Genomic DNA, 230,686 nt, shown 5'->3' with positions numbered 1-230,686 from the left:
ACGGCACGACGACAGTCTTGAGCAGCGACGGCATGCAGGCAACGACCTCGGCGTTCTTTTCCAGGCAATCGACCGGCTTGCCGTTGTACCAGTAACCATCGACGCAGATCAGCACCTTGGGCTCGATCTGGCCAAAGCGGTCAAGCACGCCCTGCACGCCAAAATCAGGCGATGCCGACGACCAGATTGCGCCGAGCGAAGTCGCAGCCAGCATGGCGACCAGCGTTTCCGGCAGATTGGGCAGGAAACCGGCCACCCGGTCGCCCTCGCCGACCCCGGCAGAAATCAGGAATTGCTGGAAGCGGGCCACCTCGGTATAGAGCGCGGCGCGCGACAGACGGCGCTTGACCTTGTCTTCACCCCAGAAAACCAGGGCATCGCTGTCATCGCGCTTCTGCAGCAGGTTTTCGGCAAAATTCAGGCGGGCCTGCGGGAACCAGCGAGCGCCCGGCATCTTGTCGCGGTCGACCAGGATTTCACTGCCTTTTTCACCGACTGCACCGCAAAAATCCCAGATTTTCGACCAGAACGCTTCCGGCTGGTCGACCGACCATTGCCACAATTCGGCATAGGTCGCCTGGCCGGTTTCGCCCATCAGCGCGGCCATGCGCGTTGCCGAAACCTGCGCCGGCGTGGGTTGCCACAAGGGTTGGCTGTCGATCTGGTAAGTCATGTTGTCTCCTGTATTTTTTGTTCCGGGTCAGCTTGCCTGAGCGGATATTGATCAGGAAGATACCAGCAAGTGCCACGGTCGACTGTCGTCGGCCGGACACTTTCCGGCTCAGGCCCGGGGCAGCGGGATTACGGCAATGGGTGCAGAGGCACTGGCCAACAGGACGTGATCGGGGCCAAACAGGGAAGCACGGGCGTTGATCAGCCTGCGCCCGACCTTTTCCAGTTCCGCCTCGACAGTCAGCTCGCCCATGCTGGCTGCCCGGAAATAGTTGGTGGTCTGCGCAACGGTCGCCAGCGTTGCATCGGCCGGCGCTTTCGAAAAGGCAGCGAAAATCATCCCGAAATCGAGCATGGCTGAAATGATCCCGCCCTGCACCACCTGATTCCCTTGCGTCAGGCACTCCGGCGGCGTATAGCCGATCCGGACCCAGGCATCCCGCGCCGCCAGTATCCGCATGTTCAACAAAATGGCCAGCGGATTGGTCGTGACAGGCAGCCCGGTCAATTGCTCATCGATGGCGCGACGAACAATCGCCCGTTCCGGATGCTCGCTCATTGCGCTAGAAAGCCGTCCAGCATGCTGATCATCAAATCGATTTCAGCCTCGCTGACATTCAGTGCCGGCATGAAACGCAGCAGATTCGGACGCGGCGAATTGAGCAGCAAGCCCTTCGGGCTGCATGTCAGCGCCTGGCGAACAATCTCCGGGCCGCGCTCGTCAGCCAGCACCAGGGCCCGCAACAGGCCGACGCCACGTTCGCCCTTGAGGCCGTGCTTGGCCGACAAGGCCAGCAGGCGTTCGGACAGATACTGCCCGCGCGCCTCGATCCCGGCGAGGAAGCCGGGCGCCAGTAAACGTTGCATGACGGCAACGCCCACGGCGGTCATCAACGGATTTCCGTTATAGGTCCCGCCTTGGTCGCCCGGCTCGAAACAGCAGATTGCTTCACGGGCAAGCAAGGCCGCCAGCGGCACGCCGCCACCGATACCCTTGCCCAGCGTCATGATGTCCGGTTCAATCCCGGCGTGCTGGTAGGCAAACAGCTTGCCGGTACGCCCCATGCCGGTTTGTACTTCATCGACGATCAGCAGGATGCCATGCTGCGTCGTCAGTTGGCGCAAGGCGCAGAGAAATTCGATTTCAGCCGGGATCACCCCGCCCTCGCCCTGGACCGGCTCAAGCATGACAGCCACCGTGTTCGGCCCGATCAGCGCCTCGACCGAGGCCAGGTCGTTGTAGACCGCCTTCGGGAAGCCCGGCACCTGAGGCGCGTAGAGCGTGTCCCAGCCAGCCTTGCCGGAGGCCGACATGGTTGCCAGCGTACGCCCGTGAAAGGAATGGTCGAAGGTAATGATTTCGTGAGCACCACCTTTGTTGAGGCGCCCCCATTTGCGGGCCAGCTTGATGGCGCCTTCGTTGGCCTCGGCCCCGGTATTGGCAAAGAAAACGCGGTCGAAGGCCGAGTTGGCCGTCAGCAGCCCGGCCAGTTCGACCATCGGGCCGTTGTAGAAAGCCGGGCTCGGATTGATCAGTTTACCGGCCTGCTCAACCAGTGCAGCAGCAATTTCCGGCGGGCAGTGGCCCAGGGTATTCACCGCCCAACCCTGGATGAAATCCAGGTAGGCCTTGCCCTGATGGTCGTAGAGCCAGGAACCTTCACCGCGCTCGAAAACCAGGTCGGGACGGTGGGTGATGCTCATCAGGGAATCCGTTGAATACGCGCCGTACTGCATGTCTGGCTCCAGAAGTAAGTGAAAAAACGAAGTATACGTTGTGAATCAAAACAGGCTGATTACAGCGGCTGATTTTCCTGCCAGGCAGCCAGCGCCGCTTCGCCAAAAGCGACATCCTGAGCTTCGCTGCCCCCCGAAATACCAAGAGCGCCAACCCGCGCGCCCCCCAGCTTGATCGGCAAGCCACCGCCGAAACTGACGAAACGCTCACGCTGCATCAAGCCATGACGCAGCATTTCGCTGCCCTCGGCCAGCCGCTTGTCCCACTTGCCGGTCGCAAAGCCGAAGCTGACCGCCGTGTAGGCCTTGTCGAGCGCAATGTCGATGGCGTGGAACGGCGCTCCCTGCTGGCGCTTGAAGACCAGCGGATAACCGGCACGGTCGACCACCGCAACGCAGATATTGACCCCCGCCCTGGCGGCCTCGGCCAAGGCCAGGGCAGCAATTTCGTCGGCTGCGCCGAGATCGAGGGAAGCAATCATTTCAATGGCCATCCTGGGCTCCTTGATGGGCCGCAGCAATCTGGACCTGCAGACGCTGCCGGCGGGTAAACAGGAAAACGACAAACAATAACAGCACGCAGCCTTCAGCCAGCAGGGTATGCCCGGCGCCAAAACCGGCCGCAACAAAACCGGCCAGCAAACCGCCCAGGGCATCGAAGCCAAAACGGGCGGAGGTGAAGAAAGAAACGATGCGTCCGCGCAAGGCTTCCGGCGCAGTGCTTTGCAGCACCATGTTGATGCCGACATTGCACACCGAAATGCCGAAACCGATCCCCACCATGCCCCCCAGCGCGAGCGGCAGCCAGGTTGTTGTTGCGAAGACAAGCAGTGAGACGGCACTGATCAGCACGCCGGCAACCACGGCTGACACGATGGCCGGCGCCGACCTGCGGGTCGCCAGGAAAATCGTTGATGCAAAGGCACCGCACCCGGCTGCGCCCCACAACCAGCCGAGCGTCGTGGCATCGCCGGCAAACACATCACGGGCGAAAACCGGCAACAGCACGGCGTAGGCCGAGGCGGTCAGATTCAAGGCGATCAGGGTGAGGATCAGCATGCGGACCACCCAGGTGCGCCAGGCAAACATGACGCCTTCCTTGAAAACCTCGCCGACCGACCCCTTGGCACGCAAGGGCGGCTGGCTGCGAACGCACAGGATGGCAGCGATCAATGCCATGAAGGAAAAAGCATTGATCGCGAAGCAAAACGCCTCCGACGTCAGGCCAAGCAATAGCCCGGCAATCGGCGGACCAATAAAACGCCCCGCGTTGAACAGCATGGCATTCAGCGCCAGCGCGTTGGGCAGATCATCCCGACTACCGACAAAGCTGCCGATCAGCGATTGGCGCAAGGGCGCATCGAAGCTGCTCAGGACACCGAGGATCAACGCCATGCAAATGATGAATCCGGGACTGATCCAGTCCAGCCAGCACAAACCGGCCAGCACGAATGCCTGTACGGCCATCAGCGACTGGACGCCGACCAGCCATTTTTTCTTGTCGTGCTTGTCGATCCATGCGCCAGCCAGCGGGCCGACCAGCAACTGCGGAATCAGGCCGCAGAAAGCTGTGATACCGAGCAGTGCCGCCGACCCGGTCAATCGGTAGACCAGCCAGGCGAGCGCCACCTGCTGAATCCATGAACCGAGGATGGAAATCGCCTGCCCGGCAAAATAGAGCCGGAAGTTGCGATGGGCCAGCGCCCGCATGCCGGCCGGCAACGCCATTCTAGAGACCTGCCAGCATGGCAACGCAAAGTGCGCTGCCCAGCAGATACGTCCCAAGCGCACCGATAAAACGGGCCGGATTGGGCCGCCCCATGCTGGGCCAGGCCACCAGGCCGATGACCAGCAGGAAGCGGCAGAGCGTGACCGCGATGATCAGATTGATGACCAGCGCTGAGGGCCCGCGCCAGCCGAAATAGAGAAAAAGCACGGCCAGGAACGGGGCAAACTCCGCCGTATTGGCATGCGCCCGGATCAGCTTGTTCAGTGTCGAATTGCGATCCTCCGACGGACCGGCACCGATGCCGCTGCGAAAACGCATGATCGAGACAGCCAGACCCAGCAGGAACAACAAGGCGCCGAGGGCGGCAGTACAAAATACAACAACAGAGTTCATGGCATGGCCTGAATGGAAAAAGGGGCGACAGTGCCGACGCACTGTCGATTTCACTAATATATTAACGTGAATCAACCCCTCTCGTCTGCCCCAGTGACTTGCCAGGCAACCGTTGGTCAGATCAGTTCCGGTAGGAGGGATCGATCCGGTCGATGATCCGGGTCAGCGCGGCCAACGCATCTTCGCCGGCGCCGTATTTGGGATCGAAGTTCAGCGAATCGGCAACGCATTTCTTGAGTACCGGCTCGGGAATATCGACCACGGCGCCCATCGACTGCGAGGCAAGCTGGATTTCACAGGCCCGATTGACCAGCCACATCAGTGAAAAAGCCTGCGCCAGCGTTGAACCGATCACCACCGGACCGTGGTTGCGCAGCATCAGCACTGGCTTGTCGCCGGCACTGGCCAGGATACGTTCGCCTTCATCGAGATGGACGGTAATTCCCTCGAACTCATGCCAGGCAATTTTCCCGTACAGCTGTGCGGCGTAAAAATTGCTGTACGACAAACCATCCTTCAGGCAGCAGACCGCCTGCGTCGCCGTCGTGTGCACATGCATCACGCAATGACCTTCCGCCACCTTGTCGTGGATGGCCGAATGGAAGGTGAAACCGGCCGGATTGATCGGCCAGTCCGAGTGACCGATGATGTTTCCCTTGATATCGACCTTGACCAGATTGGAGGCGCAGACATCCTTGTAATGCAGGCCGAACGGGTTGATCAGAAAATGCTTGTCCGGCCCCGGCACACGCAGCGAGATATGGTTGTAGATCAGCTCGTCCCAGCCGAGATAGGCAAAAATGCGATAGACGCAGGCCAGCTTGACGCGGGCATTCCACTCTTCCTGGCTGAAACGCTGGGGATGATCGTAGTACTTGCTCATGGTTTTGCTCCTCTGTATCTCTGTGATGAACGGCTTCAGTTCGACTGCTTGCGGGCGGCGGCACGCGCCGCGGCGACTAGGGCTTCGCCATTGATGCCTTTGCTCTTGGCGTCGGCCAGCCATTCCTTCTCAACCACTTCGGCCTGCTTCAGGATGGCGTCGTATTTCGCACCGGATACCACGGTCAACGTGTGTCCGGGGGCCGATTTGATCTTGTTGCGGGCAGCAATCGATGCCTCATCCCACGCCTTGCCGTAACGCTCGACCAGTTGCGCACCTGAAGTCTTGTCGATGATGGCCTTGAGGTCGGCCGGCAGGGCTTCGTACTTCTGCTTGTTCATCAGCAAGACCAGCACGGTAGCGCCCATCACCGGGCGGTCGGCGGGCGTCTCGAAATGGAACTTGGTGACCTCATCGAGCTTGGTCGGCAACATCACCTCCCAGACGGCCGAAGCGCCATCCACGACCCCTTTGGCAATGGCTTCGGTCACCTGAGCCGGCGGCATGGCCACCGGCGTTGCTCCCAATGCCGTCAGGGTCCGGGCAATCGTCCGGTTCGGCGAACGCAACTTGACGCCCTTGAAATCCTCCACCGTGGCCAGCGCCTTGCTGGCCGTATGGATATTCATGCCGCCATCGCCATGCATGGCCAGGACCTTGTAATCCTTGTATTCATCCTTCAGGTGCTGTCCGAAAAAATCCCAGATGGCGCGCCCGCCGGCCAGTCCGCCGAGGGGCAGCACACCGGGCAGTTCGAGGGCTTCGGTTTTCGGGAAACGTCCGGTCGAATAGCCCGGCGCCGTCCAGGCAATGTCGGCCACGCCGTTCTTGACCTGATCGGCCAGCTGGGCAGGCGTACCGCCGAGTTGCATCGACGGGTAGAACTGGCATTTGATGCGGCCGCTCGATAGCTGTCCCATTTCGTCGCACCACGGCTGCAGCACGATTTTCTGGGTCGAAGCGACGGCCGGCAGAAAATGGGCAATCCGGAACGTAACGTCCTGGGCGTGAGCGCTCTGGGCGGCCGCCAGGGTCGCAGCAGCGACAAGCAGGCGGCGGGATAATGAAATTCTCATGGGGTGTCTCCTTATGTTGTTTGCACGATGGGCTGCAAGCCCACCGGCACATCATAGGAAGACGCCCAACCGGTAACTATCCGGATCCGGCAGCGCTTATCCGCATCCGGCGGATTTTGTCTCAGCCACCCCGACGCAGGGTTTCCGAGGGAGATTCACCGAAGGAACGACGATAATCGGCTGAAAATCGCCCCAGATGATTGAAGCCCCAGGCCAGGGCGATGCCGGAAATACCACCGGGCTGCGCCCCACCCTGCAAATCGCTGCGCACACCGGCCATACGCACCTGGCGCAGGAAATTCATCGGCGTCGTTCCACGTGCCTTGTGAAAGCCGTCGCACAGGGTTCTGATGCTGCAACCGACAGCCTCGGCAATCCGCTCCAGGCTCAGGGTTTCGCGGGCATGCGCCCGGATATAATCTTCGGCCCGTTTGACATGACGTGGCGCGAGACTGCCTGTAGCGTGGCGCAAGTCGTCGCTGTACGAGTGTTCGTGTTCAAGCAGCAGATGCAGCAGTACCGCTTCTTCGAGATTGTGGATGATCGGCCCGGCATTCGCCGGCAGCGGCATCCCGACATAGCCGAGCAACATCTGCAGCAAACCGATCCAGCGGCGTTCAACCTGACCGTTGTTGGAACCAAACGGCGAGAAACACAATGGCTGGTCCAGCGGGCGGTCCAGCAAGGCCGCACATTTGGCATCAAGCGCCGCCTGCTCGACGCGCACATTGCAACGCTCGCTATCGGCACTGAAACGCTTGCTGACCAGTTGACCTGCCGAATCGACCACCACGAAACCGCGACCACCATCCGCCGTCCCGGCCCGCGTCGTTACCCGTGAATTGCCGCTGATCTGGGTCGTCACCAGGACAAAAGGGCGATCGCCGGACTGCTCGATTTCAATTTCAGTACCGAATGACAGCGTCGCCAGGCCGAGGCAGCCGATCTTCGAAGTCCGCAGCCGCATCCTGAAATCCTGCGGGCACCCGGCCAGACGCAATCGATTGCTGTTGTAGACGTCGGAGAGCCGATTCGAGGCTTCATCGACATCAAGACTGAACAGCGTCGCATCAGGATGGCCCAGCGCATGTTCGGCACGCACGCCGAGATATCGGGTTTCGTTGGTCAGAGGGGTATCAACGTCCCGGGATAAACCAGCCTTCATGTCGTCCCTCCGTGCCATTCCAGACTATTGGCGACGTTCGCCGTACCTTCGGAAGACCAGCCAGCCGAGCAGCGCAAAGCCCGACACCACGACGATGACCCAGGCCATGCCCCGGCCGTCCGGGCTGTGAACATAGCTGACCGTTGCGCTGGCCAGCATGCCGAGACCGAACTGGCTGGCCCCGAACAGCGCGGCAGCCGCACCGGCGTTCTGCGGATAACGCGCCATCAACAAGCCGACACAATTGGCCCCCAGCAAACCGGTCATGCTGACCACGACAAACAGACCGAGAATCACCGCCGGCAAGGCCCCCTCAAATCCCGTCGCCGCCCATAACAGCAGCGCCCCGGCAAAACCCAGGCTACAGCCGACACCGGCCATCAGCGCCGGCCCCCGGCGCTTGACCAGGCGGCTATTGACGAAATTGGCGGCAAAAATGCCGACCGCATTGCTCGCAAAAAGCACGCTGTAGGCGAAGGGCGAAAAACCGTGCAGTTCGATGAAATAAAACGGGCTGGCCGTAATGTAGGCAAACATCGCGGCGAAGGACATGCCGCCGGCCAACAACAGACCCAGCGCCACAGGATCGATCAGAAAACTGCCGTAGATGGCAAAAGCACGGCCCAGCGGCAGTTGACCGCGCCGTTCGGGCGGCAGGGTTTCCGGTAACTGGAACCAGACAACCACCAGGCTGAGCACGCCCCACAGCACGACGGCAGCGAAGGTGCCGCGCCAGCCGAACTGGACGAGCAGCAGGCTGCCGAGCAGCGGTGCCAGCAGCGGCGCAATCGCCGTCACCATGGCCATCAGGGAAAGCTTGCGGATCGCCTCGGTCGGGGCATAAACATCGCGCACCACGGCCCGCGCCAGCACCGAGGCCGCGCCGCCGCCCAGCGCCTGGACGAAGCGCGCGACGATCAACTGCTCGACCGCCGTCGCCAGCATGCAAGCCAGGCTGGCCGCGGCAAACAGCGCGATGCCGGAGAGCATCACCGTGCGCCGGCCGTAACGGTCGGAAATCGGCCCATAGAACAGCATGCCCAGCGAAAAGCCGGCGAGGAAAACGGTAATCGACAACTGCACGGCTTCGGCCGAGGCCACCAGGTTGCTGGCAATAGCCGGCAAAGCCGGCAGGTAAAGGTCGATGGCCAGCGGCCCGAAAGCGACCAGCGCACCGAGCAACAAAATAAAACGGCCCTCGCGGGCCGGATCGATAGCGGAAGGGTTCATGGTTCGAAAATCAGTGAAACAGGACGAAGCCTACCGGAAAGCGCGGAATCTGCCCAAATTCGCCGGTCGACCGTCGGATACGGTCGACGCGGGAAAAGAGGCAAATTCCGTGGCGCCAATTACAAGCCGCCTAGAGCGAGGTACTTGGTTTCCATGTACTCGTCGAGCCCATGGCTGGAGCCTTCACGGCCAACGCCGGACATCTTGACGCCACCGAACGGGGCAACTTCGGTCGAGATCAGGCCGGTATTGACGCCGACCATGCCGTATTCGAGCTGCTTGGAAACGCGCCAGACACGGCCGTGATCCTTGGAGAAGAAGTAGGCGGCCAGACCGAATTCGGTGTCGTTAGCCATGTGTACCGCTTCGGCTTCGGTCTTGAAGCGGAACAACGGCGCGACCGGCCCGAAGATTTCTTCCTTGGCCACCGCCATGCCGGTCGTCACATCGGCCAGGATGGTCGGCTCGTACCAGGTGCGACCCAGCGCGTGGCGCTTGCCGCCGGTGACGATGCGGGCGCCCTTGTCGACGGCGTCCTTGACCAGTTCCTCGACCTTGTTGATCGCTGCATCATCGATCAGCGGGCCTTGCGTGACGCCCTCCTCCGTACCGTGCCCGACCTTCAGACCGGCAACGGCCGTCGCCAGCTTGGCGGCGAAGGCATCATAGACACCATCCTGGACCAGGAAGCGGTTGGAACAGACACAGGTCTGGCCGGCGTTGCGGTACTTGGAGGCAAGCGCACCAGCCACCGCAGCATCGAGATCGGCGTCGTCGAAGACGATGAAAGGCGCATTGCCGCCGAGTTCGAGCGACATCTTCTTGACCGTGCCGGCGCACTGCTGCATCAGCAACTGACCGATGGGGGTCGAGCCGGTGAAAGTCAGCTTGCGGACGATCGGGCTGGCCGTCATCACGCCACCGATGGCCGACGCCTTGCCGGTCACCACGCTGAACACACCGGCCGGTACGCCGGCACGTTCGGCCAGTTCAGCCAGAGCGAGCGCCGACAGCGGTGTCTGCTCGGCCGGCTTCAAGATGATGGTGCAGCCGGCAGCCAGTGCCGGGGCAACCTTGCGGGTGATCATGGCCGACGGGAAGTTCCACGGCGTGATCGCGGCGCAGACACCGACCGGCTCCTTGGTGACGACCAGCTGACGATCCTTGAACGGCGACGGAATGACTTCTCCGTAAGCGCGCTTGGCTTCCTCGGCGAACCACTCGATGTAGGCGGCGGCGTAGGCGATTTCGCCCTTGGCCTCGGCCAGCGGCTTGCCCTGCTCGGCGGTCATCAGCGCGGCGAGGTCGTCCTGGTGCGTCATCAGCAGGTCGAACCAGCGACGCAGGATGCGCGAACGCTCGGCGGCGGTGGTTTCGCGCCAGGTTTTCAGGGCTTCGTCGGCAGCGGCGATGGCGCGCTCGGTCTCGGCGGCGCCGCAACGCGGCACGCTGGCGATGGTTTCGCCGGTCGCCGGGTTGGTAACGGGAAAGGTCTCACCGGCGTCGGCGGCGACCCAGGCGCCGTTGATGTAGCAAGCCTGGCGCAGCAGGTTGGTGTCTTTCAAGACCAGCATGTTCTGTTCTCCTTTGTTGTTTTAGTAGGCCGCGCCGCTCTTGGCTGCGTCGGCTTTCTTGAATTTGTCGGCCAGTGCCACCGCCGAATTGCGCAGCAACAGGGCATCGACGCCGACCAGCAGGAAGCTCGCCCCCATTTCGCGATAAGCCTCCGCCGCAGCCGGATCAGCCGAGAACACGCCCGCCGCCTTGCCGGCGGCCGAGATCTTGCCGATCGCAGCGGCAACCGCCGCCTTGACCTCGGCGTGCCCCGGATTACCAAGATGGCCCATCGAAGCGGCCAGGTCGGACGGGCCAATGAACACCGCGTCGACGCCCTCAACCTTGAGGATATCGTCGAGGCCGGCCAGGCCAGCCGTCGATTCGATCTGCACGATCAGGCACATTTCCTGGTCAGCGTGGGCGAAGTAGCCTTCGACGCCGTTCCAGCGGGCAGCGCGCGCCATCGCCGTGCCGACGCCGCGGATGCCGTGCGGCGGGTAGCGCATGGCGCGGACCAGCTTTTCGGCATCGGCGGCGGTTTCGACCATCGGCACCATCAGCGTCTGGACGCCGCCATCGAGCAATTGCTTGATGCGGGCGACGTCGTGGTCGACGGTGCGCACGACCGGCTTGACCGGGTACGGCGCCAGCGCCTGCAGTTGCTCGATGATGCTGCGCAGGTCGTTCGGACCGTGCTCGCCATCGATCAGCAGCCAGTCGAAGCCGGTGGTGGCAACGATTTCGGCGGTGTAGGCGTTGGCCAGGCCGAGGAACAGGCCGATCTGCGTTTCGCGGGCGGCGAGCGCACGCTTGAAGGTATTGCGGGGCATCTGCACGGTCGACTCCTGTTTTTCAGACAAAACGGCAGGTGATATTGCCGAGGGGGCCGTAATCGACATGGAAGGTGTCGCCACGGCTGGCCGGCACCGGCCGCGTGAAGGAACCGGCCAGGATGATCTGGCCCGGTTCGAGCGCCACGCCATGCGGTGCAAAACGCTTGGCCAGCCAGGAGATGCCGTTCGCCGGGTGATTCAGCACGCCGGCGGCGACGCCGGTTTCCTCGATCACGCCGTTGCGGTAAAGCAGCGCCGAGACCCAGCGCAGGTCGATGTCCATCGGCTTGACCGGGCGGCCGCCCATGATGATGCCGGCGTTGGCGGCATTATCCGAAATGGTGTCGAAGACCTTGCGCGGCCGCTTGCTTTCCGGGTCGATGCGCTGCGAACGGGCATCGATCAGTTCGAGCGCCGGAATCACATAGTCGGTGGCGGAGAGCACGTCGAGCATGCTGACGTTTTCGCCTTCGAGACGATCCTTGAGGATGAAGGCCAGCTCGACCTCGATCATCGGCACGATGAAGCGGTCGACCGGGATTTCGCCGCCGTCGGCAAAGACCATGTCATCGAGCAGCGTGCCGTAATCCGGCTCGTTGATCTGCGACGACATCTGCATGGCGCGCGAGGTCAGGCCGATCTTGTGGCCGACGATCTTGCGCCCTTCGGCGATCTTCATGTCGACCCAGGCCTTCTGGATCGCGTAGGCGTCGGGAATGGTGATTTCCGGGTAATCCAGCGAAATCTGGCGGATCTGCTGGCGGGTCTTTTCGGCTTCGTGGAAGCGACGCGCGGTGGCTTCGATGATGTCCTGGCTAAGCATGGTCATTCCTCTTGGTGGGCTTAAGTCTTCTTGTAACGGGCGTGGATATTGTTTTGCTTCCAGGTCCCTGATTCGCTGAACTCGACGATTTCCATCGACAAAGCCAGCGTGCGCTTTGCGTAAATGGCGGCGAAGTGCGCGCAGATCATTGCGAACAGCTCGTCGCCGGCTTTCTTTTTGGCTTCTTCGCTGCGTCCACCACCGATTTTCAGCGTGACATGCACGAAGGCATCGTCCACCGTGCCGTCAGCCACACAGTAATCGTGCAGCCAGACGACGCGGGAACGGATGCCGCCGATCGGGAACACCCCACCCTGGTCAATCAACACCTGGTTGGCTTTTTTCAACAGGCTCCTGACGTCGGCTTCGGCCACGTCGAGGTTGTCGGTCACTTCAAAGATCAGATGGGGCATTCCTTGCTCCTTGGTATTGTTGTGTCAGGAAACCGGCATTTCAGCGCCGATACCGCGCGCAGCGAGCGGGATGCCGGCAACCGGCAAGCTGACGACGACCTGGCCAGTACCCGAACTTTCAAAGTAAGGGCAGACCACTTCGGCCTTGCCGGCGAATTGGTCCCAGCCGATTGCGCCGAACAGCATGGCGGTGTCGTGCATCTTGCCTTCGCCGGTGCAGTACTGGGCGTATTCCGGCAGCATGCGCAGGAAAGTATCCCATTCGCCGTTCTCCCACAGTTGCAGGACACGCAGGTCAACCTGCTTGTTGAACTCGCGGCTGATTGAGTTGAAGCCCTGTTCGACCAGGCGGTTTTCCCAGATCTGGTGCGACATCGAGCCGGAGGCGACGATGGCGACCTTGCTGTTGCTGCGGGCGACGGCCTTGGCCAGCGCCTCGCCGAGGATGCGTGACTCTTCGAGCGAACCGAAGGTGCTCCAGCCGGCAATCGAGATAACCTTGATCTTGCCTTCCGGGTTCATGTAGCGCATCGGCAAAATCGTGCCGTATTCGAGATCGAGCGAGGCGACCTGGTGGGCGCGCGTCTTGACGCCCATCGCGGTAGCTTCTTCGGCGATCAGGTTGCCCAGCTCCGGGTTACCCGGAAACTCGTAGGGCAAATCCTGGATGAAATGCGGAAACTCGTGGCTGGTGTAATTGCCCTTGTGCACCGCATTGTTGTTGATGTGATAACCCGCATTGACCAGCCAGTGCGTGTCGAACACGATGAAGGTATCCACCCCCAGTTCGACGGCACGACGACCGATCTCGCGCTCGGCATCGATCGCCGCCTGACGGCAGCCGTGGGCCGGGCCCGGCTGTTCGGAAATGAGCATCGACGGCACGTGCGTGCACTTGATGGCCATAAGAATTTCACCCATGAATCTGTCTCCCTTGATCTCGAAAAGTGATTTCTCTATCGGGGTTATCGTCGGCTTTACGCTCTTTTAGACGGGGAATACGACGTTGATCTGGCCGGTGCCGGACGAACCGAAATAAGGCGTGACGACTTCGGCCTTGCCTTCGTATTGGTCCCAGCCCAGCACGCCGAGCAGCATCGCCGTATCGTGCATGTTGCCTTCGCCGTGGCACTTGACCGCGTACTCCGGCAACATGCCGCAGAAGGTCTTCCAGTCGCCGTTCTTCCACAGATTGACGACATGGTGATCGACTGTTTCGAGGAACGGGTCCCAGACCTTGTGCAGGAACTGGTCGGACACGCCGTTCTGCGCGAAGCGGTGTGACAGCGAACCGGAAGCCAGCACGGCGACATTGCCTTCGCTCTGCTCGATGGCACGGCGCACGGCACGGCCCAGCTCGACGGAATCGAGCAGGTTATGCACAGTACATAGCGCGGAGACCGAGATGACCTTGAACTGCTTGTCCTCGTTCATGTAGCGCATCGGCACCAGCGTGCCGTATTCAAGCGCCAGGCTGGTCGCGTCATGGGCGCGGGTGTGCACGCCAGCCGCCGTGGCCTGCTCGGCGATGGCATGGCCGAGCGCCGGATTGCCCTGGTACGAGAAAGGCATGTTCTTGATGAAATGCGGCAGCTCGTTGGAGGTGTAGATGCCCTCCCACGACGGCGCGCAATTCACGTGGTAGCCGGAATTGACCAGCCAGTGCGTGTCGAAGACGACGATGGTGTCGACCTTCAACTCACGCATGCGACGGGCGATTTCCTTGTGACCATCGATGGCCGCCTGACGGCAGCCTTTGTGCGGCCCGTCCTGTTCCGACAGGTACATCGACGGAACGTGGGTGATTTTGGCGGCGAGTACGAGTTTGCCCATGATTTACACCCCCCAGCGCGGAATGTGGTGACTGCCGTAGGACACAGCGATGTTCTTGGCTTCGCAGAACACGTCGTAGCTGTAGTGGTTGCCTTCACGACCGGTGCCTGAAGCCTTGGAGCCACCGAAGGGCTGACGCAGGTCGCGCACGTTCTGGCTGTTGACGAAGGTCATGCCCGACTCGATGGCCTTGGCCAGGCGGATGGCGCGGCCGGTGTTGTTGGTCCACAAATACGAAGACAGGCCGTAGATGGTGTCGTTGGCGATGCGCACGGCATCCTCTTCGGTCTTGAAGCGGATGATGCAGGGCACCGGCCCGAAGATTTCTTCCTGGGCGATGCGCATCTTGTTGTCGACATTGGCAAACACGGTCGGCTGCACCCAGAAACCGTTCTTGAACTTGTCGGCAACGACCGGCGTGCCGCCGCCGAAGACGACTTCGGCGCCTTCCTGCTTGCCGAGTTCGATGTAGTAATTGACCTTGTCCATGTGGCCCTTGGAGATCATCGGGCCGATCACGGTGTTCGGGTCCATCGGGTCGCCAACCACCAGGCGCGAGGCACGCGCCGCGAAATCGGCGACGAACTTGTCGTAGATCCCTTCCTGGACAATGATCCGCGAACCGGCGGTGCAGCGTTCGCCGTTGTTCGAGAAAATCATGAAGATGGCGGCATCGAGGGCGCGTTCGTAGTCCGCGTCGTCGAAGATGATGAACGGCGACTTGCCGCCCAGTTCCATCGAGAACTTTTTCAGGCCGGCGGCCTTGACGATGCGATTGCCAGTGGCGGTCGAGCCGGTGAAGGAAATCGAGCGGACATCCGGATGCGAGACCAGTGGTTCGCCGGCCTTGTCGCCAAAACCATGCACGACGTTGAAGACGCCGGCCGGGATGCCGGCTTCAAGCGCCAGTTCGCCGAGGCGGTTGGCGGTCAACGGCGACAATTCGGACATTTTCATCACTGCCGTGTTGCCGAAAGCCAGGCACGGCGCGGTCTTCCAGGTCGCGGTCATGAACGGCACGTTCCACGGCGAGATCAGCGCGCAAACGCCGACCGGCTGCCACAGCGTGTAGTTGAGGTGGCCGGTGTCGGAATCGTAGGTTTCGCCGTGCATGTGCTGGATCAGCTCGGCGAAGTAGTTGAAGTTGTCCGAGGCGCGCGGGATCAGCACGCGCTTGGTCTGGTTGGTGACCTGGCCGCAGTCGGCCGTTTCCATGTCGGCAATCGGCTCGACATTGGCGGCGATCAGTTCGCCCAGCTTGCGCACAAGGCGGGCGCGTTCCTTGACCGGCGTTGCCGCCCAGCCCGGAAAGGCGGCCTTGGCGGCGGCTACGGCGGCATTGATTTCTTCCTGGCCGCCGCTGGCGACGGTGTCGATGACTTCGCCGGTCGCCGGGTTGATGGTTTCGAAGGTTTCCTTGCTGCCGACCTTCTGGCCGTTGATGATGTGTTGAATCATGTGCTGTTCTCGCTTTCTTTTAAGCGTTGGCGAAATAAGTCTGGTCGTCGACGATGGTGTTGATCAGGCAGCAGACGCCCTCCACTTCCGTCTCGATCACGTCGCCGGCTTTCACATCGGCCAGGCCTTCCGGCGTGCCGGTCAGGATCACGTCGCCCGGATTCAACGTCATGAAGGACGACAGGTATTCGATCAGCGTCGGGATGTCGAAAATCATGTCGGCCGTCGTGCCGGTCTGCGTCGTCTTGCCATTGACGCGGGTGGTCAGCTTGAGCGCGCCCGGATTCGGCACGTCGGCGGCGTCGACCAGCCAGGGGCCGAGCGGTGTGCAGGCGTCGCGGTTCTTGACGCGCAGGTTCGGGCGATAGAAATTTTCCAGGTAGTCGCGGATGGCGTAGTCATTGGCCACGGTGTAGCCGGCGACGATGTCCATGGCGTCGGCCTTGGCGACGTTCTTGCCGGTCTTGCCGATAACCACGGCCAGCTCGCACTCGTAGTGCATGTAGGTGGCGTCAGCCGGGCGGCGGGTGTTGGCCTTGTGGCCGGTGATCGCGTTCGGTCCCTTGAGGAAGACGAGCGGCACTTCCGGCGCCTTGAAAGCCAGTTCCTTGGCGTGGTCGGCGTAGTTCAGGCCGAGCGCGAAGACGGTGCCGACTTCGACCGGCGGCAGCCACTGGAAATCGCCTTCCTTGAGCAGTCGACCGTCGGACAGGCGAACCTTGCCATTGGCTTCGGTAACTTGCTGAACGGCCCCGTTGTAACTGATACGACCGCGCTTCATGCTGCGACTCCTTCGGCGATGGTGAAATTCAGGCTGCCCAATCCTTCGGCACTGATGCGAACGCTGCTGCCGGCCTTGGCTTGCGGCGCCATATAACGCACACCGACGAGCAGCACATCGCCCTGGCTCAGCGTCATCCATTCGGTCACATCGGCCAGCAGTTTGGCCGGCGAACGGATCAGATCATTCAGCGCACGGCTATCGACCACCTGACCGTCGATCTCGGTCGTCAGCATCAGCCCGGCCAGATCAGCCAGCGGCTTGACTGACGAAATCGGCAAGGCACCGTCGAAACACTTCTCGCGGATCGCCGGACGGTAGTAGCTGCTGTGCGGCAGGCTGAGATCGGCGGCGAGCACGATGCCGGCGACCGATTCCAGTGCATTGCCGGCAGTCAGTCGGCCAGCGGCGCGGCCCATGACCAGACCGATAGTGGCGGCGACTTCGACGGAATCGGCCCCTTTCGGCAGGTCGACCGTGCTACCGCAGGAAACCCGGGTATTGGCCGGTTTCAGGTAAAGCACCGGGGCCTTGGGCGCGCCCTTGTACGGCGCTTCCTCAAGAGAACCGATTTTCTGGACGGAGACGGTGTCATTGAGAATGACGCCATACACCGTGCCGCTGACTTTCTGTTTGATCATGTTATGAGACTCCGATCAGCCGAGGTAATGAACCAGGCCGAGGCACATGGTGGGAAAGAAGACGAGACCGACGATGCGCAGGAAATCGGAAGCCAGGAAGGGCATCACCCCCCAGGCGGTTTCCTTCATCGGTACATCCTTGGCAATCTTGTTGATGACATAGAGATTCATCCCGACCGGCGGATGCACCAGGCCGATTTCAACGACCATCAGGGCCAGGATACCGAACCAGATCGACTTGTCTTCGACGCTCATGCCGAAAAATTCAAGGCCCATCACCATCGGATAAAAAATCGGGATGGTCAGCAGGATCATGGCCAGCGAATCCATCACGCAACCGAGCAGGATGTAGATGAGCAGGATGGAGAACAGCACGACCAGCGCCGGCAGGCCGCTGTTCTGCACCCACAGCGCCAGCTCGGTCGGCATTTGCGACAGCGCGAGGCTGGAGTTGAGCAGGTCGGCGCCGATCAGCACCATGAAGATCATGCCAGTCGCGTGGGCCGTACCATAGACGCTCTGCAGGAAATCCTTGGTCCGCATGCCACCGGACACCGCGGCGATGACGCCGCAGGCAGCCGCACCGATCGAAGCAGCCTCGGTCGGGTTGGCCCAGCCGCCGTAGATACCGACAATGACGACGAGGAAAACGCAAAGCACCGGGATGATGTTGATCTGGGCCTTGATCATTTCGCCGAACGGCACTTTCTTGCCGGCCGGACCGGCACTTGGATCGCGGCGAACGACGAAGGCGATGACCAGGATATAACCCAGCGCCGCGATGATGCCCGGCACAACGGCAGCGACGAACAGCTTGCCAATCGACTCCTGGGTCAGCACGGCGTAGATGACCAGCGGAACCGACGGTGGAATCAGGATGCCCAGCGTACCGGACGCGGCCAGGGTGGCCGTGGCCAGCCGGCCGGAATAGCCGGCGGCCTTCAACTCGGGCAAAGCGACCTGCCCCATCGTTGCTGCAGTCGCCAGCGAGGAGCCGCAGATCGCACCGAAGGCAGCACAGGCAGCCGTCGAGGCCATGGCCAGACCGCCGCGCCAGTGACCGATCAGCGTACCGGCCGCCTTGAACAGCGCCTTGGACAGACCGCCGTGCGTGGCGAACTGGCCCATCAGGATGAACAGCGGAATGACTGCCAGGTCGTAGTTGGAAACCCGCGCATACACCAGGTTATTGAGGGTGTACAACAAACCGGAGGTTTCGCCACCATTCATCACCAGATAGATACCGGCACCGGTAATGAACATGGCCATCGTGATATGCACACGCACCGCCAGCATTGCCAGCAAACAGCCGAAACCGATCAGGCCAATAGAGGTACCGCTCATTTATTTGCTCCCCGGAATGTTCTTGGTCGGGTGGAAGTGGGCGTAGGCCCGGTAGATCGCGCAGATCATCATCAGGAAAAGACCGGGCACCAGCAGCGCCGTCGGAATCCACAGCGGCAGCGAAACCAGCGTCGTCACTTCCTGCGATTCATACGTGGCAATCGCCGACAGGATGGTGCGCCAGACCAGCAGTGCGGAAACTGCGGCAAACAGGACTTCCGCAATGCCATCGATCGGGCGCTTCAGGGAGTCGCGCATGTTCTCGGTGAAAAAATCGACCTTGATATGCTCGCCAAGCAGCGTGCAGTACGGCAGGAAAGCCGTCGCGGCTACCGCGGTACCGGCCTGCATCAATTCGATATCGCCGTTCACCGAGCCGAAGCCCAGCTTGCGGCCGATGATCGACACCAGCGACATGGCGATCAGGGCGATGAACAGGACGCCACCGGAAATCGCCATCGTCTTGCCCGCCATGATCAGGTAGTGCTCGACCTTGTCGTGCTCGACCAGTTCATGGGGCAGCCCCATAGGATCTTGCATGCTGTTCTCCTTGGGTTCTCGTTATTACTTGCTGGTACCAGTCAGCTCGCGGGCAGCGGCAATCAGTTTCTTGCCATCCAGCCCCTTTTCACTCACCTGCTTGGCCCACTCGTCCTCGACGCTGGCGGTTGCCTGCTTCATCGCCGTCACCTGCGTCGCGCTCAAGGTAGTGATCTTGTTGCCCTGAGCGGCAATGCGTTTCTTGGTATCGGCGGCGACTTCATCGAACATCGCGCCAAACTTGCCGACCATCGCTTCGCCGGTCGTCTTGTCGACGATAGCCTTCAGATCAGCCGGCAGGCCGTCGTACTTCTGCTTGTTCATCAGCACGGTCAGCACGGTAGCCGTCGGGTAGGCGACGCCGTTATCCGGCTGCAGATGGAACTTGGTAACTTCGGACAACTTGGTCGGATAGACCAGTTCCCAGGCGCCGAGCGAACCGTCAACCACGCCCTTGGCGATGGCTTCGGTCACCTGGGCCGGCGGCATGGCGACCGGCTGACCACCGAGCGCAGCCAGGGTCTTGGCACCGACGCGCGTCGAGGTGCGCAGCTTGAGGCCGGAAAACCCGGTCAGGCCGGCAATCTGCTTGCTGGCGGTATGCACCGCCTGGCCACCGTCGGTATGGAAAGCCAGTACCTTATAGGCAGCAAATTCCTGCTGCGCATGCTGCTGATAGTAGGTCCACAACGCCTTGGAGCTGGAGGTTGAATCCTTCACCATGAACGGCAGTTCAAAGGCTTCGATGGCCGGGAAGCGGCCAGCCGAATAACCGGGGCCGGTCCACACAACATCGGCCACACCGTTCTTGACCTGGTCGGCCAGTTGCGCCGGCGTACCGCCCAACTGCATGGCCGGGTAGAACTGGCACTTGATCCGGCCGCTCGACAGCTTGCCCATCTCTTCACACCACGGCTGCAGCACCTTTTGCTGCGTCGGCGCGGCGGATGGCAAAAAGTGGGCAATCTTGAAAGTAACTTCCTGAGCCAGAGCCGGGACGGAAACAGCCATGGCGCCGATCAAAGCAAAGTGACGGTAGTTCATTCGACATCTCCTCGAAGAGAGTGGGTCGGACCCACGTTTATTAACATGTTAGTGATCAAATTAAATCACTACTATGTTAGTGAGTCAACAGGTATTCGATTTAATTTTGGGCTTGTTTTTCCGGTTGACCGCAGGACATTCGATCGAGGCGCGACAACACCTCTGCCAACCGGATTGGTCGCTCAAACCCGCTTGAACAGCGGGCTGCGCACCTGTTGCGCATCGGCCGCCGAGAAGAATTTCTCGGTGTAGATGTCGCGTTCGAACAGGCGGCCCTGCATCAGGGTGGTGATGCAGGCTTCGATCATCACCGGCGGACCGCACAGGTAGGCTTTGCGGCCGCGGAAGTCGTTGTCGAAATGCGCCTTGGCGGCGTCGTGGACGAAGCCGCGGAAGCCGGTCCAGCCGCTGTCGGCCGGCTCATCGTTCAAGGCCGGGACGTAGCTGAAGTTCGGGTATTTCGCGGCCAGATCGAGGAATTCCTGGTGGTAGTACAGCTCGCCCTGGTTGCGCGCGCCGTAGACCAGCGTGATCGGCAGGTCGCTGCCCTCTTCCAGCAGGTCGAGGATCATCGAACGCGGACTGGACAGGCCGGAGCCGCCGGCCATGAACAGGGACGGCACGTTGGCCGACTTGTGCACGAAGAAGCGACCGTAGGGGCCGGAGACGGTGATCTGGTCGCCGACCTTGAGTTCGTTGTGAATCCAGGTCGTACCGACGCCGCCGGGCACGATGCGGATATTGAGTTCGATCTCTTTCCCGGTCGACGGCGAATTAGCCAGCGAAAAGGCTCGGTGGCCCAGATCGTTGGGCAGGTTGAAATTGACGTACTGGCCGGCCTGGAAGTCGAGCGCCTCGTCGAGCTTGAGCCAGATGCCCTTGATGGTCGGCGTCAGGTTCTCGATACGGCTGACCACGCCCGGAAAATCCTTGACCGGGATGTCGCGCGCGTCTTCGTCGATTTCCATCTCGACTTCGATGGCGGTATCGGCTTCGAGCGTGGCGCAGCAGGCCAGCGCCTTGCCCTCTTCGCGCTCGTAGTCCATCAGCGCGAAGCTGGAGGAGTTCTGGTGGTCGACTTCGCCGTCGGTGATGCACACCTTGCAGGTGGCGCAGTAGCCCTGGCCGCAGGCGTGCGGCAGGTAGATGCCGGCGCGCAGCGCGGCGTCGAGGATGGTCTGGCCGTCTTCGACCTCGATGGTCCGGCCGAGCGGCTCGATACTCAGTTCGTAGCTCATGTTTTATCTCCGCGGGGTGAAACCGGGCTGTCGCGCAGACTGGCCGCACGACGCCCTGCTGTTTTTAGTAGCCGGTGCCGGCAATGCCATCCAGGCCCGGTGTGCGGAAGCGGATCAGGTCCTTGTGGCCGATGCCGTTTTCCTTGAGGCTCTTGTCGCGATCCGGCGTGAAAGGCGTGTTGCCGTTCTGCCAGACGACCGTGTTCCAGTCGATCTGCTTCCAGTCCGGGTGGTAGCTGAAGCAGTCGGTCATGTACTGGTCGACGATCACCGAGAACAGCGTTTCGGGCGGCAGTGCGAGCACGAAGGGACGCGAGAACATGCGGTGACGTTCCCAGTTCACGTACAGCAGCTGGCGGCCCTTGTAGTTCTCGACGGCATCGCGCGACTTCACTTCGTAGGGCGCGAGGGTTTTCAACATGGTCATGGCTGTCTCCTTTTAGTTCTTGGTGGCCTGCTCGCGCCAGGCGGCAAAGTTCTTCTGGTCCTCGGAACCGTTGAAGTCGCCGAGCGCGCGCTTGTCGAGCTTCCAGTAGTCGAGCATGTTCTGGCCCGGCTTGAAGTCGGCGGCATTGACGTCGGTGCCTTCCGGCTCGCAGTTGCCCTGCAGCACCTGGTGCGAGGAAATGAAGGTCTGGATGTACTTCTCCGGCTCGTTGTCGAAGATTTCCTTGCAGTGATCGGAACAGGTGTGGAACTTCTCACCGTTGTAGATCGACTCGCGGAAACACATTTCCATGGGATCGCCCGGCTCGTTGAACTTCATGGTGCTGACGCAGACCTGGCAGTTCATCGGCGCCGTCTTGTTGTCGAAACGGTTGCCGGCCTTTTCCTGCGCGTCGAGATGCTCGAGCACCGGACGGTAGTACTTGTCGAAGGTGTTCGGGTATTTCTCGGACAGCCAGTCCATTTCGTCCGGCGTCGGAATCCAGGTGTGGAAAGGCGTCGCCTGCGGCTTCATGTAGAAACCGATCCACGACTGGTGGGTGACGTGTTCCTTTTCCTCGATGGTCTGGCCGAAGCACTTCGGGATGGTGATGCCGTAACGGGCGAGGTCCTTGAACAGCGCACCGCCGTTTTCCTCGACGTACATTTCCCAGGCTTCCTTGAAGCTCATGATGCGCTTGGGCAGCATGTAATCCATCATCATGCCGACCGAGGCGAGCTTGCGCGTGCCGCGCCAGGTCCATTTGTCGATCCAGCGCTGGACGATGGGCAGATTGTCCGGGTCCTGTTCGAGCATGAACTTGATGCATTCGAGGCCGAGCGTCATGTGACGCGCTTCGTCGGACTGGGCCGAGAAGCCGACGGTCATCGCCGCCATGTCGCCGTTGTAGGCAGCGCCGGAAATGAACGGCACGAACAGGATGTTGGTCAGCACGTATTCGAAGGCGAAGCCGATGGCGACCATGAATTCGAAGGGGCCGGCGGTGATCGCGTCGTCAAAGAAGGACTTGCCGTCCGACAGGTACCACATGCGGGATTGTTGATGGGCGAACTCGTCCATCCCGTTGTAGTACTTGTTGTAGTTGGAGATCGAGTGGATCTGCGTCTGGAAGTGACGGTACTCATCCACGGCCTGCATCTGGCAGGCGACGCGCGGACCGGCGCCGTTCATCTGCCGGCCCATCATCGAAAAGCCACGGGCGGCCATCAGTTCGAGCGGCGGCGTCGAGCCGAGGAAGAGCTTGAGCACGTTGATGTAGCGGGCATCGGTGACCGACAGATGGCCGTTGTTCTGGTTGAAGCCGTCGAGGATGGCGTACAGCTTGCGCTCCTTCTCGGCCTGGTACTTCCAGTAGGCGTCCATGGTCAGGCGGAACGGATCTTCCCACTTGTCCCAGTCGTGAATTTTGATGCCCTCGTAGGTCGTCTGCGGGAAGACCTTGTCCATCGGCTGGTAGGTCGTGTCCCACGCGAGATCGCGGGTCATCAGGCTGTAGCGCTCCTTGAGGCCGAGCTTCTTGGCAACTTTCATATCCATGGTGTTCTCTCCTTGGGGGCCGGAATAATTGGAAAAATCAGGAATTCCAGCTCAGGGTGAATTCGTCGTCGGTCTCGTCGAGGTGACCGGAAATGGTGATCAGGTGCAGTTGCAGTTCCTGCAGATCGAACTCGCGGCCCATCTTTTCCTCGACGGTTTCGCGCTTGATGACGAGGCGGTTCGGCACGTCGATCTTCACCATCGACGGCTGGTCGTCGACCATGGCGCCCGGGTTGTCTTCAAGGATGGCCTCGACGATGCAGCGGGAGTCGTCGTTCTTCTGGAATGCGATAAATGCGTTGGACATGCGACTTCCTTTACAGGGTGATACCGGCCTTGGCGGCGCGGGCATTCAGGTTCTGGACCAGTTCGTCCAGGATGGCATCGGCTTCGGCACCAAAGGCGAGTACTGCAACCGGCTTGATCGCCTTGAGGGCACGCTCGCGCCAGTGCTTGATCCACTCGGCCAGTTGCGCCTTGTTGTCGGCGTTGTCGGCGGCGGTGACCTTGAGAATGGAATCCAGCCACTTGGTGGTTTCGCCGAACCATTCGCGCTGGAAGCGGGTCAGCATCGAGAAGACCGGGCTGTAGGCGGCGTTGAGTTTTTCGTTGTAGCGCTCGAAGATCAGCGGATAGAGCAGGCCTTCGAGGGCGAAGTCCTGGGCGACGAGAACTTCGAACCAGTCCTTCTCGACCATCAGGTCTTCGACGTAGCGGCGCAGCTCCTGCCATTCGGCGCCTTCCAGCCAGGCTGTCTTGGCGGCGGCCAGGGCGTCGAGGTCGTTGAAGGCGAGGCCAAGGCGGCTGGTGTATTGGGCGACGCCGAGCTGGTCCATCGAGGCGTAGCAGGCGGCCTGCGAAATGGCAATGCCGTAGCCGTAGGAGGAAACGTAAGCCTTGTTCAGGTTCGAGGCCCAGGCGACATGGCGCAGCGGCAGGAAGACCTTGAGCGCTTCTTCCTTGCCGGCAGCCGGATAGGCGGCGGCGAGACCGAGTTCGTCGACCAGGTCGAAGTCGCCTTCGGCGATTTCCTGCATCTTGCCGCGGGCCAGCGTCCAGGCGCCGTAGTAGTACTGGCGCGGGTCTTTCAGCGCGTACCAGTCCTTCATCGTGACCTTGGTGCGTGTCTCGTCGAAGATTTCGTACTGCGGTTCCCAGGTCGGGCGATAGTGATAGTTTTCGACCGGCTGCAGGTCCATCGTCGCTTCCATGTAGCGCGAAGCCGGCTTGTCGGCGCCCATGCGGCGGGCCAGGTGGCCAAAGGTCTGGCGCAGCGGTGTGATGCTGACCGTCCTCAAATCAATTGCCATGTTTGTCTCCTGAAAATACTGAAAATGGAACGGTCGACCGCTCCGAAAAGGCAAAAACCGTTAGCGGAAACGCTGGTGCGTTGCCTGGTGCAGGTTCCAGTGGAAGTCGGCGTCGGCTGCATCGCTGTCAAAGGCAGCCGACTCGGCGGCGATGCGCTCAACGTGATTGGCTGCGCAAAATTCATCGAAGGCCGCCTTGGGCATGACCAGCTCGACCGCCACATCGGGATCGCCGACAGCGAACTCGAATTCGATCAAACCGTTGGCCCGGGTGCGCATGACGCGCACGAATTTGCGCGTGATGTCGAAACTGCCTGTCGCCATGTCGTCTCACTCCTGATTTATTACTGCCCCGAAAGGCAGCTATCTGATGGAGTGCATTAAATCTTTTACTAAGATATTAATGAATGGACGTTTGGGGAAATGACTTGTACTTTTCGTAACCGGGAACGGTCAGCCCTGCCCGACCAGACGGAACTGGCTCGGCGGCATGCCAGCCCGCTTGGTGAAGAAGCGCGAAAAATACGCCGGATCGGCAAAACCCAGCTGGTAGCTGATCTCACTGACCGGCACCGCCGAGAAAAGCAGAAGACGGCGCGCCTCCTGCAACAGGCGTTCGTGCACAATTTCCTTGGACGGGCGTTCGGCCATGCGCCGGCAGATGTCGTTAAGCCGCGCCTCGGTGACCAGCAGGCGGCCGGCATAGTCGGTCAGGGTCAGGTGGTCGCGGAAATGCGCTTCGACCAGATCGCAAAAACTCAGGAACAGGCGCAGATCTTCACTGCGCTCCGGACGCTGCGCCGTCACCGGTTCATGCGCCAGCAGCAGGCGGCTCAAATGGATGAAGGCACACTCCCCCAAGGCCAGCAGCAAGGTGGAATGTCCCTTGGCATCGCGATCGGCCTCGCGCTGCAGCAACTCGACCGTGTTCACCAAGGCGGCAAAATCCTCGCCACTCGCGGCCGGCAGGCTGGCCAGTTCAATGAAGGCCGCTTCGCGCAGCAAGGTATCCGGCCACTGGCCGGGCATCGCCCGGTACCAGCTACGCACCACTTCCTGGCGCACGGTCAGCACATGGCCGTCGGTGTCTTCCTCGGAATAGAACGAGTGCGGAATGGTCGGCGGCGTGAAGATCAGCAGCGGTGCCGCGCCGCCATAGACCTGGCCGTCGAGATTGAGGCGGATGCTGCCCTTGACCAGGATGTGCAGCTGGTAGAAGCAGTAATGCCGGTGCGGCGGCGTGTTGCGCCCGAAGAACTGGGCGAGGCGGCCGAAGGTTTCATAGTGCACTTCGCACTCGGGATCGCGCTGATCGTAGACCCGACCGATATGAATATCGGGAATTGCCTGAACGGGAACCGCGGTCATGATCGCCACCTGAACCTGATTACAAGATACCTGCCGACAAGGCGTCGGGATTTGATTCAATCACTAACATATTAAGCAGTCAACTGGTATCATCTGATCCATTCAATTATCAGGTCCAGCCCCTTTGACTGGAGAACCGGATTCCATGTCCCGTAAGCTCGCCTACCGCAATCTGCCTCAGCTCTTCCTCAAAGCACGGGAAGAACTGCTCTGCCATTTTCGCCCGATCATCAGCCATTTCGGCCTGACCGAACAGCAGTGGCGCATTCTGCGCGCATTGGCCGAAATGGAGCAACTGGAACCGCGCGAGATCTGCGAGCATTGCCACATTCTCAGCCCGAGCATGACCGGCGTGCTGTCGCGCATGGAAGAGATGGGGCTGGTCACACGCAGCCGCATGGCAGAAGACCAGCGCCGCGTCATTGTCCGTCTGACACCGAAGAGCGAACGCCTGGTCGCCGAACTCGGCCCGCTGATCGTTGCCCAGTACAAGATCATCGAACAGGCTTTCGGCCCGGAACTGATCAAGGAGCTTTACGAGGTCATGGACCGGATCATTGCCGCCGAGCGCGGCCCGATTGCCCGGATCGAACTTCCGCCGAAAAAGGACTGGTCCAGCCTCTGAAACGGGGATGAAGGGTTGGCCCAGCGCTCGCAGGGCCAACGATAGGGCAGAAAATCACCGGTAGCACACGATACCGGCGAACAGGCGGACCGTCAGTCCGCCCCGGTCACTTACATGCCAAGGTAGGCCGCACGCACCTGCTCGTTGCTGATCAGTTCCTGGCCGGTGCCGGTCAACGTGACATTGCCGGTTTCCAGCACATAGCCACGGTCGGCGATAGCCAGCGCGGCAAAGGCATTCTGTTCGACGAGCAGGATGGTCATGCCTTGCGATTTCAGCGTTTTGACCACATTGAAAACTTCCTCGACAAGCAACGGCGCCAAGCCCATCGACGGCTCATCGAGCAGCAGCATTTTCGGACGGCCCATCAGCGCCCGGCCAATCGCCAGCATCTGCTGTTGACCGCCGGACAAGGTGCCGGCAGGCAGCGCGCGCTTTTCCTTGAGAATAGGGAACATCGCAAAGACCTTTTCGAGATCGCCTTCGACCTGGCTTTTCGGCTGGGTATACGCCCCCAGGCGCAGGTTATCCTCGATCGATAGCGGCCCGAAAACCTGGCGTCCTTCCGGACTCTGGCAGATACCACGCCGCATCCGCATGTCGGAACGCAGCTTGCTGATGTCTTCACCATCGAAATGGATGCTGCCGGCACTCATCGGCTGAATACCGGACAAGGTACGCAGGAAGGTCGTCTTGCCGGCACCGTTGGCACCGACCAGCGCCACGGTCTCGCCGCGCCGCACTTCGAGGCTCATGCCTTTCAGGGCCTTGATCCGGCCATAGCAACTTTCAACATCCCTGACACTGAGCAGCACATCGACCTTGGCCGAGGAAGCGCCGGGTTGCAGTTCGCCGGCCGTATGTCCACCCAGGCCGATCGACTCCGGCGCCAGGCTGGCAATACGGTGGAACAACTCACGAAACTCGGCGCGTGCCTTTTCACCAAACAAGGGATCGTCGTTATCGAGGAATGCCCGGTCGATTTCAGCCCAGTCTGCTGCGGTCAACGCCTCGCGAGCCAAAGGAATGGCATCCTTTTCTTCAGTCCGGATATGACTTTTCAAGCTGCCCGTATAAGTCCGCAGGGCAGCGGCAAAAGCGGCATTGTCCAATGCGCCTGTCGCGGTCGCGGCCAGTTGCTCACGCAGCGACTTCAGGACCTCGGGACCATTACGGTGCTCGGCTTGCAGGCGATCAAGGATGAGTGCCGCCTCGGCGCTGCGCTGGCGCAACACCGGGAACAGGAAGTCATCTTCCTTGGTGTGGTGGCAGGCATCCATGAACTGTTCGATGTAATCGAAAATCGACGTAAAAAAAGCCGGATCGACCTTGCTGCCAGCCTCCATCTCATCGGCCACCTGGTCGATGGTCGTGGCGATGCGCCACAGGTTGCGGTGTTCTTCGCTGATAACGCGCAATGCTTCCATGTTCTTCCCCTTATGCGTGCGCGCCGAGATAGGCAGCAATCACGTCCGGATTCCGGCGAACTTCCTCACCCGTGCCTTCGGCCAGTTTCTTGCCGTAATCGAGCACCAGGATGCGGTCCGACAGGTTCATCACCATCTTCATGTCGTGCTCGACGAGCACCACCGTCACGCCAGAATCGGCAATCTTGCGGACCAGATGATCCACTTCGATGGTTTCCTTCGGATTGAGACCGGCGGCCGGTTCGTCGAGGAAAATCAGGCGCGGCTTCATGGCCAGCGCACGGGCAATTTCAAGCCGCTTGAGCGCGCCGTAGGACATCGCGTCGGCCCGTGCCTCGACATATTTTTCGAGGCCGACAAAAGCCATCAGCTCGGCCGCTTCACGGCGCATCTCGGCATCACGCCGTTTCAGGGTCGGGAAACGCAAGGCAGCCTTGAGCAAATTGCGGTCAAGCCGCAGGTGCGCACCGACCATCACGTTCTCGATGGCACTCATATTCATGCAGATCTGCAGGTTCTGGAAAGTCCGCGCCACACCGCGCGTCGCCAGTTCGTTCGGCGACTTGCCGCCGATCGACTCGCCCTCCAGCCGGATTTCGCCGCTGCTTGGCTTGTAGACCCCGGTAATCAGGTTGAACAGCGTCGTCTTGCCGGCGCCGTTCGGGCCGATCACGGCATAAACGATGCCTGCATCAATGCTGAAACTAACATTCTGGACAGCCTTGACGCCGCCGAACTGGATGGAAAGGTTGGATACGTCGAGCAAAGCCATGCTCATTCTCCCTTGCCGAACTTGGCGGCCAGCGTCGGGACCAGGCCCTTTGGCATGAAGATCATGCAGATCATCAAAATCGAACCGAAAGCGACGGTTTCCCAGCCTTCGAAGGTAGCCAGCGCCTGCGGCAGCGCGGTCAGCAGCACGGCGCCGACCAGCGAGCCATAGACCGAAGCCATGCCGCCGATGACGACCATGGTGACCAGTTCGATGGAGTGGAAGAAATCGGCCAGATTCGGCGTCACGAAACCCACGTAGTGCGCCGTGACGCTGCCCATCAGGCTGGCGAACACCGCCGACATGACGAAAATCGCAACCTTGTAGCGCACCACATCGACACCGACCACCTGCGAGGCCACTTCAGAACCATGCAAGGCGCGCAAAGCGCGGCCGAACGGTGAATCGATCAGGTTGAGTGAAGCCCAGACGCTGACCGAGAGCAGCAACGCCACCACCCAGTACCACTGCTTGTCCGAAGAAAGCTCAAAACCGAACAGGGCCATCGCCGGAACCGGCATACCGTCCGGCCCGCCCGTCCACGCAGCCTCGTTGCGCAAGGCGATGCTCAGGATGATGCCGAGACCGAGCGTCGCCATCGCCAGATAGTGGCCTTTCAACTTGAAGATCGGCCGGGCGACCAGCGCAGCCAGAATACCAGTTGCGACAGCCCCCGCCGCCATGGCGAGCACCGGATGCCAGCCGAAATGCGTCGGCAGGACGGCCGAGGCATAGGCGCCGATACCCAGAAAACCGGCATGACCGAGACTGATCTGACCGGCAAAGCCGATCAGCAGATTCAGGCCGAGCACGATCACGGCATTGATCGCCATGCGGATCGCCAGATCCATGTAGAAGCTGTTGGGCAGCACGAAAGGCAACACAGCGAGGATGGCCATGACGATAAACAGCCCGAAATACGCGTTCTTTTTCATGCTTACACCCGATCCGTCGATTTGCCGCCAAACAGACCGCGCGGCATGAAGAAGAGAATGAGCAGGATCAGCACGAAGGGAATGGCATCCTTGTAGGCGGACGAAATGTAGCCCGCCCCCATGGCTTCCAAAATACCGACCAGCAAGCCGCCGAGCACCGCGCCGAGGCCGTTGCCCAGACCACCAACCACGGCTGCAACGAAGCCCTTGAGGCCGAGCATGATCCCGACATCGTAGGAAGTCAGCGTAATCGGCGTGACCAGAATGCCGCCCAGCGCGCCCAGCGCGGCCGACATCGCGAAGCTCATGAACAGCACCCAGCTGGTGTTGATCCCGACCAGTTCAGCCGCCAGACGGTTGAACGAGGTGGCCAGCATGGCCTTGCCCTGCAGCGTACGGTTAAAGAAGTACCACAGTGCGACGACGACCAGCGCCGTCACGCCGAGTACCCACAAGCTCTGCGGCATCAGCGTCGCACCGAGAATCTCGATCGGCGTGTCGCCCGAGAAGGCCGGCAGGCTGTGCGTGCCTTTGCCGAGCCAGACCTGAACCAGGCCGCGAATGACCAGCGAAGCGCCGATGGTGATGATGATCAGCGTGACCGTTTCGGCTCCCTTGACCGGTTCGATCGCCAGTTTTTCAACGACCACGCCGACAATCGCCGGAATCAGGATGGCCAGCACCAGCGCAACCGGCAAAGGCAGGCCAGCCTGGGTAAAGAACACCGCCAGCATGCCGCCGAGCATGATGAACTCGCCCTGGGCGAAATTGATGACGTTGCTGGCGTTGTAGATCAACGTGAAGCCGAGCGCGGCCAGCGCGTAAGTCGCACCGACCGTGACACCGGAAAATAGGAATTGCAGGAACTGGGCCAGCATCAGACACCCACCTTCCCTGTCGGCGCAGCCGCCGTGCGCACCGCTGCTCTCTCGTTCATCTCGCCTCCTGTTGTTATCGGCCGCAGCCGTATGGAAGTATTACTTCACATTAGTGGAATTGATTCTGAAATACAGAACAACTTCTGTCAATGGGAAATGATACAAATAATGCAATTTTTTGCATCTTATGTATCAAGAATTATCCGGCTGATTTATCGGCATTTTTTGCCAAAAACCCGTGTCGACCGCGGCAAATGCAAAGACCCGCCGAATAGCGGGTCTTGTCAGGCAAAGCCGGCACGAGGGAAAACCTTCAGCGGTCGCCGGTGTACCCGAGACGCACCGACAATTCGGCGGCGGCCTCCTTGAGCGGCCCGACCACCGGCCCGGCCGGATCCATGTCGAACATGCCCTTGACGCCGACCACCAGCATGGCGATGGTGATTTCATTCTTGAAATTGAACACCGGCGCCGCCAGCGCCTCCACGCCGGGCACCAGGTGGTAGCCGGAAACGCTGGCGTAACCATCGGCCCGCACTTGCGCCAGCATGGCCTCGACCTCGGCGCGCGTCTGCAACTCCGGCGGCAGGTCCGGCCCCTTGAGACGACGTTCGATCAGGCGGCCAACGGTTTCCTTGGGCAACCAGGCAGAAAAAACCCGGCCGCTGGCCGAAGTCAGTGGATCAAGCGCCGTACCGGTCACCACATTGACGGTGATCGGGCGGCGCGGACGCTCCCAGCGCACGATCACCGGCCCGGTATCGCCCCACACGGCAAGCGCGGTCGTTTCGTTGATCTTGTCGCGCAATTCGGCAATTGCCGCCAGGCCGAGGCGCACCCGGTCGAGCCGGTCAATCGCCACCAGGCCGATATTCAAGGCGAACGGTCCGAGGTCGTAACGGGAAGTCAGCGGGTCCTGCCCGACCAGCCCGGCACGAATCAGGCTGACCAGATAGCGGTGCGCCTTGGAGGCCGGCATGTCCGCCGCCGCCGCAATGTCCTTGAGCATCATCGAGCGCTGCCCCTTGACCATGGCGCGCAGGATACTCATCCCGATTTCCAGCGACTGGACGCCGTGTTTGCCTTCCATTTCGTCACTCATGACCGCCCCTTGAAGATTCTGCATTACGAAATCGCTTTTATTTTATAGAATTCCAGCTCGTTTTGTCAGGAGCAAGTCATGAATTCCCTGCGCGTCTACGCCATCGACGGCATTGTACCGGTCGTCGATCCCACTGCCTTCGTTCATCCCAGCGCCGTGCTGATCGGCGACGTCATCGTCGGACCGGGCTGTTACATCGGCCCCTGCGCCAGCCTGCGCGGCGATTTCGGCCGGCTGATCCTGGAACGCGGCGCCAATCTGCAGGACACCTGCGTCATGCACGGCTTTCCCGGCACCGACACCGTGGTCGAGGAAAACGGCCACATCGGCCATGGCGCGGTATTGCACGGCTGCCGCATCGGCAAGAACGCCCTGATCGGCATGAATGCAGTGATCATGGACAATGCCGTGATCGGCGAATCAGCCATTGTCGCCGCCAGCGCCTTCGTCAAGGCCGGCGCCGAAATTCCGGCCCGCAGCCTGGTCGCCGGCATGCCGGCCAAGGTTATTCGCACGCTATCCGACGAAGAAATCGCCTGGAAAGGCGAAGGTACCAAAACCTATCAGGACCTGACCCGGCGCTGCCTGGCGACCATGGTTGAAACCGATCCGCTGAGCGAAGTCGAGGCCGACCGTAAACGCATCCATATTCCCGACGTGATCCCGCTCGTTGAACTGAAGAAATCCGGCAAGAGCTGAAACGCGGCCGCCTGAAAACGGTCTGATTGCTGCGGTCGACCGCAGCAGAAGCCTGAAAATCAACGCTCACCACGCCAAGGACAATTCATGAACGACGCACTCTACGATATTCCGCTCCAGCAGATCGACGGCACCGCCACCAACCTGCGCCCGCACCAGGGCAAGGTGATGCTGATCGTCAACGTCGCCTCGAAATGCGGCCTGACACCGCAATACGCCGGACTGGAAGCCCTGCACGAACGTTACACCGAACGCGGCTTCACCGTCCTCGGCTTTCCGGCCAACGATTTCGCCGGGCAGGAACCGGGCAGCAACGCCGAAATCGCCAGCTTCTGCACCAGCAATTTCGGCATCCGCTTCCCGCTCTACAGCAAGATTGTCGTTACTGGTGAAGCGCGCCACCCGCTCTACAGCCACCTGATCGCCGCCCACCCGGACACCGAGGCACGCGCCGTCATGGAAGAACAACTACGCGGCTACGGCATCGAACCAACCCCGCGCCCGGAAGTGCTGTGGAATTTCGAAAAAATCCTCGTCGACCGCAACGGCCAGGTCGTCCGGCGCTTTGCACCAGATACCAAGCCGGATGCGGAAGCACTGATTACGACGATTGAGGGGCTGCTTTAACGCACCATGTTTTGGGGTGAATAAAGACACCTGCCGAGTCTGTGATTGTTGTTTCGCAGGTGGTAGGTGGAAAGCTGGTTTATTGTTAGTTGGACTGCTTGTCGGCCAAAGTGGACGGTCGGGGTAACTCAGTTGAGTGACCGCAAAGTGCATAGTATCAGCCGTTGCTAGCCCTTTAAGAAGTCAGCTACTTGAGCAGAAGGAGCGCTCCCTCTCCTCAGCGAGACCAACCACAAAAAAATTCGCTTGCAACACTAGCCCTTGCTTTATATAATTGAGTAATCACTCATTAATAGACATTGCTCAACATGGCTCGCCCTCGCAGTGAAGATAAACAACAGGCACTTCTTCATTCAGCTACGGAAGTAATAGCAACCCAAGGTTTGGGGGCTTCAACTGCGTCTATCGCAAAGTTGGCAGGCGTTGCGGAGGGGACTCTCTTTCGCTATTTTGCAACCAAGGATATCCTGCTGGCATCCGTTTTTGATTATCTGATAGACGAATTGGAAGCGTGTTTGGATCGTAATTGCGACTCATCTGTTTCCATCAAGCACCGCACCCAGATCATGTGGGATAACTACATTGATTGGGGGATTGCAAATCCGGCGGCGTACGCAACGATGAACCAGTTGGCGGTCTCCGGGAAGTTGGCGCCGGAGCAACTCGACAAAGCGATGAAGCTTTGTGGAGAAGTCGGAGTCAAACTCGAAGCGGCCTGTATCGAAGGTCTCAGCCAGGCAGAGTCAACGGAGTTTATGGATTCTGTTCTGACAGCAATCGCTAACACAACCGTCGCCTTGGCAACCGCACACCCTGACTTGATCAATGCCTACAAGAAGGCTGGTTTTGCGGTGATGTGGAAGGCAATCACTCCCGATAGTTAGAACAGTGGCAATTCGCACTATGCAACCCCGTCATTTAAATGCGTATGTGCTCACTCGTTTTGTGCATATCCATCTTGATCTATAGACAATGAAATCATCTTTCTCCCCTCTGATTCGCCGGATAGGCGTGGCCTTTGCTGCTTCGGCCACATTACTTCTGGGCGGATGCTCGACACTGCAACCACTGCCTCGACTTATCGAGAACCCGCAGATTCCGCAACAATGGGGAGCTCACCATTCAGACAACGTTCGATCAATTGAGCTTCAGGACTGGTGGCAATCACAAGACGAACCGGAATTGGCTGAACTCATTGAAGCAGCCCAGAATGTGAGCCCGACAGTGGCTACGGCCTTGGCACGTATCGAACAATCAAGGGCTCAGCAGGCACAAATGGTTTCGAAGCTACTGCCGGAGCTGTCTGCAACGGCTTCGAGCAGCAAGATGCATGCTCCGCTTTATAGCGGTACGTACACGCAAAACCAAACGGGTGTCCAGATCGGTTGGGTATTGGACATGGCCAGCTTGAGCGGCGTCAATACCGCATCGGCGCGGGCGCAGCACGAAAGTGCTCAGGCGCAATGGCACGATGCTCGTATTCTGATTGCCGCAGAAGTGGCTGACCTCTACCACGCTTCGCACATCTGCCGCCAGCAACTCGAATTGGCTCAGAAGGCGGCTGCTTCATTTGGCGAGTCCGAACGATTGACTCGACTTTCCCTACAGGCAGGCATGGCGTCGAATATGGCCCTTGCTTCTGCGCGGACCAATGCTGCTGATAGTCGCGCACGACTTCAACAACAGCACGCAACTTGCGACATTCAGCTCAAGGGGCTGGTGGCAATGACCGCCAAAAGTGAAAGCGATCTGGAAAAGCTCCTGCTACCTGTTTGGGCTCGTGAAAGCACGCCAACGCCCTTTGCCATTTCGGCCATCCCGGCGCAGTCACTTGCCCAACGTCCTGATCTTTACATTGCTGAACGCGATGTTTTACAAGCCCAGGCCAAAGTTGTGCAGGCTGAATCGGCGCGACTCCCCAGATTAAGCTTGGAGGGCTTTGTCGGTTACGGAAATTTCGTTTTCGCCGGGACCACAACGAATGCGAGTACGTGGACCTTCGGACCACTAGCCGTGAACTTGCCAATCTTTGATGCGGGCAAACGCGCAGCGGATCAACTCGCGGCCGAGGCGGATCTTCGCGCCGCGCTTGTCACCTACCAGGCACGTGTCAGGCAAGGGGTACGCGAGGTAGAGGAAGCGCTCGTTCTGCTCAACAGCATTGAACAGCGCTGGCTGGAAAGCCGCATTATTGCTGAGCAGGCCCGTGTTGCTTTAGGGAGCAGTCGAAACTTGCTGCAACAGGGAATGATCAATCGCCTTGAATATGAAGACAGTCAGCGTCAATCCTGGTTAGCCGACTCAACTGCACGCACGCTCGACCTCGAACGACACCGGGCCTGGATCACCTTGTACCGCGCCGTGGGTGGTGGATTCCATCCTTCAACTCCTTCTGCCTGATCGCTTAATCGATGAAACAGCAACCTTTATCTCAAGTTTCCGCCCACCGAACCTTTTATCAACACGCCAAGGTCTTGACCTTGACACTGGCTGTGGTCACCTCCCTGACGGGGTGTTCCGGGGCGGGTAACGAGTCTACTCCGGATGCAGTAAAGCCGGCGCTGACCGTCAATGTCACGTCAGCGGTCACGCAATCTCTACCAAGCATGCTCGCTGCTAACGGTACCGTAGCTGCTTGGCAGGAGGCCATTGTTGGTACCGAAGTCAATGGATTGCGGGTGTCAGAGCTATTCGTAAATGTTGGCGATCACGTTAAAAAGGGGCAGTCCTTGGCAACGCTTGCCCGAGATTCTGTAATGAACGACGTGAGGCTCGCGCAAGCAGCCTTGAGCGAGGCTCGTTCGACAGCTGCCGAAACCAAGGCAGACGGTGATCGGGCGCGTATGCTGCAAGGAACGGGTACTTTAAGCGAGCAACAAATTCAGCAGTTGCTGACGCGTGAGCAAACAGCGCTAGCACGGGTTGAGTCTGCACAAGCCCAACTTGACGCCCAGCAGTTACGGCTGAGCCAGACAACGGTAAGAGCGCCGGACGATGGCATTATTTCGGCGCGAAGTGCAACGATTGGCTCCGTACCTGCGCAAGGTGCCGAGATGTTTCGGCTGATCCGGAAAGGACGCCTTGAATGGCGTGGAGAACTCACGGACAAAGAGCTTGAGCAGGTGCAGCCGGGGCAACTTGTTCGTATCGTTTCTCCCACCGGAAACGTATGGAAAGGAAGCGTCCGGCAGACTGCTCCGACAGTCGATCAGGCCACCCGCCGAGGTTTGGCTTATGTCGATATCGTGGTAACGGAGGGCAAGGAAACACAGCCGATCCGGCCGGGCGCCTATGTCCATGGTGAACTCGATATGGGGATGCAGCAAGGCTTGGTGGTGCCGCAATCTGCCGTCATCGCTCGCGATGGCTTCCATCTCCTGTTTGTCGTCGGTGACGACCTGCGCGTCAGCCAGCGCAAAGTGAAGATCGGTCGCTTGGTTGGTGATCGGCAGGAGATTCTCGACGGGGTAAGTGCGGGGGAGCGCTTTGTGACCACTGGTGCCGCGTTTCTGAGCGATGGCGACACAGTGCAGTTGGCTGACGCTCGCAAGCCGTAAGGGGACAACAATGAATTTCTCAACCTGGTCAATCAGGAACCCTATCCCGGCAGTCATGCTCTTCCTGATGCTGAGCCTTGCAGGTCTGTTCGCCTTCCACGCGATGAAGGTGCAGAACCTGCCGGATATGGACTTTCCGACGGTCACGGTCGCGGCAGTCTTGCCTGGCGCAGCACCACCCCAACTGGAATCGGAAGTGGCACGCCGTTTGGAGAATGCCATTGCGCCGGTACAGGGTCTGAAAAATTTGCGCACGTCGATACAGGATGGCGTGGTCAATATCACCGCCGAATTCCGACTGGAAAAGGCCGTACAGGAAGCAGTCGACGATGTACGTTCTGCCGTGCAGAGCGTGCGGGCCGATTTGCCCGCCGATCTTCGCGACCCCGTCATCAGCAAGTTGAATGTGGCGGGTACGCCTATTCTGGCGTACACCATTCATTCGTCAAAAATGGATGAAGGAGAGCTCTCCTGGTTCGTGGATAACATCCTTTCACGCCGGTTGATGGGCTTGAAGGGAGTCGGTTCTGTTGTACGGGTCGGTGGGCTAACGCGCCAAGTCAGGATTGAGCTTGATCCACTCAGGATGGAGGCGATTGGCGCGAGTGCAGCAGAGGTTTCTCGGCAATTGCGTGAAATACAGACCGATGCAACAGGTGGCCAAACTGATCTTGGGCAAGGCAAACAGCCTTTACGGCTGATGGCACGTGTCAAGGATGTCGATGAATTAGGAAAGCTCGAACTCACCCTCCCCGGCGGGCAGCATTTCCGACTCAACGAAGTCGCCGTGCTACAAGACACTGCGGCAGAACCTAATTCACTGGCCACGCTTGATGGGAAGCAGGTAGTCGGGTTTGAAATTTCCCGAAGCAAGGGGGCCGGTGAGGTCGAAGTAGGCGAAGCGGTCAACGTTTCGCTAGACCAACTGCGGGTCGAAAGGCCTGATCTTGAAATCACGGAAGCCTTCAACTTCGTCCAGACTGCCGAGGAAGAGTTTGGTGCATCAATGCACATGCTCTTTGAAGGAGCCATCCTTGCCGTCGTTGTCGTCTTTTTGTTCCTGCGCGATGTGCGTGCGACCCTGGTGTCAGCAGTCGCTTTGCCTCTATCCATCCTGCCAGCCTTCGTCGGCATGAGCATGATGGGCTTTTCGCTCAACATGATCACCCTGCTGGCGCTTTCCTTGGTCATCGGCATTTTGGTCGACGACGCCATCGTCGAGGTGGAAAACATCGAACGCCACATGGCGATGGGAAAAACACCCTTGCAGGCTGCTACCGAGGCAGCCACAGAAATCGGATTGGCTGTGGTGGCGACCACCTTCTCGCTGATTGCCGTTTTTTTGCCTACCGCCTTCATGGACGGCATGGCCGGCAAGTTCTTCAAGCAATTCGGCTGGACGGCTGCGCTGGCTGTCTTCGCCTCTTTGCTGGTTGCCCGACTGCTGACGCCGATGATGGCGGCGTACATCATGAAGCCGGCCACGCATATCAAGCGCGAACCATTCTGGATGCCAGCTTATCTGCGCATCAGCCGGTGGACACTACACCATCGCTGGTTGACGCTGGGCATGGCGGGCGCTTTCTTTATCGCCTCATTGATGCTGATTCCCTTGCTGCCCCAAGGTTTTGTCCCTCCCGACGACAATTCGCAAACGCAGGTCTTTCTTGAACTCCCCCCTGGTGCCACATTGGCTCAGAGCCACTCGGTCGCTGACGAAGCCCGGCAACGTCTGGGTGCTGTTCAGCATATCCGTAACATCTACACAACGATCGGTGGCGGCTCTGCCGGTGCAGATCCGATGGCCGCCGGCGGTGCAGCCGAAGTACGTACCGCGACGCTGACCATATTGCTTGACCCACGCAATATGCGTCCCAAAAAGCAGGTGGTTGAGGCAGAAATCAGAAAAGCAATGTCCGGACTTGCCGGTGTTCGCAGCAAGGTAGGCCTGGGCGGGTCAGGCGAAAAATACCAGCTCGTACTGACTGGAGATGATCCGCAAGCCTTGTCAGAGGCAGCAGAAGCGGTAAAGAAGGATCTGCGCAAGATTTCCGGGTTGGGCAATATCGCATCGACCGCCAGCCTGATCCGAAATGAGGTCATTCTGCGACCGGACTTTGCCAAGGCAGCCGACCTCGGCGTCACGGCAACGGCCATCGCAGACACCTTGCGTGTGGCGACCGTCGGCGATTATGAGCAGATGGTTTCTAAACTGAACCTTGAGCAGCGGCAGATCCCCATTGTTGTTAGGTTGCGCGATGATGTGAGGAAGAATCTTGACCAGCTAGAACGACTGCGGGTCCCTGCTACGAAAGGCCCGGTTATGCTCAGTCAAGTCGCTTCGATTGAACAAGGTGGCGGCCCTGCGCGTATCGACCGCGTAAATCGTTCCCGTAGCGTCACCATAGAGGTTGAGCTATCGGGTATGCCATTGGGCGAGCTTACTGCAGCTGTCGCGAAAATGCCGTCGATGCAGAAGCTGCCTGCTGGCGTACGCCAACTCACTCAGGGTGACGAAGAGATGATGATGGAACTCTTCGTCGGCTTTGGCATAGCCATGGTGACCGGCATTCTGGCAATTTATGTTGTGCTGGTTCTGCTGTTTAAAGACTTCTTGCAGCCACTGACCATTCTTGCCGCGCTCCCGCTGTCGTTGGGCGGGGCATTCGTCGGCCTTTTGGTTGCAGGACAGAGCTTCTCCCTGTCTTCTTTGATTGGTTTGATCATGCTGATGGGTATCGCCACCAAGAACTCGATTCTTTTGGTGGAGTACGCCATTGAGGCGCGACGCGGGCATCCGAACGCAGAGGGCCTGCCGACAACCGAAATCAAAAGTCGATTTGATGCGCTGCTTGATGCAGGGCACAAGCGCGCGCGCCCAGTCATCATGACGACCTTGGCAATGGGGGCCGGCATGTTGCCGATTGCGCTGGGGCTTGGCGATGCCGATCCCACTTTCCGTAGCCCGATGGCCGTCGCCGTAATTGGCGGATTGATCACTTCCACCGTGCTAAGCCTGTTGGTCATACCTGCCGTCTTTACCATCGTTGACGATATGGCAGCTGCTATTAAACGCTTTATTAGACGTAAAAATTCCGCATCTGAATCGTCCCAGATTTTCTAAACACTCTCCAATCAGCTGAAAAACTAACGATTTGATCCAGAAAACACCAATGGCCGGTCTGTAACCAGTACCGGCCATTTTTCTTGGGGTGGATCATCGACCGCTTTGGCCGAAAAACCGCCCTCCCCCCAACTCAATACGAAGTCGCAGCCCTCGCTGCCTGGTCGTAACGACCGGAAACGGTGCGCAACAGGCGGGCGACTTCGCCGAGGCGCTGGTTTTCCTCTTCTGCGCCTGAGAAGCCGGGCATCAGGCAGGCTTCGCGCACTTCACGGTATTGCATGCACAGTTCGGCGCCTTCTTCGGTCGTCGAGAAGAAGGCTTCCTTTCCACGCTTGGTGCTGCTGACTAGCCCCATACCGACCAGTTTCTTGACCGAGTAGGTGACGACGTGGGTGTCTTCGATATTCAGCACGAAGCAGATGTCGGCCAGGCGTTTTTCACTGCGTCGGTGGTTGATGTGATGCAGCACCAGCACGTCGACCGGCGCCATGTCCTTGACCCCGGCGGCGCCCATGCAGCGGATCAGCCAGCGGTTGAAGGCGTGCGCGGCGATGATCAGGCCGAACTCGAATTCCGACAGCTCCGGGGATTTTTCCGAAACCAGGTGTGATGAGGAAACGATGCGCTGCCCCGGCTGGGCAAGTGCCGGACGGGGTTCGACAGCTTGTATTTTTGCCTTGGGTTTCATGATTTTTCCACTAAACGGAAGAGTTTCATTATAACAAAATCACGTTGACTTTTTATCGACGTTTTCTTAACGTTACATTGTCGTTACTGATTTGATCCAGATTGGGGTAGTGCAACTTGGCTGCCCGACTTATCCAGTGACGCAGCTTATCCCCCGGCCCGCCGGACCCAGCTACCTACCAGGAGATGTACATGTTGAAGACTCTCGCCGCCATCGGCGCCACCTCGGCCCTGTGCTTCATCGGGTCCGCCGCTCAGGCCCAGCAGAAATGGGACATGCCGACCGGCTACCCGGCCTCGAACTTTCACACCGAAAACATCCAGCAATTCGCTGGCGACATCGACAAGGCCACCGCCGGCAAATTGAAGATCACCGTGCATGACGGCGGTTCGCTGTTCAAGGCCAACGAAATCAAACGCTCAGTGCAGGGTGGCCAGGCCCAGATGGGCGAAATCATCATCTCCGGTTACTCCAATGAAGACCCGGTCTACGGCGTCGATTCGATTCCTTTCCTGGCGACCAGCTACCAGGAATCGCAAAAACTCTGGCAAGCCTCGCGCCCGGCCACCGAAGCGCGCCTCGCCAAGCAGGGCATGAAGGTGCTGTATTCGGTGCCATGGCCGCCGCAAGGCATTTTCAGCAGCAAGCCGATCAATAGCGCAGCCGACCTGAAGGGTGCCAAGTGGCGCGCCTACAACCCGAACACCAGCCGCATCGCCCAACTGGTCGGTGCCCAGCCGGTCACCGTGCAGGCCGCCGAACTGACGCAGGCGCTGGCTACCGGCGCAGTCAACACCTTCATGACCTCAGGCGCCACCGGCTACGACAGCAAGGTCTGGGAACAGGTCAAGTATTACTACGACGTCAGCGCCTGGTTGCCGAAGAACCTGGTCATCGTTTCCCAGAAAGCCTTCGACGGCCTCGACAAGCCGAGCCAGGAAGCGGTCCTGAAGGCTGCTGCTGCGGCCGAAACGCGCGGCTGGAAGGTCAGCCAGGAGAAGAACACCTGGTATATCGAGCAACTGAAGAAGAACGGCATGACGGTCGATGCCGGTTCAGCCCAGCTGCGCGCCGATCTCAAGAAGGTTGGCGAAGCCATGGTTGCCGACTGGACCAAGCAGGCCGGCGCCGACGGCCAGGCCATTCTCGACGCCTACCGCAAGTAATTTCATCATCCCGGGCTGCTGCGGCAGCCCGTTTTTCGATTTGAAGGAACGCCCATGCGCACCATGCTGGATCGTCTTTTTACCGGTGCGAGCTATCTCGCCGGCCTGTTCATGGTGGGCACCCTGCTCGCTGTCCTTGCCAGCATCTTTGGCCGCCTGATCCCGGCCATCGACTTGCCCGGCGCCGATGCCTATGCCGGTTACTGCATGGCGACCGCCGCCTTCCTGGCGCTGGCCCCGACGCTGCGTCGTGGCGAACATATCCGCGTCACGCTGATCCTCAATCAACTGCCCGCCGCAGCCCACCGCTGGCTGGACATCTTCTGCCACCTCGTCGCCTTGATCATGTCCGGCGCGCTGGCCTGGTTCTCGATTCGACTGGTCATGCAATCGCGTGAGTTTGTCGATATTTCGACCGGCCTCGACGCAACGCCGCTGTGGATTCCCCAGCTTGGCATGGCCGTCGGCACCAGCCTGTTTGCCCTGGCATTCGCCATGGATCTCGTTCTGCTGCTCGCCGGCAAACAATTGCGGGAAGAGTCGCCGGACGGCGAACCCGCCCACATCGAATAAGCCGGAAGCGACATCATGGATATCTACATCACCCTGCTGCTCATCGTCACGCTGTTCATCATTCTCGGCAGCGGCGTCTGGATCGGCCTTTCACTGGCCGGCGTCGCCTGGATCGGGATGGAACTGTTCACCAGCCGTCCGGTCGGCGACAGCATGGCCGTCACCATCTGGGGATCGGCCTCTTCCTGGACGTTGACCGCGCTACCGCTGTTTATCTGGATGGGCGAAATCCTCTTCCGCACCAAGCTCTCCGAAGACATGTTCAAGGGCCTCGCTCCCTGGCTCGAAAAACTGCCGGGTCGCCTGCTGCACACCAACATCATCGGCTGCACCATCTTCGCCGCCGTCTCCGGTTCCTCGGCAGCCACCTGCGCCACGATCGGCAAGATGACCTTGCCCGAACTGAAACGCCGCGGCTATCCGGAACACATCGCGATTGGCACGCTGGCCGGTGCCGGCACACTCGGCCTGCTGATTCCGCCGTCGATCATCATGATCGTCTACGGCGTCACGGCCAATGTCTCGATTGCCCAGCTGTTCATCGCCGGCGTCATTCCCGGCCTGCTGCTGGCCGGCTTGTTCATGGCCTACACCATCGTCTGGGCACTGATTCACCCGGACCAGATTCCGCCGGCCGACCAGAACATGAGCTTCCTCGAAAAGCTCAACGCCTCGCGTAACCTGATTCCGGTTGTCTCGCTGATCGCCGCCGTGCTCGGCTCGATCTACACCGGGCTGGCCACCGCCACCGAGGCCGCCGGGCTGGGCGTTGTCGGATCGCTGATCATCGCCGCATTGCAGGGCGAACTGTCGTGGAAGAATTTCAGCGACAGCCTGATCGGTGCCACCCGCCTGTACTGCATGATCGCGTTGATTCTCGCCGGCGCCGCCTTCCTGACGCTGGCCATGGGCTACATCGGCCTACCGCGTCATCTGGCCGAGTGGATCAGCTCGCTGCACCTCTCGCCGTTCGCCCTGATCCTGGCACTGATGGTCTTCTTCATCGTGCTCGGCTGCTTCCTCGACGGTATCTCCATCGTCGTGCTGACCATGGGCGTCCTGCTGCCGACCATCGAAAAAGCCGGCATTGACCTCGTCTGGTTCGGCATTTTTGTCGTGCTCGTCGTCGAAATGGCGCAAATCACACCGCCGGTCGGCTTCAACCTGTTCGTGCTGCAAGGCATGACCAAGAAGGAAATCACCTGGCTGGCCAAGCACTCGATGCCGATGTTCTTCCTGATGGTTGCCGCCGTGCTGCTGATTTACTTCTTCCCCGGCATCATCACCTGGTTGCCGCAGCAGATGGCCGGCTAAGTCTCCAGGCATGAACCACGACGCTCACCGCCCATCGCCCCGGCTGCTGCCGCTGGGCGATGCGGCCTGGACAGTAGAGTTCGGGACCAGCATCGATCCGGCGCTGCATGGCCGGGTCATGGGGCTGGCCGAACAACTGCGACACGCGCGAACCGTCAGCGACTGCCCGGCGCTGGCCAGCATTGTCGACGTCGTGCCGACCTTCCGCTCCCTGACTGTGCATTACGATCCCTTGCACGGCAGCGGCGAAATGCTCGGCAGACAGTTGCTCGAACTGGCCGAGAACGCCGGACAAGCCGCGACCAGCGGCCGGCGCTGGCAACTGCCGGTCTGTTTCGATAGCGATCTGGCGCCCGACCTCGACGCGCTGGCCGCCAGCAAAGGGCTGAGCCGGGAAACGATCATCGAACGCCTGACCAGCACCACCTTCCACGTCTACATGATCGGCTTCATGCCCGGTTTTCCGTACATGGGCGGTTTGCCGGACGAACTCAACACACCGCGTCTGGCCTCGCCGCGCAAGGCGGTGCCGGCCCGCTCGCTGGCCATCGCCGGCGAAATGTGCGCGGTCTACCCGTGGGAAAGCCCGGGCGGCTGGCATTTGCTCGGGCGCACGCCAATTTCACTGTTTGACGCCGTCGACCGCGACAACCCTGCCCTGCTCGCCTCGGGCGACGAAGTCCGCTGGCTGGCCGTCGACCGCGACACGTACCGGGCGCAGGAAGCCGCCCTGGCCAGCCGGACACTGGCCCGCGACAGCTTTCTGCTCGCCCCGGAGGCCGCATGGACGGTCTGATCGAACTGATTGACGGCGGCCTGGGCAACAGCATCCAGGACCCTGGTCGGCGCGGTTATCGGCACATCGGTGTCGCCGTTTCCGGTACGCTGGATCGCCCGCTGGCGGCTTGCGCCAACCTGCTGGCCGGCAATCACCCCGATGCCGCCAGTCTCGAAATGCGCGGCATCGGCCCAACCCTCAAGGTGCAGCACGGGCCTGTGCGCATCGCAATTGCCGGGCAAACCCGCGCCACCCTGATCCGGGCCAACGGCAACACCCAGCCGCTGGCAGCATGGTGCAGTACGACACTGGACGCCAGCGATGTCGTCAAGATCGGCGCCATTGCCGATGGCGTGGCCTATCTGGCCGTTTCCGGCGGAATTCGCGTAGCCCCCGAGCTGGGCAGCCGCGCCACCTACCAACGGGCGGCCATCGGCGGCATCAACGGCCGGGCCGTGCAGACCGGCGACACATTGCCGTGCAGCCAGCCGACGCAACGCGATTTGCGTGAATGGCGGGCCGAACCATTACGCCATGACGACGGCCCGATCCGCGTCATCCCCGGCCCGCAGGATGAACATTTCAGCACGATAGCGTGGTTCGATTTTCTGAACAGCGCCTTCGTCGCCACCCCGGAAATGGACCGCATGGGGATGCGCCTGAGCGGCCCGAAACTCAGCCACATCACGCCGGAGGCGGCCGATATCGTGTCCGACGGCGTGACGCCCGGTGCCATCCAGGTGCCGGCCAACGGCCAGCCGATCATCCTGCTGGCCGATTGCCAGACGGTTGGCGGCTACCCCAAGATCGCCACGGTGATCACCGCCGACCTGCCGCGCCTGGCGCACTGGCAGCCGGGGCAGGAAATCCGCTTTGCTGCGGTCGACCTGACGCAAGCCGGCCAATTGCTCGCCGCCCAAATGCAGCAACTGGCGGCCTGGCAAAATGGCCTGCAAGCCTTCCTGCCACCGGGCAGCCTCGACGAATCCGCTTTGTATAACCTCAATCTGGTCAGCGGCATGGTCCGCGCCGAACCTTGATTGCCGACAGGAGCCATGCCATGGCCAATTTGATCAATCTGAATGCCGATCTCGGCGAAAGCTTCGGCGCCTGGCAGATGGGGGCCGACGCCGCCTTGCTCGATATCGTCAGCAGCGCCAACATCGCCTGCGGTTTTCACGCCGGCGACCCGCTGGTCATGCGCCAGACGGTCCGCGCCGCGCTGCAACGCGGCGTCAGCCTCGGAGCGCATCCGGCCTTTCCTGATCTGCAGGGTTTCGGTCGCCGGCGCATGGATATTCCGGCCGCCGAACTCGAAGCCGGCATCATTTACCAGATCGGCGCACTACAGGCGCTGGCCGTGGCCGAAGGCGGCCACGTCAGCCACGTCAAGCCGCACGGTGCGCTGAACAATATCGCCTGCGCCAACCGCGAGGTGGCCGAAACGATCGTCCGCGCCATGCTGGCCGTCAATCCCGAGCTGATCCTGCTCGCCCCGGCCCATTCGGTACTCGCCGCCACCGGCCGACAGCACGGCCTGACCGTGATTCTCGAAGTCTTTGCCGACCGGGCTTATCAGGACGACGGCCAACTGGTCCCGCGCAGCCAGCCGGGTGCGCTGATCCACGGGGCCGACGCCTCACTGGAACACGTCCGACGCATGCTCGATGCCCAGGCGATCATCAGCCAGTCCGGCAAGCAGCTGCCAACCAAGATTGAAAGCATCTGCGTGCACGGCGACAATCCTGAAGCCGTCGCCACCGCCCGCCATATCCGGCAAGGCATCGAAGCCGCCGGCTACAGCGTCGTCAGCTTCGACCACTACCCTTACTGAGACGCCCAGACTCAGGCCGCCAGCTTCTTGAAAGTTTCGAGCACGGCGGCGCCGTTGAAGGGTTTGACGATCCAGCCCTTGATCCCGGCCGCCTTGCCGCGTTCCTTCATGCTTGGGCTGCTTTCGGTAGTCAGCATGATGATGTTCACGCTGGCGTTGCCCAGCTCGCCGCGGATCTTTTCAGCCATCGTCAGGCCGTCCATGTTCGGCATGTTGACGTCGGTGACAACCAGGCGGATGGCCGGATCGGCCTTCATCTTGGCCAGGCCGTCCTTGCCGTCTACCGCGGTCGACACGTCCAGACCGGCCTTTTTCAGAAAACCGCCGACTTCGTCGCGCACGGTGCTTGAATCGTCAACCACGAGAATTTTTGCCATGTTGATGTCCTTCCAGAACAGGATGGTGAATTAGAAAAGTTCAAGCTCGCCGGATTCGACGAGTTCAGCCGTGTCATGGACGATTTCGCTGAAATCCTCGGGCGACCAGCTGAGATTGAAAATGAAGCGCTGGTAAAGGCGGATGGTTTTCTCACCGCTTTCATCGCTCAAGGTGTAGAGAAAACACAGCTGCGGGTTGTCTGTGCCGAACGAAATGAACTTGTGCTTGTGATTGACGATCAGCGGCACCTGGATATTGCTGGCCGCTGCCGCATCGCCGATGTAGCGATTCTTGAAGGCGCCCCAGATCAGGTTGGTGATTTCGCCGAGCAGGTTGTTGACCTGGCGGAAGTTGCGCTCCGCCTCCGGACCGTCAAGGGCATCGAGAATCGGCCCCTCCTCGGTCTGCAACATCATGTAGCCGCGGCACCAACTGCTTTCGAGCGGAATCAGGCTGAACACTTCGCCGAAAATCACCTTGTCGCGCACGATGCAGGGCGTATCCCAGCGCGTCGTCAATGCCTTGAACTGGGCCGACAGGATGTTTTCGGTGATCTCGGAAATGCCGCGCACCAGCGCGCAAGGGAAATACAGGCTGAAGATGTATTCATCGACGATGTCCTTCAGGCGGCCGATCTCTTCGGCATTCCAGGCAGCGCAGAAAACATGGCGCAACGCTTCGCCAATACCGTCCAGACTGGCCCCGGATTCACGCCGCAGGATAATCGGCAGCTCCGGACGAATGGTGTGGATGCGCAGCGCGATCTCGGCATTCTCTTCCGGCGAAGTGCCGTAATTGTCGGCATAGAGAATGGCCCCGAGATCGATATTCGAGCGCAGCACCGACATCAGGCGGTTTTTGCGCACCTTCAGGGCAACGAGACTGTTTTCGTCGCAAAACTGTTTGATGCGTTCGGAATGAGCCGGGCTGTTGTCGAGGACCAGCACCTTGCTGACCAGCTTTTGCGTCATGTTTGCTCCATGGATTTTGAGACCGGGCCGCCGTTCAGAACAATTCGATCGTCCCCGTTTCCTCAACCGGTGCGCCGGCATCGATCCGAAAATCGATCGGCGCATAAGCCTTGAGAAAAAGGGTGGCATCGATGGCGATGGCGTGATTAATGCTGATCCGCTGGCGGGCGATGTAATTGGCCTTCAGCTCGTCGAAAAAGGGGACGCAGGCGCTGTCCAGAACATTCGGCGTCGACATGCCGAGATGCATGAAATGGTGGCCGAGTTCGCGGTTCATCGCGCCGCAGCACATATTGGCCATTTCACCGAAAACCTCGGTCAGGCTGCCCGCTTCACCCTGCCGGGTGAAATAGGCACTGACCGCCGGGTCTTGCGGCAGATGAAACACCGTCGTCAGACGAAACAGGTAGGAGGCGATGGTCAGCACGTGCAAGCGGGTACCGGGCCGGTCGGCGCTGGCCGAGTAATTGACCGAGACATCAATCACATCCGTCTCGCGGTCGACCGCCAGATTGGCCCGAACCGCCTTGCCGAACAGTGTCTCGATGCTGTGCCGGGCCTGTTCGCTGACCATCAGACCGCCGCCTGCAACTGGGTGATGCGCGATTCCAGGCTGCTGATCGCGGCTGAAATCATTTTCCCGTCGGCCTGGATTTCCTGGAAGGTCGCCGTCGTCGTCAGGTCGTTCTTGTGCAGGCTCTTGCTGAAATCCTTCGACAACATTTCCGAACGCGCCGCCAGATTGCGTACCTCGTCGGCCACGACCGCAAAGCCGCGCCCGGAATCGCCGGCCCGCGCCGCCTCGATCGCGGCGTTGAGCGACAAAATGATGACGTGCTTGACGATGTCGCCGAACTCGCGATTCTGCCGGTGCATTTCCTGGTTCTGCGCCATCAGCGCATCCATCTGCTCGTGCCAGTGTTCGAAAGTCACCGCCACATTGCGTAGCTCGGCCACCTCACGGGCCAGCGCCGTCGCATCGCGCAGCACATCATCCTTGAAGCGGGCATGTGCTGCGTTCAACGCGGCCTGCATGTCGCGGTCGACGGCCTGGGCGGCCTCAAAATCGGCCGAGCGTCGAACCAGCTCGGCTTGCTGGACCTCGCTATCCGCCTGCGCGGCGAGCAATTCGCGCTGGCTGACGGCCAGTTCCCCCTGGACCGATGCCAGTTGATCGGCAAGCCGCGCCTGCTCACTTTCGGCGCTCTGAATCAGGCCCGCCTGGCGGACATGCTGGCTGAGCAGGATGGCCAGATAGTGACGGCGGACCGACCAGGCAACCAGCAGCCCGCACGACAGCGCCAGGACCAATGCACCGACGATCTGATCGAGGCTCAAGATCACGCCTCGGCCAGACGGACCGGTAACAATGGAGACAGCCCCTGTGCAGCCGGTTTCGGCCCCGCACTTTCGGGCTGCTGCACACTGAGGACGGCAAACCGGGCCGGCAATTCGATGACGGTTTCAAATGCCCGGAAATCCTCGCCGATCCGCTGATCGACAAAGTGCAAGGCAATCTTGCCGCCTTCGCGCTTGATGAAGTCCTGCACCGCATCCATGCCGACCCCACGCCCGGAAACTTCGGTGACGGCTGCGGCGGTCGAGAAACCGGCGGCAAAAATCAGGTTGGCGACGGTTTCATCGGCCACCTCAACCCCTTCGGCAATCAGCCCCTGAGCGATTGCCTTGCGCCGAATGTGACCGAGCGCCAGGCCCTTGCCATCGTCGCCCAGATGGAATTTGAGCAATCCACCATTCATGCTCAGGCGCAGGCCGATCGTGCCGCTGGCCGTTTTGCCTTTGGCCAGCCGGTCGACCGCGACTTCGACACCGTGATCCATCGCATTGCGGTAGAGGTGCATGAAAACGTTGCGCAGCAGGTCGGACACCTGGTTACGCAGCCGGATGCCATGATCGCTGACGACCAGCCGAGGCGCTTCCTTGCCCAGTTCGGCGGCCAGCGACGGCAACGAATCGAACACCGGGGCGAGAATCGTGTTGATCGACTCCGTTCCGATCAAATCGAGATCCAGCTTGATCTGGCGAACCAGCGCGACCAGCGTATCGCGGTGGCAAGCCGACAGGTCGTAGGCATCGAGTGCCGCACGCATGCTGGCCAGATGGCCGTGCTCGACCATGGCGTACTTCTCGGCACTGCCGCGCCGGCCCGGCCCCTTGCGGCCCAGCGTCACATCGTTGAGGTGGGCGTATTCCTCCAGGCTGCAGCGCACCGCATCCAGCTCGGCCAGCAGGACATCCGGCACGAAAGCCGCACGGCCCTGGCGCAAGGCTTCGTAGGATTGCTCGGCCAGGTGCACGACATTGGTCATGTGCAACAGCCCATACGTGCGCGCGTTGCCCTTGATCGTGTGCATGTTGCGGAACAACTGCGTCACCAGATCGGGCGACAGACTGACCGCCGACTGGAGCAAGGCTTCGTTATCGACAATGAAACGGCGCGAACTGTCGATGAAGTCGTGGAATTTTTCGTGCGTCACCTTGAGAATCTGGCCGATCATGTCCAGCTCGCGCTTCTGGTGCTCGGCCTCGGCGACCAGCTGACGCAATTCGGTGACATCGCGGACGCAAACCATCAGTTTCTCGACCACATCGTTTTCGTCGCAAATCGGCGACCAGACCAGATCGAGATATTTCTCGCGGCCATCCGGCCAGGTCTGGCGCACTTCGTTGACCAGCAGATGGGCATTGAAATCGAAATTCATCCGCTCTTCGCCGATGCAGGAAGCGACCGTTGCCTCGATCTGCGACAGGGCATCCGCCCCGACATCGCTGCCAGAAAACAGGAAATCCAGCGCCGGCCGCCGGGCGATTTCGCGGGTTTCGAAAATTGTTTCGAGATAAGCCGAGTACTCGTGGTGCACCTTGCCGTCGGCCATGATCGTCAGGATGCCCTGCGTCATGTTCTGCAACATGCCGTGAATGTCCTTGGTCTTTTCGCGCAGCTGCGAAGTCCGTTCGGCCAGGCTTTCCGCCATGTTGTTGAACTGCGTGCCGACCGCCCCGATTTCGTCGCGGCTGGTGACATCGACACGCGCTTCGAGATTGCCCTCGGCCATGGTGTTGACCGCGTCAGCCAGGCCGTTCAGGCCGCGCATGATCGAAATGTAGGCGGCAACGAAACCGGCCGCGACAATCGCCAGGATGATCGCCATCACGGCAACCACGATATTGCGCTGGGTCTGCAGCACACTCAGCCGCTCATGCAGCAGCACATCGGCCTGGGCAATCAGGATGTCGGCGACGGCCAGCGTTTCGTTCATCGCCTTGGCCGTCAGATCGAGATAGGCCGCCGGCGTCATGTCGTAATCGGTCGTATCCAGCATCTTGATCGTGATCGCTTCCTGGACGGCCAGGTAGGCGGTGTTCATCTGCGCCCCGGCCTGACTCAGCGCAGCCGAACGTTCCGGATGCTCGCTGGCCACTTTCTGCAGACCATCCATGCTCCACAGCACCAGCGCGTCGAAATTGCCGCGCTGCAAGGTCAGATCGGTCCGCCGACTGCCGCGCACGCTTTTCTTGAGCAGCACATTCGTGCCCAGCCGCGCAGCCTGCCCGTTGGTTTCGATCAGGCCCGGCAAATGAGCCGTGATGATATCGAGCAGGCGGCTGCTCGCCGTATCGCCGTCGATCAGCAAACCGGCTTTTTCGTTCATCCGTTCAAGCTCGCTGCGCAGCAAGGGAATCAGCGCGGCAATATCGTCGGCACCGGCGTGTTCGATCTGTTCGGCCAGCGCGGCACGACGCGACAACCATGCCGGATTGCCGTCGGCCCCGGCCACCGCTTGCAGCTTCGTCGCAGAAAACCCGACATCCAGCGTATCCAGGGCATTCCTGGCCTGTTGCCGGCTATCGGTCAGCAGGGCCTCGCTTGATGCATCGCCCTCCTGCAAGGCCTGCCCGGCCGCGACGATCTGGTGCAGATGACCAAGCAGGGCCAGTGCCGGGACTTGCAGGCTGAGTTCTGCCCGCTCATTCTGCAAGGTGGCAACGCGGGCCTGCAATTCGTACACCAGCAAACCGGCAGCCAGTAGGAGCGGCAGGCCGAAGACGATGGCGGTGGCACGCAGCTTGTTGCGAAAGGAGAGATGTCCGACCAGGCGAACCGCAGGTTCGAAAAGTTTCATGGCAACCAGGAAGAGCACGAGTGGGCGCTCATCTTATGAAGCCATTGTTGCGGTTCAATGACAAAAAAACGGCAGCTTCGCTGGCTTCATGCCGCTTGAATCAAAGGCCGTATTTTTTGCCGGATGCCGCGGTCGACCGCGAAAACAGGGGGAAATCGGGACGCGCCGAAACTGGTCGGCGTAGCCTGCGGCTTACAGCGCCATCGAGTTGAGCGGGTCGTCGAGCGGGAAACGTTCGGCATAGGCCGGGTCGCTGGCCGGGGCACTGCCATCCGCCAGCGTCAGGAACTTGTCGAGATGCCGCTCGGAAGCCAGTGCCAGGCGACGATAGAGTTCCTTGCACAACAGCCGCGCCTTCTGGCCCGGCCAGTCGGCCGTCAGCAGCACGTCGGGCAGTTCCGGGTCGCGCAGCAGCAGGCGGCGATAGTCGTGGATCAGCAAGGTGCGCAGCAGGAAGGCATCTTCCGGATCGACCTCGACCTGCCGGTCGCGGCGCAGTTCGGCCAGGATAGGCAGGTAGGTGCTGACAAACCCGGCATAAGCCGTGCCGAGCTCTTCGAGATTCCAGGCCCGGCGCACCAGGTCGGCGTCGTTGGCCGACAGGCCGGAACGCGAATCGGCGGCGAGCAGCGGCATCAGTCGGTCGAGCAAGTCGGACAGGCCTTCGGCCACCAGCGCATCGAAGGCGGCCGTCAGATCGGCCGAGGGATGCACGAAACAGTCGGCCCCGAGCACGCCGAAGCCTTGCCAGAAGAGCGCGCGACGCAAGCGTTCGCGCTCTTTCGGGTCAAAATCGCCGACCGCCAGAATCAGCCGCCAGCGGCGATCCCAGAGCGGTGCGTGGGCTGCGTAGATGTGCCGCGAAGCCTCTTCGAAACGTCGCCGCCCGGAGTTGGTCAGGACATAGTCGGCACGCCGACCGACCGTTTCGGTGCGCAGCCACTCTTCCTTGGCCAGCCGGAACACGGAGGTGCGAATCAAGCGTTCGTTGAGTTCGAGCGGTTCGAGCAGGCGGATCAGGCTACCAAGCCAGATGCGGCCGCCGCGCGGCAGGACGGCGTCGCCGAAGACAGAAATGATGAGCGAGCCGGCCTGCACCCGGCGTTGCTGCCGAAAGTCTTCGAGACGACTGTGGATCGGTTGAATCACGGAAATGACCTGAACGGGCGGGGCGGATAACTTGCGCATGTTAACGGCTCCGCCCCCGCCTGAACAGGATAATCAGGTAATCACAGCGGCAACAGATGGTCGGCATCCGCCACGACGGGTTGCTGCTGGGCGAAGAAACCTTCGGTATGGATCAGTTCTTCGCGGGCACCGAGCGCCTTGACGGTCGCGACGCAGGTCTCGACAAATTCAGGGCTGCCGGCGGCAAAGATGGTGTGTTTGGAGAGATCGGGGAAGAGTTTCGGCAACACGGCATCGACCCGGCCATTGAGATAACCCTCGGTTTCTTCGCGGGTCAGCGTCACCTTGTAGTCGAAATTGCGATGCTTGGTGCGCCACCAGGCCATCATCCCCTGGCTGTAAACGTCTTCCTTGGTGCGGGCCGAGAAAACCATCGTCACCGGCTTCTTGAAGCCACGGCGCAGCGCCGCTTCGGCCAGCGCCAGGACCGGTGCCAGACCGGTTCCTGCCGCCAGGCAGAGCACCGGCGTATCGACCGACGGATCGCCGATAAAAGTCCCGTAGGCGCCGGAAATCTTGACGTTTTCGCCGATGTTCAGGCTGTCGTGAATCCAGTTGCTGGTCACGCCGCCCTCGGCCCGGGCAACCTGCAGCACCAGTTCGCCGTCCGGACGCGGGGCATTGGAAATCGAATAGGCACGCGACGGCACTTCGGCACGGGGATTGCCGACGGTCACGTACTGGCCCGGCCAGTAGCGGATCGGCTGGCCGACCGGACGCAAGCGCAGTTCAACGACACGGGCGGCAATCGGCCGCTTGTCGGTGACCACGAACAGCGCATCTTCGCGCGGCGGGAAGAGTTTTGGCTTGGCGTCCTCGGTGCCCCACTCGATCACCAGTTCTTCGGAAATCGGCTTGGCCATGCACATCAGGCCGTAGCCTTGCTTGCGCTCGTCCTGCGACAGCGCCATGTCGAGCACCATGCCCTGATCGAACTGGCCGGTTGTGACCTTGACCTTGCATTCGCCGCAAGCACCGGCGCGGCAGTTGTTGGGCAGCGCGTAGCCGGCCTTTTCAAGGGCCATCAGCACGGTATCGCCATAAGCGCATTCGACCGACTTGCCCGAGGGTTGCATGATGATGCGAGCCATTTTTCTTCCCCTAGTTTTATTGGTTTCTCTGTTGCGGCAAGGCCGGCACCCTTTTCAGGGCACCGGCCGGAGCAAATACTGCGGTCTACCGCCCGTTCCGGGTGAAATTCATCACTGGAACGGGTGATTGACTGAACGGCGTCGATCAGAAGACCGGAATGATGTCATCCAGATCCACATCGCTGACTTCCTGGCCGGTGATGCCGACTTCCGGAATGGCCGGGAACGGGATGTTGTAGCGATCGAGCACACCCTTCAGGTTGATCATCGCATTCTTCCAGTTTTCCTTCTTGGCCTCGTAGGTCGGGATACCGAAGCCGGCGCCACGCGCCACTTCTTCACCTTCGCGCTGGTTGGCGATGAAGTCGGCCGGCAGGTCCCAGAATTCCATCGGCGGCTCGAACAGCACGGCCGACAGGAACAGGTAACCGGCGCGGATCTGCTTGGTAACAACCGCCTTGGTTTCCTCCTTGAGGCCCGGGTAATCGCGTTCCATCACGGCCATGCAGATCGCCATGTGGCGGCCTTCATCACGGCCGATGTTCTTGAAACCTTCCTTGAAGACAGCTTCGCGGGAGTTGTCGAACATCTGCTTGAAGATGGTGGCGGCAGCGATTTCGCCCATCAGGAAGGAGCTGAACAGCACGGCCAGGTCGTACTTCGGCACGGCTTGCTTGTAGCCGTTCCAGTAACGCGCACCGTTGAAATACAGCCACTGCACGTTCTTCTGCAGGCGGCGGCCGAGGTCGGTCTTCGGCACGTAGGTGATCGGGTCCGGATGGCCGAGCAGCTTGGTGATCGCCAGGCCACACATGATTTCGTGGTTCTGCTCGTCACGGGTGACCGAGAAGAAGCACTTGCGAACCGGATCTTCCTCATGCACTTCGTAGGTCTTGATCAGGGCTTCGGCAAAAACCGGCGGGGCCGATGCGTCGAACACGGAAAGCAGGCTCCACCAGTAGGCGATGGATTCGCGCTCTTCCCAGGTGTAGGTATCGACATCCAGCGTGTCCCAGGGCAGCTTTTCCGGGTCCCAGTCTTCACGACGGGCGGCTTCCCAGACTTCCTGCAGCTTCTTGGTCTTGCTGTTCCAGGACAGCGGATAGATGTTCGGCTGCTCGATTGCCGGCGGAAATTCCATTTTGTCCGCGAATTTTTCTTTACTTGCCATATCTCCTCCTAATTCATGTCTTCAGGTTGGGGGCCGGGCCAATCACTGGCTGCCGTGGAAACATCATGTTACACAACAAAGCATCTTGTCAACGCTTTTTGTATCACGTTGAGCAAATTATTTATGGAACCAATCCGAAAATACATAATTCAACGTCCAAAAATCCTTTCATAAACAAGAAACATTTGTTGTTTTAATTATTGTTTTTGGAACACAATGGAACAAATTACGTTATTCAAAACTGGTTTACATTACCCTCCAATGTGATACATTGCATCAACAACAGATCGATACATTGGTAACGCAACAGCCTTTTCAGTCATGGATAAAGTGCTGTGCCTGCCCAGAAAACGCTCATCCCAGGAGAAAAAGATGTCCCATCCCATGTTCGACAAACACCGCACCACCATCGACAGCGCCCTGAATGCCATCGCCACGCGCGGCTACTGGGCAGCCTTCAACGAAATGCCGAGCCCGCGCGCTTATGGCGAAACCGCCCCGGAAGACGGCAAGAAGGCTTTCGAAGCCCATCTCGGTAAGCAATTCGAACTGGGCCAGCCCGGCCAGAGCGGCTGGACCGGCGGTGAAAAATCGCCCTATGGCGTCGAACTGAATGTGCAATACCCGGTGTGTGATCACGCCGCGCTGATCGCCGCCGGCGAAAAGGCCATGGACGGCTGGCAGAAAGTCGGCGCCGAAGGCCGCACCGGCATCTGTGTCGAAATCCTCGATCGTCTGAACAAGCAAAGTTTCGAACTGGCCCACGCCGTGATGCTGACCACCGGCCAGGGCTGGATGATGGCCTTCCAGGCCGGCGCCCCGCACGCCCAGGACCGCGGCCTTGAAGCCGTCGCCTACGCCTGGCGCGAACAGTCTTTTGTCCCGGCTGAAACGATCTGGGAAAAACCGCAGGGCAAGAACCCGTCGCTGGTCCTGAAGAAGCATTTTGAAATCGTCGGACGCGGCGTCGGCGTCGTCGTCGGCTGCGGCACCTTCCCGACCTGGAATACCTACCCCGGCGTTTTCGCTGCGCTGGCCACCGGCAACGCCGTGATCGTCAAGCCGCACAGCCAGGCCATCCTACCGGCCGCCATCACGGTGCGCACGATCCGCGCCGTGCTCGCCGAAAACGGCATCGATCCCAACCTGGTCACGCTGTGCGTGACCGACCAGCGCGAAACGACGCAGAAGCTGGTGACCGATCCGGCCGTCAAGTCGATCGACTTCACCGGCGGCAACGTTTTCGGCCAGTGGCTGATCGACAATTGCCGCCAGGCTCAGGTCTATGCCGAGCTGGCCGGTGTGAACAACATCGTCATCGACTCGACCGATGCCTACAAGCCGATGCTGCGCAACCTGGCCTTCACGCTGTCGCTCTACTCCGGCCAGATGTGCACCACCTCGCAGGCCCTGTTCGTACCGGCCGGCGGCATCGACACCGAAGATGGCCACAAGTCCTACGACGATGTCTGCGCCGACCTGGCCAAGGCCGTCTCCGGCTTCCTGTCCAAGCCGGAAGTGGCGCACGCCGTACTCGGCGCCATGCAGTCGGCCGACACCATCAAGCGCGTTGCCGAAGCCGACAGCGGCTCGCTCGGCAAGGTCATCCTCGCTTCGCAGAAGCTGGAAAACCCGGAATTCCCGAACGCCGAAGTCCGTACCCCGGTCTTGCTTGCCTGCGATGCTTCCGACGAAAAAGCCTATATGGAAGAGCGTTTCGGCCCGATCAGCTTCATCGTCAAGGTCGCCGACACGGCAGCCGCCATCGCCCTGTCCGAGCGCATCGTCCGCACCCACGGCGCCCTGACCGCCGGCGTCTATTCGACCAAGGCCGAAGTGATCGATGCAATGACCGCCGCCACGATGCGCTCCAAAGTCGCCCTGTCGATCAACCTGACCGGCGGCGTCTTCGTCAATCAGTCGGCCGCTTTCTCCGACTACCATGGCACCGGCGGCAACCCGGCAGCCAATGCGTCCTACGCCGATTCGGCCTTCGTCGCCAATCGTTTCCGGGTCGTCCAGCGCCGCTATCACGTTGCCCAGGAGAACTAAATGAATTTCGAGAACATCAAGTTTGAAGTCCAGGACGGCATCGCCCGCCTGACCCTGAACCGTCCGGACAAGCTCAACAGCTTCACCGACGACATGCATGCCGAACTGCGCGTCGCGCTCGACCAGGTCCAGGCCGACACCTCGATTCGCGTCCTGGTGCTGACCGGCGCCGGGCGCGGCTTCTCGGCCGGACAGGATCTCGGTGACCGTGCCATGCAGATCCAGGCCGGCAAGATGCCGGACATCGGCAACACCGTCGAACGCAATTACAAGCCGCTCGTGCTGCGCCTGCAGAACCTGCGCGTGCCGACCATTGCCGCGGTCAACGGCATTGCGGCCGGGGCTGGGGCGTCGGTTGCGCTGGCCTGCGATCTGGTCATCGCCACCAAGTCCGCCTCCTTCCTGCAGGCTTTCAGCAAGATCGGCCTGATTCCGGATACCGGCGGCACCTGGTTCCTGCCGCAGCGCGTCGGCATGGCCCGCGCCATGGGCCTGGCCCTGCTGGCCGAGAAAATGCCGGCCGAGAAGGCCGCCGAATGGGGCCTGATCTGGGAATGTGTCGAGGATGCCGAGTTTGCCGCACGGATCGATTCGCTGGCCAAACAGCTGTCGACCGCGCCAACCAAGGCCCTGGTCCGCACCCGTCAGGCAATGCATGCCGCCCCCGGCCACACGCTCGAACAACAGCTGTCCTTCGAAGGCGGCATGATGCGCGAACTCGGCTGGTCGCCGGACTACGCCGAGGGCGTCAAGGCCTTCACCGAAAAGCGTGCGCCGAATTTCACCGGAGAGTGAAAGCGTGAGCCACACGCCCCTGCCCCAGCAGACCATCATTGCCGTTGTCGGCACCGGCGCGATGGGCGCCGGCATTGCCCAGGTGGCGGCCGCGGCCGGCCACCCGGTCAAGCTGCTCGACAACCGGCCGGATGCCGCCGCCCGTGCGGTTGAAGGCATTCGTGCCCAATTCGCCAAAATGGCCGAAAAAGGCAAGTTGACCGCGGAAGCTGCCGCCGCAGCCAGCGCCCGGCTGAGTGCCGTACATCAACTGGCCGATCTGGCCGATGCCGGCCTGATCGTCGAAGCGATTGTCGAAAGCCTGGAAGCCAAACAGACGCTGTACCGCGATCTCGAAGCCATCGTCGACCCGGACTGCATTTTCGGGACCAACACCTCGTCGATTTCGGTGACCGCCATCGGCGCGGCACTGAAACATCCGGAACGTCTGGCCGGGCTGCACTTTTTCAATCCGGCCCCGCTGATGGCGCTGGTCGAGATTGTTTCCGGCCTGGCCACCGACAAAAACGTCGCCGACACGCTGTTCGCCAGCGCCGCGGCCTGGGGCAAGACCCCGGTGCATGCCAAGTCGACACCCGGTTTCATCGTCAATCGCGTCGCCCGTCCTTACTACGCCGAGGCCCTGCGCCTGGCCCAGGAAGGCGCGGCCGATTACGCAACGATCGACGCCTGCTGCCGCGAAGCCGGCGGTTTCCGCATGGGCCCGTTCGAGCTGATGGACATGATCGGCCACGACGTCAATTTCGCCGTGACCAACTCGGTGTGGCGCGCCTTCTACAACGACCAGCGTTTTCTGCCCTCGCTGATTCAGCAGGAACTGGTCGATGCCGGTTTCTTCGGCAAGAAGACCGGCCGTGGTTTCTATGACTATCGCGAGGGTGCCGTACGCCCAACAGCACAAACCGAAGCCGCCCAGGTACCGGCCGGGATGATCGTCGTTTGTGGCGAGTCCATCGCGGCCGAAGCCTTGGCCGATCGCCTGACCCACTCCGGCCTGTCGTTCAGCCGCGCCCCGGACAGTGACGCCCCGAAGGAAGTCCCCTTGGGGGGCGCCCCGAAGGAAGTCCCCTTGGGGGACGGCCGGATCGCCGAAATCGGCCGCGCCGTGATCTACGTCACCGACGGCCGCAGCGCCACCCAGCGCGCCGCCGAATCGGGCGTAGACAACACCGTGCTGATCGATCTGGCGCTCGACTACGACAAGGCGACCCGACTGGCCATGGCTGCGGCCGAACAATGCGAGCCATCGGCCATCGCCGCCGCCACCGGGCTGCTGCAAGCAGCCGGTTTCGCCGTCAGCCGCTTTCTCGACATTCCCGGACTGGCCGTCATGCGTACCGTTGCCATGCTGGCCAATGAAGCGGCTGACGCGGTCAACCAGGGCGTTTGCTCGGAAACCGCGGCCGATGCCGCGATGCGACTTGGTGTCAATTATCCGCAAGGGCCGCTCGCCTGGGCCGATCAGGTCGGCGTTGAAACGATCCGCGACGTACTGGCCCACCTCGGCGCGAGCTACGGCGAGGACCGCTACCGCATTTCACCGCTGATCCAGCGCGCCGTTTTTGCCGGAAGGAAGATTCATGGCTGATCCACACGACAACGCTGCCCAGGCGCTGGCTGAAGAAGTCACGCAGGCCATGTGGTCGCGCGACCGCGCCAGCCAGGGCATGGGCATGGAAATCCGCGAAGTGAGGCCGGGTTATGCCCGGATTGCGATGAAAGTCCGCGGCGACATGGTCAACGGGCATCACATCTGTCACGGCGGTTTCATTTTCACGCTGGCCGACAGCACCTTCGCCTTCGCCTGCAACAGCTACAACCGCAACACCGTCGCCTCGGCCTGCCACATCGACTTTCTCGCGCCCGGCAAGGAAGGCGAAACGTTGGAAGCCGAAGCCGTCGAACGTTCGCTGGCCGGCCGGACCGGCGTGTACGACATCACCGTGCGCGGTGAAAACGGCCAGACCATCGCCCTGTTCCGGGGCAAGAGCTACCGTATCGCCGGCGAAGTCATCGCCGGATTACAACAGGCCGATCAGGCCGCCTGACCAAAACAACGGAGAGAGACATCATGACTGCAAAAAAACCGCTGCCCGGCGAGCTTGAGCCGATTGAAACCGCCAGCCGCGAAGAAATCTCGGCGCTCCAGCTCGAACGCCTGAAATGGTCGGTCCGCCACACTTACGACAACGTCGAGGCCTATCGCAAGAAGTGCGTAGACAAGGGCGTGCACCCGGATGAACTGCAAACGCTGGCCGATATCGCCAAGTTCCCGTTCATGACCAAGACCGACCTGCGCGACAACTATCCTTTCGGCCTGTTTGCCGTGCCGCGCGAAAAAGTCGCCCGCCTGCATGCTTCCAGCGGCACGACCGGCAAATCGGTCGTCGTTGGCTACACCAAGAACGACCTCGACAACTGGGCCAACCTGGTCGCCCGCTCGATCCGCGCCGCTGGCGGCCGGGCCGGCGACATGCTGCATAACGCCTACGGCTACGGGATGTTCACCGGCGGCCTGGGCGCCCATGCCGGTGCCGAACGCCTCGGCTGCACCGTCGTGCCAATGTCCGGCGGCCAGACCGAGAAGCAAGTTCAGCAGATCGTCGATTTCCAGCCGGACATCATCATGGTCACGCCGTCCTACTCGCTGGTCATCGCCGAGGAGTTCGAGCGCCAGGGCATCAAGCCGGAAGATATTTCACTCAAGGTCGGCATCTTCGGCGCTGAGCCGTGGGGTGAAGGCATGCGCGCCGAAATCGAGCGCAAGCTGGGCATCGACGCGATCGACATCTACGGCCTGACCGAAGTCATGGGGCCGGGCGTCGCCTGTGAATGCATCGAAACCAAGGATGGCCCGGTGATCTGGGAAGACCATTTCTACCCCGAGATCATCAACCCGGAAACCGGTGAACCGGTAGCCGATGGCGAAGAAGGCGAACTGGTGTTCACCTCGCTGACCAAGGAAGCCTTCCCGGTCATCCGCTACCGCACCCGCGACCTGACCCGCCTGCTGCCGCCGACTGCCCGCTCTTTCCGCCGGATCGGCAAGATCACCGGCCGCTCCGACGACATGCTGATCATCCGCGGCGTCAATGTCTTCCCGACCCAAATCGAGGAACAGATCCTGCGCGACCAGCGCCTGTCCGGCAATTACCAGGTCGTCGTGACCCGTGACGGCCACCTCGACAATGTCGAAGTACGCTGCGAAACCCAGCACGAACTGGCCGGCAAGCTGAGTACGGCCGACATCCAGACCATCACCAAGGAACTGCAGCACCGGATCAAGACCATCATCGGCATTTCGACCAAGGTCACGGTCATGGAATTCGACTCCATTCCGCGCACCCAGGTCGGCAAGGCCCGCCGTGTGCTCGACGAACGCCCGAAGCAGAACTGAGGACATGACGATGAACGAAGCCTTTATCTGCGACGCCATCCGCACCCCGATCGGCCGCTACGGCGGCGCCCTGTCCGGCGTGCGCGCCGACGATCTCGGTGCCATCCCGCTCAAGGCGTTGATGGAACGCAACCCGCAAGTCGACTGGACGGCCGTCGAGGACATCATCTACGGCTGCGCCAACCAGGCCGGCGAAGACAACCGCAACGTCGCCCGCATGTCCGGCCTGCTCGCCGGCCTGCCGGTCGAAGTGCCGGGTACCACGGTCAACCGCTTGTGTGGCTCGGGCATGGACGCCATCGGGCTGGCCGCACGTTCGATCAAGTCGGGTGAAACCGAACTGATGATCGCCGGCGGCGTCGAAAGCATGTCGCGCGCCCCCTTCGTCATGGGCAAGGCCGAATCGGCTTTCTCGCGCAGCGCGGCAATCTACGACACGACGATCGGCTGGCGCTTCGCCAATCCGCAAATGAAGAAGTTGTACGAAACGCATTCGATGCCGCAAACGGCCGACAATGTCGCCGCCGACTTTGCCATCAACCGCGCCGATCAGGATGCCTTCGCCGTCCGTTCGCAACAACGCTGGGCCGCCGCACAGGCGGCCGGGCGCTTCGCCGACGAAATCATCCCGGTCAGCATCGCGAAGAAAAAGGGCGACCCGGTCATTGTCGCGGTCGACGAGCATCCACGGCCCGAAACGACGCTGGAAATGCTCGCCAAGCTGAAAGGCGTCAATGGCCCGGAACTGTCGGTCACGGCCGGCAATGCATCCGGTGTCAATGACGGCGCCTGCGCCCTGCTGCTCGCTTCCGGCGCCGCCGCCAGCCAGTACGGCCTGACGCCGCTGGTTCGCGTCGTCGGCATGGCGACGGCCGGCCTGCTGCCGCGCATCATGGGTTTCGGCCCGGCACCGGCAGTGCGCAAGGTGCTCGCCAAAACCGGCCTGCGCCTCGACCAGATGAACGTCATCGAGCTCAACGAAGCTTTCGCTGCGCAAGGGCTGGCTGTCCTGCGCGACCTCGGCCTGGCCGACGATGCGGCGCATGTCAATCCCAACGGCGGGGCGATTGCCCTCGGCCACCCGCTCGGCATGAGCGGCGCCCGGCTGGTCACCACCGCCGCTTATGAACTCAAACGCCGTGGCGGCCGCTACGCCCTGTGCACCATGTGTATCGGTGTCGGGCAAGGCATCGCGATGGTGATCGAGCGTGTCTGATTTTTGCCGTGTTTTCTTTTAGTAGAATGTGTTCCATAATTCGTAACGATTAAAACAGAGGAGACAAACCATGAAACAAACCATCAAGAAGCTGGTTGCCGGTGCTGCGCTGGTCCTCGGTGCCTTTGGCGCCATCGCCGCCGAACCGATCAAGATCGGCTCGGTACTCTCGGTCACCGGCCCGGCCGCCTTCCTCGGCGATCCGGAACTGAAAACGATCCAGATGTATGTCGAAGACATCAACAAGAAAGGCGGCCTGCTCGGACGTCCGCTCCAGCTGGTGCATTACGACGACGGTAGCGATGCCAACAAGGCCAACGGCTTTGCCAAGCGACTGATCGATGACGACAAGGTCGACATCCTGGTCGGCGGCACGACCACCGGCGCCACCATGTCGATGGCCCCGCTGGTTGAAAAAGCCGGCATCCCCTTCATTTCGCTGGCCGGTGCCGTGGTCATTGTCGAGCCGGTCAAGAAATGGATTTTCAAGACCCCGCACACCGACCGCATGGCGGCTGAAAAAGTCTTCGAGGACATGAAGAGGCGCGGCCTGACCAAGGTGGCCCTGCTCTCCGAAACCAGCGGCTTCGGCAATTCCGGCAAGAAGGAAACCGAAGGCGTGGCAGCCAAGTACGGCGTCACGCTGGTAGCCAACGAGACCTACGGTCCGAAAGACACCGACATGAGCCCGCAACTGACCAAGATCAAGAACACCGCCGGCGTCCAGGCCGTGTTTGTCTTCGGTCTCGGCCAGGGTCCGGCCATCGTCACCAAGAACTACAAGCAACTGGGCATCAGCCTGCCGATCTATCACGCCCACGGCGTCGCTTCCGAAGAGTTCATCAAACTCGCCGGCCCGGCCGCCGAAGGGGTTCGCCTGCCGGCGGCCGCACTGCTCGTTGCCGACAAGCTCGATGCCAAGGACCCGCAAAAGCCGGTGGTCACGGCCTACACCAAGGCTTACAACGACAAGTGGAAGAACGATGTTTCCTCGTTCGGCGGTCACGCTTATGACGGTCTGATGATCGCGGTCGACGCCATCAAACGGGCCAAATCGACCGATAAGGCCGCCGTGCGCGATGCCATCGAAGCGACCAAGGGCTATGTCGGAACCGGCGGCGTGGTTAATATGTCTGCGACCGACCACATGGGCCTCGATCTCTCGGCTTTCCGCCTGCTTGAGATCAAGAACGGCGACTGGTCGCTCGTTCAATAACAAGATTCATTCGACTTGGGCCGCCCGGGGCATGCCCTTGGCGGCCATTTTTTTGCACTCTGGAGAGCAGCAATGACACAAGTAGTCCTGACCGAAATCCACGGCAAAGTGGGTCTGATCCGCATCAACCGCCCGGAGGCGATGAATGCACTGAACAATGACGTAGTCGATGGCATCGGTGCCGCGGTCGACGCCTTCGAAGCCGACGAAAACATCGGCTGTATCGTCATCACCGGTAATGAGAAAGCCTTCGCCGCCGGAGCCGACATCGGCTTCATGAAGGACTTCGATTACATGCACGCCTACAAGACCGATTTCATCACCCGCAACTGGGAGCGCGTCAAAACTGCCCGCAAGCCGGTGATCGCTGCGGTGGCGGGCTTCGCGCTGGGCGGCGGCTGTGAAATGGCGATGATGTGCGACATGATCTATGCCGCCGACACCGCCAAGTTCGGCCAGCCGGAAATCAAGCTCGGCACCATGCCCGGCGCCGGCGGCACACAGCGCCTGCCGCGCGCCATCGGCAAGGCCAAAGCCATGGACATGTGCCTGACCGGGCGCATGATGGACGCTGCCGAAGCCGAAAAAGCCGGCCTGGTCGCCCGCATCATCCCGGCCGAACAGTTGCTCGAAGAAACCCTGAAGGCCGCCCAGACCATCGCCGGCTTCTCGCTGCCGGTGGCGATGATGATCAAGGAAACGGTCAACCGCGCCTACGAAAGCTCGCTCAACGAAGGTCTGCTGTTCGAGCGCCGCGTCTTCCACTCGGCTTTCGCACTGGAAGACCAGAAGGAAGGCATGGCCGCCTTCGTCGAGAAGCGCAAGCCGGTGTTCAAGAACCGCTAAGCCGCAAGGCTGGTTTGGACCTGAAAGGCAGCTTCGCGCTGCCTTTTTCAATGGCCGGCGCGACAGCCGTCTCGCGCTAAAATGCGTCATGCATTTATTTGTCGATATTTCCAGCCACGGCTTCGGCCATCTGGCGATTACCGCACCGGTCCTCAACGCGCTGGGCAAATTGCAGCCTGATTTGCAGTTGACCGTGCGCAGCAGCTTGCCGGCCCGCAAGCTGGCCCAACGTATCCAGTCGCCTTACCGCCTGATCGAAGGAAGCACCGATTTCGGCTACGTCATGCTCGACTCGACCCGCGTCGATCTGAATGCCAGTGCCGCCGCCTATCGCCAGGCACATGCCGACTGGCCGGGGCGCGTCGCAGCCGAAAGCGAATTTCTGGCCAGACTCGCACCTGATCTGGTCCTGACCAACGTCAGCTATCTGCCGCTGGCGGCGGCAGCCAACGCCGGGATTCCTTCGGCTAGCCTGTGTTCACTCAACTGGGCCGATCTCTTTGCCCACTTTTTCGGCGATCAAAGCTGGGCCGGGCCGATACACCGCGAGATGCTGTCCGCCTACAACGCCGCACAGGCCTTCTTGCGCGTCACTCCCGGCATGCCGATGCCGGCACTGAACAATCTTCAGCCCGTTGCGCCGATTGCCGCCCGCGGTCTCGCCCACGATCTCGGCCTGGGGACAGATAAAGGCGTGCTCGTGGCCATGGGCGGCATTGCCCATCACCTGCCCGTCGAACAGTGGCCGCGCCTGCCCGGCGTGCGCTGGCTGGTACCGGGCAACTGGCAATGCCGACACCCGGATGCAATCGCCATCGAACACTTCAAGCTGTCGTTTACCGACTTGCTCTGTTCCGTCGATGCAGTCATCACCAAACCCGGCTATGGCACATTCACCGAGGCCGCCTGCAACGGCACGCCGGTGCTCTACCAGCGACGCGATGACTGGCCCGAACAGGACTGCCTGATTGCCTGGCTGGCCAGCCATGGGCGCTGCCATGAAATCGAGGCCCGGCAACTCGTTAACGGCGATCTCGCGGCTGCACTCGCACAACTCGACCGTCAGGCGATGCCGGCCTTGCCTTTGCCCGATGGCATCGAGCAAGCGGCCCGGCAACTGGCCATGCTCATCTAATAATAATTTTTACCCGATCCGCGCCCTTCGCCCCCGCTTGGGCGCAGGATTTGGCACAATCCGGCATGCTCGAAAATTGCCCCGTTCCCGACCAGCCCGGCCGTCTCGCCGGCCCCGATGCCCCCGACCTGATCCGCCATGAAGTACTGGCCGATCTTTTTGAAGCAACGGCAGCGCGTCTGGCGGACAAAACGGCACTGACCTTTGCCGGTCGCCAACTCAGCTACGGCGAATTGAATGCAGCAGCCGACCGGGTTGCCTCGCGCCTGATCGCCGATGGCGTTCGTCCCGGCCAGATTGTCGGGCTGTGGCTGCCGCGCGGCATCGACCTGCTCGTCATGCAACTGGGCATTGCCAAGACCGGTGCTGCCTGGCTGCCTTTTGATGCCGATACGCCGGTCGACCGCATCAATGTCTGCCTCGACGATGCCTGCGCCGCCGGTTTGGTCAGCCACACGCCGGTCAGTCCGCTGGCTTGCCGCGGCTGGCTGAGCAGCGAACTGCAGGCGGCTCACCCGGGGCCGCTCAATCATCGCCATGACGCCCGGCCGGAAGATCCGGCCTACGTCATCTACACCTCCGGCTCGACCGGCAAACCAAAAGGCATCCTGATCAACCAGGGCGCCATCTGCCACTTCCTGCGCAGCGAGAATGCCATTCTCGGCATCCGGGAAAGCGATCGCGTCTATCAGGGCTTTTCGGTCGCCTTCGACATGTCCTTCGAGGAAATCTGGATCAGCTACCTGGTCGGCGCAACGCTCTGGCTCGCGCCCAAGGAAGTAGCGACCGATCCCGAAGCCCTGCCGCTAGCGCTGATCAAAAACCGGGTCAGCGTCCTGCATGCCGTCCCGACCTTGCTGGCACTGTTCAACTGCGACGTACCCGGTCTGCGGCTGATCAATCTCGGCGGTGAAGCCTGCCCGCAAGCCATCGTCGAACGCTGGGCCAACGCCGGTCGCCAGGTGTTCAATACCTACGGCCCGACCGAGGCGACCGTCTCGGCCAGCCTGGCCGAACTGCACCCCGGCCAGCCGGTCACCATCGGCCGGCCTTTGCCGAATTACGGCCTGCTGATCGTCGATGCTGCGGTCGACCAGCCTTTGCGCCTGCTTTCCCAAGGCGAAACCGGGGAGCTATGCATCGCCGGGCCGGGGGTCGCCGCAGGCTATCTTGGCCGCCCCGATCTGACCGCCGAGAAATTCCTCGCCAATCCGTGGGCCGGCACGCCGCATGAAAGCCGGCTCTACCGTACCGGCGATCTGGCACGCATCGATGAAAACGGTCAGATCCACTGCCTCGGGCGAACCGATGATCAGGTCAAGATCCGCGGTTTCCGCGTCGAACTCGGCGAGATCGAAGCCACCCTGACCCGCCAGCCGGGGGTCGGCACGGCGGCGGTCATCCTGCGCCAGGACGAGGAAATCGAGCGTTTGGTCGCCTACCTTGTGCTGGAGGAAAACAGCGCGACCAACGCCGGAACGCTGCGCAGCGCACTGAGCGAGACCTTGCCGCCCTATATGGTGCCGGCCCATTTCGAAATGCTCGACAGCATGCCGCGCCTGACTTCCGGCAAGATCGACCGCAAGGCGCTGCGCGCCCGGCCGCTCGACATGCCGGCCGGACTGAGCGGCGAGTCGGACGAGCCACAAACGCCGACCGAAGAAATCCTGTTTGCCGCCCTCGCCCGTTTGTTTCCCGGCCAGCCCATCCAACGGGCCGCCGATTTTTTCAGCGATCTCGGTGGCCATTCGCTGCTCGCCGCTCGCCTGGCTTCCAGTTTGCGGACAGAAACACGCTTCGCCGGATTCTCGGTCCGCGACATTTATCTCAATCGGCAAATCGGCAGGATTGTCGAAGCTCTCGACGCCACCACGGAACTGACCAGCGACAGCAGTGCGGCAAGCTGGGCCACTCCGTCGCCACTGAAACGCTGGCTGTGCGGCATTGCCCAGGCCTGCATCCTGCCCTTGCTGGTCGGCCTGCGCATGGGCCAGTGGCTGGCCCCGTTCTTCACCTACCATTTCTTCACCGGCGACCCCGGTGACTCGATTGCCCGCGCCGTCGCCGTTTCGGTCGGTGTCTTCCTCTTCGCGACGCTGCTCGGTTTCGCCCTGGCCATTGCCGGCAAGTGGCTGGTTGCCGGCCGTCTGAAAGCCGGCAGTTACCCACTCTGGGGGATGACCTATTTCCGCTGGTGGCTGGCCGACCGGATGATCGAAGGCGCACCGGCCTACATGCTCAGCGGCTCCCCCCTGATGGTCTGGTGGCTGCGCGCCTTGGGCGCCCGGATTGGCCGCGAAGCCCTGATCGGCAACATCACGCTGCGCGCCCATGACCTGCTTGAAATCGGCCACGGCGTGAGCATCGGCAATGCCGTCAATCTGGAAAATGCACGGGTCGAGCGCGGCCAGTTACACCTTGGCCGCATCACCCTGGAAGACGATGCCAACATCGGCTCCTATTCCGTCCTGGAAGGCAACACCCGCATCCGTCAGGCCGGCCATCTCGAAGGGCAATCCGCCCTGAGCGATGCACAGGAAATACCGGCTAGCCGTATCTGGAGCGGCTCGCCGGCCCGTGATGTCGGCCCCTTCGAGGCGGATGCGCTGCCTCCCAGGCCACAAGTTTCCGGCTGGCGAATTACCGGGGAAGCCATTTTTTATGTCGGCGGCGTGTTGACCACGGCAATCCTGTTTTTCATGCCGGTATTCCCCAGCTTCATGTTGGTCGACTGGCTGGACAGCGACCCGGGGCAGCCCGTGCCGGGCATTCCCTGGCAGCTGATCAAATATTTCGGCTTCGCCTTTCCGGGCACCGCCGTCCTGATCATCGGCACCCTGCTCGGTTCGGCACTTTTCCGCTGGACGCTGCTCCCCCGCCTGAAAGCCGGACGCTGGGCGATTCACAGCCGGGTCTATTGCAGCCGCTGGCTGGTCAACCAGATCCAGGAGTCCAGCCTGAATATCCTGCACGGCATCTATGCCACGGTCTACGCCCCATTCTGGTACAGATTGCTCGGCGCCAAGGTCGGACGTGATGCCGAAATCTCGACCGCCCAGGGCCTGGTGCCCGACCTGCTGACGCTCGGCGACGAAACCTTCATCGCCGATGCAGTCATGCTCGGCGATGAAGAAATCGATGGCGGCTGGATGTCGATCCAGCCAACCATCGTTTCGCAGCGCAGTTTCGTCGGCAACGGCGCCTTCATTCCGGATGGCACCATCCTGCCGGAAAACGTGCTGATCGGCGTTCATTCACGCGCACCGGACAATGCCCGGATGCAACCGGGCGACACCTGGCTCGGCTCACCACCCATCAACCTGCCAGCCCGCGAACAAACCGCCGGCTTCCCCGAAGCCCTGACTTTCCGCCCGTCACGCGCCCGCCGCCTGGGCCGCGCCCTGGTCGAAGCTTTCCGCATCATCTCGCCGCACGCGCTGGTCATTGCCGTCGGCTACACCGTCGTACTCAACGTCATGCCGCTGGCCGAAACCGGTGAGTGGCGCGCAGCCTTTACGGCCCTGACCCTGGCCGGACTGCTGTTCGGGATCGGCGCATTTTTCTTCGTCGTACTTTTCAAATGGCTGTTCATCGGCAATTACCGCAAAGCCTCGGCCCCGATGTGGACGCCGTTTGTCTGGCTGTCGGAAGCCGTCACCAGCCTGTACGAAGGCATCGCCGTCCCCAACTTCATGCGCTACCTGCGCGGGACGCCGTGGTTGCCGATCGCACTCAACATGCTGGGTTGCCGTATCGGACGCGGGGTTTATATCGACACCACCGATGTCACCGAATTCGATTGCGTCCGGATTGGCGAACACAGCGAAATCAACGCCCTGGCCTGCCCGCAAACCCATTTGTTTGAAGATCGCGTCATGAAAATTGACGAAGTGGTCATTGGCAAACGGGTTTACATGGGGCCACGCAGTACCGTGCTCTACGGTGCGGTGGTCGCCGACAATGTTCGCCTCGGACCACTGACACTGGTCATGAAGGGTGAAAGCCTGCCGGCCGGCTCAAGCTGGCGTGGCTGTCCTGCGGCGCCGGCCCGCAACTGATCGCCGCCGGTGCGCGCTCCGCCCATCCACCACTGGCCGGCGTGTGCCGGGCAGGCCATTCGGCATGAGGGCCTGATCGTTATCGCGGTCGACACGCCCGAAACGCCAATTCGCGATGCAGCCCGCCAACGATTGCGACAGGCACTGAGCGAAGTTTTGGCCGAGCAAGGCATCGCCGATCGGCTGATCGTGGAAGCAGGCCGCCCCCCGCGCCTGGAGCGACATCCAGGCATCGGCCTGTCGTGCACACACGAGCCCGGGCTTTCACTGGCGGCCATTCATTTCAATGGGCCGGTCGGCATCGATCTGATGCGGCTTGATGCCGGGCTGCCCGACACGACGGAAATCCGGCAATTGGCCAGCGACTATCTGGGCCCCGGCATGGTGCAACGGCAACTGGCCGATCCGCCCGCCTTTGCGGCCGCCTGGACGGCACATGAGGCCAGCCTGAAATGCCTGGGCCTGGCGTTAGAAGAATGGACCCCGGCGCTGGCGGAAAGGCTCGCTCAATGTCGCTGCATGCGGCTGGCTTTACCGGCCAGCCATGTCGGCACGCTGTGCGTCAGCCCAACCCGGATGCCAGCCTGAGTACTGCGCCAGAGAGCAGCGGACTCGACCGTTCAGTCAGGCTTGAGCCCGACGCGCTTGAGCAATTCACCGGTCGCACAAAGCGGCAGGCCCATGACGCCGGTGTAGCTGCCGGAAAGATGCTCGACAAACATCCCGGCACGGCCTTGGATGCCGTAGGCACCGGCCTTGTCCATCGGCTCGCCGCTACGCACGTAATGCTGGATTTCAGCCTCTTCGATGACCCGGAAAGTCACTTCGCTGCGCGACAAAACGTAGTCGACACGCCCGGCAAAAGCCACGGCGACACCGGTCAGCACGCGATGCGTCTGGCCGGACAAGCGGCGCAGGATGACCACCGCATCATGTTCGTCGAGCGGCTTGCCAATAATCTGCCCATCGAACTCCAGCGTCGTGTCAGCCGACAAAACCGGACGCAGCGGCAACTTGCGCCAGGCAAGCAGACGGGCGCCATGTTCTGCCTTGGCGCGGGCAACACGCTCGACATAGTCGAGCGCAGCTTCACCCGGTAAGGGCGTTTCATCGGTCTGCGGATCACTGCGCTCGCCGGTGCGGAAAATCACGGTATCGAAATCGACGCCGATCTGGGTCAACAGTTCACGACGGCGCGGACTGCGCGAAGCGAGATAGATGCGCATCATCCCTCCCGGTGGTAAGGGTGGTTTTTCAGGACGCTGACCGCACGATAAAGCTGTTCGCAGAGCAGCAGCCGGGCCATGCCATGCGGCAGGGTCAGGCTGGAAAGGCGCAGACGGTCGTCGGCCTGTTGCTTGAATTCTTCATCGAGGCCATCGGCCCCACCGATCAGCAGCGCCACGTCGCGCCCGTCGAGCATCCAGGCTTCAAGCCGTTTGGCCAGCTTGAGCGTGGTCAGGTCGTCGCCTTTTTCATCGAGCACGACAATGCGGCTGCCGCTGGCCAGGGCTTCGCGGATGCGGCCCTTTTCAGCTGACAGCAATTGCTCGCGGGTCTTGGAGCCGCGCGGTTCGGGCTTGATTTCGGTGACGCTGGCCGGCAGTTCGCGCGGCATGCGCTTGAGGTACTCGGCACAACCGGCGCTCACCCAGTCGGGTTGGCGATGGCCGACGGCGAGTACGCTCAGCTTCATTCGCCGGCAGCCGGCTCCGCTGCCTTGCGGCGCTGGGCTGGCGTGGCCTTCCACAGTTCCTCAAGGTTGTAATAGGTGCGGATGGTCGGTTGCATGACGTGCACGACGATATCGCCGAGGTCGACCAGCACCCATTCACCGGTGTCTTCACCTTCCATCGAGAGCACTTCGCCACCGGCTTCGCGCACTTTTTCGGAAACATTGCGGGCCAGTGCCTTGACCTGACGATTCGAGTCGCCGGTCGCGATGACCAGACGATCGAACATCGAGGTCAGCTTGCTGGTGTTGAGTACTTCGATATCCTTGCCTTTGATGTCTTCAAGGGCGGCGACGACGATTTTTTGCAGCTTTGGGATGTCCATTAGGCGTTTCTGTAGAGAGAATGGGTCCGAATATAGTCGAGAACGGTATCCGGCAGCAAATAGCGCGCCGATTTTCCGTTGCTCAGCAGGGTACGGATCTGGGTTGCCGAAATCGCCAGCTGGGTCATCGCAAAAGTCACGATTCCGCCGGCTGGTCTGGCTTTCAGTGCATCGGCATCGAGCAATCGGCGGGCGCTGAATTCGGCGGCCAGTTCTTCCGGCAAACTGGCCACTTCGACCGGAAAACCAGGCCGGTGCGAAACCGCCACGTGCGCCAGCGAAAATATGTCGCGCCAGCGATGCCAGGTGGCCAGACCGGCAAAAGCATCGGCCCCGACCAGCAGGACGAGCGACTGTTCGCTGCCCAGTTCGCGGCGCAAACGTTCGAGCGTCAGCACGGTGTAACTTGGCACGGTCGCTTCGACTTCACCGGGATCGACTGAAAATTGCTCATTTTCAGCCGTCGACCGCAGCACCATCTCAAGCCGCTGGGCCGGCGTCACCTGCGGCGTGCCGCGATGCGGCGGATGCCCGGCCGGAATCCAGCGCACGCCAGCCAGGCCGAGATGGGCGATGGATTCTTCAGCCAGGCGAAGGTGGCCGAAATGGACGGGATCAAAAGTCCCGCCGAACAGGCCTAGCGGTTCAGACAATTTCCGAAATGCCGAAGATGTCGCGATAGCAGGCGTAGAAGCTGGCAAAGACAGCCGGCGCGATGATCAGGGCCATCGGTACGGTGACCAGCGCCGTCATGAACGACTGCCCTTCCGGAAAAATCACCAGCAGCAAGCCGAGCAACACACCCGGCGCAACGCCGCAGACCAGCAACAGGCCAAGACCGTAGGTCAGGAAGGGGCGCCAGTTCATCCAGCAGGCAACGAAGCTGAAGAACAGCGACTTGGCGAGCGACAGACGATGCCAGGCGGCGAGTACCGGGGCAAACCACCAGGCCATCATGACCGGCAGCAGCAAGAGAACGACGACCAGCGACGGCAGCAGGAAATCAGCCTCTTCAAGTGCCGCACGCTCTGCCTTGCTGCCCGAGAGCATGTAACGCAGCAGGTCGCCGCCATCGAACAGCGCAGAAATACCGAGCACGCCGAGCGTGCAACAAAGGTACAGAGCGCCGAGCAGGACCAGCGTCCGGGCGTTTTCACGAAAACCACCGAACAGCGTCTGGATACCAACCGGCTGGCCACGTTCCAGATTGCGCGCCGCCTGCATCAGGCCGACCGACAGGCCCGGAATGGCCATCGAAGCCGCCAGCGCACCGATCAGCGGCACGATGTTGAGGAAGATCATGACAAACCAGTAGGTCATCACCAACATCGACAACATCGGCGGATTGCGCCGGAAAATGGCAAAGCCGGCGGCGATCCAACGCCAGCCGGCATTGGCCGGAAGAGTCAGGGCGCGCATCTCAGACGCCCTCGAAAATATCGCGGTAGGAGGCGTAGACCGCGCCGGAGAAGACCGGCAGGAACAGCAGCAGGCCCAAACCGAGCGGCAACATCGCGAAAAACAGCGCGACCACGAGGAAAACCCCGAAGATGGTCATCGCCAGCCAGTTTTTCGCACCAGCGGCAAAGCTCGCCTTCATCGCATCGAGCGGCTTCATGTCGTGGAAGAAAACCAGGGCCGGGGCAAACCATGTGGCCATGATGACCGGTATCGACAGCACCATGACCAGCAGGCCGGCCAGCATGACGCCGCCCAGCGCGATCCCGAAACCACCGACGCGGCCGGTCACAACGCCGCCGAGAATGCCGCCGCTGACGAGCAGGAAGGCAAGAAAGGCGATGCCGAAGATACCGGTGGCAAAGAACACGCCGACCATGACCAGTTCACCGGCGCCATGGCGAAAACCGGCGAACAGATCGGCAATTTCGGCCGGTTTTTCTTCCGCCAGGTGGCGGCAGATCTGCACCATGCCGGCGCCGAACAGCGGCACCAGCAAATGGGCAGCGATCTGGCCGAAAAATGGCACGATGGAAATCGCCATCAGCATGATGAGCAGCAAGACGGCACTGCCGATCCACAAGCCGGGATTCGCCAGGAACATGGCCCAGCCCTGGCGCAGCCAGTCAAAGCAGGCACCGGGATCGACTTCGCGGCTGGCGCCGGTAAACGGGGCCGGGGCCATCGGGAATGCAGTGGATTCGTTCATGCGCGGATGCTAACGGGACAGCGCTTCGGGAGCAAGGCGAAAACCTTGCAACATGCGCCGAAAATGGTCCGGGTCCTTGATTGTCACCACATCGCCATGCCGCGGCTGCTGACGAACCTCAAGCCGCAGCAGCCAGAAACGCAAGGCCGCAGCCCGCCGGATGGCCGGCCAGGCAGCCACTTCGGCATCTGACAGACGACGCCGGCTGGTGTAACCCTCAATCAGGGCGGTCAGGGCGAGATCATCAAAGCACCAGTCGTTGGCAACGACCGCCAGATCGAAGAGCAGGACATCTTCGCCAGCAAAATAGAAATCGAGCACGCCACCGAGTTGACCGCGGGAATCCCACAATACGTTGTCGCGGAACAGATCGGCATGGATGATGCCGCGCGGCAAGGCCAAATAATCCTGTGCCTGCTGGAAAGCCAGTTCATCGGCCAGCAAGCTTTGCTCGTCGCGATCCAGCAGAGGCAGCAAAGCCGTACCGACCGCCTGGCGCCAGGCAGCGCCGCAGGGGTTGGGCAGCGGATTCGGTAGATCGGCGCCGGCTGCATGCAGGTCAGCCAAGGTGGCACCAAGCAGGCGGCAACGCGCCGGCGTCGGCGCTTCATCGGCAGTGCCGGGCAGGCAGCTGAGCAGCGCAGCCGGCTTGCCGGACAGCGGCCGCCACAATTGGCCAGCCGCATCGGCCAATGGCTGTGGACACGGAATGCCGCGCCCGGACAGCCGGGCCATCAGCATCAGGTAGAAGTCGAGCGCCTGCGGCTCGATGCGTTCGAACAGCGTCAGCACATAGCGACCGCTCGCCGTCGTCACGAAATAGTTGGAGTTCTGCATGCCGGCAGCGATGCCGGCATGACTGATCAACTCACCCAGCCCAAGCGGCTGGAGCCAGGCGGAAAGTTCGTCGCGCCCGACGGTGGTATAGACGGACAAGTTTTACCAGGAATGCAGAATCCACATCGGCGGCTTGACGTTCGGCCCGAAGGTGTCGGATTCAATGAAATTACCGTCACCCTGACGGTCGACCAGGTAGTAGGTCTTGCCGATCGACGGCGTGACCTTGACCATGTAAAGCTTGCCCTTGATGCGGAATTCCTCGCGCGTTTCCTTTTCGGTCTTGACGATATTGACCTGCGGTTCAAGCGCGGCGTCGAAAGCCTCCATGCCGGGAGGCGGCGGCGGGACAGCCGGCAACGGCTGGAGATCGCCTTGCTGGGCCCAGACCGGCAAGGCAGCAAGCATGAGAAGGGGGACAATGCGGCGCATGAAAATTTCCTCGGTTATCTGAAGCCGATTTTATTACAGGTTGAGCATCATCTCGCGTTCGCTTGGCAAGGGAGCGAAGGGACGAGCCTCGTAATGCTTGAAGATGGCCTCGACCACCTGCGACGGTTCATCGATCAGCTGGATCAGGTCGATGTCTTCCGGATCGACCATTTTTTCCTCGACCAGACGCTGCTTGAACCAGTCGATCAGCCCTTTCCAGAAATCGGAGCAGACCAGAATCAGCGGAATCTTGCGCGCCTTGCCGGTCTGGATCAGGGTCAGCGCTTCCATCAACTCATCCAGCGTCCCGAAGCCGCCCGGCATCACGACATAAGCGCTGGCAAAGCGGACGAACATGTACTTGCGGGCAAAAAAGTGGCGGAAGGTCTGTGAAATATCCTGATACGGGTTCGACGATTGTTCATGCGGCAACTGGATATTGAGGCCGACCGAGGGCGACTTGCCAAAATACGCCCCTTTGTTGGCCGCTTCCATGATCCCCGGACCACCGCCGGAAATGACCGAGAAGCCGGAATCCGACAGCAAACGGGCAATGTTTTCAGTCAGTTCGTAATACGGCGACCCCGGCTTGACGCGGGCGCTGCCGAAAATCGTCACGGCCGGACGAATGGCGGCCAGCCGCTCCGTCGCTTCGACGAACTCTGACATAATGCCGAAAATCCGCCAGGACTCGCGGGCCGATGCCGAATTCAGCAAGGCCTCGGATTCCACCCCCATCACCAGCTTATCGCTCTCAGTCACGTCTCATGCCTCTCTTATTGTTGGTGGACGGTTCGTCCTATCTCTATCGCGCCTTCCACGCCCTGCCCGACCTGCGCAACAAGGCCGGCGAGCCGACGGGCGCCATCTACGGCGTCCTGAACATGCTACGCCGGCTGGAAAGCGACCACAAGGCAGACTACAAGGCCGTCGTCTTCGATGCCAAGGGCAAGACTTTCCGCGACGACTGGTATCCGGAATACAAGGCCCACCGGCCGCCAATGCCGCCCGAGATGGTCAGCCAGATCGAACCGCTGCACGCCGCGATCCGCGCTGCCGGCTGGCCGCTGCTGATGGTCGATGGGGTCGAAGCTGATGACGTGATCGGCACGCTGGCGACGCATGCCGCGGTCGACGGCATCGAAACGCTGATTTCCACCGGCGACAAGGACTTGACCCAATTGGTCAATCCACTGACCCGCTGGTACAACACGATGAGCAACGAGCTGCTCGACGAAGCCGGCGTGGAAGCCAAGTTTGGCGTGCCACCGGGCAAAATCGTCGACTATCTGGCGCTGGTCGGCGATACCGTCGATGGCGTCCCCGGCGTCGCCAAATGTGGCCCGAAGACGGCACTGAAGTGGCTCAACCAATACGGTTCGCTGGATGAAATCGTCGCTCACGCCAACGACATCGGTGGTGTCGTCGGCCAGAACCTGCGCGATCACCTTGCTTTCCTGCCGCTCGGCAAGAAACTGGTCACCGTCGCCTGCGACCTGTCCAATTTGCCGGCTCCCGGCACGTTGACCACGACAGAGCGCGACAGCGACACGCTGCGCACGCTGTACGAGCGTTACGAATTCCGCACCTGGCGGCGGGAGCTCGATACGCCGGGCAATACGCAACCGGCGCCCGATTCACCGACCCATGCCCTCGCCGAGACACCCGTCCCGGCTGCGGCGCCGGTCGAAGTCAGTTACGAAACCGTTTTCGAGTGGACGCAATTCGAAGCCTGGCTGCGCAAGATCGAAGCGGCCGAACTGACGGCTCTCGATACCGAGACGACCAGCCTCGATTCCTTCGCCGCACGCATTGTCGGCATTTCGCTCTCGGTCACACCGGGCGAAGCCTGCTACATCCCGCTCGGCCACACCGCCCCCGGCGTTGCCGACCAGCTGCCGCTCGATGCTGTGCTGGCCCGCTTGAAACCGTGGCTGGAAGCAGTCGACCGCAAGAAAGTGCTGCAAAACGCCAAGTACGACCAGCATGTCTTTGCCAATCACGGCATTGCGCTGGCCGGCATCGCCCACGACACGATGCTGCAAAGCTACGTCATCGAGTCCGACAAGGGCCACGACCTTGGTCAGTTGTGCAGCCGCCATCTCGGCCTCGCCACCATCGCCTACGAAGACCTGTGCGGCAAGGGTGCCAAACAGATCGGCTTCGACCAGGTCGATATCGAGCGCGCCGCCACCTACGCCGCCGAAGATGCCGATGTCACTTTGCGCGTCCATCAAACGCTGCATCCGCAATTCAGCGGCGAAAAAGGCCTCGACTACATCTACCGCGCGATCGAAATGCCGGCCCGCCAGGTTATCTGGCAGATGGAACGAACCGGTATCCTGATCGATGCAAGCACCCTGTCGCGCCAGAGCCACGAAATCGGCCAGAAGATCATGGCTCTTGAGGCCCAGGCTTACGAACTGGCCGGCCAGCCGTTCAACCTCGCTTCGCCCAAGCAACTGGCCGAGATCCTGTTCGAAAAGCAGGGTTTGCCGATCAAGAAGAAAACACCTTCGGGCGGCCCGTCAACCGACGAAGAAGTGCTTTCCGAACTGGCGCTCGATTACCCATTGCCCAAATTGCTACTCGAACACCGCAGCCTGGCCAAGCTCAAGGGCACCTATACCGACAAGCTGCCGCGCATGATCAACCCGGCGACCGGTCGCGTTCATACGCACTTTTCGCAGGCCTCGGTGGTGACCGGACGACTCGCGTCGAGCGACCCCAATCTGCAGAACATTCCGGTACGCACCGAGGAAGGCCGGCGCATCCGCACCGCCTTCGTCGCCCCGGCCGGCCACCACATCGTTTCAGCCGACTACTCGCAGATCGAGCTACGCATCATGGCGCATCTGTCGGGTGATGAGCGCTTGCTTGAGGCTTTTGCGCTTGGCGAAGACGTACACCGTGCCACCGCCGGCGAAATTTTCGGCGTCACGCCACTCGAAGTCGGCCCCGATCAGCGCCGCGTCGCCAAGAGCATCAACTTCGGCCTGATCTACGGCATGAGTGCCTTCGGGCTGGCTCGTCAGCTCGGGCTGGAGCGCAGCGCGGCACAGACCTATATCGACCGCTACTTCAACCGTTATCCGGGCGTCGCCCGCTACATGGAAGAAGCCCGCGAAGCGGCTCGCCAGACCGGCTACGTCGAAACCGCTTTCGGCCGTCGACTGTGGTTCCCGGACATTCGCTCAAGCAACGGCAATCGCCGCCAGGGGGCGGAACGGGCCGCGATCAACGCGCCGATGCAGGGCACGGCGGCCGACCTGATCAAGCTATCGATGATCGCCGTTCAGGACTGGCTGGAAAAATCGGCGCGCAAATCACGCCTTGTCCTGCAGGTGCACGATGAACTGGTGCTCGAAGTGCCGGACGAGGAACTGGCCGAAATCCGCCTCCAGCTACCGCGCCTGATGGGTCAGGTGGCTGAACTGAAGGTGCCGCTGATCGTCGAAGTCGGCGTCGGCCCGAACTGGGAAGCGGCGCACTGAGGATGGTTCAGCCGGACTGCAATCCGGCTGAAAATCTCACACCGAGAAATGTCCCGAACCGACCAGCGGCACGGACAAGGGCCCGGTCTTGCAGACGGAGGTTTTCGGATCACGCACGGCCACGGTGAAGATGTAGGCGTAGTGCCACGGATTGTCGTTTGACGACTGGTAGACCGTGGCAAAGCCGTTGGTTTCGAGAATCCGGCTAAGACACATCGGCGTCGGCCGCCAGTAATCGCCAAACGCCCCCTCCTCGAAATGCACCGACTGGAGGAAAGGCGTCACCAGAATCACTGTGTCGTGGCTCAGGGCGCAGATATTCTCGATCGCCTTATGGATCTCAAAAACGTGTTCCAGCGTCGTGTGGTTGTAAGCCACTTGATACTTGCCACGCAACTCGGCCGGCAGATCTTCCTCAAGATCGATGAAAACCGCATCGCCCGACTGGTCTTCCATACCTTTGGTGCCTTTGAAGTTGGACACCGCGTAGGCCGAGGCACGCGAGAAGTAATCGCGGTAGTGACCGCCGCGCTGGTCTTCATCGCGCCAGCCGCTGACATTGATCACCGCACCCTCAAACTGGCCGGCGATCTTGGCCAGCTCGCGATTCGACCATTCACGCGGCCGTACTTCATGACGCCGTGCACGCCGCATGGCGGCAGCGACCAAACGGTATTGCCAGGCGCACAGTGCATTGACGACAGGGCCGATGACCGGCAACTTGAGCAGGCCGACAAGCAGGGTTTCCATGAATTTCTTTCTATTTATGAGTGGCGACGGCCGGCAGCAGTCGCTCAAAAGCCATCAGCGCCTCGTCCGGCGTAATCGTCCGCACATCGCGTGACTCGTTTTGCAGCAGTTGGTAAGGCACACCCCAGGGATGCCAGCGGGCGGCCGGTGAGTTGCCGAAGAAGCAGACTAGCGGCTTGCCCAGGCCGGCAGCGACATGCATCCCGCCGCCATCGGAGAGAACCGCGGCATCGCACAGGGACAAGCCGGCAATCAGTTCGGAAAGATGCGCTGTATGTACGGGTGCCACCGGCAAATCAGCCAACGCAGCCAACAGTTTGGCCGCCTTGCCGTCATCACCGGGGTGAAAGGGATTGTTTTCGTCACCCGGCGACCAGAAAACCAGAAACCGTGCTGCATGCCGGGCATGCAGCTGACGCGCCAACTCGACAAAATGTTCGACCGGCCAGCGCTGTTTTTCCTTGCGCGCGCTGATATGCAGGGCCAGCAGCGGCCCGCTCCCCTGGCGCACCGTCTCCGGCAACTGCTCGCGCAGATGGTTGGCGAGCCGGGGATCGGGTACCACGGTCAACCCGGGAATTTCACCCGAAATGCCGAGCGGCGCGAGCAAGCGGAACATGTCCTGCGTTTCATGCAGTTGCGCACCATCGGCATGCGAAATGGCCTGATCGATCGATCGGGAAGAGGCCTGTTCGGTGACGAAACCGACGATATGCCTGGGCGCCAGCATCCGGGCCAGTTTCAACGCCCGTACGGCAAACCCGCTGGTCGCCAGCACGACGTAATCGAACCTCATCCGGCGCAGTTGCCAGAGCAGTTTGACGCGTCGGAAATACGCCTGCCAGACCGACTCACCGGCTGCATGCTTGCCTTTGGTATAGGCAAAGATGGCATCGAGGTGGGGATTGCCCTCGATTGCCGGTGCGTTATAGCTATTGACCAGGGCGGCAATGTAAGCCTGCGGGTATTGCCGGCGAATGGCTTCGAACAAGGGCGTCGTGCAAATCAGATCGCCGATGTTGTCGCGCCGGATGACGAGAATCTTCATCGTCGCCTTCGGCCCTTCATTCATTCACTTTTCCTTTTGGGTCATTGTCTGACAGGACAGGCAACAGGGTACCAAGCAGCAGGAAGAACATCACCAGCATGTGATCGCGGTTGATGCTGTCGAGCAACATGCGACCGAGAAAGCCGGCTGTCACGAAAAACAGGATCAGGCCGCGCGGGTCGCGTTGATCCCGATAGCGTCGCCAGCCTGTCCGCAAACAGATCCCGATGAATGCCAGCCAGAGAATCAATCCCGGAATCCCGGCGGCGATGGTCAGATCGACAATACCGCTATGCGCATGACCAAGCGGGGTGTCGGCATGTTGCCTGAGGGCATGACCGAAAGCATTTCGCCCATAACCGACCCCGAGCGGATTTTCCATGGCCAGACGCAAACCGGCATGCATCCATGCGATGCGAACATAGGCTGAAGGATCGATCGGCTCGCCATTCTGCAACACCGGATACTCGTGCTTTGTTCGATCCAGCCAGGCCTTGCTGGCATCAATATCCCAGCCAACCGCGGCAGTTTCAGCCAGCTTTTGCCAGCGCGCATCGGCGCGGTAGCTGATCCAGCCGATCGCCCCGACCAGTCCAATGCAAATCAGTATGCCGGCCGTCACCCGGCGCGAACACAAACAGCGGCGCTCGCGCCAGAAAACCACCAAAGACAGGGAAACAAGCATCAAGACACTGCCGATGATCCCGTTGCGCGCACCAAATGCGAGGTTGGAAACAATGACCAGCACAACACCGGTCAACAAGAGCCAGATCGGCAAATGACTAACGGCACGTCGGTACAAAGCAAGAAAAACAAGCTCGACCGCCAGAAAAGCCAGCAACAGATTGTTGGCATAACTGATTTCGAGCTTCCCGGCGGTCCACCGGGTTGCCGCCTGAGGAAATTCGCCTTGTGACAGAAAATCAGGGAAGCACGCCAGCAGGGCAAAAATAGTTTGGGCCAGTAGTGCGAGAACCGAAAAAGCGACCAGCTTGCTCTCGCTGCGAATGGTGCAGGCCAGCACGATACCCCCCACAAAAGCCAGGACGGCCGGCCACCATTGGCTTTTGATTTCACGCCAGGCCCAGGCTGTTTCGGGGGAAATGAAGAATGCCTGGATCAACAACCAGGCAGACAGCGCACCAAGTGCCAGCAGCGGAGCGCTCGCCGAGCGGGCAGCCACAGGCCACTGGTCGCGGTAGCGCAGCGCCAGAGCAAGCAGCAGCACAGCAAGCAGCGAATGACGTAAGGCGATCGTTCCCGGCACCGGCAGAACAAACAGCAAGAGCCCGAAAACCAACAGGAGCAGACCTTCACGGCGCAGGGAAAGCACTTGCCGGGCAGTCATCGCGCACCATCCTGGGCAGGCTCATCAAGCACGCGCCTGAATTCTTCAACCCACAAAGGTGCCGTCATTGCCTGAGACTGGTGATGATCGAGTTTTTCATGAACCAGGAACTCATCGCGCACGACACCTTTTTCGGTATCGATCGTCTGGTTGCTGATATCCATGTAGGACAGGCCGCGCTGCCCGGCCAACTGCCGGACAGCTTGGTTGAAAGCCAGGACCAGTTCGCTCCGCTCACGCTGGGTAGCCCGGACACTGCGCCGCAATTCATAGTATTGCAGATCGATTTCATCGTCCTTGATGGTTGGCAGGATGGTGCCGGCCAACATGAAGCGACGTTGTGGATAGTGTTCTCCGGCCCAGTCGAGCAAGCGCACGATGCCCTGCATGGCGCGCGGAATTTGCTCGAAAACCGATTCATTCCGTTGCTTGGCGCGATTCCACAGCGCAAAACTGCAATCGACTTCACCCAGCATGAGCACCACGACATCGTAATCAGCGAAGCGCCGCAGGGATTGCTGATATTTGGCAAAAGCGGCCGTGACAGAATGGTCGTTGTTCAGGCCGCCCGCCGTTGCCCCGCCGACGATTTCGCAGTTGAGCAGATGCGGGGTCAGCAAGTCGTGATCGAAGACATATTCGAACACGCCTGCGTGCGAATCGCCCAGGATCAATATCCGGTGGCCGCCAAGCAATGAACAACGCAGGCGGCGATAAATTTTCAGCAGGGATTTTTTGTATTTATGCCAGCTCATGACACCGGTCGCCGCAGGGTTTTGACAACGGCCGCTATGATAGCGGCAAGCGGTGCATTGACGATACAGGCCCGGCTACCCAGACGGCAGCGATACGGCGCATCAAAGGCGTGCGAACAAGGAGCGCAGGCTTCCTTGCTCGAAATGACGATGGCGCGAGCACCAATCGGACGTTGATCGTCGGCATCGGCCGGGCCCATGAAATCGATCACCGGCACGCCCAGGGCATCGGCCATGTAAGTCGCCCCCGAATCGACCCCGACAAAGCAATCCAGCCCGGCCAACAGAGCCGGAAGTTCGGCCAGACTCCATTGTCCGGTCGTATCGATGATCCGGCCGGCCGGCAATGCCGCAGTCAATTCAGCGGCAATCGGCTGGTCGACCGCAGTACCGATCAAAATCAGGCTGGCTGACGTCTGCTCGACGATCCCCCGTGCCAATTCCAGCAGCTGGGCTGCCTCAAGGGCCTTCATCCGGTTGCCAGCCCCCAGCCCCAGACCGACCAGAGGCGGCTGAAACCCGGAAAACAGCGCCTGGCGACGTAACTCGCCATTGGCTGGAACGGCCACGCGATTTGGCAGCGCAAGCAAAGGAGCATCCACGCCCAGCCCGACACCGGACAATGCCCGCACAGCCGTTTCCCGAAACAGGGAGCCGGGTCGATGAGTCTCGCCGTGCGTCAGGAATGGCCAGGCCAGACGAGCGCTTCCCTGGCGACGGTCGGCCAGCACCGCAACCCGATGCAGTACGCCGGCCCAGAAGGGGACCAGCAGGTTGGTCAGGTTAGGACTGAGCACCAGCACCGCATCGTAGCCTTCGCCCAGCACCCCCAACAGCCAGCGCTTGCCGGCCCAACCTTTGTAGCCGCCAGGCGGCAGGGTAACAATTCGATCGATGCTGTCCAACCCTTCGGCCAGCGGCAGATTGACCGGGTGCAGCAAGGCGACGATTTCCGCCTGCGGCAGACGGCTGCGCAAAGCACTGAAAACCGGCGTCGTGGCGACAAAATCACCAATCTTGGCGGTCTGGATGACCAGCACGCGCCGGATTTCATTTTTGCTCCGTCGCGAAGCACGCCACCACAGCCAGGGGGCAGCCAGCCAGGTCAGCAGCAGGTAAATCACCGGATCGCCTCGGTCAACACGCGGGTAACACCGGCCACATAGGCTTCGATCGAAAAGTGTTCGACAACACGTTGATACCCGGCCTGCCCCATCCGTTCGCGCAGGGCCGGATCGGACAGCAAGCGACGCAAGGCCGCGGTGAGCGCGGGTATGTCACCGTAGCCATAAAGCAGCCCGGTTTGTTCATTGACCACCAGTTCGCGAGTCCCGGTGACATCGGAACCGACGACAGGCTTGCCCGAAAGCATCGCTTCGAGCACGACGCGCGGCAGTCCTTCCTTGCTCGAACACAGCACACAAACATCCATGCGTTGCACCCAGGCCAGCGGCAAGGATTGGAAGCCGACAAACCTGACCTGCCCGGCAACCTGCCGCTCGGCGGCCAAAGCTTGCAGCGCTTCCTGCTGTGGCCCTTCACCCAGAATCAGGCAGGTCACATCCAGCCCCTCGGCCTTCAACTGGGCCACGGCTTCAATCAGATGCGGAATACTCTTCAGCGGGGTCAATCGACCCACCGTTCCGATCACCAGCCCGTTCCACGACGAATCCGGCTCGATCGGTGCGGGCATCGGCCGGCGATGATCGATTGCGTTGTGAACCACCGTAATATGCTTGCGTTCAACACCACAAGCCGCCATCACATCCGCCGAACCGTGCGAAACGCAAATGACACGGCTGACCAGGCGATTGACCACCTCGGCCTCTTCAATCAGCAATTCCGGCTGCACCCGGCAGTGCTGAACAATCGGCAAGCCGATCGGCCCCGCCGCCAGGTAACCTTCAAGATTGGTGGACGGCTGGTTATTCATGTAGAGCAGGTCGAAGCCCCCCTCCAGCAAGATTTTTTGCAAGGCCGCACCGCGCGGCACCATGCGCCAGCGCCGGTCGATCGCCCGTACACTGCGCTTTTTCAGCCGGGCCGACCAGGAAAACAAGCCCCGCACCAGTTCTTTGCCCAACTTGGCCCACAAAGGCTGCTGGCGAGTGGGCAGGATGATCAACGGAATGCCGATATCCGCCAATTCCTCGGACAACAGTCGTCCTTCGCCACCCTTGCGGTAATCCTTGTAGAAACAGCAAGTCACGGCGAATTGCTCGCGGTCGAGACGTTTGAGCAGTTCGATCATGCTGTTAGTCCCGCCGCCCCATTCGTTGCCGGTATCAAGCAGAAGGATTTTTTTCGGATTTGTCATGCGGATTTTCGGCTCAAAATCGTGTCGACCGCAGCAATCACCTCATCGACCGAGATGTTGTCCATGCACAGCGGTTCGGCGTAAGGACAGTTCTTGGACTGACAGGGATCGCAAGTACGCCACTTGCGGATCACCAGATGCTTTTCTGGATCGTAGCCCGGACCGGAGCGGGCCGGATCGGACACGGCAAACAAGGCCACGACAGGCGTATCGACCGTCACCGCCAGATGCATCGGGCCGGTATCGCCGGTCACCAGCAGGCTGGCCCGTTTAAGCAAGGCCGGCAAGGCGATCAGCGGCAACTGTCCGGCCGAGGCCCAGGCACGTATACCGCCGACCAAGGGTGCGGCCGCCGCGATGCCGGCCGCCACTTCCTGGCACAGCGCCGCTTCGGCCGGCGAACCGGTCACGACAAAGCGCAACTCAGGATATTTCTGGCTCAGCGCCACCGCTGCGGCAATAAAACGCGAGCGCGGCCAGCGCCGGCTCATCGTCGATGCACCGGGCTGCAAGGCCACGATGGTCGCCGCCTGCCAGCCACGTTCGGCCAAGGCATCAGCCAGGGCGAGATCACCGGCCGGCGACAGCGGCACCGTCATGCGCGGGGAAAAATCGCCTTGCGCACCGGCCAGCCGGGCAACAGCCAGCCGTTGTTCAATGCCATGCCCCAGATCATCCCAGCCAACGACCGGTTCGCGGTTGCTGAGCAGGAAATTCCAGCGGTTATTGTTCGGCAGCTTGAAGATGTAACGCGCCCCCGACAAATAAGCCAGCGGCGTCGCCTGCGGTTCGTTGCCGTGGAAAATGGCCGCCAGATCGTAGTCCTTGAGCAGCCTTGCCAGCCGACCAAAACCACGCCATTTGCCATCGTAGGGAATCAGTTCATCGACCTCGTCCAGCCCGGCAAACAGGGTCTGCAAGGCTGGATGCACGAGTAGTGTGATGTGGGCTTGCGGATAGGTCTGGCGCAGGGCACGCAAGCCCGGCGTGGACAGCAGCGTATCACCCAGCGCCGTGCACGAAATGGCCAGGATGCGCTTGATCGCCGGCGTCGCCAGTTCGTCCGCCGAACGTGGCCGGCGATCCAGGGCACGTTTGAGACGCAGCCAGCGATAGAGCAGCGGTTCGCGCAGACGCAGGCGCATCAGTGCCTCTTCTTGTCCGACTTGAGGCCGAGATACAGGGCCGAGAGCAACGAATTGCCGTAGATCGTCATGCGTCGGCCAAACCAGCCAGCCGGCTTGTCCTTGGCGACAAGCCGGGGAATCCGGGCCGGGTCGACGTCACGCCGGGCGACACCGTGTTCGGTGGTGTACAGGTGCGAAAAACCGGCGGCCCGGGCAATCCGCTGGTAGGTGGCATCGTAATAGCCTTGCGGCCAGCACAAGTGCGGGCTGGCCTCCCCCAAACGCGCCGCCAGGGTTTCACGTGAAACGGCAAGATCCGCGGCCAGCGCGGCATCGCGTTCGGCCTGATCGGCGATCTTGCGATCCCAGCGGGTGTGGCTGTGGGTATGCGAGTGAAATTCGACCGTACCGGCCGCGCGCATGGCCTCGACTTCGGACCAGCGCAGGAAAGCCGTATCGAGCTTGCCCTCGGCTGCCGCAGCCATCGCCTGCTTGTGGGTCGGCACATCGGGAATGTCGGATTGACCCGCGTGCGGACGTTGCGGCCCATCGCCGACCCAGCCGGTGATCAGAAAAATCGTCGCCTGCTGACCAAACTCCTGCAACACCGGATGGGCATAAACCCAGTTGTCGAGATAGCCGTCGTCAAACGTCACCAGCACGCTTTTCTTCGGCACCTGGCCGCTCGCCACGGCGTCGGCAAATGCCGCGGTCGACAGCGTCGTCCAGCCATTTTTCGCCAGCCACTGCATCTGCGCCCGGAAATTTTCCGGCGAGCAGGTCACCAGTCCGGGCTTCGGACTGATGTGGTGATACATCAGCACCGGCAGCGGCTGGCTGAAGCTCATCGGGCGTCCAGCAGGCGCTGGTATAGCGCTTCCATGCCTGCGGCCATTTTCTCGCGCGAGAACTGGCGACGGACGAATTCGCTGGCTGTCCGGCTCATCTCGGCGCGGCGATCAGGATCGGCAAGCAAGCTGATGATCGCCTCACCCAGCGCCTTGCCGTCATGCGGCGGCACGAGCAGGCCGGTCGAACCGTCCTGGACAATTTCGGGCACACCATCGATATTCGTGCCAATCGCCGGCACACCGAGCGCCGCGGCTTCGATGAAGGCCGTACCCAGCGCCTCCTGATGCGTCGGCAGAACGAAGAGGTCGAGCGATTCGAGCACATTGGTTACATCGCGGCGCAGACCGAGCAGATGCACACGGCCATCCAGCCCTTCGGCGGCAATGCGCGCCTTCAAATTATCAGTTTGCGGACCATCGCCGGCAAAGACGAAATGCGCATCGGGAAAGCGGGCGAGCACGGCGGGCGCCGCATCGAGAATCTCGGCATGCCCCTTCTTGGCGCGCAGGATGGCCACGGTGCCAACAAGCAAGGTCTCGGGCGGCAAGCCCAGCTCGGCCTTCAAGGTACCGCCTGCGGTCGACGGCTGGTAACGGCCGAAATCAACGCCGGTGGCGATGGTGCACACCTTGTTTTGTGGCACGCCGGCACTGACCAGGTAACGCTCGACAAAGCGGCTGACGGTGACCACCTGGTCGGGCAGGATACTGTAGGTAAATTTCGAGGTAATGGGCAGCGCCAGATGCCGCGTACGCACAATGCGCGGGCGTTGGCCCAGCGTTCGTGCCGCCATGCCGGCCAGCTGGGTATCGCGACCGCTGTGCGTATTGACCACGTCGGCACCGAACTCACAGATCACCCGGCGCAGCTTGATGATCGCCGGCAAATCGATCGCGCCACGCATGTCGACCGTGAAAGTGGCGAAACCCGCCTCCTTCGCCCGGTCCAGAATGCGTGCGCCGGGCCGGCCGACCACCGCCAGTTCGTGGCCGCGCTCGCGCATCGTGACCAGTTCGTTCATCGTGCGGTTTTCCTGACCGCCCCAACCCTTCGACGACTCGGTATGGAGAATGCGCATCAGACGGCGCTCTCTTCCGCTTTCTGCATCCGGTACAGGCGGGCATACAGGCCGTCGTGAGCCAGCAGTTCGGCGTGCGAACCCTCTTCCTGCTTGTGGCCGTGGGCCAGCGCAACGATGCGGTCGGCTCGCTCGACGGTAGAAAGACGATGGGCAATGACCAGCGTGCTGCGCCCCCGCATCAACTCATCAAGGGCCGCCTGGACATGGCGCTCGGACTCGGTATCGAGCGCCGACGTCGCCTCATCGAGAATCAGGATCGGCGCATCTTTCAGGATGGCGCGGGCAATGGCCAGACGCTGGCGCTGGCCGCCGGAAAGCTTGACGCCGTTTTCGCCGATCATCGTCTCCAGCCCCTCGGGCAGCGCGTCGATGAACTCCAGCGCATGCGCCGCCTTGGCCGCGGCGCGGATTTCCTCGACCGTCGCGTCGTGCTTGCCGCCATAAGCGATATTGGCACCGAGCGTGTCATTGAACAGCACGACATCCTGGCTGACCAGCGCGATGTTGTCGCGCAGGCTGTCGAGCTTGATGTCCTGGATGGCATGACCATCAACGCGGATTTCGCCGGCATCGATCTGGTAAAACCGTGGCAACAGGTTGGCTGCTGTCGTCTTGCCGCTGCCGGACGGTCCGACCAGCGCAATGCACTCGCCCGGTCTGACCGTCAAGGAAACATTGTCGAGCGCCGGACGCTCGGCGCCGGGATAGGTAAAACTGACCTTGTCGAACTCGACCAAGCCTTTTGCCCGGCCCAGATCGGTCTGTCCCTTATCTTCTTCGGCCTCTTCGTCGATCAGCGAAAAGACGCTTTCAGCCGCAGCCAGACCGCGCTGGATCGGCGCATTGACGTCGGTGATCCGGCGCAGCGGCGGCAGGATCATCAGCATCGCGGTAATGAAGGAAACGAAACTGCCGACCGTCGTCTGGTCGCCGGAAGCCTGCTTGAGCGCGACGCCCATGATGATTGCCACGCCGGATGCAGCGAAGAACTGGACGATCGGACTTTGTGCGGCAACCGCCATGGTCGCCCGCATGGCCAGCCGGCGCTGCTCACGGACCGATTTGTAGAAGCGGGCTTCCTCGTAGGTCTGGCCGCCAAAAATCTTGACCACCTTGTGACCTTCGATGGTTTCCTGCAGCACCTGGGTAATCTTGCCCATCGATTCCTGCTGGCCCTTGGCTACGCTGCGCAGACGCTTGCTGAAAAAACGCACGACAAAGGCAATGAACGGCACGACGGACAGGGTGATCAGCGTCAGTTGCCAGTTCAGGTAGAGCAACCAGGCCATCAGGCCGACGATGGCCAGCGAATCCTTGATCAGCGAAGTCAGCGCATTGGTCGCCGCTCCGGCCACGCCAGCCACGTCATAGGCAATGCGCGACATCAGGCGACCCGAGAGATTGTCGCTGTAATACTTGGTCGGCAGGCGGACCATGCGGGCAAACATCGCCTGGCGCAGCTCGGTGATGACATTGTTCGACACCCAGCTCATGGCGTATTCGCCAATGAAGCCGAAGACGGCGCGGGCCAGGAAAATGCCCATGATCGCCGCCGGGAAAAGCAACCAGTCCCACTCGCCAGCCGCGGCCGAAAAGCCGTCGTCGAGCAGTTTCTTCATCATCGCCGGAAAAACCGGCTCGGCCAGGGCCGACAAACCCATCGCTACCAGTGCGGCGGCAAACGCCTTCCAGTAGGGGCGGACATAGGTCAACAGCCGGAGGTAAAGCTGACGACTGGTCATGTCACTGGCCATGCAAATCCCTGATGCGAAAAGTAGAACCCGTGATTATACCTGCCCGACCGGAGCGGGACTGAGCGAACGGTAAAGGGCGAGCAGCCGGTCGGCCATCGCCGGCAGGGTCAGCGCCTCGACACTGGCCCGGGCCGCCGCACGCGCCGTCTGGTTACCGGCCAATACGCACAGGTCGTCGAGCCGGGCAGACAGTTCGGCCCGATCAACGGCATCGACCACCCAGCCATTCACCCCGGCCTGTACCCATTCCTGAGCACCACAGGTCGTCGAGGTGACAATCGGCAAGCCGCAAGCCAGCGCCTCAAGCGCTGCATTCGGACAAGGGTCGTACAGCGTCGGCAGGACAAAACCGTCCGCCGCGCCGTACCACGGGCGCACATCCTTGAGCGGGCCGGTGAAATGAACGCGATCGCCCAAACCGAGCGAGCCGGCCAGCGCCCGCATGGTCTTGAGCTTGCGGTCGGCGCCAACCACCACCAGATGCGCCGTCGCATGCCGGGCCGCAGCAAAAGCGCGCAACAACTGCGGCACGCCCTTGCGTTCAAAACCGCTGCCGACAAAAAGCAGCACCGGCACATCCTGCGGAATCCCGGCTGCGGCGCGGGTTGCACTACGGAATTCGTCAGCCAGCCCGGGATAAAACACCGCCGTATCGACGCCGTTGTAGATTACTGCGAGCTTGCTGCGGTCGACACCGTAAAAACGTCTGATTTCATCGGCCACCATCTGCGAATTGCAGATCACGCGGCACAAGGCCGGATGTTCGAACATCGCCCGTTCCGTCACGCAAACATAACGGTGATAGGGCGAGAAACGCTGCATCAGACGCTGCAATGGCCCAAGAATGCGCGCCCGATGAACCAGCCATGCGGCATGCACGCCATCGCCGGCCCGAAAGATCATGCAACCGGGAATGCGCTCGTGCGACTGGGTGATGTCGAATGCCCCCACCGCCATCTCGCGCTGTGCCGCTGCTGCAAAACTGCGGTCGCGCGCCGCCCGTCCACCCAGCAAGCGGGAATACGCCGGATCGCAGGTCACCTGACGAAACCCTTCACGCGGCGCACCATCCCAACTGCGCGTAATCAGCGTGACTTCCGCCCCTTCGGCCGCCAGCGCCGCCAAGGCCCGCTCGACAAAGCGCTCGGCCCCGCCAAACGGGTTGTACCGCTGGCGAACGATGGCGATCTTCACAGCGCGAGCAACTCGTGAGCCGCCGCCAGTACTTCATCCACCCCCAGGCTGACCAGGCAATCGCTGAGCTTGCCGCCGCCACAACCGTCGATACCGCAAGGCCGGCAGGGATGCTGGGTACTGCTGACAACGCGGAAGGGAATGCCCCACGGCCCCCACTGCTTGTCACCGGAAGGACCGAACAGCGCGACGGTTGGTGTGCCTACGGCCGCAGCGATATGCATCGGCGCCGAGTCGACGCCGATAAACAGCTTTGCCGACTGGGTCAACGCCGCCAGTTCCTTGAGCGAAAGCACGCCGGACAGGCTGAAAGCCGGCTTTTCCAGCGCGGCCTGGATCGCATCGAGCATGGCCTGTTCATCCTTGCTTGGCGCTGCCGTCAGCACCACCGCATGACCTTCGGCCTGCAGGCGGCTGATCAGCGCAACCATGCGCTCAACCGGCCAGCATTTGAAAAACCAGCGCGAGGCCGGGTGAATGTGGATGAAATCACCGCCATTCAGGCCGAATCCCTGCAAATGCGCCGCCACACTGGCTTCGGCCGTCGGCCCCGGAACCAGGCACATGCGCCGTTCTTCAGGCGTCGGCTGAATGCCGATCCGGCGCAGCGCGTCGAGATTGGCCTCGACCATGTGCCGGAAAGCATTGCGCGGCGCAGTCTGGAGATGCGTAAAGCTCTGCTTCCAGCGCTTGCTCCGGCCACCGACCGACGGCCCGACCGACCAGCGCGGCTTGAGCAGGCGGCACAGCCAGGCCCCACGCCAATGTTCGGTCAGGTGGATGACCAGGTCGTAACCACGGGACTTGAGCGCGTTGTAGAGCGCCAGTTCAGCCTTGCTCTGGCCGACGATACCGAGTTTCTTCCATTTGCGGTCGATGGTGTGAACCTGCGCAATTGCCGGATGCAAAGTCACCATCTCGGCCGTGTCGGCATAAACCAGCGCATCGATCTCGACTTGCGGCGCATGCGCCTTGAGCACCGAAAACACTGGCGAACTGACCAGCACATCGCCGTGATGGCGCAGCTTGATGACCAGCACCCGGCGAACTTCGCCGAGCGGCACGGCATCGCCCAGAGGATTGAATATTTGCATCCCGGTATTTTACCGGGCTAGCTCGACCGTCGTCAGCGATCCGTAGTCAAAAACCAGTTCGCTCCAGCGTTCCGGCGACAAATTCCGCCAATGTGCCAGCAACACCCGGATCACCCCGGCGTGCGTGACAAGCACCGCTTCCGGCACGTCCAGCCCGGCCACGAAATCGAGTGCCCGTTGCTGCAGCATGAACGGCGACTCGCCGCCAGGCGGCACGAAATGCGCGACATCGCTCGCCCAGGCGTCGATCTGCTGACGCGGAATGGCATCCCACGGTCGACCTTCCCAATCGCCAAAATTGATTTCCGCCAGACGGGCATCAAGCCGGGGCGAAGGATGCAGGGCCTCGGCCAGATGCCGGCAACGCTGCAAGGGACTGCTCCACACAGGCAAGCCGGACGGCAGGCGAGGACGCAAGGCGCACGCGGCGGCCTCGACATTTTCGGCTGCCAGATCGAGTTGACCGTAGCAAATACCGGCCTCGACCCGTGGCCGCGGATGACGAACAAGGTGAAGAATCATCCAGGCGCCACAAATTTCACGCGTCAGGCGTAGCGAATCGGCCGCGCGCGGAGGCGAACAAATTCGGCCAGTTTGCGATCCTCGACCAGCAAGTGATGTTCGTAACCCTGGACGATGAAGTCGACCAGCATGCTGACGGCGCGCTGCTCGCCAAGAATGGTCAGTTCGAAAATATGCGTCAGCTGCTCGACCGTTTCATTATGCAAACGGCGATGCTCCTCGGCGCCGGGATACGCAATATCGGTCATATAGCGTTCTTCCTCAACAAAATGAGCGCCTACATAGCGCATGAATTTGTCGAGAAAACCGGAGATGAATTCCGAATGAACGTCGGCATCGGCGTGCGCCATCATTTCATTGAAGAAACCGATGAACAGCTTGTGGTCATAATCCAGACGCGGCTGCCCGACGCTCATGGCAGGGTCCCACACTACCGCATCGTAATTTTTATGCATGCCAAACCCGCCCTCTAACTTTTCGTCACATTGTCGCACAACAGCAAAGCCGAACGACATAAGCCGATTGCATGAAACGTTACCGACGGCTCAGACCGGCAACAATGCCAGCACGCCAAGATAGAACGCAATTTCACTCAACTGCTGGGTGGCGCCGAGACAGTCGCCGGTATAACCGCCCAGCCAGCGCATGAAAAGCCGTGACAGCCAAGCCGTCATCAGTGCAGCGAGCAAACACCCGGCCACCGCCTTGACCGGCGGCAGCCCGGCCAAAGGCAGCAAGGCAAACCCCGCGGCCATCAGCCAGGCCGGCCAGGAAAGACGATTGGCCAGCGGCCTGGCCTTGGAAAGCGCATCGTCGCGGACATAATCCATGCACGCCAGCAAGGACGTTGCGCAAAAGCGTGAAACGGCATGCCCGGCGAGCAGCACCCAAGGCAGCAGGGCTTCGTCCAGCGCGACCAGCAAGGTGAACTTGCCGGACAAGGCCAGGACCAGCGCTACCACGCCATAACTTCCGACCCGCGAATCCTTCATGATTTCAAGAATGCGCTGCTTTTCCCAACCGCCGCCCAGGCCATCGGCCGTATCGGACAGGCCATCTTCGTGAAAAGCCCCGGTCGCATAAATCGTCGCCGCCATCGATAGCAGGACAGCCACCGGCTTGGGCCAGAGCCAGGCCGCCCCGAGATAAACCAGCGCCCCGATACCGCCGACCAGCAGGCCGACGGCAGGGAAATAGCGCGCGGCTGAATTCAGTGCCTCGGCCGAATGCCCAACCCAGCCGGGTACCGGCAGCCGGGTGAAAAAACGGATAGCCCCGAAAAAATATTCCAGCTCACGCTTCAACATCGGGGCTTATTCCTGCTCGGACACGCCGGCCGACTCGAAACTGGCCATTTCATTGAGGAAAGCCAGCGCCGCACGGACCAGCGGATAAGCCAGCGCCGCTCCGGTACCTTCGCCGAGCCGCAAGCCGAGATCAAGCAGAGGCTCGGCCTGCATTGCGCGCAGTTGGGCCTGATGCCCTGGCTCGGCCGAGCGATGGCAGAAAATGCAGTAATCGGTCAATGCCGGGAAAAGCTTTGCTGCGGTCAACGCGGCCGAACTGACAATAAAGCCGTCGATCAGCAACACCATTTTGGCTTCCGCCGCCGCCAGCATGGCGCCAACCATCATGGCGATCTCGAAACCCCCGAATTCGGCCAGCACGGCGAGCGCTTCATCGCTGCCTCCGGTGGCCCGGTAACGACTCAACGCCTTATCCAGCAAAGCCTGTTTACGAACCAGGCCGGCATCGTCCAGCCCGGTGCCGCGGCCAACCGCCTCGGCCAGCGAAACCCCGGTCAGACAATGTGTAATCAGCGACGCCGATGCCGTGTTGCCGATCCCCATTTCGCCGAAGCCAACAACATTGCAACCGCCCGCCGCCAGACCGCGCACGATCTCGGCGCCGCTGGCAATCGCCACTTCGCATTGCGCCAGGGTCATTGCCGGCTCATCGATGTAGCTGGCCGTTCCAGCGGCGACCTTGGCGTCGATCAGACCCGGACGACGACCGAATTCATGGGCCACCCCCGCGTCGACCACGGAAAGCGCCATACCGTTCTGGCGGGAGAAAACATTGATCGCCGCACCGCCGGCCAGGAAATTTTCCACCATCTGCCAGGTCACTTCCTGCGGGAAAGCTGACACACCGGCCTTGGCCGCACCATGGTCGCCGGCAAAAACCAGCATCTGCGGCTGCGTGAGCTGCGGCGTCAGGCTGTGCTGGATCAGCCCGATTTTCCTGGCAAGCGTTTCAAGCTGGCCAAGCGCGCCAAGCGGCTTGGTTTTCTGGTCGATTTTGTGTTGCAGCGTAACGGCCAGCCCCTGGTCGGGGCGAGTGATATTGAATTTTGAATGCATCCGATTCTTTCTGTTCGAAAAAGCAAAAGGGCCTCGCGGCAACGTTTGCAAAAACGTCGCCACGAAGCCCTGTCCACAGGCTTCCGGCCCAAACTGACTCGATACGTCTTCTGGCTCTCGGATCAGCCGTTTGCCGCACCTTCCCGCCGGGTCTGTTTCCCCATAGGCAGTGGTTTGTCGCGACATCCGTCCCCGATTACAGCGGCGGGCCCGCCACGGAATTGCACCGTGTTCCGTTACATCGAATCGGGCCGAATTATCCGGCTTGCGGCGACCCGGCGCAATCACCTAAAGTGCCGACCATGAAAGAACTCATTCTTGGTGGTGCCCGTTCGGGCAAAAGCGTTCACGCTGAAAAACGGGCAGCCGAATCCGGCCTCAAGGTCGTCTACCTGGCCACGGCCGAACCCCGCGACGGCGAAATGTCGCGCCGCATCGCCCATCACCGCGCCCGCCGCCCGGCCGAATGGGGCTGTGCCGAAGAAACTCTTCACCTGGCGCAACGTTTGCGCGAACTGGCCGCGCCGGACACCTGCATCCTGGTCGACTGCCTGACCCTATGGCTTTCCAACCTGCTTTTTGCCGGCCTGGCCGGCACCCAGGCCGAAGCCGGCCAGGCCATCGACTGTCCGCTGTTCGACGGCGAGACGGCCGGCCTGATCGAATGCCTGCCGGGCCTGCCCGGACGCATCATCCTCGTCTCCAACGAAGTCGGCTGGGGCATCGTGCCGATGCATCCGGTTTCCCGACTGTTCGCCGATGAACAGGGACGCCTCAACCAACGCGTCGCCGCTGTTTGCGACCGCGTCACACTGGTTGCAGCCGGACTGCCACTATCACTGAAGTAGGGTTATTCTTCGTACTTTAATGCGGCGGAGGAACCATGCAGCGCTTGCTCGACATTCTGGCCTCCGGCATCCATGACACCAAGAATCAGCTGTTCGTCGCCGAAGCGCTGATTGCCGCGCGCGAAGCCGAACACCGCATCGATCTCGGCGAGGCACGCTACGCCATTGAAGCGGCCGCCGAGCGCCTGTCGCGCACGCTCGCCAGCTATCGGCTGCTCCGCCACGGCGCCCAACTGGCCATCGTACCAACCATCATTGGCGATCTTTGTGCCGAAGTCGGGCTGGCCCAGAAAGCCCACCTTGCCGCCAACGGCATCACCCTGAGCATCGATTGCCAGGCACCAGATGCCTGGCCGCTGGACCGTGACCTGATGACCGACATGCTCGGCAACGCAGTCCAAAATGCCGGCCGCTTTGCCCGCAGCCAAGTGCGCCTGACCGCCAGCGAATGCAGCGATGGCCTGCATTTGTTGGTCGAAGACGACGGCCCCGGCTTTGCCAATTTTCCACCTTCCAGCGGGACCGGGCTGCTGCTGGCCGAACGGCTGGCCCGGCTGCACTGCCGGCAGGAGCGGCATGGCAGCTTGCGCCTGAGCAACGACAGCCGGCTGGGCGGCGCTCGTTTTGAGTTGTTCATTCCGTAGATGAGCGATTACAGCAAAAAGCGTTTTCTCGTCATTGACGACCAGCCGCTGGCCCGCGACGCGCTGCGCAGCATCGCCCAGACGGTCGGTGCCTTCGCCGTCGAATTCGCCTCGAATTACCAGGATGCGATCTACCGCATTCGCAACAACGTACCGGACATCATCCTCTGCGACTACATCCTCGGCGACGGTCGCTCCGGCCAGCAATTGCTCGAAGAATTGCGCCGCTTCAACCTGCTGCCGGACGAAACCATCTTCATGATGGTGACCGGCGAACAATCCTACGAACAGGTGGTTTCTGCGGTTGAGCTGGTGCCCGACGACTACATCATCAAACCTTTTTCGCCCGACAAACTGCTCTTGCGGCTCAATCGGATTGTTCAGAAAAAGGATTTTTTCGCCGCTTATTACCGGGAAAAACGCCAGCAGGAATACCAAAAAGCACTGGCTATCCTGGCTGCGCAGCGCGATAGCGAAGCTGGCCGTCCCTACCGTTTCGAAATTCTTCGCCAGCAAGCCGAAGTGCTGCTCGCCACCGGCGATTCAAGCTCGGCCGAAACGGCTTATCGCCGGATTCTGGAAAATTACGATTTCCCCTGGGCCAGAGCCGGCGTGGCACGCTCGCTGCACCAGCAGAACCGGCTGACCGAAGCGCGCGAGGAAATTGATCGCGTTGTCGCCGGCACGCCACACTTCTTTGATGCCTCGGACATCAAGGCCAGCATCTGCATGGCCCAGGGCGAACACGAAGAAGCCCAGAAGGTGCTCGATGAAGTGGCCAAAAAAACCCCGCGCAACTATGTCCGCAAGCGCCTGCTGGCCGAAGCGGCAACGCTCAATGGCGACAGCGAGGCGGCTCGGGCGGCGATGGCCGATGTCATTGCCAACGACACCATGCCCGGCGCCGTTTCAGCCGACGACCAACTGACCCTGGCCCGCAGCTATGTCGATGCCGGCGACCTGATTACCGCCGAAAAAGTGCTGGTCGGCATTCGCGAATCGGAATTGCAGAACCTGAGCCTCAACGAACAGGGCAGCTACGCTTCACTGCTCGCGCTGGCCTCGCCGGATCGCGGCAAGAAACGCTTTGCCGGTCTTCGCCCGGCTTTGCTCGCCACCGAACTCAGCGCCACAGTGCGACTCGATGTGATGCGTGCCGCACTCTCGGTCGGCGATCGTGAGCTGGCCGACCGCCATACCGAAGAACTAATGAGCAGTCCGGATGCCAAAAAGGTGTTCGGCAGCATCCGCAAACATTACGCACTGCACGGCCGGGAAATGGATTTCCGCGAGATCCAGCGCCAGGTCGCGCTCAAGCGGATTCATCACGAAGAGCCCAAGCCGGCCGGCTGAGGCAAAGTCCGGCCAACGTGTCTTAAAGCGGCAGGAAAGTCGCCATTTTTTGCCAGTCGAGCGCCGCTTCCACTGAATCGGCCAAGCGGTCGAGATCGGCTTCGCGCCGGGCGGCAAAATCGACCTGCCCGCTTTCCTGCAAGCCGGCCCAGGCAAGTAGCGCGGTCAACGCCTCGGGATGATCGAAAACGCCGTGGCAATACGTCGCAAAGACCTGGTTGTCGGCTGAAACCGCCCCATCCGTCCGGCCATCGGCCAGTTGCACCGCGACCTGAGCCAGAGCATCGCCGCGCGTCACGCCCAGGTGAATTTCGTAGCCGGTCATGGCCGGATTGCCCGGCAACGCAAGATGGCCGCTGACATTGCGCAACTGTTTCTCGGTTTCCAGCGTCGTTTCCAGATCGAGCGCCGCCAGCCCCGGCGTGCTGCCCGGCTGGCCTTCCAGCCCGAGCGGATCGTGAATCATCCGGCCGAGCATCTGGTAGCCGCCGCACAGGCCGACGACCTTGCCGCCGTAACGCAGGTGTTTCTGGATCGCCGCCGCCCAACCCTGCTGGCGCAGCCAGTCGATGTCGGCACGCACCGCCTTGGAGCCGGGCAGGACGATCAAATCGGCGGCCGGCGGCGTTTCGCCCGGGCCGATCCATTGGAAATCGACTTCCGGGTGCAGGCGCAGCGGATCGAGATCGTTGTGATTCGAAACACGCGGATAAGCTGGCGCGATCACTTTCAAACGGGCCGCTTTTTTACCGTCGACCGCAGCGGTGGCAATCGCATCTTCCGCGTCGAGCATCAGGCCGTGCAAGTAGGGTAATACGCCGAGCACCGGCTTGCCGGTACGCTCTTCAAGCCAGGTCAGGCCGGATTCCAGCAGCGAAATATCGCCGCGAAAACGGTTGATCACGAAACCCTTGACCCGGTTCTGTTCGGACGGCGAGAGCAGTTCCAAGGTCCCGACCAGATGGGCGAAGACGCCGCCACGATCGATGTCGGCGACGATGATCACCGGGCAATCGACCGCTTCGGCAAAGCCCATGTTGGCAATGTCGCGCGCCCGCAGGTTGATTTCGGCCGGCGATCCGGCGCCTTCGACCATCACCGCGTCGTATTGCGCGGTCAACCGCCCCCAGGAGGCCAAAACGGCCTGCATCGCCCGTGGCTTGTATTCCTGGTAGTCGCGCGCATTGAGGTCCATCGCGACTTTGCCGTGAATGATCACCTGCGACTTCTTGTCGGTCGTCGGCTTGAGCAGCACCGGGTTGAAATCAGTATGCGGCAACAGGCCGCAAGCCAGCGCCTGCAGCGCCTGGGCCCGACCGATTTCGCCACCGTCGACGGTGACGGCCGAATTGAGCGCCATGTTCTGCGGCTTGAACGGCGCGACATTGATCCCGCGACGCTTGAGAATCCGGCATAAAGCCGCGACCAGCGTGGATTTACCGGCATCCGACGTGGTCCCCTGGACCATCAGTGAAAAGCAGGACATAGCGACCAAATGTGAAAAAAGTCCGTAATTATGGCACCATCAGCCCCGCCCATTTGTTTGGGCGAGTGTCTCCGGGTGCCGTTCAGCCAACACTGGACGGAGAATCGGGAAGGCGGTGCAAATCCGCCACGTGCCCAACGCTGTAAGGATGACGGGCGATGCATCAGGCCACTGGACGGGAATCCCGACCGGGAAGGCGCATCGCCAGGCTGAATCCAAGTCAGAAGACCGGCCGGGAGGCAAATCACAGGCTGTCAGGCCCGGCAGTCCACATCTTTCCAGAAGGGGAATCCATGGAAAACCAAGCCACACCAATGGCACCCGCCTTTTCCGATGCCGATCGGGCTGCCGTCTATCAAGCCATTTTCAATCGCCGCGACGTGCGTGGTCAGTTTTTGCCGACGCCGGTGCCGGACGATGTCCTGAGTCGCGTATTGATGGCAGCGCACCACGCCCCTTCGGTCGGTTTCATGCAGCCGTGGAACTTCCTGCTCGTGCGCTCCAACGAGGTCAAGCAACGCGTCCATGCCATCTTCGACCAGGCCAACCAGGAAGCGGCCCGAATGTTTCCGGACGGCAAGCGTGAGATCTACAGCAAGCTCAAGCTGCAAGGCATTCTCGAAGCGCCGATCAGCCTGTGCATCACCTGCGACCGGACGCGTACCGGGCCGGTCGTCATCGGTCGCACGCACATCCCGACGATGGATCTCTACAGCAGCGTCTGTGCCGTCCAGAATCTCTGGCTGGCCGCCCGTGCCGAGGGCCTGGGCGTCGGCTGGGTGAGCATTTTCAATGAAGCCGAACTGCAGGACGCGCTCGGCATTCCGCACCATATCGTGCCGATTGCCTACCTGTGCATCGGCTATGTCAGCCATTTCCACGACAAACCCGAACTGGAAAAAGCCGGCTGGCTACCGCGTTTGCCGATCGAGGATCTGGTCTATTTCGAGCAATGGGGAGCCACGGATTCCGGCCAGAACGAGCCGTTGACCGCAGCATTGCGTGAAATGCAGGCCGACATTCAAGGGCCAGGCATTTTCCCGAAATGAACCTCAGCATCGACGCCTTTGCCATGCCGCTGGCCGCCCTCGCCGCTGTCCTGCTCGACCGTGTACTCGGCGAGCCACGGCGCTGGCATCCGCTGGTCGGCTTCGGCAATCTGGCGTCGATGCTGGAAAAGAAACTCAACAATCGACACATCTCCAGCGGCCTGCTCGCCTGGCTACTTGTTGTCGGACCATGGGTTGCACTGGCATTCTGGCTGCGGCCATTCGCGCCCTTTGCCGTCGATGTCGCCCTGCTCTACTTCGCCCTCGGCGCGCAAAGCCTGGCCGAACACGCCGAAGCCGTCGCCCGGCCGTTGCGCGAAGGCCGGCTGGACGAGGCGCGGACGCGGGTCAGCTGGATGGTTTCCCGTGAAACATCGCAACTCGACGAGTCCGGCGTCGCCAAGGCGGGCGTCGAATCGGTGCTTGAAAACGGCAACGACGCGATCTTTGGCACGCTGTTCTGGTTCGCCCTGCTCGGCGGGCCCGGCGCACTGCTCTTCCGGCTGGCCAACACGCTGGATGCGATGTGGGGCTACCGCACCGAACGCTACAACCTGTTCGGGCGCTTTGCGGCACGTTTCGACGATCTGCTCAACTGGCTGCCGGCCCGCCTGACCGCGCTGACCTACGCCCTGCTTGGCCGGACGCGCAATGCGCTGGCTTGCTGGAAAACCCAGGCGCCGGGCTGGGAAAGCCCGAACGCCGGGCCGGTCATGTCAGCCGGTGCCGGCAGCCTCGGCGTGCTGCTCGGCGGCGCGGCGATGTATCACGGCCAGGAAGAAATCCGCCCGCCGCTCGGCACCGGGCCGGCCCCGCTGGCCGCTGATCTTGGCCGGGCGATCACCCTGATCCAACGCAGCCTGTGGCTGTGGCTGGCCGTCTTTTTCATGATTGGAATCCTGCATGCTTGAGCATGGCGGACGCCTGCGCCAAGCCGCAGTCCGATACGACATTCCGCTCGGCGACTGGCTCGACCTGTCGACCGGGATCAACCCGAACTGCTGGCCGGTGCCAGAAATGCCGGCCGATTGCTGGCTCCGCCTGCCGGAAAACGACGATGGCCTGGAAGCGGCCGCCGCCGCCTACTACGGCAACAGCAATCTGCTGCCGGTGGCCGGTTCGCAAGCCGCCATCCAGTTACTGCCGCATTTATTGCCGCGCGCCGTCGTTGCCTGCATCAGCCCGCTGTACGCCGAACATCCGCACGCCTGGCAGCGCGCCGGCCATCGTCTGCGCTTCCTGCAGAACGCCACGCTCCCGCGCGCCCTGGCCACGGCGACACCGTATGTGCTGATGTGCAATCCGAACAATCCGACGGCCGGCCGTCACCCGCGCGATGTCGCGGTCGACGCGGCCATCCAGCTCAAAAAGCGCGGCGGCTGGCTGATTGTCGATGAAGCCTTCATGGACCCGACGCCGGAAGACAGCCTGACCGCACTGGCCGGCACCCCGGAAGCGCCGAACCTGATCGTGCTGCGCTCGATCGGCAAGTTTTTCGGTCTGGCCGGCGCCCGCGTCGGCTTCGTTTTCGCCGCCCCCGACCTGCTCGCCAAGCTGGCCGAACTGATCGGCCCGTGGTCGGTTGCCGGGCCGTCGCGCGTTGCCGCCCGGCTGGCCTTGTCGGATACGGCCTGGCAGGCGAATGCCCGGATCGAACTGCAAGCCGCTGCCGCCCGCCTGCATGCCTTGCTGGCACCGCTGGGCGACGTCAGCAGCACGGCCTTGTTTGCCACGCTGAACGCCGCAGAAACCGGCGAACTGCACGAGTTTCTCGCTCGACGCGGCATTTTGACCCGCCATTTCGACCAGCAGCCGCTGCTTCGCTTCGGCCTGCCGGCCAATGAAGCGGAATGGCAGCGCCTGGCCGCCGCCCTGAACGACTGGAAAGCCGCATGAAAAACCACCTTTTCGCACTGTTGACCGCAGCACTCGCCAGCAATCCGGCCAGTGCTGCCGATCTGGTCTTCAAGGACGACACCGGCTACGAGGTGCGCCTGAAGAAGGCAGCAACGCGCATCGTCACACTGGCGCCGCATGCGGCCGAAAGTCTTTACGCCGCAGGCGCCGGCAGCAAGCTGGTCGGCACCGTCGATTACAGCGACTACCCGCCGGAGGCGAAGAAAGTCGCCCGCGTCGGCGGCTATTCCCGCATCGACCTCGAAGCGGTGGCGGCGCTCAAGCCGGACCTCGTGCTGGCCTGGCAAAGCGGCAACAACCTGACGCAGGTCGACAAACTCCGGGCGCTCGGCCTGACAGTTTACGTCTCGCAACCGAACAAAATGGAAAACGTCGCCGACCAGTTGATCCGCATGGGTCAGCTGGCCGGCACCGAAACGGCGGCCAACGCAGCGGCTGAACAGTTCCGCAAGCGCCTGGAAGGCTTGCGCAAGGCCAATGCCGGCAAGCCGAAAATCCGCGTTTTCTACCAGATCTGGAAATCGCCGCTGATGACCGTCGGCGGTCCGCAGATCATCAGCGATGCAATCACGCTGTGCGGCGGCGAAAACGTGTTTGGCCAACTACCGCAGATGGCGCCGACGGTCAGCGTCGAAGCCGTACTGGCGGCCGATCCGGAAGCCATCATCGCAACCGGCATGGGCGATGCCAAGCCGGAATGGCTGCACGACTGGGACAAATGGACGCGAATGACTGCGGTCAAACGCGACAATCTGTTCCATATCAATCCGGACATCATGCAGCGCCACACGCCGCGCATTCTCGATGGCGCAGAGAAACTTTGCGCTCATCTCGATGTCGCACGCAGCCATCGTCCAGCCAAGTAAAACCATGCCCCGTCTGCCGCAACGCATCGTCTGCCTGACCACCGAAACCGTCGAAGTGCTTTACGCCCTGGGCGAACAAGACCGCATCGTCGGCATTTCCGGTTACACCGTCCGTCCGCCCGAAGCGCGCAAGGAGAAGCCCAAGGTTTTTGCCTTCACGACCGGCGACATCGACAAGATCCTCGCCACCCAGCCCGATCTCGTCCTCACTTTCTCCGATCTGCAGAGCGAAATTTCGCGCGACTTGATCAAGGCCGGTGTCCCGGTCTACGCCTTCAACATGCGTAGTGTCGACGACATTCTCGGCATGATCGAAACGCTCGGCCGGCTGGTCGGGGCGGAAGATAAGGCGCTCGCCATCGTCGCCGGACTGGAAGCTCAAATCGCCCAGACCCGAGCGATCGCGGCCGAACGCTTGGCCAAAACCGGCAAGAAGCCGCGCGTTTATTTCGAGGAGTGGGACGAGCCGCTGATCAGCGGTATCCGCTGGGCTTCCGAGCTGATCGAAATCGCCGGCGGCGAAGATGTTTTTGCCGAACAAGCCCGCTCGCCGCTGGCCAAGGACCGCCGCCCTTCTGCCGAAGACGTGATTGCCGCCGCGCCGGACATCATCATCGGCTCATGGTGCGGCAAGCACTTCCGCCCCGAACGGGTCGCCGCCCGACCCGGCTGGCGGGAGATTCCCGCGGTCAACAACGGAAAAATGCATGAAATCAAATCAGCCGTCATCCTGACGCCAGGGCCGGTGGCAATCAGCGAAGGACTGCCTCAACTGCTCGAAATATTTGATCTGTAAGAAAGCAGCTCGAAACCCGCTGACTATAATCAGCCTCTCCGCCAAGGATCCAGACCATGAAAATCGCCGTATCGACCCTCTTGCTCAGCCTGCTCTGTGCCACCACTCCGACTTTTGCCGCCGATGAAGGCACGGCCGCGCTGGAAGCCATCGGCCAGATCAACGGTACGGCACTGGCCTGCAAGCAGCCGGCACTGGTCAGCCGGGCGCGCAACTCGGTCGCCACCACGGCCCCCAAGACGCGCGCCAATGGCGAAACGTTTGAAAACGCGACCAATGCCGCCTTCCTGGCTCAAGGCAAAGCCAAGTGTCCGGAGGCCGCAACGCTCGCCAACCAGCTCGGCGCTGCCGAACAACGCCTGCAAGCGGTCTTCAAGTCGGCTCAATGATCCGTCTTTGCGCACTGCTGCTGATTGGCTTGTGGCTGGCTCCCCCCGCTCTGGCTGAATCATGGGAGGCTCTGCGCAGCAACAGCAGTGCCGGCATTATTCCGCGCTATCTCCTGCAGGACCCGAACGGTCGTTCGGTCAACAGTGAGGACTTTCGCGGACGCTACCAGCTGATTTCCTTTGGCTACACCTATTGCCCTGATATCTGCCCGACCACCCTGGTTGAAATGGCTGAAATCCTGAAACAACTGGGCGACAAGGCGGCACGCGTCCAGGCAATCTTCATTACGGTCGACCCGGAACGCGACACCGGCAAGGTGCTCAAGACCTATACCGAATTTTTCGACCCCCGCATTCTCGGCCTGACCGGCCCGGTCGCACTCGTCCGCCGCTCGGCAGACAATTTCAAGATCCGCTACAGCAAGGTTTTTGAGCCGGACACCCCGGCCGACCGTTATGCGGTCGACCATTCGGCAGGGATGATTTTGCTCGGCCCCGATGGCCAATTCATCAAAAAATTCCCCTTCGCCATGCCGGTTGGCGAAATCTCGCGCCAGCTCGAGGCTTACATCAACTCGCCTTAACTGCAGGAAAACACTCATTGCATTGGCATAGGGGCTGAGGCTATAGTCTGCCGATGTACCGAGCGTTTCTGCGCGCCCTCGTATTACTGTTCCTGCTTGCCCCGATTGCCCGGGCAGGCGGCATTGCGCTCGTACTCAGCCAGCAGGGCGGGCCTTACGCCGAGTTTTCGACTGCCCTGCAAAAAACACTGGAGGGCAGCAACTGGAACGTAGTCACTTCCGGCACGCCGGAAACCATCGAACTATCGGTCATCCGGACCGACCTGGTCATCACCGCCGGGGCCGAAGCCCTGCGCCAGACCCTGGGCCGAAATAGTGCTCAACCCGTACTGGCCACCCTCCTGCCCCGGCAAACCTACGAGAAAATCCTTGCCGATGCCGGCAAATTGCGCGGCCGAACCTCCGCAATCTACCTCGACCAGCCGCCGGTTCGACTGGCCGCTTTTCTGCGTTACTTACTGCCTGAACACAAACGGGTCGGGATGCTCCTGAGCAATGAAACACGCACTCTCTACAATCAGTACAAACAGGTCTTTTCAAGCGCAAAACTGGTATTGAGCGGCGAAGACAGCGATACCGACAGCAGCCTGGTCGCGGCGCTCGGCACCCTCCTGCCCCGGGTCGATGTCCTGCTGGCGATTCCCGACAGCTCCATCTACAAGCGCGACAACATCAAGTCGATTCTGGTCACCAGCTACCGCTACCAACGTCCGGTTGTCGCCTTCTCTGCTGCATTTGCCAGTGCCGGAGCCTTGGCTGCGATTTACTCGACGCCGACCCAGATCGGCAACCAGACCGCCGAACTGATCAAGGCCAGCGGCGCCAATCTGCCACTGCCGCAAAGCCCGGACATGTTTGCCGTCAGCATCAATCGCAATGTTGCCGATGCGCTCAATCTTTCCGTCCCGGATGAAGCCACCATCCGGCGCGCCATGCTCGCCGAACGGGAACAACGATGAACCAGATCACCCTGCGCCAACGCCTGCTACTGCTGACGCTGCTACCCAGCACGCTGATTGCAATTGCACTGGTCGCCTATTTCACTTACAGCGGCATCAATACGCTGGAAGCCGAGCTGCGAACCAAAGGGCTGTCCACGGTCCGCTACCTGGCACCGATCAGCGAATACAGCATCATTTCAGGGCAGATCGAAAGCCTGCATTCACTTGCCCAGGCAACGGTTCAGGACTCCGGCGTCAAGGCGGCCATCATCGTCAATCAAAAAGGGCGGGCCATGGCCGTCAGCGGCCGCGTATCGCTGTCGGGCGAAATTCTGCGCCAGACCCCGGACGGCCCGCGTCAGGTTGCCGAAAACGATCGCTGGGTCGCCTTCGGCGCACCGGTCGTTCGCTCGCTCAATGAAGCAGACAGCCTGTTCGAGCCGCTCCATCCTGAACAAAAAGGAAGCCCGCCCGAGGTGATCGGGCATGTCTTTGTCGAGTTCGACAAGACAGAACTGAATGCCCGCCAGGCCGATCTTTTCCAGCGCGGGCTGATCATTGTGCTGGTCGGCCTGATCCTGCTCGCTGTACTCGCCATCGCCATTGCCGACACGCTCGCCAAGCCGCTGCACCAACTGGCGCTGGCCGTTCGGCAGATGTCATCCGGGCACTTTGGAACACGCGTCAACGCCACGTCCAGTGGCGAGCTTGGCATTCTTGAACATGGCTTCAATGAAATGGCCAATCACATTGAAGAGGTTCATCGCTCGATGCAGTCGCGCATCGAGGAAGCCACTGCGCAACTCGCTTTCCAGGCCCGCCACGACCCGCTCACCGGCCTTTTCAATCGCCGCGAATTCGAACATCGGCTGGACCGCGCCCTGAGCAGCGTCCAGGCTGGCGGCGATGAATTCAGCGTGCTGTTCATCGACCTCGACCGCTTCAAACCGGTCAACGATACCTGTGGCCACCTGGCCGGTGACGAGCTGCTCCGCCAGATTTCCCAGCTCTTCCAGGGACGCTTGCGGGAAGAGGATTCGCTGGCCCGCCTGGGCGGTGACGAATTTGGCGTACTGCTGGCCAACTGCAGCGGCCAGCGAGCACGGCAGGTAGCCGACGACATTTGCGGGCTGGCCGCCGCCTATCGCTTTATCTGGCAAGACAAGGTTTTTGCCATCGGCGCCAGTATCGGACTGGCCTCGGTCAATCGGCGCGTGCGCAACATCACCGAAATTCTGGCGGCAGGCGATGCGGCTTGTTATCGCGCCAAGGAAAGCGGCCGGAACCAGGTTTGCGAGCAAGAGACGCTGAATACCCAGGAGCGCCGCCAGGAGCCCGGCAACTGGGCCAGCCGGATTTCGATTGCCCTGGCCGATGATCGTTTGATCCTTGAAGCCTTGCCACTGGCAGCTTTGCAGGACGATGTCGTCACAGGTCACCTGGTTGAAATCGGGGCCCGCCTGAATGAGCCGGGACAGCCGCCGATCGCCCTCTCCGCCTTGATGGATGCGGCCGAACGCTATGATCTGGCGCCCACCATCGACCTGCGTTTCATCGACTGCGCAATCGCTGCACTGGCCAGGGCCAAACAGGCCCAGCGGACACTGCACTGCCTCGTTCCGATTTCACGGGCATCACTCGGCCAAAGCAAGGTGGTCGAGCACATTGCCCGTGGCCTGGCCAGCCATAACCTGCCGGGCAGTGGCTTGTGCCTTCTCTTCTCCGAAGATGTTTCAACACATCAGAGTAGCCAGATCCCCGAATTCCTTCGCCAGATCCGCATTCTGGGCTGCCAGGTCGGACTTTCCGATTTTGGTGGCGGACTTTCATCCTTCAGCCATTTGCACACGATTTCACCCAGCTATATCAAGCTGAGTACCAGCCTGACCCGCGATTTGGGTGGAAATCGGGCGTCGACCGCGCTATTGCGTGCCGTTCAAGAAATCACAGCTGACCTCGGCATTTATTCGATTGCCGAGAATATCGATGAAACCCCGGCTATCGAACAGCTCAAGGCACTCGGTATCAGCTACGCCCAAGGAAAGGCCATCGCACCGTGCGAGCCTTTCGAGGTCTGGCTCGAAGGCGCGGTGATGCGCTAAGGGTTCAAGTTCCCAAACAGACTAGAAGTCCAGGCGCAGCGTCAGCCAGTGCATTTCCGTCGCCAGGCGGGTTTCGCGCCGGCCTTCCATCGTATGGTTGGCCATCTGTGCCATATAGGCCAGCTCAGCCTTGGTACTGCCCAAACGGAAAGGCATGGCCAGACGCCAGTCCACTCGCTCGTAAGGGCTCGTGTAGGAATTCCGGCGCCAGCGCATCCAGCCACTCTTGTAATACATGGCTGAAGCTTCGAGGTCGTACGGCAATTTTTGTATGATCATTGCCGATTGCGAATTACGCGGTGCCGACTCTTCCGTCTGACGGGAAATTTTCGGGATGTTCGACGGCGCATCAACAATGACCGCCTCGCTGCTCAGAAACGCATATGTTCGAATATATGCGTGGTTATAAAGCAGGCGGGTCTTTTCGAACGGCTGCCAGCGCAATTGGTACTCGTAACCCTGCGCCACGACCCGCTCAAGATTCAAGGCCGTATCGTTGCGACCATAAGGCAGCCCGGCCTCAGGCCGGCTGTCAGCGGCCCATGGCGGCAGTGCCGAGGGAACAATCGTGATCCGGTTGGGAATCCGCTCATGGAACGCCCGGACATCCAGACTGGCGCGCCACGGCTTGACTTCACCTAGATAGCCGAGCTCCAGCGTATCGATCCGCTCGGCATTGATACCCGGGGTAGCGTAGTAAGTACGATCAACCGGCGTAACTGTCCCGGCAGCAGCTTTGGATGTGTTGCCGTAGGCTTCGTAAAGGCTTGGCGTACGGTGAGCCCGCGAGGCAACAAGACGCAGCGTGTGGTCCTTGAACAGGTGATAGCTGACACTGGCGCGGGGGTCGAACAACTCGCCGACCACCGTATCATGCTCGTAACTGGCGCCCAGGTTGAACAGCCAATCCTTGGCCGGCCGCCACTCAAGATTGCCGAACAGGCGATATGCGTTACGTTGCTGCCAGTCGTAGTTTGAAAACTGCTGGAATGACGTAACCTGGGCCCGGCGCATTCCCAGCCCCCAGACCGCCCGTGTTTTGCTCGAAGGAGCCAGCATATGCTGGAACTCCAGCTCATCGGTCCGTGATTCGCCGCCAGGATTGGCCGGATAAAAATACGTATTGCCGGAATAGGACAAACGCTCGAGATAGCGCCCGGAAGCCCAGTCTTCAACGTGCGAGTAACGCAGCTTCAACTCTTCGCCTGGTGCCACAATATGACGCCACTCTGCGCTCAGGGCCGTGCTGTTCTGGCTCAGATCGCGGTAAGGATCGGTCAGGCTGGATGGGCGTCCGTACTGTGAAACCTCTTCGGCATGGCTGATTGTCAGCTGCAGTTCGTCCCGGTCCGTCAGCGGGGCATCGACGCGCAAATCAAAAACCTGGTTATGCCGGCTATCATGAGGATCAAACCAGTTTCCGGCATCGAACATCTTTTCCATGCCGGAATCATTGAGCTGCCGGTAGGTCATCCGGACATCGGCTGACCCCGCTTTGCCGCCCCAGCGTAGGGTCTGGTCGCGCACATTGGCATTGCCGTAATTAGTCGACATCATCCAGCCGCGCGTTTGCGAAGCATCGAGGGTGATGATGTTAACCACGCCGAGAAAGGCGTTCGAACCATAGGAAACCGTATTCGAACCGCGCATGACTTCGATGCGGTCGATATTCTCAAGCACCACGGGCAGCAAATTCCAGTTCACCCCGGAATTGAACAGCGGCGAATACTGCGAACGACCATCGATCAGCACCTGAACACGCGGTGTGTATTCTTCATTGCTCAGCCCGTGATAGGCCACCACGGCACCATCCTGATTCGGTGGCGTCACCTGGAAGCCGGGGACCAGACGCAGGAGATCGGCAAAGTTACGCGCACCAGAAGCACGAATCATGTCGCGATCAATGACCGTCACAGCCCCCGGTGCTTCCGAGAGCGGTTGCGGTAAACGACTGACTGAAGCGACCAAAGGCAGTTCGGCAAAAAAAAGTTCTTCGTCGGCGAAAACAGCATCGGCTGACAGTGCGATGCCACCGAGCAAGATGCGACCGATTAGCTGATGCCTGTTCATTGCCCCGTCCTCGTGAGTACTTCAGCCGTATTCACACCACTGCCGGCAACCAGAAGGGCGCTCTCCCAAGCCTCGGAAAAGCACACAGAACGGGCACCGATCGTGACGCCGTGACGGTGGAGCGCAACCATGCAAAGTGCCAGCCCGGCAGGGTCGACCGCAGTAATTCCTTCGGCATCGATTTCATCGACCCCGACTCGGGTCAGGGCATGCATGAAATCGTTGCGCATCGCTCCGTTCAAACCGCCAGATAGACGCATGACCTTGCGCCCGCCAAGCTCATGCATCGACAGGATGGATGCCTGTCCACAAGCCAGCGCGTGAGTGATTGCATCGTCGATCATGACCTGGTTGATCGGCCCGGTCTGAAAACGGGCACCGAATAAATCGCCCACCTGGCTGACGATCGTTGCCGGCACATCAATCAACGGCGACCCGAAGAGTGAAAACTCGCAACCTGCCACATGGCCGATGGTCAGCGCCATATCAGTACGCAGCATCAAGCCGGACATCGAAATATTTTCGATCCCCCCCTGGCTGATAGCCCCCCCGTACCCGATTTTCACTGTCGGCGGATGACCGAAACGTATCCGCTGATGACGACGCTGTTCTTGCATCAAAAACCAGATCTTTCCTGTTAATGCATGTTTTGCGCCATATTAACAAATCTTTAGGCATGGTCGTTACAGTGTATCAAGCCTCGCACAATTGACTTTTGACGGCCTGCTCGGTATTGTCCGAAACACGCTGCAAGCATCGCAGCGGCGCCGATTTGAGCTCTGATTGCGGGCGCTGAATAAATACTGCTAAAACGGGAACCACCCAGTTCGCGTTTATGGCCAACTGGGTTTTTTTGTTTTCAGGAATAGCATGCCAGGACAATCTGTCGGCGCCGTCGAGTCGCAGCGCGCCCACTTCGACCAGCCACTGCATTTGCGTAGCGGCGGGATATTGCCCGCCTACGATCTGGTTTACGAAACCTACGGCACGCTGAATGCCGCAAAATCAAATGCGATTCTGGTTTGCCACGCACTCTCCGGCCACCACCATGTCGCCGGCTACTACGCCAACCAGCCCGACAATATCGGTTGGTGGGACAACATCGTCGGCCCGGGCCGACCGCTCGACACCGACAAATTCTTCATCGTCGGCCTGAATAATCTGGGCGGCTGCCACGGATCGACCGGGCCTTCGTCGATCAATCCGGCCACCGGCAAGCCATGGGGCTCGGATTTTCCGATTGTCGCGGTCAACGACTGGGTACACGCACAATCCAGACTGGCCGACCGACTTGGCATCGACAGCTGGGCCGCCGTTATCGGCGGCAGCCTAGGCGGCATGCAGGCGCTGCGCTGGAGCATCACTTTCCCGGAGCGCGTCCGCAATGCCATCGTGATCGCCTCGGCCCCCAAGCTTTCTGCCCAGAATATCGCCTTCAACGATGTCGCCCGCCAGGCCATCCTGACCGACCCAGACTTCCACGGCGGCAATTATTACGAACACAATACGCGACCGGTCCGTGGTCTGCGCCTGGCGCGCATGCTCGGCCATATCACCTATCTCTCGGATGATCAGATGGGTGAGAAATTCGGCCGCGAACTACGCAACAGCGCCTTTTCCTTCGGCTTCGATGTCGAATTTGAAGTCGAGTCCTACCTGCGCTACCAAGGCGACAAATTTGCCGGCTATTTCGACGCCAATACTTATTTGTTGATGACCAAGGCGCTCGACTATTTCGATCCTTCGCGCGAAGACAACGGCGAACTCAACGCGACGCTGGCACGCACCAAAGCCAACTTCCTGATCGCCTCGTTCACTACCGACTGGCGTTTCTCGCCGGCCCGCTCGAAAGAAATCGTCGCCGCACTGCTGGCCAACGGACGCAATGTCTCCTATGCCGAAATCGACCTCAACTTCGGCCACGACTCCTTCCTGATGGATGACGCTCACTACCACGGCGTGGTCGACGCCTACCTGCGGAACATCAAGCTATGACGCACACGCTGGGCAGACCCGATTTTGAACTGATCGCCGACTGGATCGAACCGGGCCACCGCGTCCTCGACCTCGGTTGCGGCGATGGCACCTTGCTCAAACACCTGATCGAAACACGCGGTGTACGCGGCGTCGGGGTTGAAATTGACGATGCCAACATCCTCGCCGCCATCCGCAACGGGATCAACGTCATCCAGGGCAACCTGGAAAAAGGCCTGGACGAATTTGCCGATCAGGCATTCGACCATGTGGTGCTGTCGCGCACGCTGCAGACTGTGCGCCACACCGAAGGCATCCTGCGCGAAATGCTGCGGGTCGGCCGCGAAGCCGTCATTTCCTTCCCGAATTTTGCCTACTGGAAAAACCTGCGCTCAGTGCTCGACGGCCAGATGCCGGTTTCGGAAGATCTGCCTTACCAGTGGTACGACTCGCCGAATGTCCGCTTTTTCACGCTGCTCGACTTCGAAGCCTTGTGCAACAAAATGGGCCTGATCATCCGTGAGCGCCATGTGCTCGATGAACAAGGAAACATCGTCGAAAACGAAGCCAATTTCCTTGGCAGTCTGGCGGTCTATCGCCTGACCTGCAAACGCTGATGCCGGCCTGGCTGAGCGCCTTGCTCACCCGGAGGATGCTGATCTGCATCTTCACCGGCTTCAGTTCCGGCCTGCCGCTCTATCTGCTGCTCAACCTCTTGCCGGCCTGGCTACGCAGTGAAGGCGTCGATCTCAAGACGATCGGCTTCTTTGCGCTGATCCAGTTTCCCTACACCTGGAAATTTGTCTGGGCACCACTGCTCGACCGTTTCAACCTGCCCGGCTTCGGCCGCCGCCGTGGCTGGATGCTGATCACCCAGATCGGCCTGTTGTTCACCATCGGCGCACTCGGTGGACTCAGTCCGAAGGACAATATCTGGCCGATTCTCTGGCTGGCCACGCTGCTCTCGCTACTTTCGGCAACCCAGGATATCGCGGTCGACGCCTTCAGAAGAGAGATTTTGAGCGATCTCGAACTCGGTCTGGGCAATGCCGTACACGTCAATGCCTACCGGATTGCCGGCCTGATTCCCGGCTCGCTCTCGCTGATTCTGGCGGACCGTCTGCCATGGGATCAGGTTTTCTGGATCACCGGTGCCTTCATGCTGCCCGGCATGGCCATGGCCTGGCTGGTCAGCGAACCCAAAGTCACCGGACAACCCAAAACCCTGCGCCAGGCGATTACCGAACCGTTTCAGGAGTTCATCGGTCGCCAGGGCTGGCGCGGCGCAGCGATGATCCTCGGCTTCATCTTCCTCTACAAATTGGGCGACAGTCTGTGCACGGCACTGGCCACCCCCTTCTACATCGACATGGGCTTCACCAAGACCGACATCGGTCTGATCGCCAAACATGCCGGCCTCTGGCCGGCCGTCATCGGCGCCCTATTCGGTGGACTGTGGATGGTCAGGTTGGGCATCAACCGGGCGCTGTGGCTATTTGGCGTCGTGCAGCTTGTCTCGATATTCGGCTTTGCCTGGCTATCGGCACAAGGACACTACGACAGCATCGGTGCCAGCGAGCGTATTGCGCTGGCCTTCGTGATCGGTCTTGAAGCCTTTGGCGTCGGGCTCGGCACAGCAGCCTTCGTTGCCTTTATTGCACGCACCACCCACCCGGCTTATACAGCCACACAAATGGCCCTGTTTACCAGCCTGGCCGCCGTGCCGCGCACCTTCATCAATGCATCGGCCGGATGGCTGGTCGAAAATCTCGGGTGGCTGAATTTCTTCTGGCTATGCGCCGTACTGGCGATTCCCGGCATGTTGCTGCTACTTCGAGTCGCGCCATGGAATACGCGTGCCGAGGATGTTACTCATCATCCCGCTTGAGGCGTCGCCGGTCCAGCCACCAGGCATAAACCGGCAAGAACAGCATTGAACCGGGCATGATCATCACGACAAGGTAAGGCGAGAGATGCACCATGCGGCGCATGTGGCCGAGAATCTCGTCCTTTTCCTCCGGCGTCCACTGACCGCCGTTCCGGACTTTCATCAGCAAAGGCATCATGCCGCGCGTCGACAGCAATTCGGACAAAACCCGCCGGACTTCGCGCCGCTGAGCCGACAGCATTTGCTGCCACCAGCCAGGCAAAACGGCCTCGATGCGTTCTCCCTCTGTCACGGTCAACGCCCGCCAGCAAGTGAATTTCGCAACGCCTGCCAGCCCCGCCAGACAAACAAGCCACGCTTGGCCCAACGCCATGCCCGTGCGGGACGGGCAACAACGACGGCAGCCACCGCCGCCCCGACTGCTGCCGGATGATGCTTCAGCCAGTCAACGCCACGCAGGACGCTATCCCCCCGTGCCAGCGCAACTTCCAGCGGTGCGGCATGCGCTGCAAGCTGGTGACGCTGTTGCTCGATACGCGCGCGCAAGGCACCGTGTCGCGTAGCAAGGGTCAGGCGTTTTTCCTGCATCAGGACTGGTCTTTCCCGCGACGACGCAACTGGGCCATGTCGGCCTCAAGTTCGGCAAGACTGGAGCGAAACAGTTTGCTCGGCTGGTCCGCCTGACGCTTCAGCGAAAAAATCAGCAGCAAGCCACCGACAATGAAGAGCACGGCAAAGATACCAAAAACAGCAACACGGTGCTCCCAGAGCGCCAGTGCCAGGCAAAAAACGGCCATGATCACGCCAACGGCAAGCAGAAATGCGGCGCCGATTGCCTTCGACCAAAGCGACATGAGGCGATACTTCTCTTCCTCAAGCTCATTGACCAGCAATTCAGCGCGCGTCTTGCCAATCGCAAGCAAAGTCGCGATCAGGTTCTTCAAGGCAGGGAAGAGGCCCTCGCGCGCCCCTTCGCTACCTGTCGGCTGCGTCATGAATTAACGACGACCGATCAGTACGCCGAGCGCCAGCCCAAGTGCAGCCGCAACACCAACGGCCTTCCATGGCTCTTCGTGGACGAAATCATCGGTCGCACGGGCAGCCGCCTTGGTCTTGTCGACGAGGGCAACTTCCAGGTCGATCACGCGTTCCTTGGCATCGCGCAAACGCACGCCAAGGCGCTCACGCAGTTCGCCAACCTTTTCACCGGCAGCACCGGCCGTGGCACGTAGCAGTTCTTCGGTATCGGAAATCACGACCTTCAGATCGGAGACAAGCTTTTCCTTGTTGGCCAGGGTCATATCATCAGACATATTCAACCTCGTTGTGATCAGTTAAACAAAGAACACAGGGTAGCCCGTCCGTGCAGCGAAATCAATTCGCATCACCGGGCAGCAAGTATTCGTAATCGATAATCAGGGGAGCGTGGTCGGAAAAACGTTCAGCCTTATAGACCGCAGCCTCTTTTGCCGCCGCGGCAATACCCGGTGTTGCAATCTGGTAGTCGATCCGCCAACCAACATTCTTGGCCCAGGCCTGCCCGCGATTGCTCCACCACGTATAAGACGCCTCGCCGACATCCGGGTACAAGCGACGGTAAACATCGACCCAGCCCAGCTCATCAAACACACGACTCAACCAGGCGCGTTCTTCGGGCAGGAAACCGCTATTTTTGCGATTGCCCTTCCAGTTTTTCAGATCAATCTCGTGATGCGCAATATTCCAGTCGCCGCAAAGAACAACTTCGCGCCCCTCGGCACGCAGGGCCTGCATTTTCGGGAAGAAGACATCAAGAAAGCGGAACTTGGCTTCCTGACGTTCGGGTGACGAGGAGCCGGAAGGCAGGTACAGCGAGATCACCGACAAATTACCGAAATCAGCCTGAATGTAGCGCCCCTCGGTGTCGAACTCACCACCATCAAAACCTTCGATCACCCGATCCGGCTTATTCTTGCTCCAGATGCCCACGCCGCTATAGCCTTTTTTCTCGGCGCAGTGATAAACCGCGTACATACCATTCGGCGCAAGCATTTCGCTCGACAAATCGGGAATCTGCGCCTTCAATTCCTGCAAACAAATGATGTCGGCTTGCTGGAGCACAGACCAGGGAAGCACATTTTTGCTCCATGCGGAGCGGATGCCATTGAGATTCAGGGAGATGATGCGTAACATTGGCTTCTAACTGGCCTGAATTCACGGCCATGGAGAATGGAAAATTATGGATTTTCGTCAGGATTTCATCAAATTCGCCCTCGGCTGCAAGGTGCTACGCTTTGGGGAATTCAAAACCAAGGCAGGGCGGATGTCGCCCTACTTCTTTAATGCCGGCTTGTTCAACGACGGCAATTCGCTCGGGCAACTGGCCGAATTTTACGCCAAAGCAGCCGAGGTCGGCGGGGTCAGTTTCGACATGCTGTTCGGCCCTGCCTACAAGGGCATCCCGCTGGTTGCGGCAATTTCGATTGGCCTGGCCCAACGCGGTCAAAACTATTCGTTCGCCTTCAACCGCAAGGAAGCCAAGGATCACGGCGAAGGCGGGAACATCGTCGGCGCACCGCTGCAAGGACGCGTCCTGATCGTCGACGACGTCATTTCGGCTGGCACCTCGGTACGTGAATCGGTTGAACTGATCCGCGCCGCCGGCGCCACACCGGCAGGGGTTTTAATCGCACTTGACCGTCAGGAACGCGGCCAGGGCGATTTGTCGGCAGTCCAGGAGGTCCAGCGTGACTACGGTATTCCAGTCATTGCCGTGGCCGGCCTGGCCGACTTGATGGCCTACCTTGAGCACAACGCGGAATTTGGCGCGCATCGTGCCGCTGTCGCTCACTACCGGGAGCAATACGGCGTCGATGTCTAAGCTGCTGATCGGCCCTCTGCTCTTGCTGCTGGCAGGGTCCGTCCAGGCTGCCGGAGAATCCTATTGCTGTCAGGATCCGGCCACTGGCCGGCGGATTTGTGCCGACACCCTGCCCGACCAGTGTCGCGGCCGGGGTTACAAGATTTTCGATGCCGGCGGCAACGTTCTGAAGGAAGTCGGGCCTCCGCTGACTGCCGAGCAAAAAGCCGAGCAGATTGCCGAAAAGCGCCAGCAAGCCAAGCTGGAGGAAGCCAACCGCGAGCAGCGCCGCAAGGATCAAGCCCTGCTTGATACCTACGCCACCCCTCAGGACATCGACATTTCTCAGCGTAATGCCGAGGCCGACATCAATCAGGCAATTGCAGCAGCGCAGGCCCAGATCGATATCGCCCGCAAAAAGCGCAAAAAGGCCGAGGCTGAAGCCGAGTTCTACAAAAAGAAAGCCTTGCCGCCAGAGCTGGACAAGGAATTGCGCACGCTGGACAACGAAATCAAGGTCCAGCAAGAGTTGCTTAACGTCAAGAAGCAGGACTTCACGACCATTCGCAACAAATACGATGCCGACCGCAAGCGCTATCAGGAATTGACCGGAAAAACTTCGTCGACCGCGCCAAACAACGGCGCGGCCCCGCGTCGCCCCTGATCAGGCCGTCAGTTTCTGGCGCAGCAGGTCGTTGACCTGTTGCGGATTGGCCTTACCCTTGGCGGCCTTCATCACCTGACCGACCAGCGCATTGAAGGCTTTTTCCTTGCCTGCCTTGAATTCGGCGACATTGGCTGCGTTCGCTGCCAGCACCTGATCGACAATCGCCTCGATGGCACTGCTATCGGTAATCTGCTTGAGGCCTTGCTTGTCGATGATCTCGTCGGCCGTGTCGCCTTCACCGGTCCACAGCGCATCGAAGACTTTCTTGGCGATGTTGTTGGAAATGGTGTTGTCGGCAATACGCAGGATCAGACCACCCAGTTGCTGAGCGGTAACCGGCGAAGTACCGATTTCCTGGCCTTCCTTGTTGAGGCGTGCGGCCAGATCGACCATCACCCAGTTGGCACAGGGCTTGGCGCTGGCCTTGCCGGCGACTACCACGGTCGACTCGAAATAAGCAGCCATTTCCTGGCTGGCGGTCAGCGTTGCGGCGTCGTAGGCTGACAAACCCAGTTCGTTGATGAAACGGTCGCGCATCTGGCCGGGCAATTCCGGCATTTCGCTGCGTACACGGTCGATCCACTCAGACGAAATGATCAGCGGTAGCAGGTCGGGATCGGGGAAATAGCGGTAATCGTGCGCGTCTTCCTTGCTGCGCATCATCCGCGTCTCGCCGCTATCTGGATCGAACAGCACGGTGGCCTGCTGGATCTTGCGACCTTCCTCGATTTCGTTGATCTGCCACTGGACTTCGAAATCGATCGCTTCCTTGAGAAAACGGAAGGAGTTCAGGTTCTTGATCTCGCGGCGCGTACCAAACTCGGCCTGGCCTTTCGGGCGTACCGAAACGTTGGCATCACAGCGGAAAGAGCCTTCCTGCATGTTGCCATCGCAGATGCCGATCCACTGGACCAGTGCGTGCAGCGACTTGGCGTAGGCCACGGCTTCATCGGACGAGCGCATGTCAGGCTCGGAAACGATTTCCAGCAGCGGCGTGCCAGCCCGGTTCAGGTCGATCCCGGACTTGCCCTGGAAATCCTCGTGCAGTGACTTGCCGGCATCCTCTTCGAGGTGGGCGCGAGTCAGGCTGACGACCTTTTCGTAAGCCTTGTCACCCTGACCAACCTGCAGCGTAATTTTGCCGCCGACGACGACCGGCAGATCCATCTGGCTGATCTGGTAGCCCTTGGGCAGATCGGGATAGAAGTAGTTCTTGCGGGCAAAAACCGATTTTTTGGCGACTTCGGCATCAATCGCCAGACCGAAGCGAATGGCACACTCGACGGCCTTCTTGTTGAGCACTGGCAAAACGCCCGGCAAAGCGAGGTCGACCGCGCAAGCCTGGGTATTCGGCTCGGCACCGAAGGCGGTCGATGCGCCGGAGAAAATTTTGGAAACGGTCGCCAGTTGCGCGTGCGTTTCGATGCCAATTACGACTTCCCACTGATTCATAGTTCTATCCGTTCAGAAACAACGCCCGGATTTCTGCTCGACCATAATCGGCCAGAGATAGCTGAAAGCATCCCCTTCGCAGGACTTCGGGCAACTGTTGAAAGCAATCGTTACTTTGGGCCCCTGCTCCCACATGCGGACCAGACAACCGTCGTCGCGCTTGTGCTTGAGCAGGGCCTGGGGCAATTTTTCGGTCTGCTCGAAATCAGCCAGATTGAAGCGGCATGTACCGTAACCCTTGATCGACACCTGGGCAGCGAAGGTCTTGACCTGCGCCTCCTTGACCAGCAGATCAAGCTTCGTTGTCGTACCGATCGCATCGCGATGCGAGCATTTCGATTTGACGTTGAGCGGCCGGGTCGGCTGTGGCTTGAGCTTGCGGTTAGCCAGGTACTTGAGCGTCGAATTCTTGAATTTCGGCGTTTCTTCCGCGGTCGACACACTGTCGACCGCAGTTTCTGCAGGCCCCGCGCTTTCCGGTTGCTTCTCGACCTCGGCGCAAGCACCGACAAGCAAGAGCAGCGCGAGCAGCGCCCAGCTAAAACGCATGCTTATTCGAGGCCGACGGGGCGGCGCTGATGCCAGTCCGTCGCCTGCTGGTAGCGATGCGCCACATTGAGCAATTGCGCTTCGGCAAAGTAATTACCGACCAGTTGCAAACCGACCGGCAAACCGCCCGCGAAACCGCAAGGCACCGACATGCCGGGCAAGCCGGCCAGATTGACGGCAATCGTGTAGATGTCCGAAAGGTACATCTGGACCGGGTCGGCCGCCTTTTCGCCGAGCTTGAAGGCGGTCGATGGTGAGGTCGGCCCCATGATCACGTCGCACTGCTTGAAGGCCTCGACGAAGTCGTTGGCGATCAGGCGGCGGATACGCTGGGCCTGCAGGTAATAGGCGTCGTAGTAGCCGTGCGACAGCACGTAGGCACCGATCATGATGCGGCGCTTCACTTCGTCGCCAAAGCCCTGGGCGCGGCTCTTCTGGTACATGTCGTCAAGGTTGCCGTATTCCGGGGCGCGATAGCCGTAACGCACGCCGTCGAAACGCGACAGGTTGGAACTGGCCTCGGCCGGGGCGATCACGTAATACGCCGGGACCGACAGATGCGAGTTGGGCAGCGAAACCTCGACCGTCGTCGCACCGAGCTTCTCGTATTCGGCAATAGCGGCGCGCACAGCAGCCATTACTTCAGCATCGCAACCATCGCCGAAGAACTCCTTGGGCAAACCGATACGCAAGCCGGCCAGCGGCTTTTCCAGATCGCGAGCGTAGTCTTCGGCCGGGCGTTCGAGCGAAGTTGAGTCACGCTCGTCAAAACCCACCATGGTGTTGAGCAGCAGGGCGCAATCTTCGGCGCTGGCGGCCATCGGGCCGGCCTGATCGAGCGATGAGGCAAAGGCGATCATGCCGTAACGCGAGACCACACCGTAAGTCGGCTTGAGGCCGGTCAGGTTGCACAGCGCAGCCGGCTGGCGGATCGAGCCACCGGTATCGGTGCCGGTTGCCGCTGGAGCAAGGCGCGCCGCGACGGCCGCGGCCGAACCGCCGGAAGAGCCGCCGGGAACGCGTTCGATATCCCACGGATTGCGCACCGAGCCGAAGAACGAGGTTTCGTTCGACGAGCCCATGGCAAATTCGTCCATATTGGTCTTGCCGAGCGAAACGAGGCCGGCTTCGGCTTCCATCTTGCGGATCACGGTGGCGTCGTAGGGCGAAACGAAATTGGCCAGCATCTTCGAGCCACAGGTTGTCCGCCAGCCTTCGGCACAGAAAATATCCTTCTGGGCGATCGGAATGCCGGTCAGCAGGCCGGCGGTACCCGCTGCGATACGGGCATCGGCGGCGCGCGCCGAATTCAGGCTTTTTTCAGCGTCGACCGTGACAAAGGCGTTGATCGTCGGGTTGTGACGATTGATCCGGTCAAGAAACAGCTGGGTCAGTTCAACGCTGGAAATCTGCTTGGCGGCAAGCGCCTGCGACAACTGCTTGAGGCTGGCGTTGATCATTCGATCACCTTCGGCACAAGATAAAGACCGGCTTCGGTTTCCGGCGCAACGGCGAGATAAGCTGCACGGCGATCCGCCTCGGTGACGGCATCTTCGCGCAGGCGCTGCGCCAGATCCTGGGCATGGGCCATCGGCTCGATGCCTGTCGTATCAACCGCCTGCATCTGCTCGATCAATTCAAAAATCCCGTTGAGGTGCCCCTGAGTAGCAAGCGCTTCGGATTCGCTGACCTCGATGCGGGCGAGATGGGCGATGCGCTGGACCTGTTCCAATGTAAGCGACATGGTGTCAAAAGACTTTTTTGCAGTGCACAAAGTCTTAAAATGAAGAGCGTTATAAGGTATCATAAAAGCTTTCTCTACCGCACCCCCAGCGCCCCAGCGGAGTTCAAGATGTTCGGTTTTCTCAGCAAATATTTCTCCAACGACCTAGCCATCGACCTTGGCACGGCAAACACGCTCATTTATGTGCGTGATCGTGGCATCGTACTTGATGAACCTTCGGTCGTCGCCATTCGCCTCGAAGGCGGCCCCAACGCCAAAAAAACCATCCAGGCCGTCGGCAAGGAAGCCAAGGAAATGCTTGGCAAGGCACCGGGTAGCATCACCGTCATCCGCCCGATGAAAGACGGCGTGATCGCCGACTTCACCGTCACCGAACAGATGCTCAAGCAGTTCATCAAGAAGGTGCACGACTCCAAGCTGTTCAGCCCGAGCCCACGCATCATCATCTGTGTGCCCTCCGGCTCGACCCAGGTTGAACGCCGCGCCATTCGCGAATCCGCCATCGGCGCCGGTGCCAGCCAAGTCTACCTGATCGAGGAACCGATGGCCGCCGCAATTGGTGCCGGCCTGCCGGTTGCCGAAGCGACTGGCTCGATGGTCGTCGATATCGGTGGTGGCACAACGGAAGTCGGCGTCATCTCGCTTGGCGGCATGGTCTATGCCGGCTCGGTCCGCGTCGGTGGCGACAAGCTCGACGAAGCGATCATCAATTACATCAGCCGCAACTACGGCATGATGATTGGCGAGAACACCGCGGAAAACATCAAGAAACGCATCGGTTCCGCCTTCCCGGGCGCCGAAGTACGCGAAATGGAAGTTTCCGGCATCAACAAGGCCGAAGGTATTCCGCGCAAGTTCACTATTTCCTCTAACGAAATCCTTGAAGCGCTGACCGATCCGCTTAACCAGATCGTTTCCGCCGTGAAGTCTGCGCTGGAAAAGACTCCGCCGGAACTGGGTGCCGACATTGCCGAAAAAGGCATGGTCCTGACCGGTGGCGGCGCCCTGCTGCGCGACCTCGACCGTCTGCTGATGGAAGAAACCGGCCTGCCGGTGATCGTCGCTGACGAACCGCTGGTTTGCGTTGCCCAGGGTTGCGGTCTGGCGCTGGAAAAGATGGACAAACTGGCTAGCATTTTTGCCTCGGATTAATCAGTCGACCGCAGCACACACGTACTGATCGCGATGGCCGGCATCGACCACGCTCCGCCGCCGTTCTTCAAGCGAGGGCCAGCACCGCTGGCCCTCCTGACTTTCTACGTCGCCATTTCGCTGGCGACGTTCGTGCTCGACTTGCGCTTCCGCAGCCTTGACCTGGTCCGCCAGAGCGTTGCCCTGCTGATCGATCCTGTTCAGCGCGTGGCCCAGACACCGGGCAGCCTGGTTGACTATGCAGCCAATTATCTGCAAGGCCTGCAAGCACTGCAGAACGAAAATCTCGAACTCAAGCACGCGCAGCTCAATACTGCACCCAACCTGCAACGACTGGTTCAACTTGAGGCCGAGAACGAGCGCTTGCGCAAACTGCTCACCGTCAAGGAGCGCGAGAAAGCCAACGGACAGGTTGCCCAGATTCTCTACACCGCCCGCGATCCTTTTTCCCGCAAGGTGATCGTCGACAAGGGCCAGCAATCCGGCATCGTTTCCGGTCAGCCGGCCATTGATGAAAGCGGCGTTGTCGGCCAGGTAACGCGCGTCTTTCCATTCTCGGCTGAAATCACGCTGATCACCGACAAGGATCAGGCCGTGCCGGTCCAGATCGTGCGCAGCGGCCAGCGCTCGGTCATTTTCGGCCTTGGCAACGGCCAGCTCGAATTGCGCTACATGCCGGCTAATGCCGATGTCCAGGTGGGCGATGTGCTCGTCACGTCCGGCCTGGATGGCATTTTCCTGCCAGGCTTCCCGGTGGCCAAGGTCATCAACATCGAACGCGACAGCGCCTATTCATTTGCCCGAATTTTCTGCGTACCGGTTGCCGGGGTGGAGAATTTCGGCGAAATGATGATTCTCGATCCGCGCCAGCCACTTCCGCCAGCGCCGCCCGAATCACGCAGCCGGGGTGATGGCGGCGAAAAATCCGGGCAGCGCGTCAAGAAAAAACGCGGCATGAAGAGCAACTGATGCAACCGACCTTTTCTTCCTCGCGCATTCTGCTCCCAGTCCGCCCGTGGTTCATTTTTCTGAGCCTGATCGGCGCCTTGCTACTCAATTTCCTGCCGACAGCCAACTGGCCTGGCATGCCGGACTGGGTCGCGCTGGTGTTGTGTTTCTGGAGCGTCCGCGAATTCCGCCGTGTCGGCATGGGCTGGGCCTTCATCATGGGCCTGCTGATGGATGTCGCCGATGGCGCCGTTCTCGGCCAGCACTGTTTCTCGTATGTCCTGCTGGCTTATGCCTCGGCCGCCCTGTCGCGCCGCCTGCTCTGGTTTCCGCTGATCCAGCAGGCTTTGCAGGTCATGCCGCTGCTCTTTGCTGCCCAGCTCGTCCAGGCCTTGATGCGCCTGGCCGTGGGTGCGGATTTTCCGGGATGGGGCTATTTCATCGCCCCATTCGTCGCGACCCTGCTCTGGATTCCCGCCACGTTCATCCTGCTTCTGCCACAGTACCAGCCGGTCGAGCAGGACCCCGACCGACCGATTTAACAGGATCAGCCCGTGGGCGATTTCCATAATCCCGAAGCCGATATCGACCGATTCCGCTTCCGCGTCGGTTTCGCAGCGGTTGCCGTTCTGCTCGCCTTCGGCATTCTGCTCGGTCGCTTCATCTGGCTGCAGGTCATCCATTACGATTTTTACCGGACACGGGCCGAAGATAACCGCATTGCCCTGATTCCGATCGTCCCCAATCGTGGCGTCATTACCGACCGCAACGGCGTAGTTCTGGCGCGCAATTACTCAGCCTTCACGCTCGAAATCACCCCCTCCCAGGTCGACAACCTTGAAACGGCGATCGATGAGTTGTCAGCCATCATCGATATCCAGCCGAAGGATCGCAAACGTTTCAAGCGCCTGCTCGATGAGGCCAAGAATTTCGAATCGATTCCCATCCGGACTCGCCTGACCGATGCCGAAGTCGCCAAATTTGCCGCCCAGCGTTACCGCTTCCCAGGCATCGAGGTCAAAGCCCGACTGTTCCGCCAATATCCGCTGGCCAATGTTGCGTCACATGCCATCGGCTACATTGGCCGCATCACCGACCGCGACCTGAAATGGATCGAAGAGTCTGAAAAACAGGCCACCTACAAAGGCACCGACCACATCGGCAAAACCGGCCTGGAGCAGCATTACGAATTTGAACTGCATGGTGAAACCGGCTATGAAGAAGTCGAAATCGATGCCGGTGGCCGCGCCCTGCGCAGTCTGAAACGAATTGCCCCGGTTTCCGGCAACAATCTGGCACTGACACTGGATGCCAAGCTTCAGCAAATTACCGAACAGGCCTTCGGTGATCGCAAAGGGGCGCTGGTTGCCATTGAACCATCGACCGGCGGCATCCTGGCCCTGGTTTCAAATCCGACGTACGACCCCAATCTGTTTGTCGATGGCATCACCCCGGAAAACTGGCGGGAACTGAACGAGCACCCAAGCAAGCCGATGGTCAACCGTGCGATCAACGGCGCCTACCCTCCCGGCTCGACCTTCAAGCCATTCATGGCGCTTGCCGCACTTGAAATGGGCAAGCGAACACCGAATCAGGCCATCAACGATCCTGGCTACTTCAATTTCGGCAATCACCAGTTCCGCGATGATAAAAAAGGCGGACATGGCAGCGTGGATATGTACAAATCCATCGTCCATTCCTGTGACACGTATTACTACATCCTGGCCAATGACATGGGGATCGACAATATTGCCAAGTTCATGGGGCAGCTTGGTTTTGGCCAGCGGACCGGTATTGATATCGGCAAGGATGATTACGGCGAATCAAAAGGCGTGTTGCCCTCGCAAGAGTGGAAAAAGCAGCGCTTCAAAAAACCGGAGCAGCAGAAATGGTACGCCGGCGAAACGATTTCGATCGGGATCGGGCAAGGCTACAACGCCTACACCCCGATTCAGCTCGCCCAGGCGACGGCCACCGTGGCCAATAACGGGGTCATGTTCCGCCCGCATCTTGTGCGTTATATCGTCGATACCAAAACAGGCGAGAAGCGCCCGGTCGAGCCACAGCCCATTCGCGACCTCCAACTCAAGCAGCAGAACGTCGACGTCATCCGCCGGGCGATGGTCGGCGTGAACAAGGAAGGAACGGGGACGCGGGCTTTCGCTGGTGCGCCTTACGAAGCAGCCGGCAAAACCGGAACGGCCCAGGTTTTTTCCCTGAAGGGAGCTCAGTACAAGGAAGGGGCTGTTAAAAAGGAATTGCGCGACCACGCCTTGTTCATTGCCTACGCCCCGGCCGACAAACCGACGATTGCCCTCGCCGTGCTGGTTGAAAATGGCGGTTTTGGTGCCCAATCGGCAGCCCCGATTGCCCGGATGGTGCTCGATTACTACCTGCTGGGCAAACTGCCGGCCGGCGCAGCGAAAGAAGACAGCGATGCGATCGAAGAGGACACCGAAGAATGATTGACGTCGTTGGTTCGCTCAGGCGCGGCTGGCAACAATTGATTGCCCACATCGACTTTCCACTGCTGTTCATCACCATGGCGATCATGGCGATTGGACTTGCCACGGTACATTCGGCAACCATTGACGGTAATCAGCGGATGTTTTCGCAAGCCGGCAACATGGGGGTCGCCATGGTCATCATGTGGTTCGTCTCCCGCCTGCCGCCCCAGAAACTGATGAGCTTTGCCATCCCGCTCTACGTCATCGGCGTCATCCTGCTGGTTGCCGTGTTTCTTTTCGGGATCAAGGTCAATGGCGCAAAACGCTGGCTACCACTCGGCTTCACACGGATTCAACCCTCCGAAATCATGAAAATCGGCATGCCGTTGATGCTTGCCTGGTACTTCCAGAAATACGAAGCCACGCTCAAATTCAAGCATTACATCGTTGCATCACTGCTCTTGCTCATCCCTTTCGCCCTGATTGCCAAACAGCCTGACCTCGGCACCGCCCTGCTCGTCGGCGCGGCCGGTTTCTACGTCATCTTCTTTGCCGGCCTGCCGTGGAAAGTGATTCTTGGCTTGATCACCGCCGGAGCTGCAGCAGCGCCTTTTCTCTGGCACATGCTGCACGACTACCAGCGCAAACGCATCATGACCCTGATAGACCCAACCACTGACCCGCTGGGTTCGGGCTATCACATCATTCAGTCGACCATTGCCATCGGCTCCGGCGGCCCGATCGGCAAAGGCTATCTGAACGGTACGCAGACTCACCTCGAATTCATCCCGGAAAAACACACTGATTTCATTTTCGCGGTCTACTCCGAGGAATGGGGATTATTGGGCAATGCCCTGCTGGTTTTCCTCTACATCCTGCTGATCGGTCGTGGCCTGATGATCGCCTCGGCTGCGCCGACACTGTTCTCCAGACTGTTGGCCGGGGCCATCACACTGGGCTTCTTCACCTACGCCTTCATCAATATGGGCATGGTCAGCGGCATTCTGCCCGTCGTCGGTGTTCCGCTTCCCTTCATGAGCTACGGCGGTACCGCACTGGTCACCCTGTTCCTCGGGATTGGCATTCTGATGTCGATCCACACCCATCGGATGCTGGTCAAGAAATGAGCCTCAGAACAGCACTCGGCCTGGTTTCGCTACTGCTGCTGGCAGCCTGCGGCAGCACCTCGCCCCACCTGCCGGATGGCACGGTCGACACCGCCAAAGGGCCGTTTTCGAAATCGCCGACGCCCACCCGAAAACCAGGCGCAGTGCTCAAACGGGGTGGCGGCTTCTACAAGGATGACGGCCCGGCCGATGAAATTCCGGACGGACTGGACGACATCCCTGACGCCGAACCCAAGTGGGAGCCGCTGCACAAGCCGGCCACCAAACCCTATGTTGTACTGGGCAAGGAATACGTTCCGAACAACAGTGTTCGTCCCTACAAAACGCGCGGCATTGCCAGTTGGTATGGCAAAAAATTCCACGGGCAGAAAACATCGATCGGTGAACCGTACGACATGTTTGCGATGACCGCCGCTCACCCCACACTGGCCCTGCCGTCATACGTTCGGGTCACCAATATCCAAAGCGGCAAATCGGTCGTGGTGCGGATTACCGACCGCGGTCCTTTCCACGCCGACCGGGTCATCGATCTTTCCTACACTGCCGCCTACAAGCTGGGTTTGATCAACGGTGGCAGCGGGCAAGTTGAAGTCGAAGCGATCATCCCGGGCGAATATGCCGGGACAGCCTACAACCAGGTCTCGCCGCCCGCCAAAGTAGCCCGGCCGGATGACATCGGTGAGATGGCACAAAAGCCGCTGCTCGATGACAAACCGGCACCGAAAGGTATTTATCTGCAGCTTGGCGCGTTCGCCAACGTAGACAATGCCGAGAACCTGAAAAATCATCTCGCGCGCGAACTGGAATGGATCAATGAACGCATGTTCATCCAGCCCGGCAACGGCATGCACCGACTGCAACTCGGACCTTATGCCAGCCGGAGCGATGCCGATCGTACCGCCGAGAAAATACAGGCAGCCCTGGGCTACAGGCCGACGATCATCAGCCGCTGATCAACCGTCGAGGCTGACGGTTGCGACAACCACATTACCCTTGCCGAGATATTCGAGCCGTGAAAAGCTCATCATCTTGGCCATGGCAATACCACGTCCGTTCGGATCGAATGCACGGTCCGGATCAAAGGCCAGATATTTGCTCCAATCGAAACCATCGCCCTGATCCGTGATGGTGAACACCACACCGCGAGGCAAACGCTCCGCCCTGACCGTGGCATAGCGGTGCGCAAACTGCGGCAGGACAAGGCGCCGTTCAATCTCTGCCTCCCAGTCGCCTTCCCAGCGCAAAAGGGATTTTTCCTGGTAAGTCACCCCGAGATTGCCGTGTTCAACCGCGTTGACCATGAGATCCGACAAGCCCGGCGCAGCGACATCCGGTACCGGACACAGGCCGGCCAGAATCGGCACCAGGCTGCTGACATCGGCCAGCGTGACAAACCGGTATTCAACCGTCGAAATCAGTCTTTGCGCGTCTTCCAGGCGCGCTGCGCGCGTGCGCAACTGGCTGCGCCCACGACGATCATCAAGCGCTGCCCGAACGATGGAAATCAGTGCTTCCGGCTCATAAGGCTTGGTCAGGTAGTAATAAGCCCCGGCCTCCAACCCCTCACGCACCTGATCCGGTGAAGAAGCCGCCGTCTGCATGATTACCGGAATATCGGCGAAGCGCGGTTCACGCTTCATGCGACGGAGCAGTTCCATGCCATCAAGCCCCGGCATCATCCGGTCGAGCACCACCAGCGAAAAATCACTGCCGGGCGCCTGCAGGCTTTCCCAGGCCTGCAATGGATCGGTATGAGACTCAAGCTCAAGCTCTTCCTGTTCGAGAAACTCATCGATGATGAATAGATTGAGTTGCTCGTCATCGACAACCAGTACGCGCTCTTTGGACATATCAGTGATTGATTTCGTAGGAATCGAGATTTTGTGCGGGAAGCAGGGCCGTCAGACAGGCGCCGCCAGCGGCGCGATTTTCTGCGTAGATCATACCGCAATGTTGCGTAACGATTTCGTGGCAGATAGCCAGCCCCAATCCCGTTCCGCCTGCACCGGTCATCGTTTGTGAGCTTTGGACGAATTTTTCGAAAATACTTTCCAGTTCGCCCTCGGGAATTCCCGGCCCTTGATCCTCGACACGCAGCCGTACGGCAGGCACAGCATCCGTGCCAAGGCTGGCCTTGTCGAGCAACAGGGTGATCGTGCCGCCCAGCGGGGAATATTTGCTGGCATTCGACATGAGATTACGCACAACTTGCCCGATACGTTCAGGGTCGCCATTGATCTGCGCGTCTCCACTGACCTCAACACGCAATTGCAGGTTGCGCATTTCAAAAACAGCATGTAATTCAAGGGCAATACGCCGCACCAGCACCTCCAGATCCATCGCCTGACGGTGCATGACCATCCGCCCGGCTTCGAGTTTGGAGAGGTCAAGCAAATCGTTCAGCAAGATCAGCAAGCGGGTACCGCTCTCGTGAATGATTCTGAAATATTCGCGCAAACGCGCCTCATCTGCCTTGCCTACCTTGTCGCCCCCCAGCCGGGCACCTGAAAGAATGCCATGCAGCGGCGTCCGGAGTTCATGCGACATGTTCGAGAGAAATTCGGATTTTGCCCGGCTGGCCCGCTCAGCCGTTTCCTTGGCATGAACGAGATCGGCCGTCCGGGCATCGACCAGTTCCTGAAGATGGTCACGATGCTCTCGCAACTCGGCTTCCGCCGCCTTGGCCCGCGTAATGTCGCGCCCGGTTCCCCGGTAACCGGTGAATTTGCCAGCGGCATCGAAGGTAGGGGCGCCTGAAATGCTGAACCAGTGAATCGCTCCTGCTTCTGTTTTGATTGGATATTCGAGATCTGAAAATGGGCGATGAGCATTGAGATCGGCCTTGTGTGCCACCCAGTCGTTTTCAGCGAATAAAATGGGCAGCTCCCAGCGGGTTTTACCCAGGGTCGACGTATTGATCAATCCGGCACGCATCAGCCCGGAAGACATGTCTGTAAAACGAAAATCAGCGTCCTGTTCCCACACCCAGTCGGAAGAAATCATCGCCAGTACGCGAAACCGCTCTTCGCTGCGCGCCAGCACCGAACTGGCCTTGCGCAGGCTGGCCAGATGCAAACGATAAAAGGGGAAAAAAATCAGCAGGCCAAGTAAGCCGCTACCGAGTGAAATCAACAGGGCCTCGCCAATTTCACGTCGAATCGAGGCGTTGACCGTGACAGCGCCCACCGCCGAACCTCGGGAAAGAAAATCTGCCGTTGCCGCAACACTGGGCCACGGTTGCGGGCTGCCTGTCGTCATGATCAAGCCACCACCCACCGCCTCGACCTGGCTTTGATGCGCCGGATGACGAACGTCCACCATCGCTTCGACCAGGCTATCAGCCGCCACCGTCCAGCCAGCCGGATTCCGCGCCACGACTCGGGAAGCCAGATTCGCCTGGGCCCGCGCCTCGGTGGCAACCTGCTCGGTTACCCGACCGTATTCGAGCAGAAAATAAATAGCCGGCGGAAAGAGGGCAAGAAACAGCGCGACCGTCAAGCCAACACGAAACGCAGGTTTGGCGAACCCCTCAAGCGGCGCTTTGAGCGTGGGTCTGGCAGGCGGATCGGTCATTTCCGACATGGCGCGCGATGTTGAATAACGATCTACGATCCTAGCACGAACCAGGCATTTGACCAGGATCAATGGCCTGACCGGATGGCTGGCTATACTTCCACGCTTGACCTTCAGGATGCCCCCATGAGCTCCCTGCCCGACCTTATTTGCCCGGCCGGCAGCCTGCCGGCACTCAAGGCTGCCGTTGATAATGGCGCCAATGCCGTCTACCTCGGCTTCAAGAACGATACCAACGCCCGCAACTTTGCCGGCTTGAACTTCGACCAGAAAACCATGAGCGAAGGCATTCGTTACGCCCATGCCAAAGGTTGCGAAGTGCTGCTGGCGATCAATACCTTTGCCCAGGCCGGCCGTGTTGCCGACTGGTACAAAGCCGTTGATGCCGCGGTCGACCAGGGTGTCGATGCCATTATCCTGGCCGACGTCGGTTTGCTCGATTACGCCCGCCAGCGCCATCCACAGCAGCGTTTGCACCTTTCGGTCCAAGGCTCGGCGACCAGTTACGAGGCAATCAATTTCTGCCAGCGCGAGTTCGGCATTCGCCGTGCCGTGTTGCCGCGCGTCTTGACGCTGGCCCAGGTTGAACACGTGATCAAGCACACCACCGTTGAAATCGAAGTTTTCGGTTTTGGCAGTCTTTGCGTCATGAACGAAGGCCGATGCTGGCTTTCTTCCTACGCCTGTGGCGAATCGCCCAATACGGTCGGCGCCTGCTCGCCCGCCAAGTACGTCAAGTGGGACAAACAGCCCGGCACGATGGAAACCCGCCTCAACGGCATTCTCATCGATCGCTTCGGCGACGACGAACCGGCCGGCTACCCGACGCTCTGCAAAGGTCGTTTCGAGGTTCAGGGCGAAACTTATTACGCACTGGAAGAGCCGACCAGCCTCAACGTCGTTTCCATCCTGCCGGAAATCATCAAGATCGGCGTCAAGGCCATCAAGGTCGAAGGACGCCAGCGCAGCCCGGCTTATGTCACCCAGGTCACACGCACCCTGCGGGCGGCGCTCGATTCGCTGCGCGACGGCAGTGAACGGTTCCACGTGAAACCGGCCTGGCAGGCCGAGCTGTCCAAAGTATCAGAAGGCAGCCAGGCCACGCTCGGCGCCTACAACCGTCCGTGGCGCTGAAGGAGTTCGCATGAAATTATCGCTCGGTCCCCTGCTCTACTTCTGGCCCAAGGCCGAAGTCATGGAGTTCTACGCCCAGATGGCACAGAACCCGGCCATCGACATCATCTACGTCGGCGAAGTTGTCTGCTCCCGCCGCCAACAACTGCGGACGGCCGACTGGGTCGGACTGGCCCGCGACCTGACCGATGCCGGTAAGCAGGTCGTGGTTTCCGCCCAGGCACTGCTTGAGTCGGAAAGCGACCTGAAAGCGCTGCGCCGACTGATCGACGATGCGGGTTGCATGCTCGAAGCCAATGACCTTGGCGCGGTCAACCTCGTGCACGGCAGCAATTTCGTCGCCGGACCGCACCTGAATATTTACAACGAAGCCACCCTGGCGACCTACGCCCGCTACGGCCTGAAACGCTGGGTACCGCCCCTTGAGGCCACTCGGACGCTGGTCGACACGCTGCACGCCAGCAAGCCAGCCGGCATCGAAACCGAAGTTTTCGTCTATGGCCGGATTCCGCTGGCGTTCTCGGCACGCTGTTTCACGGCGCGCCACTATGATCTGAACAAGGATGACTGCCAGTTCAAATGCCTCGACCACAGCGAGGGATTGACCCTGAAGACCCGTGAAGGACAACCCTTCCTGAACATCAACGGGATTCAGACCATGTCGGCGCAGAGCTACAACCTGCTGCACGAAATTCCCGACATGTTGCAGATGGGTATCGATATCGCCCGGATCAGCCCGCAAAAGCAGCACATGGATGAAATCATCGCGGCCTTTGATCAAGCCCGACGAGGTCAGGCCGTCAGCATCACTACCGGGCACTGGGATGATTGCGGTCTGGTCGATGGATACTGGTTCGGCGATGCCGGCATCGTCCAGCGCCACACACAAGCCCTTGCCCAACTGGGAGCCAGCGCATGAGCACCGATTTCACCATTCCGAAGTTCCGCTTGCCCGCTTTTGTCGCCAGCCTCGGCCAGAAACTGCCGCAATGGCCGCACGCCCTGGTTCTGGTTGCTGGCCTGAATGCTGCACTGAAAATGAAATTGCTGCCGGAAGACGGGTTGACCGCGCTGGAAGACAAGATTTTCCGGGTCCGAGTGCTCGATACCGGCGGCGAAGCCTCGTACACTTTTCGCGATGGTCTTTTCCGGCCAATTTTTCGCCCGGAACGTGAGCCCGATCTGGCATTTGCCGCCAATCTCTCGGCTTACCTGCAGCTGATTGCCCGCCAGGAAGATCCAGACACCCTGTTTTTCAGCCGTGAACTCGAAATCACTGGCGATACGGAACTGGGCCTGATCGTCAAAAACATGCTCGATGCCATCGAGTGGCCCAGCCTGCCGCAACTGCCGAGGTTCGGCCGCTAACTGAAATCCTGCGGTCGACTGCGACGCACAGCCATATTTCCAGCGACAAGCAGACAATAAAAAACGGGAGGCCTCGGCCTCCCGTTTTGCTGTCAGCCCATCAGGGCATCAAGCCTTTTTCTGCGTATCCAGACGGAACTTGACGTAGCTGCCCGGTGCATCTTCGATCACCTTGAGGGCACCGGCTTCCGGCTTGCGGGCCGGCACCTTGGCCGAACCACCCGGCAGGGCGTTGACCCATGCATTCCAGTGCGTCCACCACGAACCGGCGTTCTGCGTGGCGCCAGCCAGGAAGTCATCCGGGCTTTCCGGCAGGTTACCGTCGGTTGCATCATTGGTCCAGAAGCCATACTTGTTGGCCGCCGGCGGATTGACGATACCAGCGATGTGGCCGGAGCCGCCGAGCACGAACTTGGTATTGCCGGACGGCAGGCGGGCGCCCATGTAGGTACTCTTCCACGGTGCGATGTGGTCTTCGATCGTCGAGATGAAGTAGCACGGGGTCTTGACCTTGCTGATGTCGATCTTGACGCCGCCGAGCGTGATGCCACCCGGTTCGCGCAGCAGGTTGGCGAGGTACATGTTGCGCAGGTAGAAGCTGTGCATCGCGGCCGGCATGCGGGTCGAATCGGAGTTCCAGTAGAGCAGGTCGAACGGGAACGGATCCTTGCCCATCAGGTAGTTGTTCACCACAAAGGACCAGATCAGGTCGTTGGCGCGCAGCATGTTGAAGGTGCCGGCCATTTCCGAACCTTCCAGGAAGCCGCGTTCGGCCATCTTCTTTTCCAGACCGGAAACCGCACCTTCATCGAGGAAGATGCCCAGTTCGCCCGGCTCGGAGAAATCGAGCATGGTCGTGAAGAAGGTGGCCGAATTGGCGCGCTTGTCCTTCTTGGCGGCCATGTAGGCCAGCGTGGTCATGGTCAGCGTACCGCCCAGGCAGTAGCCGGCCAGATTGACGCTGTCTTCGCCGGTGTGGGCACAGACCTGGTTGATGGCTTCGAGCGAGCCTTCAAGCAGGTAGTTTTCGAAGGACTTGGCGGCCAGCTTCTCGTCCGGGTTGGTCCAGGACATGATGAAGGTGGTGTGTCCCTGGTCGGTCGCCCACTTGACCATCGAGTTCTTCTCGCGCAGGTCGAGGATGTAGTACTTGTTGATCCACGGCGGAACGATCAGGAAAGGCTTCTTGTTCTGTTCCGGGGTGGTCGGGTTGTACTGGATCAGCTGGAACAGTTCGTTCTGGAAAACCACCTTACCCGGCGTCGTGGCAACGTTCTTGCCCATTTCGAAGGCCGAGGTGTCGGTCATGCGGATGCGCAGCTGGCCGTCACCGGATTCGACGTCGTGCAGCAGGTTGTTCAGGCCCTTGATCAGGTTCTGGCCGTGCGACTTGACGGTTTCGCGGAACACTTCCGGATTGGTCATCGCGAAGTTGGACGGCGACAGTGCGTCGATGTACTGACGGGTGAAGAAGTTGACCTTCTGTTGCGTCTGCTCGTCGAGACCTTCAGTGCCGGCCACGGTGTCATGCAGGTGACGGGCGGTGATCAGGTAGGATTGCTTGACGAAGTCGAACAGGAAATGCTCTTCCCATTCCTGGTCCTTGAAGCGGTTGTCACCCTTTTTCGGGGCGGCGACGGCGTTGACCGGGACACCCATCATCTTCATCGTGGTGTTCTGCCACAGCGAGAAGTAGTCCCACATCATGTTCATCTGGGTCTGGGCCATCTTGTACGGATTGGCCATCAGACGCGAGGACAGGTCCATGAAGGCTTTGGCTACGCCGAGTTCGTCGGACGGTGCATTGACGCCGTCCTTGGCTTTCTTTTCCATGAACTGGGTGATCAGGCGCGAGGCGCGCTGGGCGACTTCAGCGTAGGTCTTGGCGATTTCTGCCGGGTTGGGCAGGTTCATGCCCTGGTCTTCGGTTTGCTGCGACATCTTCAAACTCCCTCTGTCAGTGCGCGGCGGGTTATTGCTGCAACCGCAAGAATCGAATTACACCATCGGTATCGGTCACTCGTGACATCCGACCAGCTTGTTCAAGGTAATTGAGATGAGCGATTGCCTCGCCCATCGCAAACATTGTTTGATGCGTATCGAGTGCCCGCTGAAACAGCACATCGAGCAATTCGGCCGCGCTCTTCGGCGCGTCATCACAGCTATTCTCCAGGGCACGCAAACGTTCTTCATGATGTGCGTGCAAATCCGCCACCCGGGGTTGGACGCCATAAAACGGCAACCCGTGCGACGGCAACACAAGAGTCTTCTCCGGAATCAGACGAGCCATTTCATCCAGCGACGTCAGATACCAGCCCAGGGCATCGGCATCCGGCGTTGCAGCAAAAACGCTGACATTCGTCGAAATTCTCGGCAAAAGCATGTCGCCGGAAATTACCACGTCAAGTTCCGCGCAGTAAAGCGCCATATGCTCAGGTGCATGTCCATGGCCAATGATTATTTGCCATTTTTTACCGTCGACCGTGACGACATCCCCCGCCTTGATCCGTTGGTAGTAGTCCGGCAAGGCCGGCACCGCCTTGCGATAGCCCGAACCGCGCTTTTCGAATTTGGCCAGATGCTCGGCATCCAGTCCGTGCTGGCGGAACTGTTCGACCATGAAACGCGCACCGTGGCCCGCCACTTCATGCCAGACGACATGCGCCGTCAGAAACTCGCCGCTGGTCATCAACAAGGGAGCCCCCGTCTTTTCCATCAGCCAGGTCGCCAGACCGAGATGGTCGGGATGGAAATGCGTGACGATCAGCCGGGTTACCGGGCCATCCAGCGAATCAATGATCTGCGACCAGGTTTCACGTACGGCATCATCGGGAAAACCGGTATCGACAATGACCCACCCATCACCATCGCGCAGCAGCCAGAGATTGATGTGATCAAGCAGGAAAGGAAGCGGCATGCGCAACCAGAAGACCCCCGGGGCAACTTCGGTCAATTCGCCGGCGGCGGGCGGTTGGGCGTGAGGATAATGCAAAGACATGATGAGTCCAGAAGACGTGGCCGGACAAATTACCATACGGTAGCGGATTGAAAAAACACCTTTCTTCTGATTTACTTGCCCGAATTATTCAAGGATCACACTGTGAACGCCTCCTCCACGACCTTCGCCATTTCGGATCTGGCCCGCGAATTCGGCATCACCCCGCGCACCATCCGCTTCTGGGAGGACCAGGGCATTCTTGCCCCGCAACGTGAAGGACGAACCCGCGTCTTCACCCGCCGCGACCGTGCCCGCCTGAAAATGGCCTTGCGCGGCAAACGGCTCGGCCTGTCGCTGGCCGAGATCAAGGACCTGATCGGCATGTACTCGAATACCGAGGACGAAACACCACAGCTGATCGAATGTCTGCGCATCATGGAAAAACGCCGTGCGGCACTTGAGCAGCAGCGCGAAGACATCGAAGCCATGTTGAGTGAAATCAGCCAGTTCGAGCAGCAGTGCAGCGAGGAGCTCAAGCGCCGGAGCAATGCCATCTGAACCTTCGTTAAAAAACTTTGTTGAATCAGTTGACGTTAACGTCAACGTAAATACAATCATGCCATGACGCATATTTCCGATCCGCACTTTTCCGACCGTGTCCGCGACAGTTTTGCGCGGCAAAATGCCATGGCGCTGATTCAGGCCACGCTGCCGGTTGTCGAACACGGGGTGACGGAAATCCACCTGCCCCACTGGTCCGGAGTCGAACAGCAACACGGTTTCGTGCATGGTGGCGTGGTCGGCATGATGGCTGACTCAGCGGCCGGCTATGCCGCAATGACTATGGTTTCTCCTGCCGCCTCGGTGTTGACCGTGGAATACAAGATGAATCTGGTCGCCCCGGCCGATGGAGAAAAACTGATTGCCCGTGGCAAGGTTGTCCGCCCCGGAAGAACACTGATCGTGACCCAGGCTGAAGTCTTCGCCGTGAAAGACGGCCGGGAAACACTCTGTGCGCTGATGCAGCAAACCATCATGGTGATGCACGGCAAAACTGAAAAACAAACTTAAAAACGGAGACAAACCATGAACATCCCTAGCCTCGACTTCGGTCTCGGTGAAGACATCAACATGCTGCGCGATGCGGTCAAGGCCTTTGCCGATGCCGAAATCGCCCCGCGTGCCGCAGAAATCGACCGCGTTAACGAATTCCCGGCCGACCTGTGGAAAAAGTTCGGCGACATGGGCCTGCTCGGCATGACCGCCGGCGAGGAATACGGCGGCACCAACATGGGCTACCTGGCGCATATCGTCGCACTCGAGGAAATCTCGCGTGCCTCCGCTTCGGTCGGCCTGTCCTACGGTGCCCACTCGAATCTGTGCGTCAACCAGATCCGCCGCAATGGTACGGACGCCCAGCGCCAGAAATACCTGCCCAAACTGATCTCCGGCGATCATGTTGGCGCCCTGGCCATGTCCGAACCGAATGCCGGTTCCGACGTTGTTTCAATGAAGTTGAAAGCTGAAAAGAAGGGCGACCGTTACGTGCTGAACGGCGCCAAGATGTGGATCACCAACGGCGGCGACGCCGACACGCTGGTGGTCTACGCCAAGACCGACCTCAATGCCGGCGCCAAGGGGATGACCGCTTTCATCATCGAAAAGGGCATGAAGGGCTTTACCCACGGCACCCACCTCGACAAGCTGGGCATGCGCGGCTCGAACACCTTTCCGCTGTTCTTCGACGACTGCGAAGTGCCGGAAGAAAACGTCCTGGGCGGCGTCGGCAACGGCACCAAGGTGCTGATGTCCGGCCTCGACTACGAACGCGCCGTGCTCTGCGGCGGCCCACTCGGCATCATGGCCGCCTGCATGGATGTCGTCGTCCCCTACCTGCACGAACGCAAGCAGTTCGGCCAGGCGATCGGCGAATTCCAGCTGATGCAAGGCAAGGTCGCCGACATGTATTCAACTTGGATGGCCAACCGTGCCTACGTCTATGCGCTGGGCCGGGCCTGCGATAACACCGACCACGCCCGCACGCTGCGCAAGGATGCCGCCGGCGCCATTCTGTATTCCGCCGAAAAGGCCACCTGGATGGCTGGCGAAGCGATCCAGACGCTGGGGGGGGTTGGTTACACCAATGAATATTCGACCGGTCGTCTCTGGCGCGATGCCAAGCTCTACGAGATCGGGGCAGGTACCTCCGAAATCCGTAGAATGCTGATCGGTCGCGAACTCTTCGCGGAAACCGCATAAACATGCTCCCGCCGGGCTCCCGACGGGGGCCCGGCAACAGGAGCACTCAATCATGACCGTTACACTTCGCACCCTCACCGCCAACGATACCGAAGCACTGGAGCAGGTTCGCCAGTACTTCCGCAATTACGCTGCCTGGCTCGGCGTCGATCTGTCGTATCAAAATTTCGATCAGGAAATGGCCTCCCTGCCCGGCGCCTATTCGGCACCGGAAGGCCGCTTGTTTTTTGCCGAAATCGACGGTCGACCGGCGGGTTGCGTCGGTGTTCGTTCACTGGCCGGCAGCGAAGGTGTGTGCGAGATGAAACGCCTCTACGTCGAGCCAGAAGAACGCGGCCACGGCGTCGGCAATGCGTTGGCCATGGCCGCGATCAAGGCCGCCAAGACGATCGGTTATCGCAAGCTGATGATCGACACCCTGCCCAATATGCGCATGGCCGTGAAGCTTTATCGCGAACTCGGCTTCACCGAGGCACCGAATTACTACCAGACGCCGATCGAAGGCACGATGTTCCTCGCACTCGATCTCGACAACTGGTCGGAAGAGGAAATCCGCAGCGAAAACCTGTCGCATCTGTTCGATTTCAACCGCGCCTGGGCCAACCAGATGCAGGAAGTCGACCCAACCTATTTCGACAAGCTGTCGCAACTGCAAACCCCTGAGTTCCTCTGGATCGGCTGTTCTGACTCGCGCGTGCCGGCCAACCAGATCGTCGGCCTGCTGCCGGGTGAAGTCTTCGTTCATCGCAACGTCGCCAACGTCGTCGTCCATACCGACCTGAACTGCCTGTCGGTCATCCAGTACGCCGTCGATGTGCTCAAAGTGAAGCACATCATGGTCGTCGGTCACTATGGCTGCGGCGGTGTCGGTGCCGCTCTGCGTCGCGACCGGGTCGGCATCGTCGATCTCTGGCTGCGCCACGTCCATGACGTGCACAACAAGCATCTGGCCAACGTCGACAGCCTGCCCGAAGCAGATCGCCATGACCGCCTGTGCGAGTTGAACGTACTCGAACAGGTGGCCAATGTCTGCCACAACCCGGTGGTCCAGGATGCCTGGCAACGCGGCCAGCAACTCACCGTCCACGGCTGGATCTATGGCCTCAAGGATGGCCATATCCACGACCTCGGCATCACTGTCGATTGCCTGTCCGACTTGCCGGCACGCTACGACGCCGCTTTGAAGGCGCTTGACGCCTGAACCTAATAACAAACCGCTAAGGAGAAACTCAGCATGAATGACCCGATCGTTATCGTTTCCGCCGCCCGTACCCCGATGGGTGGCTTTCAGGGCGCCTTTGCCGGCCTGACCGGTCCGCAACTCGCTGCCGTCGCCATCAAGGCGGCCGTCGAGCGTGCCGGCATCGACGCCAACCTGGTTGAAGAAGTGCTGATGGGCTGCGTCCTGCCGGCCGGCGTCGGCCAGGCACCGGTGCGCCAGGCGGCACTGCTTGCCGGTCTGCCGCTGTCGGCCGGTTGTGCGATGGTCAGCAAGGTTTGCGGCTCCGGCATGAAAGCCACGATGCTTGGCCACGACGGCATTCTTGCCGGTTCGAGCGGCGTTACCGTGGTCGGCGGCATGGAGTCGATGACCAATGCACCGTACCTGCTGCCCAAGGCCCGTAGCGGCTACCGCCTCGGCCACGGCCAGATGCTTGACCATATGTTCATGGACGGCCTGGAAGATGCCTACGCCAAGGAAACCCGTGGTCGCCTGATGGGCACCTTTGCCGAAGAGTGCGCCAGCAACTACGGCTTCACCCGCGAAGCTCAGGACGAATACGCCATCCGCTCGACCACCCGCGCCAAGGAAGCCAGCGACAATGGCTCCTTCAACTGGGAAATTGCTCCGGTCACCGTTGCCGGCCGCAAGGGTGATGTCGTGGTCGACAAGGATGAAGGTCCTTTCGCGGTCAACGTCGAAAAAATCCCGACTTTGAAGCCGGCGTTCAAGAAAGACGGCACCGTGACCGCCGCCAACTCGTCGTCGATTTCTGATGGCGCTGCCGCCATGGTCCTGATGCGCGCTTCCAAGGCCGCCGAACTCGGCCTCAAGCCGATCGCCAAGATCGTCGGCCACACGACCAACGCAGGCGTACCCGCCCTCTTCCCGTCGGCCCCGGTCGGCGCGATGGAAAAGCTCCTGGCCAAGACCGGCTGGACGGCTGACAGCGTCGATCTGTGGGAAATCAACGAAGCCTTTGCCGTCGTCACGATGGCCGCCCTGCACGATCTCAAGCTGCCGGCCGAGAAGGTCAACATCCACGGCGGCGCCTGCGCCCTGGGCCACCCGATCGGCGCTTCCGGCGCGCGCATCATCGTGACCCTGCTCGGCGCCCTGAAGAAGACCGGCGGCAAGCGCGGTATCGCTTCGCTGTGCATCGGTGGCGGCGAAGCCACGGCACTGGCCGTGGAAATATTCTAAGTGCCACAGCAGGCCGGTTCGATCACCTATCTCAAGCTTGTCGGGGCCATGTTCATGTGGGGCGGCACCTGGATTGCGGGACGCATCGTGGCGCAGGAGCTTCCTGCGCCGCTGATGGCTGCCGCCTTCCGGTTTCTGCTCGCCGGACTGGTTCTCGCCGGCTACGCACTGCTCAGCGAAGGCCGTATCCCGCGGCTCCAGAGCAGCAGCGAATGGGGGAGCGTCACCGGCCTGGCACTGACCGGCATCTTTATCTATGCCCTGTGTTTTTTTTACGGTCTGAAGCACATCCCGGCCGGGCGCGGCGCATTGGTCGTCGCGCTCAATCCGGTCGTTGCCGCGCTGGCCGCCTGGTTTCTCGGCCAGGAACGGATGACGCCGGTCAAACTGGCCGGCATCGCAATCGCACTCGTCGGCTGCCTGACGGTGATCGGCAATGGTGACCCGTTCGCCCTGCTGCACGGTGCAATCGGGCTCGGCGAGTGGCTGATCATCGGCTGCGTCCTGTGCTGGACGGTATATACCTTCATTGGCCGCCGGGCGACGCGAACCATTTCGCCACTCGGCGCAACGCTGTACGCCAGCCTGATTGGCGCCGCACTACTCGGAATGACGGCACTGCTGCAAGGCAGGATCGAACTAAGCGAGTGGTCGTGGCGCGTCTGGACCAGCGTCGCCTTCCTGGCGATCGGCGGCACCGCGCTCGGCTTCACCTGGTTTGCCGACGGCGTCAAACGCCTCGGTGCTGCCAAGGCCTCGGCTTTCGTCAACCTGGTCCCGGTCTTTGCCGTGCTGCAAGCCGCCGCCCTGCTTGACGAACGGCTTGGTGCTGCCGTCCTTGGCGGCGGCCTGCTGGTTATTGCCGGCGTCTGGCTGACAACAATTTTTTCGGAGAGAACAGCATGATCCTGACCCAAGAACAAGAAATGATCCGTGACTCGATGCGCGCTTTCGCGCAGGAGCGCCTCGCCCCCTTCGCCGCTGAATGGGACAAGAACCACACCTTCCCGGCTGAGGCCCTGAAAGAACTGGGCGAACTCGGTGCCATGGGCATGGTCGTTCCCGAGGAATGGGATGGTGCCGGCATGGATTACATGAGCCTGGTGCTGACCCTGGAAGAAATCGCCGCCGGCGACGGTGCCACCTCGACCATCGTCTCGGTGCAGAACTCGCTGGCCTGCGGCATCACCATGAAGTACGGTACCAACGCGCAGAAGGAAGAATGGCTCAAGCCGCTCGCCCGTGGCGAAAAGCTCGGCTGCTTCTGTCTGACCGAGCCGCACACCGGCTCCGATGCCGCCGCGATCACCACCCGCGCCGACAAGGATGGCGACCACTTCGTGCTGAATGGCGTCAAGCAGTTCATCACCACCGGCAAGCACGCCCACATGGCCATCGTTTTCGCGGTGACCGACAAGGCGGCCGGCAAGAAGGGCATTTCCTGCTTCCTGATCCCGACCGCCACCCCGGGCTTCATCGTTGGCCGCACCGAAGACAAGATGGGCCAGCACGCATCCGATACCGTGCAGATCATCCTCGAAAACTGTCGCGTTCCGGCTTCCGCCCTGCTCGGCAAGGAAGGCGAAGGCTACAAGATCGCCCTCTCCAACCTCGAAGCCGGCCGTATCGGTATTGCCGCCCAGAGCATTGGCATGGCCCGCGCCGCCTTTGAAGCCGCCATCCGCTACGCCAAGGAGCGTGTCACTTTCGGCGTAGCAATCATCGATCACCAGGCCGTCAACTTCAAACTGGCCGACATGAACACCCTGCTCGATGCTGCCCGCCTGATGGTCTGGCGCGCCGCCACACTGAAGGATGCCGGCAAGCCCTGCCTGAAGGAAGCTTCGATGGCCAAGATGTTCGCCTCCGAAGCCGCCGAGAAGATTGCTTCCGATGCCATCCAGATTCACGGCGGCGTTGGCTACACCAGCGACTTCCCGGTTGAACGGATCTACCGCGACGTGCGTATCTGCCAGATCTACGAAGGTGCTAACGACATTCAGCGCCTCGTTATTGGACGTAGCATCGCCAGCGAGTAAGTACACACAAATACTGCGGTCGACCGGTCAAAACAATAAAAACCGGCGACCGCATTAACGAGGAGACACCCATGGCCGACTCAGCCAACACACCGATCGACTTCTATTTCGATTTTTCCAGCCCTTACGGTTACTTAATGGCTGAAAAAATCGATGCCCTCGCCGCACGTTACGGACGTAGCGTGACCTGGCATCCTGTGCTGCTCGGCATCATTTTCCAGGCGACCGGCTCGCGTCCGCCCGTTGTCGGTTCAAGCAGCAAAGCCAGCTACATGTTCCATGATTTCGCACGCTCCGCGCGCCACATGGGCATTCCCTACAACATGCCGAGCCGCTTCCCGCTGCCGACACAAAACGCCGCCCGCGCCTTCTACTGGCTGGCCGGGCAGGATGTTGCGCTAGCCAAGCAATTCGCACAGGCGGTCTATCGCGCCTTCTTCGTTGCCGACTGCGACATTTCCGCACCGGAAACCGTGCTCGAAATTGCTGCCAAACTCGGTGTCGACCGCGACAAACTGGGCGCCGCACTGCAAAGCCCGGAAATCAAGGCTCGGCTCAAGAACGAAGTCGATGCCGCGCTGCAGGCCGGCGTTTTTGGCTCCCCTCACCTGATCATCGACGGCGAAGCCTTCTTCGGCGCCGACCGCCTGCCGCAAATCGAGCACTGGCTCGAATCCGGCGGCTTCTGAAAGCAAGCATGCAAAGAATCTGCGTCTTCTGCGGAGCCAACTCCGGCCGCAATCCGCTCTACTGGGCCGAGGCTGAACGCGTCGGCCGCCTGTTGGCCGAACGAGGCATCGAACTGGTCTATGGCGGCGGCAATATCGGCCTGATGGGTGCCGTTGCCGATGGCTGCCTGGCAGCCGGCGGAAGCGTCATCGGTGTCATTCCGCAGGCGCTGATGGGCAAGGAGGTCGATGGTCGCAATGTCGAACATCGCGCCCTGACCCGGCTTGAAGTCGTCGATTCAATGCATACCCGCAAGGCACGGATGGCCGAACTGGCCGATGGTTTCATCGCCCTGCCCGGCGGCTTCGGCACCTTCGAGGAACTTTGCGAAATCCTCACCTGGGGCCAACTCGGGTTTCACGTGAAACCGATCGGGCTACTCAATATCAACAAGTTCTACGACCCGCTGCTCGCCTTGTTTGACCATGCGGTCAGCGAAGGCTTCCTGCGCGAGCAGAACCGCGCCATGGCGCTGGCCGAAACGGATATCGAACAACTGCTGGAAGCCATGCGGCGCTTCCAGCCAGAACCGGTCAGCAAATGGCTGAAGGACGAACGACAGTTGTAAGCCGGACAAAACAATCCCATCAGGACATATAAGCAAAAAAGCGAGGAGACATGACTACCCTGAAAACCCAACTCAATCCGCGTAGTGCCGATTTCCAGGCCAACGCGGCAGCCATGGAGACGGTCGTTGCCGATCTCCATGAAAAGGTCGAAAAGATCGCCCTCGGCGGACCGGAAGCGGCCCGCCAGAAGCATCTGGCGCGCGGCAAGCTGCTCCCCCGCGAGCGCGTCAATGGCCTGCTCGACCCCGGCACGCCCTTCCTTGAAATCGGCCAGTTCGCAGCCTACGGCATGTATGGCGGTGATGTCCCGGCCGCCTCGGTGATTGCCGGCATCGGTCGGGTCGAAGGTGTCGAGTGCATGATCGTGGCCAACGATGCGACGGTGAAAGGCGGCACTTATTACCCGTTGACCGTGAAAAAGCACCTGCGCGCCCAGGAAATCGCGCTGGAAAACCGTCTACCCTGCGTCTATCTGGTCGATTCCGGCGGCGCTTTCCTGCCGATGCAGGATGAAGTTTTCCCGGACAAGGAACATTTCGGCCGCATTTTCTTCAATCAGGCCAATCTGTCGGCCCAGGGCATTCCGCAGATCGCCGCCGTACTCGGCTCGTGTACTGCCGGTGGCGCTTACGTGCCGGCAATGTGCGACGAGTCGATCATCGTCAAGAACCAGGGCACCATCTTTCTCGGCGGCCCACCGCTGGTCAAGGCGGCAACCGGCGAAGTCGTCTCGGCCGAAGACCTCGGCGGGGCCGATGTGCATACGCGGATTTCCGGCGTCGTCGACCATCTGGCTGAAAACGATGCCCATGCACTGGCCATCGCCCGCCGGATCATCAAGGATCTGAACTGGAAAAAGGCCCCGCCGGTGACGTTGACCGCACCGCTAGCACCGCGCTATCCGACGCAGGAGCTGTACGGCGTCATCCCGACCGATTCCAAGAAACCTTTCGACGTGCGCGAAATCATTGCCCGCATCGTCGATGACTCGGATTTCGATGAATTCAAGGCCCGTTACGGCACGACGCTGGTCTGCGGCTTCGCCCGCATCTGGGGCTACCCGGTCGGTATCGTGGCGAATAACGGCATCCTGTTCTCCGAATCGGCCCTGAAAGGCGCCCATTTCATCGAACTGTGCGCCCAGCGCGGCATCCCGCTCGTTTTCCTGCAGAACATCACCGGCTTCATGGTCGGTCGCAAGTACGAAAATGGCGGCATCGCCCGCGATGGCGCCAAGATGGTCACCGCCGTCGCTACCGCCAAGGTGCCGAAATTCACCGTCGTCATTGGTGGCTCGTTTGGGGCCGGCAACTACGGCATGTGTGGCCGCGCCTACTCCCCGCGTTTCCTGTGGATGTGGCCAAACGCCCGCATCTCGGTGATGGGCGGCGAACAGGCCGCCGGTGTGCTGGCAACCGTCAAGCGCGATGGGATGGAAGCAACCGGAAAAACCTGGAGCGCCGAGGAAGAGGCGGCCTTCAAGGCGCCGATCCGCGAGCAGTACGAGACCCAGGGCCACCCCTATTACGCCAGCGCCCGATTGTGGGACGACGGCATCATCGATCCGGCTGATACCCGCCGCGTCCTTGGGCTCGGCCTCTCTGCCTCGATGAATGCCCCGGCCGAAGAGACCAAATTCGGCATCTTCCGGATGTAAGGAAAAGACATGTTTACGACACTCGAAATCGAACTCGCTGGCCAGGTGGCTACTATCTGGATGAACCGTCCGGAGATGCATAACGCCTTCGACGAAACACTGATCACCGAACTGACTGCCGCCTGCATCGCTCTCGATGAAGATACCGATGTCCGCGTCGTCGTCCTCGCCGGGCGCGGCAAAAGCTTCTCGGCCGGTGCCGACCTCAACTGGATGAAGCGAGCCGCCAACAACGGCGTCGATGACAATCTCAACGACGCGCGTGCGCTGGCCAGAATGTTGCGCGTCCTGGCCGAGATGAAGAAACCAACCATTGCTCGCATCCAGGGTGCGGCACTCGGCGGCGGCACCGGGCTGACGGCAGCCTGCGATATCGCCATCGCCTCGACCAAGGCTTTCTTCGCTACTTCCGAAGTCAAATTCGGCATCATTCCGTCGGCCATCAGCCCTTACGTCGTGCGCGCCATCGGTGCGCGTCAGGCCTATCGCTACTTCCAGTCGGCTGAACGCATCGACGCCAGCCGTGCCCGCGAACTTGGCCTGGTCCATGAAACCGTCGAGCCTGAAGCGCTCGATGCCAAGGTTGCCGAAATTGTCGCCGCACTGATCCAGGGCGGCCCGCTTGCCCAGGCTGCGGCCAAGGATCTGATCCGTGCCGTCGACAACAAGCCGATCAACGACAACGTCGTCGAGGACACTGCCCACCGAATCGCCCACCTGCGCGCCACGCCGGAAGCCAGAGACGGCATCGCCGCCTTCCTCGACAAGCGCTCACCGGCATGGATGGGGGAATAAGCCATGTTTAACAAGACCCTGATCGCCAACCGTGGGGACCAGTCCCGCAGGGATGCAGCGACGAAGTCAAACTGCCTGCGTGCCCAGCACGCCCAGGCGATTGCCCCGCGGGAGAACCAGCATGTTTAATAAAATCCTGATCGCCAACCGCGGGGAAATCGCCTGCCGTGTCATCAAGACTGCCCGCCGCATGGGCATTCGTACCGTCGCCGTCTATTCCGAAGCCGATGCCAATGCACGCCACGTGCGTCTCGCCGACGAAGCCGTACTGCTCGGCCCGGCCGCCGCCCGTGAGTCATATCTGGTCGCCGACAAGATTGTCGAAGCCTGCAAACGCACCGGCGCGCAGGCGGTCCATCCCGGCTACGGATTTCTCTCCGAGAACGCCGATTTTGCCGATGCGCTGGCGGCCAACGGCATCGCCTTCATCGGCCCACCGGCCTCGGCCATTCGCGCCATGGGCTCGAAATCCGAAGCCAAGAAGCTGATGGGCAAGGCCGCCGTACCGCTCACTCCCGGTTATCACGGCGACGACCAGACCCCGGCCCTGCTGCACAAGGAAGCCGATGCCATCGGCTATCCAGTGCTGATCAAGGCTGCCGCCGGCGGCGGTGGCAAGGGCATGCGTCTGGTTGAAAAGAGTGAGGACTTCCCGGATGCGCTGGCTTCGTGCAAGCGCGAGGCGATTTCCAGCTTCGGCGACGACCACGTGCTGATCGAAAAATACATCACCAAGCCGCGCCACATCGAAATCCAGGTCTTTGCCGATTCGCTCGGCAACTGCGTTTACCTGTTCGAGCGCGATTGCTCGGTGCAGCGCCGCCACCAAAAGGTGCTGGAAGAAGCGCCGGCTCCGGGCATGACGCTGGAACGCCGTCGCCAAATGGGCGAAGCCGCCGTCGCCGCCGCCAAGGCGGTCGGTTACGTCGGTGCCGGCACCGTCGAGTTCATCGCCAATCAGGACGGCTCGTTCTATTTCATGGAAATGAACACCCGCCTGCAGGTCGAACATCCGGTGACCGAAATGATCACCGGGCAGGATCTGGTCGAATGGCAACTGCGCGTCGCTGCCGGCCAGCCGCTGCCGCTCGCCCAGGAACAATTGCAGATTCGCGGCCATGCGCTGGAGGCCCGGATCTACGCCGAAGACGCCAACAAGGGCTTCCTGCCCTCAACCGGCAAGTTGATCCGCCTCGCCCCGCCGGCTGAAAGCATTCACGTTCGCGTCGATACCGGCGTCGAGGAAGGTGACGAAATCACCCCCTACTACGACCCGATGATCGCCAAGCTGATCGTCTGGGACGAGCATCGCGATGCCGCACTGGCCCGCATGCGCAAGGCGCTGGCTGATTACCAGGTGGCCGGCGTGACGACCAACATCGACTTCCTGTCACGCCTCGTCGCCTGCCCGGCTTTTGCCGGCGCCGACCTCGATACTGGCCTGATCGAACGTCAAAAGGACTTTCTCTTCCCGCCCGTTCAGGCCGTGCCACGCGACGCGCTGCTCGTCGCCACAGTCGGAGAATTGCTCTGGGAACAGCACGAAGCGAAGCAGAAAGCCAAGACCAGCGGCGATCCGTGGTCGCCATGGCATGCCCGTGACGGCTGGCGGATGAATTTGTCCGCTGCCCGCATGGTCGGCTTCCGTGATGGCGACAGCCTGATCGAAGCGCAGGTCCGCTACCAGCGCGATCAGTGGGCGATCACCATCCATGGCGAAACGACGCTGGCGCGCGGCAAAAAGCTGGAAGGCGATGCCTTTGCCGTCGAACTTGATGACCGCCGGCTGGTCGCCAGCGTTGTCGCGGTCGACGACAAGCGCAGCGTCTTTTTGAACGGCAGCACCTGCACGCTGTTGCGCGACGATCCGCTGCATCTGGTCGAAGCCGGCGGCGCACAAGGTGGCGGCCTGACCGCACCGATGCCGGGCAAGGTCGTTGCGCTGCTCGCCCAGATCGGTCAAAAGGTCGAAAAAGGCACGCCGCTGCTGATTCTCGAAGCGATGAAGATGGAACATACCATCACCGCGCCGGCCGCCGGCACCGTCAAGGCCTTCTGCTACGCCGCCGGCGAGCAGGTCAGCGACGGCGCAGCACTGGTCGAGTTCGAAACTGTTTGATTGACCTACCCCTTGTGGCGGCCGGACAACCGGCTGCCACAAGCACAATAAATCGAATACGCCCCCGCAGAGGGGCCACGGAGACAAGATGAACATGCAAAGTTACGTCCACGGGGCCAGTAACCAGCCCCTGATCGGCCAAACCATCGGCGCATATTTTGACGAGGTCTGTGCCCGCTTCGCCGAACGCGAAGCACTGGTCGTTCGCCACCAGAACGTGCGGATGACTTACGCCACGCTCAAGGAAACCGTCGACAACCTGGCCTGCGGCCTGCGCCGTCTCGGCCTGAAGCCGGGCGAGCGAATCGGCATCTGGTCGCAGAACAACACGGAGTGGGTACTCACACAGTTTGCAACGGCTAAGGCCGGCCTGGTGATGGTCAATATCAACCCGGCTTACCGACGCTCGGAACTGGAATACGTACTCAACAAGGTCGGCTGTCGCGCCTTGATCCTCGCGCCCAGTTTCAAGTCGAGCAACTATCTGGAAATGCTGCAGGATCTGGCACCGGAACTAGCCAGCGGCACACCGGGCGATATCCAGTGCGCCCGTCTGCCCGAGCTGAAGCACGTTATCCGGATGGGTGAGGAACGCACGCCGGGCATGCTCAATTTCGATACCCTGCGTCTGCCGGCCGCCCGTCACGAACTCAACGCGCTGGCCGAACTGGCCGAGACGCTGCAATTCGACGACCCGATCAATATCCAGTTCACTTCCGGCACAACCGGCGCGCCCAAGGGCGCCACGCTGTCGCACCACAACATCCTGAACAACGGCTTCTTCATCGGCGAAGCGATGCGTCTGACGCCGGAAGACCGCTTGTGCATCCCGGTACCGCTCTATCACTGCTTCGGCATGGTGCTCGGCAACCTCGCCTGCCTGACGCACGGCTCGGCGATGATTTTCCCCGGCGAAGGCTTTGATCCACTGTCGACGCTGGAAACCGTGGCCGACGAGCAGTGCACGGCGCTGCATGGCGTCCCGACCATGTTCATTGCCGTGCTCGATCATCCGGATTTCGCCAAATACGATTTGTCACGACTGCGCACCGGCATCATGGCCGGCAGCCCCTGCCCGATCGAGGTCATGAAGCGTGTGCTCGACCAGATGCACATGAACGAAGTGACCATCGCCTACGGCATGACCGAAACTTCGCCGGTGTCCTTCCAAAGCTCGGTCGATGATCCGGTCGAGCGCCGCGTTTCCACCGTTGGCCGCGTCCAGCCGCATGTCGAAGTCAAGATCGTCGATACCGACGGCCGCATCGTGCCGCGCGGCACGGCCGGCGAATTGCTGACCCGCGGCTATTCGGTAATGCTCGGCTACTGGGGTGACGAAGCCCGTACTCGCGAAGCGATCGACACCGCCGGCTGGATGCATACCGGCGATCTGGCGGTGATCGACGAAGCCGGTTACTGCAATATCGTCGGTCGCCTCAAAGACATGGTGATTCGCGGCGGCGAGAATATTTACCCGCGCGAAATCGAGGAATTCCTCTATCGCCACCCGAAAGTCCAGGACGTTCAAGTGATCGGCGTACCGGATCACAAATATGGCGAGGAACTGTGTGCCTGGATTATTCTGAAACCCGGCCAGAATGCGAACGAACAGGACATCCGCGATTTCTGCCAAGGCCAGATTGCCCACTACAAGGTGCCGCGCCACATCCGTTTCGTCGACAACTTCCCGATGACCATCACCGGCAAGATCCAGAAATTCATGATGCGCAACGCGATGAAGCAGGAACTGGGCATTCAGGAAGAAGCCCACGCCTGAGCAATCGCCGATTGACCCGATCCAAGGAAAGCCAAGATGCCGCTACCGAGCAAAGTAAAGATTGTCGAAGTCGGGCCACGTGACGGCCTGCAAAACGAAAAGCAGGTCGTTCCGACCGAAATCAAGATCGAACTGATCAACCGGCTGGCCGATGCCGGCCTCAGCGTCATCGAGGCGACCTCCTTCGTCTCACCCAAATGGGTGCCGCAGATGGGTGACAACAGCGCGGTGATGGCTGGCATCACCCGCCACCCCGCTGCGGTCTACCCGGTTTTGACGCCCAATTTGCAGGGTTTCGACTCGGCCGTGCAGGCCGGCGCGACTGAAGTCGCCATTTTTGGTGCCGCCTCCGAGAGTTTTTCGCGCAAAAATATCAATTGCTCCATCGCCGAGAGCCTGAAACGCTTCGAACCCGTCGTTTCGGCCGCATCGGCGCTGGAAATCAAGGTACGCGGCTACGTTTCCTGCGTCGTCGGCTGTCCCTACGAGGGCGCCATCGATCCGGAACAGGCGGCCAGCGTCGCCCAAACCTTGTTCGACATGGGCTGCTACGAAGTCTCGCTCGGTGACACCATCGGCGTCGGCAATCCGGCTTCGATCCGCCGGATGATCGAAGCCTGCGCCAAACGCATCCCGGTCGCCAAACTGGCCGGCCATTATCACGACACTTACGGCATGGCGATTGCCAACATCCATGCCTCACTGCAAGCAGGCGTCTCCGTTTTCGACAGTTCGATTGCCGGCCTGGGCGGCTGCCCCTACGCCAAAGGCGCATCCGGCAATGTCGCGACGGAAGATGTTGTCTATTTATTGCACGGGCTAGGCATTGAAACCGGCATCGATCTGGCTAAACTGGCGTTTATCGGTGACTGGATTTCCAGTGCCATCAATCGCCCGAATGGCGCCAAGGCCGGCCGGGCTTTATGTAGCCAAGCGAGCGTGTGAGTCTTTTTTCCAGCGTCACCGATCTATTCAAACCAACCCCGCCACCCAGTCCAATGCTCAGTCATGCATTCGACCGGGTTGCCGAGTTGGTCAATCCGATGCTCAAGGCGGCGCCAGATTTTCAGCACCGCTTGCGATTGCCGCTTGAGCATGCCCTCGGCTATTGCGACGGCTTGATCGCTGCGCTGCCTGGCCCGGTCGACATCAATCGACAAGCCTTTTCCAATGACCCGCTGGTCCATGCGCTATTTGCAACCGCCGATGACATCGACCAGATGCTCGGCCGCAGCCAGGCCATTCGTGACTTTCTGGCTGAGCCGGCTTGCTGGGAAAACGAATATTTTTACGCCTTGTTCGCCGCCCGTCGCCAGCAGAAAAAACAGCTCGGCATGGCTCAGCAGGGCGACATGATCCAGAACGACGTGCCCCAACTGGTGCTCTATTTCTCGGACCAGACGCTGATCGAACCCTGCTGCCAGCTTGAAATTACGCTGGAAAAACTCCGCCAGCGCGCGCTGGACAGTTTGCTGCGCACCTTTCATGACCACGTTGAAACACTGCGTCAGGAACGCGAAGGGCTGCGCGCCGATGCCTCGGCCGAACGGGCGCACCTGACCATTCTGCAAGGCACGACGCCGGGTAACGCTTACGAGGTACATACCCGGCATCTGGCCGACCTCGATGCACGCCTGCGCCAGACTGCCGAATTGTTGATGCCCGAGCATCTGGTCGAGGCGCTGGCCGATTTCCTTCTGGCCCCAGAACCGTCGCTCAAACTGACTCCTTACAGCGTCAACGTCGACCGCCTCGGTGTGGTCAGCGACAAAACCGCCGATGACGATCTCAGCGTGCATACCCTCAATTTCCCGGAACTAACGGCCCGCGACAAGCGTCTTCATCTCGTCACACTCGCCCGCATCCACCGCGACGAGGCCCTTGAGGCCGTTGAAATGGTGCGCGACCAGCAACATCGTTTCATGCTCATCTAAATGCTCAAATCACCCTGTATCAACGTCTGCCGGATGGATGCCCGCAGCGGCCTGTGCACCGGCTGTTTCCGGACCATTGAAGAAATCACCGTCTGGGCCCGTACGGACGACCATGAGCGGCGCAACATCCTGAACCGTATCGCCGCACGCCGTTCAACCAGCAGTGCAGCAGACACCGCCCCCCAGCGCCAGAAGGCGAACTGAATTCATGAACAACGAAGAAGATCTCTACCTCTGCGTCGGTATCTGCCAGGCTGACCCCGATTCCGGCTACTGCCTTGGCTGCGGCCGTCCACCAATCGATTCACCGAAAATCGTCGCCGAACTCAGCCCACCGGTTTTTTCAGCCCCGACGACAAGCAACGACCCGGATACGCCGGAATGAGTCTCAACCTGCCGGAAACGTTGGTCGTTCTTGAGCGTGGCTGGCTCTCGGCCAACAATATTCTCTGTTTTGATGGCGACCAGGCCACGCTGGTCGACAGCGGCTATTCGACCCATGCCGCGCAAACCGTCGAGCTGGTGGGGCACACGCTGGCGGGTCGATCCCTCAAGCGGCTGGTCAACACCCATTCACATTCCGACCACATCGGCGGCAATGCCGCCTTGCAAGCCACATTCGGCTGTGAAATTGCCGTACCGGCCGGCCTGCACGCCACCATTGCCGACTGGAATGAAGACGCCCTGCTGCTTTCGCCGCTCGGCCAGCAATCAGCCCGCTTTCAGCACGACCTGCTGATCGGGGCCGGCAGCGAACTGGAAATGGGCGAACTGGTCTGGCAGGCACTGGCCGTTCCCGGTCACGACATGGAAGCACTGGCCTACTTCAATCCGGAACAGGGCATCCTGATTTCTGGCGATGCCCTGTGGGAAAACGGTTTTGGCGTCATTTTCCCGGAACTGCTCGGCGAAGCTGACGGCTTGCGCAGCACCCGGGAAACGCTGGAGATGCTCGCCCGACTGCCGATAAAAACAGTCATTCCCGGCCACGGCTGCCCGTTTGCCACGGTCGACACGGCTTTTGAGCGGGCTTTTCGCCGGCTGGCCGGTTTCGAAGCCAATATCGAACTGCTCGCCTGGCATGCGATCAAGGTGATTACCGCCTTCGCCATGATGGAAAAGCGGCGCCTGCCAATTGCCGAATTCCCAACCTTCATTCTTGGCTTGCCCTTCGCCACCGACGTCAATCGCCGCTACCTCAATTTGCGCGACGACCAGCTGGTCGAACGTCTGGAACGGGAACTCCTGCTCGTCAATGCCCTGCGAATGGAAGATGGCGAACTGCTCGCCGGCTAGACGGGATCAGGATTTTGGCAAGGCCTGCTGAACCAGCCGGACCCAGTAATTAACGCCCAGGGTCAGCAATTCATCGTTGAAATCGTAATGCGGGTTGTGCAGCGTGCAGCCGCCGGTTCCCGGGCCGTTACCGAGCCAGACATAACAACCCGGCTTTTCCCGCAGCATGTAGGCAAAATCCTCTGCGCCCATCGACGGCAAGATATCAGTGAGCACTCGCTCTCTTCCAAATACAGACGCAGCAATATCCCGACAAAAATTTGCCTCCGGAACGCTGTTGACCGTAGGCGGATAGCGATGGTCGAAATGGACACTGATCTGAGCCGCATTGGCCGCGGCAATGCCGCTGCATAAACGTTCGATCGCCCGCTCGACACTTTCCTGAACCTCGGGCTTGAAACTGCGGATCGTGCCGCGCAACACCACTTCTTCCGGAATGATGTTCCAGGCCTCACCGGCATGGAACTGGGTCACACTGACCACGGCTGAGTCGCAAGGATGCAGTGTGCGGCTGACCACCGTTTGCAGGGCCTGGACCAGTTGCGCACCGGCGACGATTGAATCGACGCCCTGATGCGGCATCGCGGCATGGCAACCATGGCCGCGCACAATGATTTCGAAACCACAAGTGCCGGCCATGACCGGGCCGGGCATCACCGCCATTTCGCCGACCGGAATGCCCGGCCAGTTGTGCAGGCCGAATACCGACTCGACCGGGAAGCGCTCGAACAGACCATCCTCGATCATCACCGCTGCACCACCCTCCGACTCTTCAGCCGGCTGGAAAATGAAAACAGCAATTCCATCAAAATCGGGCTCGGCCGCAAGATACCGGGCGGCACCGAGCAGCATCGCCGTGTGGCCGTCGTGGCCGCAGGCATGCATTTTCCCGGCATGCCGCGAATGATGGGGAAATTCGTTCAATTCGGCGAGCGGCAAGGCATCCATATCGGCCCGCAAACCGATCATCCGGCCAGAAGTACCCGCCCGCAAGACACCCACCACACCGGTTTTGGCAATCCCGCGATGGACTTCGAGGCCGTAGCGTTCAAGTTCGCGCGCGACCAGATCGGCCGTTCTGTTTTCGTCGAAAGCCAGTTCCGGATGAGCGTGAATATCGCGCCTTTGCGCGGTCAACTCGGCGAGAAAGGGCAAATTGAGCAAAGGAAGGGTCGGGGGCATGGGTGTCTCCTTGTTTCCTTCAATTATGCCTTGGGTTGATCCGGCGCGTCGCCTTGATTATGCTCCGTCAGATGGATCTCATTCTGATTAGCGGCCTCTCCGGCTCAGGCAAGTCCGTCGCCCTCAATCTCCTCGAAGATGCTGGCTATTACTGCGTCGACAACCTGCCGGTCGTGATGCTGACCGTCCTTATCCGGATGCTCGGCGAAGAAAACATCAAGAAAGTCGCTGTTGGCATCGATGCCCGCTCCGGTGACGGTATCGAGCGCCTGCCGGGCAAACTGGAAATCCTGCGCGATGAAGGTATCCGGCTCAACTTCCTGTTCCTCTACGCCAACGATGAAACGCTGCTCAAGCGTTATTCCGAATCGCGCCGCCGCCATCCGCTCGCGACCGAAGGCCAGACACTGGAGGAGGCCATCCGCGCCGAGCGCGATTTGATCAGCCCGATTTCCGACCTCGGCCATCGTATCGATACCAGCAACCTGAAAGCCAACGCCCTGCGCGAGTGGGTACGCCAGTTCATCGAAGCCGAGCCCGGCCAGGGCCTGACGCTGATGTTCGAGTCGTTTGGCTTCAAGCACGGCCTGCCGCTCGATGCCGATCTGGTCTTCGATGTCCGTTGCCTGCCCAATCCACACTACGACCCGCAGTTGCGTCCGCTGACCGGCCGGGATCAACCGGTCATCGCCTTCCTCGAAGCGGAAGCTGAAGTCTGCCGGATGCGTGACGACATCCGCCGCTTCGTCGCCGACTGGCTGCCGAGCTACATCCGCGACAACCGCAACTATCTGACGGTCGCCATCGGCTGCACTGGCGGACAGCACCGCTCGGTGTATATCGCCGAGTGGCTGAGCCGCGAATTTGCCAGTCAGGCTCGTGTGTTGGTCCGTCACCGGACCCTGGCCGGCAGTTGATGCCCTGGCTGGCCCTGATTCGTCCGGGCGACTGGCTGACCCTGCTGGCCGGTATCGGCCTTGTCGGCATCAGCATTCCGGTTTTCTGGCAGGGCGGCTTGGCCGACCGCGCAATCATCCGCCAGGAAGGGCAAATTTTCGCTGAAATCGATTTGCGCAGCCGCAAGCAGCTTGAAGTCCCCGGCCCGCTCGGCACGACGCTGATCGCCATTGAACCGGGCCGCGCCCGCGTCGTCTCCGACCCCGGTCCGCGTCAATATTGTGTTCGTCAGGGCTGGCTGATGCGCCCCGGCGAAATTGCCATTTGTGCCCCGAATCGCGTCAGCCTGCAGATTAGCGGCCGAACCCGCATCTATGACTCGATCAGTTATTGAACTCCGCGTCAGCGACGAGGACCGGCGCGTTGCCTGGCTGGCAACGGCTGCGGTCGGTCTGTCATTGGTCGATGCAGCAATTCCCTCCCCGCTGCCCGGCATCAAACCGGGCTTGGCCAATATCGTCACACTCGTCGTCCTGGCCCGCTACGGCTGGGGCACGGCGGTCTGGGTCAGCGGCCTGCGCGTACTGGCCGGCAGCCTGCTGCTTGGCTACTTTCTTGCACCCGGTTTTTTCCTGTCGCTGACCGGTACCACGCTCAGCCTGTTGACGCTGGGCCTCGCCCGCCATTTGCCGGGCCGCTGGTTTGGGCCGGTCAGCCTGTCCATCCTCGCTGCTTTTGCCCACATCGGCGGGCAGTTGCTGCTCGCCCGGCTCTGGCTGATTCCGCACGATGGCGTTTTCCTGCTGACGCCCGTCTTTGCCGGTGCGGCACTGTTCTTCGGCACCATCAACGGCCTGATCGCAGCTAAACTGCTGACTGAACCCGCTGCTTCGGAACAACACCATGCCTAAGACCATCTGCCTCGCACTGACCGGCGCCTCCGGCATGCCCTACGGCTTGCGCCTGCTCGAATGCCTGCTGGCAGCCGGCTGCAAGGTCCAGTTACTCTATTCGCAGGCATCGCAAGTCGTTGCCCGGCAGGAAATGGGGTTCGAGCTGCCCTCGCGGCCAAGCGAAGCAAAAGCCGCCCTGCTCGCCCGCTTTCCTGCGGTCGACGCCGAAAAACTGGCTGTTTTCGGGCGCGAGGAATGGTTTGCTCCGGTAGCATCCGGCTCCAACCCGCCCGACGCCATGGTCATCTGCCCCTGCTCGATGGGCACCCTGGCGGCCATCGCCCAGGGATTGGCCGACAACCTGATCGAACGCGCGGCCGATGTTGTCCTCAAGGAAGGCCGCAAACTGGTGCTGGTTCCACGTGAAACGCCGTTTTCCGCGATTCATCTGGAAAACATGCTGCGCCTGTCACGTGCCGGCACCGTCATCCTGCCGCCCAGCCCCGGCTTCTACCACCATCCCCAAAGCGTGCAGGACATTGTCGACTTCGTCGTCGCGCGCGTCATGGACCAACTCGGCATATCGCATACGCTGATGCAGCGCTGGGGCGAATAATGGGCTGGTTCGGCATCGGTCGGAACACGGGCGAGTCACCCCGCGAAACCCGGGCAATTCCGCTCTTCCCGCTCAAGACCGTACTTTTCCCCGGCGGCATCCTGCCGCTCAAGGTCTTCGAACAACGCTATCTCGACATGGCCGCCGCCTGCATGAAGGACAACCAGCCCTTCGGCGTTTGCCTGATTGCCCAGGGCGAAGAAACTGGTGCTGTCGCAGACACCCAGCCGATCGGCACACTGGCCCGGATCAGCCATTGGGACATGGAGCAGCTCGGCATCCTGCAGATCACCGCCCATGGCGGCCAGCGCTTCCGCATCCTTGAAACGCAGCAGAACAAGGACAAGTTGCTCGAAGCCGAGGTCGAACTGATCGCCGACCAGAGCACGACACTCCCACCCCAGCATCAGCGCCTGCTCCCGCTGCTGCGCAAGATCATCAGCGACCTCGGCCCGGAACGCATGCCGGAACCGCACCGCTTCGACGATGCCGAGTGGGTCGGTTATCGCATCACTGAAATATTGCCAATTCAGAATCTGGCCAAGCAAAAGCTGCTTGAACTCGATGATCCACTTTCCCGACTTGAAATTCTTGAGAAATTCCTCGTTCAGCGGAAGCTGCTCGATTAGTCGAGCAGGTAAAGGCAGCCTTGCGATTGATTCGCCCGGACAACAGCGAAATTGATGCGCGTCGACGGCTAGAAAAACACGACCCACGTTACACTGTTGCAGCCTACACATCAGGAAGCACAATGAGCTTGGATGTTCGTACCATCATGCTGGTCTTTTCGGCCCTGACACTCATGTTTTCGGGCCTTCTGGCACTGGTGGGAAGATACACCGGCAACGTCAAGGGTGTCGGGCATTGGGCTCTGGCCAATCTGCTCATGGCAAGCGGCTTCGCCTTCTCCTATTCGTTCAGCACTACGTTACCCAATCAATTGCTGTGGCCTATCGTTGCCGCATCGGTACTCATTGTTAGCGGACTTTGCCTCCAATACGCCGGCATCCAGCGTTTCAAGGAAAAACCAATCAACTGGAAATTCGTGGCGCTAGCGGTGGCTGCAATATTCGTCAGCGGGATATGGTTCACCGGAATTCACAACAATGTCACCAACCGCGCAATTGTAAATTCCATCGTCTTCGGCATTGTTTTTATCGCCTGCGCTCGCGAGCTATTGATTCCCGCTGAAGCACCTCTCAGGATTGCCTACTGGCTGACAGGAATCAGCTTTGGCGCACTCTCCGTGCTGGTCTTCGCCAGGGCCGCCATCCTGTGGCAATCATCAACTGAATCCTACGGCCTTTTCCAGAACATCCCGATCAATCCGCTGACTTTCCTCGGTATCTGCCTGCTTCAGTTCAGCACCATGTTCGGCTTTGTCCTGATGCTTGCCTATCGTTTGGTCGGCGAACTGGCCAAACTCGCCTCACAGGACCCACTGACCGGTGCATTCAATCGTCGCCGGCTGGAAGAGGAAGCCTTGCGGGTGCAAGCACGCAGCATTCGCACCGGCAAACCGATGGCTGTCATGATGATCGATGTGGATCACTTCAAAACGGTGAATGACCGCTTCGGCCATCAAGTCGGAGATGAAGTCCTCAAGCACGTTGCGAAAATCATCGAAACAACAATTCGGGCAGATGACTATTTTGGCCGCTACGGTGGCGAAGAGTTCTGCATTCTGCTCCCCTCCACCGCCAAGGATGAAGCCTATGCGATGGGAGAGCGACTACGACAAATCTACGCCGACACGTCCTACCTGTTCGACGGCCAGCACATACACAGCACCATCAGCATCGGCATTGCCGATTCAGCCGATGTGGGAACCGAATTCAAAACCTTGGTCCAGGCGGCCGACAAAGCACTCTACGAAGCCAAGCAAGCAGGCCGCAATCTCGTCATGCAGCACGCCAGCGTCGCGATGTTTGCCTGAACCTGGTTGAATGCTTCCGGGTAAGGTTCTCTGCTAGCAGATTCTGCCCAGGCAACAAAAAAGCCAACCGGCTTCGGTTGGCTTTTTCTTTTGCAGTGACCCGTCCTGAATGAAGTTGACACCTTTTCTAGAACGAAAGGGGCAGTCAGATGGAGTCAGGGGTTAAGAGGACACAGCGAGACTACACGCTGGCTTTTAAACGGGCCGTTGTTGAGCAGGTAGAAAAAGGCGAACTGAGCTACAAGCAAGCCCAGCAGCGTTACGGTATCCAGGGCAGATCGACGGTCTTGGTTTGGTTACGCAAGCATGGTCGCCAGAACTGGGGGCCGATGGCATCATACGGCCGCATGAGTGAGCCAACCCGAACATCAGCGAGCAGCCAGGGCCAGACGCCGGAACAGCGGATCAAGGAGCTGGAAGTCCAACTCAAGGAAGCCCGAGAGAAATCCCAATTCTTCGAAGCGGTCATTGACGTTTTGAAGAAGGACTATGGAGTTCGCGTGGTAAAAAAGCCTGTGGGCAAGTCCTCGCGCAAAAGTCCGTCGAAGGACTGAGTGTATCGAGGGCTTGCCGCTATATGGGCATCAGCCGGCAGGCACATTACCAGTGGCAGCAGCGTCGAGTGCACGATGAGGTCAAGTACGAACGGGTTCTTGAGTTGGTAAAGGCCAAGCGCTTGCATCAGCCCAGACTGGGGACGCGCAAGCTACATCACCTGCTTGGCCCGACGCTAGCGGCCGAAGGGCGATGCCTTGTTCGATCTGTTGCGTTGGAATCGCCTGTTGGTGCCAACCAAGCGGGCGTATCACAAGACGACCGACAGCCACCACCATTTCCGGCGCCATCCCAATTTGCTGAAAGCGGGACCGGATCAGGTTAGCGCCGAGGCGAGCGAGCAGGTTTGGGTTGCCGATATCACCTATTTGCCTACCCGTGAGCGCTGTGCCTATCTGAGCCTGATTACCGATGCCTATTCACGCAAGATTGTGGGTTACCACGTCCATGACCGCCTGCACACGACTGAGGTAAGCCAGGCTTTGAAGATGGCGTTAAAGGGGCGTCAGGGAAATGGGCTGCTGATCCATCATTCAGACCGTGGAGTCCAATACTGCGCTAATGAGTACCAAGCTATTCATCAGAAACACGGGGTGATCTGCTCAATGACGGACGGCTATGATTGCTATCAGAACGCCTTGGCAGAGCGGGTTAATGGCATTCTCAAGCAGGAGTTTCTACTCCAGCAGCCCGACGATCTCGATCAGGCACGCCGCATGGTCAGTCAATCCATCGCCATCTACAACCAGGAGAGACCGCATTTCTCGCTACAATTGAAGACGCCCGATGAGGTTCATCGGGCGTCTTTGAAGGCCAGCAATTAAGCTGGCCAATCCGTCGCAACAGGTGTCAACCTAGATTAGGACGGGTCACAGATTAACGATCTGCGAGAATTCGATGTGGAGCGGGCGATGGGAATCGAACCCACGGCTCTAGCTTGGGAAGCTAGGGTATTACCATTATACGACGCCCGCTCAGGCGTCCAGACCGGCATTCTAAGCGCAGAAGCAGCGCGGTTCAATCTCAATCGGCGAGTTTGCGATACTGGCCAGCGTGGAAAAGCAACGGAACGAGGTCAGCGGTTTCGTTGAAGCGTTCAACCCGGCCGATGAAAATGGTGTGATCGCCGGCGAGGTGTTGCGTTTCGTTGGCGACTTCGAAGGTCGCGCAGCAATTCGGGAAGACCGGAGCTCCACCGGCACCGGCTTGCCAGGGCAGGCCGACAAAGCGGTCGGTCGGCCAGGTGGCGAAGCGATTCGACAGATCCTGCTGGTCGACCGCGAGAATGTTGATCGCGTGGTGGCTGGCGCGGCGGAAGGCTTCGAGGTTGTGCGAATGGTTATCCAGGCACCAGAGAACCAGCGCGGGTTCGAGCGAAACGGCCGAGAAGGAATTGATGGTCAATCCAATCGGGTGGCCATCGGGGTCGATGGCGGTCACTACGGCGATGCCGGTGGCAAAGCGCCCAAGGGCGTTACGCAAGGCTCGGCTATCGGTCTGGGATTGGGTCATCTCGGTTTGATTTGCGTCAAAAGGCCGTATTATCCGTGCTCCCGGAGCACACGTCGAGGCAGAATTTGGCCAATCACCCTTCATTTACCGAACGTCTGATTACCTGGCAGAAGATTGCCGGGCGTCACGACCTGCCCTGGCAGCAGACGCGCGACCCTTATCGCGTCTGGCTTTCAGAGATCATGCTGCAGCAAACGCAGGTGGCCACGGTGATTCCGTATTACCAGCGTTTTCTCGACAGTTTTCCCGATGTTGCCAGCCTGGCAGCGGCGCCGATTGATCGGGTGATCGAACATTGGGCCGGTCTGGGCTATTACGCCCGGGCGCGCAACCTGCATCGCTGCGCCCAGCAGGTTGTCGCGGTCTACGCTGGAAATTTTCCGGATTTGCCCGAGCAGCTCGCCGAATTGCCCGGTATTGGCCGGTCGACCGCGGCAGCCATCGCCGCGTTTTGTTTTGGAAAAAAAGCGGCGATTCTCGACGGCAACGTCAAACGTGTTCTCTGCCGCCAATTCGGCATCGATGGATTTCCCGGCGCAACAGCCGTCGACCGCGAACTTTGGCGGCTGGCCGAAAGCCTGTTGCCAGATAGCGATATCGCGGTCTACACGCAGGGCTTGATGGATCTCGGCGCAACCTTGTGCACACGCAGCCGGCCGCGCTGCGATGATTGCCCGATACGCAGCGACTGCGTCGCCCGGCGTGATGGCCGGCAGGCCGAATTACCGATGGCCAAACCCCGCCCGGCGGTGCCCGAACGTAGCGCCGGCTTTGTCCTGATTACAGATGGTTTGCGGCTGCTGCTCGAACGGCGGCCACCGAGTGGCTTGTGGGGCGGTTTGCTGGTGCCGCCGGAAGGCGAGGCTGAGGCTGTTCTTGCGCGACTGGGTCTGCAAGTGTTGGAAATACGCCCGCTGCTACCGCTCAAACATGCTTTCACGCATTTCCGCCTGACTTTGCAGCCGGTGCTGTGCACAGTTACGCCGGTTCAGCTGGCGGGAGAAAGCGGGCTTGAATGGGTTGATTTGCACCGAGCCGCCGAGGCCGGCGTACCGACGCCGATCAAGAAGCTGATCAGACAGGTTGCCAGCGCAAGGGGCTGATGCCCCAACGCTCGTAATCTTCGGCGCTGACGATCTGACCGTAGTGGTTGCCGATCTTGCGCGACAGGTCGACTTCGACCGGAGCGACGTATTGCCGGCGTCCGCCATGGAAAATCACCCTGACCACCGGGGCCAGTAGGTTATCCTGGTGGATGCGCTCAACCACGCCGAGATGCCCGCTTTCCAGCTTGACCAGGGTGCCGACCGGGTAAATGCCGACGGTACGCACAAAAGCCGAGACCAGCTCGGGGTCAAAGTCGCTGCCCCCTTGATCGAACAGCTGGCGCAAGGCCAGCGACGGTGAAATGGCCGGCCGGTAAGGTCGATCCGAAGTCATCGCATCGTAGGTATCGACAATCGCCGCCATCCGCCCGGCCAGCGAAATCTCGTCGCCGGCCATCCGATACGGGTAGCCGCAGCCGTTGTAGCGTTCATGGTGTTCCAGCACCACGGCAACCGAGGTTTCCGACAAGCGGGTCGTCGCCTCAAGAACAGCCAGCCCTTCCTCGACGTGGCTCTGCACCACGCTGAACTCGGATTTCGACAGCGAGCCGGGGCGTGTCATCAGTTTGGCATCAATCGCCGAATGGCCGATATCCTTGAGCATCGTACCGAGCGCCAGCTTTTCCAGTTCCGGCTGGGGCATGCCTTGTTGCTGGCCAAAGGCGATGATCAATGCCGAAGTCGCCACGGCATGTTCGGTGGCATAAGCATCCATCCGTTTCAAGCGGGCCAGCGGTGCCAGCGCATCCGGATTGCGAATCACCGACTCGATCATCTTGCCGACGACCGGCTCAAGGCGCGCGGCATCGACATTGCGACCGGCCTGTGCGGCAAGCACCAGATCGGTCACCATGTCGCTGGCTTCGTGAATCAGGCGTGCCGCCCGGCGCCGTTCCTCGCCCAGCGAGACCTTGGGCTGGCGGGCACGCACCGCCTCGACCAGCGTTTCAATCTTTTTCTCGACGACATTGATCCGGGCAATCGGCGACACAGGTGGCAGATCAAGCCCGCGCTCGGTATCGATGCTGACGTCCTTGAAACCCTCGGCAATCAGTTTCTGAACATGCGCCTGATCGCGAATCGGAAACCGTCGGCGCCAGATCGAGTGGTCCAACCAGCGTCGATGTAAATCGACGACATACATGCCGGGCAGCAGGTCATGAACGGAAATTTTGCGGATCACGCGTGCGCCCTGACTGGCCTATTGCTCGGATTTGGCGGCAGCTTCGGCAGCCCGGCGCTCGGCCTTTTCCACCTGGCGCGCATGGCGGGCTTCGTGGTCGGCACGTTTCTTTTGCTGGCGCTCGGCATCTGCCGCACGCCGCTTCAACCCCTCTTCAGCCTTGACCGACTTGCTCGCACGCGTCGCAGCTTCAGCTTCAGCCTCGGCCGCTGCCTTGCGTTCGGCGGCGGTATCGCTCGCCCTGACGTCCAGCTCGGCCTCGCGCTTCGGCACTTCTGCAGCACGCCGCAATGCCTTGTCGCTGGCCTGCTCTTTCTTGACCTGACGCTCCATGGCCCGGCCTTCGTTATCTAGGCGTTGCCCTTCATTGGCCTCGGCAACGTATTCGGCCTGCACGGTTTCCTGGCAGGCATAAACCCGAAAAGCCTTAAAACACTCGGCATTTTTCTTCTCGAACAGCTTGCTTGCAGCATCTTTCCTGGCCTTGCCATCGCGCTGCAAGGCAGCGGCTTTTTCAAGACGTGCCTCCCAGTCTGCAAGCTGGGCAGGATCAGGCGGGTTTTCTGCGGCCCCGGCCGAAAACGTAACGGCCAGCAAGGCAATTACGAGGGCAGCCACTGATAGGGGTCGATTTTCCATTTTTCAAAACTTTCAAAACTTGCGATGCGATCCTGCACCTTCGAAAGATCGACGATCTCGGGCGGAACGTAATGTGACTGGCCGGCATGGTAGAAAACACGCACCACCGGCTCCAGCAGATTGCCTTCGTTTTGCTCGGTGACGACGCCCATCCGCTTACTTTCCAGACGGACCAGTGTACCAGCAGGATAAATGCCGATGGCACGAATAAACGATTGCACCAGCTGCGGGTCGAAATGATGCGAACTCCATTCGAGCAGCTTCTTCAGCGCCTGCGTCGGTGACATGCCACGGTGGTAGACCCGCTCCGACGAAATGGCATCGTAAACATCAACAATTGCCGCCATCTGCCCATGAAGGGAAATCTGCTTGCCGGACATGGCATGCGGATAACCCGTACCATCGAAGCGTTCGTGATGCTGGCTGATGACCTGCATCGATACCTCACCTAGCCCCGGCATGGTGCGCAACAGGTGAACGCCTTCGTCGACATGCGATTTGATGCGCTCAAACTCATCATCATTCAGCTTGCCTGGCTTGTTCAGGATTTCGTCCGGCACGCAGGCTTTGCCGACATCGTGCAGCAAGGCGCCGAGGGCGAGCTCCTTGACTGTCTCACGGGGCAATTTCATGCCGCGGGCGAATGCCACCATCAACGCACAAACGCTGACCGAGTGCTCAAAAGTGTAATCGTCATGGGTTTTCAGATGCGCCAGCGGCAACAAGGCATCCTGATGGCGAAAGATCGAATCGACCATATTTTCAACCAGCGGTTCGAGACGTTCGACCTGGATCTGCTGGCCCAGACGGATATCTTCCAGCATGCTGCGCACGATCTTGTTGGCCTCGCCGTGCAAGCGTCGGGCGCGCGCCACCTCTTCGCGCAATTCGACGACCACCGGCTTTTCGGCCTGCTTCTGCGCAATTTCCAGCATCCGGCGCTCAAGATCGGCATTGACATCGTGCTGCGTCGGGGCAGCCCAGACATCGGCCCCCTTGATCGTGTCGATGTACAACGTCTTGATACCCAGCTTGACGATCTTTTCAACCGTCGCCTGATCGCGCACCGCGAAGGCGTTGGAAAAAAATGGATGATCGAGCCAGCCACAATTTAAATCGTGGATGTACATCCCCGGCTGGAGCTGGTCGGCGCGAATCTGCTTGATCATGCACGGGATTTTATCAGCCCGCCGCTATAATTCGCCGCCAAATCAATGTTGCTGCCATGATCGCCCTCCGCCAAGTCACTTTCGCCCGCGCCGGCCGCCCGCTGGTCGTCGACGCCTCCGTCCAACTCCACACCGGCTGGAAAGTGGGTGTCGTCGGAGCCAACGGCTGCGGCAAATCCAGCCTGTTCGCACTGCTCTCCGGGGAACTGCACGCCGAATCCGGCGATGTCGAACTGCCGGCCAGCTGGCATATCGCCCGCGTCACACAGGAAACACCGGCACTGCCCGATGCTGCGCTCGATTTCGTGCTTGATGGCGACGTTGAATTGCGCCGCGTCGAACGCGAACTGGCAGCGGCCGAAGCCCGTGGCGACGGCGAAGCCATCGGCCACCTGCACGCCCGCTACGGCGAAATCGACGGCTATTCAGCCAAGGCCCGGGCAGCCGAGGTGCTGCATGGCCTGGGTTTCAAGGACGCCGATTTCTCCCGGCCGGTAGCCGAGTTTTCCGGCGGCTGGCGGGTGCGTCTGAATCTGGCCCGCGCCCTGTCCTGCCGTGCCGACTTGTTGTTGCTCGACGAACCGACCAACCACCTCGATCTGGATGCCGTGTTCTGGCTTGAAAGCTGGCTGAAGAACACGCCCGCCACGCTGCTGCTGATTTCCCACGACCGCGATTTTCTCGACGCCGTGGTCGGCCAGATCATCGCCATCGACCTCCAGCGCCTGAGCCTGACCAGCGGCGGTTACTCCGACTACGAACGCGCCCGCGCCGCCCGTCTGGCCGCCCAGCAATCGGCTTTTGAAGCCCAGCAGCGCGTCGTTGCCCACCTCAACAGCTTCATCGAACGCTTCCGCGCCAAGGCGACCAAGGCACGTCAGGCACAAAGCCGGATCAAGATGCTGGAACGCATGGAAACCGTTGCCGCAGCTCACGTCGATTCGCCTTTCCATTTCAGCTTTCGCGAGCCGAGCGCCCTGCCCGACCCCTTGCTGACCATTGAAAAAGCCTCTGCCGGCTATGTCGACCGCAAGATTCTCGACAACATCTCGATGACGCTGCGCCCCGGTTGCCGCATTGGCCTGCTTGGCCGCAACGGGGCCGGCAAATCGACGCTGATCAAACTACTGGCCGGAGCCATCGAACAATCGCACGGCGAACGCAAGGAAGCCAAGGCACTCAACATCGGTTACTTCGCCCAGCACCAGCTCGAACAACTGCGCCTGGACGAATCGCCGCTGCAACATCTGGTGCGCCTTGAACCGACGACGCCGGAACAGGAATTGCGCGACTACATCGGCGGTTTCGATTTCCGCGGCGACATGGCGATGCGTGCCATCGAACCTTTCTCCGGCGGCGAAAAATCACGTCTGGCACTGGCTCTGCTGATCCGTACCAAGCCCAATCTGCTGCTACTCGACGAGCCGACCAACCACCTTGACCTGGAAATGCGCGAAGCACTGACTTTCGCGCTGCAGGATTACGAAGGCGGTGTTGTTTTCGTTTCGCACGACCGTCACCTGCTGCGCACCTGTGCCGACGACCTGCTGCTCGTTGCCGACGGCAAGGCGGTGGCCTTTGATGGTGATCTGGACGACTACGCCGCCTGGCTGGCCGCCCAGCGCAATGCCGAGCGTGCAGCCGAACCCGATGTCGCCGCCGAGAAAAACGAGCGCCTGCAACAACGGGCCGATGCCAAGGCCAGCCGTCAGGCCGTGCTCGCCCAGCGCAGGCCGCTGGTCAAGGAAATCGAACAGCTGGAAAAGAAGCTGGCCAAGTGGAATGAGGAAAAAGCGGCGCTCGAAACGCAATTCGCCGATCCGGAGTTCTATGCCGCGACCACAGAAACAACGGCTGGCCCCAGGGTCGACCGCGCCAAAAGTGAAGAAATGCACAAACAGGCCGGCTGGCTTGGCGAGCAGATCGACGAGGCCGAAATGCGCTGGCTGGAGGTCCACGAAGCACTGGAAGCACTGCCGGCCGTCGACTGATCAGCGCAAATTTCGATGCCCGGAACAGGACGGCAAGGGGCTTTTGTTATGCTGCCGCTTTTCACCGGCCTCCGCCTAAGCTGGCGATAAACCTATATTTTGGAGTGGCAGACATGGCCTCCTTGCAAGAACAGTTTTTGAAAGCCGGTCTGGTCGACAAAAAGAAAGTCCGACAGGCCAACCACGAGAAAACCAACCAAAAGAAGGACGAGCGCCGCAGCGGTACGCAAAGCGTTGATGAAATCCGTCTGGCAGCGCTCGAAACACAGCGCAAGAATGCCGAACGGGCGCGCGAGCTGAATGCCCAGCGCGATGCCGCAGCCCGGCAAAAAGCTATCGCTGCGCAGATCGTCCAGATGATTCAGCAGAATCGCCAGGGCAAGGGCGGTGGCGACATCGCCTACAACTTCACGCACGACAACAAGATCAAGCGGATTTATGTTTCTGCCGCGGTGCAGGCGCATCTGGTTGCCGGACGGCTGGTCATTGTCTGCCAGGGCGAGACCACCGAACTGGTGCCACGGGTCATTGCCGACAAGATCGCCGAACGCGATGCTTCGCTCATCGTGCGGGTCAACAAGACCAGCAACGAAGTCGAGGCGGACGATCCGTATGCCGACTTCAAGATCCCTGACGATTTGATGTGGTAAATCCGGATTGATCGGTGCCTGACGCAGGCCCGATCAATCGATAAAAGCCGTACAAAGCAGGCAAAAACCCGCCTTGCATCGGGTAAAATCCCGTTTTTCCGACTATTCCGCAGGAGCCCACCGTGAAAATCGTCTGCCTTGACCTCGAAGGGGTCCTTGTTCCCGAAATCTGGATCGAATTCTCCAAGCGTACCGGCATTCCCGAACTGATGCGCACGACGCGCGAAGAGCCGGATTACGACAAGCTGATGAGCTACCGCCTGAATATCCTGCGTGAGCACAGGCTCGGCCTGCCGGACATCCAGAAAGTGATCGCCGAAATGGGTCCGATGGACGGCGCCCGTGCCTTCCTCGACCAGCTGCGCGAGGATTATCAGGTCATCATCCTGTCCGACACTTTCTACGAATTCGCCCACCCGCTGATGCGCCAACTGGGCTGGCCGACGCTGTTCTGCCATTCGCTCGAAGCCGACGCCTCCGGCATGCTGGTCAATTACCACCTGCGCATGCCGAACCAGAAGCAGGAAGCCGTTCAGCGCTTCAAGGAACTGAATTTCACCATCGTCGCGGCCGGTGATTCGTACAACGACACCGCGATGCTCGGCGAAGCCCACGGCGGCATCCTGTTCCATCCGCCGGAAAACGTCATCCGCGAATTCCCGCAGTTCCCGGTGGTGCTCAACTACGACGCGCTGCGCGCCGAAATCGACAAGGCTTTCGCCAAGGCAGCTTAAGGCAACATGCACAACGACCGTTTCTACACGCTTTCCGCTTCCTGTCCCGACCAGGTCGGCATCATCGCCAAAGTGTCCGGCTTCATTGCCGGTCAGGGCGGCTGGATTCTTGAGTCCAGCTTCCATTCCGATGCGCTGACCAACCGCTATTTCATGCGGCTGGAGATCAAGGCCAGTTCGCTGCCCTGCCTGCTGGCCGAGTTCCGCGAACGTTTCCGGACGGAAGTTGCGGAGCCCTTGTCAATGGACTGGCGGATCAATGACAGCGCCATCAAGAAACGTGTCGTCGTGCTGGTTTCCAAGCAGGAACACTGCCTTTACGACCTGCTGGCCCGCTGGCAGGCCAAGGAACTCGACATCGAGATTCCCTGTGTTATCTCCAATCACGACACCTTCCGCGGTTTCGTCGAGTGGCACGGCATCCCCTTCCACCATGTACCGGTGACCGCCGACAACAAGCAAGGGGCTTACGCCGAAATCCAGCGCATCTTCGACGACGTGCGCGGCGATACGATGGTCCTGGCGCGCTACATGCAGATCCTGTCACCGGAACTGTGTGATGCGCTGCCCGGCAAGATCATCAACATCCATCACTCCTTCCTGCCCAGCTTCGCCGGTGCCAAGCCCTACCATCAGGCGTACACCCGTGGCGTCAAGCTGATCGGCGCAACCTGCCATTACGTGACCAGCGAGTTGGATGCCGGCCCGATCATCGAGCAGGACGTCATCCGCATCGACCATTCGGATTCGCCGGACGACATGGTGCGCTACGGCAAGGATGCCGAAAAAACCGTGCTGGCACGTGGCCTGCGTTACCACCTGGAAGACCGGGTGCTGGTGCACGGCAACAAGACGGTCGTCTTCCGCTGATGCTGATCCGGCGCGACGACTCCCTGCTGCTGGTCGTCGATCTCCAGCAAAAGCTGGCGCCGGCCATTTTTGAGGGCGAGCAGGCCATCGCCAACAGCGTTCGCCTCCTGAATGGCGCTCGCCAGCTGGGTGTTCCCGGCTTTGTCTCGGAACAATATGTGCGCGGCCTCGGCCCCAGTATCGCTGCCATTCGCGATGCCGCAATGGCCGAAACCACGGCAGATACCACGGTCAACGTCCGTTTTTTCGAGAAAACGCACTTTTCCTGCGCCGCTGAACCCGGCGTCACCGAATTGCTGCGCAGTACCCATCGGTCACAGGTCATCCTGACCGGGACGGAAACCCACGTCTGCGTGCTGCAAACCGCATTCGGCCTGCTCGACGCAGGCTTTGAGGTTTATCTTGTCGCCGATGCCTCTTCTTCCCGGACGGCGGCAAACCGGCAGTTCGCCATCGAGCGCATGCGTGCTGCCGGAATCGGTATCGTGACGACCGAAATGGTTCTCTTCGAATGGCTGCATCGAGCCGGCACCGATGAGTTCCGCGCCCTACTCCCACTGATCAAGTAAGCGCCGGGTCTGGCCGCCATGGGCTGCCCGTAGCGATGAATTCCGGACAAAAAAACGGGCACCCGAAGGTGCCCGAAGGGAGAGAGCAAAAAACCGTTTGAATTAGTGGTGGTAAGCCGTTTCACCGTGCGAGGTGAGGTCGAGACCTTCACGCTCTTCGTCTTCCGGCACACGCAGACCAATCACGATATCAACCAGTTTGAAGGCGACGATGGAGACCACGCCGGACCAGACCACGACGGTACCGACGCCCCACAGCTGGCTGATCACTTGTGCCGTCATGTCGTAAGGACCGACTGCATTGGCGACGTAGTCATAGACGCCTGTACCACCCAGTGCCGGGTCAGCGAAGACACCGGTCAGGATCGCACCGAGGATACCGCCGACGCCATGGACGCCGAAAACATCGAGCGAGTCGTCGATACCGAGCAGCTTCTTCAGGCCATTGACACCCCACAGACAAACCACGCCACCCAGCAGGCCGATGACGATCGAGCCCATCACGCCGACAAAACCGGCCGCCGGAGTAATTGCTACCAGACCGGCAACGGCACCGGAAGCGGCACCCAGCATGGAAGGCTTGCCCTTCAGGATCCATTCGGCACACATCCAGGAGAGTGCAGCACACGACGTGGCAACCCAGGTGTTGACCATGGCCAGAGCAGCGCCGCCGGAGGCTTCGAGTGCAGAGCCGGCGTTGAAGCCGAACCAGCCGAACCACAGCAGGGAAGCACCGATCATCGTGAAGGTCAGGGAGTGCGGGGCCATCGAAACATTGCCCAGGCCAGTACGCTTGCCAATCAACCAGGCACCAACCAGACCGGCAACAGCGGCGTTGATGTGCACCACGGTACCGCCGGCAAAGTCGAGCGCACCCTTCTGGAACAGGAAACCAGCCGTCTTGGCAGCCGCTTCACCAGCCGCAGCATCGATGTAGGCATCCGGACCCGCCCAATACCAGACCATGTGAGCCATCGGAATGTAGGACAGCGTGAACCAGATGATCATGAAGACCAGGATCGCGGCAAACTTGGCACGCTCAGCAAAGGCACCAACGATCAGACCACAGGTAATCGCTGCGAAAGCGCCCTGGAAGATCACGAAAGCCAGCTCGGAGATAACGACACCCTTGGAGAAGGTCGCGCCCACCGATTCGACTGTCACACCCTTGAGGAAGAGCTTGTCGAGCACGCCAAAGAACTCGTTACCTTCGGTGAATGCGGCGGAATAGCCGTAGATCACCCAGAGAACGGAAATCAGCGAGAAGGTGACGAACACCTGCATCAGCACCGACAACATGTTCTTGGTGCGCACCAGGCCACCGTAGAACAGGGCCAAACCCGGAATCGACATCAGGATGACCAGTGCAGCACTGATCATGACCCAGGCGTTGTCACCCTTGTTGGGAACCAAGGGCGCAGCAGCCGGAGCGGCTGCCGGGGTAGCTGCGGGTGCAGCTGCAGCGACAGCCGCAGGAGCTGCAACGGCGGCGGCGACCGGAGCCGCCGCTTCCTTTTCTTCAGCCCAGGCCGGCGCGCCGAAGGTAACGGCACCGACCAGAGCAAGCAATGCAAATAGGCGTTTCATGGTTTGCTCCTTAAAGGGCATCGGTACCGGTTTCGCCGGTCCGGATACGAACAACCTGTTCAACGTCGAAGACAAAAATCTTGCCGTCACCGATCTTGCCGGTACTGGCCGATTTCTCGATCGCTTCGATCACCTGATCCAGCTGCTCGCTCTTCACGGCAGCCTCAATTTTCACTTTCGGCAGAAAATCGACGACATATTCAGCGCCCCGATACAGTTCGGTATGCCCTTTTTGCCGGCCGAAACCCTTCACTTCAGTGACGGTGATGCCCTGCACGCCAATGGCAGACAGTGCTTCACGCACTTCGTCAAGCTTGAATGGCTTGATGATGGCGGTTACGAATTTCATGAATAATTCCCCAGTAGATTGTTAGCTTGTTTTCCACCGCCGGTGCCGGCCGGGTCACCCACGGTGGGAAAAGGCTTAAGTCAAATTAAAAAGTTTTGGTGAAAGACGCTGCCAGAACGCCCTTGGATGCATCCTTGGTTGCCCAGTTGTAGGCTTCACCGGATTTACCCTTGGCCGTGGTATCGGTGTAAGCCAGACCCACGACACCGAAACCAACATCCTTGGTAGCGCCCAGCTTCCAGTCGGTATAGGAAGCAGCACCGTAGTTCTTGATGTTCTGACGACCGAGGTGAGCGATCAGGTTGAATGTTTCATCAACCGGGTAGGTCACCGTCAGGTCGGTGTAGTTGGAACCTTGCGTCTTCGCATCGGCCGCAGTACCACCCCAGTTGAAAATGCTGTTGGAAACAACGTGGTTGTACTTCAGGCTGACGATCTTCCAGCTACCACCGATATATGCTTCGGTCGTGTTTGCCGTCACACCAGCGGCGCCCTGGAACTGACCGGGGTAGAAGTAACGAATGGCACCGACGTCATAACCGAAATCACCGATAGCACCCTTGTAGCCGCCGTAAAGGTCGAGCTCGACACGGTTACCCTTCTGAACCTGGAGATCCTTGCGGTCGGTCCATTCAATCGAAGAACCCCAGGCGCCGATATACAGGCCGCTCGAATGGGCATAGTCGACACCGGCTTGCAGGGCTGGCTGGTGCTGGCTCTGGCTGATACCGCGGAAAACGTAGTCGGAAACGACGCCAACATTGGCGGTCAGGGCCGGAGCCGGGGCAGCATCTTCGGCGAAGGCCGGAACAGCAAAGGCACTAACCAGAGCCAGGGCAATCAGTGATTTCTTCATGGTTTCTCTCCTGCAAGCAAAATAAAATAAACAAAAATGTTTTATGCAACTCAACAGTAGCAGGAGGCGTGCCAGGCTCGTTTTTGATCAAAATCAAACGATCTCCCCACGATTGCGGCCCCCAAGCGAATAGGGGCGCACCAATCGAGTGCGTAGACTTTATTGCCCGCACCACCGACGAGCGGCCATCCTGAAAAGTGACTTACGCCGCTGTGTTACACTGGCCAATCACGGAGGAACCTCATGCTCGACCCCAAAACCATGGAAGAAATCGGCGCCAAGATGAGCGCCCTGCTGGCCAGCTCACCTGCCAAGGACATCGAAAGAAACGCCAAGGCCGTCATGAGCGGCATGTTTTCCAAGCTTGATCTGGTCACCCGCGAAGAGTTTGATATCCAGGCTCAGGTGCTGGCCCGCACCCGCGAGAAGCTCAAACAACTCGAAGCCCGTGTCGAGGCCCTGGAAAAAGCCCGCTCGGGCGAGTAATCCACATGGCGCTAGCCGTCGCTCACAGCCGAGGGCTTGACGGTCTCAACGCCCCGCCGGTCATCGTCGAGGTTCATCTGGCCAGTGGCCTGCCCAGTTTTGCACTGGTCGGTCTGCCGGATACCGAAGTCAAGGAAGCGCGCGACCGCGTGCGCGCAGCCATCGTCAATTCCGGCTTTGAATTCCCGGGCAAGCGCATCACGGTCAACCTTGCCCCGGCCGATTTACCGAAAGAGTCGGGCCGTTTCGATCTGCCGATCGCCCTCGGTATCCTTGCTGCCAGCGGCCAGATTCCGGCCCGCGCACTGGCTGATTACGAATTTGCCGGCGAACTGTCTCTTTCCGGTGAATTACGTCCGGTTCGCGGCGCACTGGCCATGGCGCTCCAGACAGGCCAGGGCAAGGCCTTCATCCTGCCCGAAAGCAGCGCCCACGAAGCCGCCCTGACCGGGAGCGATCATATTTTTGCTGCCCGCTCCCTGCTTGAAGTCTGCGCACACCTGGGCGGCCAGCAGGCTTTGCCCCGAGCTGTCGCGGTCGACGACAGAAAAGCGCCTGTTTTCCCCGATTTGAGTGAAGTACGCGGTCAGACACAAGCCAAACGTGTGCTGGAAATCGCTGCCGCTGGAAATCACTCGCTACTGATGATCGGTCCGCCTGGCTCAGGAAAATCGATGCTTGCGGCCCGCCTGCCCGGCCTGATGCCGGCCCTCGATCCCGATGCGGCCCGCAGTTCGGCAGCCGTGCTGTCCCTCACCGGCCTGTTTCGACCAGAAAATTTCGGCGTCCGCCCCTATCGCCAGCCCCATCACACGGCATCTGCTGTTGCGCTGGTTGGCGGCGGCAACCCACCTCGCCCGGGTGAAATCAGCCTGGCGCATCAGGGCGTGCTTTTTCTCGACGAATTGGTCGAATTTGATCGCAAGGTCCTCGAAACCCTGCGCGAACCGCTTGAGTCCGGCCGGGTGCACATTGCTCGTGCCGCCCGGCATGCTGAATTCCCTGCCGAGTTTCAGCTGATCGGGGCAATGAATCCGTGTCCATGCGGCTTCCACGGTGACAGCCAGGGAAAATGCCGGTGCACTCCCGACCAGATCGCCCGTTACCGCGGCAAGCTTTCCGGCCCGTTTCTCGACCGCATCGATCTGCTCATCGAAGTCCCCGCCCTGCCGGCCGACACGCTGGCCGAACAAGCCGCAGGAGAAGCATCGGCGACAGTTCGGGCGCGCGTTGAAACAGCGCAGGCCCGACAACGGGCTCGCCAGCACAAACCGAATGCCCGCCTGAGTGCGGCTGAAGTCGATCAGTGCTGCAGTCCCGATGAAGCCGGAAAACAGCTCCTCAAACAAGCTACCACCCGGCTCAATCTGTCGGCCCGCGCCTGGCACCGCATTCTCAAGGTTGCACGCACCATCGCCGATCTGGCCGCCAGCCAGGACATCACCGCCGCGCATATTGCCGAAGCCATCCAGTACCGCCGCCTTGCCCATGACTGAACCCAAAGCCGCGCCGCGCGGCATTGCGCTGCTGCTTGCCGCGCTCTCGGCCCTCGGGCCATTCTCGATCGACACTTACCTGCCGTCTTTCCACGACATCGCCGACAAACTCGGGGCGACGCAGCTTGAAGTCCAGCAGACGCTCTCCGCTTATTTGCTGGCCTTTGCGGTAATGACGCTATGGCATGGCGCCATTTCAGACCGCTTTGGCCGACGCCGGGTCATTCTGATCGCCCTCGCGCTGTTCGGCATTGCTTCGGCCGGCTGCGTCTTTGCGACCTGCATCGAACATCTCTGGTTCTGGCGTGCCATGCAGGGCGTGACCGCCGGAGCCGGCATCGTCATCAGCCGGGCGATTGTCCGCGATCTTTTCGATGGCCCGGCCGCCCAGCGCCTGATGTCACAAATCACCATGATGTTTGCCCTCGCCCCGGCCATTGCCCCCGTCATCGGCGGCTGGCTGCAAACCTTTTTTGGCTGGCGTTCGATTTTTGCCTTTCTTGTCCTGTCGACCGCAGCACTCTGGTTGGCCTGCTGGAAACTGCTGCCGGAAACCCTGGCGCCGGAAAAACGCCAGTCGCTACGCCCCGGCTACCTTGGCCGCACTTACTGGAAGGTATTTACCTCACCGGCCTTTCTCTTTGCCTGCGCCGCCCTGTCGCTGAATTTTGTCGGGTTCTTCATTTACGTCCTGTCGGCCCCGGTTTTCCTGATGCAGCATCTGGGCATCGCTGAAACCGGCTTCCTGTGGCTGTTCGGACCGGCCATGTGCGGACTGATGAGCGGCTCGTGGCTCTCCGGTCGACTGGCCGGAAAGCGATCCCTGAGCGGAACCATCGCACTCGGCTACGGCGTAATGGCCAGCGCCGCGACAATCAACCTCGTGTTGAATCTGGTATTGCCACCAGCCTTGCCATGGAGTGTGCTGCCGCTTTTTATTTACACCCTGGGCATGGCTTTGGCGATGCCCTGCCTGACCATCCTGGCGCTTGACCCTTTTCCCGATCAGCGCGGGCTGGCGGCGTCCTGCCAGACTTTTTTCCAGTCCGGATTCAACAGCCTGGCCGCCGGCCTGATCGCCCCGCTTCTCTGGGGATCAACCTTGACGCTGGCACTCGGCATGGGGGGCATGCTGCTGCTCGGCGGACTGGCCGCACTGGCGCACCAGAAATCACGACTGTTGCCAGGGTAGACCGCGAAAACGCCAGCCACCCAGCGTGCCGCGATGGAAATCGTCGTCAAGCGGCCCCTCGAACCCTTCCAGCACATTGATCACCTGGGTAAAACCCGCCGCTTCGAGCGCCAGGCCGGCATCGAGCGAGCGCGTACCGCTCCGGCAAATGATCAGCACCGGACGAGACAGATCCCCCTTGACCAGCCGCCGGACCTTGTCGGCAAACGCCGGGTCGATTTCCCAATCCGGCCCTTCCTGCCAGGCAACATGTTCGGCCCCAACCGGATGACCGACATACATGTGCTCAATTTCCGTCCGGCAATCAAGCAGAACGGCTTCAGGCTGCAAGCCAAGCAAGGCGTAAGCGGCGGTGGGATCGAGGCTGTGCATCGGGGAATCCGTAAATCAGGGTATGCCGATATTATGAAAGCTTGTCAGCCAAAGCGTAAACTGGGCGGATCAACGATCGGGAGAATTCATGCAACTACGTCACTGGATCAGCAACGCCCTCGGGGCCTTGCTTGCCGCCTGCCTGCCAGCCTGCGACATGGTCAATCTGCCGAACATCAAACCCGGCATCACCAGCGCCAGCGAAGTCCGCTCGCGCATGGGCAATCCCGGCTTCGAATTCAGCAACCCGGATGGCAGCGTCACCTGGGAATACAGCCGCCAGCCAAGCGGGGTGCATTGCTACATGATCACCATCGGTGGCGACCAGATCGTCCGGGCTATCGAACAGGTTCTGACCGAGACCAACTTTGCCCGCGTGCGCGATGGCATGAGTCGCGATGAAATCCGCCGCCTGCTCGGCGCGCCGGCCAGCAAAATTGTCTTCGACAACCTGGGCGAAGACATCTGGGAATGGCGCGTCGAAGGCACGCCATCGACAGAAGAAACCTATTTCATGGTGCATTTTGACCTGAAGACCGGCGGCGTTCGCAAGACCGCCAAGCGCGTGGCGATGAAAGGCTAAATAAATCAAGGCACTTGGCAGTCTTGGCAGTGGCCGGTAAACTAGCGGCTCTGCCGAGGAGCGCTGCGACCCTGAGATGGGGCCAGGCTCGGCAATGATCAACGGCGCTCGCAAACCCCAAACCGGTTTGTGGCGCCGTTCGTTTTTGCGGCGTCCCCGGTGTATTCAAGCTTTGCCGAGGTGATCCAGATGCAATCCGACCGTACCGCCGAACTATCCGCCCTGCTCCAGCAACGCCTGCTCGTCCTCGACGGCGCCATGGGCACCATGATCCAGCGCCACGGGTTGCAGGAAGCCGACTACCGCGGCACGCGGTTTGCCGATCACGCGCACGACCTCAAGGGCAATAACGACCTGCTGGTCCTGACCCGGCCGGACGTGATTGGCGGCATTCACCGCGAATACCTCGAAGCCGGTGCCGACATTCTCGAAACCTGCACCTTCAATTCGACCGCCGTCTCGCAAGCCGACTACAAGCTTGAAGCCATCGTCTACGAACTGAATTTTGAAGGCGCCGCGCTGGCCCGCCGGCTGTGCGACGAATTCACCGCCGCCAACCCGGCCAAGCCGCGTTTCGTCGCCGGCGTCCTCGGCCCGACCAGCCGCACCGCCTCGATCTCGCCGGACGTCAATGATCCGGGCTACCGCAATGTCACCTTCGATGCGCTGGTCACCGACTACGTCGAAGCGATCAGGGGCCTGGTTGAAGGCGGCGCCGACATCCTGCTCGTCGAAACCGTCTTCGACACGTTGAATGCCAAGGCGGCGCTGTTCGCCATCGAGCAATTCTTCGACAACGCCGGCCGCCGCTGGCCGGTGATGATTTCCGGCACGATTACAGATGCTTCCGGCCGCACCCTCTCCGGCCAGACGGCCGAAGCTTTCTGGAATTCACTGAACCACGTCAAGCCGCTCTCCTTCGGCCTGAACTGCGCACTGGGCGCCAACGAACTGCGCCAGTACGTCGAGGAACTTTCCCGCGTTTGCGACTGCTTCGTCTCGGCCCACCCGAATGCCGGCCTGCCGAATGCCTTCGGCGGCTACGACGAAACGCCCGAAATGTTGGCCGACGAGATCGAAAGCTGGGCCAAGACAGGCATCGTCAATATCGTCGGCGGCTGCTGCGGCACCTCGCCGGATCACATTCGCGTCATCGCCGAGCGTGTTGCTGCGGTCAACCCGCGAAAAGTGCCGGAAATCGAGAAGAAGCTGCGTCTCTCCGGCCTTGAACCGTTCAATGTCGGCGCCGATTCCCTTTACGTGAATGTCGGCGAGCGGACCAACGTTACCGGCTCGAAAGCCTTCGCCCGGATGATCCTCGAAGGCCGCTTCGACGATGCACTGGCCGTCGCCCGCCAACAGGTCGAGAACGGCGCCCAAGTGATCGACATCAACATGGACGAGGCGATGCTCGATTCGCTCGCCGCGATGGACAAGTTCCTCAAGTTGATCGCCTCCGAGCCGGATATTTCGCGTGTGCCGATCATGATCGACTCGTCGAAATGGGAAGTCATCGAGGCCGGCCTGAAGTGCATCCAGGGCAAGGGCATCGTCAATTCCATCTCGATGAAGGAAGGCGAAGCCAAGTTCCTTGAGCAGGCCAAGCTGGCCCGCCGCTACGGCGCTGCAGTGATCGTCATGGCCTTCGACGAAAAGGGCCAGGCCGACACCTTCGCCCGCAAGACCGAGATTTCCAAGCGCGCCTACGAACTGTTGCTGAGCATCGGCTTCCCGGCCGAAGACATCATCTTCGACCCAAATATTTTCGCCATCGCCACCGGTATTCCGGAACACGACAACTACGCCGTCGATTTCATCGAATCGGTCCGCTGGATCAAGCAAAACCTGCCGCACGCCCACATTTCAGGCGGCGTTTCCAACGTGTCGTTCAGCTTCCGTGGCAACGATCCGGTGCGTGAAGCGATCCACACCGTTTTCCTTTACCACGCCATCCAGAACGGTATGACCATGGGCATCGTCAATGCCGGCATGCTCGGTGTGTACGACGATCTTGAGCTGGAACTGCGCAACAAGGTCGAGGACGTCGTCTTGAACCGCCATCCGGGCGCCGGCGAGGCGCTGGTCGATTTCGCCCAGACCGTCAAGGAAGGCAAGGCCAAGGACAGCGGCCCGGATCTTTCGTGGCGCGAACAGTCGGTCGAAAAGCGCCTGGAACACGCCCTCATTAAAGGCATCACCGATTTCGTCGTGGCCGATACGGAAGAGGTGCGCGCCCAGCTCGAAGCCGCCGGCAAGCCGCCGCTCGCCGTCATCGAAGGCCCGCTGATGGCCGGCATGAACCATGTCGGCGACCTGTTCGGCGCCGGCAAGATGTTCCTGCCGCAGGTCGTCAAGTCGGCCCGCGTCATGAAACAGGCAGTCGCCCACCTGCTGCCCTACATCGAGGCGGAAAAGAGCCGCACCGGCCTCGGCTCCAAGGGCAAGATCCTGATGGCTACCGTTAAAGGCGACGTGCACGACATCGGCAAGAACATCGTCGGCGTCGTCCTCGGCTGCAATGGCTACGACGTCGTCGACCTCGGCGTCATGGTCTCCTGCGACAACATCCTGAAGGCGGCCCTCGAACACCGTGTCGATATCATCGGTCTGTCCGGCCTGATCACCCCGTCGCTCGAGGAAATGGCCCACGTCGCCAGCGAAATGCAGCGCCTGAACATGAAGCAGCCGCTGCTGATCGGCGGCGCGACGACCAGCCGCGCCCATACCGCGATCAAGATCGCCCCCAATACCGAAGGTGCCGTGGTCTACGTGCCCGATGCCTCGCGCGCCGTCGGCGTCGCCACCAAGCTGCTGTCCACCGACCAGCGCGATGGCTACATGGCCGAAATCGTTGCCGAGTACGAAACCGTGCGCGCCGAGCATGCCGGCCGCAAGGGCGCCACATTGGTCACGCTGGCCGAAGCCCGGGCCAACCGTTTCACGTGGAACGAGGTTCATACCCCGGTTACTCCGAAGCAGCCGGGCCGTCATTCGCTGAACATCGATCTCGACAAACTGGTGCCGTATATCGATTGGTCGCCCTTCTTCCAAAGCTGGGATCTGGCGGGTCGCTATCCAGCCATTCTGCAGAACGAGCTTGTCGGTGAAACGGCTCGCCAGCTTTTTGCCGATGCCCAAGCCATGCTGGGCAAAATCGTCGCCGAACGATGGTTGACCGCGAAAGCCGTGTTCGGCCTCTATCCGGCACGTGGCGAGAACGAGGACATCGTGCTCTACACCGACGAGTCGCGCAGCGAAGAACTGGCGCGTTGGGTCGGTTTGCGCCAGCAACACAAACAGCCGAAGGGACGCTTCAATGTCGCGCTGGCCGATTTCGTCGGCCAAAATGACTATGCCGGCGCCTTTGCCGTGACGGCTGGCCTGGGGATCGACGAACACGTCGCAGCATTCGAAAAAGCCAATGACGACTATTCGGCAATCATGCTCAAATCTCTCGCCGACCGTCTGGCCGAAGCCGCTGCTGAATGGCTCCACGCTGAAGTACGCACTCACTACTGGGGCTATTCGACGGATGAAAAGCTGGATAACGATGCGCTGATCAACGAGCAATACCAGGGCATCCGCCCGGCCCCCGGTTATCCGGCCTGCCCGGATCACACGGCCAAGCGCACCCTGTTTGCCTTGCTCGACGCTCCCGCCAACGCCGGCATGCATCTCACCGAATCCTGCGCGATGACGCCTGCAGCGGCCGTTTCCGGCTTCTACATCGGACACCCGGCAGCCAGCTACTTTGCCATTCCGAAAATCGGCCGTGACCAGCTCGACGATTGGACTGAGCGCAAAGGCATGACGCAGAAGGATGCCGAATACTGGCTGGCCCCCCTGCTTTGATCGGCCGAGCCAAACTGCGGTCGAGCCAACGTCGACCGCAGCTTTTGTTTGCTTGAGCAAGCTTTGCCCAAAGATCCATGACCATCCAGCACAATGTCGACCTCCGCGCCTTCAACACCCTGGCCCTTCCCGGGCAGGCGGCCGGCTATCTGAAAATCAGCGATCCAGCCCAGTTGACCGCCGCAATGCCGGGCAAGGAACGGCGTTTCATACTCGGTGGTGGCAGCAACCTCGTCTTGACCGGCAACTTTGATGGCCTGGTGCTGCACATGGCCATCCCTGGCAAACGCCTGCTCAAGGAAGATGCCGATGCCTGGTACATCGAAGCCGGCGCCGGTGAAAACTGGCACGACTTCGTCCAGTGGACCTTGCAACAAGGCTGGCCCGGCCTGGAGAACCTGTCGCTGATTCCCGGCACGGTCGGTGCTGCGCCCATCCAGAATATTGGTGCCTACGGTCTGGAGGCCGGCGATTGTCTTGAGTCACTCACCGCCTGGGATTTCGAAAAACAGGCATTTACCACGCTCGACCGCGATGCCAGCCGTTTTGCCTATCGTGATAGCCTGTTCAAGCAACAAGGCTGGCATTTGAGTGGCCGAATGGCGATCACCGCCGTTGTTTTCCGTCTGGCTAAAGCCTGGCAAGCCAATACACGCTACGCCGACATCACCCAGGAACTGGCGGTCCGCCAGATTGCCAACCCGACGCCACAGGATATCGCCCAAGCGGTCATTGCCGTCCGCCAGCGCAAACTCCCCGACCCGGCCCAAATACCGAATACCGGTAGTTTTTTCCACAATCCGGTCGTTGACCGCGAAAAAGCTGATCGGCTTGCCGCCGAGCATCCCACCTTGCCGCGCTACCCGCAGCCCGATGGCTGGGTCAAGCTGGCGGCCGGCTGGCTGATCGAGCAGGCGGGCTGGAAAGGCAAGCGACTCGGCCCGGTCGGAATGTATGAAAAACAGGCGCTGGTGCTGGTCAATCACGGCGGCGCAACAGGTAACGATGTCAAACAGACCATGGCTGCCGTGCAGAGCGATGTCAGGGCACGTTTTGCGGTCGACCTGACCCCGGAGCCGATTTTTCTCTGACCGACAGGCAAGCGGCGATCCCCGTTGCCAGGGCATCGGCCATCCGCGCCTGACGTTCCGGATCGAGCAGTTCGAGTTCCTCTTCGCGGTGCTTGATCACGCCGGCTTCAAACAGTACGGCCGGCAGCGTTGTGCGGTAGAGCACCACAAGATTGTCGTAGTACCACACGCCATTTTCGGCATCTGCCGCCAGGTGTTTGCGGCCGTGCCATGGCGTCGGAACAAACCCCGCACGCCGCAACTGACTGCCCATCGCCGAAGCGCAACGCAAGCTGGTTGCCAGATCGGGATTCTGGGCCGAAACAAAAATGCCGTAGCCACGCTTCACGTCGGTGTAGCTGGTTTCCTGCCCGTCCCAATCCCAGTGCTTGAGATATTGCTCGCTGATCGAGTCATGATGGATCGAGATGAAGAAGGCGCTATCCCTGGCTTGTATCGGACGCGCGACAAGACTGCCGATATCCCCGGCAAAATTCACCTTGCGCAAAGGAAATCTGCGCTGGTCGACAGCCTCGGCCAGTACCGCGGCAAATGTCTGATTGAAAGCAAACTCGCTGCGCCCGCGCGCACTGATTGCGCCAGAGTCGCGCACGCCATGGCCGACATCGATCGCAATCATCGGCAGTTCGCCGGCTTGCGCGGTCAACGCCGCCCAAAGGCCCAAAACCAGTAAGTAGATAAATCGCATGCGAGAATTATCGTGGCAAATTAAGATACCTGCCTTCAAATCATTTTGCCCGGCAACGCTGATTCCGGACCGATTCCGTTAAAACACCCCAATGCCCGCCCTGACCGTTTTCTCTGCCACCACGCCGGAACCCAGCTACGATCGGCCACGGCCGGAGCGCCTGCTGCAAGGCAATCCGCTACGCACCACGCATGAACATTTCCTGGCTGCCACGGGGCAGGTATCCGCCGGCATCTGGCAATGCGAACCTGGTGCCTGGAAAATTGCCTTTGCTCCGGGCAAAGATGAATTTTTCTGCGTCATTGAGGGGCGTTTGCGAATCACCGATGAAAACGGGCAAGCCAGCACATTCTCGGCCGGTGAAGCCTGTGTCATTCCCGGCGGCTTCACAGGAAGCTTCGAAGTGCTTGAAACCGTCCGCAAATACTACGTTTTAATAGAAAACCAGCGATAAATTGCGCTATAGTCGTTGGCCTCAGACCAGAGAATCCAGCCTATGACCGACGAGACACTTTCACCCCGCGGGACCAGTGCCCACCAGCCAGACCTGAACTGGAGCCAGGTTCGCGAAACCGTTCTGATGCTTGAACTCTCGGCAGTTCAGATCGAAACGGCCATGAAGGACAGCAATACGTCGGTCGAAGTGCTGACGGACTCCTTCACCACCATGGCCGGCTATATGCGGATGATTTCCGAAACCGTCCAGACGCTGCCCGACCAAGGTGAAGTCGGCGTGGCCAAGCAAAACCTGAGCGGCGTTTCAGACCATGTTTCCAGCATGGTGCATCAAGCCATCATCGCCTTCCAGTTCTACGACAAGCTGGTCCAGCGCCTGGCCCACGTCGGCCTCAGCCTCGGTGATCTGAGCGATCTGGTCGCTGACCGCCAGCGGCTGTTCAATCCGGGCGAATGGGTCGATCTCCAGAACCGGATCAAATCGAAATATTCGACCCGCGAAGAAATCGCCATGTTCGAAGCCGTCATGACCGGTACGCCGGTTCAGGATGCCGTCGATCAGTTCATGTCCGAGATGAAAGAAAAGAGCGACGACATCGAATTGTTCTGAGCACATAGCGGCTGCGACGCACCATGTCCCCCTCCAGCAACCTTTCGATCGAGGCTCTGGAAGAAGCACTGGCAATTGCCGGTGTTGCATGCTGGGTCTGGTCACCCGGGTCGCCCACGTCGCTACGCTCAGTCAATTTTCATCACCTGCTCGGGTGCAGCGATACGGCCCTGCCACGCAGCGCAACAGAATGGCTCGATCTCGCGCATCCGGAAGATCGCCCGAAACTTGCCGCGCTGCTCGCCCCCCCGTCAACCACGACAAGCACCGAGCGACGCAACTTCACCTTGCGCCTGCGCCATGCCTCCGGCCTGTGGTCATGGTTCGACGTCAAGACTCGTCCTCCGGCAAGCGATACCACCCCGACGATCTTCACGTTTAGCGACATCACCGAGCAAAAGCAGACCGAAGCCGCCCTGCGTGACAGCCAGTTACGCTACCGGGCCCTCTACAACACGACCCCGCTGGCCTTCATCCTGTGGAACAAGCAGGGGCACATCACCGAGTGGAATCGTCGTGCCGAGGATATTTTCGGTTGGCCGGCAGAAAAAGTCGTCGGCAAGAAAGTACATCAGTTGCTGTTGCCAGAAGATCTTCACGCCGCCTTCAGCGATTGCATCAAGGCGCTGATCCGGGGAACAGGCAATGGCAACTTTACCAGCCCGGTCATTGGCAAGAATGGCTTGCTGCTTGAGTGCGCCTGGCACAACGTGGTCTTGCGCAATCCAGGCGGAGGACTGCTCGGCATCCTCTCACTTGTCCAGGATGTGACGGAGGCGCACTCGGCCCATCTACGGCTCGAAAAAAGCGAGAAAACGTATCGCACGCTGGTGGAAACCTCGCCGGATGCCATTCTGCTGACCCGTCTGGACGGTAAGCTGCAGATGGCCAACCAACAGGCACACCAGCTATTTGGACTGAATGAGCTCGATGACCTTGACACCACCAGCATTACCGATCTGCTGTGCACCACCGGCGAGACATCAGGCCGCCCGGCATTTATTGAAAATCCCGACGAATTTGCCGGCCTGATCGCCAATTGCCAACTGCGCATGCAGCGGCGCAATGGCGAACCTTTCGAGGCGGCCATCGCATTCACCACCATTTTGGACTATCGCGGCAAGTCGACCGGGATTGTTCTCTTTGTCCGTGACGTTACGGAAAAAATCCAGGCCGAACGCGAGCTTGAGCTTCATCGCAAAGATCTGGAACGGCTGGTTCAGGAGCGCACCCTGGAACTGGAAGGCACCCGTGACTCGCTGGCCCAGATCATCGATGGCAGCCCTGTCCCGACCTTTGTGATCGATGCCAGCCATACCATTACACATTGGAACAAGGCCTGCGAACAGATCATCGGCGCTCCAGCCAGCCAGATGATCGGGACCCAAAATCAGTGGCAGGCGTTTTATCCCAATCCCAGGCCGGTGATGGCCGATCTGGTCATCGGCAAAGATGGTGACATGGTCAACCAGCTTTACGCCAACAGCTACAGTTACTCGAAACTTGTTCCTGAGGGAATCGAGTCGGAGAGTTATTTCGCCAAATTCAACCGCTGGCTTTTCTTCACTGCCGCGCCTTTGCGCAACCAGCAAAATGAAGTGATCGGCGCCATTGAAACCCTGCAGGACATTACCGAGCGCAAGCAAGCTGAAATCGCCCTGCTCGAAGCCAAGCGGCTGGCTGAAAAGGCGGCCAACGCCAAGGCCGAGTTTTTGGCCAATATGAGTCACGAAATCCGGACACCGATGAACGCCGTGATCGGCCTGGCCCACCTGCTGCTCAAAACCGATATTTCCGGCAAGCAACGGGACTATGTTTCGCGTATCCACGGCGCCGGCCAGATGCTGCTTGGCCTGATCAACGACATCCTCGACTTTTCAAAGATCGAGGCCGGTCAGATGCTGCTGGAGAATACTGAATTTCTGCTCGATGAAGTACTCGACAACGTGACGGCAGTCCTGATCCAGCGGGCGCAGGAAAAAGGGCTCGAATTGCAGTATCTGGTTGAACCGGATGTGCCCGCCAGCTTGGTCGGCGATTCGCTGCGCATGGCCCAGGTGCTGATCAATCTGATCGGCAATGCGATCAAGTTCACCGCGACCGGCTCAGTCTCGGTTTTTATCCGCCAGGTTGCGCGCCAAGGAAAACAGGTCGAACTTGAAATTTCGGTCAAGGATACCGGGATAGGCATGTCTGCCGAGCAGCAAAGCAAGCTGTTCCAGGCATTCAGTCAGGCCGACAGTTCGATCACGCGAAAATTCGGCGGAACCGGACTCGGCTTGATGATCTGCAAGCGCCTGACCGAAATGATGCAGGGTCATATCGAAGTCAGCAGCCAGCCAGGTGCTGGCAGTACCTTCATTTTTACCGTCAAGCTCGGCATCGGTGCCGCACAGGGTGATTTACTACGCCCTGGCCTGCGGCGAGCCCTGGTAGTCGATGATAATCCCCTGGCCCGGGCCGTACTCGCCAGGCTACTGGAGAAATCAGGCTGCAGTACTGTCGTCGCCGAATCAGGAAAGCAAGCACTCACCCTCCTGGAAATCTCCACACCATCGGCCTTCGATTGCATTACCATCGATTTGAACATGCCCGACATGAATGGGCTGGAACTTGCCGAAGCCATTCGTAACTTGCTTCCCAAGCCTCCCCGTTTGGTGATGGTGACCGCCAGCGACACAACAACACTCGATACCGACCCGCGCCTCGACATTTTCGACACCGTGCTCAACAAACCGGTTACGGCAGCCCAGATCAATAAATTGCTGGCAACCCGGGAAATTCACAGTCCAGGCACCACAAAGCCAATGACGGCACCTTTGGCCGGTTTACGCGTTCTGCTGGCCGAAGACATACCGACCAATCAACTGATCGCCTGCGAAATGCTTGAATCGTTTGGTGCCACGGTTGAAACCGTTGATAACGGCGAGCGGGCCCTGCACAAATTGCTCGCCGAGGGAAAGACCTACGATGTCATCCTGATGGATATCCAGATGCCGGAAATGGATGGTCTCGAAGCAACTCGAAGAATCCGGGCCAGCGGGCGCTGTCCTGGCCTGCCCATCATTGCCATGACGGCACATGCCATGGATGAAGAACGCCAGCGCTGCATGGCCGCCGGCATGAATGACTTCATCACCAAGCCGATTGATCCAGCCCTACTTCAAACCAAGCTCGCACAATGGAAACCGACAGCAGAAATGGCGCCAACACAGATGTCGACCGGGACAATCCCAATGCCCCCCGCTGAAGCACTTCCCGAATTGCCAGGCATTGATCAGGAAATCGGCTTGAAGCGGATGATGAACAAGCCAAAACTCTATGAGAAAGTCCTGCGCGACTTCCATGGACGCTTTGCGGATGAAGCAGCAGCCATCCGTAAAGCAATTGCCGGGCAGGATTTCGGTGAGGCCGAACGGCGTGCCCACAGCACCAAGGGACTGGCCGGATCAATCGGTGCCACCCGATTGCAGGAAGCAGCCCTGGCCCTGGAGCAGCAATTGCATCTTGTCCAGGCCCCGGCTGAATCGGTTTTCGAGCAATACGAACAGGCACTGACCGAAGTCATCGATGGCATTCGTACCGGTTTCGGGCTCTAGCCTTGTCGGCCTGGCCGACTAGAAAGCCTGTGGCGCTTCCCAGATGATATTGGCGTCCCGGCCGGTGCGCCCGGTTCGCTCAAGCATGTCGATCAATGGCCAGGCACGTTGGCGAAACCCAACCACCGGTGGCTTTTTCTTGCCCTTCTCATCAAGCTCCTCATCCTCCGGCGGGTCTTCCGACTGCGCCACTGCCTGACGCAGTTTTTCAGCTGCAAGCGGCATTTCCGGCGGGGTAAAAACGCCCCGTGCCGTGGTTTCCTTGCCGATCGCCTGCAACAAGGCAGCCGCCGTTTCAGCAAACATCAACACTTCACCCGTCTCACTGGAGACAAATCGGACAAGCATGCTTATTTCCTTTCACTGCCCGGCTTTCGGGTTGTCAGATCAGCCGGCAATCATGCAAAATGAACTCAAGGGGGAGAGTTCAAATGACAATACATATTACCGCCAATCCCTTGGAGACAGGGACAGATGAGCTTGAGCGCCTGGCGCTTGAGGAATGCATCAAACGCCAGCGGGTAGACCGGGAAGTTTCCGTTTTGGTCATACCGGCTGGCCGTTGTGAAGTCGCCATCAAATTTGCCCGCATGGGGGCACGCGTCACCGTGGCCGATCAGCCTGAGTTGCAGCGCGAGATTGAAGGCCGCATTCTGGCCGCCGGGCTGTCGGATGAAATCCGTTTTGTTCCTTGTGACTTCCCGGAATTTCCCGCCACAGCGCAAAACGCCCCTTTCGACCTGATCATTTCACGTCGCGGACTTTGCCACCTGCCCTACCACGAGGCAAAAACAGTCGTCAGACAAATGCTGCACCAACTCAAGATCGGCGGAAAACTTTATCTCTCGATCCTTGGTTTGCATTCGGAACTCAGCGAAGGTTATGCCGCTCGCGACCAGATCATCAACGAGCGTTTCGCCGAACTGTCGCCGGAGTTGGCCGACAAATACAACATTCGCGGCCCGGTTTCGCTTTATACCGAACGCAATCTCTTCATGTTGCTGCTTGAGGCGGGGGGCAGTGTGTTGCGCACCCTGACCACAACCTATGGCAATGTGAAGGGCATTGCTGTCCGGGTCTGAACATTGCGCATCGGCATTGACCTGGGCGGCACCAAGATCGAAATCATTGCCCTGGGCGATGATGGCCGTACTTTGTTGCGTCGCCGCACGGTAACCCCTCAGGGGGATTACATGGCAACCGTGATGACCTTGGCCGGACTCGTCGAAGCCGCCGAAGCCGAGTTGGGACGGCGCGGTAGTGTCGGTATCGGTATCCCCGGCACCGAGTCACCCACAGGCGGACTGATCAAGAATGCAAACTCGACCTGCCTGAACGGCAAGCCCCTGCGTCGCGACCTGCAAGCCGTGCTCCAGCGTGAAATCCGCCTGGCCAACGATGCCAACTGCTTTGCCTTGTCCGAAGCGGTTGACGGTAGCGGGCAAGGCGCTGAAATCGTTTTCGGCATCATCCTCGGTACAGGCGTCGGCGGCGGTATCGTCATCGATGGCAAGGTCATCCGGGGAGCCAATGCCATCAGCGGAGAATGGGGGCACAACCCCCTGCCCCTGCCGGCGCTGGATGATCTCCCCTTGCCGGATTGCTACTGCGGACGACAGGGTTGCATTGAATCCTATCTATCCGGCCCGGCGCTGGTTCGCGAGCATTTCAATCGCCACGGTCAACAGCTCGATGTTGCCGAAATCGATCGTCGGGCAAGCGCCGGTGATGCCGCGTGCGAGGGTACGCTGCAGCGCTTCGAGCAACGCCTGGGAAAGGCGCTTGCCGGGGTGATCAATATTCTTGATCCGCAAGTCATCGTTCTGGGTGGGGGGCTGTCAAAAATGACCCGGCTGTATCGGAATTTACCTGCCTGCTGCGGTCCACATATCTTTTCGGATGTTTTCCAGACACGTTTCGAGCCACCCAAACATGGGGATTCCTCGGGGGTCCGCGGCGCCGCATGGTTGTGGAATTGATGGCACAATTCACCAACCATGGCCAAAATTTCACTTTTCATCGGCGGCATTCGCCCACTTGCCGACTCAGGACGCCCGACCGGCATTTACAAACAGCCTGTCACCGACACGCTTGAACTGACACTCACCGGTTTTGCCGGGGATGAACAGGCCGACAAGCGCGTGCATGGCGGGCCTGAAAAAGCCGTACACCTTTATCCGGCACGACATTACCAGCGACTGGCAGAACAATTCCCCGAAGCTGCCGCAGCGCTCCAACCCGGCAGCCTGGGCGAAAACATATCGACGGTCGAACTCGACGAAAGCAACGTCCGGGTCGGAGAGATCTATCAACTCGGCACCGCCCGCCTTCAAGTTTGCCAACCGCGCAATCCCTGCTGGAAGATCGACACCCGATTTTCCAGCGATGGCATGGCCGCCTTCATTGCTGAAAATTCGCTAACCGGCTGGTATTGGCGGGTTGTACAACCCGGCATCGTCAAACCGGACGACGAACTGCACAGCCTTGAATCGCTCGACAGCCCGACGCTGGCCGATGCCATGCAGCTTTGCCAGGCCCATCGCCCAGACCCAGCCGACCTTGAAAAACTGGCCGACACTGCCGGCATCGCCGCTGACTGGCAACGTAAAATTCGTACGCGTGCCGACTGGTTGCGGCGCAATACCTCCCTGACCCAGCCGCAAAGCGGCGTTCCACGTGAAACCTGAAAACCAGTGAACACCATCGATACCCGCAAACTCTGGATCCGGCTTTTCCTGCCTTTTGCCGCCGGCTACTTCCTCTCCTACCTCTATCGCACGGCCAATGCAGTCATCGGCCCGGTTCTCGCACGCGAACTCAACCTGGGCGACAATGCGCTGGGCTTGCTGACCAGCACCTATTTTCTTGCCTTCGGCGCAGCCCAGTTACCCTTGGGTATGCTACTCGACCGCTTCGGACCACGGCGAGTCGAAGCCGGGCTCCTGCTGATGGCCGCAGCCGGCGCTGCCATTTTTTCGCTTTCCGACACGCTGGGTGGACTGGCAACGGGCCGGGCCTTGATCGGGCTGGGCGTTTCGGCCTGCCTGATGGCCTCGTTCAAAGCCTTCGCCCAATGGTTTCCAGTTGAGCGACAAGCCTCACTGACCGGCTGGATCATGGCTTCCGGCGGGCTGGGCGCGCTGGCCGCCTCAAAACCACTGGAGCTGGCGCTAGGTTTTGCCAGCTGGCGGGAAATTGCCTTTGGGCTCGCTGTCACAACACTTTTCGTCGCTGCGGCACTATGGACCTTCGCCCCCGACAAAACGAGTGAAAGCAAGGGCGATGGCTTCGCCGCTCAACTGGCCGGCGTCAAGTCGATCTTCGGCAGCCGGCATTTCTGGCGCTATGCGCCGATGGGCTTCTGTTTTACCGGGGGCTTCATGGCGGTCCAAGGACTCTGGGCGACACGCTGGATGTCGGTTCAGGAAGGCCTGGAAGCCGCAGCCATTGCCAGTCGCCTGACCTGGATGAGCGCCGCCATGCTGGGCGGATTCCTGTTCATGGGGTTCTTTTCGACGGCCTTGCTGCGCCGGGGCATTTCGCTTGACCGTATTTATCGCTGGTCGATGACGCTGGCGATCGGCCTCCTTGCGTCGATCACATTCTTCCCGACCCTGGGTGGCAGTCTCATCTGGCCGATCCTGGCCGCCTGCTTTTCGCTCTCGAATGTCTCTTATGCCCTGGTGGCACAAGCGTTTCCCGCTGCACTCTCGGGGCGGGCGAATACGGCGCTCAATCTGCTGGTTTTTGCCGGGGCCTTTGGTCTCCAATGGGGTATCGGCATACTGGTGGACAATCTTCAGCACGGAGGCTGGTCGGGTGACGCAGCCTTCCGCGCAGCCTTCCTGACCCTGCTAGGCGGCCAGTTGCTCTCCCTGGGCTGGCTTTTCTTCAGCCGACAACGCTGAACTGGCGAGGTCGACCTGCTGCATCCGGCCGACCTCACCCGATTCGGCGAGATACAACCCGGCCGCCCTGATCTGGCCAAGTAATTCATTCGATGCCGTTTTCAGCGAAAATGGGGCGTCGACCGCAGCCGTGTAAAGCGCCCCGATACCACGCTCGGCCAGGCTCGAATAATGTTCGCCCGACCAGATGCCCAACTGCTTGAAAGCTGGATCGGCTTCATCGACCCAGCCGTTGTGGTCAGCATCAAGGGCCGAGAGGTCGGAAAACCCGTTACCGCTCGCCACACCAAACAACTCGTGCCCGTTGTCCGCCTTGCCATTCCCGTTTCGGTCAAAGACCAGAAAACCACAGCCGGCGCCCACCCCGGGAATTTGTTCGGCACAGCCATCGGCATCAAGATCAAAATCAATCCGCCGATCCGTCAATTCAACGGCCTTGCCATCGAACGACAACATCAGCGGATCATGCAGAACGATGCTTCCCGATTCCTCATCGACTTTTTCGCTTTTAAATTCGCGAGCCATTTCAGTCACCATGCTGAAGTCGATTTCCCGGCCATCCGCAGTCTTCACCCGGCCGCTGGCACAAACCGTCGTTGTTTCTGACTCGCATACCCGCTCGCTCATCCGGCTGTGCCACTGAAAACCAAGCTGGCTCGGACTTGCCTGGTTTTTGTCAGACGGCAAACCCTGTATCGTGGCGGCAAGGTTTTCCGGGCATTTTTTACCGTTGACCGCAGCCATGATCGCATCGACCAGGTTTTTAAGCAGCGTCGCAACGCGCTCCCGGGCCGCCGCGGCATCCTCCCCGGCCGTCGATGAAACACCGGCGAATACCTGACGGAAGTTACTTTCGAACGAGATTTCAGTGCTACGGGTGTACTGGGTGTCGTGACTAGCCGACAACTGAACGTTCGATTCCTGAATTTTCATGACCCTCTCCTTGCACAATTGGGAGAACTCCCCTGCAAGGGCCGTGCCGGTCATAATTCGTAAGGATCGACTTCAATGTGCCAGCGCAATTTCGACGGCGCCTTGATGCCTTGAATCGCCTCGCGCCAATACGGCAAGAACGTCTGCAATGCAGGCCGGGAGTACGATTCGACGAGTAACTGCCCACGCTCCAGATTGGCCAGCCGGGCCATTTTCATCGGGATGGGGTCATAAACCATGATGTTCTCGTGCTCGGCAATCAGCGAAACGGCTGCTGCCGCCGTCAGGAAGGCAATCGAATCCGCCATGTCCGGCGCCTCGGCCCGCAACATCGCCTGAAAGGCGTAAGGCGGGAAGCCTGCCTGCTCACGCTCCTTGAGCAGGGTTTCGGCAAATCCGGGGTAATCGTGCGCCACCAGCGCCGCATAAAGCGGGTGATCGGGGTACTGGGTCTGGATCAGGACCTCGCCCTTCAGTTCAGCTCGCCCGGCCCGTCCGGCAACCTGCATCAACTGGGCAAAAAGACGTTCCGGCGCGCGCCAGTCTGCGGCAAACAAGGCCGAATCAGCGCCAAGCACCCCGACCAGTGTCAGTTTCGGGAAATCATGGCCTTTGGCCAGCATTTGCGTGCCGACCAGAATATCCGCCTCACCACCATGGATTTTCTCAAGCACCGCTTCCCACTGCTTGCGGCTTTTGACCGAATCACGATCAACACGCAGGATGCGCGCTTCCGGAAACTGCTCGACCAACCATCCTTCAAGCCGCTGAGTACCGCGCCCAAATGGCAGGATATCCTGGTTGCCACAAGTCGGACAGGCCTTGGGAACACGATATTCAAAACCGCAGTGGTGGCAGCGCAAGCGGCGATCCGCCTGGTGCAGGACCATGTTTGCGGCACACCGCTTGCACCGCGAAACCCAGCCACAGGCAGTACAAGCCAGCACCGGGGCATAACCGCGCCGATTGAGAAAGACCAGGCTCTGCTCGCCGCGCGCCAGACGCTCCCTGATCGCGGCAATCAGTGGCTGACTGACACCCTCCTTGAGCGGAGCCTTGCGCGTATCGACCAAATGGACTGTCGGCAGGCTGGCATCAGGATTGGCCCGTTCGCGCAAACTGAGCAGGTTGTAGCGTTGGCCCTTGGCATTGGCCCAGGATTCAAGCGAGGGCGTCGCCGAACCAAGCAGAATCGGAACGCCAAGCTGGCGGGCCCGGAACACGCCAACATCCCGGGCGGAGTAGCGCATTCCATCCTGTTGCTTGAAAGAGGGATCATGCTCCTCATCAATGATGATCAGACCAAGCTCAGGCATCGGTGTGAAAATCGCCAGCCGGGTACCCAGCACGATACGGGCTTCTCCCGAGAATGCCGCCCGCCAGTTGCGCTCACGGGCAGCCTCGGCCAGTTCGCTGTGCAACGCAACAACGCTGGTATCGACAAATCGGGCACGCACCCGCCCTTCAAGCTGTGGTGTCAGGTTGATTTCCGGCACGAGCAAGAGGACTTGTTTGCCAAGCGCCAGGGCTTTATCAATCAAGCGCAGATAAACCTCGGTCTTTCCGCTACCGGTCACCCCATGCAGCAGATGGACTGAAAATCCGGCGGGTACATCGACTGCCTCGACAGCTTGTGCCTGTTCTTCGGTCAGTTGCGGCAAACTGGATGGATCCGGCAAACGTCGCGCCCGAGCATTGCGGCGGGCCGGCGGATCAATCCGTTTCAAACCTGCCGGCAAGGCTTGCATGACCACTTCGCCGATCGCAGCCTGATAGTAAGCGCTGGCAAACTCACAGAGCTTTAGAAAATCGGCAGGCAAGGGAGGCAAGTCTTGCAGTATCTGGCTTACAGGTTTTAGCTGGTCAAGCGGCCAGTCACTCTCATCCACCACGTCAAGAATGACGCCGAGTTTCTCACCCCGGCCAAATGGGACGCGCACGCGCCGGCCAATGGCTGCGGTCGACGCTGCTGGATCGAGATAATCGAACAAGCGGTGCAAAGGCAGATCGAGAGCAACACGCAAAACAGGCATGGATAAGTCGGGTTTCTCCAAAAACGCTGTAACCCATTACAGAAAAAGGGTTTTTCAGCTTGTCCACAAAAACTGTGGATAACTTTGTGAGTTTCTTTTGGAAGTGAGCGCCAAGTAACGATTCTGTAAGGATTTCGTTACTTTGCCGAAATATTAGGCAAGACAACAAACTTAATAAATTCAATCACTTGACTAAAGCGCGATGTGTCAAGTGGTTTCCCGACAAAATCATGAGCGGGATGGAAAACTCTGTGTATAAGTCAAGCTTCCCACCCCACTTATGCTATCACTTACGTAATAAACGACTGTGTCCATGCACTGCTTCAACCAAGGCGGTCACGCTTTCCGGCGGCGTAAATTGCGAAATACCGTGGCCGAGGTTGAATACATGACCGGTATTGCCGGCACCAAAGCTGTCGAGCACTTTCCTGGCTTCGGCAGCCACGACTTCCGGCCCGGCGAACAGCACGTTCGGATCGAGGTTACCCTGCAGCGCAACCTTGTCGCCAACGCGACGGCGGGCTTCGCCAATGTCGATCGTCCAGTCGAGACCGACGGCATCGCAGCCGATGGCCGCAATTTTTTCCAGCCACAGGCCACCGTTCTTGGTGAATACGATGCTCGGAATGCGCTGGCCGTCTTTTTCCTTCTTCAAGCCGGCCACGATGCGCTGCATGTATTGCAGCGAGAACTCCTGGTAGGCCGCATTTGATAGCGAACCGCCCCAGGTATCGAAAATCATCACCGCCTGGGCGCCGGAATCGATCTGCGCATTCAGGTAGGAAATCACCGACTCGGTCGTCACCGACAGAATTTTGTGCAGCAGGTCCGGCCGGCTGTACATCATTCCCTTGATATGGCGGAAATCGCTCGAACCCTGGCCTTCGACCATGTAGCAGGCAAGCGTGTACGGGCTGCCGGAGAAGCCGATCAGCGGCACCGAGTTATCCAGGGCGCGGCGGATTTCGGAAACGGCATCCATCACGTAACCGAGGTGCTCGTACGGGTCCGGTGCGGTCAGGTTGTTGATCGCCCATTCCTCGCGCAACGGACGCTCGAAACGCGGCCCTTCACCTTCGGCGAAATAAAGACCCAGGCCCATCGCATCCGGCACGGTCAGGATGTCGGAGAACAGAATGGCGGCATCCAGATCATAGCGAGCCAGCGGCTGCAGGGTGACTTCGCAGGCCATCGTCGGCGACTTGCACAGATTCAGGAAATTGCCTGCCCGCTTACGCGTTTCGCAGTATTCGGGCAGATAGCGACCGGCCTGACGCATCAGCCAGAGCGGGGTGTATTCGGTCGGCTCCTTGAGAAGGGCGCGCAGGAAGGTGTCGTTCTTGGGTCGGCTCACGGTGGGTTCCGCCTGAAAAATCGAAAGGCGGAATTATCCGCCTTTCTGGGGCTGCGGTCACTTACGCCAGAAAGCCGGGGTCAGCACCACCAGCAGGGTAAAAATTTCAAGACGCCCGAGCAGCATGGCAAAAATGCAGACCCAGGTCTGGAAATCCTCCAGTACTTCATAGGTTGTCGATGGGCCAACCAGGCCAAGACCCGGCCCGGTGTTGTTCACGCTGGCGACAATTGCGGTAAAGGCGGTAACGATGTCCAGCCCCGTGAAAGCCAGCACCAGGGTCAACGAGACAATACTGACCATGTACATGAAGGCAAAGGCGAGCACTGCAAACAGGATAGGCTGCGATGCAACCTGGCCACCGATCCGGATGTTGTACACCGCGCTCGGGTGCATCGCCCGCAGCAATTCCCGATAGACCTGCTTGTAGAGCAGCAGGGCACGCATCATTTTGATGCCGCCCCCGGTCGACCCGGCGCTGGTCGCAAAACTGGAGAGAAACAGCATCCACAGGGGCGCAAAAATCGGCCACAAGGCGAAATCGACGCTGGCAAAACCGGTCGTCGTCGCAATTGAAACCAGATTGAAGGCGGCATGGCGCATAGCCGTGTCGAGATCGGCGTAAATTCCGTCTTTCCAGATGTAGACCGCGACAACGAAAATACTGACCAGCGTCACACCGATAAACCAGCCGGCCTCCGGGTCCTGCAGATAGGGCCGCAGGGAACGGCCGCTGACAGCCAGGAACAAGGTGCCGAAATTCATCCCGGCAATCAGCATGAATACAATCGCCACCGCTTCAATGGCCGGCGAATCAAAATAGCCGAAACTCGCATCGTGGGTTGAAAAGCCGCCCAAACCCATCGTCGAAAAAGTGTGGCAAACCGCATCGAACCAGTTCATCCCGGCCAGACGGAAGGAGAGGCAACAGGCAACCGTCACGCCGAGATAAACCAGCCACAGTCCCTTGGCCGTTTCGGCAATGCGCGGCGTCATCTTGGCGTCCTTCATCGGACCGGGCGTCTCGGCCTTGAACATTTGGCGGCCGCCAATCCCGAGCAAAGGAAGCACGGCAATGGCCAGCACGATCAACCCCATGCCGCCAACCCAGACCAGTTGGTGACGCCACAGGTTGATCGACATCGGTAGCTGATCGATATTCGACAGCACCGTCGATCCGGTCGTCGTCAAACCGGAAACGGTTTCGAAATAGGCGTCGGTATGACTGATCCCGAGTTGAAGCATCAGCGGTATGGCAGCAAAGGCAGGCAGAACCGACCAGACCAGCACGACCATTAAAAACCCGTCGCGAATGGTCAGCTCGCGTTTGCAATTGCGATAGCGGTACCAGAGGAAAGCCCCGCTCAACATGGTCAAGCCAAAAGACTCGTCGTATACCGCCTGCGCACCGTCATTGGTCGCATACGAGAGAATCAGCGGCGCCAGCATGGTCAGGCCGAAAAGCATGATGATCATGCCCAGAGCACGGTAAACGGGGGCAAAGCGGGTCATGAGTGCCCCTTAAAGAAAGCCGAAACTGACCTGGAAAAGCTTTTCGACCTTCTTGACCAGCTTTTTCCGGGTGCAGAAAACAATCACGTGGTCATTTGCCTGAATCACCGTGTCGTGATGGGCGATCTCAACCTCGCCATGCCGGGTGATCGAAGTCCAGTCGTCGGTCTGGCCAATCACCACCGCCTTGTCGAAATTGCGAACCAGAGCGGCGACGGTCACGCCATGCGGCCAATCGATTTGATCGATGCGACGACCGACGATCTTCGATGTTTTCGCATCGCCATGCGCAACCAGTTCCAGAGCCTCCGCGGCACCGCGCCGCAAGGAGTGCACTTCCGCCACATCGCCCTGGCGCACATGGGCCAGCAAGGTACCGATCGATATCTGGGCGGGCGAAATCCCGATATCGATCGGGCCGCCTTCGATCATTTCGGCGTACGCCCGGCGATTGATCAGCGCAACCACCCGCTTGCAGCCCAGACGCTTGGCCAGGCTCCCGGCCATGATGTTGTCTTCATCATCGTTGGTCAGCGAGAGGAAGAGGTCCATTTCCGCAATGTTTTCCTGCTCGAGCAACTCCTCATCGGTCGCATCACCGAGCAGAACCAGCGTATTTTCAAGCTCATTGGCCAGAAGTTCGGCGCGCTCCGGGCGTCCTTCGATCAACTTGATTTCATAGCGCTTCTCAAGCGCCTTGGCGACGCGCAGGCCGATATTGCCGCCCCCGGCAACCATGATCCGCTCAACCGGCGTCATCATCCGGCGCAACTGGCGTAAAACCGGACGGATATGCTCCGCGGCGGCCAGCAGGAAAACCTCGTCCCCCGCCTCGACAACCGTCTCGCCCTCCGGGAAAACCGCCTGATCGCGTCGGAAAATGGCTGCAATCCGGGCATCCATCCCGAAGGGTAGCAAGGCCTTCATCTGCTTGATCTGCTGACCGACAAGCAGGCCGCCCTCGTATGCCCTGACGGCAACCAGGCTGACCCGGCCCTTGGCAAAATTGAGCACCTGCAAGGCCTCGGGAAACTCGATCAGGCGCTGGATGTAATCGGTGATTACCTGTTCCGGGCAAAGCGCGAAGTCGACCGCGAAATTGTCCGGCGAGAGCAAGGCGGCATCTTCGAGGAAATCGCGCGAACGCAGGCGGGCAATCCGGGTGGGAATATTGAATACACTTTGCGCCAGCTTGCAGGCAACCAGATTGCTCTGGTCGCTCTGGGTCAGCGCAATCACCATGTCGGCATCCTCGGCACCGGCACTGCGCAAAACCGAGGGCGTCGCCGCATCGCCGACCACGGTGCGCAAATCGAGCCGATCCTGCAATTTGGCCAGGCGGGCCGCATTGCAATCGATCACCGTAATGTCGTTTTCTTCGGAAACCAGCCCTTCGGCCACACTGGCGCCGACCTGGCCGGCCCCCAGAATGATGACTTTCATGCGTATCCCCCGCCCGACAGTAATTTATTCTTCGTTGCGCTTGCCCAGCTTGACGTCGAGTTGCTTCAGCTTGCGATACAAGTGCGTCCGTTCCAGCCCGGAACGCTCTGCCAGTTTGGTCATGTTGCCCCCTTCCAGGCGCAGATGATGCTCGAAATACAGCTTTTCAAAGGCATCGCGCGCCTCACGCAAAGGCTGATCAAGCAACGGCAGCAAGGACGCAATTTCACGATTGCCGCCCTCCTCGCGTGGCATGACGCGGCTCACGTCATCGGCCGAGATATCCTCTTCCAACGCCGTCAGGGCAAGGTTGCGCACCAGGGCATAAAGATCGGTCCAACTGGCTTCCGGCAGGTTTTTCCAGGGCAGCGTGCGCAATGCATTCAACGCACCGGTCGAAAAACGGCGCGGCTGGACTTCACCGCGTTCGACAAAATTGGTCAGCAGCAAACCGGCAATTTCCGGCAACTCATCGGCGTGCCCGGCCAGTGAGGGCATCGCCACCCAGACCTCACCCAAACGGGCCAGCAATTTGCTGTCCCAACCAGACTCTGCCAGCGTACCGAGCGAACTGACCGTTGCAGCGACCAATTGCAAATTGAGCTTTTCAAGCCGGTCGACCGCGAAAGCCAGGTTCATCTGCTGCATTTTGCCGAGCACGGCCAGATCCGGCACAAACAACACGCCGCCGCTGACTTTCTCAAGCATTTCCTGAGTCAGCGCACTGCTGACACCGGACAGGTCGAGCCAAGGCGCACGCGGTGGTTGCAAGGTACGCGCGCAAATTTCAGCCATGCCCCCTGTCGCCCCCTTGAGCAGCAGGACCGATGCCTTGGCCGCAGCCTGCTCCAGCCGACGCTTGAACTCCTTGACGAAAGCGGAACGCCCGAATGCCTCCAGCGTCAGTGGCGGACGCAACGGCGGAGAATCATGCTTGAGCGCCTTTTGCACGGTCGACAGCAGTTTTTGCAACGCAATCGGCTTTTCGAGGAAATCGAAAGCACCAAAGCGCGTCGCTTCGACGGCCGTATCGATCGTGCCGTGACCGGACATCATCACCACCGGCATGTTCAGATGACCTGCCGCATGCCATTCCTTGAGTAGCGAAATACCGTCGGTATCCGGCATCCAGATATCCAGAAGAACCAGATCCGGACGCAATTCGTTGCGGATACTGCGCGCAGTCCCTGCATTTTCAGCCAGACGCACGTCATAGCCCTCGTCGATCAGGATTTCCGACAGTAGTTCGCGGATCCCGACTTCGTCATCAACGACCAGAATTATTGCCATGCTTGGCTTCCTCCTCCTTCACCAGGGGCAAGCGGATATCGATCCGTGCGCCGCCCTCAGGTGCATTGCTGATTTCAATGGTGCCCAGATGTTCTTCAACGATTTTCTTGACAATGGGCAGACCCAGGCCGGTACCGCGCGCCTTGGTCGTGACATAGGGTTCAAATATGCGCGGCAACAACTCTACCGGGAAACCGGGGCCATTGTCGCTGATTCGTAAGCAGGCATAGCGGCCGGCCGCTTCGGTCAGGATGTGAATGATGCTGGCACTCCGCCCTTCGAGTGCATCTTCCGAATTGCGCAACAGATTGTGGATGATCTGGCGCAACTGGGTTGCATCGCCCAGCACCGGGGGCAGTGTATCGGACAGGGTTGTTTCAATTTCGGCTGACGAACTTTCGTAAAGCCCGAGCACTTCGCGAATCAGCTCATTCAGATCCAGCGAAGCCACTTCAGGAACCGGCAGCCGCGCATAGTCGCGGAAATCGTCAACCATGCGTTTCATTGCCTGAACCTGGTTAATGATGGTCTGGGTGCCGCGTGCCAGCATATCGGCATCACCATTGATCAATTTATCGGCCAGTTTGAACTGCAGGCGCTCAGCCGACAGCTGGATCGGCGTCAGCGGGTTCTTGATTTCGTGCGCCAGACGTCGCGCCACCTCGCCCCAGGCGGCACTGCGCTGGGCGGCGATGATCCGCGTCACATCGTCGAAAACGACAACATCGCCGCCGCCGCTGGCATCCGGCAGTCGCGACCCGCGCAGCAATAAAACCTGGGGCATGCCGTTCGGGCGCTCAAGTTCCACCTGCGCCTGCCATTCGATTTCTTCGGTCGCCGAGAAATGCTGGCGAATGAATTCACCCATGACGCTCTGGCGCGGCCACTGGGCCACCTCCTCGCCAATCAGGCCGACAAAATCGTCATTCAGGATGGTCAAGGCACCTTCATTGACGGTGCGCAGAACGCAATGGCGATCAAAGACCAGCACCCCGGCAGACAGGTTGGCCAGAATCGATTCAAGATAACCGCGCGCCGATTCCAGTTCTGCCCGATGGCGCTCGGTTTCGCGCCGCGCCTCATCAAGCTGGCGGGTCATCTGATTGAACGATTGCGTCAGGATACCAAGTTCGTCGCCGCTGTAGATTGCCTGGCGTGGCGAGAAGTCGCCCTGCGCTACCGCCTGCGTCCCTTCGGCCAGAATGTAGAGCGGCGCAGCCAGCCGGCGGGCCATCACGTAAGCCAGGGCAAAAGCACCAAAAAGCGCGACCAGTACGGTCAACGTCAAAGTCAGAGCATAAATCCGCGTCAGCCCTTCACGCGCCAGCTGCAATTCCTGATAGTCACGATAAACGCCCTGGACGGCATCGGCATCCTGAGCCAGGCTGGGTGGTACCGAATGCGTCAGCTGCAGGATGCGCGGTTCTTCGAAAACATCGCGCGCTGCCACCGGGACCAGCACGCGCAAGTACAACTTGCCGCCATCGCCCTCGACCGTCGCCACGGCACGCGAACTGCGCGCCTGCTTGAGTTGGGCTTGGCTCGGCAAATCGGGCAGCAGGCTGCTCAGCTCGCTGGTTGCGCTGGACAGCAATTGCCCGCCCACGGAGAACAACGCAGCCGACTGGACACCTTTTTCCTCGCGCAGGCGAAGCAATGCCGAGCGCCGCGAACTTTCCTGCAAGTCCGAAAGCTCAAGCGCCATGCTGCGCCCCTTGTCCGCCAGGTCGGCAAGCAATGAATCCAGCGCCGAACGACCAAGGTGCAGGCCCGATTCCAGCGCCTTTTCAACACGGACATCGAACCAGCTTTCAATCGACCGCGTGACAAACTGGACCGAAACGCCATAGACCAGCGCGCCGGGCAAAACAGCGATGACACCAAACATCAGCATCAGCCGCAGTTTCAGCCGGGCGCCAAAGACTTGTGCCCGGTAATCCCGCCACAGCGAACGTAACTGCCAGCCGACCAGGCCGAGCATGGCCAGGGCCAAAACGATATTGAGCCCGATCAGCAGCGGATAATTGCGCGAAAAAATAACGGTATCGGCCGCCGTGGACATCAGCAGCAGGAACCAGACGATTCCGCCAAGCGCAGCGGCAAATGCGCCACCAGCAGCAAGCAAGCGCTTCACTTGGCCTCCACCGCAGGCAATGACGGGAGTACCAGTTGCCAGGTTTTCCAGTCCGAATTCAGGCTCCACTCCTTGTTGCCCAAGGCGCTGATCTGGAAAGGACGGGGCAGTTGCGTGATATCGAGACGCAGGCGCAGTTCGGCCAAATAAGGGTCACCGGCCCGCAGGGTACGGATGTCATTGCGCTCGATGACCAACCAGTTGCGCAGTCGCGACAAAACACGCAAGGCATCCGACAGGCTGGAAAACGACTGGTGCAAGCCGCCGGTCGACAAACGATATTGGCGAGTCAGCGCATGGTAGGAAAGTCGATAAGTCTGGCTGCGACTGACCAGCTTTTCATCAAGCCAGTACCAGCGGGCCCGTGCAAGCTCGAAATCGACGACGAAATGGAGAACAACCCCCTTGGTGACTGCTTCTTCGAGGCGACTGTTCAAATCGAAAGCAAAATCTGCCGATAACGAATAGCCGTCATCGCCGGCAGCAAGTTGCGGGCTGCTGATCTCGACTTCTGCGGTCCACGCCAGAAAAGGCACGAAAACCAGAAGAAACAGCCAGCGGCGCAATTGCTCAGTCAATTTTTTCGAGCAGGCAGTAATAAAAACCATCATGTTCAGCAGTCGGCAACAGCTGCTCCTCGTGTCGGCAACGAGCCTTGGGCTGACGGCTCAGGAAACGTCCGATCTGACCCTTGTTTTCGGCAGGAAAGACCGAGCAGGTGACATATAGTAATTTACCCCCCGGCCGGACAACCCGCCACAGAACGTCGAGGATACGCGACTGGGTCGCAGCAAAACTGGCGATATCGGCTTCACGACGCAGCCACTTGGCATCCGGATTGCGTCGCACGACACCGCTGGCCGTACAAGGTACGTCAGCCAGTACGGCATCGAACAACTCGTTGTTCCACCAGGTATTCAACTTGATGCAATCAGCCACCTGGATCGTGGCAGACAAGCCGAGACGGGCCAGATTTTCCTCGATGCGCCGGCAACGCGATGCTTTCAGATCCAGCGCCAGCAAATCAAGCTCAGCCTGTTCGAGCAGATGTGCCGTCTTTCCCCCAGGCGCAGCACAGGCATCAAGCACACGGCTGCCCGGCGCCGGTGAAAGCAGGCTTGCCGCCCTCTGGGCGCCAGGGTCCTGGACCGAAAACAAGCCATCGGCAAAACCCGGCAAACGCTCGACCGGCAAGGGTTTGGCAAGCGCCAGACCGGCCTCGCCAAGCGCTTGCGAGACAATACCTTCCGCCGTCAAACGCGCCTGATATTCATCTCGCCCGGAGCGCCGGAGATTGACGCGCAAGGCCATTGGCGGTGCTGAGTTGCCGGCTGCGACAATACTTTTCCACGCCTCCGGATAGGCTGCCTGCAATTCGGCCAACCACCAGTCCGGATGCTGCGAAAGCGCCAGTTCGTTCTGCGACAATTCGGCGAGCAACGCTTCCTGCTGCCGCAAAAAGTTGCGCAACACGCCATTGACCAGCCCCTTGAAACGGCCTTCAACCAGCTCGCCTGCAGCAACAACCGCTTGGTCGACAACGGTGTGCGCTGCATCCGGGCGGGTTTCCAGGCGATAAAAGGCGACCAGCAGCAAGGCCCGCACTTCCGACACTTCGAGTGGCTTGCTCAGCAAACGGGCGAGAAAAAAATCACCCTTGCCATAGCTGCGCAAGCTGCCATAAACCAGATCCTGAACGGCTGGCCGAGCCGCCGGATCAACCCGGGTGAGCAGGCCATCGGCCAGGCTCTGGCCGGCAAAGACGGCGGCATCGATGCGGGCAGCGCTGAGCAGCGCAAAAGCGAGGGAATTAAGCGGCAATGTAGACATAGGCTGTGATTATCGCACGCTGCATAATGCGGCAATGTCGAAACACCTGCTTATCCTCGTCTTTTTGCTGATCAGCCCGCTAGCCGAAGCCTGGAACGGGGCTGGCCACCGCTTGAGCGCCTTGATTGCCTGGCAACAGATGTCGGAAAAAACCCGAGACGCGGTGAGTGAGGCGTTGGCCAGGCATCCCGACCATTCGCGCTGGGCGGAAAAAGCCGGCACGTCCGAAGCGGCCGCCATTTTTGCCGAAGCATCGACCTGGCCCGACACCATTCGCAACGATCCGCGTTTCTACGACGAGGGCCGGCAATCCGCCACGCCGGCAATTCCCGGTCTGCCCGAAAACGCACGCCACAAGCATTGGCACTACGTCGATCTGGATAAAAACGGCCAGCGGACCGAAGGTGAAATCGATCATCAAATCGACCGGCTCACCCAATTACTGCGGTCGACCGCGAAAGAAGAGCAAATCAGCTATGCCCTGCCCTGGCTGATGCATCTGGTTGGCGACATTCACCAACCGCTCCACGTCGGCCATCACGATGACGAGGGCGGCACAAAGACAGAAATTGAAAACCCGCTCAACAGGCGCCAACCCTTTTCCACCCTGCATGCCTACTGGGATGAGCTGCCCGGCCCTTCGTCATTGCGCGGGAAACGTCTTGAAAAATTTGCCGGCCGGCTGCTGGAAACATACCCCGCCCCAAGTCAGGGAAACACGCTGCTCTGGCGCGACGAAAGCCATCGCCTGCTGGGCAGCGCTTACCCGCCAAACGGGAGCCTGTTGCCGGCCATTACGGAAAGCTTCGACGAACAAAGCCGGCACATCGCCAATCGCCGGATCACCGAAGCAGGCTATCGGCTTGGTCGCTTGCTGGAACGTATCTTTGCCGCGCGGGTTTCACGTGAAACCCCCTAAAATCGAATCATGAATGGCTTGCACCTGATCGCCGACCTGCACCAGTGTCGCTGCGCCCCCGAGTTTCTGCTCGATGCCCCCGGCCTCGAAACATTCTGTGTCGACGCCTGCACTCGCCACGGACTCAGCGTCGTCGGCCGGCTTTTTCACCCATTCCGTGATCAACAAGGCAATCCGGCCGGCGTAACCGGCACCGTCGTGCTGGCTGAATCACATCTGGCCATCCACACCTGGCCCGAGATCAACAGCGTGACCCTGGATGTCTATGTCTGCAACTTCAGCGGAGACAACAGCGAACGGGCGCATGCCCTGTTCAGCCAGGTGATCGATGCTTTCAAACCCACGCACAGCGAAAAAAAAGAGGTGGCACGCGGCCACCTCGGTTGATTGCCAGGAGCAATCAGGCAGGCAGGTCGAAACGGTCGCCCGCCTTGAGTGGATGCCCGGCCAGGAATTGCTGGACGGGCAAGCGCTTGCCACCCGCTTTTTGCAATTCCGATACCGCCAAAGCCCCCTTGCCGCAGGCAACCACGATGGTGCTGCGGTCGACACTCAGGATTTGGCCAATTTCACCATGGCCGGCAACCGGTGCCGCCTGCCAGAGTTTGACCGTCTGTCCGCCGAAGACAGCTTGTGCGCCGGGAAATGGGTTGAAAGCACGAATGTGCCGGTCCAGCTCAACCGCTTCCCTCGACCAGTCAATCAGGGCTTCGGCCTTTTCAATCTTGTGGGCATAAGTCACCCCTTCGACAGGCTGCGGCTCGGCTGGCAAAGGCAAGCGGCCCAATGCCTCGACCGCCAGTTTTGCCCCGAGATCGGCCAGTCGGTCGTGCAATGAAACCGTGGTATCGGTCGGTTCGACCGCAAAAGCACCACGCAACAGCACTGGCCCGGTATCCAGTCCAGCCTCCATCTGCATGATGCAGACGCCGGTTTCGGCATCGCCGGCCAGCAATGCCCGCTGGATCGGTGCAGCTCCACGCCAGCGCGGCAGCAAGGAGGCATGGATGTTGATGCAGCCATGGCGCGGCAAATCGAGTACTGCCTGCGGCAGAATCAAGCCGTAGGCGGCAACAACCATGACCTCGGCATCAATGTCGGCAATTTTTTGCTGGGCAACCGGATCTTTCAGCGTGAGCGGCTGAAAAACCTCGATGCCATGTTCCACCGCCAATTTCTTGACCGGCGAAGGTTGCAGGTTCATTCCCCGGCCAGCCGGACGGTCCGGCTGGGTCAGGACGAGCGCCACCTCGTGTCCGGCAGCAATAATGGCCGCCAGAGCCTGCGCAGCAAATTCCGGTGTTCCGGCAAAAATCAGCTTCATGCCGTTACCCGCGCCTGTTTGGCCAGCTTGCCCTTGATGCGCGTCTGCTTGAGTTGCGAAAGGTGATCGACAAACACCTTGCCGTTAAGATGATCCAGTTCATGCTGGATGCAGACAGCCAGCAAGCCATCGGCCTTCAACGAACATTTCTTGCCATCGAGATCGAGATAATCGACGGTGACATGCTCGGCCCGTTCGACCTTTTCATAGATGCCGGGGACGGAAAGACAGCCCTCCTCACCCGTCTGGCCGCCATCGCTTGCAGCGATACGCGGATTGATCAGGACCAGCAGATCGTTTTTCTCTTCCGAAATATCGATCACAACCAATTGCTTGTGTACATCGACCTGGGTCGCGGCCAAGCCGATACCGGGCGCTTCGTACATGGTTTCAGCCATGTCGGCGGCCAGTTTTCGGATGCTGCCATCAATGGAGGCAATGGGAACCGCGACTTTTTTCAGACGGGCATCGGGGAAACGCAAAATGGGTAGAAGTGCCATGAGAGAACCGGAATAAAAGCTTGATCGCTTAGGATATTACATGCAGAATCTCAAGTAATTTTCGAGATATGGAAACGGATTCGACCGTCGCTGTTCAGACAGTTCCGACTACTCCGCGTTCCACCGGCACGTGAGGTACGACATGGTTCGCATTATATCCGCGCTCATTCTGGCTGTGACGGCCGTCTGCGCATCTGCTGCCGAACCACTCACCCTGGTCGACAACCCGCCCGACCGCCATATCGTTGTCCCCGGCGACACACTCTGGGGAATTTCCGGCAAGTTCCTCAAACAGCCTTGGCGCTGGCCCGATATCTGGCAAATGAACAAGGCCGAGGTCAAGAATCCGCACCGTATTTACCCTGGCGACATCATCATGCTCGACATGTCGAGCGGCAGCCCGCGGCTGAAAATCGGCAAACCAGTCAACCTCAAGGCTCAGCCCAAGGTTTATAGCGAAGCGGTTCAGCAGATCATCCCCAGCATTCCCTCGAATGTCATCGAGCCTTTCATTTCTCAACCGCTGATCATTGAGCCGGGAGAAACCGAAAGCCCGATTCGTATCGTCGCCACGCAGGAAGACCGAATGTTCCTGGGCAATGGCGATGTTGCATTCGTGACCGGCGTTCCGGACGCCAGCGTCGAGAAATGGAACATTTTCCGCACCGGCAAGCCCCTGAAGGACCCGGATACCGGGGAAGTCATCGCCCACGAAGCTTATTTCCTCGGCAATGCCCGCCTGGTTCAACCCGGAGAACCTGCGGTCATGCGCGTCACGCTGGCCAAACAGGAAATCGGCCGTGGCGACCGCCTGTTGCCGGCACCGCTCCCGGACATCATTGCCTACGTGCCGCATCGGCCGGAAAACGAGATCTCCGCCAAAATCATGTCGATTTACGGCGGCGTCAGCGAAGCGGGTGCCGGATCGGTCGTGACGCTCAATCGTGGCAAGAATGATTCGCTTGAAGTCGGGCATGTCCTCGCCCTATTCCGCAAGCGTGTATCTGTCGGCCTGGACGACAACGGCCGCCGTGTCCGCACGCCGATTCCCGAAGAACGTTATGCACTGGCCTTCATCTTCCGGGTATTCGACCGGGTCGCCTATGCGCTTGTTGTCGAATCGTCGAAGGCCGTGATGATCGGTGACGCTGCCAAAAATCCGTGAAAAACACTGAAGGCCTGGCCGCCTGGTTGCGGCTGACCTTGATCCCCGGCATTGGCGGCGAGACGCAACGAAAGCTTCTCGCCGCTTTCGGTTTACCCGATGCCATTTTTGCGGCCGGCCGACTGGCAACCCGCGCGGTCATCGGTCAGCGCGCAGAGCTGCTTTTCGATTTTGACCCTTCCGAGCAGGTCGACCGCAGCATTGCCTGGGCCAGCGAAGCGAACCAGCACATCCTGACATTGGCCGACCCAGCTTACCCGGCCACACTGCTTGAAATTGCCGATCCGCCCAATGTCCTCTACATCCGCGGCAATCCGGCACTACTCGCCGAACCGGGATTGGCCATGGTCGGCAGCCGCAATGCCACGCCACAAGGCATGCAGACAGCTGAAAGCTTTGCCCGCACACTGGCGGGCAAAGGCTTGACCATCATCAGCGGACTGGCACTTGGCATCGATGCGGCGGCACATCGCGGCGCCCTCGCCGCCGATGGAAAGACGGTCGCGGTCATCGGAACCGGTGCCGACCGGCTCTACCCGGCCCGCAACAAGGAACTGGCTCTCGCCATTGCCGACAAAGGCGCGATCATCTCCGAGTTCCCGCTGGGAACGCCCGCAATGGCCGCCAATTTCCCGCGCCGGAACCGGATTATCTCGGGCCTATCGCGAGGCGTGCTGGTTGTCGAGGCCGCACCGGAAAGTGGCTCCCTGATTACCGCCCGACTGGCCGGTGAGCAAGGACGTGAAGTATTCGCCATTCCTGGCTCGATCCACTCGCCCGTTGCGCGCGGTTGCCACAAGCTGATCAAGCAGGGGGCCAAGCTGGTTGAGACGGCGCAGGATGTCTTCGAGGAACTGGGCAATATGGCGCAGCCAGAGCCGCTGCCCGAGCCGACGGTCGATCAGGACTCACCGCTCCTTGCGGCTCTTGGACATGATCCATGCAGCCTCGACGAACTCGGTGCCCGGACCGGCCTCCCGACCGATCAATTGCTCACCGAGCTACTGACGCTGGAGCTGACGGGACAACTCGCCACCCTGCCCGGCAATCGCTACCAGCGCATGAACTAATTCGCTGCATATATATAGATGGCTTGCCAAGCCGCTCGCCGCGCACTTATCATGCCCCGGCACTCATCAGGCAGAACCCATGACCAAAAAGCTAATCATCGCCGAAAAACCTTCTGTAGCAGCCGACATCGCCAAGGCGCTGGGAGGGTTTACCAAGCACGACGACTATTTCGAAAGCGACACGCACGTGATCTCGTCGGCCGTCGGCCATCTGCTCGAGCTCTCTTGTCCTGAAGAATTCGAAGTCAAGCGCGGCAAATGGTCTTTTGCCCACTTGCCGGTCATTCCGCCGCACTTTGCGCTGAAGCCGATCGAAAAGACCGAGTCCCGCCTCAAGGTGCTCAACAAACTGATCAAGCGCAAGGATGTCGAAAGCCTGATCAATGCATGTGACGCGGGGCGCGAAGGCGAGTTGATCTTCAACTACATCGCGCAGCACAGCAAAACCACCAAGCCGATCCAGCGTCTCTGGCTGCAGTCGATGACCCAGGGCGCCATCCGCGACGGATTCACCCGCCTGCGCCACGGCAATGACATGCAGGGCTTGGGCGATGCCGCCGTTTGCCGCTCCGAATCCGACTGGCTGGTCGGGATCAACGGTACGCGGGCAATGACCGCCTTCAACTCGAAAACCGGCGGCTTTCACCTGACTACCGTCGGCCGCGTACAAACACCGACACTGGCCATCGTCGTCGAGCGCGAAAAGAAAATCCGCGAATTCAAGCCACGCGATTACTGGGAAGTCGAAGCTGAATTCGCCGCCAAGGCCGGCAACTACACCGGCAAGTGGTTCGACGAAGGCTTCAAGAAGGCGGATGACGAACACGCCCGCGCCGACCGCCTGTGGGAAGAAAAGCGGGCCGATGCGATCCGTGCCGCCACACTCGGCAAACCCGGCATCGTCAGTGAAGAAGCCAAGCCGGAAACCCGTCTTTCACCGCTGCTCTTCGATTTGACAAGCCTTCAGCGCGAAGCGAACGCTCGCTTCGGCTTCTCGGCCAAGACCACGCTGTCGATCGCCCAGGCACTCTACGAAAAGCACAAGGTCCTGACCTATCCGCGAACCGATTCGCGCTGCCTGCCGGAAGACTACCTGCCAACCGTGCGCGAGACGCTGACCATCCTGACCGGCGAAGGTGCCGGCAAGGGCCATGACGAAGTGCTGCTTGCCCGTTATTCGCCGTTTGCCCATCAGATCCTGGCGCGCAACTGGGTGCTGCCGAACAAGCGCATCTTCAACAACGCCAAGATCAGCGATCACTTCGCGATCATCCCGACGCCGCAGGCACCGAAGAATCTCAACGAAGTCGAACAGAAACTCTACGATTTCGTCGTGCGCCGCTTCCTCTCCGTCTTCTTCCCGGCCGCCGAATACCTGGTGACCACCCGCATCACCCGTGTTGAAGGCCATCCCTTCAAGACCGAGGGCAAGGTGCTGGTCAATCCGGGCTGGCTGGCCGTACATGGCAAGGAAGGCCAGGAAGGTAGCGAAGGCAACCTCGTCGCGGTCGACAAGGATGAAAAGGTCAAAACCGAGGAAGTCACGGTCAAGGCCAACGAAACCAAGCCGCCGCCGCGCTACTCCGAAGCTACCCTGCTCTCCGCCATGGAAGGCGCCGGCAAGATGGTCGACGACGAGGAACTCAAGGCGGCGATGGCCGGTCGTGGTCTCGGTACGCCGGCGACACGCGCCCAGATCATTGAAAACCTGATCGGCGAGCAGTACATGCTGCGCGAAGGCCGCGAACTGACACCGACGGCCAAGGCTTTCTCGCTGATGACGCTGTTGAACGGCCTCGGCATCAACGAACTGACCCAGCCGGAACTGACCGGCGACTGGGAATGGAAACTTGGCCGCATCGAAAAGGGCGAATTCACGCGCGACGAATTCATGCGTGAAATTGCCGAAATGACGCGCCACATGGTCGAGCGCGCCAAAACCTTCGATAGCGATACGATTCCTGGCGATTTTGGTGTGTTGACCGCGAAATGCCCGCGTTGCGGCGGTGAAATTCGTGAAACCTACAAGAAATTCCAGTGCGGCGGCTGCGACTACTCGCTGTGGAAAATCGTTGCTGGCCGTCAGTTCGAACCGGCCGAAATCGATACGCTGATCAACGAAGGCCAGATTGGTCCGCTGACTGGTTTCCGCAACAAGATGGGCCGAACTTTTGCCGCAGCCATCAAGCTGAATGACAACAAGGAACCGGAATTCGACTTCGGCCAGGACAAGGCCGACGAAGCCAACAGCGAACCTGTCGATTTTTCAGCCCAGACAGCACTGGGCAAATGCCCGAAATGTATCGGCCAGGTCTACGATCATGGCGCCTCGTACGTTTGTGAGAAATCAGTCGGTCCCGACAAGAGTTGCGACTTCCGCTCTGGTAAGGTGATTTTGCAGCAACCGATCGATGCCACGCAGATGTACAAGCTGCTCAACGAAGGCAAGACCGAGTTGCTCAAGGAGTTTGTCTCGAACCGGACGCGCCGCAAGTTCTCGGCCTATCTGGTCGCCAAGGATGGCAAGGTTGGCTTCGAGTTTGAGAAAAAGGTCGCCAAGCCGAAAGCCCCAGCCAAGAAAAAGGCCGCCGCGGCAGCAGACGAAGCCTGATCTGATTCGAACATCGGTTGAAAAAAAACCTCGGTGAATCACCGAGGTCAGACTGCTGACAAAGCCTCCAAGCGATTGGGGGCTTTATTTTTTATAATGCAGGCATGCTCAAGCCTGTCTACCCCGCCCAAACGGAACTGGAGATGGTGACGTTGGAGCAATTGGTCCCGAAAGACCACTTGCTCCGGCTGCTCGACCAGCACATCCGGTTTGATTTCATTCGTGAAGCGACCCAGCACCTGTATTGCGAGAACAATGGCCGACCAGCGATTGATCCGGTGGTGTTGTTCAAGATGTTGTTCATTGGCTACTTGTTCGGGATTCGCTCCGAGCGACGGCTGGTGAAGGAAATAGAGGTCAATGTGGCTTACCGCTGGTTTCTCGGCTTTCGACTGACGGACAAAGTGCCGGATGCCTCGACGCTGTCGCAGAATCGCCGTCGCCGCTTTGTCGGGACGGACATTGAGCAACGCATCTTTGACGGGATTGTCGAGCAAGCCATTGAGCACAAGCTGATTGGCGGGCGGGTGCTGTACACCGACAGTACCCACCTGAAGGCGAACGCGAACAAGCGGCACTTTGAAGTGCATCAGGTCGAGCAAACCCCTGCGGCCTACCTGGCCGAACTGGATGCAGCCATCGAAACGGACCGAGCCGCCGCGGGCAAGAAGTCGCTCAAGCGTGATGACGATGATTCGACACCGCCGATGAAGGAGGTCAAGGTCAGCACGGTCGATCCCGACGCAGGTTTCATGGCCCGCGACAACAAGCCGACCGGCTTCTTCTATCTGGATCACCGGACTGTCGATGGCGTGCATGCTTTGATCGTCGATACCCATGTCACGCCGGGCAATGTCCATGACAGCCAGCCCTACCTTGCCCGCCTGGATCGGGTCATGGAGCGCTTTGATCTGGCCGTGGGCGCCGTCGGGCTGGATGCCGGGTATTTCACCCCGCAAGTCTGCAAGGGCATTCTCGAGCGGGCACTGTTCGGGGTGATGGGCTACAAGCGACCCACACACCGCGATGGCTATTTCTACAAACGGGACTATCTCTACGATGCGGTCCAGGACTGCTACCGCTGCCCGGCCGGGGAGGTTCTACCGTACCGGACGACCAACCGGCTGGGTTATCGCGAATACGCCTCGAACCCGGCGCGGTGTGCCGATTGCGGCGTGCGCGGGCAATGCACGCAGAGCCGGAACCATCAGAAGCTCGTGACCCGGCATCTCTGGGAAGGTTTCAAGGAAGCGATCAACGCCAATCGCCTGAGCGACCTGGGCAAACGGCTGTACGCCCGGCGCAAGGAAACGGTGGAGCGCAGTTTTGCCGATGCCAAGGAGTTGCACGGCCACCGTTACGCCCGTTTCCGTGGCTTGGCCAAGGTGCAAGCGCAGTGCCTGCTCTCGGCGGCCTGTCAGAACATGAAGAAGATGGCCCTGTTGCTGGCCCGCAAGGCGGCAGCCTTATTGGCCAAAATCCTCGCACGAACCCGTTTTGCCGCCCCATTCGCCCGCCATCTTTGGCAGATCGGGGTTCCTAACCTGAATTTCAGAATCCGCCTCGCTTCGGCTTGAAGCCAGGAGTCTCCCTGATTTCCAACCAGAAAAACAAAACCCCCGAAAAATCGGGGGTTCGTCAGCAGTCTGAAACCTCGGTGAATCACCGAGGTTTTTTTATGCCGGACAATCCTGCCCGGGTTTCACGTGAAACGCTCAGCGAACGGCCGTTACACCGGGCAACTGACAAGACAGCACCGCAGCACGCACGGCATCGATGGCCTGCGGACGCGGAAAAGTAACGCGCCAGACCAGGCCGACAGTGCGTGAAGGCTGAGCCCCTTCAAACGGCAAAACGGCAACCATCGCTTCCTTTTCCTTCAGCGGGTCGGCCGCAGTACAAGGCATGACCGCCAGCCCGGCTCCGCTCGCCACCATGTAACGGATGGTTTCGAGGGAACTGCCTTCGATCGAATGTTCAAGCGCATCGGGCGCCGTCAGCCGGGGGCAGGATTCAAGCACCTGATCCCGGAAGCAATTACCCTGTCCGAGCAGCAACATGCTCTGGCCATCGAGTTCATCCGCCTTAACGGACTGACGCCCGGACCACGGGTGAGCCGAGGGCACAACGACGCGGAACGGTTCTTCATAAACCGGCTGGGCGACCAACCCGGTTTCGGCCAGCGGCAAGGCAATCACGATGACATCGAGCTCACCGGCCTTGAGGGCGGGAATCAGGTTTTCAGTGAAGTCTTCCTTGAGGAAGAGCGGCATGGCCGGCGCGTGCCGATGCAAGGCGGGAATCAGCTGAGGCAACAGATAAGGGGCGATGGTGTAAATCACGCCGACGCGCAGCGGGCCGCTCATCGGATCTCGACCGGAGCCGGCGATTTCCTCGAGCCGCACGGCTTCTTCAAGCACACGCCGGGCTTGTGCAACGATACGCTCACCCAGCGGCGTGATACGGACATCCGAGGCACCCCGTTCGAAAAGTGGCGCCCCCAGTTGCCCTTCGACCTTCTTCAAGGCAACCGATAGCGTCGGCTGGCTGACATGACAAGCGTCTGCCGCCTTGCCGAAATGGCGCTCACGGGCGAGCGCCACGATGTAGCGCATTTCGGTCAGGGTCACTGGGAATAGCCCAGTTTTTGCAGGTCGACCGCGGTCAACCAACGCCACTCACCGGGTTTCAGATCATCCGGCAAGGTCAGTTCGCCCAAGGATTCGCGATGCAGCGCCTCCACCCGGTTGCCGGCTGCAGCGACCATGCGCTTGACCTGATGGTACTTGCCGCTGGTCAACGTCAGGCGCAGCAGGTACTCGCCGGCAATTTCAGCGGCCGAGGCGGCAATCGGCTCGGGCTCATCATTCAACAGCACACCAGCCAGCAAGGCATCGATCAGCGCCTGATCGACAGGATGTTTGGTCGTCGCCAGGTAAACCTTGGGCACCTTGCGCTTGGCGGAGGACAGAACGTGGTTGAGCTGGCCATCATCGGTAATCAGCAGCAGACCGGTTGTATCTTCATCGAGCCGGCCAATCGGCTGGACATCGCGCTCACGCAATTGAACCGGAAGCAAAGTCAGCACACTGGGATGATGCAGCGGCTTGCGCGAACACTCGTAGCCAACCGGCTTGTTGAGAATCACGCTGGCAAATTCAGCATAAGGCCAATCCACGCCATCGACGGTAAAAACCAGTCCCTCGGTTTCAATCTCGGCGAAAGGATCGTCACAAATCTGACCGTTGACCGCGACACGTTCGTGGCGGATAAGCGCCCGGCAGCCCTTGCGGGTGCCGAAGCCATGTTTTTGGAGGAGTCGTTCTAGTTGCATGGCGGGAATGCTAACATCCAGCCATGAATTTCGAACATCTCATCCAGATCAACGACCCGGAAAACCCGCTGGTCGACACCTTGAGCCGCGACCAGCTCTGGCAGGGCCTGCTGCAACGCGTTGAAAACCCCATTCCCTTCCTGCCGGGACTTGAGTCTTCAACCATTCTCGAACGCCATGGCGACACCTTGCTGCGCGAACTCGATTTCGGGCCGGCGACAATCCAGGACCGCGTCACGATCACGCCGGGTACGGCCGTCCGCTTCGACATCCTGCCCTCCGAAACACATGCCGGCGGCAGCCTGACGATCACCATCGAAGAACCTGAGCCGGACTTTCTCTTCCTCCGCTTTGCCTACGAAACAACCCTCGCGATCGATCCCAACTCGGAAGATCGGGCCTATATCGACTACGTCAAATCGGCTTACCACCAGTCCGATGTCGATTGCGTACGACTGATCCGGATGTTTGCTGCCGGCGTAACACTCCAGTAAGTCGCAAACAAAAAGGCCGGTCGCATGCTGCGCCGGCCTTTCGCGGTCTACCCGCCGAAATCGGAGGAAACGATTGCTTAATTAACGCCCTGGCTGGCCAGGTAATCCTCGTAACCGCCGAGGTAATCGACAATCCGGCCATCATTCTTGACTTCCAGAACACGGGTCGACAGCGACGAAACGAATTCGCGGTCATGCGAAACGAAGATCATCGTACCGGGGAATTTTTCCAGCCCGGAGTTCAGTGCCTCGATCGATTCCATATCCAGGTGATTGGTCGGCTCGTCCATCACCAGCACGTTATGCTTGGACAGCATCAGCTTGCCAAACAGCATGCGGCCCTGTTCGCCCCCGGAAATCACACTCACCGGCTTCTTGACGTCATCGCCGGAGAATAAAAGACGACCGAGCGTACCGCGAATCAGGGTTTCCAGATCGCCGCCGTCTTCAATCGTGGCACGGGCGTAGCCAGCAATCCATTCAGTCAGGTTTTCTTCCGACTTGAAGGCTTCGCTGTGATCCTGCGCGTAATAGCCCGGATTGGCCTTTTCAGCCCATTTCAACGTGCCGAACTGCGGCTGCAGCTCGCCCATCAGCAACTTCAGGAAGGTCGTCTTGCCGACGCCGTTTTCACCGATCACGGCAATTTTTTCACCGGCGTTGATGGTCAGCGTCAGGTTGTTGAAAATCTTGCGATCACTTCCTGCGTAGGTGAAGGAGAGATTCTCGATCTCGACGGCCTGACGGTGCAGCTTGGCCTTCTCGTCGTAGTCGAAGCGGATCCACGGGTACTGGCGCGACGACGGCTTGACGTCTTCCGGCTTGAGCTTGTCGATCAGCTTCATCCGGCTGGTCGCCTGCTTGGCCTTGGACGCATTGGCCGAGAAGCGACGGACGAAGGTCTGAAGTTCAGCGATGCGTTCCTTGGCCTTGGCATTGGCGTTCTGCTGGCGCTCACGGGCTTGCTGGGCGGCTTCCATGAAGTCGTCGTAGTTGCCGGCGTAGGTGGTGATCTTGCCGTAGTCCAGGTCGGCCATGTGGGTACAGACCTGGTTCAGGAAGTGACGATCGTGCGAGATGATGATCATCGTCGACTCACGCGCGTTGAGGATGTCTTCCAGCCAGCGAATGGTATTGATGTCGAGGTTGTTGGTCGGTTCGTCGAGCAGCAGGATGTCCGGGTTGGCGAACAGCGCCTGGCAGAGCAGCACACGCAGCTTCCAGCCGGGTGCGACTTCGCTCATCGGACCATTGTGCTGGCTGGTCGGGATACCGACACCGAGCAGCAGCTCGCCGGCACGGGATTCTGCGGTGTAACCGTCGTATTCGCCAACCTTGCCTTCCAGTTCGGCGGCGCGCATGTAGTCGTCTTCGGTCGCTTCCGGGTTGGCGTAGATCGCATCGCGTTCCTGAATCGCTGTCCACAGTTCCTCGTGGCCGGCCATCACGACATCGAGAACACGCATGTCTTCGTAGGCAAACTGGTCCTGTTTCAGGTACGCCATGCGCTCGTGCTTCTCTTTCGAGACATTGCCGGCCGACGGCTCAAGGGCGCCGCACAGGATCTTCATGAAGGTCGATTTGCCGGCACCGTTGGCACCGATCAGGCCGTAGCGATAGCCTTCGCCAAATTTGACATTAACGTTTTCAAACAGGGGTTTGACCCCGAACTGCATGGTGATATTGGCGGCGACAAGCACGGCGATTCCGATCTGCGAATTGGCGTAAAACAAACGGTAAAACAAGGGGTCGAATTTTACCTGTTTTCAAGGAGTTGACCGCAGCAAAGGCGGATTTTTGCTGCACTGCGGTGTAAGATTTGCGGCCACAAGAAAAACCCTCGTGATTGAGAGACAGCACCATGGTTCCACACCTGACCACCGCCCTCACCGGCCCCCTGCTTGAACTCGAACGCAAGTTCCTCGAAAGCAGTCCCCAGATCGAACACTGGCTGCGTGGCCAATGGCAGGAATACACCCCGCCGTTCTACTCCTCGTGCGACTTGCGCAATTCGGGCTTCAAACTGGCGCCGGTCGATACCAATCTCTATCCCGGCGGCTTCAACAACCTGAATCCGGCGTTCCTGCCACTTTGCGTGCAGGCAGCGATGAGTGCCATCGAAAAATTCTGTCCAGAAGCGCGCAGCCTGCTGCTGATTCCGGAAAACCACACGCGCAACCAGTTCTACCTGCAGAACGTCGCGCAACTGGTCGATATCCTGCGCCAGACCGGCCTCAATATCCGCCTCGGCTCGATGCTGCCGGAAATCGACAAGCCGACGCCGATCGATCTGCCGAATGGCCGGCAATTGCTGCTTGAACCCCTGGTCCGCAAGGGCAACCGCCTGGGCGTCGATGGTTTCGAACCTTGTGCCGTATTGCTGAACAACGATCTTTCAGCCGGCATCCCCGATATTCTGAAAAACCTGCACGATCAGGTGGTGTTGCCGCCGCTGCACGCCGGTTGGGCAGTGCGCCGCAAATCCAACCACTTTGCCGCCTACGATCAGGTGGCCAACGACTTTGCCAAGGAAATCGGCATCGACCCGTGGCGCATCAACCCGGCCTTTTCGGTCTGCCGCAGCATCAATTTCCATGAGCGCCAGGGTGAGGAATGCCTGGCCGCCAACGTCGCCGCCGTGCTCGACATCGTCAAGGAAAAGTACAAGGAATACGGCATTGACGAAACGCCCTACGTGGTAGTCAAGGCCGACGCCGGGACCTACGGCATGGGCGTCATGACGGTGCGCGATGCGGATGAAGTCATTGCGCTCAACCGCAAGCAGCGCAACAAGATGAGCGTCATCAAGGAAGGCCTCGAAGTTTCCGAAGTGCTGATCCAGGAAGGCGTGCATTCCTTCGAGACGCTCAACGAAGCCGTTGCCGAACCGGTGATCTACATGATCGATCGCTACGTCGTCGGCGGTTTCTATCGCGTGCATACCGGGCGCGGCAAGGACGAGAACCTCAACGCGCCGGGCATGCATTTCGAGCCGCTCGCCTTCGAAACCGGCTGCAACCTGCCCGACTATCGCTGCGGCAATCCCGATTCGCCGCCCAACCGCTTCTACGCCTATGGCGTGGTCGGCCGACTGGCCTGCCTGGCTGCCGCAGTCGAGCTGGAACGCACCGCGCCAGAAGAAGCCGGCATCTAGTGGCCCAGCAGCTGCACTTCGAACAGCAAGCCTTCGGGGCGAGCAGCCGCTCGCTCAAGCTGGCTTTCGTTCTCGATCCGCTGGATTCACTCAAGGCCTGGAAAGACTCATCGATCGCCATGATGCGGGCGGCCGAAAAACACGGTCATGAAGTTTTTGCCATCGATGCTGCAACGCTGGGCTGGCGACGTCCGGAACCCGGCCACCCCGGCGGAGTTTTCGGTGAAGCGGTACATTTGCGCCTGCGTCCGGACGACCATGACTGGTACCGCGAAACCGGCCGCGAATACTGGCCGCTGAAAGCCTTCGATGCCGTCATCATGCGGCGCGACCCGCCTTTCGATTTTGAATATCTGACCGCAACCTGGTTGCTCGAACGGGCCGAGGCCAATGGCGTCAAGGTATTCAACCGACCACGTGCCCTGCGCGACCATTCGGAAAAAATCGCAATCACCGAATTCGACCAGTTCACCCCGCCAACGTTGGTGGCGCGCGATATCAACCAGTTGCAGCATTTCATCGAGGAATACCGCGACGTCATCCTCAAGCCGCTCGATGGCATGGGCGGCAGCCAGATTTTTCGCATTCACCGCAACGACCCGAACCGCAACGTCATCCTCGAAACACTGACTCACGAAGGCCGCCGCACGGTCATGGCACAGCGCTACCTGCCGGAGATCAGCCAAGGCGACAAGCGCATCCTGCTGATCGCCGGCAAGCCCGTTCCCTATTGCCTGGCACGCATTCCAAAAGCCGGCGAAACGCGTGGCAATCTGGCAGTTGGCGGAACCGGCGTGGCGCAGGATCTCTCGCCGCGCGATCGGGAAATTGCCGAAACACTCGGCCCGATTCTCCTAAAGCGCGGATTGATGCTGGTTGGCCTTGACGTCATCGGCACGCATCTGACTGAAATCAACGTCACCAGCCCGACCTGCATGGTCGAAATTCGCCAGCAAACCGGTTTCGATGCCGCCGGTGCCTTCATCACCGCCATTGAACACGCATGCGGCGTTTCCTGAGCGCTCTCGGGCTGGTGTTGCTGCTTGGGGCATGCCACCGACCGGCGGTGCAGGAACAACAAGCCTACGTCTTCGGCACTCGGGTTGAAGTACTGGTCGCCAGCGCTGACCCGGCACAAGGCCGCCAGGCCATCGCCGCCCTGTTGCAGGAATTCGATCGCTTGCACCAGCATTATCATGCCTGGCAGGACTCCGAGCTGACCGCAGTGAATCGCGCCATCGCTCGGGGAGCCCCGACTGAAGTCACTCCTGAACTCGCCGCTTTCGTCCGCGAAGCGGCCTCCCTGAGCCAGCAGGGCGATTACCTTTTTGATCCAGGCATCGGGCAATTGATCGGACTTTGGGGATTTCAGTCCGACGAATTCAAGGCAGAACTGCCGTCGACCGCAGCACTCGATGCCTGGCGCGCCGCACGACCTTCGATTGCCGACCTGACGGTGAGCGGCAACACGATACGCAGTCGCAAAAAACAGGTCGCCCTCGATTTTGGCGGCTATCTCAAAGGCGTTGCCCTCGATCGAGCTGCCGCCATCCTGCGCGCTCAAGGCATGGCCAATGCCCTGATCAACATCGGTGGCAATGTCATGGCGCTGGGTTCGAAAAATGGCCAAAAATGGCGTGTCGGCATCCAGCACCCACGCCAGCCCGGCCCGATGGCGACGGTTAGCCTTGAAGATGGCGAAGCGATTGGAACATCCGGTGATTACCAGCGATTTTTCGAACACGATGGGCAACGTTACCCCCATCTGCTCGACCCACGCAGCGCCTATCCGGCAGCGCATACGCAAGCAGTCACCGTCCTGATTCCACCCGGTCCGAAGGCTGGCACCTTATCCGATGCCAGTTCCAAGCCGATTTTTATCGCCGGTCCTGCGGACTGGCAGAAAATGGCCAGGAAAACTCAAATTGGCCTTGTTTTGCGCGTTGACCGTGACGGCCATGTTTTTGTGACCGAGGCCCTGAACAAGCGCATCGAATTTGTCGGCAAGCCAGCCGAGCTGACTGTCGTCCCTTAATTCACCGCAGAAATCGGGATAGTCGGGCGGCGCTTATTCCGGCGACCGGGAATCGATCGTCAAGGTAACCGGCCCGTCATTGATCAGGGAAACCTGCATATTGGCACCAAAAATACCGGTTTCTACCGATTTTCCCAGTCCAGCCGAAAGTTTTCCGACAAATTTTTCGAATAATGGCCCGGAAACATCCCCCCGAGCCGCTTTATTCCAGGATGGACGATTGCCCTTTTTAACCGAGGCGTAAAGCGTGAACTGCGAAACTGCCAAAATATCGCCCGCAACCTCCTGGACAGAGCAATTCATCACCCCTTGCTCATCGGAGAAGATACGCATGCGCAGTATCTTGCCGACCATCCAGTCCAGATCGGCTTCCTCGTCCCCTGCCTCAAAGCCGGCCAGAACAAGCAAACCAGCACCGATTTTGCCGACAATGTCGCGGTCGACCGCGACAGAAGCTTCAATAACACGCTGAACAACTACCCGCATTCAAAATTATCCTGTTGATCGTAAAAGCTGACTGACAGCCTTGTCATCAGCCATTCTATGCAGCTTGTTCAGACCCTGTCCAAACCATCCATCACAATCTGCAACTGATCGAGCGTCTCGGAAAGGCATGCAGCGCATGCGTTCGTATCTCTCTCTGTCGCAGCCGACTCCAGTTTTTCTGCCGCTTCACCCAAATCGAATGCCCCCAGGGTATAGGCCGTTCCCTTCAGGGTGTGTGCAATCCGGACCTGGGCACCCCAATCATTGCGACTTTGCGCCTGGGCATAATCATTGTCGAACGTTGCACCATGAGTGTCTCGGAATTTTGCCAATAAACGCAGATAAAGCGGCACCTTGCCAACATGGTTCAACCCCACAGCCAGATCAATACCGGGAAACGCCAGGCCGGCCAAGGTGTCGATAGACGGGTCGTTACTCAATTTCAATTCGCTATCCAAGGCAGGCTCTCTCGGTTGCCAGGTTGGCATGCAGTCAAGCATTTGCTCATACAGCTGGGCCATGCGCACCGGTTTGGAGACATGACCATTCATGCCAGCCTGTAAACAGCGCTCTTTTTCCTCGTGCAAGGCATTGGCGGTCAAGGCAATAATCGGCAAGGTCAGATAGTCGGGATTTTCCCGCAAGTTTCGGGTGGTCATGTACCCATCCATCACCGGCATCTGAAGATCCATCAGGACAAGATCCGGACGTTTTACCGATACGCTTTGCAGGCATTCCTGCCCATTCGTGGCAAAGCGGACTTTCAATCCGACATTGCCGAGAAGTTCGCCGATCACCTCACGGTTAATCTCGATATCTTCAACCACAAGGATGTCGATGCCACTGAAACGCGACCATTGCTGAACTGCAATCTTGCGCCGTTCAACAGGTACGCTATCGGCACTGACCATGCCGAGACAGTTGGCAAGTTCGACGTAAAGGTAACGGGCACAGATTGGCTTGGCGAGGACACCGTCTATTTCGCCGGCAATCTCGTTCAATTCGCTATGGTGGCTGAATGCACTCACCAAAATCATCTTTGGCGCAGTGGTTTGGCGCTGGGTGTGAATTGATCGCATCTGCCGGATAGTATCGATCCCGTCCATACCTGACATGCGCCAATCCACCAGACACGCCAGATAGTCCGTCACAGGCTCGATCTGGATTTTACGGATAGCCTCGAACCCGCTCGCAGCAACTTCTGCCTTCAGCCCCAATTGATTTATCAAGCGGCAAAGAATATTGAGCGATACCGGGTTGTCATCCACGATCAAGACGGGCGAATCGGCCCGTTCGGCCAGTCGGGCACCGAATTCATGCAAACTCAGACGCCGGTCAGCCCCGATCAGTTTCAGCCGTACAGTGAAATGGAAGGTGCTGCCACAACCCAACAGACTCTCCACCCAGATCTGCCCCCCCATCAGCTCGATCAACTGCCGGCTGATCGACAACCCCAGGCCGGTACCGCCAAAACGGCGTGTCGTCGAAGAATCAGCTTGCGTAAATGGATTAAAGAGCTTGCCGATCTGTTCCTCGCTCATACCGATACCTTGGTCACTGACGGAACAGTGGAGTTCGGCATCCTGTTTGCCCTGTAGCGAGGTTCTGACCTTGACGATCACATGACCGCCGGTCGAGAACTTCAGCGCATTACTGACCAGGTTGGTCAGAATCTGCCCCAGCCGCAACGGATCACCTTCAAACAGACATGAGTCTTCGTCAATATCGTAGTAGAGCTCGATTCCCTGACTTTCTGCGCGCAAGGCAACGACACTCGAAAGACGCTGGAATACCGTTTCAAGAATGAACGGCGTGCGCTCTATTTCGAGCTTTCCGGCTTCAATTTTTGAAAAATCGAGAATGTCGTTAATCAGCGTCAGCAGGCTTTCGGAAGCTGACTTGATTTTGGAAATATAGTTGAATTGCCGCGTATTCAACTGCGTCGAAAGCGCCAAATCTGCCATACCGATGATGGCATTCATTGGTGTTCTGATTTCGTGGCTCATATTGGCCAGGAATACGCTTTTGGCCTTGGTCGCAGCTTCAGCTTCGGACTTGGCTTCCTGCAGACGGGTGATATCAAAAAACCAGGCGAGAACCGCAGGGCGTCCGTCGTAATCGATATTCATGTAGGAACCCATCGCCCAGACATGGGGCTCCTCCGGATCGTCCGGAAAATAGATTTCAACCAGTCTGTTGAATACAGACTCTCCGCGCGCCAGCGAGCTGCGAATTTCTTCAAAAACTACAGAATCTGCATAGTAATGGCTTACATCTTCGTGATTTGTTGCTTCTTTTTCCCTATGGACCAGATCGCAAAAAGCCTGGTTAACAAAAATAATTTGATGGTCTTCAACACGTGCGATACGCACAGCCATGGGTGAAGCAGACAACACGCGCTCAAGCGTTTCCTTTTGGCTGCGAAGCTGCGAATAGTCGATCAACACGGAACGGGTGCAAACGAAATGGCCCGATTCATTCAATACAGCGGTTGCAGAGAGCAAAACCGGCAAAGTGCTGCCATTTTTATGGATCAATTCCAGCGCCAATTCAGAGCGCGCTTGCCCGGCCAGAATTTTTGGAAAATTTTGCTCGAATACCGCGATTGATGAAGGTGTCAGGAATTTTGTGATTTTCTGCTTGCCAACAAGCTCATCCCGCTCATAACCAAGCCAAGTCAGCTCTGTATCGTTGATCTTTTGGATCACTCCGTGTTCATCAAGGGAGTGATAGCCGCATGGCGCATGGTTATAGAGATCGTCCAGCTCGTCGGCTTGTTGCTGAATCTGAATTTCGGCCAGCTTGAGTTGAGTAATGTCATAGAGAAGGACAAAAAATCCTTTGACCGATCCGGACTCTCCATCAGGGATGTAATGTGCCAATACATAGCGTTCAGATTGCCCCTGTTTTGCCAAAATACGCTCAAAGCATTGTTGCTTGCCAAGTAACACCGCGCGTATGTGTGGCTCGACAAACCTGAAATTATCTTCCCCAATCAGCTCTTTCATCTGAATTCCGCCTATTTCGGCAGAATTTTTCCCGAACCAATCCATGTAGGCACGATTGGCAAAGCGATTACACAAATCTGTATCCCAATAGGCAATCATGCTGGGTAGTGCGTCTGTGATCGCACGAGTAAATTGCTCGCTAAGCGCCAAGGCTTCTGTCCGCTGATTAACGGCTAATTCAAGGTGATCACGCTCTTCTTGAAGCGCAATAAACTGTTCATGAATGACGCGATGCAGGCGGTTGAAATGTTCAATGAACGTTCGAATTTCTCGGCGTCCCATTTCAGGTAGCCGTATTGGCGTTTGGCTGGGCAAAATCTCGACAATTTTCCCGGCTGTGTTTTCCAGGGGACGAAGCTGGTATCCCATGAAACGCCAGACCACAAAACCTGTAACGAGTAACGCAAGAATGGCCCCGATCCAGATCGTCAGAGTCAGCCCTTCAAGTGCGGCAAGTGCCTGCCTGGCCGGAACATAAGCGATGACAAGCCAGTCAATCCCTTTCAGCTTGCTTGCATAAGAAACTATTTCCTGACCTGCCGAGTTTCTGGTCCAGCCAGGACCGGTAAACCCCTCTGTAATTCTTCGCTCAAGGAGTGGTGCGACGGGCGGCTCCAACACTTTGCTCATCACCATCGACGCATCGGTGCTTGCCACATAAGTACCTTCATTCAGGGAAATAACCTGGTATCCCCCTTCCTGACCATTGTTGGCAAAATCTGAAATATAAAAATTACTGCCTGGCCCCAGTTCATCCGAACCACAGATAACCGCGATTACAGCGCCCTTTTTATCAAGAACGGGAACCGCAAAAACAAGATTCGGGCGCCCTGAAAATCGTCCTATCAGTGGCATGATCACTGGATGGCGAGATTCAATCGCCTTCTTGAAATAAGGAGCATCCCGGTAATCTGAGCCAATATTCTGGCGCACTGGAGCTTCAGCAATACGTATTCCGGCTGTCGACAGAACATAAACATCACGTCCAAAAAGCCGATTGATACTGCTTTGATTGCTCAAGTGGCGCTGAACAAGATCACCATTTGCCCAATCTTTGACCGGTAATTGCTCTGCAATCGCTTGCAACGATCCAAAACGCTCACCAATTTCGTTTTCAAGCCATTTCGAAACGAAACGAAGATTGCTTTCCTGCTGGAACTGCAATTGATCAAGAAAACTGCTCTTGAGGCGTTCCTGAGCAATGATTGCAAGTGATGCAAGGCAAATAGCTTGCATGAGCAGGACACCCAGCGTCAGTTGAAAGCGCAGAGAATCCCAGTAGTCGGATCGTATTTTCCAGTACTTTGATCCCATTCCTTGTCTCCTTGATTTTTACATCATTCATACAAGAACAAGGATGAGCGTAGCATCAATATTGCCAAATAACGAAACACTGTAAAAAGCAAAAAGGCCCTAAAAAGAGCCTTTTTGCTTTGTTTTGAATACAAAAATCTTAAATATCGATCCGGGCATTCAAGGCATTGGTTTCAATGAAAGCACGACGCGGTTCGACCAGTTCACCCATCAGGGTTGTAAAGATTTCGTCGGCGGCGATAGCATCATCGATCTGAACACGTAACAGTCTGCGAACTTTCGGATCCATCGTGGTTTCCCAAAGTTGCCCTGGATTCATCTCACCCAAGCCTTTGTAACGCTGCTTGCTGATACCACGCTCGACATCGTTAAGCAGCCATTGCATTGCGGTACCGAAATTGGTCACTGCCTGCTTCTTTTCACCCCGCGCCATGAAGGCGCCCGGTCCAAACAGATCGGCCAATGTTTCGGCAGTACGACGTAACTGCTGATAGTCGCCCGAAAGAAGAAGATCATCATCGATGATGCCGACCTTCAGGTTTCCGTGATGCATTTTTTCAACGCGCAAGGTCCAGCGTTCTTGGATATCGTCAAATTTTGGCACAACACGGATACCACTGACCAGATGCTTGGCAACCAGTTCGGCGCTCTCCCGAGCCAGATTTTCGCTGGAAAGATCAATTTTCAGATTGTGCTGAACCAATGTCTTGAGCACTTCCGGATTAACCAAGTGGGAAATGCGTTCGATCACCGATTCGGTCAACAACCAGGAACGGGCTAGTTCCTCAAGTGCAGGGCCAGTCACAGGCTCAGCACCGGCACGTGGCGTCAGGCTGGCTTCGTCCATCGCCATGCGCAGCAGGAACTGGTGGTATTCCTGATCGTCCTTCAGGTAGCGCTCGGTCTTGCCATGCTTGACCTTGTAGAGCGGCGGCTGGGCGATATACACGTAACCGCGTTCGATCAGTTCCGGCATCTGGCGATAGAGCAGCGTCAGCAGCAAGGTGCGGATGTGCGCACCGTCAACGTCCGCGTCGGTCATGATGATGATGCGGTGGTAACGCAGCTTCTCGATCTTGAACTCGTCCTTGCCGATACCCGTCCCAAGCGCGGTAATCAGCGTGACGATTTGCTCGCTGGAAATGAGCTTGTCGAAACGGGCCTTTTCCACATTCAGTACCTTGCCGCGCAGCGGCAGGATGGCCTGGAACTTGCGGTCACGACCCTGCTTGGCAGAGCCGCCTGCGGAGTCACCCTCGACGATGTACATTTCGCACAGTGCCGGGTCTTTTTCCTGACAATCAGCCAGTTTTCCGGGCAAACCGATGCCATCGAGCACACCTTTGCGACGCGTCAATTCACGAGCGCGGCGAGCAGCTTCACGGGCGCGCGAAGCTTCGACGATCTTGCCAGTAATGATTTTGGCGTCAGCCGGACGTTCGAGCAGGAAGTCAGCCAGTTTCTGGGCAACAACTTCTTCAACCGCCGGACGGGCTTCCGAAGAAACCAGTTTCATCTTGGTCTGCGAGGCAAACTTGGGATCTGGCATCTTGACCGACAACACGCAGGCCAGGCCTTCGCGCATGTCATCGCCGGCGATTTCAACCTTGGCCTTCTTGGCGATTTCGTGTTCGTCGATGTACTTGTTGATCACCCGCGTCATCGCGGCACGCAGGCCAGTCAGGTGGGTGCCGCCATCGGATTGCGGAATGTTGTTGGTAAAGCAGAGCACCTGTTCCTGGTAGGAATCGTTCCACTGCATCGCCACTTCGACGCCGATGGTGACACCGGTGTCGCCAACCTTGGCTTCGCCGGCCGAGTAGAAAATACTGGGGTGCAATACCGATTTGCTGCGGTTGATGTACTCAACAAAGCTCTGTACACCACCAGCAAAGGCAAACAATTCATCCTTGCCATGGCGTTGATCAACCAGGCGAATGCTCACGCCGTTGTTCAGGAAAGACAGTTCGCGCAGGCGCTTGGCAAGAATTTCGTAATGAAATTCAACGTGACCAAAAATTTCTTCGTCGGCCGAAAAATGCACCTCGGTGCCGCGTTTTTCGGTATCGCCCTGAATTTTCAGTGGCGAAACTTCAAATCCGTCACGAACTTCAATGTTGCGGTCGACGGGCACACCACGGTGAAATTCCATGAAGTGCTTCTTGCCATCGCGACGAATGGTCAGGCGCAGCCACTTGGACAGCGCATTGACGCAGGAAACACCGACGCCGTGCAGACCACCGGAAACCTTGTAGGAATTCTGGTTGAATTTGCCGCCGGCGTGCAGTTCAGTCAGCGCAATTTCAGCCGCTGAGCGCTTGGGTTCGTGCTTGTCGTCCATTTTGACCCCGGTCGGGATACCCCGACCGTTGTCGATGACGCTGATTGAGTTATCAACGTGGATCGTGACGGTAATATCGTCGCAATGACCCGCCAGCGCTTCGTCAATCGAATTGTCGACGACCTCGAAAACAAGGTGGTGCAGGCCGGTACCATCGGAGGTATCACCGATATACATCCCCGGACGTTTGCGGACAGCCTCCAGACCTTCAAGAATCTGGATGCTTGCTTCACCGTAGGCCGGAGAACCGTCCTTCGGGCTGTTTTCTTCGCTCATTGCTTGGGTTCCACGTGAAACTTGGATTTTCTTTCAGGGTTCAGATACGCATCGGCATGACAACGTATTTGAAGCGCTCATTACCGGGGACAGTAATCAGCGCGCTGGAATTCGCATCGTTGAAGCTCCACTGGATTTCCTCAGTGTGAACATTGTTCAACACATCCAGCAAATAGCCGACGTTGAAGCCAACATCGATGACGTCACCCTGATAGTTTACTTCAATTTCGTCCTGAGCTTCTTCCTGTTCCGCATTTGCAGCAATAAGCTTCAGGCTGTTTTCGCCCAAAACAACGCGTACACCGCGGAATTTTTCATTGGTCAGGATCGCTGCGCGGCTCATTGCCTGCATCAGCGACTGGCGGCCAACGGTCAGGTGATTTTTCAACGTTGCCGGAACAACCCGTTCGTAATCCGGGAATTTGCCATCAATCAGCTTTGAGACCAGGACGACAGAACCAAAATTGAAGCGAACCTGATTGGCCGTAAGCGTGATATTCAGCGGCTCATCGTTATCAACCAGCAAGCGATTCAGTTCAAGCACGGTTTTGCGCGGCAGAATCATTTCCTGGCGCGGCAAGTCGGCATCGATTTCAACGCTGGCAAAAGCCAGACGATGACCATCCGTCGCCACCGCACGCAATTCCTTACCCTCAACCAACAGCAGAAGACCGTTCAGGTAGTAGCGCACGTCCTGTGCCGCCATGCTGTATTGCGTCTTGCCAAGCAGCTGACGGAATGCTTTCTGGGAAATCGCAAATTGACGCGTTTCACCCTCAGCCATCGTCATTCGCGGGAAATCATCGGCCGGCAGCGTCTGCAGGCTGAAACGGCTCTTGCCGGCGCGAACCTGAAGGCGCTTGTCTTCGAGAACCAGGCTGACTTCGGTTGTATCAGGCAGCGAACGCAAGATTTCCTGCAGTTTGCGTGCACCGACAGTCACTGCACCGTCCCCCTCGCCGGCTCCTACTTCTGTCGAAGTCGTGATTTGAATCTCGATATCGGTTGCGAGCAGGGTGAGTTTTTCACCTTTCTTCTCAAGCAGGACATTGGAAAGAATAGGCAGGGTGTGACGTCGTTCAACAATCCCCGATACCGACTGCAAAGGGGCAAGAAGCGTGTCTCTATGGGTTTTAATAAGAACCATAAATTAAATTCCTAAGTAGACTATATCGGGAATGACTCTGTGGATAACTGAAATTTATTGTTTAATTTCAAATGTTTGAATACGTTTTTTTGTTCTTGGTAAAGCTCTGGATTGCTTGAGGATGAAATCGGGACAATTTTCTCACAAAGCTGAAAGACACAGACAACTCACATTTTAGAGACAAGTTTTCCACAAGTTTATACACAGAAAATTTGTCTCAGATTGTTCCCAGTGTTTTCGAAGAATGCTCTGCAAAGTAAAAAGGTTGGCCGGAAATTGGTTTGTAGAAGCTTTTATATAAGAACTATAAATAAATCTACTACTGATACTACCTCAGGAATGAGTCTGTTGATAACTGTAAATTTTATATAAAAATCATCTACTTAAATCTATTTTTTGCCTCTTGAAAACTACCCTTGAAAGCTGTGGATCAATGTCGAACAATTTTTTCGTTCAATTGAAAATTCAAGTTTGCTCACAATTGCCTGACAGCTTTCCCTCAGACTTATCAACAGATCAGCCTTTAAGTACCTGCAAAAGAACATGCAGGTCATGGTTGAGTTCGTTTTCCTTGGTTCGCAAGCTGTCGATTGTCTTGACGGCATGAATGACTGTTGTGTGATCACGGCCCCCGAATGCATCACCAATTTCAGGATAGCTGTGTGAGGTCACTTCACGGCACAACCACATTGCAACTTGCCGGGGACGTGCGATGGCCCGTGTCCGTTTTTTTGAAAACAGGTCTGCAACCTTGATCTTGTAGTAGTCGGAGACTGTCTTCTGGATGTTATCCATGCCGACATTGCGGACAGAGCCGATCAAATCCTTGAGCGCTTCCTTGGCAAGGTCGAGTGCAATCAAGCGGCCATGGAAAGACGAATAAGCCAGGACCTTCTTGAGCGCCCCTTCCAGTTCCCGGACGTTCGAACGCAGATGTTTGGCAATGAAAAATGCAACTTCGTCATCAAGCTGCAGCCCTTCAGCTTCGGCCTTTTTCTTGAGAATGGCGACGCGCATTTCCAGTTCGGGCGGCTCGATCTGGACCGTAAGACCCCAGTCAAAGCGCGTCACCAGACGATCATCAAGTCCGTTGATATCTTTCGGATATGTGTCGCAGGTGATGATGATCTGTTTGCGGGCTTCGATTAACGCATTGAATAGGAAGAAAAATTCTTCTTGGGAACGGTTTTTCCCGTTGAAAAATTGAACGTCATCAAGCAAAAGAACATCGAGCGTCCTGTAGCTGCGCTTGAACGAATCGAAGGATTTTTGCTGATAAGCCCGGACTACGTCGGAGTAATAGTCTTCAGCATGTACGTAGCGAACGATTTTTTCCGGATTTTCAGCAAGGATGGTATTGCCGATGGCATGAATCAAATGAGTTTTACCCAGCCCAGCCCCACCGTAGATGAAAAGTGGGTTGTAGGCACCGCCCGGATTGTTTGCAACTTGAACAGATGCTGCCCGGGCCAGATCGTTTGCCTTGCCGACAACCAGGTTGTCGAAAGTGAAAGAAGAAAAAAGCCGTGATTTTTCGTAATTACTGGTTCGAGCGCGGGGCTTCTCAGAAGGAACAGGGCTGTTGCCGGAAGTATTGGTGCCGGCAGTTGGTGTCTGAGCGGTACTTGTCGTGTTTGAAGCTGGCGCTGATGAGCGGCCACTGCCAATGGTCAGAGAAATAGTGACCGGAGCAGAAAAGAAAGCATGTGCATATTCTTCAATGCGGCCGAGATAGCGATCGCGTACCCATTTTTGAATAAAGCTGTTTGGTGCGATCAAGCGCAAGCCATCAAGCGGCGTGCTTTCGCCTTCGAGCCTGAGTGGTTTGATCCAGGTATTAAATTGCTGTGCGGGCAATTCCTGCTCAAAACGGAGCAAACATGATTCCCAGAAACCGGCCAT

The 230,686-nt window shown here is 59.8% G+C and carries 217 protein-coding genes, 1 tRNA gene, 2 pseudogenes and 3 riboswitches (1 of these 223 cut by a window edge); of the genes and pseudogenes, 105 read left to right on the top strand and 115 right to left on the bottom strand.

Annotation, left to right across the window (positions count from 1 at the left end):
- The 29 genes from KI614_RS01110 to hpaA form a co-directional block, all read right to left on the bottom strand.
- A protein-coding gene (locus tag KI614_RS01110) for an acetoacetate--CoA ligase (protein WP_226407302.1) crosses the window boundary here: on the bottom strand, positions 1-673 show its 5' end (the start). Its footprint begins 1,286 nt before the window's first position; the window shows 673 of its 1,959 coding nt (coding positions 1-673); its start codon is at positions 671-673; its stop codon lies beyond the left edge, outside the window.
- 108 nt (positions 674-781) lie between these two features.
- A complete protein-coding gene (locus KI614_RS01105) occupies positions 782-1,231 on the bottom strand; it encodes a PaaI family thioesterase (protein ID WP_226407300.1) in 450 nt (149 codons plus the stop codon).
- Positions 1,228-2,376 (bottom strand): acetylornithine transaminase, encoded by a 1,149-nt coding sequence (locus KI614_RS01100; RefSeq protein ID WP_413464167.1) that lies wholly within the window; start codon positions 2,374-2,376, stop codon positions 1,228-1,230. The genes KI614_RS01105 and KI614_RS01100 overlap by 4 nt, the downstream gene beginning before the upstream one ends.
- Before the next feature lie 92 nt (positions 2,377-2,468).
- On the bottom strand, positions 2,469-2,903 hold the full coding sequence (locus tag KI614_RS01095) for a GlcG/HbpS family heme-binding protein (protein ID WP_203468279.1): 435 nt from the start codon (positions 2,901-2,903) through the stop codon (positions 2,469-2,471).
- Complete coding sequence (locus KI614_RS01090; RefSeq protein ID WP_226407297.1) at positions 2,893-4,137, bottom strand: MFS transporter; 1,245 nt, start codon at positions 4,135-4,137, stop codon at positions 2,893-2,895. The genes KI614_RS01095 and KI614_RS01090 overlap by 11 nt, the downstream gene beginning before the upstream one ends.
- A gap of 1 nt (position 4,138) precedes the next feature.
- On the bottom strand, positions 4,139-4,531 hold the full coding sequence (locus KI614_RS01085) for an MAPEG family protein (protein ID WP_226407296.1): 393 nt from the start codon (positions 4,529-4,531) through the stop codon (positions 4,139-4,141).
- A gap of 121 nt (positions 4,532-4,652) precedes the next feature.
- Positions 4,653-5,414: a class II aldolase/adducin family protein gene (locus KI614_RS01080; RefSeq protein WP_226407295.1), complete on the bottom strand. Its 762-nt coding sequence runs from the start codon at positions 5,412-5,414 to the stop codon at positions 4,653-4,655.
- Positions 5,415-5,449: 35 nt separating this feature from the next.
- The gene (locus KI614_RS01075; protein ID WP_226407294.1) at positions 5,450-6,490 is read right to left on the bottom strand and encodes a TRAP transporter substrate-binding protein; all 1,041 of its coding nucleotides are present in this window, start codon (positions 6,488-6,490) and stop codon (positions 5,450-5,452) included.
- A gap of 121 nt (positions 6,491-6,611) precedes the next feature.
- On the bottom strand, positions 6,612-7,655 hold the full coding sequence (locus tag KI614_RS01070; protein ID WP_226407293.1) for an AraC family transcriptional regulator: 1,044 nt from the start codon (positions 7,653-7,655) through the stop codon (positions 6,612-6,614).
- Between the two features lie 24 nt (positions 7,656-7,679).
- Positions 7,680-8,885, bottom strand: a complete 1,206-nt coding sequence (locus KI614_RS01065) for a Bcr/CflA family multidrug efflux MFS transporter (RefSeq protein ID WP_226407292.1) — start codon at positions 8,883-8,885, stop codon at positions 7,680-7,682.
- A gap of 119 nt (positions 8,886-9,004) precedes the next feature.
- On the bottom strand, positions 9,005-10,459 hold the full coding sequence (locus KI614_RS01060; RefSeq protein ID WP_226407291.1) for an NAD-dependent succinate-semialdehyde dehydrogenase: 1,455 nt from the start codon (positions 10,457-10,459) through the stop codon (positions 9,005-9,007).
- A 21-nt stretch (positions 10,460-10,480) separates the two neighbouring features.
- Entirely contained in the window at positions 10,481-11,272 is a 792-nt protein-coding gene (locus KI614_RS01055; RefSeq protein WP_226409196.1) for an aldolase/citrate lyase family protein, read from the bottom strand.
- Positions 11,273-11,294: 22 nt separating this feature from the next.
- On the bottom strand, positions 11,295-12,098 hold the full coding sequence (gene hpaH, locus KI614_RS01050) for a 2-oxo-hept-4-ene-1,7-dioate hydratase (RefSeq protein WP_226407290.1): 804 nt from the start codon (positions 12,096-12,098) through the stop codon (positions 11,295-11,297).
- Positions 12,099-12,118: 20 nt separating this feature from the next.
- Positions 12,119-12,511 (bottom strand): 5-carboxymethyl-2-hydroxymuconate Delta-isomerase, encoded by a 393-nt coding sequence (locus tag KI614_RS01045; RefSeq protein WP_226407289.1) that lies wholly within the window; start codon positions 12,509-12,511, stop codon positions 12,119-12,121.
- Positions 12,512-12,535: 24 nt separating this feature from the next.
- The gene (hpaD, locus tag KI614_RS01040; RefSeq protein WP_226407287.1) at positions 12,536-13,432 is read right to left on the bottom strand and encodes a 3,4-dihydroxyphenylacetate 2,3-dioxygenase; all 897 of its coding nucleotides are present in this window, start codon (positions 13,430-13,432) and stop codon (positions 12,536-12,538) included.
- A gap of 66 nt (positions 13,433-13,498) precedes the next feature.
- Positions 13,499-14,344, bottom strand: a complete 846-nt coding sequence (hpaD, locus tag KI614_RS01035) for a 3,4-dihydroxyphenylacetate 2,3-dioxygenase (protein WP_226407285.1) — start codon at positions 14,342-14,344, stop codon at positions 13,499-13,501.
- 3 nt (positions 14,345-14,347) lie between these two features.
- The gene (gene hpaE, locus KI614_RS01030; RefSeq protein ID WP_226407283.1) at positions 14,348-15,802 is read right to left on the bottom strand and encodes a 5-carboxymethyl-2-hydroxymuconate semialdehyde dehydrogenase; all 1,455 of its coding nucleotides are present in this window, start codon (positions 15,800-15,802) and stop codon (positions 14,348-14,350) included.
- A gap of 19 nt (positions 15,803-15,821) precedes the next feature.
- The gene (locus tag KI614_RS01025; RefSeq protein ID WP_226407281.1) at positions 15,822-16,583 is read right to left on the bottom strand and encodes a fumarylacetoacetate hydrolase family protein; all 762 of its coding nucleotides are present in this window, start codon (positions 16,581-16,583) and stop codon (positions 15,822-15,824) included.
- Complete coding sequence (locus tag KI614_RS01020; protein ID WP_226407279.1) at positions 16,580-17,224, bottom strand: fumarylacetoacetate hydrolase family protein; 645 nt, start codon at positions 17,222-17,224, stop codon at positions 16,580-16,582. Before KI614_RS01020 ends, KI614_RS01025 begins: the two co-directional genes overlap by 4 nt.
- 15 nt (positions 17,225-17,239) lie before the next feature.
- A complete protein-coding gene (locus KI614_RS01015) occupies positions 17,240-18,568 on the bottom strand; it encodes a TRAP transporter large permease (protein WP_226407278.1) in 1,329 nt (442 codons plus the stop codon).
- The gene (locus KI614_RS01010) at positions 18,569-19,108 is read right to left on the bottom strand and encodes a TRAP transporter small permease (protein WP_226407277.1); all 540 of its coding nucleotides are present in this window, start codon (positions 19,106-19,108) and stop codon (positions 18,569-18,571) included.
- Between the two features lie 24 nt (positions 19,109-19,132).
- Positions 19,133-20,152, bottom strand: coding sequence for a TRAP transporter substrate-binding protein (locus tag KI614_RS01005; protein ID WP_226407276.1), 1,020 nt, complete (start codon positions 20,150-20,152; stop codon positions 19,133-19,135).
- A gap of 182 nt (positions 20,153-20,334) precedes the next feature.
- Positions 20,335-21,390, bottom strand: coding sequence for an NADH:ubiquinone reductase (Na(+)-transporting) subunit F (locus tag KI614_RS01000; protein WP_226407275.1), 1,056 nt, complete (start codon positions 21,388-21,390; stop codon positions 20,335-20,337).
- A 64-nt stretch (positions 21,391-21,454) separates the two neighbouring features.
- Positions 21,455-21,817: a phenol hydroxylase subunit P4 gene (locus KI614_RS00995; RefSeq protein WP_226407274.1), complete on the bottom strand. Its 363-nt coding sequence runs from the start codon at positions 21,815-21,817 to the stop codon at positions 21,455-21,457.
- Between the two features lie 12 nt (positions 21,818-21,829).
- Positions 21,830-23,374, bottom strand: coding sequence for a YHS domain-containing protein (locus KI614_RS00990; protein WP_226407273.1), 1,545 nt, complete (start codon positions 23,372-23,374; stop codon positions 21,830-21,832).
- Between the two features lie 37 nt (positions 23,375-23,411).
- Complete coding sequence (locus tag KI614_RS00985) at positions 23,412-23,681, bottom strand: MmoB/DmpM family protein (protein WP_226407272.1); 270 nt, start codon at positions 23,679-23,681, stop codon at positions 23,412-23,414.
- A gap of 10 nt (positions 23,682-23,691) precedes the next feature.
- Positions 23,692-24,684 carry a phenol hydroxylase gene (locus KI614_RS00980; protein ID WP_226407271.1) on the bottom strand — a complete coding sequence of 331 codons (993 nt, stop codon included), beginning with the start codon at positions 24,682-24,684 and terminating at the stop codon, positions 23,692-23,694.
- A gap of 60 nt (positions 24,685-24,744) precedes the next feature.
- Positions 24,745-25,008, bottom strand: coding sequence for a phenol hydroxylase subunit (locus tag KI614_RS00975; RefSeq protein ID WP_226407270.1), 264 nt, complete (start codon positions 25,006-25,008; stop codon positions 24,745-24,747).
- Between the two features lie 129 nt (positions 25,009-25,137).
- On the bottom strand, positions 25,138-26,052 hold the full coding sequence (gene hpaA / locus KI614_RS00970) for a 4-hydroxyphenylacetate catabolism regulatory protein HpaA (protein WP_226407268.1): 915 nt from the start codon (positions 26,050-26,052) through the stop codon (positions 25,138-25,140).
- 145 nt (positions 26,053-26,197) lie between these two features.
- On the opposite strand from hpaA, the gene hpaR reads away from it, so the two are divergent.
- Entirely contained in the window at positions 26,198-26,677 is a 480-nt protein-coding gene (gene hpaR, locus KI614_RS00965) for a homoprotocatechuate degradation operon regulator HpaR (RefSeq protein ID WP_203468258.1), read from the top strand.
- Positions 26,678-26,787: 110 nt separating this feature from the next.
- On the opposite strand, the gene KI614_RS16395 is transcribed toward hpaR, so the two are convergent.
- The 5 genes from KI614_RS16395 to KI614_RS00935 all read right to left on the bottom strand — a co-directional run bounded on the left by KI614_RS16395 (position 26,788) and on the right by KI614_RS00935 (position 31,791).
- Positions 26,788-28,104 carry an ATP-binding cassette domain-containing protein gene (locus KI614_RS16395; RefSeq protein ID WP_319002680.1) on the bottom strand — a complete coding sequence of 439 codons (1,317 nt, stop codon included), beginning with the start codon at positions 28,102-28,104 and terminating at the stop codon, positions 26,788-26,790.
- Positions 28,105-28,114: 10 nt separating this feature from the next.
- The gene (locus KI614_RS00950; protein WP_226407266.1) at positions 28,115-28,876 is read right to left on the bottom strand and encodes an ABC transporter ATP-binding protein; all 762 of its coding nucleotides are present in this window, start codon (positions 28,874-28,876) and stop codon (positions 28,115-28,117) included.
- Between the two features lie 2 nt (positions 28,877-28,878).
- The gene (locus KI614_RS00945) at positions 28,879-29,811 is read right to left on the bottom strand and encodes a branched-chain amino acid ABC transporter permease (protein ID WP_226407264.1); all 933 of its coding nucleotides are present in this window, start codon (positions 29,809-29,811) and stop codon (positions 28,879-28,881) included.
- Between the two features lie 2 nt (positions 29,812-29,813).
- A complete protein-coding gene (locus tag KI614_RS00940) occupies positions 29,814-30,689 on the bottom strand; it encodes a branched-chain amino acid ABC transporter permease (RefSeq protein WP_203468254.1) in 876 nt (291 codons plus the stop codon).
- A gap of 313 nt (positions 30,690-31,002) precedes the next feature.
- Complete coding sequence (locus KI614_RS00935; protein ID WP_226407261.1) at positions 31,003-31,791, bottom strand: IclR family transcriptional regulator; 789 nt, start codon at positions 31,789-31,791, stop codon at positions 31,003-31,005.
- A gap of 78 nt (positions 31,792-31,869) precedes the next feature.
- Here KI614_RS00935 and paaY point away from each other — a divergent pair, with 78 nt between their 5' ends.
- The 6 genes from paaY to KI614_RS00905 all read left to right on the top strand — a co-directional run bounded on the left by paaY (position 31,870) and on the right by KI614_RS00905 (position 39,798).
- Positions 31,870-32,490 carry a phenylacetic acid degradation protein PaaY gene (gene paaY, locus KI614_RS00930; protein ID WP_226407258.1) on the top strand — a complete coding sequence of 207 codons (621 nt, stop codon included), beginning with the start codon at positions 31,870-31,872 and terminating at the stop codon, positions 32,488-32,490.
- A gap of 87 nt (positions 32,491-32,577) precedes the next feature.
- Positions 32,578-33,117: a glutathione peroxidase gene (locus KI614_RS00925; protein ID WP_226407256.1), complete on the top strand. Its 540-nt coding sequence runs from the start codon at positions 32,578-32,580 to the stop codon at positions 33,115-33,117.
- A gap of 308 nt (positions 33,118-33,425) precedes the next feature.
- Positions 33,426-34,001, top strand: coding sequence for a TetR/AcrR family transcriptional regulator (locus KI614_RS00920; RefSeq protein WP_226407254.1), 576 nt, complete (start codon positions 33,426-33,428; stop codon positions 33,999-34,001).
- 88 nt (positions 34,002-34,089) lie between these two features.
- On the top strand, positions 34,090-35,517 hold the full coding sequence (locus KI614_RS00915; protein WP_226407252.1) for an efflux transporter outer membrane subunit: 1,428 nt from the start codon (positions 34,090-34,092) through the stop codon (positions 35,515-35,517).
- An 11-nt stretch (positions 35,518-35,528) separates the two neighbouring features.
- Positions 35,529-36,674 carry an efflux RND transporter periplasmic adaptor subunit gene (locus KI614_RS00910; protein WP_226407250.1) on the top strand — a complete coding sequence of 382 codons (1,146 nt, stop codon included), beginning with the start codon at positions 35,529-35,531 and terminating at the stop codon, positions 36,672-36,674.
- A gap of 55 nt (positions 36,675-36,729) precedes the next feature.
- Positions 36,730-39,798 carry an efflux RND transporter permease subunit gene (locus KI614_RS00905; RefSeq protein WP_413464166.1) on the top strand — a complete coding sequence of 1,023 codons (3,069 nt, stop codon included), beginning with the start codon at positions 36,730-36,732 and terminating at the stop codon, positions 39,796-39,798.
- Between the two features lie 133 nt (positions 39,799-39,931).
- Here KI614_RS00905 and KI614_RS00900 read toward each other — a convergent pair whose 3' ends face one another.
- Positions 39,932-40,489 carry a winged helix DNA-binding protein gene (locus KI614_RS00900; RefSeq protein WP_226407246.1) on the bottom strand — a complete coding sequence of 186 codons (558 nt, stop codon included), beginning with the start codon at positions 40,487-40,489 and terminating at the stop codon, positions 39,932-39,934.
- Between the two features lie 191 nt (positions 40,490-40,680).
- Here KI614_RS00900 and KI614_RS00895 point away from each other — a divergent pair, with 191 nt between their 5' ends.
- The 6 genes from KI614_RS00895 to KI614_RS00870 are packed head-to-tail and all read left to right on the top strand — an operon-like array spanning position 40,681 to position 46,154.
- Positions 40,681-41,655, top strand: a complete 975-nt coding sequence (locus KI614_RS00895; protein ID WP_226407244.1) for a TRAP transporter substrate-binding protein — start codon at positions 40,681-40,683, stop codon at positions 41,653-41,655.
- 54 nt (positions 41,656-41,709) lie between these two features.
- Complete coding sequence (locus tag KI614_RS00890) at positions 41,710-42,228, top strand: TRAP transporter small permease (protein ID WP_226407242.1); 519 nt, start codon at positions 41,710-41,712, stop codon at positions 42,226-42,228.
- 15 nt (positions 42,229-42,243) lie between these two features.
- On the top strand, positions 42,244-43,542 hold the full coding sequence (locus KI614_RS00885; protein ID WP_226407240.1) for a TRAP transporter large permease: 1,299 nt from the start codon (positions 42,244-42,246) through the stop codon (positions 43,540-43,542).
- Between the two features lie 10 nt (positions 43,543-43,552).
- On the top strand, positions 43,553-44,338 hold the full coding sequence (pxpB, locus tag KI614_RS00880) for a 5-oxoprolinase subunit PxpB (protein WP_226407238.1): 786 nt from the start codon (positions 43,553-43,555) through the stop codon (positions 44,336-44,338).
- Complete coding sequence (locus KI614_RS00875; protein ID WP_226407236.1) at positions 44,326-45,360, top strand: biotin-dependent carboxyltransferase family protein; 1,035 nt, start codon at positions 44,326-44,328, stop codon at positions 45,358-45,360. Before pxpB ends, KI614_RS00875 begins: the two co-directional genes overlap by 13 nt.
- Before the next feature lie 20 nt (positions 45,361-45,380).
- Positions 45,381-46,154 carry a LamB/YcsF family protein gene (locus KI614_RS00870; RefSeq protein WP_226407234.1) on the top strand — a complete coding sequence of 258 codons (774 nt, stop codon included), beginning with the start codon at positions 45,381-45,383 and terminating at the stop codon, positions 46,152-46,154.
- 11 nt (positions 46,155-46,165) lie between these two features.
- Here KI614_RS00870 and KI614_RS00865 read toward each other — a convergent pair whose 3' ends face one another.
- The 8 genes from KI614_RS00865 to KI614_RS00830 all read right to left on the bottom strand — a co-directional run bounded on the left by KI614_RS00865 (position 46,166) and on the right by KI614_RS00830 (position 55,098).
- On the bottom strand, positions 46,166-46,531 hold the full coding sequence (locus KI614_RS00865) for a response regulator (RefSeq protein ID WP_203468242.1): 366 nt from the start codon (positions 46,529-46,531) through the stop codon (positions 46,166-46,168).
- A 30-nt stretch (positions 46,532-46,561) separates the two neighbouring features.
- Complete coding sequence (locus KI614_RS00860; protein ID WP_226407232.1) at positions 46,562-47,503, bottom strand: chemotaxis protein CheX; 942 nt, start codon at positions 47,501-47,503, stop codon at positions 46,562-46,564.
- Positions 47,504-47,537: 34 nt separating this feature from the next.
- Positions 47,538-48,077, bottom strand: coding sequence for a hypothetical protein (locus tag KI614_RS00855; RefSeq protein ID WP_226407229.1), 540 nt, complete (start codon positions 48,075-48,077; stop codon positions 47,538-47,540).
- Entirely contained in the window at positions 48,077-48,841 is a 765-nt protein-coding gene (locus KI614_RS16390) for a methyl-accepting chemotaxis protein (RefSeq protein ID WP_319002677.1), read from the bottom strand. The genes KI614_RS00855 and KI614_RS16390 overlap by 1 nt, the downstream gene beginning before the upstream one ends.
- A 2-nt stretch (positions 48,842-48,843) precedes the next feature.
- Positions 48,844-51,648, bottom strand: coding sequence for a HAMP domain-containing protein (locus tag KI614_RS00845; RefSeq protein ID WP_226407227.1), 2,805 nt, complete (start codon positions 51,646-51,648; stop codon positions 48,844-48,846).
- A gap of 192 nt (positions 51,649-51,840) precedes the next feature.
- Positions 51,841-52,836 carry a phenylacetic acid degradation operon negative regulatory protein PaaX gene (paaX, locus tag KI614_RS00840; RefSeq protein ID WP_226407225.1) on the bottom strand — a complete coding sequence of 332 codons (996 nt, stop codon included), beginning with the start codon at positions 52,834-52,836 and terminating at the stop codon, positions 51,841-51,843.
- Positions 52,837-52,877: 41 nt separating this feature from the next.
- Positions 52,878-53,927: a 2Fe-2S iron-sulfur cluster-binding protein gene (locus tag KI614_RS00835; RefSeq protein ID WP_203468237.1), complete on the bottom strand. Its 1,050-nt coding sequence runs from the start codon at positions 53,925-53,927 to the stop codon at positions 52,878-52,880.
- Between the two features lie 145 nt (positions 53,928-54,072).
- Positions 54,073-55,098: a hypothetical protein gene (locus KI614_RS00830; RefSeq protein WP_226407224.1), complete on the bottom strand. Its 1,026-nt coding sequence runs from the start codon at positions 55,096-55,098 to the stop codon at positions 54,073-54,075.
- Between the two features lie 372 nt (positions 55,099-55,470).
- On the opposite strand from KI614_RS00830, the gene paaN reads away from it, so the two are divergent.
- The 11 genes from paaN (at position 55,471) to KI614_RS00775 (ending at position 70,401) form a co-directional block, all read left to right on the top strand.
- A complete protein-coding gene (gene paaN / locus KI614_RS00825; RefSeq protein ID WP_226407223.1) occupies positions 55,471-57,150 on the top strand; it encodes a phenylacetic acid degradation protein PaaN in 1,680 nt (559 codons plus the stop codon).
- Positions 57,151-57,945, top strand: coding sequence for a 2-(1,2-epoxy-1,2-dihydrophenyl)acetyl-CoA isomerase PaaG (gene paaG, locus KI614_RS00820; protein ID WP_203468234.1), 795 nt, complete (start codon positions 57,151-57,153; stop codon positions 57,943-57,945). It abuts the gene before it with no gap.
- Between the two features lie 61 nt (positions 57,946-58,006).
- Positions 58,007-59,533 (top strand): 3-hydroxyacyl-CoA dehydrogenase, encoded by a 1,527-nt coding sequence (locus KI614_RS00815; RefSeq protein WP_413464186.1) that lies wholly within the window; start codon positions 58,007-58,009, stop codon positions 59,531-59,533.
- Positions 59,526-59,993, top strand: a complete 468-nt coding sequence (paaI, locus tag KI614_RS00810; protein ID WP_226407221.1) for a hydroxyphenylacetyl-CoA thioesterase PaaI — start codon at positions 59,526-59,528, stop codon at positions 59,991-59,993. The genes KI614_RS00815 and paaI overlap by 8 nt, the downstream gene beginning before the upstream one ends.
- Positions 59,994-60,016: 23 nt before the next feature.
- Entirely contained in the window at positions 60,017-61,342 is a 1,326-nt protein-coding gene (gene paaK / locus KI614_RS00805) for a phenylacetate--CoA ligase PaaK (protein WP_226407220.1), read from the top strand.
- Between the two features lie 10 nt (positions 61,343-61,352).
- Complete coding sequence (pcaF, locus tag KI614_RS00800) at positions 61,353-62,558, top strand: 3-oxoadipyl-CoA thiolase (protein ID WP_226407219.1); 1,206 nt, start codon at positions 61,353-61,355, stop codon at positions 62,556-62,558.
- A 70-nt stretch (positions 62,559-62,628) separates the two neighbouring features.
- Complete coding sequence (locus KI614_RS00795; RefSeq protein WP_226407218.1) at positions 62,629-63,774, top strand: ABC transporter substrate-binding protein; 1,146 nt, start codon at positions 62,629-62,631, stop codon at positions 63,772-63,774.
- A gap of 72 nt (positions 63,775-63,846) precedes the next feature.
- Positions 63,847-64,620 (top strand): enoyl-CoA hydratase, encoded by a 774-nt coding sequence (locus KI614_RS00790; protein ID WP_203468228.1) that lies wholly within the window; start codon positions 63,847-63,849, stop codon positions 64,618-64,620.
- An 88-nt stretch (positions 64,621-64,708) separates the two neighbouring features.
- On the top strand, positions 64,709-65,755 hold the full coding sequence (locus KI614_RS00785) for a hypothetical protein (protein WP_226407217.1): 1,047 nt from the start codon (positions 64,709-64,711) through the stop codon (positions 65,753-65,755).
- Between the two features lie 65 nt (positions 65,756-65,820).
- Positions 65,821-69,813, top strand: a complete 3,993-nt coding sequence (locus KI614_RS00780) for a Pls/PosA family non-ribosomal peptide synthetase (RefSeq protein ID WP_226407216.1) — start codon at positions 65,821-65,823, stop codon at positions 69,811-69,813.
- A gap of 9 nt (positions 69,814-69,822) precedes the next feature.
- Positions 69,823-70,401, top strand: coding sequence for a 4'-phosphopantetheinyl transferase superfamily protein (locus KI614_RS00775; RefSeq protein WP_226407215.1), 579 nt, complete (start codon positions 69,823-69,825; stop codon positions 70,399-70,401).
- A 32-nt stretch (positions 70,402-70,433) separates the two neighbouring features.
- Here KI614_RS00775 and KI614_RS00770 read toward each other — a convergent pair whose 3' ends face one another.
- Genes KI614_RS00770 through KI614_RS00730 form a run of 9 tightly spaced genes read right to left on the bottom strand, consistent with a single transcriptional unit; the run spans position 70,434 to position 76,069 of the window.
- A complete protein-coding gene (locus KI614_RS00770; protein WP_226409190.1) occupies positions 70,434-71,039 on the bottom strand; it encodes a Maf family protein in 606 nt (201 codons plus the stop codon).
- On the bottom strand, positions 71,039-71,509 hold the full coding sequence (gene rlmH / locus KI614_RS00765; RefSeq protein WP_226407214.1) for a 23S rRNA (pseudouridine(1915)-N(3))-methyltransferase RlmH: 471 nt from the start codon (positions 71,507-71,509) through the stop codon (positions 71,039-71,041). The genes KI614_RS00770 and rlmH overlap by 1 nt, the downstream gene beginning before the upstream one ends.
- The gene (rsfS, locus tag KI614_RS00760; RefSeq protein WP_203468223.1) at positions 71,506-71,871 is read right to left on the bottom strand and encodes a ribosome silencing factor; all 366 of its coding nucleotides are present in this window, start codon (positions 71,869-71,871) and stop codon (positions 71,506-71,508) included. The genes rlmH and rsfS overlap by 4 nt, the downstream gene beginning before the upstream one ends.
- Positions 71,871-72,524 carry a nicotinate-nucleotide adenylyltransferase gene (nadD, locus tag KI614_RS00755; RefSeq protein WP_226407213.1) on the bottom strand — a complete coding sequence of 218 codons (654 nt, stop codon included), beginning with the start codon at positions 72,522-72,524 and terminating at the stop codon, positions 71,871-71,873. The genes rsfS and nadD overlap by 1 nt, the downstream gene beginning before the upstream one ends.
- A complete protein-coding gene (locus KI614_RS00750; RefSeq protein WP_203468221.1) occupies positions 72,517-73,290 on the bottom strand; it encodes a BPSS1780 family membrane protein in 774 nt (257 codons plus the stop codon). Before KI614_RS00750 ends, nadD begins: the two co-directional genes overlap by 8 nt.
- 1 nt (position 73,291) lies before the next feature.
- A complete protein-coding gene (locus KI614_RS00745; RefSeq protein ID WP_226407212.1) occupies positions 73,292-74,038 on the bottom strand; it encodes a BPSS1780 family membrane protein in 747 nt (248 codons plus the stop codon).
- A 9-nt stretch (positions 74,039-74,047) separates the two neighbouring features.
- Complete coding sequence (locus KI614_RS00740) at positions 74,048-74,974, bottom strand: homoserine kinase (RefSeq protein WP_226407211.1); 927 nt, start codon at positions 74,972-74,974, stop codon at positions 74,048-74,050.
- Positions 74,975-74,977: 3 nt separating this feature from the next.
- Positions 74,978-75,307, bottom strand: coding sequence for a DUF2782 domain-containing protein (locus KI614_RS00735; protein WP_226407210.1), 330 nt, complete (start codon positions 75,305-75,307; stop codon positions 74,978-74,980).
- A gap of 33 nt (positions 75,308-75,340) precedes the next feature.
- A complete protein-coding gene (locus tag KI614_RS00730; protein ID WP_413464165.1) occupies positions 75,341-76,069 on the bottom strand; it encodes a TIGR00730 family Rossman fold protein in 729 nt (242 codons plus the stop codon).
- 5 nt (positions 76,070-76,074) lie between these two features.
- On the opposite strand from KI614_RS00730, the gene polA reads away from it, so the two are divergent.
- Complete coding sequence (gene polA, locus KI614_RS00725) at positions 76,075-78,801, top strand: DNA polymerase I (RefSeq protein ID WP_226407209.1); 2,727 nt, start codon at positions 76,075-76,077, stop codon at positions 78,799-78,801.
- A gap of 36 nt (positions 78,802-78,837) precedes the next feature.
- Here polA and KI614_RS00720 read toward each other — a convergent pair whose 3' ends face one another.
- The 16 genes from KI614_RS00720 to cobT all read right to left on the bottom strand — a co-directional run bounded on the left by KI614_RS00720 (position 78,838) and on the right by cobT (position 95,006).
- Positions 78,838-79,551 carry a hypothetical protein gene (locus tag KI614_RS00720; protein WP_226407208.1) on the bottom strand — a complete coding sequence of 238 codons (714 nt, stop codon included), beginning with the start codon at positions 79,549-79,551 and terminating at the stop codon, positions 78,838-78,840.
- A 10-nt stretch (positions 79,552-79,561) separates the two neighbouring features.
- A complete protein-coding gene (locus tag KI614_RS00715) occupies positions 79,562-80,623 on the bottom strand; it encodes a glycosyltransferase family 9 protein (RefSeq protein ID WP_226407207.1) in 1,062 nt (353 codons plus the stop codon).
- A complete protein-coding gene (locus KI614_RS00710) occupies positions 80,616-81,947 on the bottom strand; it encodes an O-antigen ligase family protein (RefSeq protein ID WP_226407206.1) in 1,332 nt (443 codons plus the stop codon). The genes KI614_RS00715 and KI614_RS00710 overlap by 8 nt, the downstream gene beginning before the upstream one ends.
- Positions 81,944-82,702: a hypothetical protein gene (locus KI614_RS00705; protein WP_226407205.1), complete on the bottom strand. Its 759-nt coding sequence runs from the start codon at positions 82,700-82,702 to the stop codon at positions 81,944-81,946. Before KI614_RS00705 ends, KI614_RS00710 begins: the two co-directional genes overlap by 4 nt.
- Complete coding sequence (locus KI614_RS00700; RefSeq protein ID WP_226407203.1) at positions 82,699-83,826, bottom strand: glycosyltransferase family 9 protein; 1,128 nt, start codon at positions 83,824-83,826, stop codon at positions 82,699-82,701. Before KI614_RS00700 ends, KI614_RS00705 begins: the two co-directional genes overlap by 4 nt.
- Positions 83,823-85,019, bottom strand: a complete 1,197-nt coding sequence (locus tag KI614_RS00695; RefSeq protein WP_226407201.1) for a glycosyltransferase family 4 protein — start codon at positions 85,017-85,019, stop codon at positions 83,823-83,825. Before KI614_RS00695 ends, KI614_RS00700 begins: the two co-directional genes overlap by 4 nt.
- Positions 85,016-86,164 (bottom strand): glycosyltransferase family 9 protein, encoded by a 1,149-nt coding sequence (locus KI614_RS00690; RefSeq protein WP_226407199.1) that lies wholly within the window; start codon positions 86,162-86,164, stop codon positions 85,016-85,018. The genes KI614_RS00695 and KI614_RS00690 overlap by 4 nt, the downstream gene beginning before the upstream one ends.
- Positions 86,164-86,994 (bottom strand): polysaccharide deacetylase family protein, encoded by an 831-nt coding sequence (locus KI614_RS00685; RefSeq protein WP_226407197.1) that lies wholly within the window; start codon positions 86,992-86,994, stop codon positions 86,164-86,166. Before KI614_RS00685 ends, KI614_RS00690 begins: the two co-directional genes overlap by 1 nt.
- Entirely contained in the window at positions 86,991-88,076 is a 1,086-nt protein-coding gene (locus tag KI614_RS00680) for a glycosyltransferase (RefSeq protein ID WP_226407195.1), read from the bottom strand. The genes KI614_RS00685 and KI614_RS00680 overlap by 4 nt, the downstream gene beginning before the upstream one ends.
- The gene (gene msbA / locus KI614_RS00675; protein WP_226407193.1) at positions 88,076-89,833 is read right to left on the bottom strand and encodes a lipid A export permease/ATP-binding protein MsbA; all 1,758 of its coding nucleotides are present in this window, start codon (positions 89,831-89,833) and stop codon (positions 88,076-88,078) included. The genes KI614_RS00680 and msbA overlap by 1 nt, the downstream gene beginning before the upstream one ends.
- A gap of 33 nt (positions 89,834-89,866) precedes the next feature.
- Positions 89,867-91,027, bottom strand: coding sequence for a glycosyltransferase family 4 protein (locus KI614_RS00670; protein WP_226407191.1), 1,161 nt, complete (start codon positions 91,025-91,027; stop codon positions 89,867-89,869).
- A complete protein-coding gene (gene rfaQ, locus KI614_RS00665) occupies positions 91,024-92,121 on the bottom strand; it encodes a putative lipopolysaccharide heptosyltransferase III (RefSeq protein ID WP_226407189.1) in 1,098 nt (365 codons plus the stop codon). The genes KI614_RS00670 and rfaQ overlap by 4 nt, the downstream gene beginning before the upstream one ends.
- Positions 92,122-92,130: 9 nt before the next feature.
- Complete coding sequence (gene cobC / locus KI614_RS00660) at positions 92,131-92,643, bottom strand: alpha-ribazole phosphatase family protein (RefSeq protein WP_226407187.1); 513 nt, start codon at positions 92,641-92,643, stop codon at positions 92,131-92,133.
- Between the two features lie 23 nt (positions 92,644-92,666).
- A complete protein-coding gene (locus KI614_RS00655; protein WP_226407185.1) occupies positions 92,667-93,059 on the bottom strand; it encodes a bacteriohemerythrin in 393 nt (130 codons plus the stop codon).
- 129 nt (positions 93,060-93,188) lie between these two features.
- Positions 93,189-93,950: an adenosylcobinamide-GDP ribazoletransferase gene (locus KI614_RS00650; RefSeq protein WP_226407183.1), complete on the bottom strand. Its 762-nt coding sequence runs from the start codon at positions 93,948-93,950 to the stop codon at positions 93,189-93,191.
- Positions 93,951-93,956: 6 nt separating this feature from the next.
- Positions 93,957-95,006 (bottom strand): nicotinate-nucleotide--dimethylbenzimidazole phosphoribosyltransferase, encoded by a 1,050-nt coding sequence (gene cobT / locus KI614_RS00645; RefSeq protein ID WP_226407182.1) that lies wholly within the window; start codon positions 95,004-95,006, stop codon positions 93,957-93,959.
- A gap of 82 nt (positions 95,007-95,088) precedes the next feature.
- Positions 95,089-95,267, bottom strand: a riboswitch (cobalamin riboswitch).
- Between the two features lie 41 nt (positions 95,268-95,308).
- On the opposite strand from cobT, the gene cobU reads away from it, so the two are divergent.
- From cobU to KI614_RS00630, 3 genes are read left to right on the top strand one after another with little or no spacing between them, the layout of a single operon-like run.
- Complete coding sequence (gene cobU / locus KI614_RS00640; protein ID WP_226407180.1) at positions 95,309-95,854, top strand: bifunctional adenosylcobinamide kinase/adenosylcobinamide-phosphate guanylyltransferase; 546 nt, start codon at positions 95,309-95,311, stop codon at positions 95,852-95,854.
- 35 nt (positions 95,855-95,889) lie between these two features.
- Positions 95,890-96,498: an ATP-binding protein gene (locus KI614_RS00635; RefSeq protein WP_226407179.1), complete on the top strand. Its 609-nt coding sequence runs from the start codon at positions 95,890-95,892 to the stop codon at positions 96,496-96,498.
- The gene (locus KI614_RS00630) at positions 96,499-97,851 is read left to right on the top strand and encodes a response regulator (protein WP_226407177.1); all 1,353 of its coding nucleotides are present in this window, start codon (positions 96,499-96,501) and stop codon (positions 97,849-97,851) included.
- A gap of 22 nt (positions 97,852-97,873) precedes the next feature.
- On the opposite strand, the gene KI614_RS00625 is transcribed toward KI614_RS00630, so the two are convergent.
- Positions 97,874-99,337, bottom strand: a complete 1,464-nt coding sequence (locus KI614_RS00625) for a cobyric acid synthase (protein ID WP_226407175.1) — start codon at positions 99,335-99,337, stop codon at positions 97,874-97,876.
- Positions 99,338-99,393: 56 nt separating this feature from the next.
- Positions 99,394-99,589, top strand: a riboswitch (cobalamin riboswitch).
- 41 nt (positions 99,590-99,630) lie between these two features.
- On the opposite strand from KI614_RS00625, the gene bluB reads away from it, so the two are divergent.
- The 9 genes from bluB to KI614_RS00580 are packed head-to-tail and all read left to right on the top strand — an operon-like array spanning position 99,631 to position 107,981.
- A complete protein-coding gene (gene bluB, locus KI614_RS00620) occupies positions 99,631-100,386 on the top strand; it encodes a 5,6-dimethylbenzimidazole synthase (protein ID WP_226407173.1) in 756 nt (251 codons plus the stop codon).
- Positions 100,383-101,297 (top strand): adenosylcobinamide-phosphate synthase CbiB, encoded by a 915-nt coding sequence (cbiB, locus tag KI614_RS00615; RefSeq protein WP_226407171.1) that lies wholly within the window; start codon positions 100,383-100,385, stop codon positions 101,295-101,297. The genes bluB and cbiB overlap by 4 nt, the downstream gene beginning before the upstream one ends.
- On the top strand, positions 101,290-102,282 hold the full coding sequence (gene cobD / locus KI614_RS00610; protein ID WP_226407169.1) for a threonine-phosphate decarboxylase CobD: 993 nt from the start codon (positions 101,290-101,292) through the stop codon (positions 102,280-102,282). The genes cbiB and cobD overlap by 8 nt, the downstream gene beginning before the upstream one ends.
- On the top strand, positions 102,279-103,169 hold the full coding sequence (locus KI614_RS00605; protein WP_226407167.1) for a cobalamin-binding protein: 891 nt from the start codon (positions 102,279-102,281) through the stop codon (positions 103,167-103,169). The genes cobD and KI614_RS00605 overlap by 4 nt, the downstream gene beginning before the upstream one ends.
- Positions 103,170-103,173: 4 nt before the next feature.
- Positions 103,174-103,965, top strand: coding sequence for a cobalamin-binding protein (locus KI614_RS00600; RefSeq protein ID WP_226407165.1), 792 nt, complete (start codon positions 103,174-103,176; stop codon positions 103,963-103,965).
- 56 nt (positions 103,966-104,021) lie between these two features.
- Positions 104,022-104,354: a hypothetical protein gene (locus KI614_RS00595; RefSeq protein WP_226407163.1), complete on the top strand. Its 333-nt coding sequence runs from the start codon at positions 104,022-104,024 to the stop codon at positions 104,352-104,354.
- Positions 104,351-104,938 (top strand): SCO family protein, encoded by a 588-nt coding sequence (locus KI614_RS00590; RefSeq protein WP_226407161.1) that lies wholly within the window; start codon positions 104,351-104,353, stop codon positions 104,936-104,938. Before KI614_RS00595 ends, KI614_RS00590 begins: the two co-directional genes overlap by 4 nt.
- A 53-nt stretch (positions 104,939-104,991) precedes the next feature.
- Positions 104,992-105,897, top strand: a complete 906-nt coding sequence (locus KI614_RS00585; protein WP_226407159.1) for an ABC transporter substrate-binding protein — start codon at positions 104,992-104,994, stop codon at positions 105,895-105,897.
- A complete protein-coding gene (locus tag KI614_RS00580) occupies positions 105,894-107,981 on the top strand; it encodes a diguanylate cyclase (protein ID WP_226407158.1) in 2,088 nt (695 codons plus the stop codon). The genes KI614_RS00585 and KI614_RS00580 overlap by 4 nt, the downstream gene beginning before the upstream one ends.
- Before the next feature lie 21 nt (positions 107,982-108,002).
- On the opposite strand, the gene KI614_RS00575 is transcribed toward KI614_RS00580, so the two are convergent.
- A complete protein-coding gene (locus KI614_RS00575; protein WP_226407157.1) occupies positions 108,003-110,051 on the bottom strand; it encodes a TonB-dependent receptor plug domain-containing protein in 2,049 nt (682 codons plus the stop codon).
- Positions 110,048-110,668 (bottom strand): PilZ domain-containing protein, encoded by a 621-nt coding sequence (locus KI614_RS00570; protein WP_226407156.1) that lies wholly within the window; start codon positions 110,666-110,668, stop codon positions 110,048-110,050. Before KI614_RS00570 ends, KI614_RS00575 begins: the two co-directional genes overlap by 4 nt.
- 253 nt (positions 110,669-110,921) lie before the next feature.
- On the opposite strand from KI614_RS00570, the gene metX reads away from it, so the two are divergent.
- From metX to KI614_RS00555, 3 genes are read left to right on the top strand one after another with little or no spacing between them, the layout of a single operon-like run.
- A complete protein-coding gene (gene metX, locus KI614_RS00565; protein ID WP_226407155.1) occupies positions 110,922-112,046 on the top strand; it encodes a homoserine O-succinyltransferase MetX in 1,125 nt (374 codons plus the stop codon).
- Positions 112,043-112,642, top strand: a complete 600-nt coding sequence (metW, locus tag KI614_RS00560) for a methionine biosynthesis protein MetW (protein WP_226407154.1) — start codon at positions 112,043-112,045, stop codon at positions 112,640-112,642. Before metX ends, metW begins: the two co-directional genes overlap by 4 nt.
- Positions 112,642-113,913, top strand: a complete 1,272-nt coding sequence (locus KI614_RS00555; protein WP_226407153.1) for an AmpG family muropeptide MFS transporter — start codon at positions 112,642-112,644, stop codon at positions 113,911-113,913. The genes metW and KI614_RS00555 overlap by 1 nt, the downstream gene beginning before the upstream one ends.
- On the opposite strand, the gene KI614_RS00550 is transcribed toward KI614_RS00555, so the two are convergent.
- The 5 genes from KI614_RS00550 to KI614_RS00530 all read right to left on the bottom strand — a co-directional run bounded on the left by KI614_RS00550 (position 113,894) and on the right by KI614_RS00530 (position 116,085).
- On the bottom strand, positions 113,894-114,205 hold the full coding sequence (locus tag KI614_RS00550) for a hypothetical protein (RefSeq protein WP_226407152.1): 312 nt from the start codon (positions 114,203-114,205) through the stop codon (positions 113,894-113,896). The two genes, KI614_RS00555 and KI614_RS00550, sit on opposite strands and share 20 nt — an antisense overlap.
- A gap of 2 nt (positions 114,206-114,207) precedes the next feature.
- On the bottom strand, positions 114,208-114,501 hold the full coding sequence (locus tag KI614_RS00545; protein ID WP_226407151.1) for a YqjK family protein: 294 nt from the start codon (positions 114,499-114,501) through the stop codon (positions 114,208-114,210).
- A complete protein-coding gene (locus KI614_RS00540; RefSeq protein ID WP_226407150.1) occupies positions 114,501-114,908 on the bottom strand; it encodes a phage holin family protein in 408 nt (135 codons plus the stop codon). Before KI614_RS00540 ends, KI614_RS00545 begins: the two co-directional genes overlap by 1 nt.
- 3 nt (positions 114,909-114,911) lie before the next feature.
- Positions 114,912-115,226: a DUF883 family protein gene (locus KI614_RS00535; RefSeq protein ID WP_203468181.1), complete on the bottom strand. Its 315-nt coding sequence runs from the start codon at positions 115,224-115,226 to the stop codon at positions 114,912-114,914.
- 61 nt (positions 115,227-115,287) lie between these two features.
- A complete protein-coding gene (locus KI614_RS00530; protein ID WP_226407149.1) occupies positions 115,288-116,085 on the bottom strand; it encodes an exodeoxyribonuclease III in 798 nt (265 codons plus the stop codon).
- A 46-nt stretch (positions 116,086-116,131) separates the two neighbouring features.
- Between KI614_RS00530 and pyrE the strand changes: the two genes are divergently transcribed.
- Together pyrE and KI614_RS00520 are read left to right on the top strand one after the other, a co-directional pair.
- Positions 116,132-116,773 (top strand): orotate phosphoribosyltransferase, encoded by a 642-nt coding sequence (gene pyrE, locus KI614_RS00525; RefSeq protein ID WP_203468179.1) that lies wholly within the window; start codon positions 116,132-116,134, stop codon positions 116,771-116,773.
- Entirely contained in the window at positions 116,766-117,416 is a 651-nt protein-coding gene (locus KI614_RS00520) for a hypothetical protein (RefSeq protein ID WP_226407148.1), read from the top strand. Before pyrE ends, KI614_RS00520 begins: the two co-directional genes overlap by 8 nt.
- Here the strand turns inward: KI614_RS00520 and gatB are convergent, their stop codons facing one another.
- The 4 genes from gatB to gatC are packed head-to-tail and all read right to left on the bottom strand — an operon-like array spanning position 117,417 to position 121,164.
- Positions 117,417-118,871, bottom strand: coding sequence for an Asp-tRNA(Asn)/Glu-tRNA(Gln) amidotransferase subunit GatB (gene gatB / locus KI614_RS00515; protein ID WP_226407147.1), 1,455 nt, complete (start codon positions 118,869-118,871; stop codon positions 117,417-117,419).
- Between the two features lie 12 nt (positions 118,872-118,883).
- Complete coding sequence (locus KI614_RS00510) at positions 118,884-119,420, bottom strand: hypothetical protein (protein WP_226407146.1); 537 nt, start codon at positions 119,418-119,420, stop codon at positions 118,884-118,886.
- Positions 119,421-119,422: 2 nt separating this feature from the next.
- The gene (gene gatA / locus KI614_RS00505) at positions 119,423-120,880 is read right to left on the bottom strand and encodes an Asp-tRNA(Asn)/Glu-tRNA(Gln) amidotransferase subunit GatA (RefSeq protein ID WP_226407145.1); all 1,458 of its coding nucleotides are present in this window, start codon (positions 120,878-120,880) and stop codon (positions 119,423-119,425) included.
- Positions 120,877-121,164, bottom strand: coding sequence for an Asp-tRNA(Asn)/Glu-tRNA(Gln) amidotransferase subunit GatC (gene gatC, locus KI614_RS00500; protein WP_226407144.1), 288 nt, complete (start codon positions 121,162-121,164; stop codon positions 120,877-120,879). The genes gatA and gatC overlap by 4 nt, the downstream gene beginning before the upstream one ends.
- Before the next feature lie 108 nt (positions 121,165-121,272).
- On the opposite strand from gatC, the gene KI614_RS00495 reads away from it, so the two are divergent.
- From KI614_RS00495 to KI614_RS00470, 6 genes are read left to right on the top strand one after another with little or no spacing between them, the layout of a single operon-like run.
- On the top strand, positions 121,273-122,316 hold the full coding sequence (locus tag KI614_RS00495) for a rod shape-determining protein (protein ID WP_226407143.1): 1,044 nt from the start codon (positions 121,273-121,275) through the stop codon (positions 122,314-122,316).
- A gap of 33 nt (positions 122,317-122,349) precedes the next feature.
- Positions 122,350-123,285, top strand: coding sequence for a rod shape-determining protein MreC (gene mreC / locus KI614_RS00490; RefSeq protein ID WP_226407142.1), 936 nt, complete (start codon positions 122,350-122,352; stop codon positions 123,283-123,285).
- A complete protein-coding gene (gene mreD, locus KI614_RS00485) occupies positions 123,285-123,806 on the top strand; it encodes a rod shape-determining protein MreD (RefSeq protein ID WP_226407141.1) in 522 nt (173 codons plus the stop codon). Before mreC ends, mreD begins: the two co-directional genes overlap by 1 nt.
- A 12-nt stretch (positions 123,807-123,818) precedes the next feature.
- Positions 123,819-125,729 (top strand): penicillin-binding protein 2, encoded by a 1,911-nt coding sequence (gene mrdA / locus KI614_RS00480; protein WP_226407140.1) that lies wholly within the window; start codon positions 123,819-123,821, stop codon positions 125,727-125,729.
- Positions 125,726-126,838, top strand: coding sequence for a rod shape-determining protein RodA (gene rodA / locus KI614_RS00475; protein ID WP_226407138.1), 1,113 nt, complete (start codon positions 125,726-125,728; stop codon positions 126,836-126,838). The genes mrdA and rodA overlap by 4 nt, the downstream gene beginning before the upstream one ends.
- On the top strand, positions 126,835-127,791 hold the full coding sequence (locus tag KI614_RS00470; protein WP_226407136.1) for a septal ring lytic transglycosylase RlpA family protein: 957 nt from the start codon (positions 126,835-126,837) through the stop codon (positions 127,789-127,791). Before rodA ends, KI614_RS00470 begins: the two co-directional genes overlap by 4 nt.
- On the opposite strand, the gene KI614_RS00465 is transcribed toward KI614_RS00470, so the two are convergent.
- Positions 127,792-128,688, bottom strand: a complete 897-nt coding sequence (locus KI614_RS00465; protein WP_226407134.1) for a response regulator — start codon at positions 128,686-128,688, stop codon at positions 127,792-127,794. It lies immediately after the preceding gene.
- A 1-nt stretch (position 128,689) separates the two neighbouring features.
- Positions 128,690-130,411 (bottom strand): ATP-binding protein, encoded by a 1,722-nt coding sequence (locus KI614_RS00460; protein WP_226407132.1) that lies wholly within the window; start codon positions 130,409-130,411, stop codon positions 128,690-128,692.
- Between the two features lie 126 nt (positions 130,412-130,537).
- Here KI614_RS00460 and ubiU point away from each other — a divergent pair, with 126 nt between their 5' ends.
- From ubiU to ubiT, 3 genes are read left to right on the top strand one after another with little or no spacing between them, the layout of a single operon-like run.
- Positions 130,538-131,545, top strand: coding sequence for a ubiquinone anaerobic biosynthesis protein UbiU (gene ubiU, locus KI614_RS00455; protein ID WP_226407130.1), 1,008 nt, complete (start codon positions 130,538-130,540; stop codon positions 131,543-131,545).
- Between the two features lie 10 nt (positions 131,546-131,555).
- On the top strand, positions 131,556-132,464 hold the full coding sequence (locus KI614_RS00450) for a U32 family peptidase (protein ID WP_226407128.1): 909 nt from the start codon (positions 131,556-131,558) through the stop codon (positions 132,462-132,464).
- Positions 132,461-132,913: a ubiquinone anaerobic biosynthesis accessory factor UbiT gene (gene ubiT, locus KI614_RS00445; protein WP_226407125.1), complete on the top strand. Its 453-nt coding sequence runs from the start codon at positions 132,461-132,463 to the stop codon at positions 132,911-132,913. The genes KI614_RS00450 and ubiT overlap by 4 nt, the downstream gene beginning before the upstream one ends.
- 108 nt (positions 132,914-133,021) lie before the next feature.
- On the opposite strand, the gene KI614_RS00440 is transcribed toward ubiT, so the two are convergent.
- Together KI614_RS00440 and KI614_RS00435 are read right to left on the bottom strand one after the other, a co-directional pair.
- Positions 133,022-134,854, bottom strand: a complete 1,833-nt coding sequence (locus KI614_RS00440) for a PHA/PHB synthase family protein (protein WP_203468162.1) — start codon at positions 134,852-134,854, stop codon at positions 133,022-133,024.
- Positions 134,855-134,885: 31 nt separating this feature from the next.
- Positions 134,886-135,911, bottom strand: a complete 1,026-nt coding sequence (locus tag KI614_RS00435) for an MBL fold metallo-hydrolase (RefSeq protein WP_226407123.1) — start codon at positions 135,909-135,911, stop codon at positions 134,886-134,888.
- Between the two features lie 102 nt (positions 135,912-136,013).
- On the opposite strand from KI614_RS00435, the gene KI614_RS00430 reads away from it, so the two are divergent.
- From KI614_RS00430 to KI614_RS00345, 18 genes are all read left to right on the top strand, one after another.
- Positions 136,014-136,409 carry a MerR family transcriptional regulator gene (locus KI614_RS00430; RefSeq protein WP_226407121.1) on the top strand — a complete coding sequence of 132 codons (396 nt, stop codon included), beginning with the start codon at positions 136,014-136,016 and terminating at the stop codon, positions 136,407-136,409.
- A 63-nt stretch (positions 136,410-136,472) separates the two neighbouring features.
- Positions 136,473-136,922: a PaaI family thioesterase gene (locus KI614_RS00425; RefSeq protein ID WP_226407119.1), complete on the top strand. Its 450-nt coding sequence runs from the start codon at positions 136,473-136,475 to the stop codon at positions 136,920-136,922.
- A 15-nt stretch (positions 136,923-136,937) separates the two neighbouring features.
- Positions 136,938-138,110: an isovaleryl-CoA dehydrogenase gene (locus KI614_RS00420; RefSeq protein ID WP_226407117.1), complete on the top strand. Its 1,173-nt coding sequence runs from the start codon at positions 136,938-136,940 to the stop codon at positions 138,108-138,110.
- Positions 138,111-138,162: 52 nt separating this feature from the next.
- Positions 138,163-139,311, top strand: a complete 1,149-nt coding sequence (can, locus tag KI614_RS00415; RefSeq protein ID WP_226407115.1) for a carbonate dehydratase — start codon at positions 138,163-138,165, stop codon at positions 139,309-139,311.
- A 33-nt stretch (positions 139,312-139,344) separates the two neighbouring features.
- Complete coding sequence (locus tag KI614_RS00410) at positions 139,345-140,535, top strand: acetyl-CoA C-acyltransferase (RefSeq protein ID WP_226407114.1); 1,191 nt, start codon at positions 139,345-139,347, stop codon at positions 140,533-140,535.
- Entirely contained in the window at positions 140,536-141,441 is a 906-nt protein-coding gene (locus KI614_RS00405; protein ID WP_226407113.1) for a DMT family transporter, read from the top strand.
- Positions 141,438-142,574 carry an acyl-CoA dehydrogenase gene (locus tag KI614_RS00400; protein WP_226407112.1) on the top strand — a complete coding sequence of 379 codons (1,137 nt, stop codon included), beginning with the start codon at positions 141,438-141,440 and terminating at the stop codon, positions 142,572-142,574. The genes KI614_RS00405 and KI614_RS00400 overlap by 4 nt, the downstream gene beginning before the upstream one ends.
- Before the next feature lie 71 nt (positions 142,575-142,645).
- Entirely contained in the window at positions 142,646-143,263 is a 618-nt protein-coding gene (locus KI614_RS00395; protein ID WP_226407111.1) for a 2-hydroxychromene-2-carboxylate isomerase, read from the top strand.
- A gap of 8 nt (positions 143,264-143,271) precedes the next feature.
- A complete protein-coding gene (locus KI614_RS00390; protein ID WP_226407110.1) occupies positions 143,272-143,871 on the top strand; it encodes a TIGR00730 family Rossman fold protein in 600 nt (199 codons plus the stop codon).
- Positions 143,872-143,921: 50 nt separating this feature from the next.
- Entirely contained in the window at positions 143,922-145,529 is a 1,608-nt protein-coding gene (locus KI614_RS00385) for a carboxyl transferase domain-containing protein (protein WP_226407109.1), read from the top strand.
- A gap of 9 nt (positions 145,530-145,538) precedes the next feature.
- Positions 145,539-146,324: an enoyl-CoA hydratase/isomerase family protein gene (locus KI614_RS00380; RefSeq protein WP_226407108.1), complete on the top strand. Its 786-nt coding sequence runs from the start codon at positions 145,539-145,541 to the stop codon at positions 146,322-146,324.
- 121 nt (positions 146,325-146,445) lie between these two features.
- Complete coding sequence (locus KI614_RS00375; RefSeq protein WP_226407107.1) at positions 146,446-148,443, top strand: acetyl/propionyl/methylcrotonyl-CoA carboxylase subunit alpha; 1,998 nt, start codon at positions 146,446-146,448, stop codon at positions 148,441-148,443.
- 88 nt (positions 148,444-148,531) lie between these two features.
- A complete protein-coding gene (locus KI614_RS00370; protein ID WP_226407106.1) occupies positions 148,532-150,220 on the top strand; it encodes an AMP-binding protein in 1,689 nt (562 codons plus the stop codon).
- A 36-nt stretch (positions 150,221-150,256) separates the two neighbouring features.
- Entirely contained in the window at positions 150,257-151,165 is a 909-nt protein-coding gene (locus KI614_RS00365) for a hydroxymethylglutaryl-CoA lyase (RefSeq protein ID WP_226407104.1), read from the top strand.
- Between the two features lie 53 nt (positions 151,166-151,218).
- Positions 151,219-152,154, top strand: coding sequence for a hypothetical protein (locus KI614_RS00360; RefSeq protein ID WP_226407102.1), 936 nt, complete (start codon positions 151,219-151,221; stop codon positions 152,152-152,154).
- Positions 152,155-152,358 carry a DUF1289 domain-containing protein gene (locus KI614_RS00355; RefSeq protein WP_226407100.1) on the top strand — a complete coding sequence of 68 codons (204 nt, stop codon included), beginning with the start codon at positions 152,155-152,157 and terminating at the stop codon, positions 152,356-152,358.
- Positions 152,359-152,362: 4 nt separating this feature from the next.
- Positions 152,363-152,539, top strand: coding sequence for a DUF1289 domain-containing protein (locus KI614_RS00350; RefSeq protein ID WP_226407098.1), 177 nt, complete (start codon positions 152,363-152,365; stop codon positions 152,537-152,539).
- Positions 152,536-153,450 carry an MBL fold metallo-hydrolase gene (locus KI614_RS00345; protein ID WP_226407096.1) on the top strand — a complete coding sequence of 305 codons (915 nt, stop codon included), beginning with the start codon at positions 152,536-152,538 and terminating at the stop codon, positions 153,448-153,450. Before KI614_RS00350 ends, KI614_RS00345 begins: the two co-directional genes overlap by 4 nt.
- A 6-nt stretch (positions 153,451-153,456) precedes the next feature.
- Here KI614_RS00345 and KI614_RS00340 read toward each other — a convergent pair whose 3' ends face one another.
- Positions 153,457-154,632: a M20 aminoacylase family protein gene (locus KI614_RS00340; protein ID WP_226407094.1), complete on the bottom strand. Its 1,176-nt coding sequence runs from the start codon at positions 154,630-154,632 to the stop codon at positions 153,457-153,459.
- A gap of 71 nt (positions 154,633-154,703) precedes the next feature.
- Here KI614_RS00340 and rapZ point away from each other — a divergent pair, with 71 nt between their 5' ends.
- From rapZ to KI614_RS00300, 7 genes and pseudogenes are all read left to right on the top strand, one after another.
- Positions 154,704-155,549, top strand: coding sequence for an RNase adapter RapZ (rapZ, locus tag KI614_RS00335; RefSeq protein WP_226407092.1), 846 nt, complete (start codon positions 154,704-154,706; stop codon positions 155,547-155,549).
- Entirely contained in the window at positions 155,549-155,923 is a 375-nt protein-coding gene (locus KI614_RS00330; protein WP_226407090.1) for a NusG domain II-containing protein, read from the top strand. Before rapZ ends, KI614_RS00330 begins: the two co-directional genes overlap by 1 nt.
- Positions 155,904-156,440: a Gx transporter family protein gene (locus tag KI614_RS00325; RefSeq protein WP_226407088.1), complete on the top strand. Its 537-nt coding sequence runs from the start codon at positions 155,904-155,906 to the stop codon at positions 156,438-156,440. The genes KI614_RS00330 and KI614_RS00325 overlap by 20 nt, the downstream gene beginning before the upstream one ends.
- Positions 156,433-157,038 (top strand): flavin prenyltransferase UbiX, encoded by a 606-nt coding sequence (locus tag KI614_RS00320; protein ID WP_226407086.1) that lies wholly within the window; start codon positions 156,433-156,435, stop codon positions 157,036-157,038. The genes KI614_RS00325 and KI614_RS00320 overlap by 8 nt, the downstream gene beginning before the upstream one ends.
- A complete protein-coding gene (locus KI614_RS00315) occupies positions 157,038-157,667 on the top strand; it encodes an LON peptidase substrate-binding domain-containing protein (RefSeq protein WP_226407085.1) in 630 nt (209 codons plus the stop codon). Before KI614_RS00320 ends, KI614_RS00315 begins: the two co-directional genes overlap by 1 nt.
- 20 nt (positions 157,668-157,687) lie before the next feature.
- Positions 157,688-158,974 (top strand): GGDEF domain-containing protein, encoded by a 1,287-nt coding sequence (locus KI614_RS00310; RefSeq protein WP_226407084.1) that lies wholly within the window; start codon positions 157,688-157,690, stop codon positions 158,972-158,974.
- Between the two features lie 149 nt (positions 158,975-159,123).
- Positions 159,124-160,353 (top strand): annotated as a pseudogene (locus KI614_RS00300) (IS3 family transposase).
- 76 nt (positions 160,354-160,429) lie between these two features.
- Here KI614_RS00300 and KI614_RS00295 read toward each other — a convergent pair.
- Positions 160,430-160,503, bottom strand: a tRNA-Gly gene (locus tag KI614_RS00295).
- A gap of 49 nt (positions 160,504-160,552) precedes the next feature.
- The gene (locus KI614_RS00290; protein WP_226407082.1) at positions 160,553-161,041 is read right to left on the bottom strand and encodes a flavin reductase family protein; all 489 of its coding nucleotides are present in this window, start codon (positions 161,039-161,041) and stop codon (positions 160,553-160,555) included.
- Positions 161,042-161,106: 65 nt separating this feature from the next.
- On the opposite strand from KI614_RS00290, the gene mutY reads away from it, so the two are divergent.
- Positions 161,107-162,144, top strand: coding sequence for an A/G-specific adenine glycosylase (mutY, locus tag KI614_RS00285; RefSeq protein WP_226407081.1), 1,038 nt, complete (start codon positions 161,107-161,109; stop codon positions 162,142-162,144).
- On the opposite strand, the gene KI614_RS00280 is transcribed toward mutY, so the two are convergent.
- The 3 genes from KI614_RS00280 to KI614_RS00270 are packed head-to-tail and all read right to left on the bottom strand — an operon-like array spanning position 162,116 to position 165,138.
- Positions 162,116-163,330, bottom strand: a complete 1,215-nt coding sequence (locus KI614_RS00280; protein WP_226407080.1) for an HD-GYP domain-containing protein — start codon at positions 163,328-163,330, stop codon at positions 162,116-162,118. The genes mutY and KI614_RS00280 overlap by 29 nt on opposite strands.
- 18 nt (positions 163,331-163,348) lie before the next feature.
- Positions 163,349-163,948 (bottom strand): hypothetical protein, encoded by a 600-nt coding sequence (locus KI614_RS00275; protein WP_226407079.1) that lies wholly within the window; start codon positions 163,946-163,948, stop codon positions 163,349-163,351.
- Complete coding sequence (locus KI614_RS00270) at positions 163,933-165,138, bottom strand: HD-GYP domain-containing protein (protein WP_226407078.1); 1,206 nt, start codon at positions 165,136-165,138, stop codon at positions 163,933-163,935. Before KI614_RS00270 ends, KI614_RS00275 begins: the two co-directional genes overlap by 16 nt.
- Positions 165,139-165,194: 56 nt before the next feature.
- On the opposite strand from KI614_RS00270, the gene KI614_RS00265 reads away from it, so the two are divergent.
- The 5 genes from KI614_RS00265 to KI614_RS00245 all read left to right on the top strand — a co-directional run bounded on the left by KI614_RS00265 (position 165,195) and on the right by KI614_RS00245 (position 169,952).
- Positions 165,195-167,129 (top strand): ATP-binding cassette domain-containing protein, encoded by a 1,935-nt coding sequence (locus KI614_RS00265; RefSeq protein WP_226407077.1) that lies wholly within the window; start codon positions 165,195-165,197, stop codon positions 167,127-167,129.
- 113 nt (positions 167,130-167,242) lie between these two features.
- Positions 167,243-167,779 carry a DUF2058 domain-containing protein gene (locus KI614_RS00260; RefSeq protein WP_226407076.1) on the top strand — a complete coding sequence of 179 codons (537 nt, stop codon included), beginning with the start codon at positions 167,243-167,245 and terminating at the stop codon, positions 167,777-167,779.
- 122 nt (positions 167,780-167,901) lie between these two features.
- On the top strand, positions 167,902-168,513 hold the full coding sequence (gene thrH, locus KI614_RS00255) for a bifunctional phosphoserine phosphatase/homoserine phosphotransferase ThrH (RefSeq protein WP_226407074.1): 612 nt from the start codon (positions 167,902-167,904) through the stop codon (positions 168,511-168,513).
- A gap of 6 nt (positions 168,514-168,519) precedes the next feature.
- Positions 168,520-169,383 carry a formyltetrahydrofolate deformylase gene (gene purU / locus KI614_RS00250; RefSeq protein ID WP_226407072.1) on the top strand — a complete coding sequence of 288 codons (864 nt, stop codon included), beginning with the start codon at positions 168,520-168,522 and terminating at the stop codon, positions 169,381-169,383.
- Positions 169,383-169,952, top strand: a complete 570-nt coding sequence (locus tag KI614_RS00245; RefSeq protein WP_226407070.1) for a hydrolase — start codon at positions 169,383-169,385, stop codon at positions 169,950-169,952. Before purU ends, KI614_RS00245 begins: the two co-directional genes overlap by 1 nt.
- Before the next feature lie 102 nt (positions 169,953-170,054).
- Here KI614_RS00245 and KI614_RS00240 read toward each other — a convergent pair whose 3' ends face one another.
- The 3 genes from KI614_RS00240 to KI614_RS00230 form a co-directional block, all read right to left on the bottom strand.
- The gene (locus KI614_RS00240; RefSeq protein ID WP_226407068.1) at positions 170,055-171,539 is read right to left on the bottom strand and encodes an ammonium transporter; all 1,485 of its coding nucleotides are present in this window, start codon (positions 171,537-171,539) and stop codon (positions 170,055-170,057) included.
- Between the two features lie 10 nt (positions 171,540-171,549).
- Positions 171,550-171,888, bottom strand: a complete 339-nt coding sequence (gene glnK, locus KI614_RS00235) for a P-II family nitrogen regulator (RefSeq protein ID WP_119489942.1) — start codon at positions 171,886-171,888, stop codon at positions 171,550-171,552.
- 85 nt (positions 171,889-171,973) lie between these two features.
- On the bottom strand, positions 171,974-172,744 hold the full coding sequence (locus tag KI614_RS00230) for a TorF family putative porin (protein WP_203468124.1): 771 nt from the start codon (positions 172,742-172,744) through the stop codon (positions 171,974-171,976).
- Between the two features lie 243 nt (positions 172,745-172,987).
- Between KI614_RS00230 and KI614_RS00225 the strand changes: the two genes are divergently transcribed.
- From KI614_RS00225 to KI614_RS00215, 3 genes are read left to right on the top strand one after another with little or no spacing between them, the layout of a single operon-like run.
- Positions 172,988-173,230 (top strand): accessory factor UbiK family protein, encoded by a 243-nt coding sequence (locus KI614_RS00225; RefSeq protein WP_203468123.1) that lies wholly within the window; start codon positions 172,988-172,990, stop codon positions 173,228-173,230.
- 5 nt (positions 173,231-173,235) lie between these two features.
- Positions 173,236-174,726, top strand: a complete 1,491-nt coding sequence (locus KI614_RS00220; RefSeq protein ID WP_226407066.1) for a YifB family Mg chelatase-like AAA ATPase — start codon at positions 173,236-173,238, stop codon at positions 174,724-174,726.
- A complete protein-coding gene (locus KI614_RS00215; protein ID WP_226407064.1) occupies positions 174,719-175,918 on the top strand; it encodes a multidrug effflux MFS transporter in 1,200 nt (399 codons plus the stop codon). The genes KI614_RS00220 and KI614_RS00215 overlap by 8 nt, the downstream gene beginning before the upstream one ends.
- Here KI614_RS00215 and KI614_RS00210 read toward each other — a convergent pair.
- Positions 175,898-176,290 (bottom strand): rhodanese-like domain-containing protein, encoded by a 393-nt coding sequence (locus KI614_RS00210; RefSeq protein WP_226407063.1) that lies wholly within the window; start codon positions 176,288-176,290, stop codon positions 175,898-175,900. The genes KI614_RS00215 and KI614_RS00210 overlap by 21 nt on opposite strands.
- A gap of 88 nt (positions 176,291-176,378) precedes the next feature.
- Between KI614_RS00210 and KI614_RS00205 the strand changes: the two genes are divergently transcribed.
- The 3 genes from KI614_RS00205 to murB all read left to right on the top strand — a co-directional run bounded on the left by KI614_RS00205 (position 176,379) and on the right by murB (position 181,816).
- Positions 176,379-176,873, top strand: a complete 495-nt coding sequence (locus tag KI614_RS00205; RefSeq protein ID WP_226407062.1) for an outer membrane protein assembly factor BamE — start codon at positions 176,379-176,381, stop codon at positions 176,871-176,873.
- A 49-nt stretch (positions 176,874-176,922) separates the two neighbouring features.
- Positions 176,923-176,990: riboswitch (S-adenosyl-L-homocysteine riboswitch) on the top strand.
- Between the two features lie 72 nt (positions 176,991-177,062).
- On the top strand, positions 177,063-180,725 hold the full coding sequence (gene metH / locus KI614_RS00200) for a methionine synthase (RefSeq protein ID WP_226407061.1): 3,663 nt from the start codon (positions 177,063-177,065) through the stop codon (positions 180,723-180,725).
- A gap of 77 nt (positions 180,726-180,802) precedes the next feature.
- Positions 180,803-181,816 carry a UDP-N-acetylmuramate dehydrogenase gene (gene murB, locus KI614_RS00195; protein WP_226407060.1) on the top strand — a complete coding sequence of 338 codons (1,014 nt, stop codon included), beginning with the start codon at positions 180,803-180,805 and terminating at the stop codon, positions 181,814-181,816.
- Here murB and KI614_RS00190 read toward each other — a convergent pair.
- Entirely contained in the window at positions 181,767-182,504 is a 738-nt protein-coding gene (locus KI614_RS00190; protein ID WP_226407059.1) for an N-acetylmuramoyl-L-alanine amidase family protein, read from the bottom strand. The two genes, murB and KI614_RS00190, sit on opposite strands and share 50 nt — an antisense overlap.
- A gap of 91 nt (positions 182,505-182,595) precedes the next feature.
- Here KI614_RS00190 and KI614_RS00185 point away from each other — a divergent pair, with 91 nt between their 5' ends.
- From KI614_RS00185 to KI614_RS00175, 3 genes are read left to right on the top strand one after another with little or no spacing between them, the layout of a single operon-like run.
- Complete coding sequence (locus KI614_RS00185) at positions 182,596-182,958, top strand: cupin domain-containing protein (protein ID WP_226407058.1); 363 nt, start codon at positions 182,596-182,598, stop codon at positions 182,956-182,958.
- 42 nt (positions 182,959-183,000) lie between these two features.
- Complete coding sequence (locus tag KI614_RS00180) at positions 183,001-183,570, top strand: hypothetical protein (protein ID WP_226407057.1); 570 nt, start codon at positions 183,001-183,003, stop codon at positions 183,568-183,570.
- A gap of 23 nt (positions 183,571-183,593) precedes the next feature.
- Entirely contained in the window at positions 183,594-187,169 is a 3,576-nt protein-coding gene (locus KI614_RS00175; protein ID WP_226407056.1) for a PAS domain S-box protein, read from the top strand.
- A gap of 18 nt (positions 187,170-187,187) precedes the next feature.
- Here KI614_RS00175 and KI614_RS00170 read toward each other — a convergent pair whose 3' ends face one another.
- Entirely contained in the window at positions 187,188-187,517 is a 330-nt protein-coding gene (locus KI614_RS00170) for a DUF1840 domain-containing protein (protein ID WP_226407055.1), read from the bottom strand.
- Positions 187,518-187,600: 83 nt separating this feature from the next.
- Between KI614_RS00170 and KI614_RS00165 the strand changes: the two genes are divergently transcribed.
- Genes KI614_RS00165 through KI614_RS00150 form a run of 4 tightly spaced genes read left to right on the top strand, consistent with a single transcriptional unit; the run spans position 187,601 to position 191,077 of the window.
- Positions 187,601-188,251, top strand: coding sequence for a class I SAM-dependent methyltransferase (locus KI614_RS00165; RefSeq protein ID WP_226407053.1), 651 nt, complete (start codon positions 187,601-187,603; stop codon positions 188,249-188,251).
- Positions 188,252-188,254: 3 nt separating this feature from the next.
- Entirely contained in the window at positions 188,255-189,148 is an 894-nt protein-coding gene (locus KI614_RS00160; protein WP_226407051.1) for an ROK family protein, read from the top strand.
- An 18-nt stretch (positions 189,149-189,166) separates the two neighbouring features.
- A complete protein-coding gene (locus KI614_RS00155) occupies positions 189,167-189,856 on the top strand; it encodes an MOSC domain-containing protein (protein WP_226407049.1) in 690 nt (229 codons plus the stop codon).
- A 6-nt stretch (positions 189,857-189,862) separates the two neighbouring features.
- Positions 189,863-191,077 (top strand): MFS transporter, encoded by a 1,215-nt coding sequence (locus KI614_RS00150; RefSeq protein WP_226407047.1) that lies wholly within the window; start codon positions 189,863-189,865, stop codon positions 191,075-191,077.
- On the opposite strand, the gene KI614_RS00145 is transcribed toward KI614_RS00150, so the two are convergent.
- The 9 genes from KI614_RS00145 to rsmB form a co-directional block, all read right to left on the bottom strand.
- Positions 191,024-192,010, bottom strand: a complete 987-nt coding sequence (locus KI614_RS00145) for a hypothetical protein (protein WP_226407045.1) — start codon at positions 192,008-192,010, stop codon at positions 191,024-191,026. The two genes, KI614_RS00150 and KI614_RS00145, sit on opposite strands and share 54 nt — an antisense overlap.
- Before the next feature lie 50 nt (positions 192,011-192,060).
- Entirely contained in the window at positions 192,061-194,043 is a 1,983-nt protein-coding gene (locus KI614_RS00140; RefSeq protein WP_226407043.1) for a primosomal protein N', read from the bottom strand.
- 286 nt (positions 194,044-194,329) lie between these two features.
- Positions 194,330-195,397: a uroporphyrinogen decarboxylase gene (gene hemE / locus KI614_RS00135; protein ID WP_203468105.1), complete on the bottom strand. Its 1,068-nt coding sequence runs from the start codon at positions 195,395-195,397 to the stop codon at positions 194,330-194,332.
- 57 nt (positions 195,398-195,454) lie between these two features.
- Positions 195,455-196,909 carry a TrkH family potassium uptake protein gene (locus KI614_RS00130; protein ID WP_203468104.1) on the bottom strand — a complete coding sequence of 485 codons (1,455 nt, stop codon included), beginning with the start codon at positions 196,907-196,909 and terminating at the stop codon, positions 195,455-195,457.
- Between the two features lie 9 nt (positions 196,910-196,918).
- Positions 196,919-198,352 (bottom strand): Trk system potassium transporter TrkA, encoded by a 1,434-nt coding sequence (gene trkA / locus KI614_RS00125; RefSeq protein WP_226407041.1) that lies wholly within the window; start codon positions 198,350-198,352, stop codon positions 196,919-196,921.
- A gap of 24 nt (positions 198,353-198,376) precedes the next feature.
- Positions 198,377-199,642: a sigma-54-dependent transcriptional regulator gene (locus KI614_RS00120; protein ID WP_203468102.1), complete on the bottom strand. Its 1,266-nt coding sequence runs from the start codon at positions 199,640-199,642 to the stop codon at positions 198,377-198,379.
- The gene (locus tag KI614_RS00115; RefSeq protein ID WP_226407039.1) at positions 199,620-201,776 is read right to left on the bottom strand and encodes a sensor histidine kinase; all 2,157 of its coding nucleotides are present in this window, start codon (positions 201,774-201,776) and stop codon (positions 199,620-199,622) included. Before KI614_RS00115 ends, KI614_RS00120 begins: the two co-directional genes overlap by 23 nt.
- Positions 201,773-202,354, bottom strand: a complete 582-nt coding sequence (locus KI614_RS00110; RefSeq protein WP_226407037.1) for a DUF4390 domain-containing protein — start codon at positions 202,352-202,354, stop codon at positions 201,773-201,775. Before KI614_RS00110 ends, KI614_RS00115 begins: the two co-directional genes overlap by 4 nt.
- On the bottom strand, positions 202,347-203,606 hold the full coding sequence (gene rsmB / locus KI614_RS00105) for a 16S rRNA (cytosine(967)-C(5))-methyltransferase RsmB (RefSeq protein WP_226407035.1): 1,260 nt from the start codon (positions 203,604-203,606) through the stop codon (positions 202,347-202,349). The genes KI614_RS00110 and rsmB overlap by 8 nt, the downstream gene beginning before the upstream one ends.
- Positions 203,607-203,640: 34 nt before the next feature.
- Between rsmB and KI614_RS00100 the strand changes: the two genes are divergently transcribed.
- Together KI614_RS00100 and speD are read left to right on the top strand one after the other, a co-directional pair.
- Entirely contained in the window at positions 203,641-204,525 is an 885-nt protein-coding gene (locus KI614_RS00100) for a S1/P1 nuclease (RefSeq protein ID WP_226407033.1), read from the top strand.
- 9 nt (positions 204,526-204,534) lie between these two features.
- Positions 204,535-204,912 (top strand): adenosylmethionine decarboxylase, encoded by a 378-nt coding sequence (gene speD / locus KI614_RS00095; RefSeq protein ID WP_226407031.1) that lies wholly within the window; start codon positions 204,535-204,537, stop codon positions 204,910-204,912.
- Between the two features lie 13 nt (positions 204,913-204,925).
- On the opposite strand, the gene fmt is transcribed toward speD, so the two are convergent.
- Positions 204,926-205,849, bottom strand: a complete 924-nt coding sequence (fmt, locus tag KI614_RS00090; protein WP_226407029.1) for a methionyl-tRNA formyltransferase — start codon at positions 205,847-205,849, stop codon at positions 204,926-204,928.
- Positions 205,846-206,349 carry a peptide deformylase gene (gene def / locus KI614_RS00085; RefSeq protein WP_226407027.1) on the bottom strand — a complete coding sequence of 168 codons (504 nt, stop codon included), beginning with the start codon at positions 206,347-206,349 and terminating at the stop codon, positions 205,846-205,848. Before def ends, fmt begins: the two co-directional genes overlap by 4 nt.
- Positions 206,350-206,491: 142 nt before the next feature.
- On the opposite strand from def, the gene KI614_RS00080 reads away from it, so the two are divergent.
- The 4 genes from KI614_RS00080 to KI614_RS00065 all read left to right on the top strand — a co-directional run bounded on the left by KI614_RS00080 (position 206,492) and on the right by KI614_RS00065 (position 212,772).
- Positions 206,492-207,514, top strand: a complete 1,023-nt coding sequence (locus KI614_RS00080) for a LysM peptidoglycan-binding domain-containing protein (RefSeq protein WP_226407025.1) — start codon at positions 206,492-206,494, stop codon at positions 207,512-207,514.
- Complete coding sequence (gene dprA / locus KI614_RS00075; protein ID WP_226407023.1) at positions 207,511-208,584, top strand: DNA-processing protein DprA; 1,074 nt, start codon at positions 207,511-207,513, stop codon at positions 208,582-208,584. The genes KI614_RS00080 and dprA overlap by 4 nt, the downstream gene beginning before the upstream one ends.
- Before the next feature lie 79 nt (positions 208,585-208,663).
- The gene (locus KI614_RS00070; protein ID WP_226407021.1) at positions 208,664-211,195 is read left to right on the top strand and encodes a DNA topoisomerase III; all 2,532 of its coding nucleotides are present in this window, start codon (positions 208,664-208,666) and stop codon (positions 211,193-211,195) included.
- A 104-nt stretch (positions 211,196-211,299) separates the two neighbouring features.
- The gene (locus KI614_RS00065; RefSeq protein WP_226406936.1) at positions 211,300-212,772 is read left to right on the top strand and encodes an IS1182 family transposase; all 1,473 of its coding nucleotides are present in this window, start codon (positions 211,300-211,302) and stop codon (positions 212,770-212,772) included.
- 138 nt (positions 212,773-212,910) lie between these two features.
- Here KI614_RS00065 and KI614_RS00060 read toward each other — a convergent pair whose 3' ends face one another.
- Both KI614_RS00060 and KI614_RS00055 read right to left on the bottom strand, forming a co-directional pair.
- The gene (locus KI614_RS00060) at positions 212,911-213,825 is read right to left on the bottom strand and encodes a hydrogen peroxide-inducible genes activator (RefSeq protein WP_226407019.1); all 915 of its coding nucleotides are present in this window, start codon (positions 213,823-213,825) and stop codon (positions 212,911-212,913) included.
- Positions 213,822-214,529, bottom strand: coding sequence for a pseudouridine synthase (locus tag KI614_RS00055; RefSeq protein ID WP_226407018.1), 708 nt, complete (start codon positions 214,527-214,529; stop codon positions 213,822-213,824). The genes KI614_RS00060 and KI614_RS00055 overlap by 4 nt, the downstream gene beginning before the upstream one ends.
- A gap of 23 nt (positions 214,530-214,552) precedes the next feature.
- Between KI614_RS00055 and KI614_RS00050 the strand changes: the two genes are divergently transcribed.
- On the top strand, positions 214,553-215,023 hold the full coding sequence (locus tag KI614_RS00050; protein WP_226407017.1) for an SRPBCC family protein: 471 nt from the start codon (positions 214,553-214,555) through the stop codon (positions 215,021-215,023).
- A 77-nt stretch (positions 215,024-215,100) separates the two neighbouring features.
- Here KI614_RS00050 and KI614_RS00045 read toward each other — a convergent pair whose 3' ends face one another.
- Entirely contained in the window at positions 215,101-216,723 is a 1,623-nt protein-coding gene (locus KI614_RS00045) for an ABC-F family ATPase (protein ID WP_226409390.1), read from the bottom strand.
- Between the two features lie 161 nt (positions 216,724-216,884).
- On the opposite strand from KI614_RS00045, the gene gshA reads away from it, so the two are divergent.
- The 3 genes from gshA to KI614_RS00030 are packed head-to-tail and all read left to right on the top strand — an operon-like array spanning position 216,885 to position 220,212.
- Positions 216,885-218,177, top strand: coding sequence for a glutamate--cysteine ligase (gshA, locus tag KI614_RS00040; RefSeq protein WP_226407016.1), 1,293 nt, complete (start codon positions 216,885-216,887; stop codon positions 218,175-218,177).
- Positions 218,177-219,196, top strand: coding sequence for a glutathione synthase (gene gshB, locus KI614_RS00035; RefSeq protein WP_226407015.1), 1,020 nt, complete (start codon positions 218,177-218,179; stop codon positions 219,194-219,196). The genes gshA and gshB overlap by 1 nt, the downstream gene beginning before the upstream one ends.
- Complete coding sequence (locus KI614_RS00030) at positions 219,181-220,212, top strand: FAD:protein FMN transferase (RefSeq protein ID WP_226407014.1); 1,032 nt, start codon at positions 219,181-219,183, stop codon at positions 220,210-220,212. The genes gshB and KI614_RS00030 overlap by 16 nt, the downstream gene beginning before the upstream one ends.
- Before the next feature lie 33 nt (positions 220,213-220,245).
- On the opposite strand, the gene dtd is transcribed toward KI614_RS00030, so the two are convergent.
- The 5 genes and pseudogenes from dtd to dnaA all read right to left on the bottom strand — a co-directional run.
- Positions 220,246-220,698 carry a D-aminoacyl-tRNA deacylase gene (gene dtd, locus KI614_RS00025; RefSeq protein ID WP_226407013.1) on the bottom strand — a complete coding sequence of 151 codons (453 nt, stop codon included), beginning with the start codon at positions 220,696-220,698 and terminating at the stop codon, positions 220,246-220,248.
- 68 nt (positions 220,699-220,766) lie between these two features.
- Positions 220,767-225,020: a response regulator gene (locus tag KI614_RS00020; RefSeq protein ID WP_226407012.1), complete on the bottom strand. Its 4,254-nt coding sequence runs from the start codon at positions 225,018-225,020 to the stop codon at positions 220,767-220,769.
- A 139-nt stretch (positions 225,021-225,159) separates the two neighbouring features.
- Positions 225,160-227,637: a DNA topoisomerase (ATP-hydrolyzing) subunit B gene (gene gyrB, locus KI614_RS00015; protein WP_226407011.1), complete on the bottom strand. Its 2,478-nt coding sequence runs from the start codon at positions 227,635-227,637 to the stop codon at positions 225,160-225,162.
- Positions 227,638-227,677: 40 nt separating this feature from the next.
- Positions 227,678-228,784 (bottom strand): DNA polymerase III subunit beta, encoded by a 1,107-nt coding sequence (gene dnaN / locus KI614_RS00010; protein WP_203468082.1) that lies wholly within the window; start codon positions 228,782-228,784, stop codon positions 227,678-227,680.
- Between the two features lie 516 nt (positions 228,785-229,300).
- Positions 229,301-230,642, bottom strand: a pseudogene (gene dnaA / locus KI614_RS00005) (chromosomal replication initiator protein DnaA); the annotation flags it as partial.
- Positions 230,643-230,686 lie beyond the last annotated feature (44 nt).

Origin of the sequence: Dechloromonas denitrificans (genome assembly GCF_020510665.1) — a bacterium.
Lineage (GTDB): Bacteria > Pseudomonadota > Gammaproteobacteria > Burkholderiales > Rhodocyclaceae > Azonexus > Azonexus denitrificans_B.
Note: the sequence above shows the minus strand (reverse complement) of the source record. Positions and strands in the feature narration are given on the sequence as shown.

Coding starts and splice junctions, on each gene's coding strand:
- KI614_RS01105 (WP_226407300.1), bottom strand. CDS start 1,231: ATGAGCGAGCATCCGGAACGGGCGATTGTTCGTCGCGCCATCGATGAG.
- KI614_RS01100 (WP_413464167.1), bottom strand. CDS start 2,376: ATGAGCATCACCCACCGTCCCGACCTGGTTTTCGAGCGCGGTGAAGGT.
- KI614_RS01095 (WP_203468279.1), bottom strand. CDS start 2,903: ATGGCCATTGAAATGATTGCTTCCCTCGATCTCGGCGCAGCCGACGAA.
- KI614_RS01090 (WP_226407297.1), bottom strand. CDS start 4,137: ATGGCGTTGCCGGCCGGCATGCGGGCGCTGGCCCATCGCAACTTCCGG.
- KI614_RS01085 (WP_226407296.1), bottom strand. CDS start 4,531: ATGAACTCTGTTGTTGTATTTTGTACTGCCGCCCTCGGCGCCTTGTTG.
- KI614_RS01080 (WP_226407295.1), bottom strand. CDS start 5,414: ATGAGCAAGTACTACGATCATCCCCAGCGTTTCAGCCAGGAAGAGTGG.
- KI614_RS01075 (WP_226407294.1), bottom strand. CDS start 6,490: ATGAGAATTTCATTATCCCGCCGCCTGCTTGTCGCTGCTGCGACCCTG.
- KI614_RS01070 (WP_226407293.1), bottom strand. CDS start 7,655: ATGAAGGCTGGTTTATCCCGGGACGTTGATACCCCTCTGACCAACGAA.
- KI614_RS01065 (WP_226407292.1), bottom strand. CDS start 8,885: ATGAACCCTTCCGCTATCGATCCGGCCCGCGAGGGCCGTTTTATTTTG.
- KI614_RS01060 (WP_226407291.1), bottom strand. CDS start 10,459: ATGCTGGTCTTGAAAGACACCAACCTGCTGCGCCAGGCTTGCTACATC.
- KI614_RS01055 (WP_226409196.1), bottom strand. CDS start 11,272: ATGCCCCGCAATACCTTCAAGCGTGCGCTCGCCGCCCGCGAAACGCAG.
- hpaH (WP_226407290.1), bottom strand. CDS start 12,098: ATGCTTAGCCAGGACATCATCGAAGCCACCGCGCGTCGCTTCCACGAA.
- KI614_RS01045 (WP_226407289.1), bottom strand. CDS start 12,511: ATGCCCCATCTGATCTTTGAAGTGACCGACAACCTCGACGTGGCCGAA.
- hpaD (WP_226407287.1), bottom strand. CDS start 13,432: ATGGGTGAAATTCTTATGGCCATCAAGTGCACGCACGTGCCGTCGATG.
- hpaD (WP_226407285.1), bottom strand. CDS start 14,344: ATGGGCAAACTCGTACTCGCCGCCAAAATCACCCACGTTCCGTCGATG.
- hpaE (WP_226407283.1), bottom strand. CDS start 15,802: ATGATTCAACACATCATCAACGGCCAGAAGGTCGGCAGCAAGGAAACC.
- KI614_RS01025 (WP_226407281.1), bottom strand. CDS start 16,583: ATGAAGCGCGGTCGTATCAGTTACAACGGGGCCGTTCAGCAAGTTACC.
- KI614_RS01020 (WP_226407279.1), bottom strand. CDS start 17,224: ATGATCAAACAGAAAGTCAGCGGCACGGTGTATGGCGTCATTCTCAAT.
- KI614_RS01015 (WP_226407278.1), bottom strand. CDS start 18,568: ATGAGCGGTACCTCTATTGGCCTGATCGGTTTCGGCTGTTTGCTGGCA.
- KI614_RS01010 (WP_226407277.1), bottom strand. CDS start 19,108: ATGCAAGATCCTATGGGGCTGCCCCATGAACTGGTCGAGCACGACAAG.
- KI614_RS01005 (WP_226407276.1), bottom strand. CDS start 20,152: ATGAACTACCGTCACTTTGCTTTGATCGGCGCCATGGCTGTTTCCGTC.
- KI614_RS01000 (WP_226407275.1), bottom strand. CDS start 21,390: ATGAGCTACGAACTGAGTATCGAGCCGCTCGGCCGGACCATCGAGGTC.
- KI614_RS00995 (WP_226407274.1), bottom strand. CDS start 21,817: ATGACCATGTTGAAAACCCTCGCGCCCTACGAAGTGAAGTCGCGCGAT.
- KI614_RS00990 (WP_226407273.1), bottom strand. CDS start 23,374: ATGGATATGAAAGTTGCCAAGAAGCTCGGCCTCAAGGAGCGCTACAGC.
- KI614_RS00985 (WP_226407272.1), bottom strand. CDS start 23,681: ATGTCCAACGCATTTATCGCATTCCAGAAGAACGACGACTCCCGCTGC.
- KI614_RS00980 (WP_226407271.1), bottom strand. CDS start 24,684: ATGGCAATTGATTTGAGGACGGTCAGCATCACACCGCTGCGCCAGACC.
- KI614_RS00975 (WP_226407270.1), bottom strand. CDS start 25,008: ATGGCGACAGGCAGTTTCGACATCACGCGCAAATTCGTGCGCGTCATG.
- hpaA (WP_226407268.1), bottom strand. CDS start 26,052: ATGACCGCGGTTCCCGTTCAGGCAATTCCCGATATTCATATCGGTCGG.
- hpaR (WP_203468258.1), top strand. CDS start 26,198: ATGTCCCGTAAGCTCGCCTACCGCAATCTGCCTCAGCTCTTCCTCAAA.
- KI614_RS16395 (WP_319002680.1), bottom strand. CDS start 28,104: ATGGAAGCATTGCGCGTTATCAGCGAAGAACACCGCAACCTGTGGCGC.
- KI614_RS00950 (WP_226407266.1), bottom strand. CDS start 28,876: ATGGCTTTGCTCGACGTATCCAACCTTTCCATCCAGTTCGGCGGCGTC.
- KI614_RS00945 (WP_226407264.1), bottom strand. CDS start 29,811: ATGAAAAAGAACGCGTATTTCGGGCTGTTTATCGTCATGGCCATCCTC.
- KI614_RS00940 (WP_203468254.1), bottom strand. CDS start 30,689: ATGCTGGCCCAGTTCCTGCAATTCCTATTTTCCGGTGTCACGGTCGGT.
- KI614_RS00935 (WP_226407261.1), bottom strand. CDS start 31,791: ATGAGTGACGAAATGGAAGGCAAACACGGCGTCCAGTCGCTGGAAATC.
- paaY (WP_226407258.1), top strand. CDS start 31,870: ATGAATTCCCTGCGCGTCTACGCCATCGACGGCATTGTACCGGTCGTC.
- KI614_RS00925 (WP_226407256.1), top strand. CDS start 32,578: ATGAACGACGCACTCTACGATATTCCGCTCCAGCAGATCGACGGCACC.
- KI614_RS00920 (WP_226407254.1), top strand. CDS start 33,426: ATGGCTCGCCCTCGCAGTGAAGATAAACAACAGGCACTTCTTCATTCA.
- KI614_RS00915 (WP_226407252.1), top strand. CDS start 34,090: ATGAAATCATCTTTCTCCCCTCTGATTCGCCGGATAGGCGTGGCCTTT.
- KI614_RS00910 (WP_226407250.1), top strand. CDS start 35,529: ATGAAACAGCAACCTTTATCTCAAGTTTCCGCCCACCGAACCTTTTAT.
- KI614_RS00905 (WP_413464166.1), top strand. CDS start 36,730: ATGCTCTTCCTGATGCTGAGCCTTGCAGGTCTGTTCGCCTTCCACGCG.
- KI614_RS00900 (WP_226407246.1), bottom strand. CDS start 40,489: ATGAAACCCAAGGCAAAAATACAAGCTGTCGAACCCCGTCCGGCACTT.
- KI614_RS00895 (WP_226407244.1), top strand. CDS start 40,681: ATGTTGAAGACTCTCGCCGCCATCGGCGCCACCTCGGCCCTGTGCTTC.
- KI614_RS00890 (WP_226407242.1), top strand. CDS start 41,710: ATGCGCACCATGCTGGATCGTCTTTTTACCGGTGCGAGCTATCTCGCC.
- KI614_RS00885 (WP_226407240.1), top strand. CDS start 42,244: ATGGATATCTACATCACCCTGCTGCTCATCGTCACGCTGTTCATCATT.
- pxpB (WP_226407238.1), top strand. CDS start 43,553: ATGAACCACGACGCTCACCGCCCATCGCCCCGGCTGCTGCCGCTGGGC.
- KI614_RS00875 (WP_226407236.1), top strand. CDS start 44,326: ATGGACGGTCTGATCGAACTGATTGACGGCGGCCTGGGCAACAGCATC.
- KI614_RS00870 (WP_226407234.1), top strand. CDS start 45,381: ATGGCCAATTTGATCAATCTGAATGCCGATCTCGGCGAAAGCTTCGGC.
- KI614_RS00865 (WP_203468242.1), bottom strand. CDS start 46,531: ATGGCAAAAATTCTCGTGGTTGACGATTCAAGCACCGTGCGCGACGAA.
- KI614_RS00860 (WP_226407232.1), bottom strand. CDS start 47,503: ATGACGCAAAAGCTGGTCAGCAAGGTGCTGGTCCTCGACAACAGCCCG.
- KI614_RS00855 (WP_226407229.1), bottom strand. CDS start 48,077: ATGGTCAGCGAACAGGCCCGGCACAGCATCGAGACACTGTTCGGCAAG.
- KI614_RS00845 (WP_226407227.1), bottom strand. CDS start 51,648: ATGAAACTTTTCGAACCTGCGGTTCGCCTGGTCGGACATCTCTCCTTT.
- paaX (WP_226407225.1), bottom strand. CDS start 52,836: ATGCGCAAGTTATCCGCCCCGCCCGTTCAGGTCATTTCCGTGATTCAA.
- KI614_RS00835 (WP_203468237.1), bottom strand. CDS start 53,927: ATGGCTCGCATCATCATGCAACCCTCGGGCAAGTCGGTCGAATGCGCT.
- KI614_RS00830 (WP_226407224.1), bottom strand. CDS start 55,098: ATGGCAAGTAAAGAAAAATTCGCGGACAAAATGGAATTTCCGCCGGCA.
- paaN (WP_226407223.1), top strand. CDS start 55,471: ATGTCCCATCCCATGTTCGACAAACACCGCACCACCATCGACAGCGCC.
- paaG (WP_203468234.1), top strand. CDS start 57,151: ATGAATTTCGAGAACATCAAGTTTGAAGTCCAGGACGGCATCGCCCGC.
- KI614_RS00815 (WP_413464186.1), top strand. CDS start 58,007: ATGGGCGCCGGCATTGCCCAGGTGGCGGCCGCGGCCGGCCACCCGGTC.
- paaI (WP_226407221.1), top strand. CDS start 59,526: ATGGCTGATCCACACGACAACGCTGCCCAGGCGCTGGCTGAAGAAGTC.
- paaK (WP_226407220.1), top strand. CDS start 60,017: ATGACTGCAAAAAAACCGCTGCCCGGCGAGCTTGAGCCGATTGAAACC.
- pcaF (WP_226407219.1), top strand. CDS start 61,353: ATGAACGAAGCCTTTATCTGCGACGCCATCCGCACCCCGATCGGCCGC.
- KI614_RS00795 (WP_226407218.1), top strand. CDS start 62,629: ATGAAACAAACCATCAAGAAGCTGGTTGCCGGTGCTGCGCTGGTCCTC.
- KI614_RS00790 (WP_203468228.1), top strand. CDS start 63,847: ATGACACAAGTAGTCCTGACCGAAATCCACGGCAAAGTGGGTCTGATC.
- KI614_RS00785 (WP_226407217.1), top strand. CDS start 64,709: ATGCATTTATTTGTCGATATTTCCAGCCACGGCTTCGGCCATCTGGCG.
- KI614_RS00780 (WP_226407216.1), top strand. CDS start 65,821: ATGCTCGAAAATTGCCCCGTTCCCGACCAGCCCGGCCGTCTCGCCGGC.
- KI614_RS00770 (WP_226409190.1), bottom strand. CDS start 71,039: ATGCGCATCTATCTCGCTTCGCGCAGTCCGCGCCGTCGTGAACTGTTG.
- rlmH (WP_226407214.1), bottom strand. CDS start 71,509: ATGAAGCTGAGCGTACTCGCCGTCGGCCATCGCCAACCCGACTGGGTG.
- rsfS (WP_203468223.1), bottom strand. CDS start 71,871: ATGGACATCCCAAAGCTGCAAAAAATCGTCGTCGCCGCCCTTGAAGAC.
- KI614_RS00750 (WP_203468221.1), bottom strand. CDS start 73,290: ATGCGCGCCCTGACTCTTCCGGCCAATGCCGGCTGGCGTTGGATCGCC.
- KI614_RS00745 (WP_226407212.1), bottom strand. CDS start 74,038: ATGAACGAATCCACTGCATTCCCGATGGCCCCGGCCCCGTTTACCGGC.
- KI614_RS00735 (WP_226407210.1), bottom strand. CDS start 75,307: ATGCGCCGCATTGTCCCCCTTCTCATGCTTGCTGCCTTGCCGGTCTGG.
- polA (WP_226407209.1), top strand. CDS start 76,075: ATGCCTCTCTTATTGTTGGTGGACGGTTCGTCCTATCTCTATCGCGCC.
- KI614_RS00720 (WP_226407208.1), bottom strand. CDS start 79,551: ATGGAAACCCTGCTTGTCGGCCTGCTCAAGTTGCCGGTCATCGGCCCT.
- KI614_RS00715 (WP_226407207.1), bottom strand. CDS start 80,623: ATGAATGAAGGGCCGAAGGCGACGATGAAGATTCTCGTCATCCGGCGC.
- KI614_RS00710 (WP_226407206.1), bottom strand. CDS start 81,947: ATGACTGCCCGGCAAGTGCTTTCCCTGCGCCGTGAAGGTCTGCTCCTG.
- KI614_RS00705 (WP_226407205.1), bottom strand. CDS start 82,702: ATGAGCTGGCATAAATACAAAAAATCCCTGCTGAAAATTTATCGCCGC.
- KI614_RS00695 (WP_226407201.1), bottom strand. CDS start 85,019: ATGACAAATCCGAAAAAAATCCTTCTGCTTGATACCGGCAACGAATGG.
- KI614_RS00690 (WP_226407199.1), bottom strand. CDS start 86,164: ATGCGCCTGCGTCTGCGCGAACCGCTGCTCTATCGCTGGCTGCGTCTC.
- KI614_RS00685 (WP_226407197.1), bottom strand. CDS start 86,994: ATGAGCTTCAGCCAGCCGCTGCCGGTGCTGATGTATCACCACATCAGT.
- KI614_RS00680 (WP_226407195.1), bottom strand. CDS start 88,076: ATGCGCATTCTCCATACCGAGTCGTCGAAGGGTTGGGGCGGTCAGGAA.
- msbA (WP_226407193.1), bottom strand. CDS start 89,833: ATGGCCAGTGACATGACCAGTCGTCAGCTTTACCTCCGGCTGTTGACC.
- rfaQ (WP_226407189.1), bottom strand. CDS start 92,121: ATGCAAATATTCAATCCTCTGGGCGATGCCGTGCCGCTCGGCGAAGTT.
- cobC (WP_226407187.1), bottom strand. CDS start 92,643: ATGATTCTTCACCTTGTTCGTCATCCGCGGCCACGGGTCGAGGCCGGT.
- KI614_RS00655 (WP_226407185.1), bottom strand. CDS start 93,059: ATGAGCGTCGGGCAGCCGCGTCTGGATTATGACCACAAGCTGTTCATC.
- KI614_RS00650 (WP_226407183.1), bottom strand. CDS start 93,950: ATGTTGAAGCGTGAGCTGGAATATTTTTTCGGGGCTATCCGTTTTTTC.
- cobT (WP_226407182.1), bottom strand. CDS start 95,006: ATGCATTCAAAATTCAATATCACTCGCCCCGACCAGGGGCTGGCCGTT.
- cobU (WP_226407180.1), top strand. CDS start 95,309: ATGAAAGAACTCATTCTTGGTGGTGCCCGTTCGGGCAAAAGCGTTCAC.
- KI614_RS00635 (WP_226407179.1), top strand. CDS start 95,890: ATGCAGCGCTTGCTCGACATTCTGGCCTCCGGCATCCATGACACCAAG.
- KI614_RS00630 (WP_226407177.1), top strand. CDS start 96,499: ATGAGCGATTACAGCAAAAAGCGTTTTCTCGTCATTGACGACCAGCCG.
- KI614_RS00625 (WP_226407175.1), bottom strand. CDS start 99,337: ATGTCCTGCTTTTCACTGATGGTCCAGGGGACCACGTCGGATGCCGGT.
- bluB (WP_226407173.1), top strand. CDS start 99,631: ATGGAAAACCAAGCCACACCAATGGCACCCGCCTTTTCCGATGCCGAT.
- cbiB (WP_226407171.1), top strand. CDS start 100,383: ATGAACCTCAGCATCGACGCCTTTGCCATGCCGCTGGCCGCCCTCGCC.
- cobD (WP_226407169.1), top strand. CDS start 101,290: ATGCTTGAGCATGGCGGACGCCTGCGCCAAGCCGCAGTCCGATACGAC.
- KI614_RS00605 (WP_226407167.1), top strand. CDS start 102,279: ATGAAAAACCACCTTTTCGCACTGTTGACCGCAGCACTCGCCAGCAAT.
- KI614_RS00600 (WP_226407165.1), top strand. CDS start 103,174: ATGCCCCGTCTGCCGCAACGCATCGTCTGCCTGACCACCGAAACCGTC.
- KI614_RS00595 (WP_226407163.1), top strand. CDS start 104,022: ATGAAAATCGCCGTATCGACCCTCTTGCTCAGCCTGCTCTGTGCCACC.
- KI614_RS00590 (WP_226407161.1), top strand. CDS start 104,351: ATGATCCGTCTTTGCGCACTGCTGCTGATTGGCTTGTGGCTGGCTCCC.
- KI614_RS00585 (WP_226407159.1), top strand. CDS start 104,992: ATGTACCGAGCGTTTCTGCGCGCCCTCGTATTACTGTTCCTGCTTGCC.
- KI614_RS00580 (WP_226407158.1), top strand. CDS start 105,894: ATGAACCAGATCACCCTGCGCCAACGCCTGCTACTGCTGACGCTGCTA.
- KI614_RS00575 (WP_226407157.1), bottom strand. CDS start 110,051: ATGAACAGGCATCAGCTAATCGGTCGCATCTTGCTCGGTGGCATCGCA.
- KI614_RS00570 (WP_226407156.1), bottom strand. CDS start 110,668: ATGCAAGAACAGCGTCGTCATCAGCGGATACGTTTCGGTCATCCGCCG.
- metX (WP_226407155.1), top strand. CDS start 110,922: ATGCCAGGACAATCTGTCGGCGCCGTCGAGTCGCAGCGCGCCCACTTC.
- metW (WP_226407154.1), top strand. CDS start 112,043: ATGACGCACACGCTGGGCAGACCCGATTTTGAACTGATCGCCGACTGG.
- KI614_RS00555 (WP_226407153.1), top strand. CDS start 112,642: ATGCCGGCCTGGCTGAGCGCCTTGCTCACCCGGAGGATGCTGATCTGC.
- KI614_RS00545 (WP_226407151.1), bottom strand. CDS start 114,501: ATGCAGGAAAAACGCCTGACCCTTGCTACGCGACACGGTGCCTTGCGC.
- KI614_RS00540 (WP_226407150.1), bottom strand. CDS start 114,908: ATGACGCAGCCGACAGGTAGCGAAGGGGCGCGCGAGGGCCTCTTCCCT.
- KI614_RS00535 (WP_203468181.1), bottom strand. CDS start 115,226: ATGTCTGATGATATGACCCTGGCCAACAAGGAAAAGCTTGTCTCCGAT.
- KI614_RS00530 (WP_226407149.1), bottom strand. CDS start 116,085: ATGTTACGCATCATCTCCCTGAATCTCAATGGCATCCGCTCCGCATGG.
- pyrE (WP_203468179.1), top strand. CDS start 116,132: ATGGATTTTCGTCAGGATTTCATCAAATTCGCCCTCGGCTGCAAGGTG.
- KI614_RS00520 (WP_226407148.1), top strand. CDS start 116,766: ATGTCTAAGCTGCTGATCGGCCCTCTGCTCTTGCTGCTGGCAGGGTCC.
- gatB (WP_226407147.1), bottom strand. CDS start 118,871: ATGAATCAGTGGGAAGTCGTAATTGGCATCGAAACGCACGCGCAACTG.
- KI614_RS00510 (WP_226407146.1), bottom strand. CDS start 119,420: ATGCGTTTTAGCTGGGCGCTGCTCGCGCTGCTCTTGCTTGTCGGTGCT.
- gatA (WP_226407145.1), bottom strand. CDS start 120,880: ATGATCAACGCCAGCCTCAAGCAGTTGTCGCAGGCGCTTGCCGCCAAG.
- gatC (WP_226407144.1), bottom strand. CDS start 121,164: ATGTCGCTTACATTGGAACAGGTCCAGCGCATCGCCCATCTCGCCCGC.
- KI614_RS00495 (WP_226407143.1), top strand. CDS start 121,273: ATGTTCGGTTTTCTCAGCAAATATTTCTCCAACGACCTAGCCATCGAC.
- mreC (WP_226407142.1), top strand. CDS start 122,350: ATGGCCGGCATCGACCACGCTCCGCCGCCGTTCTTCAAGCGAGGGCCA.
- mreD (WP_226407141.1), top strand. CDS start 123,285: ATGCAACCGACCTTTTCTTCCTCGCGCATTCTGCTCCCAGTCCGCCCG.
- rodA (WP_226407138.1), top strand. CDS start 125,726: ATGATTGACGTCGTTGGTTCGCTCAGGCGCGGCTGGCAACAATTGATT.
- KI614_RS00470 (WP_226407136.1), top strand. CDS start 126,835: ATGAGCCTCAGAACAGCACTCGGCCTGGTTTCGCTACTGCTGCTGGCA.
- KI614_RS00465 (WP_226407134.1), bottom strand. CDS start 128,688: ATGTCCAAAGAGCGCGTACTGGTTGTCGATGACGAGCAACTCAATCTA.
- KI614_RS00460 (WP_226407132.1), bottom strand. CDS start 130,411: ATGACCGATCCGCCTGCCAGACCCACGCTCAAAGCGCCGCTTGAGGGG.
- ubiU (WP_226407130.1), top strand. CDS start 130,538: ATGAGCTCCCTGCCCGACCTTATTTGCCCGGCCGGCAGCCTGCCGGCA.
- KI614_RS00450 (WP_226407128.1), top strand. CDS start 131,556: ATGAAATTATCGCTCGGTCCCCTGCTCTACTTCTGGCCCAAGGCCGAA.
- ubiT (WP_226407125.1), top strand. CDS start 132,461: ATGAGCACCGATTTCACCATTCCGAAGTTCCGCTTGCCCGCTTTTGTC.
- KI614_RS00440 (WP_203468162.1), bottom strand. CDS start 134,854: ATGTCGCAGCAAACCGAAGACCAGGGCATGAACCTGCCCAACCCGGCA.
- KI614_RS00435 (WP_226407123.1), bottom strand. CDS start 135,911: ATGTCTTTGCATTATCCTCACGCCCAACCGCCCGCCGCCGGCGAATTG.
- KI614_RS00425 (WP_226407119.1), top strand. CDS start 136,473: ATGACGCATATTTCCGATCCGCACTTTTCCGACCGTGTCCGCGACAGT.
- KI614_RS00420 (WP_226407117.1), top strand. CDS start 136,938: ATGAACATCCCTAGCCTCGACTTCGGTCTCGGTGAAGACATCAACATG.
- can (WP_226407115.1), top strand. CDS start 138,163: ATGACCGTTACACTTCGCACCCTCACCGCCAACGATACCGAAGCACTG.
- KI614_RS00410 (WP_226407114.1), top strand. CDS start 139,345: ATGAATGACCCGATCGTTATCGTTTCCGCCGCCCGTACCCCGATGGGT.
- KI614_RS00400 (WP_226407112.1), top strand. CDS start 141,438: ATGATCCTGACCCAAGAACAAGAAATGATCCGTGACTCGATGCGCGCT.
- KI614_RS00395 (WP_226407111.1), top strand. CDS start 142,646: ATGGCCGACTCAGCCAACACACCGATCGACTTCTATTTCGATTTTTCC.
- KI614_RS00390 (WP_226407110.1), top strand. CDS start 143,272: ATGCAAAGAATCTGCGTCTTCTGCGGAGCCAACTCCGGCCGCAATCCG.
- KI614_RS00385 (WP_226407109.1), top strand. CDS start 143,922: ATGACTACCCTGAAAACCCAACTCAATCCGCGTAGTGCCGATTTCCAG.
- KI614_RS00380 (WP_226407108.1), top strand. CDS start 145,539: ATGTTTACGACACTCGAAATCGAACTCGCTGGCCAGGTGGCTACTATC.
- KI614_RS00375 (WP_226407107.1), top strand. CDS start 146,446: ATGTTTAATAAAATCCTGATCGCCAACCGCGGGGAAATCGCCTGCCGT.
- KI614_RS00370 (WP_226407106.1), top strand. CDS start 148,532: ATGAACATGCAAAGTTACGTCCACGGGGCCAGTAACCAGCCCCTGATC.
- KI614_RS00365 (WP_226407104.1), top strand. CDS start 150,257: ATGCCGCTACCGAGCAAAGTAAAGATTGTCGAAGTCGGGCCACGTGAC.
- KI614_RS00360 (WP_226407102.1), top strand. CDS start 151,219: ATGCTCAGTCATGCATTCGACCGGGTTGCCGAGTTGGTCAATCCGATG.
- KI614_RS00355 (WP_226407100.1), top strand. CDS start 152,155: ATGCTCAAATCACCCTGTATCAACGTCTGCCGGATGGATGCCCGCAGC.
- KI614_RS00350 (WP_226407098.1), top strand. CDS start 152,363: ATGAACAACGAAGAAGATCTCTACCTCTGCGTCGGTATCTGCCAGGCT.
- KI614_RS00345 (WP_226407096.1), top strand. CDS start 152,536: ATGAGTCTCAACCTGCCGGAAACGTTGGTCGTTCTTGAGCGTGGCTGG.
- KI614_RS00340 (WP_226407094.1), bottom strand. CDS start 154,632: ATGCCCCCGACCCTTCCTTTGCTCAATTTGCCCTTTCTCGCCGAGTTG.
- rapZ (WP_226407092.1), top strand. CDS start 154,704: ATGGATCTCATTCTGATTAGCGGCCTCTCCGGCTCAGGCAAGTCCGTC.
- KI614_RS00330 (WP_226407090.1), top strand. CDS start 155,549: ATGCCCTGGCTGGCCCTGATTCGTCCGGGCGACTGGCTGACCCTGCTG.
- KI614_RS00325 (WP_226407088.1), top strand. CDS start 155,904: ATGACTCGATCAGTTATTGAACTCCGCGTCAGCGACGAGGACCGGCGC.
- KI614_RS00320 (WP_226407086.1), top strand. CDS start 156,433: ATGCCTAAGACCATCTGCCTCGCACTGACCGGCGCCTCCGGCATGCCC.
- KI614_RS00315 (WP_226407085.1), top strand. CDS start 157,038: ATGGGCTGGTTCGGCATCGGTCGGAACACGGGCGAGTCACCCCGCGAA.
- KI614_RS00290 (WP_226407082.1), bottom strand. CDS start 161,041: ATGACCCAATCCCAGACCGATAGCCGAGCCTTGCGTAACGCCCTTGGG.
- KI614_RS00270 (WP_226407078.1), bottom strand. CDS start 165,138: ATGATCAAGCAGATTCGCGCCGACCAGCTCCAGCCGGGGATGTACATC.
- KI614_RS00265 (WP_226407077.1), top strand. CDS start 165,195: ATGATCGCCCTCCGCCAAGTCACTTTCGCCCGCGCCGGCCGCCCGCTG.
- KI614_RS00260 (WP_226407076.1), top strand. CDS start 167,243: ATGGCCTCCTTGCAAGAACAGTTTTTGAAAGCCGGTCTGGTCGACAAA.
- purU (WP_226407072.1), top strand. CDS start 168,520: ATGCACAACGACCGTTTCTACACGCTTTCCGCTTCCTGTCCCGACCAG.
- KI614_RS00245 (WP_226407070.1), top strand. CDS start 169,383: ATGCTGATCCGGCGCGACGACTCCCTGCTGCTGGTCGTCGATCTCCAG.
- KI614_RS00240 (WP_226407068.1), bottom strand. CDS start 171,539: ATGAAACGCCTATTTGCATTGCTTGCTCTGGTCGGTGCCGTTACCTTC.
- glnK (WP_119489942.1), bottom strand. CDS start 171,888: ATGAAATTCGTAACCGCCATCATCAAGCCATTCAAGCTTGACGAAGTG.
- KI614_RS00230 (WP_203468124.1), bottom strand. CDS start 172,744: ATGAAGAAATCACTGATTGCCCTGGCTCTGGTTAGTGCCTTTGCTGTT.
- KI614_RS00225 (WP_203468123.1), top strand. CDS start 172,988: ATGCTCGACCCCAAAACCATGGAAGAAATCGGCGCCAAGATGAGCGCC.
- KI614_RS00220 (WP_226407066.1), top strand. CDS start 173,236: ATGGCGCTAGCCGTCGCTCACAGCCGAGGGCTTGACGGTCTCAACGCC.
- KI614_RS00215 (WP_226407064.1), top strand. CDS start 174,719: ATGACTGAACCCAAAGCCGCGCCGCGCGGCATTGCGCTGCTGCTTGCC.
- KI614_RS00210 (WP_226407063.1), bottom strand. CDS start 176,290: ATGCACAGCCTCGATCCCACCGCCGCTTACGCCTTGCTTGGCTTGCAG.
- KI614_RS00205 (WP_226407062.1), top strand. CDS start 176,379: ATGCAACTACGTCACTGGATCAGCAACGCCCTCGGGGCCTTGCTTGCC.
- metH (WP_226407061.1), top strand. CDS start 177,063: ATGCAATCCGACCGTACCGCCGAACTATCCGCCCTGCTCCAGCAACGC.
- murB (WP_226407060.1), top strand. CDS start 180,803: ATGACCATCCAGCACAATGTCGACCTCCGCGCCTTCAACACCCTGGCC.
- KI614_RS00190 (WP_226407059.1), bottom strand. CDS start 182,504: ATGCGATTTATCTACTTACTGGTTTTGGGCCTTTGGGCGGCGTTGACC.
- KI614_RS00185 (WP_226407058.1), top strand. CDS start 182,596: ATGCCCGCCCTGACCGTTTTCTCTGCCACCACGCCGGAACCCAGCTAC.
- KI614_RS00180 (WP_226407057.1), top strand. CDS start 183,001: ATGACCGACGAGACACTTTCACCCCGCGGGACCAGTGCCCACCAGCCA.
- KI614_RS00175 (WP_226407056.1), top strand. CDS start 183,594: ATGTCCCCCTCCAGCAACCTTTCGATCGAGGCTCTGGAAGAAGCACTG.
- KI614_RS00170 (WP_226407055.1), bottom strand. CDS start 187,517: ATGCTTGTCCGATTTGTCTCCAGTGAGACGGGTGAAGTGTTGATGTTT.
- KI614_RS00165 (WP_226407053.1), top strand. CDS start 187,601: ATGACAATACATATTACCGCCAATCCCTTGGAGACAGGGACAGATGAG.
- KI614_RS00155 (WP_226407049.1), top strand. CDS start 189,167: ATGGCCAAAATTTCACTTTTCATCGGCGGCATTCGCCCACTTGCCGAC.
- KI614_RS00145 (WP_226407045.1), bottom strand. CDS start 192,010: ATGAAAATTCAGGAATCGAACGTTCAGTTGTCGGCTAGTCACGACACC.
- KI614_RS00140 (WP_226407043.1), bottom strand. CDS start 194,043: ATGCCTGTTTTGCGTGTTGCTCTCGATCTGCCTTTGCACCGCTTGTTC.
- KI614_RS00130 (WP_203468104.1), bottom strand. CDS start 196,909: ATGACCCGCTTTGCCCCCGTTTACCGTGCTCTGGGCATGATCATCATG.
- trkA (WP_226407041.1), bottom strand. CDS start 198,352: ATGAAAGTCATCATTCTGGGGGCCGGCCAGGTCGGCGCCAGTGTGGCC.
- KI614_RS00120 (WP_203468102.1), bottom strand. CDS start 199,642: ATGGCAATAATTCTGGTCGTTGATGACGAAGTCGGGATCCGCGAACTA.
- rsmB (WP_226407035.1), bottom strand. CDS start 203,606: ATGTCTACATTGCCGCTTAATTCCCTCGCTTTTGCGCTGCTCAGCGCT.
- KI614_RS00100 (WP_226407033.1), top strand. CDS start 203,641: ATGTCGAAACACCTGCTTATCCTCGTCTTTTTGCTGATCAGCCCGCTA.
- speD (WP_226407031.1), top strand. CDS start 204,535: ATGAATGGCTTGCACCTGATCGCCGACCTGCACCAGTGTCGCTGCGCC.
- fmt (WP_226407029.1), bottom strand. CDS start 205,849: ATGAAGCTGATTTTTGCCGGAACACCGGAATTTGCTGCGCAGGCTCTG.
- def (WP_226407027.1), bottom strand. CDS start 206,349: ATGGCACTTCTACCCATTTTGCGTTTCCCCGATGCCCGTCTGAAAAAA.
- KI614_RS00080 (WP_226407025.1), top strand. CDS start 206,492: ATGGTTCGCATTATATCCGCGCTCATTCTGGCTGTGACGGCCGTCTGC.
- KI614_RS00070 (WP_226407021.1), top strand. CDS start 208,664: ATGACCAAAAAGCTAATCATCGCCGAAAAACCTTCTGTAGCAGCCGAC.
- KI614_RS00065 (WP_226406936.1), top strand. CDS start 211,300: ATGCTCAAGCCTGTCTACCCCGCCCAAACGGAACTGGAGATGGTGACG.
- KI614_RS00055 (WP_226407018.1), bottom strand. CDS start 214,529: ATGCAACTAGAACGACTCCTCCAAAAACATGGCTTCGGCACCCGCAAG.
- KI614_RS00050 (WP_226407017.1), top strand. CDS start 214,553: ATGAATTTCGAACATCTCATCCAGATCAACGACCCGGAAAACCCGCTG.
- gshA (WP_226407016.1), top strand. CDS start 216,885: ATGGTTCCACACCTGACCACCGCCCTCACCGGCCCCCTGCTTGAACTC.
- KI614_RS00030 (WP_226407014.1), top strand. CDS start 219,181: ATGCGGCGTTTCCTGAGCGCTCTCGGGCTGGTGTTGCTGCTTGGGGCA.
- dtd (WP_226407013.1), bottom strand. CDS start 220,698: ATGCGGGTAGTTGTTCAGCGTGTTATTGAAGCTTCTGTCGCGGTCGAC.
- KI614_RS00020 (WP_226407012.1), bottom strand. CDS start 225,020: ATGGGATCAAAGTACTGGAAAATACGATCCGACTACTGGGATTCTCTG.
- gyrB (WP_226407011.1), bottom strand. CDS start 227,637: ATGAGCGAAGAAAACAGCCCGAAGGACGGTTCTCCGGCCTACGGTGAA.
- dnaN (WP_203468082.1), bottom strand. CDS start 228,784: ATGGTTCTTATTAAAACCCATAGAGACACGCTTCTTGCCCCTTTGCAG.